Annotated in this window: 257 protein-coding genes, 3 tRNA genes, 1 other RNA gene and 2 pseudogenes (2 of these 263 running past the window's edge); 154 read left to right on the top strand and 109 right to left on the bottom strand. The window is 70.3% G+C overall.

Features of this window, described 5'->3' with window-relative positions:
* Together AC21LY_RS03100 and AC21LY_RS03095 are read left to right on the top strand one after the other, a co-directional pair.
* Positions 1 to 617, top strand: partial view of a flavin-containing monooxygenase gene (locus AC21LY_RS03100; protein ID WP_489044800.1) — the end only. It extends 877 nt beyond the left edge of the window; only the last 617 of its 1494 coding nucleotides appear in the window; its start codon lies off the left edge, out of view; it ends in the stop codon at positions 615 to 617.
* A 145-nt stretch (positions 618 to 762) separates the two neighbouring features.
* On the top strand, positions 763 to 2388 hold the full coding sequence (locus AC21LY_RS03095) for a serine/threonine-protein kinase (protein WP_489044798.1): 1626 nt from the start codon (positions 763 to 765) through the stop codon (positions 2386 to 2388).
* A 507-nt stretch (positions 2389 to 2895) separates the two neighbouring features.
* On the opposite strand, the pseudogene AC21LY_RS03090 reads toward AC21LY_RS03095, so the two are convergent.
* Positions 2896 to 3255 (bottom strand): annotated as a pseudogene (locus AC21LY_RS03090) (integrase core domain-containing protein); the annotation flags it as partial.
* A 307-nt stretch (positions 3256 to 3562) separates the two neighbouring features.
* The gene (locus AC21LY_RS03085) at positions 3563 to 4783 is read right to left on the bottom strand and encodes a DNA polymerase III subunit delta' (protein ID WP_489044797.1); all 1221 of its coding nucleotides are present in this window, start codon (positions 4781 to 4783) and stop codon (positions 3563 to 3565) included.
* Positions 4784 to 4835: 52 nt separating this feature from the next.
* Between AC21LY_RS03085 and AC21LY_RS03080 the strand changes: the two genes are divergently transcribed.
* The gene (locus tag AC21LY_RS03080) at positions 4836 to 6365 is read left to right on the top strand and encodes an adenylate/guanylate cyclase domain-containing protein (RefSeq protein WP_489044795.1); all 1530 of its coding nucleotides are present in this window, start codon (positions 4836 to 4838) and stop codon (positions 6363 to 6365) included.
* Positions 6366 to 6398: 33 nt separating this feature from the next.
* On the opposite strand, the gene topA is transcribed toward AC21LY_RS03080, so the two are convergent.
* From topA to AC21LY_RS03065, 3 genes are all read right to left on the bottom strand, one after another.
* Positions 6399 to 9368 (bottom strand): type I DNA topoisomerase, encoded by a 2970-nt coding sequence (topA, locus tag AC21LY_RS03075; protein WP_489044794.1) that lies wholly within the window; start codon positions 9366 to 9368, stop codon positions 6399 to 6401.
* Positions 9369 to 9539: 171 nt separating this feature from the next.
* Positions 9540 to 10115 (bottom strand): hypothetical protein, encoded by a 576-nt coding sequence (locus AC21LY_RS03070; protein ID WP_489044792.1) that lies wholly within the window; start codon positions 10113 to 10115, stop codon positions 9540 to 9542.
* Between the two features lie 163 nt (positions 10116 to 10278).
* Positions 10279 to 10482: a cold-shock protein gene (locus AC21LY_RS03065; RefSeq protein ID WP_068523077.1), complete on the bottom strand. Its 204-nt coding sequence runs from the start codon at positions 10480 to 10482 to the stop codon at positions 10279 to 10281.
* 367 nt (positions 10483 to 10849) lie between these two features.
* Between AC21LY_RS03065 and AC21LY_RS03060 the strand changes: the two genes are divergently transcribed.
* Both AC21LY_RS03060 and AC21LY_RS03055 read left to right on the top strand, forming a co-directional pair.
* A complete protein-coding gene (locus tag AC21LY_RS03060; protein WP_489044789.1) occupies positions 10850 to 13168 on the top strand; it encodes a DEAD/DEAH box helicase in 2319 nt (772 codons plus the stop codon).
* A complete protein-coding gene (locus AC21LY_RS03055; protein ID WP_489044787.1) occupies positions 13161 to 13394 on the top strand; it encodes a hypothetical protein in 234 nt (77 codons plus the stop codon). The genes AC21LY_RS03060 and AC21LY_RS03055 overlap by 8 nt, the downstream gene beginning before the upstream one ends.
* A gap of 12 nt (positions 13395 to 13406) precedes the next feature.
* Here AC21LY_RS03055 and AC21LY_RS03050 read toward each other — a convergent pair whose 3' ends face one another.
* The 10 genes from AC21LY_RS03050 to ssd form a co-directional block, all read right to left on the bottom strand.
* On the bottom strand, positions 13407 to 13736 hold the full coding sequence (locus AC21LY_RS03050; RefSeq protein WP_489044785.1) for a TfoX/Sxy family protein: 330 nt from the start codon (positions 13734 to 13736) through the stop codon (positions 13407 to 13409).
* Between the two features lie 69 nt (positions 13737 to 13805).
* Entirely contained in the window at positions 13806 to 13973 is a 168-nt protein-coding gene (locus tag AC21LY_RS03045) for a hypothetical protein (RefSeq protein ID WP_489044784.1), read from the bottom strand.
* Positions 13974 to 14027: 54 nt separating this feature from the next.
* Positions 14028 to 14576 carry a hypothetical protein gene (locus AC21LY_RS03040; RefSeq protein ID WP_489044782.1) on the bottom strand — a complete coding sequence of 183 codons (549 nt, stop codon included), beginning with the start codon at positions 14574 to 14576 and terminating at the stop codon, positions 14028 to 14030.
* The gene (locus AC21LY_RS03035; RefSeq protein WP_489044780.1) at positions 14573 to 14893 is read right to left on the bottom strand and encodes an Rv3654c family TadE-like protein; all 321 of its coding nucleotides are present in this window, start codon (positions 14891 to 14893) and stop codon (positions 14573 to 14575) included. Before AC21LY_RS03035 ends, AC21LY_RS03040 begins: the two co-directional genes overlap by 4 nt.
* An 86-nt stretch (positions 14894 to 14979) precedes the next feature.
* A complete protein-coding gene (locus AC21LY_RS03030; protein WP_489044778.1) occupies positions 14980 to 15288 on the bottom strand; it encodes a TadE family type IV pilus minor pilin in 309 nt (102 codons plus the stop codon).
* Positions 15289 to 15311: 23 nt separating this feature from the next.
* Positions 15312 to 15506: a DUF4244 domain-containing protein gene (locus AC21LY_RS03025; RefSeq protein ID WP_489044776.1), complete on the bottom strand. Its 195-nt coding sequence runs from the start codon at positions 15504 to 15506 to the stop codon at positions 15312 to 15314.
* 23 nt (positions 15507 to 15529) lie between these two features.
* Positions 15530 to 16132 (bottom strand): type II secretion system F family protein, encoded by a 603-nt coding sequence (locus AC21LY_RS03020; RefSeq protein WP_489044774.1) that lies wholly within the window; start codon positions 16130 to 16132, stop codon positions 15530 to 15532.
* Complete coding sequence (locus tag AC21LY_RS03015; RefSeq protein WP_489044772.1) at positions 16129 to 16926, bottom strand: type II secretion system F family protein; 798 nt, start codon at positions 16924 to 16926, stop codon at positions 16129 to 16131. The genes AC21LY_RS03020 and AC21LY_RS03015 overlap by 4 nt, the downstream gene beginning before the upstream one ends.
* The gene (locus AC21LY_RS03010) at positions 16923 to 18104 is read right to left on the bottom strand and encodes a TadA family conjugal transfer-associated ATPase (RefSeq protein ID WP_489044770.1); all 1182 of its coding nucleotides are present in this window, start codon (positions 18102 to 18104) and stop codon (positions 16923 to 16925) included. Before AC21LY_RS03010 ends, AC21LY_RS03015 begins: the two co-directional genes overlap by 4 nt.
* Positions 18101 to 19180 (bottom strand): septum site-determining protein Ssd, encoded by a 1080-nt coding sequence (gene ssd, locus AC21LY_RS03005; RefSeq protein WP_489044768.1) that lies wholly within the window; start codon positions 19178 to 19180, stop codon positions 18101 to 18103. Before ssd ends, AC21LY_RS03010 begins: the two co-directional genes overlap by 4 nt.
* A gap of 146 nt (positions 19181 to 19326) precedes the next feature.
* Here ssd and AC21LY_RS03000 point away from each other — a divergent pair, with 146 nt between their 5' ends.
* Positions 19327 to 20148: an HAD family hydrolase gene (locus AC21LY_RS03000; RefSeq protein ID WP_489044766.1), complete on the top strand. Its 822-nt coding sequence runs from the start codon at positions 19327 to 19329 to the stop codon at positions 20146 to 20148.
* Positions 20149 to 20619: 471 nt separating this feature from the next.
* On the opposite strand, the gene AC21LY_RS02995 is transcribed toward AC21LY_RS03000, so the two are convergent.
* From AC21LY_RS02995 to AC21LY_RS02975, 5 genes are read right to left on the bottom strand one after another with little or no spacing between them, the layout of a single operon-like run.
* Positions 20620 to 21357, bottom strand: a complete 738-nt coding sequence (locus AC21LY_RS02995) for a Fic family protein (protein WP_489044764.1) — start codon at positions 21355 to 21357, stop codon at positions 20620 to 20622.
* 51 nt (positions 21358 to 21408) lie between these two features.
* Complete coding sequence (locus AC21LY_RS02990) at positions 21409 to 23166, bottom strand: dipeptide ABC transporter ATP-binding protein (protein ID WP_489044762.1); 1758 nt, start codon at positions 23164 to 23166, stop codon at positions 21409 to 21411.
* The gene (locus tag AC21LY_RS02985) at positions 23166 to 24116 is read right to left on the bottom strand and encodes an ABC transporter permease (protein ID WP_489044760.1); all 951 of its coding nucleotides are present in this window, start codon (positions 24114 to 24116) and stop codon (positions 23166 to 23168) included. The genes AC21LY_RS02990 and AC21LY_RS02985 overlap by 1 nt, the downstream gene beginning before the upstream one ends.
* Positions 24109 to 25035, bottom strand: a complete 927-nt coding sequence (locus AC21LY_RS02980) for an ABC transporter permease (protein WP_489044759.1) — start codon at positions 25033 to 25035, stop codon at positions 24109 to 24111. Before AC21LY_RS02980 ends, AC21LY_RS02985 begins: the two co-directional genes overlap by 8 nt.
* A 6-nt stretch (positions 25036 to 25041) precedes the next feature.
* Complete coding sequence (locus tag AC21LY_RS02975) at positions 25042 to 26586, bottom strand: peptide ABC transporter substrate-binding protein (protein ID WP_489045412.1); 1545 nt, start codon at positions 26584 to 26586, stop codon at positions 25042 to 25044.
* Positions 26587 to 26892: 306 nt separating this feature from the next.
* Between AC21LY_RS02975 and acs the strand changes: the two genes are divergently transcribed.
* From acs to AC21LY_RS02955, 4 genes are read left to right on the top strand one after another with little or no spacing between them, the layout of a single operon-like run.
* Entirely contained in the window at positions 26893 to 28839 is a 1947-nt protein-coding gene (gene acs, locus AC21LY_RS02970) for an acetate--CoA ligase (protein ID WP_489044757.1), read from the top strand.
* Between the two features lie 44 nt (positions 28840 to 28883).
* Entirely contained in the window at positions 28884 to 29735 is an 852-nt protein-coding gene (locus AC21LY_RS02965; RefSeq protein ID WP_489044755.1) for an ABC transporter permease, read from the top strand.
* The gene (locus tag AC21LY_RS02960) at positions 29728 to 30555 is read left to right on the top strand and encodes an ABC transporter permease (RefSeq protein ID WP_489044753.1); all 828 of its coding nucleotides are present in this window, start codon (positions 29728 to 29730) and stop codon (positions 30553 to 30555) included. The genes AC21LY_RS02965 and AC21LY_RS02960 overlap by 8 nt, the downstream gene beginning before the upstream one ends.
* The gene (locus AC21LY_RS02955; protein ID WP_489044751.1) at positions 30552 to 31511 is read left to right on the top strand and encodes an ABC transporter ATP-binding protein; all 960 of its coding nucleotides are present in this window, start codon (positions 30552 to 30554) and stop codon (positions 31509 to 31511) included. Before AC21LY_RS02960 ends, AC21LY_RS02955 begins: the two co-directional genes overlap by 4 nt.
* Here the strand turns inward: AC21LY_RS02955 and AC21LY_RS02950 are convergent.
* Entirely contained in the window at positions 31484 to 32008 is a 525-nt protein-coding gene (locus AC21LY_RS02950) for a nuclear transport factor 2 family protein (RefSeq protein ID WP_489044750.1), read from the bottom strand. The two genes, AC21LY_RS02955 and AC21LY_RS02950, sit on opposite strands and share 28 nt — an antisense overlap.
* A 44-nt stretch (positions 32009 to 32052) precedes the next feature.
* On the opposite strand from AC21LY_RS02950, the gene mug reads away from it, so the two are divergent.
* Positions 32053 to 32634 (top strand): G/U mismatch-specific DNA glycosylase, encoded by a 582-nt coding sequence (gene mug / locus AC21LY_RS02945; protein ID WP_489044748.1) that lies wholly within the window; start codon positions 32053 to 32055, stop codon positions 32632 to 32634.
* Here mug and AC21LY_RS02940 read toward each other — a convergent pair whose 3' ends face one another.
* On the bottom strand, positions 32635 to 33954 hold the full coding sequence (locus AC21LY_RS02940) for an MFS transporter (protein ID WP_489044746.1): 1320 nt from the start codon (positions 33952 to 33954) through the stop codon (positions 32635 to 32637).
* Between the two features lie 80 nt (positions 33955 to 34034).
* Here AC21LY_RS02940 and nhaA point away from each other — a divergent pair, with 80 nt between their 5' ends.
* The 3 genes from nhaA to AC21LY_RS02925 all read left to right on the top strand — a co-directional run bounded on the left by nhaA (position 34035) and on the right by AC21LY_RS02925 (position 36850).
* Positions 34035 to 35249 (top strand): Na+/H+ antiporter NhaA, encoded by a 1215-nt coding sequence (nhaA, locus tag AC21LY_RS02935; RefSeq protein ID WP_489044745.1) that lies wholly within the window; start codon positions 34035 to 34037, stop codon positions 35247 to 35249.
* A gap of 97 nt (positions 35250 to 35346) precedes the next feature.
* Positions 35347 to 35859, top strand: a complete 513-nt coding sequence (locus tag AC21LY_RS02930) for a phage holin family protein (RefSeq protein ID WP_489044743.1) — start codon at positions 35347 to 35349, stop codon at positions 35857 to 35859.
* Between the two features lie 25 nt (positions 35860 to 35884).
* Positions 35885 to 36850, top strand: a complete 966-nt coding sequence (locus AC21LY_RS02925; RefSeq protein WP_489044741.1) for an alpha/beta fold hydrolase — start codon at positions 35885 to 35887, stop codon at positions 36848 to 36850.
* 10 nt (positions 36851 to 36860) lie between these two features.
* Here AC21LY_RS02925 and AC21LY_RS02920 read toward each other — a convergent pair whose 3' ends face one another.
* The 4 genes from AC21LY_RS02920 to nth are packed head-to-tail and all read right to left on the bottom strand — an operon-like array spanning position 36861 to position 40202.
* Complete coding sequence (locus tag AC21LY_RS02920) at positions 36861 to 38060, bottom strand: MarP family serine protease (protein WP_489044739.1); 1200 nt, start codon at positions 38058 to 38060, stop codon at positions 36861 to 36863.
* The gene (locus tag AC21LY_RS02915) at positions 38057 to 38767 is read right to left on the bottom strand and encodes an NUDIX hydrolase (protein ID WP_489044737.1); all 711 of its coding nucleotides are present in this window, start codon (positions 38765 to 38767) and stop codon (positions 38057 to 38059) included. Before AC21LY_RS02915 ends, AC21LY_RS02920 begins: the two co-directional genes overlap by 4 nt.
* Complete coding sequence (locus AC21LY_RS02910; protein ID WP_489044736.1) at positions 38764 to 39435, bottom strand: TlpA family protein disulfide reductase; 672 nt, start codon at positions 39433 to 39435, stop codon at positions 38764 to 38766. The genes AC21LY_RS02915 and AC21LY_RS02910 overlap by 4 nt, the downstream gene beginning before the upstream one ends.
* Positions 39432 to 40202 (bottom strand): endonuclease III, encoded by a 771-nt coding sequence (gene nth, locus AC21LY_RS02905; RefSeq protein ID WP_489044734.1) that lies wholly within the window; start codon positions 40200 to 40202, stop codon positions 39432 to 39434. Before nth ends, AC21LY_RS02910 begins: the two co-directional genes overlap by 4 nt.
* Positions 40203 to 40277: 75 nt before the next feature.
* Here nth and AC21LY_RS02900 point away from each other — a divergent pair, with 75 nt between their 5' ends.
* Both AC21LY_RS02900 and AC21LY_RS02895 read left to right on the top strand, forming a co-directional pair.
* A complete protein-coding gene (locus tag AC21LY_RS02900; protein ID WP_489044733.1) occupies positions 40278 to 40493 on the top strand; it encodes a hypothetical protein in 216 nt (71 codons plus the stop codon).
* Positions 40494 to 40733: 240 nt separating this feature from the next.
* Positions 40734 to 41408 (top strand): Crp/Fnr family transcriptional regulator, encoded by a 675-nt coding sequence (locus AC21LY_RS02895; RefSeq protein ID WP_489044731.1) that lies wholly within the window; start codon positions 40734 to 40736, stop codon positions 41406 to 41408.
* Positions 41409 to 41418: 10 nt separating this feature from the next.
* Here AC21LY_RS02895 and AC21LY_RS02890 read toward each other — a convergent pair whose 3' ends face one another.
* Genes AC21LY_RS02890 through sp36 form a run of 4 tightly spaced genes read right to left on the bottom strand, consistent with a single transcriptional unit; the run spans position 41419 to position 44057 of the window.
* Entirely contained in the window at positions 41419 to 42579 is a 1161-nt protein-coding gene (locus AC21LY_RS02890; RefSeq protein WP_489044730.1) for a PrpF domain-containing protein, read from the bottom strand.
* Positions 42580 to 42586: 7 nt separating this feature from the next.
* Entirely contained in the window at positions 42587 to 43435 is an 849-nt protein-coding gene (locus AC21LY_RS02885) for an MBL fold metallo-hydrolase (protein WP_489044729.1), read from the bottom strand.
* Positions 43432 to 43896 carry a RidA family protein gene (locus AC21LY_RS02880; protein ID WP_489044727.1) on the bottom strand — a complete coding sequence of 155 codons (465 nt, stop codon included), beginning with the start codon at positions 43894 to 43896 and terminating at the stop codon, positions 43432 to 43434. The genes AC21LY_RS02885 and AC21LY_RS02880 overlap by 4 nt, the downstream gene beginning before the upstream one ends.
* A complete protein-coding gene (gene sp36 / locus AC21LY_RS02875) occupies positions 43893 to 44057 on the bottom strand; it encodes a Sp36 family protein (RefSeq protein WP_489044726.1) in 165 nt (54 codons plus the stop codon). The genes AC21LY_RS02880 and sp36 overlap by 4 nt, the downstream gene beginning before the upstream one ends.
* Positions 44058 to 44240: 183 nt before the next feature.
* Here sp36 and bagA point away from each other — a divergent pair, with 183 nt between their 5' ends.
* Together bagA and bagB are read left to right on the top strand one after the other, a co-directional pair.
* Positions 44241 to 45281 carry an ATPase BagA gene (bagA, locus tag AC21LY_RS02870; RefSeq protein WP_489044724.1) on the top strand — a complete coding sequence of 347 codons (1041 nt, stop codon included), beginning with the start codon at positions 44241 to 44243 and terminating at the stop codon, positions 45279 to 45281.
* Positions 45278 to 46378 (top strand): ATPase BagB, encoded by a 1101-nt coding sequence (gene bagB, locus AC21LY_RS02865; protein WP_489044723.1) that lies wholly within the window; start codon positions 45278 to 45280, stop codon positions 46376 to 46378. Before bagA ends, bagB begins: the two co-directional genes overlap by 4 nt.
* 151 nt (positions 46379 to 46529) lie before the next feature.
* Here bagB and AC21LY_RS02860 read toward each other — a convergent pair whose 3' ends face one another.
* On the bottom strand, positions 46530 to 46841 hold the full coding sequence (locus tag AC21LY_RS02860; RefSeq protein WP_489044722.1) for a WhiB family transcriptional regulator: 312 nt from the start codon (positions 46839 to 46841) through the stop codon (positions 46530 to 46532).
* 246 nt (positions 46842 to 47087) lie between these two features.
* On the opposite strand from AC21LY_RS02860, the gene AC21LY_RS02855 reads away from it, so the two are divergent.
* Both AC21LY_RS02855 and AC21LY_RS02850 read left to right on the top strand, forming a co-directional pair.
* Positions 47088 to 49613 carry a transglycosylase domain-containing protein gene (locus AC21LY_RS02855; protein WP_489044721.1) on the top strand — a complete coding sequence of 842 codons (2526 nt, stop codon included), beginning with the start codon at positions 47088 to 47090 and terminating at the stop codon, positions 49611 to 49613.
* Between the two features lie 2 nt (positions 49614 to 49615).
* Positions 49616 to 50398: a hypothetical protein gene (locus tag AC21LY_RS02850; protein ID WP_489044719.1), complete on the top strand. Its 783-nt coding sequence runs from the start codon at positions 49616 to 49618 to the stop codon at positions 50396 to 50398.
* Here AC21LY_RS02850 and AC21LY_RS02845 read toward each other — a convergent pair whose 3' ends face one another.
* Positions 50399 to 52048 (bottom strand): acyl-CoA dehydrogenase family protein, encoded by a 1650-nt coding sequence (locus AC21LY_RS02845; RefSeq protein ID WP_489044717.1) that lies wholly within the window; start codon positions 52046 to 52048, stop codon positions 50399 to 50401. It abuts the gene before it with no gap.
* 429 nt (positions 52049 to 52477) lie between these two features.
* On the opposite strand from AC21LY_RS02845, the gene AC21LY_RS02840 reads away from it, so the two are divergent.
* On the top strand, positions 52478 to 53197 hold the full coding sequence (locus AC21LY_RS02840) for a PaaX family transcriptional regulator C-terminal domain-containing protein (protein WP_489044716.1): 720 nt from the start codon (positions 52478 to 52480) through the stop codon (positions 53195 to 53197).
* Here the strand turns inward: AC21LY_RS02840 and AC21LY_RS02835 are convergent, their stop codons facing one another.
* From AC21LY_RS02835 to AC21LY_RS02825, 3 genes are all read right to left on the bottom strand, one after another.
* Positions 53198 to 53428 (bottom strand): hypothetical protein, encoded by a 231-nt coding sequence (locus AC21LY_RS02835; RefSeq protein WP_489044714.1) that lies wholly within the window; start codon positions 53426 to 53428, stop codon positions 53198 to 53200.
* A gap of 107 nt (positions 53429 to 53535) precedes the next feature.
* Positions 53536 to 54327, bottom strand: a complete 792-nt coding sequence (locus AC21LY_RS02830; protein ID WP_489044713.1) for a crotonase/enoyl-CoA hydratase family protein — start codon at positions 54325 to 54327, stop codon at positions 53536 to 53538.
* The gene (locus AC21LY_RS02825) at positions 54324 to 55115 is read right to left on the bottom strand and encodes an acyl-CoA thioesterase domain-containing protein (RefSeq protein ID WP_489044712.1); all 792 of its coding nucleotides are present in this window, start codon (positions 55113 to 55115) and stop codon (positions 54324 to 54326) included. The genes AC21LY_RS02830 and AC21LY_RS02825 overlap by 4 nt, the downstream gene beginning before the upstream one ends.
* A gap of 77 nt (positions 55116 to 55192) precedes the next feature.
* Between AC21LY_RS02825 and AC21LY_RS02820 the strand changes: the two genes are divergently transcribed.
* The 3 genes from AC21LY_RS02820 to AC21LY_RS02810 all read left to right on the top strand — a co-directional run bounded on the left by AC21LY_RS02820 (position 55193) and on the right by AC21LY_RS02810 (position 56813).
* Positions 55193 to 55768 carry a metallophosphoesterase gene (locus tag AC21LY_RS02820; protein WP_489044710.1) on the top strand — a complete coding sequence of 192 codons (576 nt, stop codon included), beginning with the start codon at positions 55193 to 55195 and terminating at the stop codon, positions 55766 to 55768.
* 3 nt (positions 55769 to 55771) lie between these two features.
* Positions 55772 to 56380 carry a class I SAM-dependent methyltransferase gene (locus tag AC21LY_RS02815; RefSeq protein ID WP_489044709.1) on the top strand — a complete coding sequence of 203 codons (609 nt, stop codon included), beginning with the start codon at positions 55772 to 55774 and terminating at the stop codon, positions 56378 to 56380.
* Positions 56381 to 56492: 112 nt separating this feature from the next.
* Entirely contained in the window at positions 56493 to 56813 is a 321-nt protein-coding gene (locus AC21LY_RS02810; RefSeq protein WP_489044708.1) for a hypothetical protein, read from the top strand.
* 13 nt (positions 56814 to 56826) lie between these two features.
* Here AC21LY_RS02810 and AC21LY_RS02805 read toward each other — a convergent pair whose 3' ends face one another.
* The gene (locus tag AC21LY_RS02805; RefSeq protein WP_489044707.1) at positions 56827 to 57501 is read right to left on the bottom strand and encodes a PAS and ANTAR domain-containing protein; all 675 of its coding nucleotides are present in this window, start codon (positions 57499 to 57501) and stop codon (positions 56827 to 56829) included.
* A gap of 172 nt (positions 57502 to 57673) precedes the next feature.
* Between AC21LY_RS02805 and AC21LY_RS02800 the strand changes: the two genes are divergently transcribed.
* Entirely contained in the window at positions 57674 to 57886 is a 213-nt protein-coding gene (locus AC21LY_RS02800) for a hypothetical protein (RefSeq protein WP_489044706.1), read from the top strand.
* 78 nt (positions 57887 to 57964) lie between these two features.
* Here AC21LY_RS02800 and AC21LY_RS02795 read toward each other — a convergent pair whose 3' ends face one another.
* Positions 57965 to 58711: a TetR/AcrR family transcriptional regulator gene (locus AC21LY_RS02795; protein ID WP_489044704.1), complete on the bottom strand. Its 747-nt coding sequence runs from the start codon at positions 58709 to 58711 to the stop codon at positions 57965 to 57967.
* 222 nt (positions 58712 to 58933) lie between these two features.
* On the opposite strand from AC21LY_RS02795, the gene AC21LY_RS02790 reads away from it, so the two are divergent.
* The 7 genes from AC21LY_RS02790 (at position 58934) to AC21LY_RS02760 (ending at position 66239) form a co-directional block, all read left to right on the top strand.
* The gene (locus AC21LY_RS02790; protein WP_489044703.1) at positions 58934 to 60163 is read left to right on the top strand and encodes an oxygenase MpaB family protein; all 1230 of its coding nucleotides are present in this window, start codon (positions 58934 to 58936) and stop codon (positions 60161 to 60163) included.
* A gap of 33 nt (positions 60164 to 60196) precedes the next feature.
* Positions 60197 to 61888, top strand: coding sequence for an aldehyde dehydrogenase family protein (locus AC21LY_RS02785; protein WP_489044701.1), 1692 nt, complete (start codon positions 60197 to 60199; stop codon positions 61886 to 61888).
* A gap of 37 nt (positions 61889 to 61925) precedes the next feature.
* Entirely contained in the window at positions 61926 to 63500 is a 1575-nt protein-coding gene (locus AC21LY_RS02780; RefSeq protein ID WP_489044699.1) for an AMP-binding protein, read from the top strand.
* A gap of 44 nt (positions 63501 to 63544) precedes the next feature.
* On the top strand, positions 63545 to 64306 hold the full coding sequence (locus tag AC21LY_RS02775; protein WP_489044697.1) for an SDR family NAD(P)-dependent oxidoreductase: 762 nt from the start codon (positions 63545 to 63547) through the stop codon (positions 64304 to 64306).
* A gap of 64 nt (positions 64307 to 64370) precedes the next feature.
* Positions 64371 to 65174: a crotonase/enoyl-CoA hydratase family protein gene (locus AC21LY_RS02770; RefSeq protein ID WP_489044696.1), complete on the top strand. Its 804-nt coding sequence runs from the start codon at positions 64371 to 64373 to the stop codon at positions 65172 to 65174.
* Between the two features lie 55 nt (positions 65175 to 65229).
* On the top strand, positions 65230 to 65721 hold the full coding sequence (locus AC21LY_RS02765; RefSeq protein ID WP_489044695.1) for a tautomerase family protein: 492 nt from the start codon (positions 65230 to 65232) through the stop codon (positions 65719 to 65721).
* A 98-nt stretch (positions 65722 to 65819) separates the two neighbouring features.
* A complete protein-coding gene (locus AC21LY_RS02760; RefSeq protein ID WP_489044693.1) occupies positions 65820 to 66239 on the top strand; it encodes a nuclear transport factor 2 family protein in 420 nt (139 codons plus the stop codon).
* 133 nt (positions 66240 to 66372) lie between these two features.
* On the opposite strand, the gene AC21LY_RS02755 is transcribed toward AC21LY_RS02760, so the two are convergent.
* Both AC21LY_RS02755 and AC21LY_RS02750 read right to left on the bottom strand, forming a co-directional pair.
* Positions 66373 to 66446: transfer RNA gene (locus tag AC21LY_RS02755), tRNA-Pro, on the bottom strand.
* Positions 66447 to 66504: 58 nt separating this feature from the next.
* Positions 66505 to 67455, bottom strand: a complete 951-nt coding sequence (locus AC21LY_RS02750) for a metallophosphoesterase (RefSeq protein WP_489044691.1) — start codon at positions 67453 to 67455, stop codon at positions 66505 to 66507.
* A 53-nt stretch (positions 67456 to 67508) separates the two neighbouring features.
* Between AC21LY_RS02750 and AC21LY_RS02745 the strand changes: the two genes are divergently transcribed.
* Positions 67509 to 67973, top strand: a complete 465-nt coding sequence (locus tag AC21LY_RS02745) for a GatB/YqeY domain-containing protein (protein ID WP_489044689.1) — start codon at positions 67509 to 67511, stop codon at positions 67971 to 67973.
* Between the two features lie 2 nt (positions 67974 to 67975).
* Positions 67976 to 68488, top strand: a complete 513-nt coding sequence (locus AC21LY_RS02740; RefSeq protein WP_489044688.1) for a hypothetical protein — start codon at positions 67976 to 67978, stop codon at positions 68486 to 68488.
* A 1-nt stretch (position 68489) separates the two neighbouring features.
* Here the strand turns inward: AC21LY_RS02740 and AC21LY_RS02735 are convergent, their stop codons facing one another.
* The 8 genes from AC21LY_RS02735 to AC21LY_RS02700 form a co-directional block, all read right to left on the bottom strand.
* Complete coding sequence (locus AC21LY_RS02735; protein ID WP_489044687.1) at positions 68490 to 68846, bottom strand: fluoride efflux transporter FluC; 357 nt, start codon at positions 68844 to 68846, stop codon at positions 68490 to 68492.
* Positions 68843 to 69214, bottom strand: a complete 372-nt coding sequence (locus AC21LY_RS02730; RefSeq protein WP_489045411.1) for a fluoride efflux transporter FluC — start codon at positions 69212 to 69214, stop codon at positions 68843 to 68845. The genes AC21LY_RS02735 and AC21LY_RS02730 overlap by 4 nt, the downstream gene beginning before the upstream one ends.
* 49 nt (positions 69215 to 69263) lie before the next feature.
* Positions 69264 to 69689 carry an organic hydroperoxide resistance protein gene (locus tag AC21LY_RS02725; RefSeq protein ID WP_489044686.1) on the bottom strand — a complete coding sequence of 142 codons (426 nt, stop codon included), beginning with the start codon at positions 69687 to 69689 and terminating at the stop codon, positions 69264 to 69266.
* A 116-nt stretch (positions 69690 to 69805) separates the two neighbouring features.
* A complete protein-coding gene (locus AC21LY_RS02720) occupies positions 69806 to 70225 on the bottom strand; it encodes a Fur family transcriptional regulator (protein ID WP_489044685.1) in 420 nt (139 codons plus the stop codon).
* Between the two features lie 39 nt (positions 70226 to 70264).
* Positions 70265 to 71146 (bottom strand): poly(3-hydroxyalkanoate) depolymerase, encoded by an 882-nt coding sequence (gene phaZ, locus AC21LY_RS02715; RefSeq protein ID WP_489044684.1) that lies wholly within the window; start codon positions 71144 to 71146, stop codon positions 70265 to 70267.
* Positions 71143 to 72837, bottom strand: a complete 1695-nt coding sequence (locus AC21LY_RS02710; protein ID WP_489044682.1) for a PHA/PHB synthase family protein — start codon at positions 72835 to 72837, stop codon at positions 71143 to 71145. Before AC21LY_RS02710 ends, phaZ begins: the two co-directional genes overlap by 4 nt.
* Before the next feature lie 30 nt (positions 72838 to 72867).
* Positions 72868 to 74367 (bottom strand): long-chain-fatty-acid--CoA ligase, encoded by a 1500-nt coding sequence (locus tag AC21LY_RS02705; protein ID WP_489044680.1) that lies wholly within the window; start codon positions 74365 to 74367, stop codon positions 72868 to 72870.
* A 148-nt stretch (positions 74368 to 74515) separates the two neighbouring features.
* A complete protein-coding gene (locus AC21LY_RS02700) occupies positions 74516 to 75715 on the bottom strand; it encodes a PucR family transcriptional regulator (RefSeq protein WP_489044678.1) in 1200 nt (399 codons plus the stop codon).
* Between the two features lie 125 nt (positions 75716 to 75840).
* Here AC21LY_RS02700 and AC21LY_RS02695 point away from each other — a divergent pair, with 125 nt between their 5' ends.
* From AC21LY_RS02695 to AC21LY_RS02665, 7 genes are all read left to right on the top strand, one after another.
* Positions 75841 to 77604 carry a penicillin-binding transpeptidase domain-containing protein gene (locus AC21LY_RS02695; RefSeq protein WP_489044676.1) on the top strand — a complete coding sequence of 588 codons (1764 nt, stop codon included), beginning with the start codon at positions 75841 to 75843 and terminating at the stop codon, positions 77602 to 77604.
* A 14-nt stretch (positions 77605 to 77618) separates the two neighbouring features.
* Positions 77619 to 78209, top strand: a complete 591-nt coding sequence (locus tag AC21LY_RS02690) for a phosphoribosylanthranilate isomerase (protein ID WP_489044675.1) — start codon at positions 77619 to 77621, stop codon at positions 78207 to 78209.
* Positions 78210 to 78261: 52 nt separating this feature from the next.
* Entirely contained in the window at positions 78262 to 78969 is a 708-nt protein-coding gene (locus AC21LY_RS02685) for a hypothetical protein (protein WP_489044674.1), read from the top strand.
* Positions 78970 to 79054: 85 nt separating this feature from the next.
* Positions 79055 to 80518, top strand: coding sequence for a PepSY-associated TM helix domain-containing protein (locus AC21LY_RS02680; RefSeq protein WP_489044673.1), 1464 nt, complete (start codon positions 79055 to 79057; stop codon positions 80516 to 80518).
* 63 nt (positions 80519 to 80581) lie between these two features.
* The gene (locus AC21LY_RS02675) at positions 80582 to 81073 is read left to right on the top strand and encodes a ferritin (RefSeq protein WP_489044672.1); all 492 of its coding nucleotides are present in this window, start codon (positions 80582 to 80584) and stop codon (positions 81071 to 81073) included.
* Positions 81074 to 81196: 123 nt separating this feature from the next.
* Positions 81197 to 81841, top strand: a complete 645-nt coding sequence (locus AC21LY_RS02670; RefSeq protein WP_489044671.1) for a TetR/AcrR family transcriptional regulator — start codon at positions 81197 to 81199, stop codon at positions 81839 to 81841.
* A gap of 13 nt (positions 81842 to 81854) precedes the next feature.
* On the top strand, positions 81855 to 83393 hold the full coding sequence (locus AC21LY_RS02665; protein ID WP_489044670.1) for an ArnT family glycosyltransferase: 1539 nt from the start codon (positions 81855 to 81857) through the stop codon (positions 83391 to 83393).
* A 5-nt stretch (positions 83394 to 83398) separates the two neighbouring features.
* Here the strand turns inward: AC21LY_RS02665 and AC21LY_RS02660 are convergent, their stop codons facing one another.
* The 7 genes from AC21LY_RS02660 to AC21LY_RS02630 all read right to left on the bottom strand — a co-directional run bounded on the left by AC21LY_RS02660 (position 83399) and on the right by AC21LY_RS02630 (position 90437).
* A complete protein-coding gene (locus AC21LY_RS02660) occupies positions 83399 to 84628 on the bottom strand; it encodes an alpha/beta fold hydrolase (protein ID WP_489044669.1) in 1230 nt (409 codons plus the stop codon).
* On the bottom strand, positions 84625 to 84870 hold the full coding sequence (locus AC21LY_RS02655; protein WP_489044668.1) for a hypothetical protein: 246 nt from the start codon (positions 84868 to 84870) through the stop codon (positions 84625 to 84627). Before AC21LY_RS02655 ends, AC21LY_RS02660 begins: the two co-directional genes overlap by 4 nt.
* Positions 84867 to 85514 carry a VOC family protein gene (locus tag AC21LY_RS02650; RefSeq protein WP_489044667.1) on the bottom strand — a complete coding sequence of 216 codons (648 nt, stop codon included), beginning with the start codon at positions 85512 to 85514 and terminating at the stop codon, positions 84867 to 84869. Before AC21LY_RS02650 ends, AC21LY_RS02655 begins: the two co-directional genes overlap by 4 nt.
* Positions 85515 to 85539: 25 nt before the next feature.
* Positions 85540 to 86301 (bottom strand): maleate cis-trans isomerase family protein, encoded by a 762-nt coding sequence (locus tag AC21LY_RS02645; RefSeq protein ID WP_489044666.1) that lies wholly within the window; start codon positions 86299 to 86301, stop codon positions 85540 to 85542.
* 177 nt (positions 86302 to 86478) lie between these two features.
* Positions 86479 to 87174, bottom strand: coding sequence for a TetR/AcrR family transcriptional regulator (locus AC21LY_RS02640; RefSeq protein WP_489044665.1), 696 nt, complete (start codon positions 87172 to 87174; stop codon positions 86479 to 86481).
* 13 nt (positions 87175 to 87187) lie between these two features.
* Entirely contained in the window at positions 87188 to 88723 is a 1536-nt protein-coding gene (locus tag AC21LY_RS02635) for an FAD-dependent monooxygenase (RefSeq protein ID WP_489044664.1), read from the bottom strand.
* A 13-nt stretch (positions 88724 to 88736) separates the two neighbouring features.
* Complete coding sequence (locus tag AC21LY_RS02630) at positions 88737 to 90437, bottom strand: (2,3-dihydroxybenzoyl)adenylate synthase (protein ID WP_489044663.1); 1701 nt, start codon at positions 90435 to 90437, stop codon at positions 88737 to 88739.
* A gap of 116 nt (positions 90438 to 90553) precedes the next feature.
* Here AC21LY_RS02630 and AC21LY_RS02625 point away from each other — a divergent pair, with 116 nt between their 5' ends.
* Both AC21LY_RS02625 and AC21LY_RS02620 read left to right on the top strand, forming a co-directional pair.
* Positions 90554 to 91852 carry an MFS transporter gene (locus tag AC21LY_RS02625; RefSeq protein ID WP_489044662.1) on the top strand — a complete coding sequence of 433 codons (1299 nt, stop codon included), beginning with the start codon at positions 90554 to 90556 and terminating at the stop codon, positions 91850 to 91852.
* Between the two features lie 31 nt (positions 91853 to 91883).
* The gene (locus AC21LY_RS02620; RefSeq protein WP_489044661.1) at positions 91884 to 92726 is read left to right on the top strand and encodes an alpha/beta hydrolase; all 843 of its coding nucleotides are present in this window, start codon (positions 91884 to 91886) and stop codon (positions 92724 to 92726) included.
* A gap of 12 nt (positions 92727 to 92738) precedes the next feature.
* On the opposite strand, the gene AC21LY_RS02615 is transcribed toward AC21LY_RS02620, so the two are convergent.
* Together AC21LY_RS02615 and AC21LY_RS02610 are read right to left on the bottom strand one after the other, a co-directional pair.
* On the bottom strand, positions 92739 to 93764 hold the full coding sequence (locus AC21LY_RS02615) for an aspartate-semialdehyde dehydrogenase (protein ID WP_489044660.1): 1026 nt from the start codon (positions 93762 to 93764) through the stop codon (positions 92739 to 92741).
* Positions 93765 to 93766: 2 nt separating this feature from the next.
* On the bottom strand, positions 93767 to 95032 hold the full coding sequence (locus AC21LY_RS02610; protein WP_489044659.1) for an aspartate kinase: 1266 nt from the start codon (positions 95030 to 95032) through the stop codon (positions 93767 to 93769).
* A gap of 150 nt (positions 95033 to 95182) precedes the next feature.
* Here AC21LY_RS02610 and AC21LY_RS02605 point away from each other — a divergent pair, with 150 nt between their 5' ends.
* The 3 genes from AC21LY_RS02605 (at position 95183) to leuA (ending at position 99356) form a co-directional block, all read left to right on the top strand.
* Positions 95183 to 95995 carry a hypothetical protein gene (locus tag AC21LY_RS02605; protein WP_489044658.1) on the top strand — a complete coding sequence of 271 codons (813 nt, stop codon included), beginning with the start codon at positions 95183 to 95185 and terminating at the stop codon, positions 95993 to 95995.
* Positions 95996 to 96036: 41 nt separating this feature from the next.
* Entirely contained in the window at positions 96037 to 97257 is a 1221-nt protein-coding gene (locus AC21LY_RS02600) for a mannosyltransferase family protein (protein ID WP_489045410.1), read from the top strand.
* 230 nt (positions 97258 to 97487) lie between these two features.
* On the top strand, positions 97488 to 99356 hold the full coding sequence (gene leuA / locus AC21LY_RS02595; RefSeq protein WP_489044657.1) for a 2-isopropylmalate synthase: 1869 nt from the start codon (positions 97488 to 97490) through the stop codon (positions 99354 to 99356).
* An 83-nt stretch (positions 99357 to 99439) separates the two neighbouring features.
* Here leuA and AC21LY_RS02590 read toward each other — a convergent pair whose 3' ends face one another.
* From AC21LY_RS02590 to AC21LY_RS02560, 7 genes are all read right to left on the bottom strand, one after another.
* Entirely contained in the window at positions 99440 to 99889 is a 450-nt protein-coding gene (locus AC21LY_RS02590) for a type II toxin-antitoxin system VapC family toxin (RefSeq protein ID WP_489044656.1), read from the bottom strand.
* Positions 99886 to 100113: a ribbon-helix-helix protein, CopG family gene (locus AC21LY_RS02585; protein WP_489044655.1), complete on the bottom strand. Its 228-nt coding sequence runs from the start codon at positions 100111 to 100113 to the stop codon at positions 99886 to 99888. The genes AC21LY_RS02590 and AC21LY_RS02585 overlap by 4 nt, the downstream gene beginning before the upstream one ends.
* Positions 100114 to 100176: 63 nt before the next feature.
* Entirely contained in the window at positions 100177 to 101319 is a 1143-nt protein-coding gene (locus AC21LY_RS02580; RefSeq protein WP_489044654.1) for a globin domain-containing protein, read from the bottom strand.
* A 99-nt stretch (positions 101320 to 101418) separates the two neighbouring features.
* Positions 101419 to 102225: an SDR family oxidoreductase gene (locus AC21LY_RS02575; protein ID WP_489044653.1), complete on the bottom strand. Its 807-nt coding sequence runs from the start codon at positions 102223 to 102225 to the stop codon at positions 101419 to 101421.
* On the bottom strand, positions 102222 to 103937 hold the full coding sequence (locus AC21LY_RS02570) for an FAD-binding dehydrogenase (protein ID WP_489044652.1): 1716 nt from the start codon (positions 103935 to 103937) through the stop codon (positions 102222 to 102224). The genes AC21LY_RS02575 and AC21LY_RS02570 overlap by 4 nt, the downstream gene beginning before the upstream one ends.
* Positions 103938 to 103998: 61 nt before the next feature.
* A complete protein-coding gene (locus tag AC21LY_RS02565) occupies positions 103999 to 105228 on the bottom strand; it encodes an MFS transporter (RefSeq protein ID WP_489044651.1) in 1230 nt (409 codons plus the stop codon).
* A gap of 32 nt (positions 105229 to 105260) precedes the next feature.
* The gene (locus AC21LY_RS02560) at positions 105261 to 106151 is read right to left on the bottom strand and encodes a LysR family transcriptional regulator (RefSeq protein WP_489044650.1); all 891 of its coding nucleotides are present in this window, start codon (positions 106149 to 106151) and stop codon (positions 105261 to 105263) included.
* Between the two features lie 72 nt (positions 106152 to 106223).
* On the opposite strand from AC21LY_RS02560, the gene AC21LY_RS02555 reads away from it, so the two are divergent.
* Positions 106224 to 107219, top strand: coding sequence for an EamA family transporter (locus tag AC21LY_RS02555; RefSeq protein ID WP_489044649.1), 996 nt, complete (start codon positions 106224 to 106226; stop codon positions 107217 to 107219).
* Here AC21LY_RS02555 and AC21LY_RS02550 read toward each other — a convergent pair.
* Positions 107106 to 107852, bottom strand: a complete 747-nt coding sequence (locus tag AC21LY_RS02550) for a class I SAM-dependent methyltransferase (RefSeq protein WP_489044648.1) — start codon at positions 107850 to 107852, stop codon at positions 107106 to 107108. The two genes, AC21LY_RS02555 and AC21LY_RS02550, sit on opposite strands and share 114 nt — an antisense overlap.
* A gap of 28 nt (positions 107853 to 107880) precedes the next feature.
* Here AC21LY_RS02550 and AC21LY_RS02545 point away from each other — a divergent pair, with 28 nt between their 5' ends.
* The 5 genes from AC21LY_RS02545 to AC21LY_RS02525 all read left to right on the top strand — a co-directional run bounded on the left by AC21LY_RS02545 (position 107881) and on the right by AC21LY_RS02525 (position 111233).
* On the top strand, positions 107881 to 109128 hold the full coding sequence (locus tag AC21LY_RS02545; protein ID WP_489044647.1) for a DUF1727 domain-containing protein: 1248 nt from the start codon (positions 107881 to 107883) through the stop codon (positions 109126 to 109128).
* A gap of 26 nt (positions 109129 to 109154) precedes the next feature.
* Entirely contained in the window at positions 109155 to 109862 is a 708-nt protein-coding gene (locus tag AC21LY_RS02540) for a type 1 glutamine amidotransferase (RefSeq protein WP_489045409.1), read from the top strand.
* A gap of 263 nt (positions 109863 to 110125) precedes the next feature.
* Positions 110126 to 110518 carry a hypothetical protein gene (locus AC21LY_RS02535; RefSeq protein WP_489044646.1) on the top strand — a complete coding sequence of 131 codons (393 nt, stop codon included), beginning with the start codon at positions 110126 to 110128 and terminating at the stop codon, positions 110516 to 110518.
* A 29-nt stretch (positions 110519 to 110547) separates the two neighbouring features.
* Positions 110548 to 110829 (top strand): type II toxin-antitoxin system Phd/YefM family antitoxin, encoded by a 282-nt coding sequence (locus tag AC21LY_RS02530; RefSeq protein WP_489044645.1) that lies wholly within the window; start codon positions 110548 to 110550, stop codon positions 110827 to 110829.
* Positions 110826 to 111233 (top strand): type II toxin-antitoxin system VapC family toxin, encoded by a 408-nt coding sequence (locus AC21LY_RS02525; RefSeq protein ID WP_489044644.1) that lies wholly within the window; start codon positions 110826 to 110828, stop codon positions 111231 to 111233. Before AC21LY_RS02530 ends, AC21LY_RS02525 begins: the two co-directional genes overlap by 4 nt.
* On the opposite strand, the gene AC21LY_RS02520 is transcribed toward AC21LY_RS02525, so the two are convergent.
* From AC21LY_RS02520 to AC21LY_RS02500, 5 genes are read right to left on the bottom strand one after another with little or no spacing between them, the layout of a single operon-like run.
* On the bottom strand, positions 111234 to 111761 hold the full coding sequence (locus tag AC21LY_RS02520) for a methylated-DNA--[protein]-cysteine S-methyltransferase (RefSeq protein WP_489044643.1): 528 nt from the start codon (positions 111759 to 111761) through the stop codon (positions 111234 to 111236).
* A complete protein-coding gene (locus tag AC21LY_RS02515; protein ID WP_489044642.1) occupies positions 111758 to 111943 on the bottom strand; it encodes a hypothetical protein in 186 nt (61 codons plus the stop codon). The genes AC21LY_RS02520 and AC21LY_RS02515 overlap by 4 nt, the downstream gene beginning before the upstream one ends.
* A 9-nt stretch (positions 111944 to 111952) precedes the next feature.
* Positions 111953 to 112504, bottom strand: coding sequence for a uridine kinase family protein (locus AC21LY_RS02510; protein WP_489044641.1), 552 nt, complete (start codon positions 112502 to 112504; stop codon positions 111953 to 111955).
* A 3-nt stretch (positions 112505 to 112507) separates the two neighbouring features.
* Positions 112508 to 113155 (bottom strand): recombination mediator RecR, encoded by a 648-nt coding sequence (recR, locus tag AC21LY_RS02505; RefSeq protein WP_489044640.1) that lies wholly within the window; start codon positions 113153 to 113155, stop codon positions 112508 to 112510.
* A gap of 10 nt (positions 113156 to 113165) precedes the next feature.
* Complete coding sequence (locus AC21LY_RS02500; RefSeq protein WP_489044639.1) at positions 113166 to 113474, bottom strand: YbaB/EbfC family nucleoid-associated protein; 309 nt, start codon at positions 113472 to 113474, stop codon at positions 113166 to 113168.
* Between the two features lie 93 nt (positions 113475 to 113567).
* On the opposite strand from AC21LY_RS02500, the gene AC21LY_RS02495 reads away from it, so the two are divergent.
* Entirely contained in the window at positions 113568 to 114389 is an 822-nt protein-coding gene (locus AC21LY_RS02495; RefSeq protein ID WP_489044638.1) for an Rv3717 family N-acetylmuramoyl-L-alanine amidase, read from the top strand.
* A gap of 7 nt (positions 114390 to 114396) precedes the next feature.
* On the opposite strand, the gene AC21LY_RS02490 is transcribed toward AC21LY_RS02495, so the two are convergent.
* Together AC21LY_RS02490 and AC21LY_RS02485 are read right to left on the bottom strand one after the other, a co-directional pair.
* The gene (locus tag AC21LY_RS02490) at positions 114397 to 115299 is read right to left on the bottom strand and encodes a pseudouridine synthase (protein WP_489045408.1); all 903 of its coding nucleotides are present in this window, start codon (positions 115297 to 115299) and stop codon (positions 114397 to 114399) included.
* Between the two features lie 37 nt (positions 115300 to 115336).
* Positions 115337 to 115777 carry an SRPBCC family protein gene (locus AC21LY_RS02485; RefSeq protein WP_489044637.1) on the bottom strand — a complete coding sequence of 147 codons (441 nt, stop codon included), beginning with the start codon at positions 115775 to 115777 and terminating at the stop codon, positions 115337 to 115339.
* 181 nt (positions 115778 to 115958) lie between these two features.
* Between AC21LY_RS02485 and AC21LY_RS02480 the strand changes: the two genes are divergently transcribed.
* On the top strand, positions 115959 to 117362 hold the full coding sequence (locus AC21LY_RS02480) for an FAD-binding oxidoreductase (protein WP_489045407.1): 1404 nt from the start codon (positions 115959 to 115961) through the stop codon (positions 117360 to 117362).
* A gap of 1 nt (position 117363) precedes the next feature.
* Entirely contained in the window at positions 117364 to 118665 is a 1302-nt protein-coding gene (locus tag AC21LY_RS02475; RefSeq protein ID WP_489044636.1) for a class I SAM-dependent methyltransferase, read from the top strand.
* 8 nt (positions 118666 to 118673) lie between these two features.
* Here the strand turns inward: AC21LY_RS02475 and AC21LY_RS02470 are convergent, their stop codons facing one another.
* The 6 genes from AC21LY_RS02470 to ffs form a co-directional block, all read right to left on the bottom strand.
* Entirely contained in the window at positions 118674 to 119117 is a 444-nt protein-coding gene (locus AC21LY_RS02470; RefSeq protein WP_489044635.1) for a hypothetical protein, read from the bottom strand.
* Positions 119117 to 121369 (bottom strand): DNA polymerase III subunit gamma and tau, encoded by a 2253-nt coding sequence (locus AC21LY_RS02465; protein WP_489044634.1) that lies wholly within the window; start codon positions 121367 to 121369, stop codon positions 119117 to 119119. The genes AC21LY_RS02470 and AC21LY_RS02465 overlap by 1 nt, the downstream gene beginning before the upstream one ends.
* Positions 121370 to 121469: 100 nt before the next feature.
* On the bottom strand, positions 121470 to 122702 hold the full coding sequence (locus AC21LY_RS02460) for a threonine/serine exporter family protein (RefSeq protein WP_489044633.1): 1233 nt from the start codon (positions 122700 to 122702) through the stop codon (positions 121470 to 121472).
* Complete coding sequence (locus AC21LY_RS02455; protein ID WP_489044632.1) at positions 122692 to 124020, bottom strand: glycosyltransferase 87 family protein; 1329 nt, start codon at positions 124018 to 124020, stop codon at positions 122692 to 122694. Before AC21LY_RS02455 ends, AC21LY_RS02460 begins: the two co-directional genes overlap by 11 nt.
* A 28-nt stretch (positions 124021 to 124048) precedes the next feature.
* A complete protein-coding gene (locus AC21LY_RS02450; protein WP_489044631.1) occupies positions 124049 to 125335 on the bottom strand; it encodes an aspartate aminotransferase type Ic in 1287 nt (428 codons plus the stop codon).
* A gap of 35 nt (positions 125336 to 125370) precedes the next feature.
* Positions 125371 to 125465: signal recognition particle sRNA small type (ffs, locus tag AC21LY_RS02445), an RNA gene on the bottom strand.
* Between the two features lie 62 nt (positions 125466 to 125527).
* On the opposite strand from ffs, the gene AC21LY_RS02440 reads away from it, so the two are divergent.
* The 3 genes from AC21LY_RS02440 (at position 125528) to AC21LY_RS02430 (ending at position 128289) form a co-directional block, all read left to right on the top strand.
* Positions 125528 to 125613: transfer RNA gene (locus tag AC21LY_RS02440), tRNA-Ser, on the top strand.
* 267 nt (positions 125614 to 125880) lie between these two features.
* Entirely contained in the window at positions 125881 to 127362 is a 1482-nt protein-coding gene (locus tag AC21LY_RS02435; protein WP_489044630.1) for a PE-PPE domain-containing protein, read from the top strand.
* Between the two features lie 213 nt (positions 127363 to 127575).
* On the top strand, positions 127576 to 128289 hold the full coding sequence (locus AC21LY_RS02430) for an MgtC/SapB family protein (protein ID WP_489044629.1): 714 nt from the start codon (positions 127576 to 127578) through the stop codon (positions 128287 to 128289).
* 4 nt (positions 128290 to 128293) lie between these two features.
* On the opposite strand, the gene AC21LY_RS02425 is transcribed toward AC21LY_RS02430, so the two are convergent.
* Both AC21LY_RS02425 and AC21LY_RS02420 read right to left on the bottom strand, forming a co-directional pair.
* Positions 128294 to 128935: an SRPBCC family protein gene (locus AC21LY_RS02425; RefSeq protein WP_489044628.1), complete on the bottom strand. Its 642-nt coding sequence runs from the start codon at positions 128933 to 128935 to the stop codon at positions 128294 to 128296.
* Positions 128932 to 129270 carry an ArsR/SmtB family transcription factor gene (locus AC21LY_RS02420; RefSeq protein ID WP_489045406.1) on the bottom strand — a complete coding sequence of 113 codons (339 nt, stop codon included), beginning with the start codon at positions 129268 to 129270 and terminating at the stop codon, positions 128932 to 128934. Before AC21LY_RS02420 ends, AC21LY_RS02425 begins: the two co-directional genes overlap by 4 nt.
* Before the next feature lie 69 nt (positions 129271 to 129339).
* On the opposite strand from AC21LY_RS02420, the gene AC21LY_RS02415 reads away from it, so the two are divergent.
* A complete protein-coding gene (locus AC21LY_RS02415) occupies positions 129340 to 130566 on the top strand; it encodes a hypothetical protein (RefSeq protein ID WP_489044627.1) in 1227 nt (408 codons plus the stop codon).
* Here the strand turns inward: AC21LY_RS02415 and AC21LY_RS02410 are convergent.
* The 4 genes from AC21LY_RS02410 to AC21LY_RS02395 are packed head-to-tail and all read right to left on the bottom strand — an operon-like array spanning position 130553 to position 134849.
* Entirely contained in the window at positions 130553 to 132073 is a 1521-nt protein-coding gene (locus AC21LY_RS02410; RefSeq protein WP_489044625.1) for an esterase-like activity of phytase family protein, read from the bottom strand. The two genes, AC21LY_RS02415 and AC21LY_RS02410, sit on opposite strands and share 14 nt — an antisense overlap.
* Positions 132074 to 132122: 49 nt before the next feature.
* Entirely contained in the window at positions 132123 to 133223 is a 1101-nt protein-coding gene (locus AC21LY_RS02405; protein ID WP_489044623.1) for a DNA polymerase domain-containing protein, read from the bottom strand.
* Positions 133223 to 134263 carry an ATP-dependent DNA ligase gene (locus AC21LY_RS02400; protein WP_489044621.1) on the bottom strand — a complete coding sequence of 347 codons (1041 nt, stop codon included), beginning with the start codon at positions 134261 to 134263 and terminating at the stop codon, positions 133223 to 133225. The genes AC21LY_RS02405 and AC21LY_RS02400 overlap by 1 nt, the downstream gene beginning before the upstream one ends.
* A gap of 55 nt (positions 134264 to 134318) precedes the next feature.
* A complete protein-coding gene (locus tag AC21LY_RS02395) occupies positions 134319 to 134849 on the bottom strand; it encodes a DinB family protein (RefSeq protein ID WP_489044619.1) in 531 nt (176 codons plus the stop codon).
* A 62-nt stretch (positions 134850 to 134911) separates the two neighbouring features.
* Here AC21LY_RS02395 and AC21LY_RS02390 point away from each other — a divergent pair, with 62 nt between their 5' ends.
* The gene (locus tag AC21LY_RS02390) at positions 134912 to 135871 is read left to right on the top strand and encodes a helix-turn-helix transcriptional regulator (protein ID WP_489044617.1); all 960 of its coding nucleotides are present in this window, start codon (positions 134912 to 134914) and stop codon (positions 135869 to 135871) included.
* Positions 135872 to 135878: 7 nt separating this feature from the next.
* Here the strand turns inward: AC21LY_RS02390 and AC21LY_RS02385 are convergent, their stop codons facing one another.
* Complete coding sequence (locus tag AC21LY_RS02385) at positions 135879 to 136637, bottom strand: IclR family transcriptional regulator (protein ID WP_489044615.1); 759 nt, start codon at positions 136635 to 136637, stop codon at positions 135879 to 135881.
* A gap of 136 nt (positions 136638 to 136773) precedes the next feature.
* Here AC21LY_RS02385 and AC21LY_RS02380 point away from each other — a divergent pair, with 136 nt between their 5' ends.
* Together AC21LY_RS02380 and gluQRS are read left to right on the top strand one after the other, a co-directional pair.
* Positions 136774 to 137757, top strand: coding sequence for a cyclase family protein (locus tag AC21LY_RS02380; protein WP_489044613.1), 984 nt, complete (start codon positions 136774 to 136776; stop codon positions 137755 to 137757).
* A gap of 58 nt (positions 137758 to 137815) precedes the next feature.
* Positions 137816 to 138673 (top strand): tRNA glutamyl-Q(34) synthetase GluQRS, encoded by an 858-nt coding sequence (gene gluQRS / locus AC21LY_RS02375; protein WP_489044611.1) that lies wholly within the window; start codon positions 137816 to 137818, stop codon positions 138671 to 138673.
* 294 nt (positions 138674 to 138967) lie between these two features.
* On the opposite strand, the gene AC21LY_RS02370 is transcribed toward gluQRS, so the two are convergent.
* From AC21LY_RS02370 to AC21LY_RS02360, 3 genes and pseudogenes are all read right to left on the bottom strand, one after another.
* Positions 138968 to 139957 (bottom strand): GlxA family transcriptional regulator, encoded by a 990-nt coding sequence (locus AC21LY_RS02370; RefSeq protein WP_489044609.1) that lies wholly within the window; start codon positions 139955 to 139957, stop codon positions 138968 to 138970.
* Between the two features lie 43 nt (positions 139958 to 140000).
* Positions 140001 to 141302 (bottom strand): tRNA guanosine(34) transglycosylase Tgt, encoded by a 1302-nt coding sequence (gene tgt, locus AC21LY_RS02365; protein WP_489045405.1) that lies wholly within the window; start codon positions 141300 to 141302, stop codon positions 140001 to 140003.
* A gap of 591 nt (positions 141303 to 141893) precedes the next feature.
* Positions 141894 to 144107 (bottom strand): annotated as a pseudogene (locus tag AC21LY_RS02360) (MMPL family transporter); the annotation flags it as partial.
* Positions 144108 to 144336: 229 nt separating this feature from the next.
* On the opposite strand from AC21LY_RS02360, the gene AC21LY_RS02355 reads away from it, so the two are divergent.
* A complete protein-coding gene (locus AC21LY_RS02355; RefSeq protein WP_489044607.1) occupies positions 144337 to 144732 on the top strand; it encodes a hypothetical protein in 396 nt (131 codons plus the stop codon).
* A gap of 96 nt (positions 144733 to 144828) precedes the next feature.
* Positions 144829 to 145503 carry a DUF2306 domain-containing protein gene (locus AC21LY_RS02350; RefSeq protein WP_489044605.1) on the top strand — a complete coding sequence of 225 codons (675 nt, stop codon included), beginning with the start codon at positions 144829 to 144831 and terminating at the stop codon, positions 145501 to 145503.
* A 133-nt stretch (positions 145504 to 145636) separates the two neighbouring features.
* On the opposite strand, the gene AC21LY_RS02345 is transcribed toward AC21LY_RS02350, so the two are convergent.
* The 5 genes from AC21LY_RS02345 to AC21LY_RS02325 form a co-directional block, all read right to left on the bottom strand.
* On the bottom strand, positions 145637 to 145855 hold the full coding sequence (locus AC21LY_RS02345) for a DUF3263 domain-containing protein (protein ID WP_489044603.1): 219 nt from the start codon (positions 145853 to 145855) through the stop codon (positions 145637 to 145639).
* Positions 145852 to 146193: a hypothetical protein gene (locus AC21LY_RS02340; protein ID WP_489044601.1), complete on the bottom strand. Its 342-nt coding sequence runs from the start codon at positions 146191 to 146193 to the stop codon at positions 145852 to 145854. Before AC21LY_RS02340 ends, AC21LY_RS02345 begins: the two co-directional genes overlap by 4 nt.
* Positions 146187 to 146618, bottom strand: a complete 432-nt coding sequence (locus tag AC21LY_RS02335; RefSeq protein WP_489044599.1) for a M78 family metallopeptidase domain-containing protein — start codon at positions 146616 to 146618, stop codon at positions 146187 to 146189. The genes AC21LY_RS02340 and AC21LY_RS02335 overlap by 7 nt, the downstream gene beginning before the upstream one ends.
* A 61-nt stretch (positions 146619 to 146679) precedes the next feature.
* Entirely contained in the window at positions 146680 to 147765 is a 1086-nt protein-coding gene (locus tag AC21LY_RS02330; protein WP_489044597.1) for a virulence RhuM family protein, read from the bottom strand.
* Complete coding sequence (locus AC21LY_RS02325) at positions 147762 to 149417, bottom strand: hypothetical protein (RefSeq protein WP_489044595.1); 1656 nt, start codon at positions 149415 to 149417, stop codon at positions 147762 to 147764. Before AC21LY_RS02325 ends, AC21LY_RS02330 begins: the two co-directional genes overlap by 4 nt.
* A 219-nt stretch (positions 149418 to 149636) precedes the next feature.
* Between AC21LY_RS02325 and AC21LY_RS02320 the strand changes: the two genes are divergently transcribed.
* From AC21LY_RS02320 to AC21LY_RS02010, 63 genes are all read left to right on the top strand, one after another.
* The gene (locus tag AC21LY_RS02320) at positions 149637 to 149903 is read left to right on the top strand and encodes a helix-turn-helix transcriptional regulator (RefSeq protein WP_489044593.1); all 267 of its coding nucleotides are present in this window, start codon (positions 149637 to 149639) and stop codon (positions 149901 to 149903) included.
* A 59-nt stretch (positions 149904 to 149962) separates the two neighbouring features.
* Positions 149963 to 150367 (top strand): hypothetical protein, encoded by a 405-nt coding sequence (locus AC21LY_RS02315; protein WP_489044591.1) that lies wholly within the window; start codon positions 149963 to 149965, stop codon positions 150365 to 150367.
* Positions 150364 to 150801 carry a hypothetical protein gene (locus AC21LY_RS02310; protein ID WP_489044589.1) on the top strand — a complete coding sequence of 146 codons (438 nt, stop codon included), beginning with the start codon at positions 150364 to 150366 and terminating at the stop codon, positions 150799 to 150801. Before AC21LY_RS02315 ends, AC21LY_RS02310 begins: the two co-directional genes overlap by 4 nt.
* A complete protein-coding gene (locus AC21LY_RS02305) occupies positions 150798 to 151805 on the top strand; it encodes a hypothetical protein (protein ID WP_489044587.1) in 1008 nt (335 codons plus the stop codon). Before AC21LY_RS02310 ends, AC21LY_RS02305 begins: the two co-directional genes overlap by 4 nt.
* Entirely contained in the window at positions 151802 to 151978 is a 177-nt protein-coding gene (locus AC21LY_RS02300) for a hypothetical protein (protein ID WP_489044585.1), read from the top strand. Before AC21LY_RS02305 ends, AC21LY_RS02300 begins: the two co-directional genes overlap by 4 nt.
* Positions 151975 to 152235: a hypothetical protein gene (locus tag AC21LY_RS02295; protein WP_489044583.1), complete on the top strand. Its 261-nt coding sequence runs from the start codon at positions 151975 to 151977 to the stop codon at positions 152233 to 152235. Before AC21LY_RS02300 ends, AC21LY_RS02295 begins: the two co-directional genes overlap by 4 nt.
* Complete coding sequence (locus AC21LY_RS02290) at positions 152232 to 152507, top strand: hypothetical protein (protein ID WP_489044581.1); 276 nt, start codon at positions 152232 to 152234, stop codon at positions 152505 to 152507. Before AC21LY_RS02295 ends, AC21LY_RS02290 begins: the two co-directional genes overlap by 4 nt.
* On the top strand, positions 152504 to 152707 hold the full coding sequence (locus tag AC21LY_RS02285) for a hypothetical protein (protein WP_489044579.1): 204 nt from the start codon (positions 152504 to 152506) through the stop codon (positions 152705 to 152707). Before AC21LY_RS02290 ends, AC21LY_RS02285 begins: the two co-directional genes overlap by 4 nt.
* On the top strand, positions 152704 to 153117 hold the full coding sequence (locus AC21LY_RS02280) for a hypothetical protein (protein WP_489044577.1): 414 nt from the start codon (positions 152704 to 152706) through the stop codon (positions 153115 to 153117). Before AC21LY_RS02285 ends, AC21LY_RS02280 begins: the two co-directional genes overlap by 4 nt.
* Entirely contained in the window at positions 153114 to 153917 is an 804-nt protein-coding gene (locus AC21LY_RS02275) for a PD-(D/E)XK nuclease-like domain-containing protein (protein WP_489044575.1), read from the top strand. The genes AC21LY_RS02280 and AC21LY_RS02275 overlap by 4 nt, the downstream gene beginning before the upstream one ends.
* A gap of 3 nt (positions 153918 to 153920) precedes the next feature.
* Complete coding sequence (locus AC21LY_RS02270) at positions 153921 to 154874, top strand: recombinase RecT (protein WP_489044573.1); 954 nt, start codon at positions 153921 to 153923, stop codon at positions 154872 to 154874.
* Positions 154871 to 155230 carry a hypothetical protein gene (locus tag AC21LY_RS02265; RefSeq protein ID WP_489044571.1) on the top strand — a complete coding sequence of 120 codons (360 nt, stop codon included), beginning with the start codon at positions 154871 to 154873 and terminating at the stop codon, positions 155228 to 155230. Before AC21LY_RS02270 ends, AC21LY_RS02265 begins: the two co-directional genes overlap by 4 nt.
* Entirely contained in the window at positions 155227 to 155430 is a 204-nt protein-coding gene (locus tag AC21LY_RS02260; RefSeq protein ID WP_489044569.1) for a hypothetical protein, read from the top strand. The genes AC21LY_RS02265 and AC21LY_RS02260 overlap by 4 nt, the downstream gene beginning before the upstream one ends.
* Positions 155427 to 155684 carry a hypothetical protein gene (locus AC21LY_RS02255; RefSeq protein WP_489044567.1) on the top strand — a complete coding sequence of 86 codons (258 nt, stop codon included), beginning with the start codon at positions 155427 to 155429 and terminating at the stop codon, positions 155682 to 155684. Before AC21LY_RS02260 ends, AC21LY_RS02255 begins: the two co-directional genes overlap by 4 nt.
* A 2-nt stretch (positions 155685 to 155686) precedes the next feature.
* Positions 155687 to 156340, top strand: coding sequence for a hypothetical protein (locus tag AC21LY_RS02250; protein WP_489044565.1), 654 nt, complete (start codon positions 155687 to 155689; stop codon positions 156338 to 156340).
* Positions 156340 to 156963: a molecular chaperone DnaJ gene (locus tag AC21LY_RS02245; protein ID WP_489044563.1), complete on the top strand. Its 624-nt coding sequence runs from the start codon at positions 156340 to 156342 to the stop codon at positions 156961 to 156963. The genes AC21LY_RS02250 and AC21LY_RS02245 overlap by 1 nt, the downstream gene beginning before the upstream one ends.
* A complete protein-coding gene (locus AC21LY_RS02240; RefSeq protein ID WP_489044561.1) occupies positions 156960 to 157250 on the top strand; it encodes a hypothetical protein in 291 nt (96 codons plus the stop codon). The genes AC21LY_RS02245 and AC21LY_RS02240 overlap by 4 nt, the downstream gene beginning before the upstream one ends.
* Positions 157247 to 157528 (top strand): hypothetical protein, encoded by a 282-nt coding sequence (locus tag AC21LY_RS02235; RefSeq protein ID WP_489044559.1) that lies wholly within the window; start codon positions 157247 to 157249, stop codon positions 157526 to 157528. The genes AC21LY_RS02240 and AC21LY_RS02235 overlap by 4 nt, the downstream gene beginning before the upstream one ends.
* The gene (locus AC21LY_RS02230; RefSeq protein WP_489044557.1) at positions 157525 to 157686 is read left to right on the top strand and encodes a hypothetical protein; all 162 of its coding nucleotides are present in this window, start codon (positions 157525 to 157527) and stop codon (positions 157684 to 157686) included. The genes AC21LY_RS02235 and AC21LY_RS02230 overlap by 4 nt, the downstream gene beginning before the upstream one ends.
* A gap of 107 nt (positions 157687 to 157793) precedes the next feature.
* Positions 157794 to 158753: a hypothetical protein gene (locus AC21LY_RS02225; RefSeq protein WP_489044555.1), complete on the top strand. Its 960-nt coding sequence runs from the start codon at positions 157794 to 157796 to the stop codon at positions 158751 to 158753.
* The gene (locus tag AC21LY_RS02220; protein ID WP_489044553.1) at positions 158746 to 159096 is read left to right on the top strand and encodes a hypothetical protein; all 351 of its coding nucleotides are present in this window, start codon (positions 158746 to 158748) and stop codon (positions 159094 to 159096) included. Before AC21LY_RS02225 ends, AC21LY_RS02220 begins: the two co-directional genes overlap by 8 nt.
* A 94-nt stretch (positions 159097 to 159190) precedes the next feature.
* Positions 159191 to 160003, top strand: a complete 813-nt coding sequence (locus AC21LY_RS02215) for a hypothetical protein (protein WP_489044551.1) — start codon at positions 159191 to 159193, stop codon at positions 160001 to 160003.
* Positions 160003 to 160263, top strand: coding sequence for a hypothetical protein (locus AC21LY_RS02210; protein ID WP_489044549.1), 261 nt, complete (start codon positions 160003 to 160005; stop codon positions 160261 to 160263). Before AC21LY_RS02215 ends, AC21LY_RS02210 begins: the two co-directional genes overlap by 1 nt.
* Complete coding sequence (locus AC21LY_RS02205) at positions 160260 to 161243, top strand: hypothetical protein (RefSeq protein WP_489044547.1); 984 nt, start codon at positions 160260 to 160262, stop codon at positions 161241 to 161243. The genes AC21LY_RS02210 and AC21LY_RS02205 overlap by 4 nt, the downstream gene beginning before the upstream one ends.
* A 105-nt stretch (positions 161244 to 161348) precedes the next feature.
* The gene (locus AC21LY_RS02200) at positions 161349 to 161609 is read left to right on the top strand and encodes a hypothetical protein (protein WP_489044545.1); all 261 of its coding nucleotides are present in this window, start codon (positions 161349 to 161351) and stop codon (positions 161607 to 161609) included.
* Positions 161606 to 162091, top strand: a complete 486-nt coding sequence (locus AC21LY_RS02195; protein WP_489044543.1) for a hypothetical protein — start codon at positions 161606 to 161608, stop codon at positions 162089 to 162091. Before AC21LY_RS02200 ends, AC21LY_RS02195 begins: the two co-directional genes overlap by 4 nt.
* Positions 162088 to 162591 (top strand): hypothetical protein, encoded by a 504-nt coding sequence (locus AC21LY_RS02190; protein ID WP_489044541.1) that lies wholly within the window; start codon positions 162088 to 162090, stop codon positions 162589 to 162591. Before AC21LY_RS02195 ends, AC21LY_RS02190 begins: the two co-directional genes overlap by 4 nt.
* Positions 162588 to 162785: a hypothetical protein gene (locus tag AC21LY_RS02185; protein ID WP_489044539.1), complete on the top strand. Its 198-nt coding sequence runs from the start codon at positions 162588 to 162590 to the stop codon at positions 162783 to 162785. Before AC21LY_RS02190 ends, AC21LY_RS02185 begins: the two co-directional genes overlap by 4 nt.
* The gene (locus tag AC21LY_RS02180) at positions 162782 to 163246 is read left to right on the top strand and encodes a hypothetical protein (protein WP_489044537.1); all 465 of its coding nucleotides are present in this window, start codon (positions 162782 to 162784) and stop codon (positions 163244 to 163246) included. The genes AC21LY_RS02185 and AC21LY_RS02180 overlap by 4 nt, the downstream gene beginning before the upstream one ends.
* Entirely contained in the window at positions 163243 to 163722 is a 480-nt protein-coding gene (locus AC21LY_RS02175) for a hypothetical protein (RefSeq protein WP_489044535.1), read from the top strand. The genes AC21LY_RS02180 and AC21LY_RS02175 overlap by 4 nt, the downstream gene beginning before the upstream one ends.
* Complete coding sequence (locus tag AC21LY_RS02170) at positions 163712 to 164128, top strand: hypothetical protein (protein ID WP_489044533.1); 417 nt, start codon at positions 163712 to 163714, stop codon at positions 164126 to 164128. The genes AC21LY_RS02175 and AC21LY_RS02170 overlap by 11 nt, the downstream gene beginning before the upstream one ends.
* Entirely contained in the window at positions 164121 to 164375 is a 255-nt protein-coding gene (locus tag AC21LY_RS02165; RefSeq protein WP_489044531.1) for a hypothetical protein, read from the top strand. Before AC21LY_RS02170 ends, AC21LY_RS02165 begins: the two co-directional genes overlap by 8 nt.
* Positions 164372 to 165121 (top strand): hypothetical protein, encoded by a 750-nt coding sequence (locus AC21LY_RS02160; RefSeq protein ID WP_489044529.1) that lies wholly within the window; start codon positions 164372 to 164374, stop codon positions 165119 to 165121. Before AC21LY_RS02165 ends, AC21LY_RS02160 begins: the two co-directional genes overlap by 4 nt.
* On the top strand, positions 165114 to 165380 hold the full coding sequence (locus AC21LY_RS02155) for a hypothetical protein (protein ID WP_489044527.1): 267 nt from the start codon (positions 165114 to 165116) through the stop codon (positions 165378 to 165380). Before AC21LY_RS02160 ends, AC21LY_RS02155 begins: the two co-directional genes overlap by 8 nt.
* Positions 165370 to 166257 (top strand): hypothetical protein, encoded by an 888-nt coding sequence (locus tag AC21LY_RS02150; protein WP_489044525.1) that lies wholly within the window; start codon positions 165370 to 165372, stop codon positions 166255 to 166257. The genes AC21LY_RS02155 and AC21LY_RS02150 overlap by 11 nt, the downstream gene beginning before the upstream one ends.
* 127 nt (positions 166258 to 166384) lie before the next feature.
* On the top strand, positions 166385 to 166666 hold the full coding sequence (locus AC21LY_RS02145) for a hypothetical protein (RefSeq protein WP_489044523.1): 282 nt from the start codon (positions 166385 to 166387) through the stop codon (positions 166664 to 166666).
* A complete protein-coding gene (locus tag AC21LY_RS02140) occupies positions 166663 to 168420 on the top strand; it encodes a DNA cytosine methyltransferase (protein WP_489044521.1) in 1758 nt (585 codons plus the stop codon). Before AC21LY_RS02145 ends, AC21LY_RS02140 begins: the two co-directional genes overlap by 4 nt.
* Positions 168417 to 168836, top strand: a complete 420-nt coding sequence (locus AC21LY_RS02135; protein WP_489044519.1) for a hypothetical protein — start codon at positions 168417 to 168419, stop codon at positions 168834 to 168836. The genes AC21LY_RS02140 and AC21LY_RS02135 overlap by 4 nt, the downstream gene beginning before the upstream one ends.
* Positions 168833 to 169654 carry a DNA adenine methylase gene (locus AC21LY_RS02130; RefSeq protein ID WP_489044517.1) on the top strand — a complete coding sequence of 274 codons (822 nt, stop codon included), beginning with the start codon at positions 168833 to 168835 and terminating at the stop codon, positions 169652 to 169654. Before AC21LY_RS02135 ends, AC21LY_RS02130 begins: the two co-directional genes overlap by 4 nt.
* 49 nt (positions 169655 to 169703) lie before the next feature.
* Positions 169704 to 170750, top strand: coding sequence for a hypothetical protein (locus tag AC21LY_RS02125; protein ID WP_489044515.1), 1047 nt, complete (start codon positions 169704 to 169706; stop codon positions 170748 to 170750).
* Between the two features lie 3 nt (positions 170751 to 170753).
* Positions 170754 to 170921 carry a hypothetical protein gene (locus tag AC21LY_RS02120; RefSeq protein WP_489044513.1) on the top strand — a complete coding sequence of 56 codons (168 nt, stop codon included), beginning with the start codon at positions 170754 to 170756 and terminating at the stop codon, positions 170919 to 170921.
* The gene (locus tag AC21LY_RS02115; RefSeq protein WP_489044511.1) at positions 170918 to 171112 is read left to right on the top strand and encodes a hypothetical protein; all 195 of its coding nucleotides are present in this window, start codon (positions 170918 to 170920) and stop codon (positions 171110 to 171112) included. The genes AC21LY_RS02120 and AC21LY_RS02115 overlap by 4 nt, the downstream gene beginning before the upstream one ends.
* Before the next feature lie 4 nt (positions 171113 to 171116).
* Positions 171117 to 171896, top strand: coding sequence for a hypothetical protein (locus AC21LY_RS02110; protein WP_489044509.1), 780 nt, complete (start codon positions 171117 to 171119; stop codon positions 171894 to 171896).
* Positions 171897 to 172351: 455 nt separating this feature from the next.
* Complete coding sequence (locus AC21LY_RS02105) at positions 172352 to 172627, top strand: hypothetical protein (protein WP_489044507.1); 276 nt, start codon at positions 172352 to 172354, stop codon at positions 172625 to 172627.
* Positions 172628 to 172630: 3 nt separating this feature from the next.
* Positions 172631 to 172909 (top strand): hypothetical protein, encoded by a 279-nt coding sequence (locus AC21LY_RS02100; protein ID WP_489044505.1) that lies wholly within the window; start codon positions 172631 to 172633, stop codon positions 172907 to 172909.
* Positions 172910 to 173146: 237 nt separating this feature from the next.
* Positions 173147 to 173464: a hypothetical protein gene (locus AC21LY_RS02095; RefSeq protein ID WP_489044503.1), complete on the top strand. Its 318-nt coding sequence runs from the start codon at positions 173147 to 173149 to the stop codon at positions 173462 to 173464.
* Positions 173436 to 174893 (top strand): terminase, encoded by a 1458-nt coding sequence (locus tag AC21LY_RS02090; protein WP_489044501.1) that lies wholly within the window; start codon positions 173436 to 173438, stop codon positions 174891 to 174893. The genes AC21LY_RS02095 and AC21LY_RS02090 overlap by 29 nt, the downstream gene beginning before the upstream one ends.
* Positions 174875 to 175057, top strand: a complete 183-nt coding sequence (locus AC21LY_RS02085) for a hypothetical protein (protein WP_489044499.1) — start codon at positions 174875 to 174877, stop codon at positions 175055 to 175057. Before AC21LY_RS02090 ends, AC21LY_RS02085 begins: the two co-directional genes overlap by 19 nt.
* A gap of 41 nt (positions 175058 to 175098) precedes the next feature.
* Entirely contained in the window at positions 175099 to 176415 is a 1317-nt protein-coding gene (locus AC21LY_RS02080; protein WP_489044497.1) for a phage portal protein, read from the top strand.
* Positions 176412 to 177329, top strand: coding sequence for an HK97 family phage prohead protease (locus AC21LY_RS02075; RefSeq protein ID WP_489044495.1), 918 nt, complete (start codon positions 176412 to 176414; stop codon positions 177327 to 177329). Before AC21LY_RS02080 ends, AC21LY_RS02075 begins: the two co-directional genes overlap by 4 nt.
* A 4-nt stretch (positions 177330 to 177333) precedes the next feature.
* Positions 177334 to 178785 carry a phage major capsid protein gene (locus tag AC21LY_RS02070; protein ID WP_489044493.1) on the top strand — a complete coding sequence of 484 codons (1452 nt, stop codon included), beginning with the start codon at positions 177334 to 177336 and terminating at the stop codon, positions 178783 to 178785.
* Between the two features lie 33 nt (positions 178786 to 178818).
* Positions 178819 to 179517: an HNH endonuclease signature motif containing protein gene (locus AC21LY_RS02065; RefSeq protein ID WP_489044491.1), complete on the top strand. Its 699-nt coding sequence runs from the start codon at positions 178819 to 178821 to the stop codon at positions 179515 to 179517.
* Positions 179518 to 179602: 85 nt separating this feature from the next.
* Positions 179603 to 179896, top strand: coding sequence for a hypothetical protein (locus AC21LY_RS02060; protein WP_489044489.1), 294 nt, complete (start codon positions 179603 to 179605; stop codon positions 179894 to 179896).
* The gene (locus AC21LY_RS02055; RefSeq protein ID WP_489044487.1) at positions 179865 to 180365 is read left to right on the top strand and encodes a hypothetical protein; all 501 of its coding nucleotides are present in this window, start codon (positions 179865 to 179867) and stop codon (positions 180363 to 180365) included. The genes AC21LY_RS02060 and AC21LY_RS02055 overlap by 32 nt, the downstream gene beginning before the upstream one ends.
* Entirely contained in the window at positions 180362 to 180661 is a 300-nt protein-coding gene (locus AC21LY_RS02050) for a hypothetical protein (RefSeq protein WP_489044485.1), read from the top strand. The genes AC21LY_RS02055 and AC21LY_RS02050 overlap by 4 nt, the downstream gene beginning before the upstream one ends.
* Positions 180658 to 181053 (top strand): hypothetical protein, encoded by a 396-nt coding sequence (locus tag AC21LY_RS02045; protein ID WP_489044483.1) that lies wholly within the window; start codon positions 180658 to 180660, stop codon positions 181051 to 181053. Before AC21LY_RS02050 ends, AC21LY_RS02045 begins: the two co-directional genes overlap by 4 nt.
* A gap of 10 nt (positions 181054 to 181063) precedes the next feature.
* Positions 181064 to 181243, top strand: coding sequence for a hypothetical protein (locus AC21LY_RS02040; protein ID WP_489044481.1), 180 nt, complete (start codon positions 181064 to 181066; stop codon positions 181241 to 181243).
* Position 181244: 1 nt separating this feature from the next.
* Positions 181245 to 181484, top strand: coding sequence for a hypothetical protein (locus AC21LY_RS02035; RefSeq protein ID WP_489044479.1), 240 nt, complete (start codon positions 181245 to 181247; stop codon positions 181482 to 181484).
* 86 nt (positions 181485 to 181570) lie between these two features.
* Complete coding sequence (locus AC21LY_RS02030) at positions 181571 to 182110, top strand: hypothetical protein (protein WP_489044477.1); 540 nt, start codon at positions 181571 to 181573, stop codon at positions 182108 to 182110.
* Positions 182107 to 182421, top strand: a complete 315-nt coding sequence (locus AC21LY_RS02025; protein ID WP_489044475.1) for a hypothetical protein — start codon at positions 182107 to 182109, stop codon at positions 182419 to 182421. The genes AC21LY_RS02030 and AC21LY_RS02025 overlap by 4 nt, the downstream gene beginning before the upstream one ends.
* A complete protein-coding gene (locus tag AC21LY_RS02020; RefSeq protein WP_489044473.1) occupies positions 182421 to 182744 on the top strand; it encodes a hypothetical protein in 324 nt (107 codons plus the stop codon). The genes AC21LY_RS02025 and AC21LY_RS02020 overlap by 1 nt, the downstream gene beginning before the upstream one ends.
* Positions 182745 to 182812: 68 nt before the next feature.
* Positions 182813 to 183223: a hypothetical protein gene (locus tag AC21LY_RS02015; protein WP_489044471.1), complete on the top strand. Its 411-nt coding sequence runs from the start codon at positions 182813 to 182815 to the stop codon at positions 183221 to 183223.
* A 6-nt stretch (positions 183224 to 183229) separates the two neighbouring features.
* Entirely contained in the window at positions 183230 to 190090 is a 6861-nt protein-coding gene (locus tag AC21LY_RS02010; protein WP_489044470.1) for a phage tail tape measure protein, read from the top strand.
* On the opposite strand, the gene AC21LY_RS02005 is transcribed toward AC21LY_RS02010, so the two are convergent.
* Both AC21LY_RS02005 and AC21LY_RS02000 read right to left on the bottom strand, forming a co-directional pair.
* A complete protein-coding gene (locus AC21LY_RS02005; protein ID WP_489044469.1) occupies positions 190087 to 190545 on the bottom strand; it encodes a hypothetical protein in 459 nt (152 codons plus the stop codon). The genes AC21LY_RS02010 and AC21LY_RS02005 overlap by 4 nt on opposite strands.
* A gap of 71 nt (positions 190546 to 190616) precedes the next feature.
* Positions 190617 to 191360 carry a hypothetical protein gene (locus tag AC21LY_RS02000; protein ID WP_489044468.1) on the bottom strand — a complete coding sequence of 248 codons (744 nt, stop codon included), beginning with the start codon at positions 191358 to 191360 and terminating at the stop codon, positions 190617 to 190619.
* A gap of 209 nt (positions 191361 to 191569) precedes the next feature.
* Between AC21LY_RS02000 and AC21LY_RS01995 the strand changes: the two genes are divergently transcribed.
* The 23 genes from AC21LY_RS01995 (at position 191570) to AC21LY_RS01885 (ending at position 207813) form a co-directional block, all read left to right on the top strand.
* Positions 191570 to 192217: a BRO-N domain-containing protein gene (locus AC21LY_RS01995; RefSeq protein ID WP_489044467.1), complete on the top strand. Its 648-nt coding sequence runs from the start codon at positions 191570 to 191572 to the stop codon at positions 192215 to 192217.
* On the top strand, positions 192217 to 192546 hold the full coding sequence (locus AC21LY_RS01990; RefSeq protein ID WP_489044466.1) for a helix-turn-helix domain-containing protein: 330 nt from the start codon (positions 192217 to 192219) through the stop codon (positions 192544 to 192546). Before AC21LY_RS01995 ends, AC21LY_RS01990 begins: the two co-directional genes overlap by 1 nt.
* A 59-nt stretch (positions 192547 to 192605) precedes the next feature.
* Positions 192606 to 193511 carry a phage antirepressor KilAC domain-containing protein gene (locus AC21LY_RS01985; RefSeq protein WP_489044465.1) on the top strand — a complete coding sequence of 302 codons (906 nt, stop codon included), beginning with the start codon at positions 192606 to 192608 and terminating at the stop codon, positions 193509 to 193511.
* Complete coding sequence (locus AC21LY_RS01980; protein ID WP_489044464.1) at positions 193508 to 193852, top strand: hypothetical protein; 345 nt, start codon at positions 193508 to 193510, stop codon at positions 193850 to 193852. Before AC21LY_RS01985 ends, AC21LY_RS01980 begins: the two co-directional genes overlap by 4 nt.
* Before the next feature lie 144 nt (positions 193853 to 193996).
* On the top strand, positions 193997 to 194215 hold the full coding sequence (locus AC21LY_RS01975; RefSeq protein WP_489044463.1) for a sigma factor-like helix-turn-helix DNA-binding protein: 219 nt from the start codon (positions 193997 to 193999) through the stop codon (positions 194213 to 194215).
* Positions 194216 to 194357: 142 nt separating this feature from the next.
* Positions 194358 to 195146 (top strand): phage antirepressor KilAC domain-containing protein, encoded by a 789-nt coding sequence (locus AC21LY_RS01970; protein ID WP_489044462.1) that lies wholly within the window; start codon positions 194358 to 194360, stop codon positions 195144 to 195146.
* Positions 195143 to 195340 (top strand): hypothetical protein, encoded by a 198-nt coding sequence (locus AC21LY_RS01965; protein ID WP_489044460.1) that lies wholly within the window; start codon positions 195143 to 195145, stop codon positions 195338 to 195340. Before AC21LY_RS01970 ends, AC21LY_RS01965 begins: the two co-directional genes overlap by 4 nt.
* An 83-nt stretch (positions 195341 to 195423) precedes the next feature.
* A complete protein-coding gene (locus tag AC21LY_RS01960; protein ID WP_489044459.1) occupies positions 195424 to 196491 on the top strand; it encodes a hypothetical protein in 1068 nt (355 codons plus the stop codon).
* Positions 196481 to 198175: a Gp37-like protein gene (locus AC21LY_RS01955; protein ID WP_489044458.1), complete on the top strand. Its 1695-nt coding sequence runs from the start codon at positions 196481 to 196483 to the stop codon at positions 198173 to 198175. Before AC21LY_RS01960 ends, AC21LY_RS01955 begins: the two co-directional genes overlap by 11 nt.
* 13 nt (positions 198176 to 198188) lie before the next feature.
* Positions 198189 to 198632 carry a phage gene 29 protein family protein gene (locus AC21LY_RS01950; protein WP_489044456.1) on the top strand — a complete coding sequence of 148 codons (444 nt, stop codon included), beginning with the start codon at positions 198189 to 198191 and terminating at the stop codon, positions 198630 to 198632.
* Complete coding sequence (locus AC21LY_RS01945; protein WP_489044455.1) at positions 198629 to 199741, top strand: phage tail protein; 1113 nt, start codon at positions 198629 to 198631, stop codon at positions 199739 to 199741. Before AC21LY_RS01950 ends, AC21LY_RS01945 begins: the two co-directional genes overlap by 4 nt.
* Position 199742: 1 nt before the next feature.
* Positions 199743 to 201500: a hypothetical protein gene (locus AC21LY_RS01940; RefSeq protein ID WP_489044454.1), complete on the top strand. Its 1758-nt coding sequence runs from the start codon at positions 199743 to 199745 to the stop codon at positions 201498 to 201500.
* 89 nt (positions 201501 to 201589) lie between these two features.
* On the top strand, positions 201590 to 202774 hold the full coding sequence (locus AC21LY_RS01935) for a hypothetical protein (protein WP_489044453.1): 1185 nt from the start codon (positions 201590 to 201592) through the stop codon (positions 202772 to 202774).
* Positions 202771 to 203811 (top strand): glycine-rich domain-containing protein, encoded by a 1041-nt coding sequence (locus tag AC21LY_RS01930; protein WP_489044452.1) that lies wholly within the window; start codon positions 202771 to 202773, stop codon positions 203809 to 203811. The genes AC21LY_RS01935 and AC21LY_RS01930 overlap by 4 nt, the downstream gene beginning before the upstream one ends.
* The gene (locus AC21LY_RS01925; protein ID WP_489044451.1) at positions 203808 to 204101 is read left to right on the top strand and encodes a DUF7233 domain-containing protein; all 294 of its coding nucleotides are present in this window, start codon (positions 203808 to 203810) and stop codon (positions 204099 to 204101) included. Before AC21LY_RS01930 ends, AC21LY_RS01925 begins: the two co-directional genes overlap by 4 nt.
* On the top strand, positions 204098 to 204457 hold the full coding sequence (locus AC21LY_RS01920) for a hypothetical protein (RefSeq protein WP_489044450.1): 360 nt from the start codon (positions 204098 to 204100) through the stop codon (positions 204455 to 204457). The genes AC21LY_RS01925 and AC21LY_RS01920 overlap by 4 nt, the downstream gene beginning before the upstream one ends.
* Positions 204458 to 204459: 2 nt before the next feature.
* Positions 204460 to 204585, top strand: a complete 126-nt coding sequence (locus tag AC21LY_RS01915; RefSeq protein ID WP_489044449.1) for a hypothetical protein — start codon at positions 204460 to 204462, stop codon at positions 204583 to 204585.
* Positions 204582 to 205376, top strand: a complete 795-nt coding sequence (locus AC21LY_RS01910) for a hypothetical protein (RefSeq protein ID WP_489044448.1) — start codon at positions 204582 to 204584, stop codon at positions 205374 to 205376. Before AC21LY_RS01915 ends, AC21LY_RS01910 begins: the two co-directional genes overlap by 4 nt.
* A gap of 58 nt (positions 205377 to 205434) precedes the next feature.
* Complete coding sequence (locus AC21LY_RS01905; RefSeq protein ID WP_489044447.1) at positions 205435 to 206550, top strand: N-acetylmuramoyl-L-alanine amidase; 1116 nt, start codon at positions 205435 to 205437, stop codon at positions 206548 to 206550.
* Positions 206547 to 206714, top strand: a complete 168-nt coding sequence (locus tag AC21LY_RS01900; RefSeq protein WP_489044446.1) for a hypothetical protein — start codon at positions 206547 to 206549, stop codon at positions 206712 to 206714. Before AC21LY_RS01905 ends, AC21LY_RS01900 begins: the two co-directional genes overlap by 4 nt.
* Positions 206711 to 206974, top strand: coding sequence for a hypothetical protein (locus AC21LY_RS01895; RefSeq protein ID WP_489044445.1), 264 nt, complete (start codon positions 206711 to 206713; stop codon positions 206972 to 206974). Before AC21LY_RS01900 ends, AC21LY_RS01895 begins: the two co-directional genes overlap by 4 nt.
* Before the next feature lie 3 nt (positions 206975 to 206977).
* Entirely contained in the window at positions 206978 to 207388 is a 411-nt protein-coding gene (locus AC21LY_RS01890) for a hypothetical protein (RefSeq protein WP_489044444.1), read from the top strand.
* A complete protein-coding gene (locus AC21LY_RS01885) occupies positions 207385 to 207813 on the top strand; it encodes a hypothetical protein (protein ID WP_489044443.1) in 429 nt (142 codons plus the stop codon). The genes AC21LY_RS01890 and AC21LY_RS01885 overlap by 4 nt, the downstream gene beginning before the upstream one ends.
* A 159-nt stretch (positions 207814 to 207972) precedes the next feature.
* Here the strand turns inward: AC21LY_RS01885 and AC21LY_RS01880 are convergent, their stop codons facing one another.
* The 3 genes from AC21LY_RS01880 to AC21LY_RS01870 form a co-directional block, all read right to left on the bottom strand.
* Positions 207973 to 208128, bottom strand: a complete 156-nt coding sequence (locus tag AC21LY_RS01880) for a hypothetical protein (RefSeq protein WP_489044442.1) — start codon at positions 208126 to 208128, stop codon at positions 207973 to 207975.
* Positions 208129 to 208200: 72 nt separating this feature from the next.
* A complete protein-coding gene (locus AC21LY_RS01875) occupies positions 208201 to 208326 on the bottom strand; it encodes a hypothetical protein (protein ID WP_489044441.1) in 126 nt (41 codons plus the stop codon).
* 108 nt (positions 208327 to 208434) lie between these two features.
* Entirely contained in the window at positions 208435 to 208668 is a 234-nt protein-coding gene (locus tag AC21LY_RS01870; RefSeq protein WP_489044440.1) for a hypothetical protein, read from the bottom strand.
* Between the two features lie 124 nt (positions 208669 to 208792).
* Here AC21LY_RS01870 and AC21LY_RS01865 point away from each other — a divergent pair, with 124 nt between their 5' ends.
* Positions 208793 to 209071 (top strand): hypothetical protein, encoded by a 279-nt coding sequence (locus tag AC21LY_RS01865; protein WP_489044439.1) that lies wholly within the window; start codon positions 208793 to 208795, stop codon positions 209069 to 209071.
* A gap of 33 nt (positions 209072 to 209104) precedes the next feature.
* Here AC21LY_RS01865 and AC21LY_RS01860 read toward each other — a convergent pair whose 3' ends face one another.
* The 6 genes from AC21LY_RS01860 to AC21LY_RS01835 form a co-directional block, all read right to left on the bottom strand.
* Positions 209105 to 210136, bottom strand: coding sequence for a hypothetical protein (locus AC21LY_RS01860; RefSeq protein WP_489044438.1), 1032 nt, complete (start codon positions 210134 to 210136; stop codon positions 209105 to 209107).
* Positions 210133 to 211038 carry a tyrosine-type recombinase/integrase gene (locus AC21LY_RS01855; RefSeq protein ID WP_489044437.1) on the bottom strand — a complete coding sequence of 302 codons (906 nt, stop codon included), beginning with the start codon at positions 211036 to 211038 and terminating at the stop codon, positions 210133 to 210135. Before AC21LY_RS01855 ends, AC21LY_RS01860 begins: the two co-directional genes overlap by 4 nt.
* 82 nt (positions 211039 to 211120) lie before the next feature.
* Entirely contained in the window at positions 211121 to 212020 is a 900-nt protein-coding gene (locus AC21LY_RS01850; protein ID WP_489044436.1) for a hypothetical protein, read from the bottom strand.
* Complete coding sequence (locus AC21LY_RS01845) at positions 212017 to 212256, bottom strand: hypothetical protein (protein WP_489044435.1); 240 nt, start codon at positions 212254 to 212256, stop codon at positions 212017 to 212019. The genes AC21LY_RS01850 and AC21LY_RS01845 overlap by 4 nt, the downstream gene beginning before the upstream one ends.
* Positions 212253 to 212825, bottom strand: a complete 573-nt coding sequence (locus tag AC21LY_RS01840) for a hypothetical protein (protein WP_489044433.1) — start codon at positions 212823 to 212825, stop codon at positions 212253 to 212255. The genes AC21LY_RS01845 and AC21LY_RS01840 overlap by 4 nt, the downstream gene beginning before the upstream one ends.
* A 64-nt stretch (positions 212826 to 212889) precedes the next feature.
* Positions 212890 to 213210 carry a hypothetical protein gene (locus AC21LY_RS01835; protein ID WP_489044432.1) on the bottom strand — a complete coding sequence of 107 codons (321 nt, stop codon included), beginning with the start codon at positions 213208 to 213210 and terminating at the stop codon, positions 212890 to 212892.
* 269 nt (positions 213211 to 213479) lie between these two features.
* Here AC21LY_RS01835 and AC21LY_RS01830 point away from each other — a divergent pair, with 269 nt between their 5' ends.
* Entirely contained in the window at positions 213480 to 214091 is a 612-nt protein-coding gene (locus AC21LY_RS01830) for a hypothetical protein (protein WP_489044431.1), read from the top strand.
* Positions 214092 to 214110: 19 nt separating this feature from the next.
* Here AC21LY_RS01830 and AC21LY_RS01825 read toward each other — a convergent pair whose 3' ends face one another.
* A complete protein-coding gene (locus AC21LY_RS01825) occupies positions 214111 to 214332 on the bottom strand; it encodes a hypothetical protein (RefSeq protein WP_489044430.1) in 222 nt (73 codons plus the stop codon).
* Between the two features lie 142 nt (positions 214333 to 214474).
* Positions 214475 to 214987: an ImmA/IrrE family metallo-endopeptidase gene (locus AC21LY_RS01820; protein ID WP_489044429.1), complete on the bottom strand. Its 513-nt coding sequence runs from the start codon at positions 214985 to 214987 to the stop codon at positions 214475 to 214477.
* Positions 214988 to 215167: 180 nt separating this feature from the next.
* Between AC21LY_RS01820 and AC21LY_RS01815 the strand changes: the two genes are divergently transcribed.
* Positions 215168 to 215320, top strand: coding sequence for a hypothetical protein (locus AC21LY_RS01815; RefSeq protein ID WP_489044428.1), 153 nt, complete (start codon positions 215168 to 215170; stop codon positions 215318 to 215320).
* Here the strand turns inward: AC21LY_RS01815 and AC21LY_RS01810 are convergent.
* From AC21LY_RS01810 to AC21LY_RS01795, 4 genes are all read right to left on the bottom strand, one after another.
* Positions 215303 to 216403, bottom strand: coding sequence for a tyrosine-type recombinase/integrase (locus tag AC21LY_RS01810; RefSeq protein WP_489044427.1), 1101 nt, complete (start codon positions 216401 to 216403; stop codon positions 215303 to 215305). The genes AC21LY_RS01815 and AC21LY_RS01810 overlap by 18 nt on opposite strands.
* An 88-nt stretch (positions 216404 to 216491) precedes the next feature.
* Positions 216492 to 216579: transfer RNA gene (locus tag AC21LY_RS01805), tRNA-Ser, on the bottom strand.
* 46 nt (positions 216580 to 216625) lie between these two features.
* The gene (locus AC21LY_RS01800) at positions 216626 to 217060 is read right to left on the bottom strand and encodes a nucleoside deaminase (protein WP_489045404.1); all 435 of its coding nucleotides are present in this window, start codon (positions 217058 to 217060) and stop codon (positions 216626 to 216628) included.
* Positions 217061 to 217089: 29 nt separating this feature from the next.
* Complete coding sequence (locus AC21LY_RS01795; protein ID WP_489044426.1) at positions 217090 to 217608, bottom strand: tRNA adenosine deaminase-associated protein; 519 nt, start codon at positions 217606 to 217608, stop codon at positions 217090 to 217092.
* Between the two features lie 79 nt (positions 217609 to 217687).
* Here AC21LY_RS01795 and AC21LY_RS01790 point away from each other — a divergent pair, with 79 nt between their 5' ends.
* Positions 217688 to 218249, top strand: the 5' portion of a protein-coding gene (locus AC21LY_RS01790) for a prephenate dehydrogenase (RefSeq protein ID WP_489044425.1). 398 nt of this gene lie beyond the right edge of the window; only the first 562 of its 960 coding nucleotides appear in the window; it begins with the start codon at positions 217688 to 217690; its stop codon lies off the right edge, out of view.

Genomic DNA, 218249 nt, shown 5'->3' with positions numbered 1-218249 from the left:
ACCCCTGGGACCAGCGCCTGTGCGCCGTGCCCGACGGTGACCTCTTCAAGGCGATCCGCTCCGGCAAGGCCGCCGTCGCCACCGACAAGATCGTGACCTTCGCCGAGACCGGCATCGAACTGGCCAGCGGCGAGCACCTCGACGCCGACATCATCGTCACCGCCACCGGCCTCAAGCTCAAGCTGCTGGGCGGCGTCACGCTCTCGGTCGACGGCCGCGAGGTCGACGTGCCGAACGCGGTGATCCACCGCGGCGCGATGCTCTCCGGCGTCCCGAACGTCGCCCTGGCGATCGGCTACACGAACTCCTCGTGGACGCTCAAGATCGGGATGCTGTGGAAGTACGTCACCAAGCTGATCGCGACCATGGACGCGAAGGGCCTGGACACCGCGGTGGCCGTGGCCGATCCCGACATGGCGACCCGCCCCGCCCTCGACTTCGAGGCGGGCTACGTCCAGCGTGCCCTCACCGAACTCCCCCGCCAGGGCGCGGACGACGACTGGCGCATGTCGATGAGCTACTTCGAGGACGCGAAGCGCCTGTCCAGCGAGCTCTCCTTCGGGGAGGAGTCCGGCCTGCGCCTGAGCTCCAGCAAGCAGGCGAAGGTCACCGTCTGACCTGGGACTTCTCGCCCGACCGCCCGCCGACCGCTACCGTTGACTCGGTGCGGCCGACGGGCGGTCGCGGCAGATGGAGTGGGATGGACGAGCAGTACGTCGCGGGTCACCGGGTGACCCGCGAGTTTCGCCGCGGGGGTCGCCGATGAGCGAGCAGCAGATCGCGGGCTACCGGGTGGTCCGCAAGCTCGGCGGTGGCGGTATGGGTGAGGTCTACCTCGTCCAGCACCCGCGCCTGCCCCGGCAGGACGCGCTCAAGCTGCTGCACGGCTCCGTCAGCAGCAATCCGCAGTACAAGGCCCGCTTCGAGCGCGAAGCCTACGTCCTCGCGCAGCTCAACCACCGCAACATCATCCACCTCTACGACCGCGGCGAGTTCGAGGGCCGGCTGTGGATCACGATGGAGTACGTCGCCGGCCCCGACACCGCCCAGATGCTCGCCCAGCGCGGGCCGATGCCGCTGCCGCTCGCGACCGAGATCGCCGACGGTGCCGGCGCTGCCCTGGACTACGCCTACCGGCAGGCGCGGATCACGCACCGCGACGTCAAGCCCGCCAACATCCTGGTGGCCTTCGACTCCGACGGTGCGCCGCAGGTCAAGCTCGCCGACTTCGGCATCGCCAAGGCCGCCGGGGAGGCCGTCGGCGTCACGTCGACGGGCATCACCGTCGGGACCATGGCGTACATGTCGCCCGAGGCCTTCGACAACAAGATCCTCGACAACCGCGCCGATCTCTACTCCCTCGGCTGTACCGTCTTCGAGCTGCTCACCGGCGAGCCGCCCTTCCCCGGCGACTCCCCCGCCGCGGTCATCTCGGCGCACCTGAACCAGCCCGCGCCGAAGATCACCGCCCGCAACCCCGATCTGCCCGGCCACCTCGACGCCGTCTTCCGCACCGCCCTCGCCAAGCGGCCGGAGGACCGGTACGCCACGTGCGCCGAGTTCGTCGCCGGGTTGCGGGGCCGGGCACCGTCGACCATCCCGGCCGGCACCGCACCGCAGCCCGTGCCCTTCACCGGTGAGCACTCGACGGCGCAGGCCGGGCCCGGTACCGCGCCCTACCCGGGTCCGCCGACGGGGCAGTACGTCCCGACCGGCGAGTACCCCGGTCCGCACACCGCGGCGCAGCCGGCGCCGACGCGCGCCGAGCAGTTGCCCGCCTCGGCCCGGAGGGAGGCCCCGGTCGCGCCGCCGCCCGCGCGGCCGCGCCGCTGGGGACGTACGGTGGCGGCCCTCGCCGCGGTCGTCATCGTCGCGCTGGCCGCGGGGGTGTTCTTCCTTGTCAAGCCGTCGGTCGGCGACCTCGGCGGATCCGGGGGCGGTTCGACGGTGACCGCCTCGTCGATCGAGCTCGTGAACTTCCAGGGCACCGACGATTCGTCGCCGAACCTCAAGAACGTGCTGACCGGCGACTCACCGTCGTGGCGCACTGATCAGTATCTGAGCGGGCCCAAGTTCGGCGGACTCAAGTCCGGCGTCGGTTTCCTCATCACACTGGACCGCGCGGCCTCGGTCACCTCCGGAACCATTGTGTCGCCCAGCGCAGGCTCAACTCTGGAAATACGTACATCGCCGACCGCTGCGGTGAGCTCGCTCGATCAAACCTCGACGCTCTGGGACGGTAAGTTGCGCAGCGGCGACACCGTGTTCTCCGCGAACAATGCTGCGAAGACGCGCTACGTACTGGTCTGGATCACCGGACTGTCGAAGCTTTCAGAAGGCAAGTGGCAGACCACCATTGTTCAGGTGACGCTTCGCGGTCGCTCGTGACCCACGGCAGTATCAACTCGAGGCAGACAATGCCACCTACCTGGCCGTCACCTCTGACCTCGCCAGTACCAACCCGACGATCCACCGGGAAGCGGGGTGGTCTGTCCGTCGAAATAGAAGCAGTCGGAGTATGCTTTGAAGCCTTTTGAGAACGCACCTGCAGCGCTCTCAAGACACGCTCCTTCGACCGGGAACGGCCCGGTCCATACGATCTCGACGGCATTCGCAGTCCCTCCGCCGAGGTTCAACGAAAGTGCTGCCGCGGCCAGAAGTGCCACGCATGTCTTCGATGCCACGAATGCTTGCCTAGCCATCATGTTTCCTCCTAGTTAGATCCGCGCACCACCAAGTACGCTATTTCCTTAGCAAAGGTTGCTGTATCACCGCTTGCCATCGGTTGTTGCAAAGCGACGTCCTACTACGTACTACGTCGCCGTCAGGGCCGAGGACGTTGTGAACACGTAGCCGCTCGACCGGGGTCTGGCCGCCGATCCCGGAGTATGTTCAGCGGTGATTGTGGTGATGCAATCAGACGAGGTAGGTGTCGTCGCGGGCGTCATCGCGGCGGTAGAGCTGGGCGTAGGCCCATTCGGCGGCGAGGGTCCGGTTGAACCGCTCAACCTTCCCATTGGTCCGGGGTCGATACGGCCGGGTCCACTCGCGCGTTGCAGCGCCGAGGGCGGTGTTGAACACCTTCGAGCGGTAGCACGATCCGTTGTCGGTGAGCCCCCTGCGGGCCATGATGCCGTGGTCGGCGAAGAACAACTCTGCCCGCCACCAGAACGCGGTCGCTGCCTCTTTGCACTCGTCGGTGAGGATCTCCGAACAGGCGAGTGGGCTGTAAGCATCGACGGCGTGGTGCAGGTAGTTGCAGCAGTGCCCCCTCGACCCGGCAGCAGGCGCCCATCGCGGTTGCAAGAGCGAAGTCCACAGCTGGGGACGCACGATCGCCGCTCTGGCGGCTGTCGTGATAACGCCCTGGCCGCCGCGGCGTAGTACCTGGTCTCGCCGTCCGGCTGCAACTCGTCAGGCGGCAGCGCAGCCCTGTCCGCGTCTTCGACCAAGCCCGTGAACTTCCAAGGCACCAACGATGCGTCGCCGGGGCCTCAAAGAACGTACTCAGCGGCGACAAGCCGTCCTGGCGCACCGACTTCTACAAGTCCGGTCCCGGCTCCTAGCGGCGGTGGTCGCGCAGCGCCGTCGAGACGCCCGCGGCCATCGCGTCCAGCGCGACGACCGGCTTGACGTTGAGGTCGATCGCCTCACGACACTCCAGTACGGACTCGACGCAGCGCAGCAGGCCCTCGGGCCGCGCGTACCCGGCCAGCCGGCGCGTCTGCTCGGACTCGTCGGGATGCATGAGCGTGACCCCGGCACCCGTGCCCTGCACGAGGGCGTCGCGGAACAGCGCGGCGAGGTCGATCAGGGCGCGGTCGAGGGCGTCGCGCACCGCGCGGGTGCCGCGCGCCTTCTGCCGCTTCTCCAGGTCCTTGAGCTGTCCCGCCGAGCCGCGCATCACGCCCGCGGTACCGCGCCCGACGCCGCCCGCGCCGAGCGCCGTCTTCAAATCCTCGGTCTCCCGCTCGTTGAGATCGGCGTTGAGCTCCTTCGCGGTGGTCTCCGCGTCCCGCAGCAGCTGCTCGACGACGCCGTAGACGCCCTCCGTGGTGGCCGCCCGCGCGAGCCCCAACGCCTGTTTGCGCTGTTTGCGCGCCTCCGGATCGGTGGCGAGGCGCTTGGCCCGCCCGACGTGGCCGCCGGACACCCCGGCGGCCCAGGCCGCGCGCTCGGCATCGATCCCGTCCTTCTCCAGCACCGCCGCGATCGCGGGCGCCGACGGTGTCACCAGCGGCACGTGCCGACAGCGGGACTTCAGGGTGACGGAGATGTCCTCCGGATCGACGGTGGGCGCGCACAGCAGCACGATGGTCTGCGCCGGCGGCTCCTCGACCATCTTCAGCAGCGCATTGCCGGCCTGTTCGGTCAGGCGGTCGGCGTCCTCGATGAGCACGATCTGCCAGTTCCCGACGGACGGCCGGCGCGAGGCGTCGGCGACGACCTCGCGCATCTGCTTGACGGCGATGGACAGGCCGTCGGGAGCGATGGACCGCACGTCGGCGTGGGTCCCGGCCAGGACGGTGGTGCACGCCCGGCAGCGCCCGCACCCGGGCTCGTCCGGATCGTCGCACTGCAGGGCGGCGGCGAGGGCGCGAGCCGCGACCGAGCGCCCCGAACCGGGCGGGCCGGTGAACAGCCAGGCGTGCGTCATGGACGATCCGGCCAGATCGGCGACGGTGCCCCCGCTCGCGACCACCTCGCGCGCGGCGGTGGCAGCGGCGCGCAGGCCGAGCACCACGGCTTCCTGCCCCACCAGGCGATCGAACACTGAGCTCACCCCCACACCCTAGCCCTCCCGTCCGACGGGCAGCGCAGGCTAAGTTGGAGCGGTGGCAGCACCGGAGAGCAGACTCAGTCGCGCACTGCGACTGGCGCGGTGGCTCGCTAAGACCCCCTGGCCGATCTTCGCGCTGGACATCCTCCGGTCGAACATCCTGGGCGCGGTCTTCGTCTTCGGTTTCCTGCGGTTCGCACTCCCCGTGCAGCAGTCCGTGCAGCTGCAGGAGATCAGCGGGATCAACCTGCTCGTCTTCATCGCGTACCTGGTGGTGGCCAGCATCCTCGGCATGGCGATCGGGCTGCGGCTCGTGCTCCCGGTACTCCGCTGGCACCGGCGCAGCGCCCCCTACGACCCCGCGATCTCCCGCATGGCGTTGAACCTGCCGCTGCGGATGGCCCTGATGCAGGCGGTCTTCTGGCTCATCGGCGGCGCCATCTTCGTGGTGATCAACTTCAACTCGTCGAGCGGCATCCGGGTGGTGGTGGCACTGACGGTGCTGCTGGGCGCCACGACGACGTGCGCGCTGAGCTACATGCAGACCGAGCGAGTGCTACGCCCCATCACCGTCGCTGCGCTCGCACAGGAACCGCAGGGCTCGGCGGGCCTCTCGGTGACCACCCGGATCCTGCTCAGCTGGGTGCTGGGCACCGCGACGCCGATCGTCGGCATCATCATGGTGATCGCCTCGCAGGACCTCGGCGTGATCGATCCCGACGCTCCCTCCCTGGTGAACCCCGTCCTGCTGCTGTCCGTGGTGGCGCTCGGCGCGGGCCTGCTCGGCACCGTCCGGGTCGCGAAGTCCATCGGCGACCCGATCCGCGACCTGTTCCGGGCGCAGCGCAAGGTCCGCGACGGCGACTTCACCGCCTCGGTCAAGATCTACGACTCCAGCGAGCTGGGTCTCCTGCAGGCCGGCTTCAACGACATGGTCCACGATCTCGCCGAGCGGCAGCGGATGCGCGACATGTTCGGCCGGTACGTCGGCCAGGACGTGGCGCGCCAGGCGCTCGAACACGGCACCCACCTCGGCGGAGAGATCAACGAGGTCAGCGTCCTCTTCGTCGACCTCGTGGGCTCCACGAAGCTCGCGGTCACGCAGGAGCCCGCCGCGGTCGTGGACCTGCTCAACGACTTCTTCACGGTGGTCGTCGACCTGGTCGACCTGCACGGCGGGTTCGTCAACAAGTTCCAGGGCGACGCGGCGCTGGCGATCTTCGGCGCCCCGCTGCCCCACCCGGACGCGGCGGGCGCCGCGCTGGCCGCGGCCCGCGAGATGCGGATCCAGCTCAGCGAGGTCTTGGGCGGCACAGGTTTCGGCATCGGCGTCTCCGCCGGTCAGGTGGTCGCCGGGCACATCGGCGCGAAGGCGCGGTTCGAGTACACGGTGATCGGCGATCCGGTGAACGAGGCGGCCCGGATCACCGAGATCGCGAAGACGGAGCCCTCGTCGCTGCTCGCCGCCGGGCGGGCCGTCGAGGCCGCGACGCCCGCCGAGCAGGCCCTGTGGGTGCTCGGCGAGGCGATCGAACTCCGCGGGCGCGGGCAGCTCACGCAGCTGGCCCGCCCGGTCGAGGACTGAAGGCTCGAGTTCCTTCGACGGGGCTGCGCGGGCTCAGGTCGCGTCGTTCGACGCGGTCGCCTTCTTGGCCGCGGTGGTCTTCTTCGCCGCCGTGGTCTTCTTGGCGACCGTCTTCTTCGCCGCGGTCTTCTTGGCAGCGGTCTTCTTGGCAGCGGCCTTGGCCGGTGCCTTCTTCGCGGGCGCCTTCTTGGCCGCCGCCTTCTTGGTGGCCTTCTTCTTCACCGGCCCGCGGGCGCGACGGTCCGCGAGCAGCTCGGCTGCGCGCTCGTCGGTGATGGTCGCGACCTCGTCGCCCTTGCGCAGCGACGCGTTGGTCTCGCCGTCGGTGACGTACGGGCCGAACCGGCCGTCCTTGATCACCATCGCGTTACCCGACACCGGGTCGTTGCCCAGTTCCCGCAGCGGCGGCGCGGCGGCGGCGCCGCGGCCCCGCCGCTTCGGCTCCGCGTACAGCTTGAGCGCCTCCTCGAGGGTCACCGTGAACATCTGCTCCTCGGTGGCCAGCGAGCGGGAGTCGGTGCCCTTCTTCAGGTACGGCCCGTAGCGACCGTTCTGGGCGGTGATCTCCTCCTTGGACTCGGGATCGACGCCCACGACGCGCGGCAGCGACAGCAGCCGCAGCGCGTCCTCGAGGGTCACGGTCTCGATGTCCATGGACTTGAGCAACGAACCGGTGCGCGGCTTGGGCGCGTCGGCCTTCTTCTTCCGGGCCTTGGCGGTCGGCTTGCCGCTCGTTCCGCCCGTCTTCGTCTTCGCCGCGCCCGGCTCGTCGAGGTCCTCCGCGTCGCCCTCGTCCTCCTCGGGCTCGGGCAGGATCTCCGTGACGTACGGGCCGAAGCGGCCCTCCTTGGCGACGATCTCGTGCCCCGTCGCCGGGTCGATGCCCAGCGGGCGGCCGTCCTGCGGGGTCGCGAAGAGCTTCTCCGCGACCTCCTCGGTCAGCTCGTCGGGGGTCATCGACGCCAGGATGTTGGCGCGCTGGACCTGGGGCTCGCCCGCCTCGCCGTCCTTCGGGCCGACGGTGCGCTCCAGGTACGGGCCGTAGCGGCCCACCCGCACGTAGACGACGTTGCCGTCCGGATCGGTGTAGAGCGGGATCGAGTTGACCGCGCGGGCGTCGATCGCGTCGAGGTTCTCGGCGACGAGGTTCTTCAGGCCCGGCGAGACGCGCTCCGTGCCGTTCGGCTCGACCACGTCGGAACCGAAGTAGAACCGGGTGAGCCAGTCGACGCGGCCCTCGCGGCCGCCGGCGATCTCGTCGAGGTCGTCCTCCATCGACGCGGTGAAGTTGTAGTCGACGAGGCCGCCGAAGTGGCCCTCGAGCAGGCCGATCACGGCGAAGGCCACCCACTGCGGGACGAGGGCGTTGCCCTTCTTCACGACGTAGCCGCGGTCCTGGATGGTCTTGATGATCGAGGCGTAGGTCGACGGCCGGCCGATGCCCAGCTCTTCGAGGGTCTTGACCAGCGAGGCCTCGGTGTACCGGGCGGGCGGGCTGGTGACGTGGTCGGCGGCGGTCAGCTCGGCGGCGGTGATCGCCTGCCCGGTGACCAGCTGCGGGAGCCGCGACTCGGCGTCGTCGGCCTCGCCGCCGGTCTGGTCGTCGACGGTCTCGACGTAGGCCGCGAGGAAGCCGGGGAAGGTGATGGTGCGGCCCGAGGCGGCGAACTCGACGCTCTCGCCCGACGAGGCCGTGCCGCCGATCCGCAGGCTCAGCGTGGTTCCCTTGACGTCGGCCATCTGCGAGGCCACCGTGCGCTGCCAGATCAGCTCGTAGAGGCGGAACTCGTCGGCATTGAGAACCGAGGCGAGCGCGCCCGGCGTCTGGAAGGTCTCGCCGGCGGGGCGGATCGCCTCGTGCGCCTCCTGCGCGTTCTTCACCTTGCGGGTGTACTGCCGCGGGGTCGGGTGCACGTAGTCGGCGCCGTAGAGCTGCCGCGCCTGGTCGCGGGCGGCCGCGATCGCCGTCTCCGACAGCGTGGTCGAGTCGGTACGCATGTAGGTGATGTAGCCGCCCTCGTAGAGCCGCTGCGCCACCTGCATGGTGCGGTCGGTGGTGAACCGCAGCTTGCGGCCCGCCTCCTGCTGCAGGGTCGAGGTCATGAAGGGCGCGTAGGGCTTGCGGGTGTACGGCTTCTCCTCGACGGAGGTCACCGTCAGCGCGGCCCCCTGCAGGCCCGCCACCAGGGCGTTCGCCCGGGCACCGTCGAGCACGGTGATCCCGGTGGCCTTCTTGAGCCGCCCCGTCGCGTCGAAGTCGCGGCCGGTCGCGACCCGGTCACCGTCGACGGTGACCAGACGCGCGCCGAAGGTGCGCGGCGTGGCCTGCGCGCCCGCGTCGAGCTGAGCGGCGATGTCCCAGTACCCGGCGGTGCGGAAGGCGATCCGCTCGCGCTCCCGGTCGACGATGATGCGGGTCGCGACGGACTGCACGCGACCGGCGGAGAGGCCCTGGTTGACCTTGCGCCACAGCACGGGGCTGACCTCGTAGCCGTAGAGCCGGTCCAGGATGCGGCGGGTCTCCTGCGCGTCGACGAGGTTCATGTCGAGCTCGCGCGGCTCCTCCGCCGCGGCCTGGATGGCCTGCGGCGTGATCTCGTGGAAGACCATCCGCTTCACGGGGACCTTCGGCTTGAGCACCTCCTTGAGGTGCCACGCGATGGCCTCGCCCTCGCGGTCACCGTCCGTCGCGAGGTAGAGCTCGTCGGCCTGCTTGAGCAGGGACTTCAGCTCGGAAACCGTGGAGCGCTTGCTGGCGGAGGTGACGTAGTGGGCCTCGAACTCGTGGTCGACGTCCACGCCGAGCCGGGCCCAGGGCTTGCCCTGGTCGGCCTCGGGGAGCGGGTTGTCCCGGCTCGGGAGGTCGCGGATGTGCCCCATGGACGCGCGGACGGTGTAGTTCGGCCCGAGGTAGTCGCCGATCTTCTTGCCCTTGGCGGGGGACTCCACGATCACCAGACGTTGCAGACCGTCACCGCCGGTGTTCTTCCCTCGTGCCGCCATGGACCCTCCTGCTCTGTTCCGGTGGCACCTGCGTCACCACCAAGACCCCGTGCGTCACTTTCGACGCAGGTGGTCACTCCGGTGCACATTCTGCCGCACCTTTCGCCCCACCTTATATACAGGGTCCGCTGCACGCCTCGTGGATTCCGTGCGGCCGGCGCGATCGGGACGTCACGGCTGCGGCCAGTGCGCCGCCGCCTCCGGCACGGGCGGATCGCCGATGCTCTCCCGCAGGCGCAGGAGCCGGCGGTGGCCGGAGACCCGCAGCGCGGGCTTCGTCCCGCGGGTCCCCACCAGGGTCGGGGCGACCCCCGCGCGCATCAGGGCGGTCGCGAGCACGGGGGCGCTCTCGGGAGCATGGGGGTCGAGCGCGAGCAAGTAGTGCACGCCGTCGACGTCGCCGCCGGCGAGCGCCCAGGCACGCAGTGCACGCGGGCCGGGAACCCAGGTCGACGGTGCCGTCTTCACCGCACCGCGGGTCCAGGCGACGGCCATCGGCTGCAGTTCCGGCGCCGCGAGGGTCCGGACCAGCGGGTTGCCCTCCTCGGAGAGATCGAGCTGCGCGCGCAGACCCGCCTCGTCGATCATCGCGGCGATGGCCTCGGCCCGCCACTGCTCGGCGACGACCACGGAGACCCGCGCGCTGCCGCCCAGCTGGACGATCTGCCCCGACGTCGCGAGCAGGCCGGCCAGGTCGCGAGGCGACGGCTCGGTCTGCTCAGCGGAGAAGAGTGACAGCTGGGACACATGATGAGCCTAGTGGGCCGTGGTGCGCGAAGGCGGAGACGACACGATCGTCACCGCTTCGTGACGAGCCCGCCCGGCGCACCGGTCCACAATGCACAGCACCCCTCCGCCCGAAGGCGGAGGGGTGCTGCGAGAAACTCGTATCGCGTGGTGCGGGGGTTTCTTAGAGAGCGCGGACGCCGGTGGCCTGCGGGCCCTTGGTGCCCTGGCCCACCTCGAACTCCACGAGCTGGTTCTCCTCGAGGGTACGGAAGCCGTTGCCCTGGATCTCCGAGTAGTGGACGAACACGTCATCCGAGCCGTCGGCCGGTGCGATGAAGCCGAAGCCCTTCTCCGCGTTGAACCACTTCACAGTTCCCTGTGCCATTGAGATGTTTCCTAACTTGTCTAACTACCGGTGTAGGAACCGTTCCCCGAGTGGGGTGCGACTCCTGGCCGGTTCCGGCCGCCATACCTTCTGGAGCCGTTTGCGGAGACCGCACACAAAAACCTTCAGTACCACGCCCGCAACATCGATCCCCCGATGGCCCCTTCGGACCCCCGGCGGGAGCTGCGACCTCCTACAGTCAATCATGATTTCCGGGCGAGCAACAGCGGGCGGGGCGATTTCTACTTCCGTTCACCCGCCGTCCCACTCCGCGACAACCCCGTTCCACCGCGACTAGACTGGAGCATCGGTGGTCCCCGGCCCGTCTCGACCGTGCGGACCTCACGTCGATGCGGGGGCTATCACGGTGGAGCACAACACCTTCGGCAGGGAACTGCTGGCCCGCGTCCAGGCCGGCGCGGGGCCCGGAACCGAGAGCCTGACCCATGTGGTGGACATCCCGTCACGCCGAGCGGAATTCGCCCCGTGGCCCGCGTGGGTGCCACCGCGGGTGCGCGACGGCCTGATCGACGAGGGCGTGCGGGAGCCCTGGCGACACCAGGCGGAGGCCGCGGAACACGCGCACGCGGGCCGGCACGTGGTGATCTCCACCGGGACGGCCTCCGGCAAATCCCTCGCCTATCAGTTGCCGGTGCTCGCCGCCCTCGCGGACGATCCGCGGGCCACCGTCCTGTACCTCTCGCCCACGAAGGCGCTGGGCACGGACCAGCACCGCGCCGCAGTGCGGCTCACCACGGCGTACGGCCCGGCCGACGCCTCGCCCGCCATGTACGACGGTGACACCTCGCAGGAGATGCGCCGCTGGGCCCGCTCCGACAGCCGCTGGGTGTTCACCAATCCCGACATGCTGCACGTGGGAATGCTTCCGCGGCACGCGAAGTGGGCCCGGTTCCTGCGCGGCCTGCGGTACGTCGTGGTCGATGAGTGCCACCACTACCGCGGCGTCTTCGGCTCGCACACCGCGCTGGTGCTGCGGCGACTGCTCCGAGTGGCCGCGAAGTACGGCGCCTCACCGGTGGTGATCTGCGCGTCGGCGACCACCTCCGATCCCGCGGGTGCCGCCTCCCGGCTGATCGGCGCGGACTGCGTTGCCGTGACGGAGGATTCGTCACCGCACGGGCCGCGCACCGTCGCACTGTGGGAGCCCCCGCTCCTGCCCGATCTGGAGGGTGAGAACGGAGCGCCGGTCCGGCGTCCGGCGACCACGGAGGCCGCGCGGATGCTCGCCGACCTCGTGGTCGAGGGGGCGCGCACCCTCGCCTTCGTCCGGTCCCGACGGTCCGCGGAGACCGTCGCACTCTCCGCGCGTCGGATGCTCGCCGAGGCGACTCCGGAACTCGCGGACCGGATCGCGGCGTACCGGGCCGGGTACCTCGCGGACGATCGCCGCCGCCTCGAGCAGGGCCTGAACGACGGTGCGCTGCTCGGCGTCGCCACCACGAACGCGCTGGAACTGGGCGTGGACATCGCCGGGCTGGATGCGGTGCTCATGGCGGGGTTCCCGGGCACCGTCGCCTCGTTCTGGCAGCAGGCAGGACGCAGCGGGCGGCGCGGGCAGGGCTCGCTGATCCTCCTGATCGCGCGCGACGATCCGCTGGACACCTACCTGGTGCACCACCCGGAGTCGCTGCTCGGGCGGCCGGTGGAGGCCACCATCACGGATCCGTGGAACCCGTACGTGCTGGGGCCGCAACTGCTCTGCGCGGCGGGGGAGATCCCGCTGACCCGCGCCGAAGTGGCGGCCTTCGGTGCGGTGGACGTGGTGGGGCGGCTGGTGGCCGACGGGCTGCTGCGCGAACGGCCCGCGGGCTACTTCCTCGCCGCGGGGATCGATCCCCATGCGGGCGTGAACATCCGGGGCGGCGCGGGCAGCGAGATCCTCATCGTCGAGGAGGCCACGGGCAGGCTGCTGGGGACCGTCGATTTCACGCGTGCGCTGTCGACGGTGCACGAGGGCGCGGTGCACGTGCACCAGGGCGAATCCTACGTGGTGGACGAGTTGGATCTCGACGACGGCCTGGCGCTGGTGCACGCGGAGGAGCCCGAGTGGACGACGTCTGCGCGCGAGGATCTGGCCGTGCATGTGACCGCGGTCCATTCGACCGAGGTACTGGGCGAGGTGACCGCACGGTTCGTCTCCGTCGAGGTGACCAGCCGGGTGGTCGGCTACCTGCGCACGCTCCGCAGCGGCGAGGTGCTGGACGCCGTCGAACTGGATCTGCCGGAGACCACCCTCGCGACCCGCGCGGCGCTGCTCACCCTGACGCCGGAGGCACTGGAGGACGCGGGCCTTGTACCGGAGCGCTGGCCCGGCGCCCTGCACGCCGCGGAGCACGCGGCGATCGGCCTGCTGCCGCTGGTCGCGTCGTGCGACCGGTGGGACATCGGCGGCCTGTCCACCGCGCTGCACGAGGACACCGGGCTGCCGTCGATCTTCGTCTACGACGGCTACCCCGGCGGTGCGGGTTTCGCGGAGCGCGGCTACGAGTCTCTGGCCACGTGGCTCGTGGCGACGCGGGACGCGGTCGCGGCGTGCGAGTGTCCCGCGGGCTGCCCGTCGTGCGTGCAATCGCCCAAGTGCGGCAACGGGAACGACCCCCTCGACAAGGCCGGCGCGGTGATCGTGCTCGACGTGGTCCTGGCAGGGGTGGCGCGCGGTGACTGAGCCATCGGGGGAACCGGAGATCGACCGCTACGCGGCCTTCGTCCTGTCGTTGCCGGAGGACCAGCGGCGGCGGCTGGGGCGGCTCCTCGAAAACCTCGCCACCCGCGACGAGGGCGGCTGGACCATCGCGAATCAGTCCGCCGACGACTTCCTGCGCCGGCACCGCGAGTACCTCGAAACCATCATCGAGACCGACTACTACGACGCCTTCCACGCCGACGACTGACTCACGTGGGACTCACTTCGGCGGCAGGGACCGCGCATGGGCGACGGTGCGGCGCACCCACTCCGCGAGCTCGGTGTCGGAGGCGGTGGTCTCCGGAGCCAGGTCGAGCCAGCCGCGCATCTCGCGTCCGCGCATGACGGTCCGCGTCACGTACGGGCCGAGCAGCTCCTCCGCGGCATCCGGATCGAGACGCGCCATCGCCTCGCCCCTGCTGTTGGCGGCGATCGCCATGTGCCCGTCGACCAGGAAGGCGAGCCCACCGAACATGCGCTTCTCCACGACGCCCGGTTCCCCCGCGATCGCATCGCGGATCCGCTCCGCCAGTCCCTCGTCGTACGCCATCGCACCAGTGTGCGCCGGCCGGCGACGCCGCGCCCGCGCAGCGGTACATCGCCGAGAGCCGTACGAATGTCAGGCGGACATGGTCAGCAGGTCGCCCCACCCCGCACGCTCGATGCTGCGACGCAGCGCCGGGCCGGGCGCGTGAGTGCCCAACCACCGCACGACGGCAGCCTTCTGCTCCTGCTCCGACACGTCACTGATGCGCAGGTGCATCGTCAACTGCGGGAGGTTCACCATCGGGGGTTCCTCTCCCGGAGGAACGGCGTGCAGGTCATCCCAGAATCGGGACATCTAGATCACCACCTCCGCGTCGATGACGGAGATCCGTCCCTCCATCCTCACTCCTACGCAGCGTACTACCGGATCACGGAACAGGAGTTCTCCCTGGTAGCGAAGGCCTGCGTCTCCAATGTCCGCTACGGCCAGCACTCTCGCCCCAGCCGGAACCGTTAGCCGAAGCAGTGCCGCGCCCCCTCTCCCCGCCGGACGGGTGAATTCGCGCTCCGCCACCGACCTGTGCGTCGAGACCGCGACGAAGCCATCCCACCGCCGAGTGGTCCCCACCAGATCGGCGAGCCGGCGTCCGGGCGAGCCGAACGCCAGCGCAGTGCTGCGCACACCCCGCCACACCACCAGGTCGATGACGGCTCGAGACGACGCGATGAGAGTGTCGAGATCTTCCGCCACCTGTTCCGCCTCGGCCGTCCCCACCTGGGTACGTACGAATCGCTGTACCTCCGCGTAGAAGCGGTCCGTGCCCTGCCACCGCAGAACCGACCCGCGCTGCTGCGGGGTCGGTTCGGGCAGCGTGAAGGCGGTGGCGGGGTCGAACTCGCTCACTCGGGGCCCGCCCGGGCGCGGGCGACGGCCTCGTCGGATCCGAAGACCGACAGGGAGACCGGGACGCTCACGCGCACCGTCACCTCGAAGCCGTCCACGCCGCACGCCCGGAGCGATCCCGCGTTGGCGCGGGCCAGACGGTCCGCGGCCGCGCACGCCTGCTCGGCGTCGACGGCGCTCGCAGCGCCCGCGAGCGCCGCGAGATCCGCCGCGGACTGCGCCCGGTGGCGAGCGGAGACGGCCGCGCCGACGTCGACGACCATGACCGCCACCGTGACGATCGCGGCGACCATCACGGCGGCGAGCACCGTCGCCACGCCGTCCTCGCGCCCACCGCGTGGCCGTGCACCGCCGCGAGGCCCGGTACCGGGCCGCGGCCTCGGCTCGGCCCGCGGCACGACCGTCACGGCGCCGCGCCCGGTTCCACGGCGGCCACCGCCGTAGCGGAGACCGTGAGCCCGGGCAGAATCGCCACCGGGGCGCGGACCTGCACCGTCACCGTCTCACCACCGCGGCTGACCGAGGAACTCGCGCCCGGTGGACCCACCTCGGCGACGGCACGGGCCGCGCCGGTGTCATCGCCCCGAGCCGCGAGCCGGGCCGCCTCCCGGGCGGCGTCGACGCACCGGACGTGAGCGGTCACGCCGACCACCGCACCCACGCTGAGGACCAGGACCGTGATCAGAGCGGCAACGGCGAACGCGGCCTCCACGGTGACCGCGCCCGCCTCGCCGGCTAGCCGGTGGAGGTGCCCAACGCCCTGCGGATGATGTCCGTCAACCCGCTGACGATGTTGTCGCCGGTGACCACCCCGTAGAGCACCGCGCCGAACGCAGCCGCTGCGATCGTGCCTATCGCGTACTCGACGGTGGACATGCCGTCGTCCTCCATCATGAGTTCGGTCATCCTGCACCGCAATCGGATCCACATTCCGTCCCCCTTCCGTCGGGCCGCTACAGCAGCCCCTCGCCGAGCACCCTGCCCGCGAGTCCCATCACCACCGGCACGATGCCCAGGCACACGAACGCCGGTAGGAAGCACAGCCCCAGCGGTCCCGCCACGGCGACGCCGGCCCGCTCGCCCGCCGCGACCGCCCGGTCCTCCGCCTGCGCCCGCTCGGTACGCGCGAGATCGGCCAGCCCCGCGGCCGGCGACGAGCCTGCGCGGGCGGACCGTCGGAGCATCCGGGTGAGCCCGACGACCTGCGGATCCACCGAGTCGGTCCGCCACGCGGTCTCCGCGTCGGAGCCCAGGGTGAGCAGTTCGCCCGCCCGGGTGAGCACCTCGGCGAGGGCGGGCGGCGCGCCCGCCGCGACCGCCCTGGCGGCATCCGCGGTCGGCATGCCCGCGCGCAGACAGACGGCGAACAGGTCGTAGGCGGCTGCGGCCTCGAACGGGTCGGGCTCGGGGCCGCGGCGCGGCAGGCGCGGTCCGCGCCGTCCTCCCGCCCCGTCTCCGATGGTGGCCGCCACCGCGGCCCGCGCGGTGACGGGAAGGATCACAAGGGCTGCAGCGAGCAGTGCCAGCGCCGCGGCCAGCGGGCCGTGGCCGCTCATGACCGGCCCGCTCTCGTCCCCGCGGCACCGTCCGCGATGGCGCGGGACCAGAGGAGTCCGGCGCAGGTCAGGCAGGTTCCGACGACCAGCAGCACGCCACCCGTACCCGTGCGGAGCAACGTGCCGAGCGGGTCCGCCCCGATCAGCTGGCCCATCAGCACACCCAGGACGGGGAGTGCGGCCAGCACCTGTGCGGTGGCCCGGGCACCGGCCAGCGAGGAGTGCGCCCGTCGCTCGTAGCGCTCGCGGGCCCGCAGGTCCTCGCGGACCGAGGCAAGGAGCTCGCCCATGCCGATGCCGTGCCGGGTCCCGGTGTCCCACGCCGCGGCGATCCGTGACCACGCGGCGCTCTCCCCCGCGTGGGCGCGGAGCCCCGCCGCGACATCGCCGCCGAGTTCCGCCCGGCCGGCCATCTCCGCGAAGACGGCGCGCACGTGCGGGTCCTCGGCGTCGCGGCCCGCGGCGGTACAGGCCGCCGCGGGATGGGCGCCGACGGACAACTCCGCGACCATCGCATCGACGCCCGCGAGGATCGCGGAGAGCCGCGCGGCCCGGAGCTTCTCCGCGCGCGTGCGCGCCCTGAGCTCGCGAAGCGTTCCCGTGGCCAGTGCCGCGGCGAGCGCCTGCCCAGGACCGATCAGCAGCGCGGCGAGCGGTACGACCAGGGCCAACCAACCCCAGCGCAGCGCGGTCCGCGGGGCGCCGCCGGTGTGCGCGGCGCTCAGTCGTGCGGCAGCGGGTCCGCCCGGCCAGGCGAGCGCCGCCGCGGCGAGTAGCAGGATCGCGGCCGTCACAGCGCATCCCGCTCCGCGAGGAGGGACCGGAGGTGCTGCGCGTCCGCAGTGAAGCCGTCGCCGCGTTCCCAGGCGGCCCGCACCCGCACGTAGCCGTCCGCGCCGCGCTCGACGACGCCGATGCTGCGCAGCCCGCGGCGCCCCGTCGGCCAGCGGTGCACTGAGAAGACCACCTGGAAAGCAGCCGCCAGCTGCGCGTGCAGCGCCTCCCGGCCCAGTCCGCCGAGCGCGGCCAGTGCCTCCAGCCGCGCGGGCACCTCTCGCGGCGAGTTCGCGTGCACCGTGCCGGCGCCGCCGTCGTGGCCGGTGTTCAGCGCGGTGAGCAGGTCGACGACCTCGGCGCCCCGGACCTCCCCGACGACGATCCGGTCGGGCCGCATCCGGAGCGCCTGGCGGACCAGGTCGCGGACGGTCACCTCGCCGACGCCCTCCACATTGGCTCCGCGCGCGAGTAGCGAGACCACGTGCGGGTGCACCGGATCGAGCTCGTGCGCGTCCTCGACGCAGAGCACCCGCTCCGCCGGATCCACCGCCCCGAGCAGGCCGTTGAGCAGCGTCGTCTTCCCGCTGCCGGTGCCGCCGATCACCAGGAAGGCGAGCCGCGCCGTCACGACCCGGCGCACGAGATCCGCCACCTCGGCCGGCACCGCGCCGCCGTCGACGAGGGAGTCCAGCGTCTGCGTCGCGGGCCGCAGTACGCGCAGCGAGATGCACGTCCCGCCGTGCGCCAGCGGCGGAAGCACGGCGTGCAGCCGGATCCCACTGCCGGCCCGACCGCCCGGCCCTGCGGGGAGATGCCCGTCCACCCAGGGCTGGGCGTCGTCCAGTCGGCGCCCGGCGGCGAGCGCGAGTCGCGCGGCGAGGCGGCGCACGGCATCGTCGTCCTCGAAGACGACGTCAGTGCGCTCGAGTCCCGCGCCCCGGTCGACCCAGACCCGCCGCGGCCCGCAGACCAGGACGTCGGCGACCGCGGGATCCGCGAGCAGCGGCTCGAGCCGGCCCGCGCCCACGAGCTCCGTCTCGAGGTAGGCCAGTCCGTCCAGCAGGTCCGTATCGCCGAGCACCCCGCCGCATTCGGCGCGCAGCGCCGCGGCCATCACGTCGGGGGTCAGGACCGCAGCCGACTGCGCGAGGCGCTCCCGCACTCGGGCGAGCAGATCCGGATCGGGCGAGGTCATGCCGCACCTCGCCGCACACCGTCGAGGATCCGCCCGGCGGCGAGTGCCAGCGGCGAGCCCTTCTTGAGCCGCAGGCCGCCACCGTCGAGCTGGGCGTCCAGGCCCGGTTGCGGCCGCATCGACGCGAGCAGCGGCACGCCCACGGCACGTTCCACGTCGCGCGCCGAGAGCCCGCCGGGCGCCGGCCCGCGCACCACCAGCGCGACCTGCCGGGCGCGGCCGGACAGCCCGTCGGCCACCGACCGCGCGGCGGCACAGCCGCGGACCGTCGCCCCTGCGACGACCACCACGACATCGGCGACCTCGAGGCACGCCGCGGTGGCGGGGTCGTCCCGCCGAGGCAGATCCACGACGGTGACCCCGACGCTGCGACGCCCCGCGTCGATCACCGCGAGGAGGCCCTCGACGGGGATCTCCTGCACGCCCGTCCCGCTCGCGGCCCCGCCCGCGGCGAGCACCGCGACGGCACCCGGCCGGCCGGGGAGCGCCGCGACCAGGGCCTCCGCCGGAACGTGGCCTCCGCGCAGGGCGAGGTCACCCCACCGCAGGCCCGGCGTATCGGCGCAGCCGAGGAGCAGGTCGAGGCCGCCGCCCCAGGGATCGGCGTCGACCGCGAGCGCGGTGACCCCGCGGCCCGGCGCCGCGACCGCGACAGCCGCGGTCAGCACGGATGCGCCCGCGCCGCCGTGCCCGCCGAGCACGGCGACGACGCGGGAGCGCGCCCCGTCGTCCTGCTCGCGGGCGGCGAGGAAGCGCGCGAGGTCGCGGACCTGGGCCGGAAGGACGAAGACCTGTGCGGCCCCGACCTCCACGGCGGCCGCCAGCTCCGCCATCCCCGCCTCCGCAGCGACGATCGCCACGCCCTCCCGGCGCGGCAGGCCGCCGGCTCGCGCCGCCTCGGCCATCGCCGTCGCCGCGGCCAGGTCCAGCACCAGCCCCGCCGCCGATGCCCAGCCCGCGCGCGGCCGGCCCCGGTCGATGTCCGTGACCGACCGCGCCGCCGCGGCGGCGGCCCGGCGCACGTCGTCGGCGAGCGGCCCCTCGGCCACCGCCATCCCGATCTCGATCCCCCGCATGGCACCAGCGTCGCCGACCGGGTGGTCCGGTTCGTCCGATCCCGGGCCGGCCTGTGGATGAACGTGTCCGATTCCAGAAAGCTGTGGAGGAATCCGGTCTGCCCTCTTGCCGGTACGCGGCCGCACCGCACCGGTAGGCTGGCCCCGTGAGCCCTACCGCGCCCGACGAGGCCCCGGTGCGCCGGGTCGCCGCCTTCTTCGACCTGGACAAGACGATCATCGCGAAATCGTCCGCGCTGGCCTTCTCGCGTCCCTTCTTCGACGAGGGCCTACTCAACCGCCGCGCCGTACTCAAGTCGAGCTACGCGCAGTTCCTGGTGATGCTGACGGCCGCGGACCACGACCAGATGGAGCGGATGCGCGACCACCTCACCCAGATGTGTGCGGGCTGGAACGTCGAGCAGGTGACGTCGATCGTCCGCGAGGCCCTGCACGACGTGGTCAATCCGCTGGTCTTCGCCGAGGCCGCCGAGCTGATCGCGGGCCACCACGCCCGCGGTCACGACGTGGTGATCGTCTCGGCGTCCGGCGAGGAGATGGTCACGCCGATCGCGGAGCTGCTGGGCGCCGACTACTCGGTGGCGTCGAAGATGAAGGTCGAGGACGGCAAGTACGCGGGCGAGGTCGAGTTCTACTGCTACGGCGAGAACAAGGTCGTCGCGATGGAGGCGCTCGCGGCCGAGCACGGCTACGACCTGGCGCAGTGCTTCGCGTACTCGGACTCCATCACCGACGTGCCGATGCTCGCCGCTGTCGGGCACCCCACGGCGGTCAACCCCGATCGCGGCCTGCGCAAGGAGGCGGCGGAGCGCGGGTGGCCCGTGGTCTCCTTCTCCAACCCCACGCCGTTGCGCGACCGGATCCCCACGCCCTCGCGGAACTCGGTCCTCGCGACCGCCGGACTGACTATGATCGCCGCCGGCGCCGGCGTCGCGACTTACCTTGCACTGCACCGGAAGAAGCACTGAAGCCCCGCTCCGAAAAATTTTCGCCCAACCCCTTGCTGTGACGCCCATCACAGGGTAGAAATGGAGTCACGGAGCGGCGCGAAGCCAAACCCCCACCGGAAGAGAAGGTCGAGGGTTCCCGAGCGTCAAGGCTCCCAGCACGGACACCAGGCACCCACGCGGAGCTCGCCACCTATGGCGGAAAGCGCTGTGAGCCTGCGTCGTCGGGGAAACAGTGGTCAGCACAAGGTCTGCGGATAGTGGATCTCTCTCCGATGAACGCCGAGGCCGTAATACAGCCCACCCTCACGCACGCTTGGTAACCGGGATCCGTGCTAGCGAACGGCGATTCGGACCCGTTCTGAGGAAAGCACCTCGAGTGCATCTTCCTCAGCTCAGGCCGGGTCGCCGTTGCGCATGTCCGGGGTCGGGTCACCCACCGACGGTCCGGGCCGGATCGAGGCCCGTCGCCCGGCACACCCGACGGGACCGTCACCGTTCGGCCAGAGCCAGCGCTTCCACCCCGCCCGCTTCCAGCGCCTGGCAGCAGAGCACCACCCAGGCGATCACCGCTTCTCGATCGCCCACCCCGAAGGCGTCCACCGCATCGGCGTAACTGGGGGCGAACTTGAGCCAGGTGGTCTCCGGAATGCCCAGCGCATGCGGATCGAGACCGGAGGCCACCGTCACCAGACGCGACGCAGCGCGGGCGACCACTCCGTCGGCCACCTCGAAGGGCCGTAACGCGAGCAGTTCTCCGTGCACGATCGCCGCCACCACCGGCGCGGGCGCCTGCGTACCACCGGTCACCAGCTGCGCCAGCAACCCCAGCCGCTCCCCCGTCCCCGGGCGCGGCCGGCCGAGCCGGGCGTCGTCACCGTCGACGAGGTCCGCGGCGGCCAGCGTGTGCAATCGGGCCAGGACCTGCAGCGGCGCGCGGCGCCACACACCGACGGTGGCGTCCAGCAGGTCACCGTCGATCGCCTGGTAGGCGCGCATCGCCCCGGCGAGCACCGGATCGCTGATCAGCTCATCGCGGCTGAGCGCCACGGCACCGCCGTCGAGCGCCGCCGAGGCGCGCGCCCCGCGCAGCGACGACTCCGTGGCGGTGGCCCGCCACTCGCGGCGGTTCGCCGGATGGCGGTGCACCTTGGCGAGCGCCTCCCGCGCGGCTGCGGCCGCCTCCGCGACGGCGGGAACGGCGACGAGCGGGCTCAGCGGGTCGGTCACACGCCCACCCTAGCCCGCCGCGCGCCGCCCCCGATCGGCCCGCCGACCCGATCAGCCCGCCAACTCGATCGAGCCGCCGGGGATCGCGTCGATCAGCGCCCGCGTGTAGTCGGACGTCGGGTTGTCGTAGACCTGGTCCGTCGGGCCGGACTCCATCACCTTGCCGCCGGCCATGACCAGGGTCTGGTGGGCGATCTGCCGCACGACCGCCAGATCGTGCGTGATGAACAGATAGGTCAGTCCCAGCTCCCGCTGCAGCCCCTCGAGGAGCGTGAGAATCTGCGCCTGCACCAGCACGTCGAGCGCCGAGACCGCCTCGTCGAGCACGATCACCTCGGGATCGAGCGCCAGCGCCCGCGCGATGGCGACGCGCTGCCGCTGTCCGCCCGACAACTCGTTCGGGTACCGGTGCATCGTGTCCACCGGCAGGGCCACCATCTCCAGCAGCTCCTTCGCCCGCCCCACCCGCGAGGCCTTGTCGCCGACGCCGTGCACCGCCAGCGGCTCGGTGATCGCCCGGTAGATCGAGTACATCGGGTCCAGGGAGCCGTACGGATTCTGGAAGACGGGCTGCACCCGGCGCCGGAACTCCTTGGCCTCCCGCCCACGCAGCGAGGTGACGTCCCGCCCGTCGAATTCGACGGTGCCGCTGGTCGGTTCGAGCAGGCCGAGCACCATGCGGGCCACCGTCGACTTGCCCGACCCGGACTCGCCGACGACGGCCGTCGTGGTGCCCCGCAGCATGGTGAAACTCACGTCGTCGACCGCGCGGAAGTCGCTGCTCTGGAAGGGCAACGAGCCGCGGATCGGGAAGTCCTTGACCAGATTCGAGGCCACCACGACCTCGGCGGGCCCCGCCGCGGCGTCGTCCTGCAGCTCGTCCCGCACGGACTCGGCCTGGACCGACTCGACCGGGGCCGACTCCCGGACATCGGTCACGGAGGGCTCCGCGCTGTGCCGGGCCGCGAGCGACGGTGCCGCCGCCACCAGGCGCTTGGTGTACTCGTGCCGCGGATCCTGCAGGATCTCCAGCGCCGGACCGGACTCCACGACCCGGCCCTTGTACATCACGACGAGGTGGCCGGCCCGCTCGGCGGCCAGTCCCAGGTCGTGCGTGATGAGCAGCACCGCGGTCCCGAGCTCGCTCGTGAGGGTGTCGAGGTGATCGAGGATCTGGCGCTGCACCGTGACGTCGAGCGCGGAGGTGGGCTCGTCGGCGATGAGCAGCTTCGGCCGGCAGGCCAGGCCGATCGCGATGAGCGCGCGCTGCTTCATGCCGCCCGAGAACTCGTGCGGATACTGGTTGACCCGCTTACCCGGGTCCTTCATACCGGCCTCGGCGAGCAGTGCGATCGCCCGCTTCCTGGCGTCGCCCTCCTCGGCGTTGTTGGCCTTGAGGGTCTCGCGGATCTGGTAGCCGACCCGCCAGAGCGGGTTGAGGTTGGTGTTCGGATCCTGTGGGACCAGACCGATGCCGCTGCCGCGGATCTGCTGGAACTGCTTCTCCGACGCGTGCGAGAGGTCCTTGCCGTCGAAGACGATCCGGCCACTGGCGACCCTGCCGGTGCCCTGCAGCAGACCCATCACCGCCGCGGCCGTCGTCGACTTGCCCGAACCGGACTCGCCGACGATCGCCGCCGTCTGGCCCGGGTAGACGGTGAGGTTGGCCCCGCGCACCGCGGGGACCGGCTCCCCCTGCACGGTGAATTCCACGACCAGGTCTCGGATCTCGAGCAGCGGGGACGGTGCCCCGCCCGGCGCGGGCCCGTCGCCGACGGTGCCCGGCCCCTGCGTCTGTGCGTCGGACATCAGCGCTTCCTCGCCTTCGGATCGAGTGCGTCGCTGAGGACGTCGCCGAGCATCATGAAGGTCAGCACGGTGATCGCCAGCGCGGTCGCGGGGTAGAACAGGATGGGCGTGCCCTCGCGGAGCAGCGATTGCCCCGCCGAGATGTCCATGCCCCAGGAGACCTCGGTGGCCGGGAGGCCGATGCCGAGGTAGGAGAGCGTCGCCTCGGTGACGATGAAGATGCCCAGCGCCACCGTCGCCACCACGATCACGGGGCCGAGGCAGTTGGGGATCACGTGCGTGAACAGGGTGCGGGCCCGGGAGGCGCCCAACGACTTCGACGCGGTGATGAACTCCTCGTTCCGGACGGACACCGCAGCGGATCGGGCGATGCGCGCGATCTGCGGCCAGGAGAAGATCGCGAGCACGAGCACGACCGACCAGATGGTCCGGTGCTTGATCATCTGCATGACCACGACGGCGGCGAGCATCAGCGGGATGCCGAAGAAGATGTCCGCCAGGCGCGCGATCAGCGAATCGAGCCAGCCGCCGTAGAAGCCGGCCGCCGCGCCGAGGACGCCGCCGACGAGCACCACCACGACCGTGGTGAAGACGCCGACCAGCACCGAGGCGCGGGCTCCGTAGACCGTGCGGGCGTAGATGTCGTGACCCTGCAGATCGGTGCCGAACCAGAAGGTCCCGCTGGGCGGCAGGAGCGACCGGTCGAGCGACGCGTAGTGCGGATCCTTGCCGAAGGCGAAGACGGCGGGGAAGGCGACCACCAGCACGATCAGCACGAGGAGGGCGACGCACACCCAGAACAGCGGCTTGACCCGCAGCTGCAACCACGCCGACTTCCAGAAGCCGGCCGGCTCGGTGTCCTGAGCGACCGCGTCGATCGCGCCGACCACCACGTCGTCGGGCGCGGCGACGAAGCGGTCCTGTCCGGGATAGGTGTGAGTTTCAGGCATAGCGGATCCTCGGGTCGAGGGCGGCGTAGAGCAGGTCGACCACCACGTTGGAGATCAGATAGACCATGATCAGGACGGTCACGAAGGAGACCACCGTGGGCGCTTCGCCGCGGATCACGGCCTGGTAGATCGTGCCGCCCACGCCGGGGATGTTGAAGATGCCCTCGGTGACGAGCGCACCGCCCATGAGCGCGCCGATGTCGGCGCCCAGGAAGGTGACCACCGGGATCAGTGAGTTGCGCAGCACGTGCACGAGGACGACGCGGGAACGGGGCAGCCCCTTGGCCGTCGCCGTCCGCACGTAATCGGCGGTGAGGTTCTGCGCGACCTGCGAGCGGGTGAGCCGCACGACGTAGGCGAAGGACACCAGGCCGAGCACGATGCCCGGCAGCAGCAGGTGGTAGAAGTCCAGGTTGCCGCCGACGGTGACGGGGAACCACTGCAGCTTCACGCCGAAGACGAACTGGGCGATGAAGCCGAGCACGAAGATCGGCACGGCGATGATGACCAGCGAGACGAACAGGATCGTGGTGTCGAACCACTTCCCCTTCTTCAGGCCGGCCAGAACGCCGAAGAAGACGCCGAGCACGGCCTCGACCGCGAGCGCGATGAGCGCGAGGTTCACGGTGACCGGGAAGGCCCGCTTCATCACGTCCCACACCGGCTGGCCGGAGAACGACGTACCGAAGTCGAAGGTGAACGCGCCCTTGATGTAGTACCAGTACTGCACGAGGAAGGGCTGATCGAGGTGGTACTGCGCGCGCAGGCCATCCACCACGTCGGGCGGGAGCTGCCGGTCGCCGCCCAACGCGCCGATCGGATCGTCGGGAACGAGGAAGACGAGCGCGTAGATGAGCAGCGTCGCCCCGAAGAAGACGATCACGAGCTGCCCGAGGCGGCTCAGGAGATATCGCGCCATGGTCCGCTACTCCTTCGAGGTGTTCTCGTAGTCGGGCACGCCGTTCCAAGCGAGCTGCGAGGTCACGCCGGCCCCTCGGGCCCCCACCGCGAGGTAGTCCCACAGCGGAACACTCGGGAGGTCGCGCAGCAGGAGGCGCTGCGCCTCGTTGGCGAGCCGGTTCGACTCCGCCGAATCGAGTGCCTGCTCGGCGCGCCTGACCCCGGCGTCGAACTCCGGGTTGCTGTAGACGGCGTCGTTCGAGCCCGCTCCGGTGACGTACTGCGGGCGCAGGAAGTTCAGCATCGACGGGTAGTCGCCCTGCCATCCCGTCCGCGCTGCGGACGTGAGCTTCTTCGCGGTCACTTCGGTGCGGATCTGCTTGAACGTGGCGTAGGCCTTGCCACTGGCCTCGATACCGAGATTGTTCTTGATCTGGTTGGTGACCGCGTCCACCCACTCCTGGTGACCGCCGTCGGTGTTGTAAGCGATCTGGAAAGTGCCGGACCACGGCCGGATCGCGTTGGCACGGGCCCAGAGCTGCTTCGCCTTCTCGGGGTCGTACTTGACCGTCTCGTTCCCGGGGATGTCGCCGTCCCACCCGGGGACGGACCGAGCGGTGAACTCGAGGGAGGGTTTGCGCGAGCCGAAGAAGACCTTGTCGATGATCAACTGCCGATCGATCGACATGGAGATCGCCTGCCGGCGCAGGCGCCCCTCCTCGTCGTAGGTGAAGTGGTCGAGGTACTCGGGGATGGAGAAGGCCTGGGTCTGCACCGTCGAGCGGGTCATCGCCCGGTCGCCCAGGACCTTCTTCGCCGACCGCAGTGCGCTCGGCGGAACCGTGTCGAGAACGTCGAGGTTGCCGGACTCCATGTCGGCGTACGCGGCGTCGAGCGTGGCGTAGAGGATGAAGGTGATCCCGCCGTTCTTCGGCTTCGGCCCCTTGTAGTCGTCGTTACGGACGAAATCGGCCTGCACGTTGTGCCGCCACTGCTTGAGCTTGTACGGGCCGTTCCCGACGGGGTTCTGGCCGAAGGCCTCCTTGCCCTCCGTGAAGAAGACGTCGGGGAGCGGCGAGAAGGGTGTGAAGCCCAGTCCCAGCTTGAAGTCGATGTTCGGCTCGGCCAGGTCGATGGTGAAGGTGTAGTCGTCGATCACCTTCAGGCCGCGCATCTGCGTGGTGGTCGCCCCCTTCTTCGCGACGTCCTCGAAGCCGTCGATCGCGGAGAAGAAGTCCTGCTGCTTCTGCAGGTTCTCGACGGCGGCGCCGAAGTTCCAGGCGCGCACGTAGTTCGACGCCTTCACGGGCGTGCCGTCGGTGAACTTCCAGTCCCGCTTGAGTTTGACGACGAAGTGCTTGTTGTCCTTCGTCTCCACCGACTCGGCGTTGGCGAGCTCGGGCGAACCGTCGGCCCGGTACTCGTACAGGCCGGAGAACAGGACGTCGACCATGCGACCGCCCATGTTCTCGTTGGAGTCGCTGGGCACGAGCCCGTTCTGCGGCTCGCCGGCGTACGCGCGGATGACGGCGTCCGGCCCGGTGCCGTAGACCCCCTTCGCCCCCTGCATGCTGCACCCGGACACCGCCAGGACGGCCGCGACCGCGACGGCGAGGATCGCCCGCGTCGTCGGCCACCGCTTACTTCGTCTTCCCACAACTACCTCCGCCGGAGTCGGCCAGTTCAGTGCACTGCACTCTAAGCGCAGCTCACTACTCTGTCCCGGCAATGCGCACCGTCGAACCTGCCCGCGTGTCCGCCACGGCACCGTCGTCCTGCGCACGGCGACCCGGCAACCCCGTGCAACCCCGCCCGCTCACCTGCCAGATTCGGGAAAGCCCTGTTCGTCTCCGAGCGCGGTCCCTACCATTGACCCATGACTGATTCCGCGACAGCCGCATACCCGCCCTCCGCTGAATTCGCAGCTCAGGCCAACACGCACGGAAGGGAACTGTACGACCGTGCCGATGCGGACCGCCTGGGATTCTGGGCGGAACAGGCCGGCCGCCTGCACTGGGACACCCCGTTCGGGGAGGTCCTGGACTGGAGCGGCGCGCCGTTCGCGAAGTGGTTCGTCGGCGGCGAGCTCAACGTCGCGTACAACTGCGTCGATCGTCACGTGGAGGCGGGCAACGGAGATCGCGTCGCGATCCACTGGGTCGGCGAGCCCGGCGACAGCCGCGATCTCACCTACGCCGACCTCAAGGACGAGGTCAGCCGCGCCGCCAACTACCTCACCTCGCTCGGCCTCGAGCCCGGGGACCGCGTGGCCATCTACATGCCGATGGTCCCCGAGGCCATCGTCGCCATGCTCGCCTGCGCGCGCCTGGGCCTGACCCACTCCGTGGTCTTCGGCGGCTTCTCGGCCGCCGCCCTGCGATCCAGGGTCGACGATGCCGAGGCCAAGGTCGTCATCACCACCGACGGCCAGTTCCGCCGCGGCAAGCCCGCACCGCTCAAGGCCAACGTCGACGAGGCGCTGGACATGGAGATCGACGGGCAGAAGGCCCAGTCGGTCCAGAAGGTCATCGTCGTGCAGCGCTGCAAGAACGACGTCGACTGGCACGCCCGCGACGTCTGGTGGCACGAGTCGGTGGGCGCGGCCTCGTCGGAGCACACCCCGCAGCCCTTCGACGCCGAGCATCCGCTGTTCCTGCTCTACACCTCCGGCACGACGGGCAAGCCCAAGGGCATCGTGCACAGCTCCGGCGGCTACCTCACCCAGGCGGCCTACACGCACTACTACCTCTTCGACCTCAAGCCGGAGAAGGACGTCTACTGGTGCACCGCCGACATCGGCTGGGTCACGGGGCACACCTACATCGTCTACGGGCCACTCGCCAACGGCGCCACCCAGATCGTCTACGAGGGCACGCCGAACTCGCCGACCGAGCACCGGCACTTCGAGATCATCGAGAAGTACGGCGTCTCCATCTACTACATCGCGCCGACCCTGGTGCGCACGTTCATGAAGTGGGGCCGCGAGATCCCCGACGCGCACGACCTGAGCTCGATCCGCGTCCTCGGCTCCGTCGGCGAGCCGATCAACCCCGAGGCCTGGCGCTGGTACCGCGACGTCATCGGCGGCGGCTCCGCACCGATCGTCGACACCTGGTGGCAGACGGAGACCGGTGCCGCGATGGTCGCGCCGCTCCCCGGCACCACCGCCCTCAAGCCCGGCTCGGCCATGGAGCCCGTGCCCGGCATCAGTGCCAACATCGTCGATGACGAGGGAAACAGCCTGCCCCGCGGCGAATCCGGGCTTCTCGTGCTCGACAAGCCGTGGCCGGCCATGCTGCGCGGCATCTGGGGCGACCCGGAGCGCTTCGTGGACACCTACTGGTCGCGCTACGCCGACCAGGGCTGGTACTTCGCGGGCGACGGTGCGCGGTACGACGAGGACGGCGCCCTCTGGGTGCTCGGCCGCGTGGACGACGTCATGAACATCTCGGGCCACCGCATCTCCACGGCCGAGGTCGAATCCGCGCTCGTCGGGCATCCTGCCGTGGCCGAGGCGGCCGTCGTCGGCGCCTCCGACGCGACCACGGGCCAGGCCATCGCCGCGTTCGTCATCCTGCGCCAGGGTGTCGACGATTCCGACCCCGGCCGGCTCATCGCCGAGATGACGGCGCAGGTCAGCAAGGACATCTCGCCGATCGCCAAGCCGCGCGAGATCAATATCGTGCCCGAGCTGCCGAAGACGCGCTCCGGCAAGATCATGCGTCGCCTGCTCCGCGACGTGGCCGAGGGCCGCGAGCTGGGCGACACGTCGACGCTGGTGGATCCGACGGTCTTCGAGAACATCCGCAAGCAGCGGAGCTGAATCACCTCGCTTCGAGCGACCGAGGGCGGTAACGTCCGGTAGCTGTGTCGTCGCCATCCGCGGCCGCAGTTCCCGGGCGTGCCGCCCTCCTCGCTGTTCTCCGCCCCTACGTCCGCCTGACGGTGGCCGGCTTCCGCCAGCAGTCGACCTACCTGAGCGCGGCGGTGGCGGGCGTGTTCACCAACGCCGTCTTCGGCTTCGTCAAGATGGCGATCCTGCTCGCGACGCTGCAGGGAGCGGGCGGCGTCGCCGGCGGCTACACGCCGCAGCTGATGGTCAGCTACATCTTCCTGTCCCAGGGCATGCTCACGGCCATCGGCGCTTTCGGGGGCGACGGTGCCCTCGCCGAGCGGATCCGCACCGGCGACATCGCGGTCGATTTCCTGCGCCCGCTGAACGTCCAGTTCGCGACGCTCGCGACGGTGCTCGGCGGCGCGATCTACTCGCTCATCCCGCGGGCCCTGCCGCTCGCGGCCATCGGCGCCGCGACCTCGATGATGGCGTGGGCGGACGAGCCGGCGGCCTACCCGCTGGCCGCCGTGAGCATCCTGCTCTCGATCGTGTTGGCGCAGGCACTGCTGTACTGCGTGCAGATCCTCGGCTTCTGGGTCGTGGACACCCGCGGGATCCAGATGTTCTACGTGGTCGTCGGCACCTTCCTCATGGGCATGTTCGTGCCGGTCGGCCTGTTCCCGCACTGGCTGGCCCGGATCGCGGAGTTCACCTCGTTCGCGTGGATCCTCATGCCGCCGTGCGACATCCTCTCGGGCCGCATCGACGTGGCCGCGGGGCTGGGCACGGTCACGGTCCAGGCGGGGTGGACGGTGGCGGTGCTCGCCCTCGGACAGCTGCTCACGGCGGCGGGCCGGCGACGCCTGGAGGTGCAGGGTGGCTGACATCGCCTCCGCGCCGCGGCCCGGACCGCTCGCGCCGTACCGCGCCGTGCTGACCTCCCGGGTACAGGCGCAGGTGAGCTACCGCGCCTCGCTGGCGATGGACCTGTTCGCCGCGCTGCTCCTCGGCCTGGTCGAGCTGGCCGAGGTGTGGCTACTGTTCCACAACGCCAAGGTCATCGGCGGGCTGTCCTTCTCGGCCGTACTGCTCGTCTTCGCGCTGGCCGACCTCTCCTTCTGCGCGGCGGACATCCTGTTCGGGCACCTCGACAAACTGCCCCGCTACGTACGGGCCGGGACCATCGACGTCTTCTATCTGCGGCCGCAGCCGATCCTGTTGCAGCTCATCACCAGCGACATCCGCATCCACCGGCTCACCCGTCCCGCGGTCAGCCTGTTCGCGCTCGGCTACGCCCTCACCCACAACGCGATCGACTGGGGTCCGGGCACCCTCGGCATGCTCGTCCTCGCGCTCGTCTGCGGGCCGATCATCTACTCCTCCGTCTTCGTGATCGCCGCCGGACTGCAGTTCGTCCTCGTCAACGGCGCGGAGTTCACCAGCTCGTTCGTCTACGGGGGCCGCTACGCCGCCTCGCAGCCGGCGTCGGTCTGGCCCGGAGCGATCAAGGTGACGTTCGGTTTCGTCCTCCCGCTGGCCTTCACGGGGTTCCTCCCCGCCCTGTACATCCTGGGCCTGCCCGGCGACGGCGTCTTCCGTCCGGAGCTGGCCTGGGCGCTGCCACTGGCCACCGTGTGGGTCGTGGTCCTGGCGGGCGCGACCTGGCGTTTCGGCCTACGGCATTACCGGGGAGCGGGCGGATGACCGAGCACATCATCGAGACGCGCGGCCTGACGCGCACGTTCGCCAAGCGCGGATGGAACGGTCGTACCAAGACGCTCACCACCGCCGTCGACCACCTGGACCTGACGATCGAGCCGGGCGAGTCCGTCGGCTACATCGGCGCCAACGGCGCGGGGAAGTCCACCACGATCAAGATGCTCATGGGCATCCTCGTGCCCACGTCGGGGACGGTGCGCACCGTCGGGCTCGATCCCCTGGCCCGGAGACGCGACGTGGCCCGGCGCGTGGGCGTCGTCTTCGGGCAGCGGTCGCAGTTGTGGTGGGACCTGCCCACCGGGCGGTCGCTGGAGATCCTCGCCGCCGTGCACCGGCTCCCCGATGCGGTGGCGAAGGAGCGGGCCGGCCGGCTCGTCGAGCAACTGGAACTGGGAGACTACCTCGATCGGCCGGTGCGACAGCTCAGCCTGGGCGAGCGGATGCGCGCCGAAGTCGCCGCGTCGCTGATGCATTCACCCGAACTGCTGATCCTCGACGAGCCCACCATCGGGCTCGATGTGCTCAGCAAGCAGCGGCTGCGCGAGTTCCTCATCGCCGAGCGCGCCGAGCGAGGCCTCACCCTGCTGCTCACCACGCACGACATGGGCGACGTGGAGCGGCTGTGCGAGCGGATCCTCGTCGTCGACCACGGGCGCACCGCCTTCGACGGCACGCTCGACGGGCTGGTCGGCACCGTCGGCGCGGCGCGCGTGCTCGTGCTCGACCTGGACTGGCCCACACCGGATCTCGAGGTCGACGGTGCGCGGCACCTCTCCAGCGAGGCCGGGGGCCTGCGCCAGCGGCTGGAGTTGTCCGCGGCCCTGCCGCAGGTGCTCGCGGCGGTCGCCGAGCGAGCGACGGTGCGCGACCTCACCGTCGAGGAACCCGACATCGAGGACGTGGTGCGGCGGCTCTACGAGCGCTCGCGCCCCAATACCTGAGCGCGCAACCGGTCCACCGGGTCGGCGCCGCCGCGCGCGGGCGGCGGCCCGGCCTCAGGCACGCCGAGCGGCCCCGTCAGGTCCTTCTCCCATCGCGTCCAGTCGGTGACCGCCCAGCGCTCGGCGATGGCCCACCGGCCGTCGCGGCGCTCGAACCGGTCCACGTAGCGCAGGCCCAGCGTCAGGTAGGCCTGCAGCTCTGCGTCCGGCGCGGACCAGTGCGTTGCGGTGCAATAGGTCTCGACCACGGCGATGTCGCCGGCGAGCTCGCACAGGTGATTGCCGACCTGGTGGTGCGTACCGCCCAGCGACTCCAGTTGCCCCCGCACCCAGGGCACGTACTCCTCGACGGGGCCGTCGAAGCCGGTGTGGTGGTCGACGGCGCCGGGGTGGTAGCAGTCGCGCACCGCCTCCGGATCGAGGCGGTCGATGCCGCGGCAGTACCGCAGCACCACGTCCTCGATCTCGCGCCGGGCCAGGAGTTCGTCGACGGTCATGGGCCCCAGTGGACCACGCGGCCGGGAACGGGTAGGCAGTATCCATGGGTTTCACCCGCGAGCAGCTGCTCGCCTACTCGGATACGACGGTGCCGGACCTGATCGGCCCCGGCTGCCGGCTGCTGTTCTCGGGTATCAACCCCGGGCTGTGGACCGCCGCGACGGGCGCGCACTTCGCCCGGCCCGGCAACCGCTTCTACCCCGCCCTCTACGCGGCGGGGATCGTGGACCACGTCATCGACGCCACCGACGGGATGAGCTTCGCGGACCGGAACAGCCTCGTGGACGCGGGGATCGGCATCACCAACGTCGCGCCGCGGGCAACCGCCAAGGCGAGCGAGCTGACGGCGGAGGAGCTGCGCGACGGCGGCGAGGCGCTGGTGGAGCGAGTGCATCGGGTCGCGCCGCGGGTCCTGGCGGTGCTGGGAATCACTGCCTATCGCACTGCTTTCCACGAACCGAAAGCGGTGCCCGGCCCGCAGGAGCGCACCATCGGCGGGACACGGGTATGGGTACTGCCGAATCCCAGCGGACTCAACGCCCACGAGACGGTCGCGAGCCTGGCGCGGGCCTATCGCAGGGCCGCCGACGCGGCGGGCGTCGGCGGGTCCCTGCGTATCGAGTGACTACACCTTGGCGAGATCGACGTCCCGGGTCTCCTTCATCACGAGCAGCGCGATGAGCGTGGAGGCGCCCGCGACGGCCAGGTAGACGCCCACCCAGCCCACGCCGTAGCTGCTCACCAGCCAGGTGGCGATGAACGGCGCGATGGCGGCACCGAGGATCGAGGCGAAGTTGTAGGACACGCCGCTGCCCGTGTACCGGACGTTGGTCGCGAACAGCTCCGGGAGCACGGCGCTCATCGGGCCGAAGGTGAGCCCCATCAGCGTCAGGCCCGCGATCAGCACCGCGAGCATCGTGCCCTGCGTGGTGGTCGCCGGATCGAGGATCCACGCGAAGGACAGGCCGTAGGCGATGATCGCCAGCGTCACGACGATCAGCACGAGACGCCGGCCGAAGCGGTCCGCAAGGTGTCCCGAGACGGCGACGAAGGCGGCGAAGAACAGCACCGCGATGAGCTGCATCTCCAGGAAGTCGATGTAGGAGATGCCCAGCTTCACCCCCGACTTGTCGACCACCTTGCCGGTGCCGTAGGAGACGATCCAGGTGGTCACCAGGTAGAAGAGCGTGTAGGTGGCCACCATGACGAAGGTGCCGATGATGAGCGGCCGCCACGCGGTGCGCAGCACCTCGCCCAGCGGCGCCTTGACCTTCTTGCCCTCCTCGACGGCCTTCGCGAAGACGGGGGTCTCGGTCAGCTTGAGCCGGACGTACAGGCCGACGATCACCATCACGGCGGAGGCGAGGAACGGAATGCGCCAGCCCCAGGTCATGAAGGCGTGGTTGGCGCCCGAGGTCTTCGAGTCGAAGTCCATCAGCTGCATGATCACCAGGAAGGTGCCGTTGGCCAGGAAGAAGCCGAAGGGCGCACCCAGCTGCGGCCACATCGCGGCCCAGGCGCGCTTGCCCGGGGCGGCGGTCTCGGTCGCCAGAAGCGCGGCGCCCGACCACTCCCCGCCGAGGCCCAGGCCCTGCGCGAAACGCATCACCGCGAGCAGCGCCGGCGCCCAGTAGCCCACCTGCTCGAACGTGGGGAGCACACCGATGAGGAAGGTCGCGATGCCCATGGTGAGCAGCGAGCCGACCAGGGTCGCCTTGCGCCCCACCCGATCCCCGAAGTGGCCGAACAGGATCGACCCCAGCGGCCGGGCCGCGAAGGCCAGGCCGAACGTGGCGAACGAGGCGAGCAGGGCCGCCGTATCGTCCCCCTTGGGGAAGAAGAGGGTGGGGAAGACCAGCACTGCTGCGGTCGCGTAGATGTAGAAGTCGAAGAACTCGATGGTGGTTCCCACCATCGAGGCGACGACGATTCGCCTGCGGTTCATGAGGCACGAGATTACGCGGGCCACGGTCCGCCGACGGCGGTGACCCGGGTCACCCGGACACCCTGCGGTACCGTCGGCCAATGAGCGACGCACCGGCCCGGTTCCCCGTCTCGCGGGCGTTGATCCGCTTCCTGCGCACCGAAACCGTCGGCGGCACGGCCCTTCTTATCGCGGCGGCGATCGCACTCGCATGGGCCAACTCCCCCTGGGCCGCGGGCTACACCCACCTCGCCGAGATCACCCTCGGCAGCGACGACTGGACGATCCTCGGCCAGCACCTGCACCTGCGGCTGTCGCTGGCAGACTGGGCCAAGGACGGGCTCCTCGCGATCTTCTTCTTCGTCGCCGGGCTCGAGCTCAAGCGCGAGCTGGTGGTCGGGGAACTCTCCACCCTGCGCGGCGCCGCCCTGCCCGTGCTGTGCGCCGTGGGCGGCGTGGTGGTGCCGGCGCTCATCGCCTTCGGCATCGCCCGTGACAACCCCTACATCGGCAGCGCGTGGGCGGTCCCCATCGCCACCGACATCGCCTTCGCGCTCGGCATCCTCTCGCTCATCGGATCGCGTCTGCCCTCGGGGGCGCGGGTCTTCCTGCTCGGGCTCGCCGTGGTGGACGACCTCATCGCCATCGCCGTGATCGCCGTCCTCTTCGCCGGCGACCTCAAGGCCGGCTGGCTCGCCGTCGCGGCCGTCGGTTGCGCGCTCTACTGGTTCGGGCAGCACCGTCGGATCACCACGCCCCTCTACTACGTTCCGATCGCGATCGTGGTGTGGGTGGCCATGCTGCAGTCCGGCGTGCACGCCACCATCGCGGGTGTCATGCTCGGCCTGCTCACCCGCGTGCGGCCCGACCGGGACGAGCACGAATCCCCCGCGGAACGGCTCGAGCACCGGATCCAGCCGGTCTCGGCGCTGATCTGCGTGCCGATCTTCGCCTTCTTCGCCTCCGGTGTCGCCGTGAACGGCGAGGTCTTCCGCGAGCTGTTCACCGACGAGCTGGCCCTGGGCATCATGATCGGCCTGTTCTTCGGCAAGATCATCGGCATTTCGGGTGCCAGCGTGGTGGCCGTGAAGTTGCGCCTCGCGGAGCGCCCCGAGGGGCTCGACAACCGGGACATCCTGGCGCTCAGCGTGCTCGGCGCCATCGGCTTCACCGTCAGCCTGCTGGTCGCGGAGCTGGCACTGCCCCCGGGCGAGGCCGATCTGGCGAAGGCCGCCGTCCTCCTCACGTCCGTGACGGCGTCCGTGGTCGGCGCACTGCTGCTGTTGCGGCGAGGGCGGGCACACCGGGCCGGGTGACGAGCCGCACGCGGCCCCGGAGGTCGACACGTCGTGGTCGCGCGGACACGCGGGGGTGACCTCTGGCACGATGACTGATAACTAGAGGAGGACGACAGTGAGCTTGGACAGCACGCCCACCGGCGGGACCCCGCGGACGCTCTCCGCGATCCCGCTCACCGATCCCAACGTGACCGCTTCGGGCGATCCCACGATCGGAAGCCTGGTGCGGGACGCATCGGCGCAGGTCTCCTCGCTGGTCCGCGCCGAGGTCGAGCTGGCCAAGGCGGAGACCATGCGGGACGTCAAGAAGGCCGCCACCGGCTCGGCCTTCTTCGCCGTGGCCGGCGTCGTCGCGCTGTACTCGTCGTTCTTCTTCTTCTTCTTCCTCGCCTGGCTGCTCAACGTCTGGCTGCCGATGTGGGCGGCGTCGCTGATCGTCTTCATCCTCATGCTGGTCGTGGCGGGCGCGGCGGCCTTCCTCGGCTATCTCAAGGTCAAGCGCATCCGCGGCCCGCAGAAGACGATCGCCTCGCTCAAGGAGTCGCAGTCGATCCTCAAGGGCGAACTCGATCCCGCGGCCGCACTCAAGCGCCCCGCGGGCGCACCGTCGACGGTCACGCGACGCTGATCCCTCGACCCCCGAGACACCACCGGTGACCAGCCCCGACCCGTCGAGCGTCCGGTTCCCCGGCCCCTGGGAGCACCTCGACGTCCGCGCCAACGGCATCCGGCTGCACGCCGTCGAGTACCGGCCAGAAGACGATCCCGCCGACGCCGACCGGCCGCTCGTGGTGATGCTGCACGGCTTCGGCGGCTTCTGGTGGAGTTGGCGGCACCTCCTGCCGCAGCTGCACGACGCCGGCTATCGGGCCGTGGCCTTCGACCTGCGGGGCTACGGCGACAGCGACAAGCCGCCGCGCGGCTACGACGGCTGGACACTGTCCGGCGACGTCGCGGGCCTGATCCGCGCGCTCGGCCACACCTCGGCGGCGCTGGTCGGCCACGGCGAGGGCGGCCTGGGCTGCTGGACCACCGCGACCCTCCACCCGCGAGTGGTCTCCGCGATCACCGTCGTCTCCTCACCGCACCCGATCGCGCTCAAGCGCTCCGCGCTGCGCAACAAGGACCAGCGCTCGGCGATGCTCGGGCCCATCACCTTCGCCCAGCTCCCGCGTCTCGCGGAGGACCGGCTCACCCGGAACGACGGTGCCGAGATCGGCGCCGTGTACGCGGCCCGCAGCGGCGCGATGTGGCGGCGGAGCGCCGACTACGTCGAGGCGACCGCGCGGTACCGCAGCGCCATCCAGATCCCGGGCACGGCCCACAGCGCGCTCGAGTACGCGCGCTGGGCCTGGCGCAGCCAGTTCCGCCCCGACGGCGCCCGGTTCCTCAGCAGCATGAACCAGCGCCTGCACATCCCCGTGCTGGCCTTCCGGGGCGAACTCGACCCGTACGTGCTCCCGCAGCCGGTGTACTCCAGCCACGACTGGGCGACGGACTACCGGGTGCGGGCGGTCGAGGACGCCGGCCACTTCGCGCACGAGGAGGCGCCCGGCACCGTCGGGCCGCAGCTCGTGGACTTCCTCGCGGGCCTGCCCGGGCCCCGCCTGCTGCCCTGAGCCGACGGTCCTAGCGGTTGACGCAGGGCCCCGTCGAGACCCCCGCGGTCGCGGTGGTCCCCGCCTTCAGCGCCGGCTCCACCTGCTTGGCGGTGAGGGCGAAGGCCGTGTCCGGATCGTCGACGGCGACACCGAAGATCACGCCGACCACGTTGCCCTCGCGGTCGAAGACCGGCCCGCCCGAGTTGCCGGGCCGCACCTGCCCGCGGAGCAGGTAGACGTCACGGCGGACCTGCGCGTCCCGGTAGATGTTGCGGCCCTCCAGGGTCTGCTCGCTGCGCACGCGCGAGGACGAGAGGGTCAGGGGACCGCCGCCCGGGTAACCGAGCACGAAGCCCGGGTCGCCCGGCTTCGCGCCGTTGAAGACGATCCGCAGCGGCTTGGCCTGCAGGCCGGGCACGTCGAGCACCGCCACGTCGGTCTGGGAGTCGAAGTAGACCACCTGCGCGCTGTACTTCTTGGCACCGTCGACGGTGACCTGCACGCTGCGGGTACCGGCGACGACGTGCGCGTTCGTGACGACGCGGCCCGGCGTGGCGACGAACCCCGAGCCCTCCAGGGCCCGGCTGCAGGACGGTGCCTGGCCGTCGATCCGGACCACCGAGGAGCGGACGCGCTGCACGGCCGGATCGGTGAAGTCCATCTTGTCCGGCGCCTCGACGCTGACCACCGGCGTGTTGACGAACGGGCCCAGTGCCTGCGGCAACCCGGAGTCGTCGATGACGGCGGAGAACTTCTGCGGCAGGCCGTCGGCGCCCACGGTCTTGGCGAACTCATTGACCGCGCCGAGCACCGCGGAACCGTTGACGGACCGGGAGATCTGCGGTGCGGCGGCCGTGGTCAGCGGGATCGCCACCAGCCAGGCGGCGACGAGCAGCGCGCCGACCTGCACCACCGCTCCCACGCCGGAGTCCACGGCCCGCAGCCCCGGACCACGGATCGAGCTGCGCACGGCGCGACCGAGCACCATGCCCGAGAGCTCGCCGATGATCACGAGTCCGACGAGCAGGCCCACGCCCAGCACCAGCCGGCCCTTGGCATCGTCGACGGAGCCCAGGATGTGCGGCGCGAGCAGGACGCCGGCGGCGGCGCCGAGCACGACGCCGATGAAGGCGAGCACCGAGGCCGCCGCCCCCTGCCGGTAGCCGGAGATCGCCGCGAGCAGCATCAGGACGACGACCACGACGTCGACCCAGGTCGAACCCGTCATCGCGTACTCTCCTGCCAGTTCTCGGCGCGGGCGGCGGCCGCCCGTACCTCGTCGGTGAGCGGCCGCACGTCGTCGGTGTTCCAGGGTCGTTCCCAGCCCGCGGCGCCGATCAGCGCGTTCATCAGCCCGCCGGTGAAACCCCAGACCAGCATCGGTCCGGCGGCGAAGGCCGGCCCGCGGTAGAAGGACTTGCGCACCATGAACCGGTGCGCGGGGTCGATCAGCTCGGCGAGCGGCACCCGCCGCACCAGCGCGGTCTCGCCGGGGTCGACGGCCCGCACGTCGGACGGGCGGGCCGCGAAACCGATCACGGGGACCACCCGGAAGCCGGAGACGGGGACCTCGATCGGGTCCAGCTCGGCCAGCACCTCGACGGAGTCCGGGTCCAGGCCCGTCTCCTCCCAGGCCTCGCGCAGGGCGACGGCGACGTCGTCCGCGTCCTCGGGATCGCGGGCGCCGCCCGGGAACGCCACCTGCCCCGCGTGCTGCCGCATCGCCGAGGCCCGCTGGGTGAGCAGCACCGTCGCGTCCGCGGGCGGAACGGGCCCGGCGGCCGCCGGGTCACCGTCGAAGAGGATCAACACCGCGGCGCGGCGCGGATTGCGGACACGCTGCAGCGCCGCGACCGCACCGCCGCGTTCCCGCAGTTCCTCGGCGATATCGCCGAGGTTGCCGAGCAGCGGGTCGAGCCACCGCGGGGCGCTCACAGGGCGACCCCGAGCTCGCTGCGCAGCAGCGCGGCTACATCGTCGACGGAGGTGAAGGGTTGGGCGTGCACACCGGCCACAGTGCCATCGGAACGCAACAGAACGGTCACGGGGTACGCCCGCGGCGCGCCGAGCGCCGTGGCGACCGCGCTCTGCGGGTCCTGCACGGTCGGCAGCGCGACCTTCAGCTCGGCCAGCAGATCCAGGCCGGCGACGGCGTTCGGGTCGGCGTGGACCCCGAGCACGGTGAGCCTGTCACCCGCCCGGGCCGCGACCTCGGCGAGCACGGGCAGCTCGACGCGGCACGGCCCGCACCACCACGCCCAGACGTTGAGCAGGACCGGCCGGTTCCCCGCGGCCGCGAGGTCCACCGGCGCACCGTCGCCGAGACAGGTCAGGGACTTCCCGGCGAGCGCGGTCGCGCCGATGCCCGCGGGGCAGGGCGGCAGGGCCGCTTTCGCGCGCGCGGCCGCCAGCTGGCCGGGGCTCGTGCTGGTCGACGGTGCCGCCGGCGCCGGGGACGGCGCACCGTCGTCCCCGCGAGGCCAGATGGCGACCACCAGGGCGACCGCGACGATCACGCAGACGAGGAGCCACCGCACGCGCGCGGGGATCCGGCTGCGCTCGCCGGGCAGGAGCGGCGCGGGCTCGTGCTCCGTCCCGGTCACGGGGCCACCTCCGGCCGCGCCCGGCGCCGGCGCGGCGGCGGGGGTGCGATCTCGAGCAGGTGCTCACGCTCGGGTCCCTTGACCAGTTCGGCGGCCTCGACGGGGTCGACCGGGCCGGTACCGAAGGAGGGGCAGTCCTTGGCGAGCACGCAGACGCCGCATGCGGGCTTGCGGGCATGGCAGACCCGGCGGCCGTGGAAGATCACCCGGTGGCTGAGCAGGGTCCACTCCTTCCGGGGGATCAGCTCGCCGACGGCGTGCTCGATCTTCACCGGGTCCTTCTCCTGCGTCCACTCCCAGCGGTGCACGAGCCGGGTGAAGTGGGTGTCCACGGTGATGCCGGGGACGTCGAAGGCGTTGCCGAGGATCACGTTCGCGGTCTTGCGGCCGAAGCCCGGCAGCGTCACCAGCTCCTTCATGGTGCGCGGCACCTCGCCGTCGAAGCGGTCCACGAGGGCCTGGCCGAGCCCCATGATCGACGTGGCCTTATTGCGGTAGAAGCCCGTCGACCGGATGTACTCCTCCAGCTCCGCGCGGTTCGCGCCGGCGTAGTCGGCGGCGGTCCGATACCGGGCGAACAACGCCGGTGTGACTTGATTCACGCGCACGTCGGTGCACTGCGCGGACAGGATCGTCGCCACCGACAGCTCCAGCGGATCGGTGAAGTCGAGTTCGCAGTACACGTGGGGGAAAGCGGCGGCGAGTGTCCGATTCATCCGCCGGGCACGGCGCACCAGTCCGAGGTGGGTTTCCGGCTCCGGGGGCATGGGAATCGATTCTAACGACGCCGCCGTACCTCGTTCGTTGCCGTATCGAGACCTTGGCTGTGTTTACTGTCCGGCATGCAAGGATTGCTCGGGTTGCTGTTCCCGGTGGTGCTGATGCTGTTCGCGTTGGCCATGGAACGTATCGAGACGCGCGTGACGGCGGAGCCCGCCGCGCCCCCCTCGACCGGCGAGGACGAGGCGCCGGACGTCGAGACCCTGGCCCGGATCGGGCTGCCGAAGGCCGTGGACAGCCTCGACCTCGACGGTGGCACGGAGCGCCGCGCCAGCTGATCTGCCGGCTCCGGCCGACCCGGGCGCCGCGTCGATCGGGCTCCGGACGACGGCCGTGACCGCAGCCGTTCGCGATGGGCCCGGAACGTCGCCGCACCTTTCGATATGCGAACGGGTAGTCTTTCCCAGAGGTGTCTGTGCGATTTCCCACATCCGCGCGGACCCCTGCATAAAATCACACTTCAGGTCGCGGCGAGCTCCGCCGGCGACGGATCGTCGATCAAAGGAACGAGGTACCCCGTGGACGAGGTCCTGGCGCGGGCCGGCATTTTTCAGGGTGTCGAGCCGAGCGCTGTCGATGCGCTCACCAAGGATCTGCACGAGGTCGACTACCCCCGTGGTCACGTCATCTTCAACGAGGGCGAGCCCGGCGACCGGCTGTACATCATCATGTCCGGCAAGGTGAAGCTCGGCCGGCGCTCACCGGACGGCCGCGAGAACCTGCTGTCCGTGATGGGCCCGTCGGACATGTTCGGTGAGATGTCGATCTTCGATCCGGGTCCGCGCACGTCGAGCGCCACCTGCATCACCGAGGTCCGCGCGATGACGATGGATCGCGAGGCCCTGCGCGCGTGGATCCGCGATCGTCCGGAGATCGCGGAGCAGCTGCTGCGCGTCCTGGCCCGCCGCCTGCGGCGCACCAACAACAACCTGGCGGACCTCATCTTCACCGACGTGCCAGGTCGCGTGGCCAAGCAGCTGCTGCAGCTCGCGCAGCGCTTCGGCACGCATGAGAACGGTGCGCTCCGGGTCACGCACGACCTCACCCAGGAGGAGATCGCGCAGCTCGTGGGCGCGTCCCGCGAGACCGTGAACAAGGCCCTCGCCGACTTCGCGCACCGCGGCTGGCTGCGCCTCGAGGGCAAGTCCGTGGTGATCACCGACTCGGAGCGCCTGGCCCGCCGCGCACGGTAGCCGCGTCACGTCACCCCGCGATCCCGGTTCCGGGATCGGGAACGGCGACCTGACCGCGCATGAGCGGCCGCGCGGTCCGCAGCAGTGACGCGCTCACGGCGTGCGGCGCGCCCGGGCCGGGCTTCACGACGGCGCGCGCGGTGACGATGCCCGACGGCGTGCCGATCCGCACGTCCCCCTCACCCGCGTCCGCGTCCGCGGCCGCCTCGGCGACCAGCGAGCCCGGCAGCCGCGCGGCGACCGCCACGGCCAGTGCCGCGGTGCCGGGGATCGCCCGGTGCGTCTGCGCCATCGAGATCACCCGCACGACCACATTCGTCGTGGCCGCGGGCACCGCGACCCCGCCGATCGTGGAAAAGTCCCTCGGCGGCGCCACGATCGCGACCTTGGGCACCGCCAGGGGCGCGTCCTCCGGCCGGCCTGCCAGCCCCATCGCGACGGCTCCCGCACGGCGCAGCTCGTCCAGCAGCGCCTGCACGCCGGTGTCGGCATCGAGCTCGTCGGGCGTCTCGGCGCCGGTCACGCCGATCTGAGAGGCGGCAACGAAGACCATCGGGGTCGCGGCATCCACCAGGGACGCCGAGTACTCGCGCCCCGCAGCCCGCAGCGTCGAGCGCACGGCACCGTCGTCGGGCAGCAGTGCTCCGGTGCGCGCCCCGCCCGGCTCCAGATATTCGAGTTCGATGGGTGCGCCCGTCCCGGAGACGCCGGGAAGGGCGAACGTGCCCTCGGTGACGGCGAGACCGCCGTCGACGGACAGCCGGACCCGGATCACCGTCTCGGTGTTGGTGTTGTGCACGACGACGGTGCGGTCACCGTCGTCGAGCGCGAGCAGCCCCGCCTCGAGCGCGTACGGGACCACGGCGGCGGAGAGATTGCCGCAGTTCCCGGAGTAGTCCATCACCGGCTCGCGGATCGCGGCCTGCCCGAAGGTGTAATCGAGGTCGACGTCCGGCCGGCCGGAGACCCGCACGGCCACGACCTTGGACAGCGACGACAGTCCACCGCCCATGCCGTCCAACTGGCGCCCGTACTCGTCCGGCGAGCCGAGCGCGCGCAGGAACAGTCCGTCACGCGTGGGGCCCGGCGGCGGCAGATCGCTCTCGCGGAAGAACAGCCCCTTGCTGGTGCCTCCCCGGAGGAAGACGGCGTCGATCCAGCGCAGCGCCACGACCGGGTCAGCCGTGCTCGGCGAGGTACTGCAGCTGGACCTTCACCGACATCCGGGCCGCCGGCCAGGCTTTCTTGTCCACATCGCGATAGACGTGCTTGACCACCTTCATCGGCTTGGCCTCGGCGGCGCTCACCCCGAGTTCGGCGAGCGCGTCGCGGACCTGCTGCAGCCGGTCCTGACGGTGCGCGGCGTACGCCGCGACGACGGGGGCCGCATCGGGCAGGTCCGGGCCGTGCCCGGGCAGCAGGACGCGGCCGCCGGCCACCGTCGACAGGGCCTCCAGCGAGCCGAGGTAGTCGGCGAGAGTCCCGTCCGTGGCGTCGAGGACGGTGGTGCCGCGGCCGAGGAGGGTGTCGCCCGAGACCAGCCCCCCGGGCCCGCCGTCGGAGCCGTCGGCACCGTCGACCAGGAAGCTCAGCGAGTCGGCCGTGTGGCCCGGCGTGTGCAGCACCTCGATCCGCAGCCCCGCGGCCTCGATCACCTCGCCGCCGGCCAGCGGCGTCGCGGCGTTGATGCAGTACTTCGGCGAGAACGCGCGGACGGGGCTGCGGGTGAGCTCCGCCCACCGTTTCAGTCCACCGGTGTGATCGGCGTGGCGGTGCGTCACGAGGGTCAGCGCGACGGTGCCGGCGGCCTTGGCCACCCGCTTGAGGTGCTTCTTGTCCTTGGGGCCGGGGTCGACGACCACGGCCTCCTCGCGCCCGGGGGCGCGCAGGATCCAGGTGTTGGTGCCCTCGAGGGTCATCACCGAGGGGTTGTCGCAGAGCAGCACCGCCGCGGAGGGGGTGACCTGCCGCAGCTTCCCCGGCAGCGGGTGGCGCGGGGCGGATTCCTCGGCGGGCTCGCGGGTCATACCTGGACCGTGAGTTCGACCTCGACGGGCGCGCCGAGCGGCAGCTCCGCGACGCCGACGGCGGAGCGTACGTGCACGCCGGCGTCCCCGAAGACCTCGCCGAGCAGCAGCGACGCACCGTTGAGCACCTGCGCCTGGTTGGAGAAGCCGGGCGCCGACGCCACGAACCCGGTGACCTTGACGACCCGCTTGACGGCGTCGATGCCCACGAGCGAGTGCACGGCGGCCAGCGCGTTCAGCGCGCACTGCCGGGCCGCGGCGACGGCGGTCTCCACGTCGACCACGCCCTCCGCGTTCTCACTGACCTTGCCCTGGGCGACGAGCTCGCCGTCGCGCATCGGCAGCTGGCCCGAGGTGTGGACGAGGTCGCCGATCTGCGTGGCGGGGACGTACGCGGCCAGCGGCGGCACGACCTCGGGAAGGACGATGCCCAGCTCAGCGAGCCGCTCGGAGGCGGTCATGCCGTCGGCCGCTTCATGTAGGCCACGTGCTGCTCGCCGGTGGGCCCCGGCAGCACCGTGACCAGCTCCCACCCGTCGGAGCCCCAGGTGTCGAGGATCTGCTTGGTGGCGTGCGTCAGCAGCGGGATGGTGGCGTACTCCCAGGTGGTCTTGTCGCTCATGCCATCACCCTATCCACCCCGGAGGCAGCGCGACAGGCGCGATCCGCCGAACGGCGGCGGCAGTCGGGGACGAGGCCCGTGGGACGGGACCGGAGCCCACGGGAACGTGTTCTCGGTCGCATTGGCGGGGAAGGTTCACGTTAACGGCCCGGTCGTGCGCGGGGGTACGGATATGCTCCGGGCGTGGTGGTGAGTGAGGCGAGCCCCGGCGGGGTCGCGCAGGACGCGGGAACGGCCTGGCCCGACGGGCTCCGGGAGTCCCGGCTGCACTTCGTGTCCGGCAAGGGCGGCACCGGCAAGTCGACGGTGGCCGCCGCGCTGGCTCTGGCGCTCGCCTCCCGCGGCAAGAAGGTGCTCCTCATCGAGGTCGAGGGGCGCGGCGGCATCGCCCCGACCTTCGAGGTGGGCGAACTGCCCCCGACCGAGACGTTGATCGCTTCGGCCGACGGCGGCGGCCAGGTGCACGCGCTGTCGATGGACGTGGAGGCCACGTTCCTCGACTACCTCAAGACGAACTACGGCATGGGACTGGCCGCGCGGGCGCTCAAGTCGATCGGCGCGATCGAGTTCGCCACGACCCTGGCACCGGGCCTGAAGGACATCCTGATCACCGGGAAGATCATGGAGTGCACCCAGCGCCGGGGCAAGGACGGGCGCTACGCGTACGGGGCCATCGTCGTGGACGCCCCGCCCACGGGGCGGATCGGCAAGTTCCTCGACGTGACCCGGGCGATGAAGGAGATCGCGAAGGCCGGGCCGATCGCGGGTCAGGCCGACCGCGTGGTGCGCCTGCTGCACTCCCCCGACACCGTCGTCCACCTGGTCACCCTGCTCGAATCGCTGCCGATCCAGGAGACCGCGGAGGCGGTGCGGGAGTTGCGCGCCCTGGACCTGAGGGTGGGCGCGGTGATCGTCAACCGCGCTCTACCGCAGCTGCTCTCGGACGACGAGCTGAGCGCCGCCGCGGAGGGGACGATCGACGGTCCCTCGGTGCGTGCCGCGCTCGACGGTGCCGGGCTGCCGCTCTCCGACGAGGATCTCGCGGGGCTGCTCACCGAGACGATCCAGTTCGCGCGCACGGTGCGCGGGCAGGACGAGGCGCGCGAGGACCTGAACGCCGTCGACGTGCCCGGGCGGTTGGAACTGCCGTTGCTCACGGGCGGCGTGGATCTGCGCGGCGTGTACGAGCTGTCGGGCGCACTGATCGAGGCGGGGGTCCGATGATCGACCTGAAGCTGGGTCCGCAACTGCTCGACCCGGGAACCCGGGTGGTGGTGTGCTGCGGCAGCGGCGGCGTGGGCAAGACCACGACGGCGGCGGCAATGGCGCTGTGGGCCGCCGAGCACGGGCGCCGGGTCGTGGTGCTGACGATCGACCCCGCGCGCCGGCTCGCCCAGGCACTGGGCGTGGCGGACCTGACGAACGAGCCGCAGGAGGTGACCGTCGCCGGCGGCGGAACGCTGCACGCGATGATGCTCGACATGAAGCGGACCTTCGACGAGATGGTCACGTCGAACGCGGATCCCGCCCGCGCGCAGGAGATCCTGGCGAACCCCTTCTACCAGACGGTGGCCTCGTCGTTCTCCGGCACGCAGGAGTACATGGCGATGGAGAAGCTGGGCCAGCTCACCGCCGACGACCGCTGGGACCTGGTGGTGGTGGACACGCCGCCGTCGCGCAACGCGCTGGACTTCCTCGACGCCCCGAAGCGCTTCGGCTCCATGCTGGACTCGCGGCTGATGCGGCTGATCGCCGGCCCGACCCGCGGCCTCGGCCGCATGGTCTCCGGCGGCATGGGCCTGGCACTGAAGCTCGTCTCCACCATCGTGGGCAGCCAGATGCTCTCGGACGCTTCGGGGTTCGTCTCGCAGATGGACACCCTGATCGGCGGCTTCCAGGAGCGGGCGGATCGCACCTACGCCCTGCTGGCGCAGCCGAGCACCCGCTTCGTGGTGGTCGCCTCCCCCGAGGAGGACACGCTCCGCGAGGCCACCTACTTCGTGGAACGGCTCGCCGGTGAGTCGATGCCGCTGGCCGGGCTCATCGTCAACCGCACGCATCCGAGCCTCGCCGCGATCGGCGCGGAGCAGGCCCGCGAGGCAGCGGCACGGCTCGGGGCCGACGGTGCCGCGCCCGCCGCCGAGGGGTTGCTGCGGGTGCACGCATGGCGTGCCGGGATCGCGGCGCAGGAGGTGCACGTCCTCAGCGCGTTCGTCGGACGGTGCCCGACGGTGCCGGTGGTCGGCGTTCCGTCGCTCCCGTTCGAGGTCTCGAACCTGGAGGCGCTGCAGGCGGTGGCCGAGCAGATCGTCGGCTCCTAGCCGGCGCTGTCTCCATGGCGGCTGCGCGGGGCGGGCGGGCGAGTCCGGTCCCGTCGGCCCATCGGCCGAAAACTATAGCTGGACAAACGAAAGGGCCCCGCACCGTCGAACGGTACGAGGCCCCGAGTGGGCTCCCGGGCGGGAGCGGGGATCAGCCCGCGACGCGCTTGCGGTCGCGCTGGGCCTCGAAGAAGACGCGCCAGCTGGTGACCTCGGGGTGCTGGCGGAGGAGGGCGCGGCGCTGACGCTCGGTCATACCGCCCCAGACGCCGAACTCCACGCGGCTGTCGAGGGCGTCGGCGCCGCACTCGAGCTGGACGGGGCAGTGCCGGCAGATGGTCGCGACCTTGCGCTGGGCCGCGCCGCGAACGAACAGCTCATCGGGGTCGACATCACGACACTTGGCCTTGGAGACCCAAACGAGTCGATCCTCGTCGTCGACCAGAACCCGAGCACTTGTCATCTGACTTCCCCTTTCGCGTGGTGCGGCACGGACCCGGTGCCAGCCCCTTGCCTGTGGTCTACGGGGGCCGATCGAGGTGCTCGCCACATCGTCTGCAATAGTGTTACCTGAATCACACGACGGAAACAAGTCAGGGACCGAGGGATATCGCACAGTGGTCCAAGAATTCCAGTACGCCTGTACCGATCGCCTGGTCGGCGCGTCGGGAGCCCGGTTCCCGACGGTTCGGCACGTATCCTGGTGACCGTGTCGAAACCCGGAGTGATCGCCAAGCTGGCCGGCTGCATCCTGCTGGCCGGACTGCTGGTCGCCGGTGTCCTGTTCCCCTACATCGGCGGGCTGGGCCTGATCTCCAACCGCGCCGCGGACACCGTCGACAACATCAGCTCCGAGCTGCTCGAGGGCCAGGTCCCCGAGGTCACCACGGTGACGGACTCGACCGGCGCCCCGATCGCCTACCTCTACGACCAGCGCCGCGTGCAGGTGCCGTTCGACCAGATCTCGCCCGACATGGTGCGCTCGATCATCTCCATCGAGGACAAGCGCTACATGGAGCACGACGGCGTCGACTACCAGGGCACGCTCCGCGCCTTCGTCAAGAACCAGTCCGCCGGCGAGGTGCAGCAGGGCGCGTCCACGCTCGATCAGCAGTACATCAAGAACTATCAGTTGCTCGTCCTCGCGAAGTCCGACGCGGACCGACGCGCGGCCGTCGCCACCACCGCCGCCCGCAAGCTGCGCGAGGTGCGGATGGCGCTGACCCTCGAGCGCACCCTCACCGAACGCGCGAAACAGGAGCACGGGGTCGACGACGCCCGGGCGAAGGTGATCGCCAAGGAGCAGATCCTGGCGCGGTACCTCAACCTCGTTCCCTTCGGTAACGGCGCCTACGGCATCGAGGTCGCCGCGCAGACCTACTTCGGCAAGCGCGCCTCGCAGCTCAACATCCAGGAGTCGGCGATGCTCGCCGGGATGGTGCAGTCGAGCTCCTCGCTCAATCCGTACACCAACCCCCAGCGCGTGCTGGACCGCCGCAACACTGTGCTGGACACGCTCATCACCAACTTCCCGGACAAGGCGAACGAGTACCGCGCGGCGAAGAACACCCCGCTCGGCGTGCTGCCCCGGCCCAACACCCTGCCCGGCGGCTGCATCGCCGCGGTCGCCAACCGCGGCTACTTCTGCGACTACGTCCTGCAGTATCTCTCCGAGGCCGGCCTCTCCAAGGACACGGTGATGCGGGGCGGCTACACGATCCGCACCACGCTCGACCCCCGGGTGCAGGACTCGGTGCAGGCCGCCCTGAACGCCACCGCGAGCCCGACGCTCTCCAACGTCGCGCAGGTCATGAACGTGATCAAGCCGGGCACGACCTCGCACGACATCGTCGCCATGAACTCTTCGCGCGTCTACGGACTCAACGTGGACAAGCGCGAGACCGTCCAGCCCGAGCCCTTCGCCCAGGTGGGCGACGGTGCCGGCTCGACCTTCAAGATCTTCACCGTCGCCGCCGCGATGGAGAAGGGTATGGGCCTGGACACCACCGTGAACGTGCCGTCGACGGTCTCGGTCAAGGGGATGGGCCACGGCGGCTACGCCGGCTGCCCGGCCGACTCCTACTGCGTGAAGAACGCGGGGGCGTACCCGGCGTCGATGTCGCTCACCCAGGCCCTGGCGACCTCCCCGAACACCCCCTTCATCAAGCTGATCGAGCAGGTCGGCGTGAGCCCGGTGGTCGACATGGCGGTCAAGCTGGGCCTGCGCTCGTACACCCAGCCGGGTAGCTCGGGCTTCGGCAACGACAGCCTGGCCGATATGTTCAAGAAGCAGAACCTGGCCTCGTTCACGCTCGGCCCCACGGCGGTGAGCGCGCTCGAGCTGACCAACGTGGCCGCGACGCTCGCGTCCGGCGGCGTCTGGTGCCCGGCGAACCCGGTGCAGTCGATCACCCAGCCCAAGCGCAACAGCGACGGCGTCCAGACCGTGGGCGCCGACGGGAAGCCCGAGACCACGCCGGTGCCCTACAAGTCGGAGAAGTGCGAGCAGGTGATCGAGAAGGGGCTCGCGGAGACCCTGGCGAACGCCCTCAGCGCCGACGACCGCGGCGCCGGCACCTCGGCCGCGGCCGCCTCGCGCGCGGGGTGGACGCTGCCGCTGTCGGGCAAGACGGGGACCACGGAGACCTTCCGCTCGTCCGCCTTCCTCGGGTACACCAACCAGTACGCGGGTGCCAGCTACGTCTACAACGACGGCAACTCCCCCGGCCCGATCTGCACCAGCCCGCTGCGCCCGTGCGGTTCCGGCAACGTCTACGGCGGCAACGAGCCGGCCACGGCCTGGTACACCGCGCTCAAGCCCGTCTCCACGATCTACGGCCCGGTCTCCCTGCCGCCGGTCGACCCGAAGTACAAGGACGGCTTCGGCCCCGGCAAGATCCCGAACGTCATCGGGCTCAACGAGGCCGCGGCCCGTGCACGCGTCCAGCAGGCCGGGTTCAAGACCACGGTCGCGTACGTCAACAACTCCGCCCCGAACGGCACCGTCGTCTCGACGTCACCGTCGGGCTTCACGCAGCCCGGCTCCACGGTCACGCTGAACCTGTCGAACGGCATCGCTCCCGCCCCGGCGAATCCGTCGCTGCCGGGCGTCCAGACGGGGCCCGGCGGCACGACGATCACGATCCCCGGGTTCGGGCAGTTCACCATCCCCGGCGCGGGCGGCCAGGGCGGCGGCCCGGTGCAGACCCCGGCGCCGGAACCTCCGGGGAACTGACGGTGCGCGTCGCGCGGGCCGTCGCCGCCCTCCTGATCGCGGGGTCGACGGCGACCGCGTGCGACCGTTCGGCGCCGCCGGCCGGAACGTCGGGCGCCTCTCCCGGGTCCGTCGAGGTCTCGCCGGGCCCGCCCGGCTCCCCGTCCGCCGCACCGACGGTGACGGTGCCCGCCCGCGGCTCGTACGTCGCGGGCGAACAGCGGCGCACCGGCACGCAGGGGCCGGTGACCTTCGACGTCGGCCTGCCGACGGTGACCGGCGGATCGCCCGCCGTCGCGGACCGGTTCAACGCCTCCATGCGGGCCTCGTTGGCACCGCAACTGACCCTGCCCGAGGGAACCTCGGGAACGATGACGGTGCGCGACGGCCGGCTCGCGGACGGCCGTGGCTCCGCGGTCACCCGTCTCGGGCCCGGCGTCGTCGCAGGTCTGCTCCTGACGAGCACCTACATCGAGCGGGGCGCGCACCCCACCACGGTGATCGGCACCGTCGTCATCGCGACCGCGACCGCGCGCCCGGTCCTGCTGACCGATGTCTTCGTCGATCCGGCGACTGGGACGGCGCGGCTCGCCACTCTGGTGAAACAGCGCGCGCAGGCCGCCGGCACGTCCGTCTTCGTCACCGATCCCCCGCGCGACCTGGCGAACTGGCTCCCCGCGACCGACGGACTGACCGTCTTCGCGGGCGTCTCGCACGCCGAGGGCGACTACCGTGCCTTCACCGTGCCGTGGGCGGAGCTGAAAGACGTGATCGCACCGGCCATGTGGCCGGTGCTCACCGCCTGATCAGCCGATCTTCGGGGTGACCCGGTCGAGGATGGCGGCGGTGTCGACGCCCTGCGGGAGGGTACCGAAGACGTCGCCGCGGTCGCCGGCGAGCCGGGACCGGACGTAGGCGTCCGCGACGGCGGGGTGGCCGTACCGCACCAGGAGCGAACCCTGTAGGGCCGCAGCCATATCGCCGACGAGCCGGCGGGCACCGAACTGCATCGCGGTCTGATCGGCCGGATCGAGCGCACCGAACGAGCCCTTGAGCCTCGCGACCGCCTCGTCGTAGACGGCGTCGGTGCCGGCGGCGGCGTCGAGCTCGGCGAAGAAGGCCGCGACGGACTGCGGTTCGCGGGCCATCGCGCGCAGGACGTCGAGCGCGGCCACGTTGCCGGAGCCCTCCCAGACCGAGAGCAGCGGCGCCTCGCGGTAGAGCCGCGGCAGGCGCGAGTCCTCGATGTAGCCGTTGCCGCCCAAGCACTCCAGCGCCTCGGCGGCGTGGATCGGGCCGCGCTTGCAGACGTGGTACTTGGTGACGGCCAGGGCGATCCGGCGCAGCGCGGAGGCGTCCTCGTCGCCCGCGACGGAGCGGTCGGTCAGGCTCGCGAGCCACAGGCCCGCGGTCGTGGCGCCCTCGGCCTCGACGGCCAGGTCGGCGAGGACGTTGCGCATGAGCGGCTGGTCGATGAGGTTCGCGCCGAAGGCCTTCCGGTGCGCGGCGTGGTGCGCGGCCTGCGCGAGGCCGGCGCGCATGCCGGTGGCGGTGCCGAGCACGCAGTCGAGGCGGGTCATGTTGACCATCTCGACGATGGTGCGGACCCCGCGGCCCTCCTCCCCCACGAGCCAACCGACGGTCTCGTCGTACTCGACCTCGCTGCTGGCGTTGGAGTGGTTGCCCAGCTTGTCCTTCAGCCGCTGCAAGGCGAAGACGTTGCGCGTGCCGTCGGGCAGCACACGCGGGATGAAGAAGCAGGAGACGCCCGATTCTGTCTGCGCCAGGGTGAGGAACAGGTCGGACATCGGCGCGGAGGTGAACCACTTGTGTCCCGTGATCCGGTACGTCCCATCGGATTGCGGGACCGCGCGGGTGGTGTTGGCACGGACGTCCGAGCCGCCCTGCTTCTCGGTCATGGACATGCCGGCGATCAGGCCGCGCTTGCCCAGCGGGGCGCGCAGGCCGAAGTCGTACTCCTTCGCGGTGAGCAGCGGCTCGTACTGCGCGGCGAGCTCGGCGTTCGCCCGCAGCGCGGGGACCACCGCGTAGGTCATGGAGATCGGGCAGCCGTGCCCGGCGTCGACGTGGCCCCAGACGCTGAACTTGGCGGCGCGCACCAGGTGCGCGTTCGGGTCGGTCTCCGCCCACGGTGCGGCGTGCAGTCCGTGCTCGACGGAGACCTTCATGAGCCGGTGGTAGGCCGGGTCGTAGACCACCTCGTCGATACGGTTGCCGTACCGGTCGTGGGTCTTGAGCACGGGCGGATGCGCCTCGGCGAGGTCGCCCCATTCGAGGGCCTCGGCGGTGCCGGCGAGCGCGCCCAGCGCGTGGATCGCCTCCCGCTGCGCCGCGTCCACGTGGGCGCGCCGCAGCGCGTCGTCGATCATCGGGGTCTCGGCGGTGTTGAAACCCAGCAGCGGCGGTACCTGGTTGGTCACTTCATGGGTCGGCACGCCAGCTCCTTCGTTCGACGGTGCGCGGCCCGCTCGGGCCGTCACCTCAGTGTTGCATATCCCCGACAGTCGCACCAGAAGTGCAATGAAATCAGATTCCGTCGCTCTGCAGGCAGCGCGGGGCCGGCGCCGCGTGGGGGTGGCCGAGGGCGTGCGGCACGCCATGCGGGAATTGGCGTTCAGCAAGGGAGAGCTGGCGTCCGGCAGGGGAATCGGCGTGGCGTGGGGGTCGGCTGAACCCACACCCCACGACCGGCGTCTGGTAAGGGACGAAACGCCAGAACCGCCTTTCGGCGTCGCGCGGGGGACGGCCGGGCGCGTGGCGGGGACCGTGCGACGCGAGCGCCCGCCGCCTGTCACCCGCCGCCCACGGCACGGCACCGTCGTCCCGACGGGGCCGGCACGTGCTGCGGTGTAGCGTCGACGCCGATGTCCACCCCGCTCACCACCACGGTCTCGGCGCGATCGGCCGTGCTCAGCCTGCTGCTCGGCGCGCACCCGCCCGAGCTGGAGGGGCGCGAGATCGTGGCGGCGATGCGGCTGTTCGGGGTATCGGAATCCACGACGCGCGCGGCGATGTCGCGCATGGTGGCGTCCGGAGACCTGCGGCGCGACGGTGGCCGCTACGCGCTCTCGGAACGGCTGGCCCGCCGTCAGGCCCGCACGGACTCTCCCGCGCTGCTGCCCTGGAACGGCACGTGGGAGACGCTCGTCGTCACCACCAGCGGCCGGAGCGCCGGCGATCGCGCAGAGCTGCGCACGGAGATGACCCGGTTGCGGCTCGCGGAGCTCCGAGAGGGCGTGTGGATGCGGCCCGCGAACCTGGACCGCACGCTGCCCGCGACGGTGCGTCAGGTGACCACGGGCTTCACCGCGCGGCCGGACGACGACCCCGTCGACCTCGCGCGGACGCTGTGGGACCTGCCGGAGTGGTCGCGTCGCGGGCACGCGCTCCTCGGCGCCGTTGCGGATGCGGGCGAGGACGGACAGGCGCGGTTCCTGACGATGGTCTCCGTGGTCCGGCACCTCTACCAGGATCCGCTGCTCCCGCCGGAACTGCGGCCCGAGGATTGGCCGGCGGACGCTCTCACCACCGCCTACGCGGACTTCCGCGCCTGGCTCGCGGCGATGCGCATCGGCCGCGGCTGATCAGGCGAGCGAGTCGACCATCCCGGCGATCCGCGCCTGCAGGCGGCGCAGTTGCCGACCCTGGTCATCGAGCCGGCGGGCGATGGAGTTGACCGCATCGGACGAGCCCGTTTCGTGGAGGCTGCGGGCGTCGATCTGGAGGTCGTCGCCGGTGCGGCCGATGGACGCGGCGATGAGGAGGAGCTGAGCCGTGAGATCGTCGAGTTCGCTGCGGACGCCGGCGAGTCCCATGGTGTTCCCTTCTGCCTGCCCCCGGGCGGGGCGTTCACCTGCACCCTAAGGGGTTGATGTGACCCGTGTGACGAATTGCGGATGACCGTTGCGTGTCCGTTACCCGACTATTCGCCGTCCTCGGACGCCGGTGCTCCGTCGTGGAAGGAGCCGTGCCGTCCCGCTCCGCCGGAGAACCGAGTGGCGCCGTCGACCGCACCGTCGGCCAGCGAGCGCACCCCGTAGCGGTACTCGATCCCGAGCGCCTCGGGCTCCGGAGCCGACTCGGCCTCCAGCATGGACAGCCGGTCGTTGCGCAGGCAGGTCTGCGGGAAGCCGGCCAGCTGCCGGCCCAGCTCGATCGCGGACTCCAGCGCGGTACCGGGTTCGACGGTGCGGTTGACCAACCCGATCCGCTCGGCCTCCGCCGCGTCGACGGGGCGCCCCGTCAGGATGAGATCCATCGCGCGGCTCGCACCGATGAGCCGGGGCAGGCGCACGGTACCGCCGTCGATCAGCGGAACGCCCCAGCGCCGGCAGAAGACGCCGAGGATCGCGTCCGTGGCGGCGACCCGCAGGTCCGCCCAGATCGCGAGTTCGAGGCCGCCGGCCACGGCGTGACCCTCGATCGCCGCGATGACCGGCTTGCTCAGCCGCATCCGCGAGACGCCCATCGGCGCGTCCCCGTCGGGTTCCACCCGGTTCGGTGTGCCCGCGGCCACGGCCTTGAGATCGGCTCCGGCGCAGAAGGTCCCGCCGCGACCGTGCAGCACGGCGACCGCCGCGCCGGGATCGGCGTCGAAGGCGCGGAAGGCGTCCGCGAGGGCCTCCGCGGTCGCCCGATCGACGGCATTGCGCACGCCGGGCCGGTCGATCTCGATGACGGTGACCGGCCCCCGCCGGCTGACGACGACGGTCATGACGACGTGGGCCCGTGTACCGCGGAACCGGTGGCGATGCCGGTGACGGTGCAGACGCCGAACCGTCCCGCGCGGTCGAACATGCTGGCCGAAGCGATACTGATGCCGTCGACGATGACGAACTGGTCGGCCTCCAAACCGATCTCGTCGCCGTGCGGCGCGCGGGCGATGGCCATGGAGACATCGCCGTTGATGGTCTCGACACCGCCCGTACCCATGCCGGTGACCAGGTTGGTGCAATCGGAGACCATCGCGGCGCGGGCGAAGGGCGTGGTCTCCTCGCCGTCCAGGACGCGCCAGCCCCGGGTCCAGACCCGCTTGCGTTCCGCGGTCGCCCACCGTTCCGGCGTCGCCGCCGGGACGTATTCCCCGGCGCCGCATGCCATCGCGAGACGCGGCGCACCCGGCGGCGGTGGCGCGGGGACGTGCGGATCGGACCAGACGGCACCGTCGGGCTGCGCGGACCGGTGGTAGAAGGTCACCGCCGCCCGGACGACGGTCCTGTCGCTCTGGATGATCTCGGCCTCGGCGACGCGGATGCGTCGGCCCGAGCGGACCAGCCTGGTGCGGACGTCGAGATGGCCGGAGCGGACCATGCGGAACATGTCGCAGTGCCACCGCGTGCCGACGAGGCCCTCGCCGAACTCGGTGTCGATGACCTGCGCGAGCAGGCCCGCGATGGCCGGACCCGACAGCGTGCCGGGCGCCCAGCGCCCCTCGGCGGCGGGCAGCGAATCGAACCCGCCGCCGCTGCGGGCGAACTGCGCGGGTACCTCCAGGGTGGTCATTCCTATCGGTTTACCAGGCGCTCCGCGGACGGTGATATTCGCCTGCGTCCGAGCGGCGTGGATGCGATCGTTGCACGGTGGACTTCTTCACCTCCGACCTGCACCTGCAGCACCCGAAGCTGGCCGAGCTGCGCGGCTTCCGGAGCGTCGCCGAGCACGACGCCGCGGTGCTGACACAGCTGCACCGGCTGGACCCGGACGCCGACGTGCTGTGGGTACTCGGCGACATCTGTTCGGGCGGGGTGGCGAGTATGGAATCGGCGCTGGCTCAGCTCGGCACGCTGCGGGTTCCGATGCATCTGGTGACCGGGAACCACGATCCGGTGAACCCGATGCGGCGCGGCGCGCAGCGCTTCTTCCCCGCGTACGCGGAGGTCTTCCGATCGGTGCAGCAGCACGCCCGCACCAAGGTCGGCGAGCACGGTGTGCTGCTGAGCCACTACCCGTACGCGGGCGTGCCGGACCGCTTCGAGCGCGGCGAACTCACCCAGTTCCAGCTGCCCGACCTCGGGATGTGGCTGGTCCACGGGCACACCCACTCCACGCAGCGCCGCTCGGGGAAGCGGTCGATCTGCGTCTCGCTGGAAGCCTGGGACCTCGCGCCCGTGCCGGCGGATCGGCTCCTCGCGGAGATGGCGCTGGGGTATTCCTAGAACATGAGCGAGACCTTCTTCGTGCGGATGTGGCCACGGCTGGTGCGCAACGAGCCGCCGATGCTGACCGGGCTGCGCCGGCGCAACCTGGACGGACTGTCGGGCCGGGTGCTCGAGGTGGGCGCCGGCACCGGGACCAACTTCGCCCTGTACCCGCCCGAGGTGACCGCCGTGGTGGCACTGGAACCGGAGGCAGCCCTGCGGGCGGAGGCCGCGCCGGTGGCGGATGCGCGGATCGAGCTGCGATCGGAGCGCCTGGACGAGTACACCGCGACCGAGCCCTTCGACGCCGTCGTCTTCAGCCTGGTCCTGTGCTCGCTCCCCGACCCGGAGGGCGCGATCCGCCAGGTGCGCGGCCTCCTCCGGCCCGACGGCGAGCTCCGCTTCCTCGAGCACGTCGCCGCGCGGGGCGGGATGCTGGAGGGCCTGCAGAAGGCCGCGGACGCCACCGTCTGGCCGCGGCTGTTCGGGAACTGCCACGCGCACCGCGACGCCGTCGGGCTGATCAGCGGCGCGGGCTTACGCGTGACGGCGCTCGAGGAGCGGATGCTGGCGCCGGCGTGGGTTCCCTTCCCCACCTCGCCCATCGCGCTGGGCCGCGCACGCGCCTGAGTACGTAGCCCGATGTTTGAACCGGGGCCGTTGCGGGCACTCCCGGCTCGCGGAGACGCCGCGCGACGCGGCCCGTCACCGCATCGAAACCTGTTGCCGGGAGGGGTCCGTGGTGTCCGTGTTGCACGAACTGACGGTGGTGCTGGACGTGGACGTTCCCGTCCCCACCGAGGACGGTGCGGTGGTGGTCGGCCGAGTCGAGGTCGCCAGCCGGTGCACCGCCTCCGGGCACGCGATCACCTGCTGCCGCGCCGTCGGGGAGCAGGCCTGGCATCGGATCGACGGTGCCGAGGCGGACCTGGACGATCCCGCACAACTGCCCTTCCACCACGCCACCGTGATCTCCCGCTCCGTGTCCCGGGGCGGGCGTAGGCGCTACTCGGCCCCGCAGCCGGAACACTCTCGCGCGGAGGGTTCTTCGATGGTGCGGTGATCCCGCGCGAACGTCAGCGCGCCTCGTCCTTCTGCCGGATGCGGGTGTGCGCCGTGAGCAGCAGGTGGTCGAACGCCGACCGCGTGCGGGGCGTCACCATGTCGGCCCCCTCCCCGGCCACGTCGGCGATGATCTGTTCCGCCAGAACTCGGACCTTCACATTGCACTCCTGCGATCGCCACCGGAGGAGGTCGAAGGCGCGGTCCGCGGGCAGCCCGTAGACGAACATGATCATGCCCTTGGCGCAGTCGATCACCTCGCGCGAGGCGGTCAGCCGCGGCACGAACTGATCGAGTGAACTGCGCACCTCCGATTGGACGGTCCCGGTGAAGTCGACGTACACCCCGTACGAGCCCACGACCTCGCCGTTCTCGACGATCCGGTCCGCCACCACGACGACGGTGCGGACCACACCCGCGGTGTCGACGATCCGATGGCGGCTGGAGAAGGGCGCGCGTGTCGCGATCGCGTTCTCGATGGTCTGCGCCACCGCGCTCTGATCGTCGGGGTGCTTGTGGGAGAGCACGATCGAGGTCGTCGGCTGCACGGTGCCGGGCTGGTAACCGTGCATCAGCGCTACCTCGTCGGACCACTCCCACCGCTCGTCGTGGAAGTAGAACCGGAAGGTCCCGATCGCCGGTGTGGCGCCGTTCGGGTCGACCCAGGTGACATCCAGGCCAGGGGGCATTGCCTTCTCCTCGTACGTCGAAGTGATGCCCCCGTGGCGTGGGCAGGCGTACCGCCGAGGCGGTATGCAGCCCACGGTAGCCATCCCGCTGAACCATCCGCAAATGCACGTCGGTGCACCCGCTTCGGTCGGCCCCGCCCCACCCTGGCCGGGCGGCGATAGGGTTCCGGGCATGACCGAGGATTTCGAGGCCGTCCGCCGACGGCGCGTTCGCATAGCCGGCATCGTCCTGCTGGTCGTGGTACCGATCGGACTCTTCCTCGCCATGCTGTCCTTCGGCATGACGTGGATCTCCGCGGCGAGCATCTCGGCGATGGCGTTGGCGATCGTCTTCGGCCGCTGGCGTCTCAAGGAAGGGACGTGGCCCTGGCAACCGCCACGGTGACCCGCGCGGTGGGCCGACACCGCGACCTCTGCGTCCTTCACGATCCAGTACGCGGAGGCGCGTCTGATCCCGATCGCCTCAGCTGCCATCGCTACCGGCTCGCCGACCCGAACCAGGCGTACCAGCCGCGCGGCTTTCGCCTCGGTCAGGGCTCTGGGGCGGCCGATCGACGGTCGTACCGCGGGTGAGTACCTCAAGGGCTTGTAGGCCAGCCCTACTGACGTCCTCACTGGTGAGCGGCCTGGGATTTCCCTCCAGGGATAGCGCAGCCAGTCCTACCCACGCGCCGAAGAGGAAGTGCGACATCAGGCGCGCGTCATGAGGCAGCACCTCGCCCGCGTCGATCGCGTCCTGGATCAGCTGCTCGAACGCGAGCCGTGAGCCTTCGAGCTGCTCATCGATACGCAAGTCGGACGCCGACACGATCGCGTCGGTACGCAACTGCCTACCGGTGAGGTAGCGGGTCAGCGCCGGGTGATCGATCAGGAGCTTGAGGTATGCGCGCCCTGTTGCGATGATGCGCTCGACGGCGGGACCGTCACCGCTGGTGACACTGGCGACCTCGGCGGTCGCTACCTCGAGGAGATGCTCGGTCGTTGCCGCGACCAGGCCGTCCTTGCTGCCGAAATGCACATACACCGTTGCCGGCGATATCCCCGCACGCGTGGCGACGTCCTCGATTCGGACGGAATCCGGCGCAGTGTGGCCGAGGAACTCCTCGGCGGCAGCGATGATCGCCGCGCGAGTCTTCGCCCGGCGCCGCTCGCCACGTGCCGCCGGCCCCGCCTGCCCACCAGTCGAGGTAGCCGACTTATCGATCGTCATCGTCGCAGATCGTAATGCAGGTGCGCGTTGCGCCCCACGTCTGCGCCGACGCCCGGCCGTCGGGGCGGGTGGGCGACGTATCGGATGCGTCATACCTCCATAGTAAATCAGAGTCTGACTCTAGACTAGAGTTCGACTCTGATTTAGAGTGAGACTCACGTTACAGATACGAGCTGTTGCACCTGTCCTGGTCACGCGACATCTCACAAGTCAAGGAGAGACATGACTGCAGCCCTCAACCCTCATTCGCCCGCGGTGCGTGGTCCGCTCGCTGAGCGTGTCGCCGCTTTGAACGAGCTCGCCCGCATTCCCGGTGCGGAGGTCTACCTCGCTCCCGATGAGGTCGACTACGAGGCGTGGAATCACGTCGGTGACCCGCTCGCCGAGGATCTGATCGAGCTGATGCGCACGAAGAAGATGATGGGCGGTGACCTCTACGACAACGCGAGGAACCTCGAGGCGGAAGGCGCGACGGAGGCGATCGCCTTCTTCCGGGACGTCGAGACCCTGCCCTCCTGGTTCGACGTCGATGCACTGCGCGCCGGCGCCAGCATGGGGCGACGGAACCCGCTCGGAATGAACATCGGCATGCACTCCGCTCTGCCGTTCACCTACATCGACCCGGCGACCGCCGAGGTCATGGGCTCGACCGGGCGCCTGGCCGGCGGCACCGGCGACTACCGCCGGCGGATGATGGAGACGGCGAACGCCTTCGTCGGCGCGCTCGATGTCGACGGCATGCTCCCCGGCGGCGAACGGTGGATCGTCTGGGTTCGGATCCGGCTCCTGCACACGATGATCCGACTCGGCATTCACCGCAGCGGCCGATGGCCGCTCTCCGACAAAGGCACGCCGATCAGTCAGCTCGCCACCGCGGCGTGCACCTACATCTTCGGGCAGCACCGCGTGAACATCATCGAGTTCGCCGGCGGCGTCGTCAGCCAGGAGGAACGTGACGGCTTCGCGCTGATGTGGCGCTGGGTATCGCGCATCCAAGGCGCCAACAACCAGCTGCTGGGCCGAACCCACGCCGAGGAGTTCGAACTCCAGTCCCGCGAGCACCAGAGCTTCTACCAGCCCAGCGCCAAGGGCGCGGAGCTGACCGAGTACGTGATCGCCGGTGCCACCGACATGGGCCACTTCCATGGTTCGCGAGCGATCAACCAGGCACTGTCCCGCCAGCTCCTAGCGCCCCGGATGACCGCCACCCTTCCGGACGGCGACCTGCGCGAATGCCTCGGTGTCGCACCGCTTCCCTTGGCGGAGGCCGTCGTCCGCACCGCATCGGTGCTGTTGCGGATCCCGAATCAGCTCACCCGGCTCAAGGTCGTCCGGGACTACTTCGACAGGAACGGCCAGAGGGTGCTCGATCAGGCCGTCGAACGGGGCCTCAAAGGCGTCAAGCCGGAGTATCGCGGCACGCCTGTCGACGGCCGCCCCACCGACCAGTAGCCCCTCCACCACCTCCCAGAAGGACCTTCCCTCATGACCACAACCAACCGTGCCACCGCCACCGAAGCCGACGTGGACACCGCTGTGGACGACCTCACCCGCGGAGCGCGGCGATGGGCCGTCATGGGCACCGCCGAGCGGATCACACTCCTCGAGCGGACGCACCGGGCCGTGGCCGGCGCCGCCGACGACTGGGCGGCCGCCGCCATCACCGCGAAGAACATCCCCGCCGGGCCACTCGAAGGCGAGGAGTGGATGTCGGGCCCGTACGCCACCCTCACCGGCATCGCTGCGGTCACCGACAGCCTGAAGAGGATCGCGGTCGGCAAGTCACCGGCATCGGGCCTGAAGACCCGTCCCGCGCCTGGGGACCGCACCGCGTTCGCGATGCTTCCTACCGATCTGTTCGAGTTCAACCTGTTCAACGGGTTCACCGCCGAGGTGTGGCTCGAGCCCGGTGTCACCGCGGACGAAGCCCGCCGAACGGCTGGGCTGGGCGCTCTGCGCCTCGGCGAGAACGGCGGAGTCGGCCTCGTTCTCGGCGCCGGCAACGTCTCAGCCATCGGACCGCTCGACGTCCTCTACGAGCTCATCGCCCACAACCGGGTGAGCATCCTCAAGCTCAACCCGACGTTCGAGGGCCTCACCACGGCCTACGAGGCCGCATTCAAGCCTCTGATCGACGCGGACCTGCTCCGGATCGTCAACGGAGGGCCGGACGTCGGCCGCTACCTCACCCGACATCCGGGCATCGACCACATTCATATCACCGGCAGCAGCGTCACCCACGACGCGATCGTGTGGGGCCCGGAGTCGGACAAGAGCGGCGAGCCGACTCTCGATAAGCCCATCACCAGCGAACTGGGCGGGGTCTCGCCGATCATCGTCGTTCCCGGTGAGTGGGACGACGAGGACCTGCGGTATCAGGCCGAACACATTGCGACCCAGCGGTTCCACAACTGCGGCCACAACTGCATCGGCGGCCAGGTACTCATCGTCTCCGAGGCGTGGCCGCAGAAGGATGCCCTCCTCGCCGAGATCCGTCGCGTCGTAGCCGGACTGCCCGAGCGGACCTCGTGGTACCCGGGCACCGAGGCGAAGACCGCCGCGGCCCACGCCTCCTATCCCGATGCGGAGGACGTCAACGGCCGCACCCTCGTGCGGCTGGACGCGAACACCTCGCAGGACGCACTGACCACCGAGTACTTCGGCCCGGTCCTGGCACACATCGAGCTCCCCGGCACCGGCCTCGACTTCCTTCGCGCCGCCATCACGTTCTCCAACGACGAACTCGACGGCACTCTGGGAGCGAGCATGATCATCGCCCCGGCCGACCGCAGGGCCATGGGATCCGCCTTCGAGGACGCCGTCGCCGACCTGCGCTACGGCACGATCGGCATCAACGTGTGGAGCGCCGTCGGGTTCCTCATGCCCGCCCTCTCGTGGGGCGCGTACACCGGCAACACCCTCCGCGAGGTCGGTTCCGGCATCGGCATCGTGCACAACGCGCATCTGCTGGACAAGGTCGAGCGCAGCATCGTCAACGGGCCCTTCCGCCCGTTCCCGCGATCGATCGCCGGCGGCGAGATCGCCCTGTCGCCGAAGCCGGCGTGGTTCGTCACCGCCCGCTCGGCCAAGGGCGTCGCCGAGCGGCTCACCCGATTCGCCGCACACCCGAGCTGGACCGCGCTACCCGGCATCTTCAACCAGGCGTTCCGGGCCTGACCCGTCTGAGACAGAGAAGAGAGCAGACGACAACCACATGATCTACAGCAGCACCTATCCGCCGGTCGAGATCCCACGCGGAGACGTCTACACCGAGGTCCTCGGATCCCTCGCCGCCGACGACCTGGACCGCACAGCCGTCACCGACGGTGCCGTCGACCTCACCTACCGCGAACTCCGACGACAGGCCGATGCCTTCGCAGGAGCACTCGCAGCACACGGTATCGCGCCCGGCGACGTCATCGCGTTGCAGGTGCCCAACTCGCCTGAGTTCGCCGTCGCCTACTACGGGATTCTCCGCGCCGGCGCGACGGTCACCACGCTCAACACCCTCTACTCGGCCGCCGAGGTCGCCAAGCAGCTCAAGGACTCGAAAGCGAAGGTGTACATCACGACGTCGTCGCTGCTGCCGACCGCCGACGACGCTGCTCGACAGGCCGATATCCCAGCCGGGGAGGTCATCGTCATCGACCACTCGGACCACCGGGTGTCGCTGGCCACCCTGATCGAGCGCGATCATCCGGCACCCGAGGTCGCCATCGACCCGCCCACGGCACTTGCGGCCCTGCCCTATTCATCAGGCACCACTGGCCTGGCGAAAGGCGTCATGCTCACCCACCGCAATCTCGTCGCCAACATCGCCCAGAGCAGCGTCCCCATCGATGTCGGCCGCGACGACCGGGTCATGGCCGTTCTCCCGTTCTTCCACATCTACGGGATGAACACCATCATGAACCTGACCCTGTACCGCCGCGGCACGCTGGTGACGATGCCGAAGATGGAACTACCCGCGCTCCTCGACCTCGTGCAGAGCCGGCGCGTGACCTATCTGTACATCGCCCCGCCCATCGCGGTCGCCCTCGCCAAGCACCCGATCGTCCACGACTACGACCTGACGTCGATCCGCCGGATCCTCACCGGCGCCGCACCCATGGACGAGGCGCTCGGGACGGCGCTGCTGCAGCGCATCCCGGCAGAACTCATGCAGGGCTTCGGAATGACCGAACTGAGCCCCCTCTCGCACACCACCCCGATCGGCGACGACAGCATCTCGATCGGATCGATCGGACTCGCGGTGCCCAACATCGAGTTCCGCGTCGTCGACGTCGACACCGGCGACGACGTCCCGCCTGCACCCGGCGGCCGGACCCGCCCCGGCGAGATGCTCGTCCGCGGCCCGAACATCATGCTCGGCTACCTCGGCAACGATGCGGCCACCTCCGACACGATCACCCCGGACGGGTGGCTGCGTACGGGCGACATCGTCGAGGTCGGGCCCCAGCACGAGGTGTACGTCGTCGACCGCCTCAAGGAACTCATCAAGTACAAGGGCTACCAAGTACCACCGGCGGAACTCGAAGCGCTGCTGCTCACACATCCCGCGGTCGCCGACGTCGCGGTCGTGGCCCACCCGGACGAGGAAGCGGGCGAGATCCCGCGGGCGTTCGTCGTGCTGCAACAGGGCGCGAGTGCGAAGAGCGAGGAGATCATCGACTGGGTCCGCTCCCGCATCGCACCGCACAAGCGCATTCGCATGGTCGATTTCATCTCGACGATCCCGAAGTCCGCGGCCGGGAAGATCCTCCGCAAAGACCTCAAAGCACCGTCCTGACCGCAGCGGAATCTCAACTCACTTCCAACTATTAGGAGATCACCATGGGAGTACTCGACATGTTCAAACTCGACGGCAAAGTCGCTGTCGTCACCGGTGCCTCGTCGGGACTGGGGGTGGCGTTCGCCGTCGCGCTCGCCGAAGCCGGCGCCGACGTCGTGCTCGCCGCCCGCCGCGAGGACAAGCTCGCCGAGACCAAGGCGAAGGTCGAGGCGCTGGGACGCAGGGCCATCGCGGTCCGCGCCGACGTCGCCGATCCTGAAGACGCAGACCGCGTGGTCGTGGAGGCCATGGCGGCCTTCGGGAAGGTCGACATTCTCGTCAACAACGCCGGAATCGGCACGGCAGTACCGGCGACGAAGGAGACTCCCGAGCAGTTCCGCCAGGTCATCGACGTGAACCTCAACGGCGCGTACTGGTTCGCCCAGGCCTGCGGCCGCGTCATGAAGCCCGGCTCGACGATCATCAACATCTCCAGCGTCATCGGGCTGACGACCGCCGGACTTCCGCAGGCCGCGTACGCCTCGAGCAAGGCCGCCCTCATCGGCCTCACCCGCGATCTCGCTGCGCAGTGGACCGGCCGCAAAGGCATCCGCGTCACCGCCGTGGCCCCCGGCTTCTTCACCTCGGAGATGACCGACCAGTACCCGGCCGACTACGTCGAGAAGACTCTCGGCCGCGTCCTCAGCGGACGGTTCGGACGTCCCGAGGAGCTCGCCGCGACGGTGGTCTTCCTCGCCTCGGACGCGGCCGGATACATCACGGGCCCCACCCTCCCCGTCGACGGCGGCGTCACCATCACCTAACCCCGTGGCTGACCACACCGCGGCGCATCAGCGCGCTCCAAGCCCCCTCCTGGAAGGAATCCTCATGCCGGACACCACGACCCCGATCGAACCCACGGTCACCGTCGAGCAACGCGGACACGTTCTGCTGATCGGGCTCAACCGCCCCGACAAGCTCAACGCGTTCAACCTGCAGATGATCGACGAACTCGCCCAGGCGTATCACCGCCTCGAGAACGACCCCGAGATCCGCTGCGGCGTTCTCTTCGCGCACGGCAAGAACTTCACCGGCGGCCTCGACCTCCAAGAGGTCGGGCCGCAGATCGAGCAGGGCGGCGTCGACTACGACCGCCCCGGGCGCCTCGACCCATGGCGGCGGTCCAACGTCTGGACGACGCCGCTCGTGATGGCAGTCCACGGATGGGTCATGACCCTCGGAATCGAACTCGCGCTCGCCGCCGACATCCGGATCGCCTCGTCCGATGCCACGTTCACTCAGATGGAGATCAACCGTGGCATCTACGCATTCGGCGGGGCCACAGTTCGACTCCCACGCGATGCCGGCTGGGGCAACGCGATGCGCTGGCTACTGACCGGCGAGCCCTACGACGCCGCCGAAGCGCTGCGCATCGGGCTCGTCCAGGAAGTCGTCGAACCCGGCCACCAGCTCGACCGAGCACTCGAGCTCGCCGAACACATCGCGGAGAAGAGTGCCCCGCTCGGCGTGAAGACCACCCTCGAATCCGCACACCGCGCCCGCAACGAGGGCGAACAGGCAGCGTTCGCACGACTCGACAACGACATGACGGCCCTCCTCCACACCGAAGACGGCCGCGAAGGCATGCAGTCCTTCATCGAACGACGCGCCGCACGCTTCACCGGCAAATAGACGACACCGTGACCCACACCAGAGCCAACAACGACGAAGGGAACCAAGCATGCCCATGATCGACCTCAACCTGCCCGCCGACGCACTGACGCCGGAGCGTGAGCGGCAGCTCGTCGACGAACTGACCACGATCCTCGTCAAAGCCGAAGGCGCAGACCCCGCCAACCCGGTAGTCCGGCAGATCGCGTGGGTGGTCGTCAACCACACACCGATCTACGCGGGCGGAACCCTTCCTGCGAAGCCCCACTACCGCGTCATCGCCTCCGTCCCCGAAGGCCAAGTGAACACTCTCGATCGCCGCCAAGCGCTCGTCGCCGACGTCACCGCCGCCGTCGTCAACGCCGAGGACTCCGGCGATCCCGACGCACACCACCGCGTCTGGGTGTTCCCCCTCGAAATCCCTGAAGGCCACTGGGGAGCCGGCGGCACGATCATGGGCCTCGCCGACATCATCAACACCGTCATCGGCAACAAGGAAAAGGCGGCCGAAGTCGCAGAACGCCGCATCGCGGTCAGTCGAGCCGAGCACGGTCGGGGTACCGACTAGACACCGGCGACATCGTCTCGCTGGGGGACGCAGGCCCTGCCTCTCCAGCGAGATCACCTCTCGCAGCTACCCGCTCACTATCCCCAAGGAAGGTGCCCGTGACCACCATCGAACGACTACGCGCCGCCGTGCTGGCCCGCGACCTGGAGCAACTGGACTCACTCTTCGCCGACGACGCAAGGTTCTACAGCCCGATGAAGTTCTCCCCGCTCGTCGGCCGAGAAGCACTCGGCACAGTCTTCCGCATTCTCCTCACCAGCGTGTTCGACGACTTCCGCTACATCGGGGATCTCGCCGGCACCTGCGAGACGGGCTCGGGCGACAACCTGACCGCCCACACCCTCGTATTCCGCGCGACCGTGGGCGACCGACAGGTGCACGGCATCGACCTCGTTCACCTGAACGAATCAGGCCTGATCGAGGAGTTCACCGTCATGCTGCGCCCTCGCAACGGGATCGACGCACTCGCTGAGCGCATGCAAGCGGGCCTCGTCCACGCAGGCGTTCTCGAGGCCTGAGCGCTCGCACCGAACAGCTGCGTACCCCTTGCGTACCGGGCTTCCGCGGCAGTCCCGCAAGCCCGAACACGAGTAAGGCCCCTGGCCAGTGTTTCCACTGATCAGGGGCCCTGCTGTCGTCTCAACCAACGAGTCGGGGTGGCGGGATTCGAACCCACGACCTCTTCGTCCCGAACGAAGCGCGCTACCAAGCTGCGCCACACCCCGTGACTGTAACAACCTGCAATAGGTTACTACAGCCACCGTCGGGCAGGAAATCGGCAGGTCAGGCCTGCACTGCCTCCGGCGCGACGACGGGTCCGAACTCGACCTCGCGGTCGCGCACGGGCGCACCGACGAGGGTGAGCAGCGAGGCCTCGGGCCGGCAGAAGGTGCGGAAGGGCGCCCACGGCGAGGTGCCCAGACCGGCGCTGACGTGCAGCTTCATGTGCGCGCCCCACGCGGATGCGCCCTTCACGCGCGACCGGTCCAGCCCGCAGTTGGTGATCAGTGCGCCGTACACCGGCAGACAGAGCTGCCCGCCGTGCGTGTGACCGGCGAGGGCGAGGTCGTAACCGTCGGCGGCGAACCTGTCGAGCACCCGCGGCTCCGGGGAGTGCGTGAGCGCGAGCCGCAGGTTGACGGCCTCGTCGGCGCGCCCCGCGATGGTCTCGTACCGGTCCCGCCCGATGTGCGGATCGTCGACGCCCGCCACCTGGATCGTGACGCCCCCGGCCTCGAGCCGACGCCGCTGGTGCGTGGCGTCCAGCCAGCCGCGCTCGGCGAACGCGGCGCGCAGGTCCTGCCAGGGCAGGGGCTCGCCGTGCTTGCGCTCGTGGTTCTTGTCGAAGTACTTCGCCGGGTTCTTCGGCGTGGGGCCGAAGTAGTCGTTGGAGCCGAAGACGAACAGGCCGGGCCGGCTGAGCAGCGGATCGAGCGTCTGCACCACCGACGGCACGGCCCGCGGGTGCGACAGGTTGTCCCCCGTGTTCACCACCAGGTCCGGCTCCAGGGCCGCCAGCTCGCGCACCCAGCCCTGCTTGAGCCGCTGGCCCGGCGTCATGTGCAGGTCCGAGATGTGCAGGATCCGCAGGGTCGGCGTGCCGGGCGGGAGAATGGGCAGCGTCTGCTCGCGCAGGGTGAAGGCGTTGCGCTCGAAAACGGTCGCGTAGGCGATGGACGCGACACCCGCGCCCGCCAGGCCGGCTCCGGCACGGAGAAGAGGATGAACTGCCATTACCCCAGGATACTCAGCTGCCGCACCCTCGCACACCGCGTAACTTGGACGGCATGTCAGAAGTGAAGGCCGCTATCCGCGACGATCTCAAGACCGCGATGAAGGCCAAGGACCAGCTGGTCACGGGCACGCTCCGTATGCTGCTCTCGGCGATCCAGAACGAGGAGACCGCCGGCACCGCGCACGCCCTGACCGACGAGGAGTTCCTCAAGGTGGTGGCGCGCGAGGTCAAGAAGCGCGGAGAGGCCGCCGAGATCTTCGAGGCCAACGGCCGCGACGAGCTGGCCGCCAAGGAGCGGGCCGAGGCCGAGGTCATGTCCCGCTACCTGCCCAAGCAGCTCACCGACGACGAGCTGAACGACCTCGTCGACGCCGCGGTCGCCGAGGTGACCGCCGAGCTCGGGGAGGCGCCGACGGTGCGCCAGATGGGCCAGGTGATGAAGGTCGCGAACGCGAAGGCGGCCGGCGCCGCCGACGGCAAGCGACTCTCGTCCGCCGTCAAGGCCCGGCTGGCCTGACGGTGGCGTCCGGCTCCCGACCGCGCCGCCCCGGCGCGATGTGGCTGTGGGTCCTCGTCTCGCTCGCGGCGGGCGCGGGGGCCATCGCCCTGTACGTGACCGCGATCATCCAGTGCTCGGCGCTGCTCGGCACCACGGGCTACCCCGGGAACTTCCCTGCGTCGCCGCTCGGGGTGCGCACGATCACGATCCTGGTCATCGCGATCGCCGGTCTCGTGACCGTCGCGGCGATGGCCTTCACCGGCTTCTTCGCCCTGTTCGGGCAGCGCTGGGCGACCGTACTGTACGGCCTCGCTGTCTTCGTGGGCTTCCTGCTGGCCGCGGCGTCGGTGCTGCTCGGAAACCCGCGGGACTACACCGATCCGGTGAGCCGCTTCGGCTACGACCACAACGGCGCACCGCTGGCGGGGCTGCCGATGTGGGGCGCCCTGATCGTGATGTTCCTGATGCTGTTCTCGCTGGCCCTCAGCCGCCCGGTGTACCGGTACGCGGTGCAGCGCAGCGGCGGCGCATGACTCAGAGCGCCCCGAGGGCGTAACCACCCCAGACCGCGATGACGCTCGCGGCCAGCGTCGCCAGGCCGTACACCACGCCGTCCCGGTACCGCCGGTCCCGGAGCAGGGTCAGGGTCTCGACGGTGGCGGTGCTGAAGGTCGTGTAGCCGCCGCAGACACCGGTGCCGAGCACGGCCAGCACGGTCCCGCCGAGCCCTCCCCCGGCGACGGTCCCCGCCAACAGGCCCAGCACGAACGAGCCGGAGACGTTGATCAGTGCCGTCGCCCAGAACGTCAGGCGGGCGCGCAGCGCACCGTCGACCAGGTACCGCAGGACGGCCCCGAGACCGCCCCCGAGGGCCACGAGGAGGGTGGTCATGGCATCGATCCGGCCCGCTCGTGCGGTTCCCGGCGCTCCGGGCGCACGAGCGCCGCGCCGGCGAGCGCGAAGACCAGGCCGAGGAGCACCGTCGACGCCGCGTACAGGGCGCCGATGGCCGGGGCCGCCTCGTGGATGTCGAGCGCGAACGCGCTGTAGGTGGTCAGGCCCCCGCAGAAGCCGGTGCCCAGGAGCAGCCGGACCAGCCTGTGCCGCTCGTCGTCCGGCCGCTGCGCGAGAGCGGCGGCGATCGCGCCGAGGAGGAACGCACCGAGCATGTTCACCGCGAAGGTGGCCCACGGGAACGGGCCGTGGGGCAGCCAGTGCCCGACCTCGGCCCGGACGAAGGTGCCGGCCGCGCCGCCCAGGAAGACCAGTCCCAGGGCGGCGGGCCGCAGCAGGATGTTCAGGCGCCGATCAGACCGCGGTGGTCAGGTCGACGTCGATGTTGCCGCGCGTGGCGTTCGAGTACGGGCACAGCTGGTGCGCCTTGGCGACGAGCGCCTCGGCGTCGGCCTGGGCGAGGCCCGGCAGGGTGGCCTTGATGGCGGCGTTGATGCCGAAACCGGTCTCGGTCTTGCCGAAACCGACGGTGACGTCGACCGTCGTGTCGTCCGGGACGTCGACCTTCTCGTTACGGCCCACGGCGCGGATCGCGCCGAGGAAGCATGCGGCGTAACCGGCGGAGAACAGCTCCTCCGGGTTGGTGCCCTCGCCGTTGCCGCCCATCTCCTTCGGGGGCCGGGTGTCGAGGTCGATGCGGCCGGTGGCCGACTTCACGTGCCCGTCGCGACCGCCACCGGTGGCGGTCGAGGAGATGGTGTAAACGACGTCCAAGCTCATATCCGGCTCCTTCGCGTGAGGTTCCCGCCCGGTCCGGGCGGCGGTTCCCTCCCGACAGTAGTCGCGGAACGTCATCGCCCTCCGGCCGATGCGTCGATCCACTGCCGGGCGGGGGATCAGGGGGCGCAGTCCGGGCAGTAGCCCCAGAACGTGACCTCGGCCTCGTCGATCACGAAGCCGTGATCGTCGTCCGCCGTGAGGCAGGGGGCGGAACCGACGGCGCAGTCGATGTCGACGATCCGCGCGCAGGACCGGCACACCAGATGGTGATGGTTGTCGGCGACCCGCGCCTCGTACCGGACGGCGGAGCCCGCGGGCTCGATGCGCCGGAGCAGGCCCTTCTCGGCGCATACGCGCAGCACGTCGTAGACGGTCTGGGTGGCGACGGTGCCCAGCCGGCCGCGCAGGTACTCGGCCACGTCGTCCGCCGTGGCGTGCGGGTGCCCGTCGAGATAGCCGAGCGCGGCGACGCGGGGTGCGGTGATCCGCAGGCCCACCCCGCGCAGCCGCTCTTCGGCCGTCTCCACCTCGCTCATGCGAAATAGAGTACGCCCGACTTTGGAACGATTCCAGGGTCAGTCGCGAGGTGTGAGCAGTCCGCCCGTCCGGCCGCGCCACTGCCGCCGCCCCAGATGGGGCGTCCCCAGGAAATCGTCGATCACCGGCGCCAGCACGTCCGCGCGGGTCACCAGATCGACGTGGCCGCCGTCGTGCTTGTACAGCGTGGCGCGCGGCAGCAGCGTGGCGAAGATCTTCCCGTTGATCAGCGGGATGATCGGATCGTCCTCGCCGAAGACCAGCAGCGTCTTCTGCCGGATCGCGGGCAGCGCGAAGATCGACGTCCACACCGATCCGGCCAGCAGCTGGTGCAGGTAGCCCATCTTGGAGCCCGCGTGCATCTGGCGCGAGAAGGTCTCGCTGATGCCCGCCGCGTCGTGCCGGACGCTGCCGCCGTACAGCTCCCCCGCCATCTGCGCCGCGTACGCGGGATCGCGGAACCGGCGCGGCGTGACCATCTTCCGCAGGACCCGCGGATCGCCCGGGACCATGATCGCGCCGGTGCCGGTGGAGACGAGGATCAGGCGCCGGCACCGCATGGGGTTCTGGAAGGCGAACTGCTGCGCCAGCGCGCCGCCCCAGGACAGGCCGAGGATGTCGACGACGCCGACGCCGAGTTCGTCCAGCACCCGGCCCAGCACCCACGCGAGGTAGGGAAAGCCGTAGGGCAGGATCGAGGTGGGCGATTCGCCCGTGCCCGGAACGTCGAACCGCACCACCGGGCGCTGCGGGTCGAGCGCCTCGACGAACGGGTCCAGCACCTCGAGGCTCGCGCCGATCCCGTTGCACAGCACCAGCGGCACGCCCGTACCGGGCCGGTACCGCACCCGTATCCGCTGCCCGCCGGTCGCGACGAGCAGGTCCTCGGGCAGGTCTTCGTTCGTGTCCGTCACGCTCACTTCTCCAGGACGTAGGTGCCGGGCGCGGGGGCCAGGGGCTCGAAGCCGGGGGCTCCCAGGGCCGACGGTGCGTCGACCTCGGCGCCGCTGCGGGCGTCGAGCCATTCCAGGTGGTGCGGCCACCAGGAGCCGGCGTGCTTCTCGGCGGTCTCGAACCACTCCTCCGGGGTCTGGCCCTGGAGGACGGGCGCCGTGCGGAACGAGGACTTCGGGTTGCCGGGCGGGTTGACCAGCGACGCGATGTGACCGGCGGTCGAGAGGACGTAGGTGTTGTCCTTGCTGCCGAACAGCGCGGCGCTGCGCTCGGTGGCCTGCCAGGGGCAGATGTGATCGGAGATGCCGCCCAGCACGTAGAGGTCGGCCTCCACCTTCCCCAGATCGACCGGGGTACCCAGCATCGTCGAGGCACCGGGTGTCACCAGCTTGTTCTCCAGGCCCATGAGCACCATGTCCTTGTGCAGGGCCGCGGTCATCCGGGTGGTGTCCGCATTCCAGAACAGGACGTCGAAGGCGGCCGGCGGGCGGCCCTGGATGTAGTTGTTGACCACGTAGCGCCACACGAGATCCGTGGGCCGCAGCCACGCGAACATCTCGGCCATGGCCGCGCCGTCGAGATAGCCCTTGCTCGCGGACGTGCGGATCGCGGCGTCCGCGGCCCGGCGGTCCGCCAGCGCGGAGGCGAAGCCCGCGTGGCTCTGGTCCAGCACGGTGACCCCGAAGGTGAGGCCGGCGATCCGGTCGCCGTGACCGGTGGCGAAGAGGTGCGACATGACCATCGCGGTGAGGATGCCGCCGGAGCAGGTGGCGAAGACGTTGGCCTTGTCGACGCCCGTGATCACCTGCAGCGCGTCGAGCGCCTCGACGATCGCCTTGCCGTACTCGTCGAAGCCCCAGTCCCGGTGCCGTGCCGACGGATTGCGCCAGGAGATCGCGAAGACCTGCTGCCCGCCCTTGACGTAGTGCTCGACGAGGCTGCGGCCGGGCGCGATGTCCATGATGTAGAACTTGTTGATCACCGGCGGCACCAGCAGCAGCGGCACCTCGCGCACCTGCTTGGTCTGCGGGGCGTACTGGATGAGCTCGAACATCCGGGTGCGCAGGACGACGGTGCCCTTCGTCGTCGCGACCGTCTCGCCCACCGTGTAGGCCTTCGGGTCGACCATCGACGGGATGCGCGGCTTGGAGGCCATGTCCTTGGCGAGGGCCGTGAGGCCGCGCACCATCGACAGGCCACCGGTGTCGATCATCGCCTTCCAGCCGAGCGGGGAGACGAAGGGATTGTTCGTCGGCGACAGGCCCTCGATGAGGTTGTCGAGGACGAACCGCATCTTCTCGGCGTCCTTCCAGTCCAGGTCGGCGTCCGCGTAGAGCTGATCAGCGAGGTCCGAGACGGCCAGGTAGGCCTGCTCGACCCGGTTCAGCAGCGGATTGTGGGTCCACGCCGGATCCTTGAACCGGAAGTCGCCCTTCTTCGGCTCGCGGGCGCTCCGGCCGGCGGCGATGAGCGCCAGCTCCTTGCCTAGACCGGCGGCACGCTCGGCGACGGTCACGGGCTGTCCGGCGAGGGACAGCGCGAACCGGGCCCACGCGGCGTTCGGCACCATCCGGGACGCGAACGACTTGGTCGAGTTGACGAGCAGCAGGTCCAGCGGGGCGACGATCTCGTCGGCGCCTTCGGCGGTGGTGGTCATGACGGTGGCCTCGGCTTTCTCGATCGGTGGTCAGTTGATGTCGGCGGGGACGGTGATGTCGCGCTTCTGGATCTTCCCGGTGGCGCCCTTGGGCAGGGCGTCGAGCAGCCAGATGTGGCGGGGGTACTTGTAGGCGGCCACGCGGTCCTTGACGTACTGGCGCAGCTCGTCGACGGTGGCGGCGATGCCGGGCTTGAGCGCGATGGCCGCGCCGACCTCCTCGCCCAGCTCGGCGTGGGGGACGCCGATGACGGCCACCTCGGCGACGGCCGGGTGCTCGTAGAGCACCTCCTCGATCTCGCGCGGATAGACGTTGTAGCCGCCGCGGATGACGAGCTCCTTCTTCCGGTCGACGATGGAGAAGTAGCCGTCGGCGTCCATGACCCCGATGTCGCCGGTCGAGAACCAGCCCTCCGAGTCGATGGAGGCCGCGGTGGCCTCGGGCAGGTTCCAGTAGCCCTTCATCACGTTGTGGCCGGCGATCTGGACCTCGCCGCGCTCGCCCTGGGGCGCCTCGTTGCCGGCGCCGTCGACGATCCGCATGCGGACGCCCTCGATCGGGGTGCCGATGGTGCCGGCCTTGCGCGGCTTGTCCGGGTGGTTGAAGGACGCGACCGGCGAGGTCTCGGACAGGCCGTAGCCCTCGAGGATCGCGGCGTCGAAGGCGCTCTCGAAGTCGGTGATCACCTGCAGCGGCAGCGCGGCGCCGCCGGACGCGCAGACCCGCAGGGACGAGACGTCGTCGCTCGGCTGCTTCGCCGCGACCAGCGCTGCGTACATCGTGGGCACACCCTCGAAGATCGTCACCTTGTCGCGGGCGATGACCTCGAGCGCCTTGCGCGGATCGAACCGCGGGACCAGGGTCAGCGTGAGCCCGAAGCGCACGGCGGCGTTGAGGCCGCAGGTCAGCCCGAAGACGTGGAACAGCGGAAGACAGCCCATCATCACGTCGCCGGGCTGGGCGTGGAACAGGGTGCGGCCGGAGATCTCGCAGTTGCGGGCGAGGCCGACGTGGGTCAGCTCGGCCCCCTTGGGATTGCCGGTGGTCCCCGACGTGTGCAGGATGACGGCGGTGTCCAGGTCCTCGCGCGGGGCGACGCCCGGGGTCGGTTCGACGGTGGCGAGCAGCTCGGCGAGCACCGCGTCGTCGAGCAGGTGGGCCTCGGCACCGGCCGCCTTCGCCCCCTCGGCGGCCTCGGCACCGAACATCGGTGCCACGAAGACCGCCTTGGCGGTCGTGTTGGTCAGGTAGAACGCGACCTCGCGGGCCTTGAGCAGCGGATTCATCGGCACCGCGACCGCGCCGTGGCGGAGGATGCCGTAGAACACGACCGCGAAGGCCGGGACGTTGGGCAGCATGACGCCGACCCGGTCGCCGGGCTCCACGCCGAGGGCGGCGAGATGGGTCGCGAACTTCGCCGTCGCCTCGTCGAAAGCGGCGTAGGTGTACTCGAGGTCGTCGCACTTGAGGGCGACCGTGTCGGGATGGGCGGCGGCAGCGGCGGTGAGGTTCGCGGCGAGGTTCGTCATCGGGGAGTCCTTCGTGGTGGCGGCTTCTTCGTCCCTTCTAGAGTGACTGCCGACACCCCCGTCGGTCGATGGTGATGCACACACCGTTCAGGGCGGCCGGGTGTCACCGAACACAATCACCCGGGCTTGGTCCTGGCGCTCCGCTCGCTCAGACGGATCTGCCGGAGTCCCTCTGCAGCCGGACGCGGGCGTCCACCTCGAAGGCGAGACACAGCTCGGCGACCTCCCGCGGCGAGCCCACGGAGCGGCCGGTGAGCTGTTCGACCCGCCGCAGGCGGTGGCGCACGGTGTTGGGATGCACGAACAGCGCGGCGGCGGCGTCCTTGACGTTGCCGTCGTGCGCCACCCACGCCCGGAAGGTCGCGAACAGCGGGTCACGGTCGTCGGCGGGCAGTCCGTACAGGCCGCGCAGCACGCCCCGCGCCAGTTCGACCGTGGTCTCGGGCGCGGCGATCGCCGCGGTGCCGAGCACGGAACCGTCGAAGACCGAGACGCCCGTGCCGGGCCCGTGGAGCTCGCGGCGCGCGAAGTTGAGACCCTGCGGGGTGTCGCGCAGCTCGCCGAAGGGCGCGCTCACGCCGACCCGCGCCACGGCGACCCGGCGCAGCAGGTCTATCACCGCTGCGCGCATCGCCGGCGTCGGGGCGTGGACGATGCCGATCTGCTGATCCGGCAGCAGCCGCCAGGCCGAATAGGCGTCGATCGCACGCAGCCGGTCGGCGATGCCGGGCAACGGCGCACGGCCGACGTCGACGGTCGCCGCCGCCACCGCGAGGTACGGGCCCGTCGTGGGGATGCGGAGCAGCGTCGCGATCTCCCACAGGCTCTGGTCGCTCGGAATCCGGCCCTGCAGAAGGTACTCCGCCAAGGCGGCGCGTTCCGCGGCGTCGTCGAGCGCCTGCTCGGTCGTGCGGTCCCGGTGCGCGCCGGCCATGGCGTCGACGAACTGGTCCTGCGCCTCCCACATGTGCTGCGTCGCCGACAGCAGCGCCTGCCGGCTCAGCTCCGGGTAGTCCTCGGCGAGCGTGTTCACCTCCTGCCAGACCCGGTGCACGCCGATGCGGTAGGCGTGCATCACGGCGGCCAGCGGCACCCCGATCTCGGCCCGCGAGCGCCCCGTCGCCGCCGCGGGGGCGGTGTCGAAAGCCGTGTCGGTCAGTGCGCGCACCATGTAGGTCAGGTTGTCCCAGACGGACGCCGCCACCATCTCCTCGGAGACCGTGTCCGTGTCGGCGTAGAACGGGATCTGTCGGCGGATCGCCGCCACCACCGACGCGGCGATCGCCTCCATCCGTGCGGTCAGTTCATCGCGAATCTGCTCGATCTCCGCTTCCACGGCCTCCGTCACACCTTCCGATTGTGCTGCCTCCGGTCACAACGCGGGGGCGATTGGCCTGGTCGCGGTGGATCGGTACCGCCCGCCGCCCGCTCCGGTGGTGGCGCGCGACGAGGTGTGCCGGTTGACTGGAGATCATGCGTTCCGAACCGCTCCGGCCCGTCCGCACCGTCCCGGTCCTCGTGATCGCGACCCTCGCAGGCTCGCTCGTCGCCTGTTCCGAGGACGACGTCGTCGGCAAGTTCGCGAGTGCCGCCTCCGCCCGCGACGCCGCGCACGCCGGGAAGCTCACCTCCGATCCGGACTCCGCGTCGACGTCCCTGCAGGCCACCTTCGACGGCATGGGCGACGCGAAGCCGACGGTCACCGTCGGCAAGGACGGCGAGGACCGGACGCTCACCTGGTCGTGGGCGCTGCCCCGGGGGCACGGCGTGCGGTACACCACCAAGGTCGCCGCCGGCAGCGGCAAGGTCACGTGGCGGCCCACGCTGATCCATCCCGACGCGACCGTCGCCGGCGCGCGCCTGCTCTACGCGGACGAGAAGCCCTACACCACCCCCGTCGTGGACCGGAAGAACGCGCCGCTGATGACCTGGCAGAGCGTCACCGTCGTGAATCTCGATCCGGCCAAGGCCGCCTCCGCCGCCGATGCGCTCGCGACCCGGCTCGCCGCCGCGGTCCCGACGGTGACCGCCGCCGGCCTCCGGAAGTCCGTGGAGGGCAGGGACTCGCCCACCGCCGTCGTCTCGCTCCGCGCGGCGGACGCGAAGAAGGTCGGCAAGCTCACCGGGATCGACGGGGTCACCGTCCGCGAGGAGGGGCGCCTGATCACCGACTCCCCGGCCTACCGCTCGCCCGTCGTCCCGGGCCTCGAGGAGCGGTGGCGCGCCACCGTGGACGCCGCGGCGGGCTCCTCCGTCACCGTCGTCGACGGTGCCGGCAAGCCGCTCCGCCTGGTGGACTCCTTCCCCACCGCGGCGGTGCAGCCGGTCCGGACCACCCTCGACGCGGGGCTGCAGCGCGCCGCGAACGCGGCGGTCGCGGGAGAGAAGCGCGCGACGATGCTGGTCGCGATCCGGCCGTCCACCGGCGGCATCCTCGCCGTGGCCCAGAACGCCGCGGCCGACGCGCAGGGCCCCGTCGCGCTGACGGGTCTGTACCCGCCGGGCTCGACCTTCAAGACCATCACCACCGCCGCCGCACTCGACGCGGGGATCACCACCCCGGACGCTCAGCTCGCCTGCCCCGGCCGCGCCTCCTTCGGCGACCGCACCATCCCGAACGAGAACGAGTTCGCGCTCGGCACTGTGCCCTTGCACACCGCCTTCGCGAAGTCCTGCAACACCACGATGGCGGGCCTGGGCACGAAACTCGGCGACACCGCGCTGAGCGAGACCGCGAAACGCTTCGGGTTGGGCGTGGACTTCACCCTGCCCGGCATCACGACGGTGACCGGGGCGGTCCCGGCGGCACGCACGCCCGCCGAGCGGGTGGAGGAGTCCATCGGCCAGGGCCGCGTCACCGCCTCGCCCTTCGGGCTCGCCGTGGTCGAGGCCTCCCTCGCCGCCCGCACGACCGTCCGGCCCTCGCTGTTCGACGGTGCCCCCGCCGCCGCGAACGTGCCGGCCCAGCAGATCGATCCGGCCGTCGCCGGCGCGCTGCGCACCGCGATGCGCGAGACGGTCACGTCGGGCACCGCGACCGCGCTGCGCGACATCGAGGGGCTCGGCGGCAAGACCGGGACCGCCGAGTTCGGCGACAACAGCCACGCGCACGGCTGGTTCGCCGGCATCGTCGGCGACCTCGCCTTCGCGACCCTCGTGGTCTCCGGGGAGAGCTCCGGTCCCGCGGTCGCCGTGAGCGGCGCCTTCCTCCGCGGCGCGGGCGGCGATCTGCCCTGACCTACGATCGACGGGTGTTCGTCAAGGTGTGTGGGCTCCGGACCATCGAGAGCGTCGACGCCGCGGTCGAGGCCGGTGCCGACGCGGTCGGTTTCGTCTTCGCCCCCGGCAGCGTCCGGTTGATCGACCCCGCGGCCGCCGCGGCTCTGATCGAGCGCATCCCGGCGCACATCGAGACGGTCGGGGTGTTCCGCGGGCAGCCGATCGACGAGGTGCTGCGCCTCGCGCGAGCGTCCGGCGTCGGCACGGTCCAGCTGCACGGCGACGAGCCCGCCGATCACTTCGCGCGCGCCACGGACTCGGGGTTCCGCACCATCCGCGCGATCTCCGCCTCCCGCTACACCTCCTCGGGGCACGCGGGCGACGAGCGCCTGCTCATCGACGCGACGGTGCCCGGCTCGGGCGCGCCCTTCGACCCGGCGGACCTGCCGGTGCCGCCCACCGTCGACTGGCTGCTCGCCGGCGGCCTGCGCCCGGACAACGTCGCCGCGCTGATCGCCGCCTTCGGGCCCTCGGGAGTGGACGTCTCCAGCGGTGTCGAGTCCGCGCCGGGGATCAAGGATCCCGCGCTGATCCGCGCCTTCGTCGCAGCGGCCCGCCCCTGACCTGCCCGTTCCCGCCGAGAACCCGTCCCCTACGGGGAGTAGTATTCCGGCTGTGTTGCGCCCCGCCCGCCCCGAAGCCACGGTCCGTGGCGCCGCGGTGGGCGCGGCCTCCTTCGTCGCGAGCCTGACTGCGCACGCCGTCGCGATGCGCGGCGCTGCGATGACGGGGCACGCGATGGCCGGGCACTCGACGGCCGTTCCGGCGATGCCCGGGACCGGCGCGGCCGCGGGCGGCCACGGCATGGGTGGCCACGACATGGGTGGCCATCTCATGCACGGCCACCACCTGGACGGCCCCGCCCAGGCCGGGCACGAGATGGGCACGCACGCGATGCACTCGATGCCGGCGGACCTGCCCGCCGCGGCACCGTCGGTACCCCTGAGCGCCGTGCTGCTCCTGGCGGCGGTCTGCGCCGTCCTCGGCGCCGTCGCCGCCCGGCCGCGCACCGCCGGGCCGCGCGGGGTCGCCGCGCTGGTCCTCGCAGGCCAGGGCGCGGGCCACCTCGCGCTGGGCCTGACGTTGGGGCACCTGGCGATCAGCCCCACCATGGCCGCCGCCCACGTCGCGGCCGCGGTGCTGGCCGGTGCGGTCATCGCCGGCGCCGAGCACGCCCTGCGAGTCGCGCTGGCCACCCTCGCGCCACTGACTCCGACCTGGCGGGAGCGGTCGTGCACCGTCGTCGCCCCGGTCTGGGCCTTCCGCGCCGTGCCGCTGCCCGTGCTGGCGCGGCACGGGGCGCTGCGCGCGCCGCCCCGCTGACCCCTCACTCCCCTTTCTCCGCCCGGATCGGCCCCGCGCCGCCCGGGCTTCCCGCGCGTACGCGCATTTCCTCGTGAGGTGTCTGATGTCAGTGACCGATTCGGCGGCCGGGAACGCGCCGCCGACCGAAACCCCACCCGCCGCCGGTCCCCCGGCGAGACCCGGGTGGCGCGCCGCGATCCTGCGGCTGCACTTCTACGCGGGCCTGCTGGTGGGCCCCTTCCTCCTCATCGCGGCGATCAGCGGCGGCCTGTACGCGGCTGCGCCCACCGTGGAGAGGTTCGTCTACGCCGACCAGATCGAGGCCCGGACGGACGGGCCCGCACGGCCGCTGGCCGAGCAGGTCGCCGCGGCGCAGGCCTCCCGTCCGGGCCTGCCCGTCACGGGAGTGCGGACCGGCGACGGCCCCGGACTCGCCACCCGGGTGCTGTTCGACGATCCGTCGCTCGCCGCCGGGGGCCGGCAGCTCGCCGTCTACGTCGATCCCGCGTCGGCGCAGGTCCAGGGCTCGCTGCCGATGTACGGCTCCGTCGAGGCCCTGCCGATCCGGTTCTGGATCGACCGGCTCCACGTCGACCTGCATCTCGGTGCCGTCGGCAGGTTCTACAGCGAGCTGGCCGCGTCGTGGCTGTGGGTCGTCGCCCTCGGCGGCCTCTACCTGTGGTGGCGACACCGTCGGCGCGATCCGAAGCGGATGCTGGCCTACGACCGCGGTGCCCGCGGCCGCGGCGGGCGGATGGGCCGGCACGCTGCGATGGGAACCTGGCTGCTGGTCGGCCTGCTGTTCTTCTCCGCGACGGGCCTGACCTGGTCGAAGTACGCGGGCGAGAACATCGGCCAGCTGCGGGCCGAACTGGGCTGGACCAAGCCGACGCTGTCGACGTCGCTCACTCCCGGTGGCGAACACGGGGGTGGCGGCGAGCACGCCGATCACCAGATGCCGACGGCCGCGCCGAAGGTCTCCCCGGCGATCGCCGAGCAGACCCGCGCGCGGAACATCGCGGCGCTCGACCGGGCGGTCACGGCGGCAGCGGACCGGGGCGTCGACGGTGCCGTGCAGGTCTCCATCCCGACGGACCCTGACGTCGCGATCACCGTCGCCCAGACCCGGCAGCCGTGGCGGATGGGGATCGACTCCGCCACCGTCGACCCGGCGACCGGCCAGGTGATCACGGTGCTCGCCTTCGCGTCGTGGCCGCTGCTCGCGAAGGCGACGGAGCTGCTGATCAACACACACATGGGCTGGCAGTTCGGTCTGCTCAACCAGATCGCATTGGTCGCCTTCGCCGCGCTCCTGTGCATCGTGATCGTGCGCGGCTACCTGCTGTGGTGGCAGCGGCGGCCCCGGCGGGGCGGACTCCCGAGGCCGCCGGCGCGGGGCGCGATCCGGAAGGTCGAACCGGCGCATGCGATTCCAGCGATTCTGGGCATCGCGTTCCTGGGCTGGTTCCTGCCCGTGTTCGGAGTTTCGCTCCTCGCATTCCTCGTGCTCGATCTTGCGATAGGCGTGGCTAAGCGCGGTGCGGCTAACCTAAGAAATAGCCCCTGACCTGCGGAAAGGGTCGCCTTGCCTGCGTTGCGCGTCGACTGGAACGGTTCTAGAGTCGGGTCCATGAAGCTCACGGATGCGCTCGAAGAGAAGTTCAACGACCAGATCACCCTCGAGTTCGAGGCCTCGCTGGTGTACCGCCAGCTGGCCATCGAGATGGAGATCCGCAACCTGCCCGGCATCGCCGGCTGGCTGCGCAACCAGGCCGACGAGGAGATCGTCCACGCCAACAAGTGGATCGATCATCTCTCGGACCGCGGCAACCACCCCCGCATCGGCGCGTCCGCCGCGCCGAAGGTGGACGTGGAGACCGTGCTCGATGTCTTCGAGGCGGCGCTGCAGCACGAGCAGCGCGTGTCGGAGTCGATCCGCGACCTGTACCGGGCCGCGATCGACGACATCGACTCGAAGGCGCTCATCCAGTGGTTCGTCAACGAGCAGGTCGAGGAGGAGGCCACCGTCAGCGAGATCGTCGGTCGCCTCGGCCTGATCGACGGCGACGGCCCCGGCCTGCTCCGCCTCGACGAGGAGCTCGCCGCGCGCACGAGCGCCTAACGGATCCACGGGCGTTCGCGCCCGTCACAGGCCATTTCTGCAGCCCGGGAAGCGGGGCTCTCCCTTCAGGGAGGGCCCCGCTTTTCGGTGGCGCATTCTGACCCGTCGTGCTATTTTTTGACCGTGCGGCCAGAACATGAGACGAGCGACCAGCGGTCGTTCATCGAGGAGGCCCGCCGCCGCCAGATCATCGCCGCGGCGGTCGAGGTGCTGGCCGACACCGGGTTCGGCGGGGCCTCGCTCGCCAGGATCGCCGCGCACGCCGGGATCTCGAAGGGCCTGATCTCCTACCACTTCGACGGCAAGGACGATCTGCTCCGCCAGGTCGTCGTCTCGCTGTACGAGAACGGCGCGGCCGCCATGATCCCGCGCATCGAGGCCGAGACCACCGCGCTCGGGCGGGTCCGCGCCTACATCGAGTCGAATCTCGAGTTCCTGGCCGACAGCCGCCGCCACATCACCGCCATGATCGAGGTGGTGTTCGGCCTGCGCGATGCCGAGGGCCGCCCCGTCTTCTCGCCCGAGGACGGCGACAACGCCTCCGTCGCCCCGCTCGCCGACATGCTCCAGGCGGGCCGATCCACCGGGGAGCTCGGCGAATTCGACCCCTGGATCGTGGCGCAGCAGATCCGCGACTCCATCGACGGCGCCGCCACCCGCGCCGCCCGGGACCCCTCCCTCGACCTCGGGCCGTACACACGGCAGCTCGTCGAGCTCTACCTCCGCGCGGTACAGCCCCTGCCGCACACCACATCCGCGCCCTCCTGACGGGAGATCCCGCATGTCCTCGTTCCGTGCTCCGTCCCCCATCCCGCGTTCCGCTCCCGTGTCCGACGGTGCCGGTGGCGCACCGTCGGGCGTCCCTCCGTTCGCCTGGACGACGGTGCTGCCCGTCGCCCTGGTCTCCATGCTGGCGGCGACGTTCGCGGCGAGCCGCTACCACCTGTTCGGCGACGAGCTGTACTTCATCGCCGCTGGTCATCACCTGTCCGTGAGCTACGCCGACCAGGGGCCGATCCTCCCGTTGCTGGCGCTGCTGGGCGACGCGATGCCGGGCGATTCCCTGGTCCTGTTCCGGCTGCCGTCGCTCGTCGTCACCCTGGCCGGCATCCTGCTCGCGGCGCTGATCGCCCGCGAGCTGGGCGGCGACCGTCTCGCGCAGGGGCTCTCGGCGGGCGCGTACGCGACGTCGACGTTCCTGCTGCTCCAGTCGTCGCTGCTGGCGACGAACGCGATCGACACGCCGCTGTGGGTGGCGATCACCTGGCTAGTGGTGCGCTGGGTGCGCACCCGGCAGGACCTGCTCCTCTTCCTGGCGGGCGTGGTGACCGCGGTCGACATGCAGGTCAAGTGGCTGATCCCGGTGTTCTGGGTGTGCGTGATCGCGGCATCGCTGGTATGGGGCCCGCGCGCGCTGTGGCGCCGGCCGGCGCTGTGGGCGGGCGGCGCCGTCACGGTCGTGACGATGCTCCCCGCACTGATCTGGCAGGCGCAGCGCGGCTGGCCGTACCTGCAGCTGACGGGCCAGGTCGCGGAGGAGAGCCAGTACGCGGGCGGGCGGCTGCTGTTCGTGCCGATCATGCTGCTCATCGCGGGCATCCTGGGTACGGTTCTGCTGGTCTCCGGGCTGGTGGTGCTGCTCCGCGCGGATTACCTACGGCCGTACCGGTTCCTGGCGCCCGCGTTCCTCCTGCTGGTGGCGGTGTTCCTCGCCACCGCGGGACGGCCGTACTACCCCGGCGGGATGATTCCGGTCATCATGGCGGCGGGCGCGGTCGGATTCGAGCGGATGCGCCGGCCGAAGCTGCGGTGGGTCGCCGTACCTGTCGTGGCCGCGGCGACGGCGATGCTGGTATCGAGCCTGCCGTTCACCCCCGAGTCGAAGATCGAGCCGCCGAAGTCCGTCATGGACGCGGGCATGAAGATCTCCGTGTACGGCCAGTTCGGCTGGCCCGAACTGACACGCGCGGTGGAGGATTCCGTCGCCGCGCTGCCCGCGTCCGAGCTGCCGGAGGCGATCGTGGCGTCGTCCTACTGGCAGGCCTCGGCCCTGGCCCACTACGGCCGCGGCCTCCCGCCCGTGTACAGCCCGAACCGTGGGTACGGATTCTTCGGAGTCCCCGCCGATTCCGCGTCGACGGTGCTGTGGATCGTCGCCGCGGACGCGCCGCCGTCGAACGACATGTGCGCGACGTCGCGCACCCTGCGCCGATTCGAGCACCGCCTCGGCTTTCCGACCGCCTCGACGGACGTCGACATCCGGCTGTGCACCGCCCGCGCGCCGTGGTCGCAGCTGTGGCCGGAGCTACGGCGGATGTAGCGGCGTCAGAGCCGCTGCGCGAGCCACCGGCCGATCTCGGCTCCGGCCGACGCCGCCGCCGTCGGCTCGCCTTCGGCGAGGGCCGCCCCGAAGTGCTTGCCGCGCACTCGGACATGCTCGACATCGTCCGTACCGATGGCATCGACCATGGCGCACGCATCCGCGGGGAAGCACGCCTGATCGCCGGTGATCTCGATGAACAGCGTCGGCACGCGGATCGCCGGCGCGCAGCGGAGGAATCCTGCCTTGCTGCTCAGCCCGGACCACGTGGACAGCCACGCCTCGGGCGTGGTGAGCCGGCCGAAGCCGACCACGCCGTAGTCGGTGAGATCGGGGCGCGACCCGAACAACGATCCGTACGGACGGTCGTTGGGATCGATCGCCGGATCCACGCACCGCGGGTCGGCGTCGGTGCGGTACACGGTGATCAGCTCGGTGGCGAGTGCGTCCCGGCGGTCGGCCGGATCCTCCGTCCGCTTGTACCGGAGCTGAGCCTCACGGGCACGTGCCACGCGCTCCCGGGCGATCGCGTCGATCCGCTCCACGCGGGCGCGCTGCGCGGACCGGTACCGCTCGAGGAACTCCGGTGAGTACGAACTCGGCTGCGGCGCGGGCGCGAAACCGTTCGCCTCCGCGTACGGATCGAGCGCCGGATCCACCGATCGAGGATCGGACTCGTCGGCCACGGACGGGTCGATGAGGCGCAGCAACAGCTCACCCTGCCCCGGGTGCGGAGCCATGAGCACCATGAGGTCCGCGAGCGGCATCTCCGCATCCGCCAGGGGCACCGGCTTCCCGCCCGGGGTGGCCGTGAGCCGCTCTCCGGGCTGCAGGCCGGCCTGCTCAGCGTAGAACGCCGCAAGCGCACCTCCGCCCGAATGTCCCACGGAAATCACGGTTCCGAAGCCCTGACCGCGCAGGAAGACGTGGCCGGCCGCCATGTCCAACAGCGCCTGCTCGTGCAGCAGGGTGAGATCGTTGCCCAAGGTCCGGCTGCCCTGCGTCCACACCGCGACACCGCGGCGCAGGAACTCCGGCACGAGGACGTGGTGACTGAAGTCGTTGCGCGGGTGCATCAGGAAGGCGACCGAATCCGCGCCCGGCACGGTGCGCAGCAATCCGGCGACCGTGGCGCCGTCCACCGTGGTGAGCTCGTGCGCGGTCACCGTCGTCTCCGCGGGTACCTCCGCGGCCGCGAGGTAGCGGCCCGCACCCACGCGCTCGGTGGTGCTCATCGCACCACCACGCGCAGCGCGTCCTTGTCGTGCTGAACGATCTTCGAATTCTCCAGGCCCGCAACCGCGCTGTACCAGACCGCGTGGCGGCACCCGGTCGCGCGGCGATCGATCACGATGTCGCCGTCGGCGGAGAACCGGAAGTACGGGCCGACCTTGTCGACGGTGACGTCACGATCGGCGGAGGCGACCTTCACGACCCCCTCGTTCTCGGGCACGTCGAGGACGTACATCCGGCTCATCGCTGCACCTCCGCGGCCTGCTCGCGCTCCCACGCCTCCGCCTTCTCGACGATGAGCTCCGCCTTGCGGGTGAGCAGAGTGTCGAGCGAGGCGTCGCCCGCCGTCACCACGTCGCACAGCGCCTCGAGGGTGAGCTGCGCGTCGAGGTCCTCCTGCGCGGTCACGGGGCGCAACGCGCGGGTGATCTCCAGCATGTAGCCGTTCGGGTCGTGGGTGTAGATCGACTCGATCGTCTCGTGCATCACCTGCATCTCGCAGGGCCACTCGGATTCGTCCATGCGGCGGCGGTATTCGAGCAGGTCCTCCTCGCTGTCCACGTGGATGGCGAGGTGCCGCGAGTTCCGGAAGAACACCGGGGTGTCGTGCTCGAACCGGGCCCAGGAATCGCCGGGCGCCGACTGATCGCCGTACGGCTCGAGGCCGAAGTAGTAGAAGAAGGCGATCCGGTCACCGTTGCCGATGTCGAAGAAGAAGTGGATGAAGTCCGGGTGCTTCTCCGGCCCCCAGCCCGCAGCGCAGATCGAGTGCACCACGGGGAATTTCAGCACGTCGCGGTAGAACTTCACGGTCCCCACCGGGTCGAAGGTGGGGAATGCGGCGTGGTCGACGCCGTTGACCCGGTGTTCGTCGTTCTTCTCGGTCATTTCTCTTCTCCTTTCCGGATATCGGTCAGTTCGCGGGGACGGCGGAATCGGCGCGCAGGAGCGACCCGGCATCCGGGATGTCGACGCGGGCGCCGACCGCTCGCAGGATCCGGTAGGCGCCGGCCGTCGCGGCCGTGATCACGGGAATGCCGAACTCGTCCTCCGCGGCCTGCACCAGATCCAGCGACGGCATCTGCACGCAGGCCGACAGCACCAGCACGTCGACACCGTCCAGGTTCAGGCTGCGCGCAGCATCCATGACCCGGTCGCCGGGAATGCAGCCCACCTCGGCGTTGTCCGCCACCTCGAGGGCCCGCCAATCGGCCACCTCGATCCCCTCGTTCTCCAGGTAGGCCACCACCTGCTCCGCGAGCGGCCGCAGATACGGGGTGACGACGGCGATCCGCTTGGCCCCCATGTCGTTCAGGGTGTCCACCAGCGCGCCCGCGCTGGACAGCACGCTCGCCTCGGATCCCCCGGCCGCGAGCTGCTCGGCGACGGCGAGCTCGGCTTCCCGATGTGCACCCGGGCCCGTCGACATGATGGCGACCAGGCACGCGTAGAGGACAGCGTCGACTCCGGCGTCGCCGAGCTCGATCACGCAGCGCTCCCGCTGCGCGTTCATCGCGCGCAGCTGCTCCGGCGAGACCTTCTGCATCCGCATCCGGCTGGAGTGGAAGGTGAACTCGCGCTCGGGGTGCCGCGCCAGGATGCGCGGCATCTCCGTCTCGACGGTGACGTTCGAGCTCGGCACGACGAGTCCGATGCGGGTGGGCTGATTGTTCACGCTGCTCCTTCTGCCGCGGTAAGGCTTCCTCCCCAGTATTCGACGCGAGCGTTCAAAAGTCAACACCCACGTAGACATGCCGCCTCCGCCCCGTCCCGCGCGAGAACGGCCCGAAACACGAACGGACCGACGGTGCCTGGCACCGTCGGTCCGTTCGCCTGCGTGTCGCGCGAAGCCCTAGAGCAATGGCTCGAGGCGATCGAGCCGCTCCCGGATCTCCCGGACGAGGCCCGGCGCACCGTCGGCCTCCTCCCCGCTCGGGACGCGGAGCATGCGCTGGATCAGGGAGTTCACCGTGTCGACGATGGACTCGACCCGCGCGGTGTCCTCCGGACGGGCCCACCAGGCCACCCAGTTGCACATGCCGATCACGCTCAGCGCCGTCGTCCGGGCGTCGACGGGCACGAACTGGCCCACTCGCACACCGTCCTCGATGATGGTGACCACCTCGCGCAGGATCCGCCGCTTGGCCTCCAGGTGGTCGGTCCGGGCCGGCTCGGGCAGCACCGTCTCCGAGCGGTCCAGGATGCGGAACCGCCCCGGATACCGAACCCGCTCCCGCACCAGCTGATCGGTGAAGTTCGCGATCTTGTCCGCCGGTGCGAGATCGGGCCGGGCATGCAGTTCCTCGAGCATGGCCACGAGACTCTGGGACACGCCCTCCACCAGCATCACCAGCAGGTCCTCTTTGCTGCTGAGGTAGTGGTACAACGCCGGACGCGAGACGCCGACCGCGTCGGCGATGTCCTGCAGGCTGGTCGCCTCGTATCCCTTGACCGCGAACAACTCCGTCGCGGCGTCGAGCACCTCGCCGACGATCAGCTCGCGACGCCGGGAGCCGGTCGCCTTTCCCGATTTCTCCGCGGACGACATGCTGACAGACTAGCTATGCCACGATCACCGCATCCGCCCGGCGCGCCGCCACGGCCGCGGCCGCCTCGGAGCGCAGAGCCTCCGGAACCTCGACGATCACCGTGTGCCGGCCCGCCCAGCGCACCCGCTCGCCGATGTCGATCCGCGCGCCCACCGCGGCCGGCTCCGAGCCGCCCGACAGCACGATCACCGATTCCGGCGCCCGCGAGAGCTCGTCGACCATCGTCTCGTGGTCCGCACCCCAGACGTCGCCCCCCGTCCACGTCACGATCCGCGTCGCGCCGTCGGGCAGCTCGGCCCGGCTCACCGTGCGGGCCGGTGCCGAGACGGCGGGCGTGGCCAACGGTCGCGACAGCACCCAGGCGTCCAGAGCGTCGGGTTCCGCGACGGGGGCGTCGCCGAGATGGGCCAGCGCGCAGCGCGTGGTCTCCGGGTACTCGACGGCGTAGTCCCGGACGCCGATGTTGCCGGCGCGGGTCATGTACGACAGGGCGATCTCCTCGGCGGACGCACCGGAGCGCTCCCGGAAGCTCGACCACCACGCCTGCGAGCGCGCGGCGAGGTGCTTGAACCGCTGCACGCTCGGCCGGCGGGCGGCCTCGTACGCCGCGAAGGCGTCCGCGACATCGGCGTGCTCGCCGAGCGCGTCCGCGAGGGCTATCGCATCCTCCAGGGCCAGCTTCGTGCCGGAACCGATCGTGTAGTGAGCAGTGTGCGCGGCATCGCCCAGGAAGACCACGTTGCCGGCGGACCAGCGCTCCAGCGACACCGTCGGGAACTGCGCCCATCGGGTTCGGTTAGCGAGCAGGTCGCGCCCCTGCAGCTCCGGCGCGAACACGTCGCCGAGAAGCGCGAGGCTGCGATGATCCGACTCCCCCGGCGCGACCTCGCGGTCGTTGCGGTCGAGACCGGCGCTCTCCCAGGTCCGGGCGTCCGCCTCGATCAGGAAGGTGCTCCGGTCCTCGGCGTACGGATAGGCGTGCACCACGAACAGGTCATCACCGCGCGAGCGCCACGTGAAGTTGGCGTTGTCGACGGCGAAATCGGTTCCGCACCACATGTAATGGAGGGAACCGTAAGTGACGTTCACGCCCAGTTCCGCTTCCAGCTTCTCGCGTACCGCACTCCGCGCGCCGTCCGCGGCGACGATCACGTCCGCCTCCAGCTCGGAGACGTCGACGCGGGTACCCATGCGGATGTCGACCCCGACCTCCTCGGCTGCCCGGGTCAGTACTTCGAGGAGCACCGCGCGCCCGATCGCGAGGTTACGGGCGCCGTGCAGGTGCACCTCCCGACCCTCGGTGCGCAGCACCAGGTTGTGCCCCGCGTGGCTCGCGGCACGCATCCGCTCAGCGGTCTCGGGATCGGCCGACGCGACGTTGCGCATCGTCGCCTCCGTGAGCCCGACCCCGAATCCGAATGTGCCCGTACTGGAGTCGGCCCGTTCGTAGACGGTCACCGTCGAGTCCGGGTCACGGAGCTTGATCAGCCTCGCCGCGGCCAGGCCCGCGGGACCTCCGCCGATGATCGCAATGGTCCGCTTCGTCATGGTCCGACCTTCCTTACCGTGCAACGCCGGACTCGCCGGCGCGCAATGCCTCTGCGACGCGTTCCCGCAGATCCTTCTTCGACACCTTGCCCACGTTCGAGAGCGGGAACTCCGTGACGACCTCCACCCGTTCCGGCAGTTTGTATTTGGCGAGCCCCTGGCCCAGCAGGAACGCGCCGAGCCGCTCCACCGTGAGGTCCTCGGCATCGGGTTCCGCGATGATGAAGGCACAGGCCCGTTCGCCGAGCACGGGATCGGGCATCGCGACGAGCGCGGCGCTGATCACGTCCGGGTGCCGGAGGATGACCTCCTCGACCTCCTCGGCGTGGATCTTCTCGACGCCGCGGTTGATCACGTCCTTGATCCTGCCCTCGATCGAATACACCAGCACCCCGCCGTCGTCGTGCGCCCGGGCCAAGTCCCCCGTGCGGTAGAAGCCCTCGGCGTCGAAGGCATCGTGGTTGTGCTGCTCGGCGCGGTAGTAGCCGCGGATCGTGTACGGACCGCGCGCACAGAACTCGCCGATCTCGCCGGTCGGCACCTCCGCGTCACCGCCGACCTCCACGATCCGCACCTCGTCCGCGGGCGAGATCGGGGCGCCCACCGTATGGTGCCGGACGTCCTCGCTCGCACCGTCGGGGTTCACCAGGAACATGCCCTCGGCCATGCCGAACATCTGCCGGACCGCGATACCCAGCTCGTCCCGCAGGCGGATCGAGACCTCTTCGGGGAGGGCCTGTCCGCCGACGATGAACTGCTCGATGCTGGAAAGGTCGGCGCTGCGACTGCTCGGCTCCTCCAGCAGCCGCACCGCGAGCGCAGGGGGCACCAGCGGCAAGGACGTCGGCCGCTCCCGCTCGATCAGTTCCAGAAGCAACGGGATCTGCGCCGAGGGCGCGAGAACGATGGCGGCGCCGCTCAGCAGCGCCGGCTGCACCGCCAGCGCGATCCCGGCGTTGTGCATCACCGGTAGCGGGTACAGGACCCTCGTCTGCGGCCCCCAGCCGAGCGCCTCGGCCCACGCCCGGGAGTTGTAGACGTACTCCTCGTGCTGCCGCGGCGCGACCTTGGGCAATCCGGTGGTGCCGCCGGACAGTTGGAAGACGACGATCTGCTCCGGGTGCACGGGCTCCGGCGCCGGCGCCGCCGCTCCCGCCGCCACGAGCTGCTCCAGCGTCGGGGTGCCACCGATCGCCTCTCCCCGCGCGACGATCACCACGCCGATCCGGCCGTCGGCGTGGAGTTCCCGCGCGACGGCGAGCGACTCGCCCCGTCCGTGATCGGCCTGGACGACCGTCGCGCGGGCGCCGACGTGTTCGGCGAGGAGCCCCACCTCACGCGTTCCGTGCTGGGGCAGCGTGCACACGGGGCGAAGCCCTGCGATGAGCGCACCGAAATAGGCCACCAGAGTCTCGGCGACGTTCCCCATCTGGAACATGATCGGCTCGCCCGCGCGCAGGCCGGTCTCCGCGCGCAGGCCCGCCGCGAACCGCCGTGCACGGTCGCCGAGGTCGGCGTAGGACCACCGGACCTCGGGCGTGATGAGAGCGACGCGGTCGGCGAACCGCTCCGTCGCGGCGCTGAATTCGTCGGGCAGAGACGCGCCCCGCCACAGGCCGCGGGCACGGTAGTCGGCGACGAACTCGGGCGGGTAGGCGATCAAGCCCGGGTCCGTATCGGGACGGGGGCCGGCTGAGACGAGATCTTCTGACATGCGAGTCAAGATATCAACACTGATGTTGACAACACAAGGGGTTCTGCCCTTTGATGGATCCGGAACGTGATCCGCACCACGTTTCTCGACACCGTCTTCAACTCCGAGGAGTGCCCATGACCCGTCGCCCCGCCGCCGAGGGCGTCAGCCGCCCCTACGCCGTGGTCGCGGTCTGTTTCGCCGCGATCGTCTTCGACGGCTACGACCTCATCGTCTACGGCTCGACGATGCCCTATCTCCTCGCGTACGAACCCTGGGCGCTGACCCGAACCGAGGCCGGTGCGATCGGCAGCTACGCGCTGCTCGGCATGTTCTTCGGCGCGATCCTCGCGGGAACACTGACCGACCGCTTCGGCCGGCGCCGGCTCTTCCTCGGCTGCCTGACCTGGTACTCGGTGGCGATGATCGCGGTCGCCGCCGCACCCAGCCCGGAGCTCCTCGGCGTCTTCCGCTTCATCGCCGGCCTCGGTTTCGGCGGCGTCGCGCCGGTCGCGATCGCCCTCGTCATCGAGGTGGCGAAGGCGCATCAGAAGAACCTGCTCAACGCGGTGATGCTGTCCGGGCTCCCCGTCGGCGGCGTCATCGCGGCGGTGTTCGCCCTCTCCTTCGGCGGCACCCTCGGTTTCCGCGGTCTGTGGGCACTCGGCGCGTCGGCGCTCGTCCTCGTCGTGCCGCTCGCGTGGCGAGTGATCCCCGAGACCGCGCCCGCCCCCGCGGCCGGCACGCCGGCGAGCGCTCCCACGGCCGACACCCCGGCGAGTGCTCCCGCAGGCGCTCCGGCGGTCGGGAGGGCTCGCGAGCTGCTCGGCATGCCCGCGGTGGCCGCCCTGGCGCTCTTCGCGCTCGCCAACTTCGCCGGCTTCCTCCTGGTGTTCGGCCTGAACACGTGGCTCCCCGAGCTGATGCGCGGCGCCGGGTACAGCCTGGGCTCGGCGCTCACCTTCCAGGTGCTGCTCAACGTGGGCGCGATCCTCGGCGGCCTGGCCGGGGCGGTGCTCGCCGACCGGTACGGGAACCGGAGGATCGCGGCGGCCTACTTCCTGTTGGCCACGCTGGCGATCGGCGGCATGGCGATGATGCCCTCGCTCGCCGTGATGTACGTCGTGGTGCTGCTCGCCGGCGCAGGCTCGATCGGCACGCAGATCGTGCTGTTCGGGTACGTCGCCACCTACTACCGCATCTCGGTCCGGGCCACGGCCCTCGGGATCAGCACGGGCGTCGGCCGGCTGGGCGCCGTCACCGGCCCGCTGGCCGGCGGGATCCTGCTCAGCGCCGGCGTGCCCTTCGGCGGGATCGCCGCGGCGTTCTGCGTGGTCGCCTTCGTCGGTGGCGTCGCCTGCCTTCTGGTGCCCCGGCAGAACGAGGACCGTCACGCCCCCGCAACAGCGACGACCCCGGCACCGTCGGGCGTCTGACCATCCCTACCCTCACGAACGGAGCACACCGATGAACGACGTCACGATCGAATCGATCGCCACGGACGGGGCGACCCTCGGCGCGCGGGTCGCCACCGCGCAGGAGGCGCCGCGGGCGCTGGTCGTCGCACTCCACGGCGGAACCTACGACTCCGGCTACTACACCGGACCGGATTCCCTTCTCGCCCTGGGCCCTCGACTCGGCTGCACCGTCGCCGCGATCGACCGCCCCGGCTACGGCGCCGGTGCCGCGATCTCGGCCGACGACCTCACCTTCGACCGGCAGACCGAGCTCCTCACCGCCGCCGTCGGCGCGCTGCGGGCACGGTTCGGGCTTCCTCTGGTCCTGGTCGGACACTCGATCGGCGGGATGATGGCCCTGCAGGTGGCGGCCGCGCTCGACGGCCCCCTCGCCGGGGTGGAGGTGAGCGGCCTCGGTGAACTCTGGCAGCCCGGACTCCGGGAGATGTGGTCCGGGCTCATCGGCGACGCGCCCGCGATCGAGCTCCCGCCCGAGGCGCACGCGTCGGTCATGTTCGGCCCGGAGGCCACTCGCAGTGATGCCGCCGTCGCACGCAACGCCGACCTGCTCCGGCCGATGCCGATGCCCGAGCTGCGCGACGTGGTCGCCTGGTCGGATCGGCTACCCGGCGTGGCGGCGCGGATCTCCGCGCCGGTCCGGGGCACGCTGGCCGAGCACGACCACATCTGGCAGTCCGACGGTGCCGCGCGCGACGCCCTCGCACGGCACTTCACCACCGGGCCGATCGAGGTGGTCGGGTTCGGCGGCGCGGGTCACTCCATCGAACTGCACCGGCGGGCGCGCGAGTACACGCTCACCCAGCTGGCGTTCGTGGAGCACTGCATCGCCTGACCGGCAGCGCCCTCAGACCAGCAGCTCCGCGATCTGCACGGTGTTCAGCGCGGCACCCTTGCGCAGGTTGTCGCCGCTGATGAAGAGGGCGAGGCCCCGCCCGTCCGGCACGCCCGGGTCCTGCCGGATGCGGCCGACGAGCGAGTCGTCGGCACCGGCGGCGGCGAGCGGGGTCGGCACGTCGACCAGCGTCACCCCGGGCGCCGCGGCCAGCAGCTCCTGGGCCCGCGCCACCGACAGCGGCGCGGCGAACTCGGCGTTGATCGACAGCGAGTGGCCGGTGAGGACGGGCACGCGCACGCAGGTGCCGGAGACCAGCAGGTCCGGCAGGCCCAGGATCTTGCGCGACTCGTTGCGCAGCTTCTGGTCCTCGTCGGTCTCGCCCGAGCCGTCGTCGACGATGGCGCCCGCCAGTGGCAGCACGTTGAAGGCGATCGGCGCGACGTACTTGTTCGGCGCGGGGAACTCCACCGCCGAGCCGTCGTGCACCAGCTTCTCGGCCTCGGGTGCGACGGCGCGCACCTGGGAGACGAGTTCCTCGACGCCGGCCAGGCCGGAGCCGGACACCGCCTGGTACGAGGAGACGATGAGCCGCTGCAGGCCCGCCTCGTCGTGCAGCACCTTGAGCACCGGCATCGCGGCCATCGTGGTGCAGTTCGGGTTGGCGATGATGCCCTTCTTCAGGTCCTTGACCTGCTCCGGATTCACCTCCGAGACCACCAGCGGCACGTCGGGATCCTTGCGCCAGGCGCTCGAGTTGTCGATCACGGTGACACCGGCGGCGGCGAACCGCGGCGCCTGCACCCGCGACATCGTCGCGCCGGCGCTGAACAGCGCGACGTCGAGACCCGTCGGATCCGCGGTCTCGGCGTCCTCGACGACGATCTCGCGGTCGCCGAAGGGCAGCGTCTTGCCCGCGGACCGCGAGGACGCGAAGAACCGCACCTCGTCGGCCGGGAAGTTCCGGTCCAGCAGCAGCTGCCGCATCACGGCGCCCACCTGGCCGGTGGCGCCGACGACTCCTACGCGTACACCCATGACTACCGCCCCGTTCCCGCGTAGACGACGGCCTCTTCGTCCGTGCCGAGGTCGAAGGCGTCGTGCAGCACCTTGACCGCCTCGTCGAGCTCGGTGTCCCGGATCAGCACCGAGATCCGGATCTCCGAGGTGGAGATCAGCTCGATGTTGATGCCGGCCTGCGAGAGCGCCTCGCAGAAGGTCGCGGTGACGCCGGGGTGGCTCTTCATCCCCGCGCCCACCAGCGAGACCTTGCCGACGTGATCGTCGTAGACCACCGAGTCGAAGCCGATCTCCTGGCGCAGGACCTCGAGCTTCTCGACGCCCAGCGGGCCGAGCTCACGCGGCAGCGTGAAGGTGATGTCCGTCTTGCCGGTGTTCACCTTCGACACGTTCTGCAGCACCATGTCGATGTTGATCTCGGCGTCCGCGACCGCACGGAAGACGCGCGCCGCGTAGCCCGGCTTGTCCTCCAGGCCGACGACCGTGATCTTGGCCTCGCTGCGATCGTGGGCGACGCCGGTGAGAATTGCCTCTTCCACGGGGATGTCCTCCATAGAGCCGGCGACGATGGTGCCGGGCTTGGTCGAGTACGACGAGCGCACGTGAACGGGAACGTTGTAGCGGCGCGCGTACTCCACGCACCGGAGCATGAGCACCTTCGCACCGCAGGCGGCCATCTCGAGCATCTCCTCGAAGGAGACCTTCTCGAGGTGCCTGGCGTTGGGCACGATGCGCGGATCGGCGGTGTAGATGCCGTCGACGTCGGTGTAGATCTCGCAGACGTCCGCCTTCAACGCGGCCGCGAGGGCCACGGCGGTGGTGTCCGAGCCGCCGCGACCGAGCGTGGTCACGTCCTTGGTGTCCTGCGAGACGCCCTGGAAGCCGGCGACGAGCACGATCTTGCCCTCGGCGATCGCGGCCTCGACGCGCCCGGGCGTGACGTCGATGATCTTCGCCGCGCCGTGCCGGCTGGTGGTGATCACTCCGGCCTGCGAGCCGGTGAAGGACTGCGCCTCGGCGCCGAGCGAATGGATGGCCATCGCGACGAGCGCGTTGGAGATGCGCTCACCCGAGGTGAGCAGCATGTCCATCTCGCGGGCGGGCGGCGCGGGGCACACCTGGTTGGCGAGATCGAGCAGCTCATCGGTGGTATCGCCCATCGCGGAGACCACGACGACGACGTCGTTGCCCGCGCGCTTGGTCTCCACGATCCGTTCGGCCACGCGCCGGATGCGCTCGGCGGAGGAGACGGAGCTGCCTCCGTACTTCTGGACGACGAGTGCCACGTGGAACCTCTCCGTTGCGGGCTTCGATGTGCGCTTCGATACTACCGACCTGGCTTCTTCGGCCGGGAGGGCACCGCTCCAAGCGGCGCGCAACCCACTGTTCAGCGAGAGTGCGGATAATCGGGGTGAACGCGAAATCAGGAGATCTGCATGAACCCCTACGGCGGCCACAATCCCGGCCCGAACCCCGGTGGACGTCCTCCCGGTCAGCCCGGCCCGTGGCAGGGCGGTCAGCCCGGCCGGCCGGGCGGCTACCCGCAGGCCCCGCAGCCCGGCTACCCCGCCGGTCCCCCGCGCTACGGCACGAACGGTCCCGTCGGCGGCGCCCCCGCCGGTCCCGGAGTTCCGCGCGGCCCCCTCGGCCCCGGGTTTCCGGGTGGCCCCGCCGGTCCGGGTGGGCCTGCGGGTCCGGGTGGGCCTGCCGGCCCGGGCGGCGGAAACGGCGGCAACCGCAAGCCCCTGCTCATCGCGCTGACGGCTGTCGTCGCCGTCCTCGCCGTGGCCGGTGCCGTCGCACTCGGGCTCGCGCTGAAGACCGACGACTCGTCGACGGCGTCGCCCGTCACCTTCTCGGGCGCCCCGGCCACCACGACCTCGGGAGCCCCGACCACGGGCGCGACGGCGCCGCCCGGCGAGCCGGCCACGCAGTCCGACGGCTTCCTCACCACGGCACCCCGCACCTCGACCGGCTCCGGCGCGGGCGTGTCGGTGCAGCTCAAGCTCACCGCGACCGGGAACGGCCCCGGCGCGGTCTCCGTCGTCGGCGTCCGCAGCGGCACCGTCCCGCCGGCCACGACGCTGCCCTGGGAATGGCAGGGCGCGGCGACCATCGGTGACGTCATGACGATGACCGTGACCGGAACGGGCCCGGTCAGCTGCACCATCGTCGTCAACGGGCAGGACTTCACCCAGTCCGGCGAGAACCGGGTGGTCTGCTCGATCAGGCGGATCACCAGCCGGTGATCGGCGCGCACGAGCCGGCCGGCAGCGGGGCGGTCGGTACGATGCGAGCCGTGCCGACCGCCCCCGACCTCGCCGACACCGGAGCCGCGACGGCACCGTCGTCCCTGCTGGACCGCACCCGCGACGTCTGGCTGCCCGTGGTCTTCTACCTCGCGATCCGCGGCATCGGGCTCGCGGTGCTGGCCCGGTTCGCGCAACTGCGCAGCCAGAACCTCGCCGACCTCCTGACGGCGTGGGACGGCAAGTGGATGATCGGGCTGGCCACCTACGGCTACGACGCGATGCCGTGGCGGTTCGTCGACGCGCGGGGCGAGCACACCGCCGACACCGCGTACGCCTTCTTCCCGGGCTTCCCCATGCTGGTGCGAGCGGTCGCGCAGTTGCCGGGCTTCGACGCCTACCGGGCGGCGCTGACCGTCAACGTGATCGTCGGTTGCGTCGCGGCGGTCGCCGCGTACCGGTTGGGGCGCCTGTGTGTCGAGCACATGCCGCAGGTCCCCACGCGCCTGGCGGAACGCGCCGGACTCCTCACTACGGTGCTGTTCGCCGCCGCCCCCATGTCCATCGTGCTCACGATGGCCTACACCGAGGCCCTCTACTGCGCCCTAGCCGGGTGGGCTCTGGTCGGGGTGATGGAGCGCAAGTGGATCCTCGCGGGGATCTGCACGGCGCTGGCCGGTTTCTGCCGCCCCACCTCGGTCGTGCTGATCGGGGTGGTCGCCCTGGCGGCGCTCCTCGCGATCCTCTCGTCCGACGGTGCCGAGCGCGTCAAGGCCGCCCTCTGCGTGCTGCTCACGCCGCTGGGCTGGGTGACCTACCTACTCGTCGTGGCGCACCACACCGGGAGCCTGACGGGGTGGTTCCGGATCCAGACCGAGGGCTGGGGCACCACCTTCGACGTGGGCGTGCAGACCTGGCAGTTCGTGAACTACACGCTGGTCAACGGCTCGGACATCGCGGATCTGTCGGTGGTCGCGCTGCTCGCGGCGTCGATCGTGCTGATCGTACTCGCGATCCGCGCGAAGATGCCGTGGCCGATCACGCTGTACGGCTCACTGGTCGTGATCTCGCTGCTCGGCTCCGGTGGACTGATGATGTCGCGGCCGCGGCTGCTGCTGCCCGCCTTCGTCCTGCTGATCCCCATCGCGATCGCCCTGGCCGGGGTCTCGAAGCGCGCGCGGATCTGGACCTGCGTCGGCATCGTCACCGCCACGTGCTGGTACGGCGCCCACATGGTGAGCGTCTACCCGCACGCCATGTGACCGGCGCGGCCGGGCCCGGTTCCGCCTGGCGGGGCCGGTGCGCTACATTCGAAGACGTGCAGTGGCGCGCTCTTCTCCTCGGTTGCCGCGGCGGGGTCTGACCAGACCGGCTTCCCGTCGCGGGTTTGAGCCGTGGTCAGCGGCAGCGCCGGTCGAGACCACAGGTCGCACGACGACCGATTCCGTCCCTGCCAGCCGCGGGGACGCTCCGAGAAAGTAACCTCGACATCATGAGCCCTGCAGCCGATTCCTACACCTCCGGCGTATCCAAGATCTCCGCTCCCGCCGGCCCCCGCAATCCGGGACAGCCGGTGTGGAACCCCCAGCGCGGAAGTGCGATGCCCGCGCACCGCTACCGCCCCTTCGCCGACGAGGTCGAGCGCATCGCGCTCCCCGATCGCACGTGGCCTGACAAGGTCGCCACGACCGCGCCGCTGTGGTGCGCCGTCGACCTGCGCGACGGCAACCAGGCACTCATCGATCCGATGAGCCCGGCGCGCAAGCGGCGCATGTTCGACCTGCTGGTCCGCATGGGCTACAAGGAGATCGAGGTCGGCTTCCCGTCGGCGAGCCAGACCGATTTCGACTTCGTCCGCGAGATCATCGAGGACGGTGCCATCCCCGACGATGTCACCATCCAGGTGCTGGTGCAGTGCCGCGACGAGCTGATCGAGCGCACCTTCGAGGCCTGTCAGGGCGCGAAGAACGTGATCGTGCACTTCTACAACTCGACCTCGGTGCTGCAGCGCCGCGTGGTCTTCCGCGCCGACAAGGCCGCGATCAAGAAGATCGCCACCGACGCCGCACACAAGGTGCTCGAGGAGGAGAAGAAGTACCCGGACACCAACTGGCGCTACGAGTACTCCCCCGAGTCGTACACCGGCACCGAGCTGTCCTTCGCCAAGGAGGTGTGCGACGCGGTCACCGAGATCATCGCCCCCACCCCGGACAAGCCGATCATCCTGAACCTGCCGGCCACCGTTGAGATGGCGACGCCGAACGTCTACGCGGACTCGATCGAGTGGATGCACCGCAACCTGGCCCGCCGGGACAGCGTGATTCTCTCGCTGCACCCGCACAACGACCGCGGCGAGGGCGTCGCGGCCGCCGAGCTGGGCTACCTGGCCGGCGCGGACCGCATTGAGGGCTGCCTGTTCGGCAACGGCGAGCGCACCGGCAATGTCTGCCTGGTGACGCTCGGGCTGAACCTGTTCAGCCGCGGTATCGACCCGCAGATCAGCTTCTCGGACATCGACGAGATCCGGCGCACCGTCGAGTACTGCAACCAGCTGCCCGTGCCCGAGCGGCATCCGTACGGCGGCGACCTGGTGTACACCGCCTTCTCCGGCAGCCACCAGGACGCGATCAACAAGGGCCTCGATCAGATGAAGATCGACGCCGACGGCGCGGACCAGGACGTCGACGACATCCTGTGGCAGGTGCCCTACCTGCCGATCGACCCCAAGGACGTGGGCCGCAACTACGAGGCCGTGATCCGTGTGAACAGCCAGTCCGGCAAGGGCGGCGTCGCGTACATCATGAAGGCCGATCACGGGCTGCAGCTGCCCCGCCGCCTGCAGATCGAGTTCAGCCAGTCGGTGCAGAAGATCACCGACGGCGAGGGCGGCGAGGTCACGCCCAAGGAGATGTGGGACGTCTTCGCCGGCGAGTACATCGACCCGATCGTGCCGCTGGAGCGCATGCGCCAGAAGGTCACCGCATCCGAGGTCGACGGCGGGGTCGACCGCATCGACGCGGTGGTCAAGGTCGACGGCAGGGAGCAGGAGATCACCGGCGAGGGCAACGGCCCGCTGGCCGCCTTCGTGGACGCGATCGGCACCGTCGGCTTCGACGTCCGGGTGCTGGACTACAGCGAGCACGCCCTGTCCGCGGGTGACGACGCGCAGGCCGCCGCCTACGTCGAGGCCATCGTCCGCGTCGGCGACGAGGACCGCACCGTCTGGGGAGTGGGCATCGCCCCGTCGATCACCACCGCATCCCTGCGCGCCGTGGTCTCGGCGGTCAACCGCGCCCACGGAAGCCGGCGGGCCGCGCAGGAGGCGGTCGGCCAGGCGTCGACCCGCACCTGGGCCCCGTAAGGGCACACCGACCGCTCCGTGAATCCCCGGTCGCCCCGCTGCTCATGCGCGGGGCGACCGGGGATTCTCCGGTTTCGGTGTCGCTAGGGCCACCCGTCCTGGACCGGAAGCCTGAATGCCGCGACTCCCGGGGTCAGTGGTCGAACCGCACGGAAGTCACGCTCATCGAGGGTGAGGATGTCGACGATCCGATAGCGTGCAGCGAGAACGACGGAGACCGCGTCGGCGAGGTCGAGGCGTAGGTCGCGATAGCGGCCGATCAGCTCTCGGGCCACCACGAGGTCCGCGGCGTCCACCTGGGGAACAATGACGGCGCCTTCCTCGGCGGCTGTCAGAAGTTCATCGAGCACGAGGTTCGCGACTAGGCGATTCTTGCCGAATCGGGCGACGAGCAGGTGGTCGACCTCATCCAGGACGAGCGGAGACACGATCGCGACGGACTGCGACAGCATTCGATCGGCGCGCTCGTGCTCGGTAGCGGCTGTGTCATGGGCCGCGATGATCGCCGACGTGTCGGCGAACACGAGGGTCATTCGTACACGCGGTTCAGCATCTCGTCCGCCCTGGAGGCGAACTCGGGATCCCCTGAATCGAATGTGGGGCGCGGCCGAGATCGCCGCACGACCCGATGATGTAAGAGCGCGAGCTCGACCCCTTCACGAATCAAGTCCGCCTCAGACCGCCCCGTGGCCTCGGCCGTGCGCTTGAGCTCCGCGACCTGATCGGGGTCGAGGTACACGCTGGTCTTCGCCTTCATGTACGTAGGGTACTCCGTAGGGTAAGCGCTCGCCCCGACGGCATCGACCGTCTATAGCCGTGATCACACGGTCGGGGTGAAGGCCTCGAACCACACCCGCTCGCGCGGGACGCCGGCGCCCTCGAGCTGCTCGGCCGCGCCGGTCATGAACGGCAGGGGGCCGCACAGGTAGGCGTGGGCGTCGGAGGGGATGGCCAGCGCGCCCAGGTCGATCCGGCCGCGGGACTCTCCCTCGCCCAACGGGTATCCATCGGGGAGCTCGTCGTACCAGGTGTGCAGCGCGGCCCCCGGGATCCGCCCGACGAGCTCGGTCAGCTCGGCCCGGTGCGCGTGGGTCGCGCGGGTGCGATCCGCGTGCGCCACGACGACCCGGCGCGCGCCGCCCTCCTCAGCGAGATGATGGAGCATGCCGAGGACGGGAGTGATCCCGATGCCCGCCGAGGCGAGCACCAGCGGCGTCGCGGGATCGCTGTCGAGAACGACGTCGCCGAAGGGCGGCGACACCTGCAGCTGCGTGCCCTCGAAGGCGTACTCGTGCAAGTGCGACGAGACCTCGCCGTCCCGCCGCACCCCGACCCGCCAGCGGCCGTCGCCCGCGCCGGACAGGCTGTACTGCCGGATCTGCCGCGCACCGTCGGGCAGGATGACCGCGACGGAGATGTACTGGCCGGGAACGAAATCAGGCAACGCCGCGCCCGACGGGTCGGCGAGGACGAAGGCGACGGTGCCGGGGGTCTCCTGCTGCCGCTCGGCCACGACGACGGTGCGCCACACGGTCTCCGGCGTGACGGCGGCGGCCTCGTACACGTCGGCGAACTGCCAGTAGAGCGCGCTCCAGGCCTCCGCCACCACGGGCGTGACGGCGTCACCCAGCACCTGCGCGATCGCCGCGAACAGGTGCTCGTAGACCACCTGGTACTGCTCCGGCGCGACGCCCAGCGAGGCGTGCTTGTGCGCGACCCGCTCCAGCATCGGCCGGGCGGAGACCTCGTCGTCGACGACGGCGGTGGCGTACATCGCGATCGACGCCGCGAGCGAGCGCGGCTGCAGGCCGGCCGCCTGGTTGCCCCGGTTGAACAGGTCCCGCTCCAGCTCGGGGTGCGCATCGAACATGCGGCGGTAGAAGATCGGCGTGATCTCGTCGATCGCGCCGCCCACGGCGGGCAGGGTGGCGCGGATGACGGCGAGCTGGGTGTCGCTGAGCATGGGGCATCTGTCCTCGGGCTGAAGGAGTGGTTCCCCTCAACGCTATGGAGTGGCGCCCACCTGCCACCAGGGCCGGATGTCCCGACGGCCCGGGACGTCCTATCGCTTGAGTCCGTGCTTCCGCGCGACGATCGATGAGACCACCTCGACCGGCACCAACCGTTTGAGCAGGAAGACCAGCGGTGCGTTGCTGCCGACGGCGTAGAACTCGCGAGGCTTGTCGGCCTCGATCGCCTTGACGATCACCTCGGCCACCTGCTTCGGGGTGATGCCGGCGCGCTCGTTCGCGTCGAGGTTCTCGATCATCGTGTCGAAATCGTTGCGGTACACCGAGTCATCGGCGATGTACTTGGTGCGCCGCTCGCCGATGCCGGTGGCGATGGAGCCTGGCTCCACCGTGGACACCCACACGCCGAAGGGCGAGAGTTCCTGCCGCGCAGCGGAGGCGAAGCCCTTGAGCGCGGCCTTCGCCGCCACGTACGAGCCGCGGTAGGCCAGCGGGAAACTCGCGAGCATGGAGCCCACCATGATCACCCGGCCGTACCCCTGCTGCCGCATCGCGGGGAGCAACCGCTGCGTGAGTTGCACGGCGCCGAAGACGTTGGTCTGGAAGAGCCGGTCGACCGCCTCCGCGGGGAGTTCCTCGAGCGGCCCGGACTGGCTCTCGCCGGCGTTGTTGACGACGACGTCGGGGGCGCCCGCGGCCGCGGCACACGCGGCGACGGAGTCGCGGTCGGCGAGGTCCAGCGCGAGGTACTCGACGCCCGGGATCCGCCTGTCGGCGGGTACCGAATCCGGATGACGACTGGTGCCGAGCACCCGGTACCCCTTCTGTGCCAGCAGCTTCGATGTCTCGTAGCCGATGCCGGAGGTCGCTCCGGTCACCAGTGCCGTCCGTGCACTCACGCCTGTTCTCCCTTGCCTCCGCCGGTGGCGGCCGCCGCCGCGCGGCCCGCCGTCATCCCCGAGAACATGCATCCGCCGAGGAAGGTGCCCTCCAGGGCGTTGTAGCCGTGTACCCCGCCGCCGCCGAATCCGGCGACCTCGCCGGCGGCGTACAGACCCGGGACGGGCGCACCGTCGGACCCGAGGACGCGCGCCGAGAGATCGGTCTCGAGGCCCCCGAGGGTCTTGCGGGAGAGGATGTTCAGCCGGACGGCGATGAGCGGGCCGTGCGCAGGATCGAGGATGCGATGCGGTTTGGCGACGCGCACCACCTTGTCGCCCAGGTAGTTCCGCGCATTGTGCATCGCCTGCAGCTGGGCGTCCTTACTGAAGGCGTTGGCCACCTCGCGGTCCCGCGCCTCGATCTGCGTACGCAGCCGGTCGAGATCGATGTGCCCGCCGCGGCCGATGCTGTTCATCCCGGCCACCAACTCCTCGAGGGTGTCGGCGACCACGAAGTCCTCACCGTGCTGTTTGAAGGCCTCGACCGGTCCGGGCGCGCCCTTCGACTTCACCCGGCCGAGAGCCAGTTTCAGGTCCTTCTCGGTGATGTCCGGGTTCTGCTCGGAGCCCGAGAGCGCGAACTCCTTCTCGATGATCGTCTCCGTCAGCACGAACCACGAGTAGTCGTACCCGGTCTCGAGAATCGCCTTCATCGTCGAGTTGGTGTCGAAGCCGGGGAAATTCGGGGCGGCGAAGCGGTTGCCGTTCGCGTCGAACCAGAGCGACGACGGACCGGGGATGATCCGGATCGCGTGGTCCGGCCAGATCGGATTCCAGTTGTGGATGCCCTCCGTGTACGCCCACACCCGGTCCCGGTTGACGATGTTCCCGCCGGCCGCCTCGGTGATCGCGAGCATGCGGCCGTCGACGTGCGCGGGGACGCCCGCGATCATGTGCTCGGGGAACGGGCCGAGCCGGTCGGCGGGCCAGTAGGTGCGCATGAGCTCGAAGTTGTGCCCGATGCCACCGGAGGTCACCAGCACCGTCGGGGCGCGGAACTCGAACTCCCCGACCGTCTCCCGGCTGCTGGCGACGCCGCGGTCGAGGTCCGTCGGTTCGAGGACGGCGCCGCGGACGCCGACGACCGCACCGTCGTCGGCGCGCACGAGCTCGTCGACCCGGTGCCGGAAGGCGAAGCGCACCAGGCCCCGCGCCTCGGCCCGCTCGACGGGCTCCCGGAAGACGCGCACCACCTCGGGACCCGTGCCCCAGGTGAGGTGGAAGCGCGGCACGGAGTTGCCGTGGCCGTCGGCGAGCCCGCCGCCGCGCTCGGCCCACCCCACCACGGGGGTGAAACCGAGGCCCAGGCGGCGCAGATAGTCTCGCTTGCGGTGGGTCGCGAACTCGACGTAGGCCCGCGCCCACCGCCGCGGCCAGCGGTCCTCGTCCTCGCGGTCGAAGCCCGCCGAGCCCGTCCAGTCCTGCCAGGCCAGGTCGAAGGAGTCCTTGATGCCGAGGCGCCGCTGCTCCGGCGAGTCCACCAGGAAGAGGCCGCCGAGGCTCCAGAAGGCCTGGCCACCGAGGTTGTTGCGGTTCTCCTGGTCCAGGATGAGAACGCGGCGCCCCGCCCGCGACAGCTCGTAGGCGGCCACCAGGCCCGCGAGGCCCGCCCCCACCACGATCGCATCGGGCCTGAATCCCTCCGGCACCGTCGACCCCTGCTCGGCCATGCGTCCGCCTCTCGCTCCGCCCCGCACCGGGGCTCGCTGTTCAACCTATCGTGAGCACGACTCAGCGGTGGACGTGATCGTCGCCACCGGCGACCCAGCCGCACAGCAGCAACGGAACCAGCAGGACTAGCAACACGATCAGCGGCAGGGTCCAGTCGTCGTGCACGCCGTGCAGCACGCCCATGAGCATCGGCCCCCACGCGGCGAACAGGTAGCCCACCGTCTGCGACATCGCGGAGAGCGAGACCGCCTGCGAGGTGGTGGCCGCCCGCAGGTTCATCATCGTGACGGCCAGCGAGATCATCGCGCCGAGGCCGAAGCCGACGAAGACATTGGCGATCCACCCGCCGATTCCGGTGCCGAAGGCGAGGACACCGACGACGCCGATGGCCTGGAGCGCCACCGCCGCGACCGCGACGATCCGCTGGTCCCGACGCCGGGCCGCCCACTGCGGGAAGCTCAGCGCGGTGAGCACACTGAGCAGCCCGCCGATCGCGAGCATCGCACCGGCCGTCTCCGCCGAGAGCCCCCGGTCGCGGTAGATGGTGGGGACCCACCCGATCAGCGCGTACGCCTGCAGGGACTGCAGGCCCATGAAGCCGGTGACCGCCCACGCGACCGGGCTGCGGAGCACCGTCCGCGCGGCGCCGCGCTCGGCGGCACCGTCGGCCTCGGGAACGCTCCGCCGGAACCGGAGGTAGCGCACCGTCACCGTCGCGAGCAACACCGCGGCGATCAGCGCGGGAATCGCCCAGAGGGCGAGCGCGCCCCGCCAACTGCCGCCCAGCGCGGTGGCACCGGGCACCGTGAGCGCCGAGGAGAAGCCCGTCGAGACGCAGACCATCGCCGTGAACAGGCCCGTCATCAACCCGATCCGGTGCGGGAAGAAGATCCGCACGAGGACGGGGCCGAGCACGTTGCCCAGCGCGATCCCCGCGCCGGCGAGCATCGTCCCGCCCAGGAGCACGAACCAGCTCGGCGCGATCCGCACGGCACTGCCGACCGCGACCATGGCGACGGCGACGGTCGCCACCACCACGGCGGTGTACCGGCGGGCCAGCCTCGGGGCCGCCGCGGAGAACAGTCCGAGGCAGATGACCGGACCCGTGGTGAGCAGCGCGACCTCGGCACCGCTCAGGCCGTAGGCACCGCGGATCTCGGCGAGCACCGCCGACGAGCTGCCGAAGATCAACCGCAGACAGACGCCCATCATGATCAGGGCCGAAGCGCAGGTCAGGACGCCGACGGCCCGGAGCGCGGGCGGGGCGGTGGCCGCGGAAGTCGACGCCATCCCCAAATCATGGGATGACTTTGACGTTTCCGTCAACTCACCGCGGCGACCTCCTTGTCGAGTGCACGGAGCACCGCGGCGACGGCGGGCCGACGCTCGGCGCCCGGCCGCGTCGCCACCTCGAGGATCCTGGCCGCGAGCACGCCGACGATCTCGAGGCCGCGGACGCCGGGGTGGGTCACCGCATGGCGCGCGACGAGGGCCACCCCGAGGCCGGTCGCGACCATGGCCTGGATCGTGTGGAAGTCGTTGATCCGCTGCACCACCCGCGGCTGCACGCCGGTGATGGTCGCGAGGGAGCGCAGCACGTCGTCGACCGGGAAGCCGTCGCGCACGCTGATCCAGTCGAGGTCGGCGAGCTGCGCGGGGTGGACCCGACCGGCGGCGGCGAGCGGGTGATCCACCGGCACCACCAGATCGATCGGCTCGCGCATGAGGACACGGGAGGCGATGCGGGGACCGCCCAGCGCGGCGGCCCGCTCGTCGCGGTGCGCGACCACGACGTCCGCGTCCGCGAGCATCGCCGGTAGCTCCGTCCCCGGCAGGTCCGCGTCCGCGGCGGCCACCTGGACACCCGCCGCCGCGGTGCGGCGCAGCACGCCGGGTAGGAGGAGTTCGGCCGCCGATGGGAAGAGCGTCAGCCGGACCACGCCGATCGGCGTCGAGCGATAGCGGTCCATCTCCGCACGGGCCCGGTCCAGCTCGCCCAGGACGGATTCCGCGCGGACCACCAGCGCCAGGCCGGCGTCGGTGAGGCGCACCCGCCGGCCGTCGGGCTCGAGCAGGTCGACGCCCGCCTCCCGCGCGAGCACCTTGAGCTGCTGCGATACGGCAGACGGTGTCATGTCCATCGCCCGCGCGGTCGCGGCGACGGTTCCGCGGTCCGCGAGCTCGCGGAGGATGCGGAGCCGGTGCACGTCCATGTAGTCACGCTACATGGACGGTCAAGAAGTATTCGATTGTCCTTCCGGTCACGGCGCTGGAGAGTGGAGTCCATGAGCCCCCGCCACCGCCTCGTCGCCCTCCTCGTCGTCGTGCTGTGGGGCCTGAACTTCCTCGCCATCCGCTACGGCCTCGACTACTTCCCGCCGCTCTTCCTGGGCGCGCTCCGGTTCCTCGTGCTGGCGATCCCGGTGCTGCTCTTCGTGCGCCCGCCGAAGGGGCCGGTGAAGTGGCTCCTGCTCTACGGCATCGGCTCGGGCACCTTCCAGTTCGGCCTGCTGTTCACGGCGATGCACATCGGCATGCCCACGGGACTCGCCTCGCTGGTGCTGCAGTCGTCGGCGCCGTTCACCGTGCTGCTCGGGGCGGTGCTGCTGCACGAGAAGCTCGCCGTCCGGCAGGTCGCCGGCATCGGCATCGCCGTCGTCGGCATGGGGCTGATCATCGCCGATCGCGCGGAGGCCGCCGCCGGGGTCGGCGTGCTCGGCGTGGTCCTCACCCTGCTCGGCGGCCTCAGCTGGGCGTTCGGCAACATCGGACAGCGACTGGCGGCACCGTCGGAGCCCTTCCGCTTCACCCTGTGGATGTCGGTGATCCCTCCCCTGCCGATGCTGGCGCTCAGCGCCGCCATCGAGGGCCCGACGGCGGGCTGGCGGGCCCTGGCCCACAGCCTCGACGGTACCGACGGCCGGCTCGCGCTCCTCGGCGTCGCCTACATCGCGATCCTCAGCACCGTCGTGGGATACGGGCTGTGGGGCGCGCTGATGGCGCGCTACCCGGCATCGACGGTCGCGCCGGCGACGCTGCTCGTCCCGGTGGTCGGCATCGCCGCGAGCGCGGTGGTCCTCGGCGAGCACCCCACGGCGCTCGCGTTGACGGGCGCCGCGACCGTGATCGCCGGCTGCCTGTTGGGGATGCTGCGCAAGCCCGCGCCGCTACCGCTCGGCGATGAGCGCGATCGTTCCGGCGGCGAGCTCGACAGCACCGTCGCCGATGACCTCGGCGAGCGCGGCGCGCAGCGCGACCCGGCGGTCGTCCGGCAGGGTTGAGTGGCCCGAGTAGGTGAAGACCAGGTCGAGCCACCGGTCCTTCTCCTGCGTCTCGGTCCAGGAGTCCTCGCGCTCGCTCACGGTGAACCCCGCCGCTTCGAACCGGCCGCGCAGGTCGGCCATCCGGTACATCTGGTCGTGCGCGGTGCCCGCGCCCGCGGCTTCGACGTTGACGTAGTCCTCACTCGCGGCGCGCAGATCGTCGTTCGACGGTGCGGTCGGCCGCAGCTTGTTCCAGAGCAGCGCGACGCGGCCGCCGGGGTTGAGCAGGCCGGCCAGGCGCGGGACGGCAGTGTCCGCGTCGACCCAGTGCCAGGACTGACCGAAGGTGACCAGGTCGAAGGTGCGGTCCCGCACATCCCAGTCCTCGAAGGTCGCGACCTCGGCGGGGATGCCGGAGGCCCGCGCGACGTCGGCCATGGCACCGTCGGGCTCGACGGCGAGCACCTCCAGCCCGCGGTCCCGGAGCTGCCGGGCGAGGATGCCCGTCCCGGCGCCGACGTCGAGTGCCGTGCCACCGGTGGCGATCGCGTCCAGGGTGACGTCGCTGTAGCGCGGTCGGAGACGGTCGTAGTCGTCCGCGATCGCCCCGAAGGAGAGCGCGCGGCGCCGATCTTCGTGCAGTTCAGCCATGAATCGAGCTTGCCCTATCCTGGACCGCATGCCCGGACTCCCTCTCCGCGCCCGCGCGGCGCTGCTCGCCGCCCGATCCGCAGCCTGGGCGTCGCAACGCGCCGGTCGCGGTAAGGGCTCGATGATCGGTGGCCTGGTCGCGCTCAAGATCGAGCCGAACCTGATGGCCAGGCTGTCCGACGGCAAGCGGACCGCGATCGTCACCGGCACCAATGGCAAGTCGACCACCACCCGGATGACCGCCGCCGCCCTCGCCACCACGGGCCGTGCCGTCGCGACGCAGGCCGACGGCGCCAACATGGACGCCGGTATCGTCGCCGCGCTCACCGCGCACCGGGACGCACCGCTCGCCGCCCTCGAGGTCGACGAGTTGCACGTCCCGCACGTCCTCGACGCCACCGGCGCCGAGGCGCTGGTGCTGCTCAACCTCTCCCGCGACCAGCTCGACCGGGTCGGGGAGATCAACGCCATCGAGCGCCGCCTGCGCGCGGGCGTCGACGCGCATCCCGGCCTCACGGTGATCGCCAACTGCGATGACGTGCTCGTGACCTCGGTCGCCTATGACGCGAAGAAGGTCGTCTGGGTCGCCGCGGGCGCCGCCTGGACCAGCGACTCGACCTCGTGCCCCCGGTCGGGCGAGCCGATCGTGCGCGATGGCGACCACTGGTACTCGACGGGAACCGACTTCGCCCGGCCCGCGCCCGACTGGTGGGTCGACGACGAGAACATCCACGGCCCCGACGGTTTCGTCGCGCCGCTGGTCCTGAAGCTGCCGGGCCGGGCCAACCGGGGCAACGCCGCGCAGGCCGTCGCCGCCGCCGTCGCCATGGGCGCGGACCCGCTGGCCGCGGTCGAGGCCGTCGGCACCGTCGGCGAGGTCGCGGGCCGCTATTCAACGGTGACCGTCGGGCGGCACACCGTCCGGATGCTGCTCGCCAAGAACCCCGCCGGCTGGCAGGAGGCCATGTCGATGATCGACGGCACCGCCGAGGGGCTGGTGATCGCCGTCAACGGCCAGGTTCCCGACGGCGAGGACCTCTCCTGGCTCTGGGACGTGCAGTTCGAGCGGTTCGAGAACGGCAAAGTCGTGGCGTCCGGCGAGCGCGGCACGGACCTCGCCGTCCGGCTGACCTACGCGGGTGCCGAGCACTCCCTGGTCGCGGATCCGCTGGCCGCCATCGCATCGTGCCCGCCCGGGCGGGTGGAAGTGCTGGCGAACTACACGGCGTTCCGCGACCTGAACACGGCACTGGCGAAGCAGGGGGGCGAGGCGTGATCGACTTCTCCGGATCCGAGGCGCGGATCACCGAATCCACCCTGGTCATCGGCCTGGTGCTGCCGGACGTCATGGGCACTTACGGCGACGGCGGCAATGCCCTCGTGCTGCGGCAACGCGCGCGGCTGCGCGGCATCGACGCCGAGGTGCTGCCGATCACGCTGGCCGATCCGGTGCCCGCGTCGTGCGACATCTACACGCTGGGCGGCGCGGAGGACTACGCGCAGCGTCTGGCCACCCGTCATCTGGCGAAGTACCCGGGCATGCAGGAGGCCGCCGGTCGCGGAGCCCCGGTCCTGGCGATCTGTGCCGCGATCCAGGTGCTCGGGCACTGGTACGAGACCTCCGAGGGCGAGAAGGTCGACGGCATCTCGCTGTTCGACCTCACCACGACACCGCAGGCCACCCGGTCGATCGGCGAGATCGAGGGCCGTCCCCTCATCGACGGGCTCACGCAGCCCCTCACGGGGTTCGAGAACCACCGCGGCGGTTCGGCGCTGGGCCCGGATGCCCGGCCGCTCCAGCGCGTGGTCCGGGGCACGGGCAACGGTGCGGGTTCGCCGGTCGACGGTGTCGTCCAGGGCAGCGTGCTCGGCACCTACATGCACGGTCCGGCACTGGCCCGCAATCCCGAGCTGGCCGACTACCTGCTCTCCCGCGCGACGGGGCGCGAGCTCTCCCCCCTCGATCTGCCGGATGTGGAGTTGCTGCGCCGCGAGCGCCTGCGGAAGTAGGCGCCCGGGCGGGTTCGCCGGGGCGCGCGGGGGACGGCGCTGCGCGGCGGCGGGGCGTAGGCGGGCGCGCGATTGCTTTGCAGAACCATGCGCGCGCCGCATGACGCACATTCCCCCAGTTCAGACCCTGTTTTCACGAACCCGGCCATGCGCCCCGCGCATGCCCCTTCCATCGACGCGGCGACGCGAGACTTCTCGACCAAAACATGTCAGCGGACCGTCCTAGCCTGTCCCCACCGTCATCGAGAGTTCGGGGGGACATCATGAGTAGGACCAGCAAGCAGCGGCGGCACGCGAGGAAGAAGAAGAGCACGGGTCAGCGGCCGAAGTCTCAGCGGGACGCGGAGCACGTCGACGAACCGAGCCCTGCCAACGCACGGCCCGAAGGCGAGACGACGCGCGATCCCCGCGCACGGCGGGACGGGGAGCAGGACGCGGATGCTCGGCTCCTCGGGTTGCTGCGATATGTCTACGCCCGCGTCGGGGAGGCCCTGCAGGACACGGTGTGCGAGTTGTACGAGGAACTGTGTCCGGATGACATGGACGGGTTCTACGAACTGACCGTTCCGGAAGACGCGGTCGCGGCGATAACGGCAGAGATCATTCGGCAGCGCGCCGTCACCGCGCCCGAAGCCCCGGAAACGAGTGCAGCATGAGTAGCACAGTAAGTGCTACATTGAGGAACATGGAGCAGATCGGGGTCCGGGAGCTGCGGCAACACGCTTCGAAGTACCTCGCCCGCGTGGAGGCGGGCGAGGAGATCGAGGTGACCAATCACGGCAAGCTCGTCGCGCGGCTGGTCCCGGTCAGCGACAAGGAGCGCCGGTTCCGCGAGCTGGTCGCGGCCGGCAAGATCAAGCCCGCCAAGCACCCGTTCGACCTCGCGAAGATCGTCGCGATGCGGAGGCCGCTGAAGCCCGGCGAGAAGTCCGCTTCCGAGATCCTCGAAGAGATGAGGAATGAGTGATCTACATCGACACGTCGGCGTTGAACAAGCTGCTCGTCGCCGAACTCGAGTCGGACGCTCTCACAGCATGGATCGCTGCACGGGCCGAAACCGATCCCGGATTCACGTCGAGTGACGTCGGCCGGATAGAAATCTGTCGCGTCGCGGCTCGTATGGGCGGAGACGACGACGAAGAGCACGGCCGATTCTTGTCGGACTGGATCCTCGGCATTGCCGTCACCGAAGAGATCGTCGCAACTGCGCAGGTGATCGGGCCACCACATCTTCGATCACTCGACGCGATCCACCTGGCATCAGCAGTGAGCATCCGTGGTGACATCAGCGCGTTCGTCAGCTATGACAAGCGGCTGCTCGACGCGGCGCGCGCGGAGGGACTTCCCGTCGTCTCGCCCGGCGCGGTGTAGTCACCAGAGCCCCAGCACCGCCTGCTCGGTGGCGAGCATCCGCATCTTCGTCTCCACCCCGCCGCCGGCGGAGAAGCCGCCGGTGCCGCCGTTCGCCGCGGTCACGCGGTGGCACGGCACCACGGGCGGGTACGGATTCTCACCGAGCGCCCTGCCGACGGCGCGGGCGGACCCGGGAAGCCCTATCTCCCTGGCGATCTCGCCGTAGGTGCGCGTGGATCCGGGCGGGATCCGCCTAGCCACCTCGTACACCGCGCGCTGGAAGTCGGTGAGCCCCTGCATGTCCAGCGGCACCCAGGCGAGATCATCGTCCAGGTTCGCCCCCGAGACCAGGCCGACGATCGCGGCGATCACCCGGCCGACCTCCGGCGGCGGAGCGGATTCGACGGCCCCGGCACGAGCCAGGTGTCCTGCGGTAGCCTCGTCCGACTCGTCGGGCAACCGGACGGCGGTGACGGCACCGTCGGCGCCCCAGGCGATCCCGCACCGCCCGACGGCGGTGTCGAAGAGCGCGAAGCCGGCGGTCACGTCAGCCCGCCTCGCGGGGCGCCGACCGCGACGCCGACGGCACCGTCGAGCCATTCGACGCGCTGCAACTCGCCCTCCGCCCGCGTGGACAGCGTGATGTCGGTGACGAGGCGCCACGCCTCCTCCGGCGAACAGGGGAGTTTCCGGGAGACCTCGATGATCGGATGGTCGCGCAGCCGCATGACCCGATCCTATTCCGCGGCCCCGACAACCGCGTCGACGACGATGCAGCGCTCGCGCGTACCGTCGACCGCGAACCAGCCCCGCTCGAACTCCTGCCAGCGAGCGAGGTCGGCGCGGCAGTCCTCGCCGTCCCGTGCGACGGCCCGCTCGAGCCGCGCGGCGGCTGTGCCGCCGTCGAGCCAGAGCCCCAGCGACAGCCGGTCGGCGAACGATCTCCGCGCGCTCGAGACGCCCTCGATCACGATCAGCGGGGCCCGCGGCAGGCGGACCTCGTCGCCGGGCGCGGGCACGCCGTCCCGCCAGACCATCGGGCGGTAGAACGCGTCCCTGCCGTGGACCAGCGGCTCGACGACCTCCTCCAGCATCCGCGGCCACCAGGACACGGGGTCCTCCCAGGTCGCGTAGTGGTCGGTCCGGACCAGGGCGACCCGGGCACCGTCGGCCCGGAGATCGTCGACGAGGCGCCGCGCGTACGTCGACTTCCCCGCCCCGGACGGCCCGTCGATCGCGACGATGCCCTCGGGTGCACCCAGCCGGGCCAGCAGGTCTGCGGCGTCCATCGGTCAGCTCGGCGGCGTCTCTTCGAGCACGCGCGGCGGCTCCGACAACGACCGCCGACCGCTCATGGCGCGGCCCAGGGTCAGCTCGTCGGCGAACTCCAGCTCGGCGCCCATCGGCAGGCCCGCGGCGGGGCGGGTCACGGTGAGGCCGGGGAAGTCCTTGAGCATCCGCACCAGGAAGGCCGCGGTGGCCTCGCCCTCGGTGTTCGGATCGGTGGCGATGATGACCTCGTCCACGTCCACCCCGTCGACCGAGCTGCCCAGGCGCACGAGCAGTTCCCGGATCCGGAGCTTGTCCGGCCCGATCGATTTGATCGGATTCAGCGCGCCGCCCAGGACGTGGTAGAGCCCCCGGTATTCGCGGGTGCGCTCGACGGCCTGGACGTCCTTGGCCTCCTCGACCACGCAGATCTTGGACGCGTCGCGCCGCGGATCCGAGCAGATCCGGCACCGCTGCTCGGCGGAGACGTTGCCGCACACCTCGCAGTAGCGCACGTCGTTGCGCACGCGGGTGAGGGCGTGGGTGAGCCGGTCGATGTCGGTCGGCTGCACTCCCAGGAGGTGGAAGGCGATGCGCTGGGCGCCGCGCGGTCCCACCCCCGGAAGCTTCGCGAGCTCGTCGATCAGCTCTTGAACGGGTCCTTCGTACACGGGCCGGCCGTCAGAAGGGCAGGCCGCCGGCGAGCGGTCCCATCTTCTGCTGCGCGACGGCGGCGGTGTTGTTCGCGAGATCGGACAGTGCGCCCAGGACCAGGTCCTGCAGGGTCTCCACGTCCTCCGGGTCCACCACCTTGGGGTCGATGGTCACGGACTGGACCTGGCCGTCGCCGGTTCCCGTGACCTTCACCAGGCCGCCGCCGGCCTGGCCCTCGACGGTGGTCACCGCGAGTTCCTGCTGCGCCGCCATGAGCTGCTGCTGCATCGCACCGACCTGGGCCATCAGGTCTTCCATCGAGCCTCCGGGCTGCATACTTCTCTCCCTACGCCGGTCACGTGACCCGCTATGTCTGTTTCGTGTTGCCTGTGGTACCGCTGTGCTTGCTGAGGCGGTACAGTGCGGTCTGTGACGAACCGCCGTTCCGCCCTCGCGGCCGCGACCGTGCTCCCCGCACTGATCCTCTCCGGCTGCACCATCGGTGACACCGGCGAGCAGCGCAACGCGGCCGCACCCTCCAGCCTATCGCCCGCCGGCCCCGCCCTCGTGAACAACGCGGCACCGCTGGCCGCGGGCGCGCTGGCCGGGAAGAAGATCTTCGTCGACCCCGGCCACAACGGCGCGAACGACGCCTCCATCAACCGGCAGGTTCCGAACGGCCGCGGCGGCACCAAACCGTGCCAGACCACCGGCACCACCAGCGTGGACGGGGTTCCGGAGCACACCTTCAACTACGCCGTGGCCTACAAGCTCTACCAGGTGCTCACCGCCGCGGGCGCGCAGGTGATGCTCTCCCGTACCGACGACACGTCGGTCGCCTCGTGCATCGACGCCCGGGCGACGGCGGCCAACTCGTGGGGCGCCGACGCGGCCGTCAGCATCCACGCCGACGGCTCCGCCCCCGGTAACCGAGGGTTTCACGTGAATCTTTCCTCGCCGCCGCTCAACGCCGCGCAGCAGACCGCGAGCCCCGTCTACGCGGCGAAGATGCGGGACGCGCTCGTCGCGGGCGGCTTCACCCCCGCGACGTACATCGGATCGAACGGTCTCTACCCGCGCTCCGATCTGGCCGGCCTGAACCTGTCGACGGTCCCGTCCGTGCTGGTCGAGGCCGGGAACCTGCGCGACCCGGCCGAGGCCAAGGTCCTTGAGTCCGCCGACGGCCAGCAGCGGCTCGCCGACGCGGTCGCGGCCGGCATAGCGGCTTACCTCGCCTCGCCGACCCGGTAGCCGGCTGCTACGTTCCGCCCGGCGTGAGGTCGCGGGAACTGACGTACTCGCGTTCCGTCCCGTCGACCGGGTCGGTGAACGACAGCGTCCGCGCGAGCAGGCGCAACGGGTCGCTGAAGTCGCCGTCCACGAACTCCCGCGGCTCGGGATACAGCGGATCACCCAGGATCGGCACTCCCAGTCCGGACATGTGCAGCCGGAGCTGGTGCGTCTTCCCCGTCTCCGGGCGCAGCCGGTACCGCCCGACGACGCCGCCCCGCCCGTCGGGTACCTCGGCCTCCAGCTCGACGTGCGAGCGCGCGTTCACCGGGCCGTCGACCTCGTAGGCGCGCATGATGCCGGGCGTCTTCTCGATCCGGGACTCCACGACCGTCGGCAGGTCCAGGCCGTCGCGCAGCGGAGCGAGGGCCGCGTACTCCTTGCGGGCCCCGCCGGTGGCGAACAGCTGCTGATAGGCACCGCGCACCGCGGGATCCCGGGTGAACAGCAGCACGCCCGCCGTGAGCCGGTCCAGCCGGTGCGCGGGCGAGAGCAGCGGCTCGCCGAGTTCGCGGCGCAGCCGCACCAGGGCGCTCTGCACGACCCGCGCGCCGCGGGGCATCGTCGCGAGGAAGTGCGGCTTGTCCACGACGACGATCCGCTCGTCCGCGTAGAGGGTCGGCATCGGGAAGGGCACGTCGATCTCGTCCGGCAACTCGCGGTACATCCACACCGCCTGCCGGCCCGCCATCGGCGTCGACGGGGCCAGCGGCGCACCGTCGGACCCGAGGACCGCGCCCGCGGCGCACTCCCGCACCACGTACTCCGCGGTGCCCGGGAACCGCGCCTCGAGGATCTCGCCGAGCGTGCGCCCGGCCTCCTCCTCGGCGATGACGAGCCGCGTCGGGTCGACGCCGTCGCGCAGCGGCAGGGGCGCGACGGGAGTCCCGCGATGCCGCCGAGGACGCCTAGCCGTTGGACTCGACCTGCACCTTGAGGTTGGTGAGCAGCTCGTCGTAGATTCGGCCGAGGCCCTTGGGCGCGAAGGTCTTCTCGAAGAAGCCGCCGATGCCGCCCGCGCCCTGCCAGGTGGTGGTGATCGTGACCGTGGACTGCTCGCCGGAGCCGGTCACGCGGTAGACGGTGACCATCGAGCTGTTCGCGTCGGTCTCGGTGACGGAGGCGCCGTCGACCGCGACGGTGGCGCGGACGTTGCGCGAGCGCTTCTCCGTGGCCTGCAGGACCCACTCGGCGACGGTGCCGGCCCCCTGCCCGCCCTCGACGACGCGGAAGTCGCGGTAGTTCGGGGGCAGGATCTCGGCGCGCCGGGTGTAGTCGGAGATCGCCGCGAGGACCTTCTCGGGCGCAGCGGCGATGGTGATGGACTTGGAGGCGGTTACCTGGGCCAACGTACTTCGATCCTCACGGGTTTCGGTGTCTCCGACGGGTCGGCGACTCGGGTGCCGGCACCGCCGACGGTTCGACGCCAGCCTAACCAATCGGTAACGACCCGCGCGCGCCGCGCCCGGGAGGTATACCGTCGAAATCGTGAGTGCTCGCAACGAAACGCCGGCGCGAACCCCGTCGCCGATCCCGATCGCCGGTGAAACCGCCTACCAGGACGGTCTGGCGCGGCTCCGCGAGAGCTATCGCGCCATCGCGCCCGGGGCGCGGGTCCGCTTGGCCAAGACGACCTCCAACCTGTTCCGCGCCCGCGCGGCGACGGACGCCCCCGGCCTGGACGTCTCCGGCCTGGCATCGGTCATCTCCATCGATCCCGAGGCCCGGACCGCCGAAGTGGGCGGCATGTGCACGTACGAGGACCTGGTCGCGGCCACTCTGCCCTTCGGTCTCGCCCCGACGGTGGTGCCGCAGCTCAAGACGATCACCCTCGGCGGCGCCGTGAGCGGCATGGGCATCGAGTCCAGTTCCTTCCGCGCCGGGCTGCCGCACGAGGCGGTGCGGTCGATGGACATACTCACCGGCAGCGGCGAGGTGGTGACCGCGACACCGGGCGGGCCGGACGCCGAGCTGTACTTCGGCTTCCCCAATTCGTACGGCACACTGGGCTATTCGACCCGCCTGACGATCGAGCTGGAGCCCGTGTCCCGGTACGTCGAGCTGCGCCACGTGCGGTTCCACACGCTCGAGCACCTGCAGCGGGCGATGGCCCGGATCGTCACCGCGCACGAGTACGACGGCGAGCGCGTCGACTACCTCGACGGGGTCGTCTTCTCCGCCGACGAGTCCTACCTCGTCCTCGGCCGCAAGACCGACGAGCCCGGACCGGTCAGTGACTACACGGACGAGCAGATCTACTACCGTTCCCTCCAGCACCCCGACGGCGTGACCCGCGACCGGCTCACCACGCACGACTACCTCTGGCGGTGGGACACCGACTGGTTCTGGTGTTCCCGCGCCTTCGGCGCGCAGAATCCGACGATCCGGCGGCTGTGGCCGAAGCGCCTGTTGCGCAGCAGCTTCTACTGGAAACTGGTGGCTCTGGACCGCAGGTGGGACATCGGCGACAAGCTGGCCGCACGCCGGGGCGAGCCGCCCGGCGAACGGGTGGTGCAGGACATCGAGGTGCACATCGACGAGATCACGGAGTTCCTGGAGTGGTTCCTGGCCGAGATCCCCATCGAGCCGATCTGGCTGTGCCCGTTGCGGTTGCGCGAGCCCCTGCCACCGAGCGCCGATCCGCAGCGGCCGTGGCCGCTGTATCCACTGAAGCCCCGCGAGACCTACGTGAACGTCGGTTTCTGGTCCGCGGTCCCGAAACAGCCCGGCCAGATCGAGGGCCGGGCGAACCGCCTGATCGAGAAGAAGGTCTCCGAGCTGGGCGGACACAAGTCCCTCTACTCCGAGGCCTTCTACGAGCGCGCCGAATTCGACGAGCTGTACGGCGGAATCCACTGGGAGAAGTACAAATCCCGGTACGACCCGGAGGATCGCCTACTGGGGTTGTACGACAAGACAGTCAGGAGGCAGTGACGTGACGCGAACCACTGAGCATCTCCCCAAGCTCAGCCTCGCCGAGATCATCGAGAAGGTGGCGGGCGGCAGGCTCGCCATCCGTGTGAAGGCCTACGACGGATCCTCCGCCGGCCCGGACGACGCGCCGTACGGCCTCGACCTGCTCACCCCGCGCGGAACCACCTATCTCGCAACGGCACCCGGCGACATGGGCCTCGCCCGCGCCTACATCGCGGGCGACCTGGAACTCACGGGCGCTCCTCCGGGCGACCCCTACGAGGCGCTCCGGGCACTGTCCGACGACCTGAAGTTCGCCAAGCCTGGGCCGCGGCTCATCGCCCAGATCGCCCGGTCCGTCGGCGCCGAGCACATGATCCCGATCGCGCCCCCTCCCCAGGAGGCGGTCCCCCGCTGGCGGCGCATCGCGGAGGGGCTGCGCCACAGCAAGGCTCGCGACGCCGACGCTATCCACCACCACTACGACGTCTCCAACCGCTTCTACGAGCTCGTCCTCGGCCCGTCGATGACGTACACGTGCGCCTGCTACCCGAACGACGCCGCGACGCTCGAGGAGGCCCAGGAGAACAAGTACCGCCTCGTCTTCGAGAAGCTGCGCCTCAAGCCCGGCGACCGGTTGCTCGACGTGGGCTGCGGCTGGGGCGGGATGGTGCGCTACGCGGCCCGCCGGGGCGTGCACGCCATCGGCGCGACGCTGTCCAAGGAGCAGGCGCAGTGGGCGCAGGCCGCGATCGAGCGGGAAGGCCTGGGCGAGTTCGCCGAGGTGCGCTACAGCGACTACCGCGACGTGCCGGAGGGCGACTTCGACGCGATCAGTTCCATCGGCCTCACCGAGCACATCGGGGTGCACAACTACCCGTCGTACTTCACCTCGCTGCGGGAGAAGCTGAAAACCGGTGGGCTGCTGCTGAACCACACGATCACGCGGCACGACAACAAACTGTCGGGCAAGGGCGGCCAGTTCATCGACCGGTACGTCTTCCCCGACGGGGAGCTCACCGGTTCCGGTCGGGTGATCGCCGCGATCCAGGACATCGGCGGCATGGAGGTGCGGCACGAGGAGAACCTGCGCGAGCACTACGCCCTCACGCTCGCCGCGTGGTGCCGCAACCTGGTCGAGAACTGGGACGAGGCCGTCGCCGAGGTCGGGCTCGGTACCGCCCGCGTGTGGGGCCTGTACATGGCCGGCTCGCGGCTCGGCTTCGAGCGCAACGTGGTCCAGCTGCACCAGATCCTCGCGGTGAAGCTGGACGAGAAGGGCGGCGCGGGCGACCTACCGCTGCGCCCGTGGTGGACCGCCTGAGACCGGGTTCACCCCTGGAAGTACTTCACGACGAGGACTCGGCGATCCGGGTACAGGAAGGCCCGCACGGTACCGGGTTCGACGGCCACGAAGGCGTCGAGCCCGGTACTGGTGGCACCTGTCCCGGGATCGCCGAGAGCACCGGCGATCTCGGGCCGCACGCGGTTCGCGGTCGCCCCGGCCGCAACCCGCAACCGGCCGGCGACCTCGTCGTCCTGCAGGGCGATCACCGCGTCGAGCCACGTGGCGCTGGGGCCGGGCACCCTCTCGTCGCCTCCGCTGCCGCCGACCCACCGCACCGAGAACTGATCGCCGATGTTCTTGACCCGCTTCCGGATCGGTGCGGGGTCCTTGCGGACCGCCGGCACGTTCGCGGGCTCCGGCGGCACGCAGCCCGCCAGGAGCATCGCCGACAACGACCCCACGAGCACGGCGCGTCGGGGCCGGCGCATCAGATGGGACGGGCGCCGAGCTCGTTGCGCAGCAGTTCGAGCGCGATCTCGTCCGGATCACGCCGCGGTGCGGCGCTGCCTCCCGATGCGGCGTCCTCCCGATGCGCCGCCTCGATCATCTCCTCCTCGGAGACCTCCTCGAACGGCGCCGGCTCGGGGTCCGGTTCGGGCGGGAGCGGAATGTCGTCGTGGTGCGACGGTGCGCGATTCTCCCGCCCCGCGGGGCGCGGATCGGGCCGCTGATCGCCCGCACGGCTCCTCCGCTCGAACGTGGGCGGCGCCTTCCGCGGCTCGGCCGCTCGCTGCTGCGGCGCAGGCCGCTCTTCGGGCGGGGCCGCCGCCCCCTCCGGTCCCACCCGCACGTCGAGCTCCACGCCGCACGCGCCGGACATCGCCGCACGCAGGATCGCGGCATTGGTCTGTTCCTGGAACCGGCCGACGGCGAACGGCGGAACCGTGACGTACACCGTGGTCTCCCGCACGGCGATGATCTTCATCTGCGCCATCAGCGTCGAGATCGCGACCGTCGCCGCCGGATCCTCCTTGACGGCGCGCAGCACCCGGGGCCAGGCGGTGCGGACCTCCTCCACCGAGGGACCCGACGCCACCGGTCCCGCGGCTGCGGCCGGCTCCGCGGGCGCCGGCTCGGCGACGTGCTCGGGCTCCGGTACCGGCGGTACGGGATCCGCGGCCCGGGGGGTCGCGGCAGGCTCCGGAGCGCGCGGCGGGTCCTGCGGTTCCGGTGCGGGGCGGTGCAGCACGGGATCGGACTCGACGGGGCGTACGGGCTCGGCCGGGGCAGCCGGCTGAGCCGGGGCGGGCCGCTCAGGCGCAGCGGGCGCCGGATCCACGGGCGCAGCCGCCGCAGGCCCCTGCTGCGGCGCGGGAACCGCCTGTTGCGGGGCAGCCGCCGCCTGCGCCGCGGGGGGCACGGGCGGCGAAACGGACGGCGCAGTGACCGACGGGACCGGGGGCTCCGCCTGGCGCTGGCTGGGCCGGACGAACCGGGACGACGCACCGTCGGGCGACGGGGCGGCGCCGGCGGCAACATCCGGGCCACCCGCGGAAGTACCGGGAGCCGAAGGCGCGGGGGCCGCGCCCGCGGGGCGGCGCTCGAGGGCCTCGATCCGCTGGAGAAGCGCGGCCTGCGAATCCTCGGCGGCGGGGAGCAGCATGCGCGCGCACATGACCTCGAGCAGCAGCCGCGGCGACGTGGCGCCGCGCATCTCCGCGAGCGAGGCGTGGGTGACCTCGGCGCACCGGGTGAGCGTCGCGAGGCCGAGCTTCGCGGCCTCCCCGCGCATGGTCTCGAGCACGTCCAGGGGCACGTCGATGAGCCCGCGATCCGCGGCGTCGGGCACGGTGTGCAGGAGGATCAGGTCGCGGAGTCGCTCGAGCAGGTCCGTGGCGAAGCGCCGCGGGTCGTGACCGGCCTCCATCACCCGCTCGACCGCGCCGAACAGGGCGGCGCCGTCGGCGGTCGCCAGCGCGTCCACCGCGGCGTCGATGAGCGCCGTGTCGGTCACGCCGAGCAGGCCGAGCGCGCGCTGGTAGGTGACGCCCTCCGGGCCGGCGCCCGCGAGCAACTGGTCCATGATCGACAGCGAGTCGCGGGGAGAGCCCCCGCCCGCGCGGATGACGAGCGGATACACCGCCGGCTCCACGGCGACGTTCTCGGCTCCCGTGATCCTCTCCAGGAGCGGGCGCATGACGTTGGGCGCCAGCAGCCGGAACGGATAGTGGTGCGTGCGGGACCGGATGGTGGTGAGCACCTTCTCCGGCTCGGTGGTGGCGAAGATGAAGATGAGGTGCTCCGGCGGCTCCTCGACGATCTTGAGCAGCGCGTTGAAGCCCTGCGGCGTGACCATGTGCGCCTCGTCCACGATGAAGACGCGGTACCGCGACTCGGCGGGGGCGTAGAAGGCGCGGTCCCGCAACTCGCGCGCGTCGTCCACGCCGCCGTGGCTGGCCGCGTCCATCTCGGTGACGTCCAGGTTGCCGGGGCCGCCCGGGGCGAGGGCCACGCACGAGTTGCAGACGCCGCACGGGGTGCTCGTGGGGCCCTGCTCGCAGTTGAGCGAACGCGCCAGGATGCGGGCCGACGAGGTCTTGCCGCAGCCGCGCGGCCCGGAGAACAGGTAGGCGTGGTTGATGCGACCGGAATCGAGCGCCGTACTCAGCGGCTCGGTGACGTGCTCCTGCCCCACGACCTCGGCGAACGTCGCTGGACGGTACTTCCGGTAGAGAGCCACGGTGCCAGGCTACCGGCAGGGTCCGACAGCGTCGCAGCTTGCTCGGAGCACGGCCCCGCGGGCACGCGCGAGCCGCGCTCGGTCCCCCGGGCGAGCTCCCCTATCGCGGACGTCTGCGCCGTTCGAGCCTGCCGATCACCGCCTGTGCGAGCGCGGAGCCGAAGAGCAGGCCGAGGGCCAGGGCGCAGATCACCGCGGCCACGTCGACGACGGTGCGCGCCCCCTGCCCAGGGTCGATGCCGACCGAGGTGACCGAGAGCAGGCCGAGGCTGCCCGGCACCAGGACCCAGAACGCGGGCAGGAAGACGACCAGGCGCGGCAGTCGCGGGCTCACGGCCGCCGCCACGGCGGCCCCGAGACTGCCCGCGATCGCCCCGAGGAAGCCGCCGAGCACCGCGCCGGAGACGTGCTGTCCCGCGATCTGGGCGCCGAACGCCGCCGCCACCACGAGCCCGATCGCCGGCAGGAGCCGCATCGACGCGCCCTCGTTGAGGCAGACGCCGATGCAGATCAGCGCCAGCCCGGCGGGCGGCCCCCACCAGCCGAGCTCGTTCACCCGTTCGTTGACCAGCAGCTCCGGCGCGACGCCGAGCACCGTCGTCGCGCTGAGGACGCCGAGCGAGAACAGCAGCAGTTGCACGGTCCCGAAGGTCAGGCGCGCGCTGCCCGCGACCATGGCACCGGCCGCGAGCTCCGACATCCCGGTGACCATCAGTGCCCCGGGCAGCAGCACGGCGAGCGGGGCGAGGAGGGTCCGGAGCGGGCCGTCGAGCCAGCCGGCCTGCGCGGCGGCGAAGACCCCCGTCCCGACGGCGAAGGCGGCGATCGTGGGGAGCAACGTGGCGGCCAGGCGCACCCGTCGCGCGAGTTTCACCAGGAGCATGACCACGGCGCCGCCGATCGCCGCGGCGGCGATGTTCGGCCAGCCTGGCTGCAGCAGCATCGCGATACCGACCGCGATCACCGACCAGGACAGGTCCTGCACCCACGACGGGTACCGGTGGGGCAGTGTGCGCAGGGTACCGAGCCGCGCGAAGGCCTCGTCGACGGAGAGCGTCCGCGCCACCAGGCCCCGTCGAACGTCGGCGACCACCGCGGACTGATCCAGCCTGAGCGGACCGGCGATCGATTCGAAGGTGGCGGCGCCGCCCGGCGCGAGGCCGAGGGTGAGCCCGGTGGGCGTGGCCCCGATCTGCGCGAGCGGATGGCCGAGGGCGGTGGCGACGCCGGCGATCTCGTCCTCGACCTCGTGCACCGGCTGCCCGCCCGCGATCATCGCGGCGCCGAGATAGGCCAGCAGCCGGCGGTCTTCGGCGTGCGAGTCAGGCGGCACGACCGGACCGGTCCGCGAGCGCCACGACGGCCTCACCGGCGGACGAGCGACCGGCTCCCTCGGTGCGGCGCAGGTACCAGGCCGATCCGAGCAGCGTCGCGGCGAAGATCCACACGTAGACACCGCCGGCGAGGGCCTTGAGCACCGGGTTGTCCACCGGCCGCAGGAAGATGCCGATCGCGTAGGTGTCGTGGACGTCGTCGACGCCCGTCGGCTGCAGGTCCGGGAAGTACGTGACCCAGAGGAAGGTCGCCGCCACCAGCGCGGCGGCCGCCACCAGCGCGAGCACGCGGTGCCCGGGAACCGCGGTCAGCAGCGCGCGGCCGACGAGGAGCACGAGCAGGAGCACGATCCACACCCAGTGGTGCCCCCACGAGAACGGCGAGACCGCGCAGGCGGTCAGGCCCACGACGGTGATCGCGAGCAGGCTCTCGCCACGCCGGTGGGCCCACGCGGCGATCGCCAGGCCGGCGAGCGCCGCGGGCACGGCGACGGCCAGCCACAGCACGGTCGACGGCTTCTCCGCGTGGGTGAGGAAGGCGATGAGACCGTTGATGGACTGGTTACCCACCTGATTGGGTTCGCCGACGCGGTTGGCGTCGAGGAAGGTGCCGGACCAGTACTGCCACGACTCCTGCGGGATGACCAGGAAACCGATGACGACGGTGCCCGCGAGCGTCACCAGGGCCGTGCGGGCCTCGCGCCACTGCCGGGTGACCACCAGGTAGGCGAGGAAGAACAGCGGGGTGAGCTTGATGCCCGCGGCGATGCCGATGCTGAAGCCCTTGAACCGCGCCCCCGCGGGCCGGCCCAGGTCCCAGAGCAGGAGCAGCATGAGGAAGACGTTGATCTGGCCGAACCAGATCGTCGTGCGGACGGGCTCGAGCACCGTCGCCACCAGCGTCAGGCACACCGCGGCGAACCAGACGCGCCAGTCCCGGACGAAACCGATCAGCCGGAAGGCGATCAGGATGCAGGCGAGGAGCGCGAGCATCACGGCGACGGTCCACACCCATCGCAACACCTCGGTCGACATCCAGCTCAGCGGCACGAACAGCACGCCCGCGAACGGCGTGTAGGTGAAGGGCAGGATCTCGTTGAGCAGCGGACCGTCGTAGAGCCCCTCGCCGCCGCGCGCGACGATCTCGCCGCCCTTGCGGTAGACCTCGGCGTCGATCTGGTTGTGGAAGAGCCCGTACATCGGCGTGGAGAACGGGATTCGGACGATCTGCTGCCACACGGCGAGGCCGGCGGCCATCGCGAAGAGGGCAAGTACCCACCACTGCCGGGGGAAACGCCGGCTGTTCTCGTCCGCCACCGGCGCGATCCTCCTGCTCAGGCGCGCCCTATTCGGGCTGCGACATCAGCTTTTCAGCAGAAGCCAAGAGTACACAGGTCGCCACACCGTCCATCGCCGTCTCGAGCTCGTCGATCGACGGGAAGGTCGGGGCGAGCCGGATGTTGCGGTCGTGCGGGTCCTCACCGTACGGGAAGGTCGCGCCGGCAGCGGTCAGGGCGATGCCCGCCTCCTTCGCCAGCGCAACGGTCCGCGCGGCCGTCCCGTCGAGCACGTCGAGGCTGATGAAGTAGCCGCCCGTGGGCTCGCTCCAGGACGCGACCTTCGCCGCGCCGAGCCGGTCCTCGAGGATCTCCAGGACCCGCGCGAACTTGGGTGCGATCAGGTCGCGGTGCTTGCGCATGTGCGCGCGCACGCCCTCGGCGTCGCCGAAGAAGCGGGCGTGCCGCAGCTGGTTCACCTTGTCCGGGCCGATCGAGGTCAGCCCGGTGTACTTGCCGTACCAGGCCAGGTTCTCGGCGGAGGCGCCGAAGAAGCTCACGCCGGCCCCCGCGAAGGTGATCTTGGAGGTGCTGGCCAGCACGTAGGGCCGGTTCGGGTGGCCGGCTTCCGCAGCCAGGCCCAGGATGTCGGGGTCCGACGGTGCGTCCCCCACCAGGGGATGCACGGCGTAGGCGTTGTCCCAGAAGATGCGGAAGTCGGGCGCGGCCGTCGGCATCGATGCCAGCTCCCGGGTGATCTCCTCGGAATACACCGAACCGGTCGGATTGGCGAACTTCGGAACGGTCCAGATGCCCTTGATCGCGGGATCGTTCGCCACGAGGTCCTTGACCACCGTCATGTCGGGGCCGTCCGGGTTCAGCGGCACCACGATCATCTCGATGCCGAACTCCTCCGTGATGGCGAAGTGCCGGTCGTAGCCGGGCGCGGGACAGAGGAACTTCACCGACTCCTCGGCGCTCCAGGGCCGCTCACCGTCGACGGTGCCGTGGATCCACCCGAGGGTGATCAGGCGGTGCATGATCTCCAGGCTGGAGTTGTTCTGCGCATGGAGGTTCGCGACGGGGATCCCCAGCAGTTCGCCGAAGATCGCACGCAGCTCGGGCAGGCCGGCGACGCCGCCGTAGTTGCGGGTGTCGGTGCCGTCCGCGGCGCGGTAGTCGCCCTCCCCGGGCAGCGCGAGCAGCGCGTTCGACAGGTCGAGCTGGTCGGGCGCCGGCTTGCCGCGCGTGAGGTCCAGCTTCAGCCCCCGGGCTTTGAGCGTCTCGAACAGCTCGGTGAGCTTCGCGTGGACATCCGCGAGTTCGGACTGACTCAGGGACACGTAGGTGGACATCGGGTGCGCCTCCGGCGGAATTTCGGGCCCGGACATGAAGGGGACTCCGCGCACCCGCCAGAGCCCGTTGACCCTTGCTGCGTTCCCGCCCTGGGGGAGTTCACAGGATGGACGCCGCGCGGAGTCCACCGATGACTATACGGGGTCGTCCCGGTTTGGGTCGACGGGGGGCTCTCGTCTACCATGGTCGACGGAGGATTCGCCTAGTGGCCTATGGCGCTCGCCTGGAACGCGGGTTGGGTTAATAGCCCTCAGGGGTTCAAATCCCCTATCCTCCGCAGATCAGGGGCGGTTTCCGAGCACATCGGGAACCGCCCCTGCGTCGTTCCTCCCCACCGTGCCCCCGACCGAGGGGCCGGACATGTCGGGACTCACCACTCGGCGCCCCGTCGCGACGAGGTTCTCGCCGAGCCCGACCCGCGAACCGATCGTGATCCGATCGGGCCCACTCTCGTAGGTCCGCGCGAGAGATCGCATTCGCAAAGCGCGGCGGCGCGCACCGTGCAAGACTGAGCGCAATCCCGTACACGAGAGGTCACTCCGCCATGCGCGATACCGCCCGCAGGCTCGGTCACGTCCTCGTCGCGCTGGTCGGCGCGATCGCCCTCACCTTCACCACCGCGGTCGCGTGGGCCGCGACGACTGTGCTGGTGGTCCCCGGTACCGGGACCAAGGACCCGTCGAAGGTCGCCGGCTACCAGGAGCACGCGGTCGGCTACTACGTCGCGCCCACCGGCGCGTGCGGCGCGGAGGCCTGCATCGCATCGCCCGTGCCGTACATCGCCGAATTCTGGCCGATCCCACTGTCCGGCTGGGGCGGGCTGCAGGGTGCGAAGTGGGACGATTCCGTGGCGAGCGGCGTCACCAGCCTGGACGAGCAGTACGCCGCCGCCGACAAGGGTTCACCGATCGTGATCTTCGGGTACTCCCAGGGCGGCACCGTGGTCAGCGCTGTGAAGAAGCAGTTCGCCGAGAACGGTGGCGTGCCCGACAACGTCTCCTTCGTCCTGATCGGCAACGCGAGCCGGCCCAACGGCGGGCTGTTCACGAGACCGTCCTTCCTGGGCCACGTCCCGATCCTCGACGTCACCTTCGGCCCCGGCACGCCGACGAACACGGGCACGCCGACCCGCCCCGTCAACACCACCGACGTGGGCTTCCAGTACGACGGCGTGACCGACTTCCCGAAGTACCCGGTCAATCTCCTCGCGACCGCGAACGCACTCGCCGGATTCTGGTACGTGCACGGCAAGATGCTCGCGCCCAAGGGCTCCGACGATCCGTCGGCCACCCCGATCGGGTACACGCCGGACGAGGTGCGCGCGGCCGTGGAAGCGGCCACCGCGAACTGCACCGCCGGCACGCACTGCCAGATCAGCGGCGACACCCGCTACGTGACGCTGCCGGCGAAGATCCTGCCGATCATGCTGCCCCTGCTGGACCTCGGCGGGGCCACGGGCACCACGGCGCTCGTGACGCCCTTCGTCGATCTCGTCTCACCGGTAGCGCGCGTACTCATCGAGACCGGGTACGACCGCCGCGACTACGGCGCCGCGACGCCGTTCGGCATCCTCCCTCCGGTCGATCCGCTACGCCTGGGCGTGGACCTCCTCGGTGCCACCGCGCAGGGCGTCGGCCAGGCCGTCACCGGCTCGGGCGACGCGTCCCGGTATCTCGCCTCGAAGCCCGCGGCACCGTCGAACGACGCGCCGGTCCGTGCGACCGCGGGTACCTCGACACCCGAGACCACCGGGCCCGCGGAGACGCCCCACCCGCCGTCACCGCTGCCGCAGCTCGCGCGGATCCCCGCGCCGGAGACGGGGACGCCCACCCCCACCGGCACGCCGGCCCCCGCCACGCCGACGCCCGCCACCGGAGGGACCAGCACCGTCGAAGCCAGCGGCCCGGCCGTGCCGGTCACGACGCAGCAGGAGACGACTGCACCGACCGCGGCGACGCAGAAGCCCGCGGAGGGGACCGGCGAACACACCGCGAGCCAACCGGTGCCGACAGCCCCCGCTGCGTGACGCAGACGAGCGACGAAACCCCAAGGCGCGGAACACAAGATCAGCTAACCATCGCTTCCTACCGAAACCTCCACCGATCCCGGTGGCGCTGCTTGCGGTAGACAGGCGGGTCCGCGAGAATCAGCGCATGGCTCGAGAAAACGGACCTGCTCCGACGCCACCGTCCGGCAAGACGCTCACGACCACGGCTCCGCGCCGCGATCGAGGAGCGCTGTGAACGCCGTCGACCTCCTCGCCCGCGTCGGACTGGCGACCACTCTGGGCCTGTTGATCGGCCTTGAGCGCCAGTGGCGTTCGCGGATGGCCAACCTGCAGACGATGGCGCTGATCAGCATGGGCTCGGCCCTGTTCCTGATCCTGGGCGCCTACGCCTTCGACGGCCACGGCGACCCCACGCGCGTGGCGGCCAACATCGTGACCGGTATCGGCTTCCTCGGCGGCGGCGTGATCTTCAAACAGGGGCTGACCGTCCAGGGCTTGAACACCGCCGCGACCATGTGGGCGACCGCCGCGGTCGGCGCGCTCGCCGGCGCCTGGGAGTGGCGCGGAGCCGTCGCCGGCGCGGTGATCGTGGTCGCGGGCAACACCCTGCTGCATCCGCTGGCCGCCCGGATGAACGACCGGAAGGTCCAGGTGCACCCCGAGTACGCGGCACCGCAGTCCGAGGACTACGCGGTGGAGATGGTCTTCCACCGCGACCAGGAGGCCGAGATGCGTGCCGCGATCGTCGACGCCATCGAGGCGATGGGCTTCGCGCTGACATCCATCACCGTCGAGGACGTGCGGATGTCGGAGGCGATGCAGTTGGAGGCGCGGATGCACGCGCCGGAGTCCGACCACGCCAAGGTGGTCGCGACGGTCCGCGAACTCACCGCGGACACCCGCGTCCGCTCGGTCCGGTGGTCGACGGTGGGCGCCGCGGCCTGAGCCGCTACTCGCCGGAGAACGCCGCGGCGGTGCGTGCGGCCTGCGCCCGCGCCTGCTCCTCGGGCACACCGGCGGCGATCGTCGCCTCCGCCCACGCCGCCGCTGCTTCCGCGATGAACGCCCGCGCCGCCGGGGACGTGTAGAACTCCTCCGCGTTCGCGGGCCGCTCCTGCCCGGTGACGATGAGCGCGACGAGGCCGAGGAAGGCGGAATCCCAGCCGACGCCGGTCGCACCGGGACCGAACTGCTCGTAGAACTCCCGCGCGTTCTCGCCGGAGTGGGTGAGCGTGAGGCGGGCACCGTCACCGTCGGGCTCGATGACGACCTCGACCTGCGAGACCCCGCCCATGAACTCCCAGGAGATCAGGAACCGTCGCGGGGCATCGCACTCGAGCACGGTGCCGCCGGCGTTCCCCTCGATCTGGTAGGTGCCGCCGAGCTCGAGCGCGCCCGTGACGGGGGCGAACCACCGCGGCAGGCGCTCAGCGTTGGTGACCGCGTCCCAGAGGTCGTCGACGTCGGTCGGGAAGGCCTGGCTGAGCGAGCCGGAGACGTAGACGTCACCCTCGCCGCTGTCACGCACCTCGGCGCGCCGGGTGACGGCGGCGGTCTGTGCCGCGGTGAGGTCGTCGATCTCGTAGGTCATGTCTTCTCCTGTCGCCGTGCGCGTTTGCCGCGGGCTATCTCGGTCTGCAAGGCCGCGAAACGCGGCTCCCAGAAGTGCCGGAACGGGACCAGCCAGTCGTCGACCTGCCTGAGCGGCTCGGGCTGCACCGCGTACAGGCGTCGCGCGCCCTCCGGTCGCACGGTGACGAAACCCGCCTCCCGGAGCACCTTGAGGTGCTGCGAGACCGCGGGCTGGCTGATCCCGAATCGTGCCCGCACGTCCTCGCTCAACGCACCCGCCGAGAGCTCGCCCCTGGCGAGGAGCTCGAGTAGGTGACGACGGACGGGGTCACCGAGGACGTCGAAGGCGTGCACGAGGACGAGTATTTCACTATTCACTTATATAAGGCAAGGATGAACTCCGATCCGGGGGATACTGTCTGCATGACCGAGGTCGACTGGCAGGCCGTGACCGCGGCGCTCGTCGCGCAGGTGGAGCGCGCAGTGCGCGCGGCCGCGAGCGAGGTGGACGGCGCGGACCCGCGATGCGCGGCGTTCCACGGCTTCTACGCCGACGGTACGCAGGTCGCGTGGCCGATGGTCTCCGTGGCCGGCGCCGAATGGGTCTCGGAGAACATCGACGAGTGCGGCATCAGCCCCGACGACATGCCGCACTGCTACGACCCCGAGGGCACCGACGAGCTCGAGGGCGCGATCACTGCAGCGGCCCTCGCCGACGAGGCCGAGCACTTCGACGAGGTCGTCGCACGCTTCCAGGACGCCGTGGTCGCCGCCTGCGCGCCCGCCACCAGCAGGATCCGCGCCGCGGGCCTGGCCGGGCCCGGGTTCTTCGTCGTCGCCTCCGACGAGGGCGAGGAGCTGGTGCGCCGCTCCGTGCCCGCCGATGTCCTGCGAACGTATTACCCGCACCTCGTCGCAGCCGACGCCGAGCGCGCCCGGATCGCCACCCTGCCGCCCGCGGAGCAGGCCGCGGAGTTCCTCGCCCTCGCCGGCCGGTTCGACGGTGCGCTCACCGCCGAGGACGGTGCCGCCGGGCTCCGGACGCTGGGCGCGGCCGCGGTCCCCGCGCTCGCCCGCCGGATCGCCGAGGCGTCCGACCCGTGGTGGTTCGCCATGGTCGCCGCCGGCATCGGGCTCCCCGATGAGCGGATCGTCGGAGCTCTGGCCGGCCGACTCGCCGCCGGAGACCTGCGGGCCGCCACCCGGAACTGGCTCGCGTCCGCGCTCGGCGTCCTCGGTCGCCTGGACACCGTCGAAGCCACGGGAGTCTGCGACGAGGCCGTGGCGGCAGCCGCGGCGATGCCGCTGCGCTCGATGGTGCGCCCGCACGGACCTCTCGACTACACCGCACTCACCGGTCTCCTCGACCGCCGGCCCGACCTGCACGCAGCGGTCGCGGAGGCTCTCGAGCCCGGACGGGGCTACCGCGAGCTCGGCCCGGAGGACACCCCTACCGCGCTCGCGGCGCTGGCGTCGCCGTGGCCGGTGATCCGGTGGCACGCGCTGTTCGTCCTGTCGCACGCGCGGCTTCCCCACGCCGAGCTCGAGGAGTTCCGTCGCGCGCACGCCCGGCTATTGCACGACGACCCGTCTGACGAGGTCAGGGAGTACGCGGGCCGGGTCACGATCCCGCCCGCTACCCGACGGTGACCGTGATCGTCCGTTCGGAGGCGGGCTCGTTCAGCTTGGTTGTGTCGACCTTGAGCACCTCCAGGCTGTCCTGCAGGCCGTTGGGCAACGTCTTCGCCGTGAGCTGGAACGGGGTCTTCGAGCCCGCGATGCCCGCCACCCCGAAGTCACTGTCGTTGGCGAGGTAGAGGGTCCTGCCACCGTCGAGCGTGGCCAGCCCCTCGATCTTGTCGTGCCCGAAGAACGTGCCGGCGGGGTTGAGCTTGTCGACCAGCCCACTGAGATCGAGGGCCACGCTCTTACGGACGGGGGTGATGCCCGCGGCCTTGAGTGCCGCCTCGGCCTCCGCCGTGCTGCCCGCGCCGGCGATGGTCTCGGGGTTCTGCTCGCCGAGCGGCGTGGCACCGTCGAGACTGATCCGGTAGATCGTCTTGTTCGCCCGGGGCGCGACCTTCCCGTCGCGCTCGTCGACGAGGAACTCGCGATCGGAGATCGCGGTGATCTCGGAGACGGCCTTCTTCGTCGCCTTGGGATTGTCGAGCAGGTAGACGAACTGCTGCACGGCCTTCGTCACCAGATCGACGGCCACGATGCGGGTGACCGGGACGTCCTTGGCGTTGCCGTTCAGTCCGGGAACATCCAAGGCGGACTGCATGATTCCCACCAACCGCTTGCCGTCGGGCGTCACGGTCAGTCCCTCCATGCCCTGGTTCGGCGTACGGCTGCGGAGCACCTCGGGCAGCCCCTTCCCCGGGACGAGGCGCTCGAGTTCCTGGCCGTTGGCGTCGAAGTGGATGAGGAAGGGGCCGTACTCGTCGGAGACCCAGAAGGAACCGTCGGGCAGCGCGACGAGTCCCTCGGAGTCGATCCCGTGGTCCGTGGGCGGCAACTCGGCACCGTCGAGGTCGAGCATCTTCTCCCCCGTCGGCGCGGCGACGTCGGTCCGGCCGTTGAGCGGGCGACCGTCGCGCCCCTTGAGCGTGATCACGCTCTGCAGTTTCACCGAGCCGCTCTCCAGCTTGAACCGGCCGATCTGCGGCGTGAAGTCCGGTGTGACCGCGACCTTCTCGCCCTTGTCCGGCCCGTCGACGTTGGGGCCGCGGTCCGTGAGGCCGTAGAACTCACCGGGAGCGCCCGGGACCGGCGTCCACGCGGAACCGTAGCCGCTGCCGTCGACCGACACCCCGCCGACGGTCGCGAGCGGAGGGATGTTCGACGAGAACAGCGAGACGGCCGGCGAGACGACTGCCTTGAGCGTCGCGGTGCCGGTGAAACCGGGCTTGGGTTTGAAGACCAGCGCGCCGCCCTTCGCCGCCTCGACGGTGCCGTCGTTCGTCGGCTTGATGGCGACCACCGCGCCGCCCTGGGCGAGTCCGGCGAGCTGTGCGGCCGTGATGGTCAGAGGCGAGTTCGTGCCGGTCCGCAGGTCGAGCTTGGCGGCGTCCGCCGCTCTGTCCGAGGAGCAGGCGGCGAGCGAGCCGCCCGCGAGGACGGCGACCAGGAGTGCGGCGAGGCGGTTCGAGCGCATGCCCCTGTGCTTACCAGAACCGGGTGACACGTGTGTGGACCGCGCGCGGCTACTCGATGCGGTTGCCCTCGGCGTCCCAGTGCTCGGCGACCTTCTTGCTGGGCTGCACGCGCGGCGGCTCGCCGGGCATCTTCGGGTAGTCGGGCGGGTAGTTGAGTTCGACGGGGTGCTCCGCCCACTTCTCCAGCAGGGGGGTCAGGTCGTGGGCCACGTCGTCCATCTCCGCCCACGGGTTCCCGTCCGCGAGACGCTCAGGGACCGTGAACAGGTTCAGCTCGTGCGGGTCCTTCAGCTCGGCCAACCGGGCCCAGGTGAGGGGCGTGGAGACGGTGGCGCCCTGTACCGCGCGCAGCGACCAGGCGGAGGCGATGGTGCGATCGCGGCTGTTCTGGTTGTAGTCGACGAAGATCCGCTGCCCCCGCTCCTCCTTCCACCACGCCGTGGTGACGCCGCTGTCGCGTTTCTCCAGCTCGCGGCCGAAGGCGATGGCGGCGTGCCGCACGTCCACGAAGTCCCAGCGGGGCGCGATCCGGATGAAGACGTGCACGCCGCGGTTGCCCGAGGTCTTGCAGTAGGCGCGCAGGCCGAGCTCGTCGGCCAGCTCGCGCGCGACACCGGCCACCCGCACGGCGTCGTGGAAGTCGGTCCCGGGCTGGGGGTCGAGGTCGATCCGGAGTTCGTCGGGGTGGTCGACGTCGGCGCTGCGCACCGGCCAGGGGTGGAAGGTGATGGTGCCCATCTGCGCGCACCACACGGGGATCGCGATTTCGGAGGGGCACAGCTCGTCGGCGGGACGGCCGGACGGGAAGGCGATCCGCACCGTCTGCGCGTACTCGGGCGCCCCCTTCATCATCCGCTTCTGATAGAAGCCGTCGGCGTCCCTGTCCTGCGGCCCCTGCGCGAGCCGGCCACCGGGGTGCACGCCGCCGGGCCAGCGCTCCAGCGCGGTCGGGCGGTCACCGATGGCGGCGAGCAACGGCTCGCCGACGGCGGCGAAGTACTGCGCCACCTGAAGTTTGGACACCTCGGGGGTGAGGTCGGTGGCCGGGTAGATGATCCGGTCGGGGCTCGAGACCCGGACGACGCGGTCGCCGGCCCCGTCTCCCCCAGTGCCCGGGACGACGATCTCTGCTGCCGGTGTCTTGGCCATTACCGGCCCTCCTGCAGCACGTCGTCGAGATCGTAGGTGACGGGGACGTCGAGCTGCTCGTACCCGCAGCTCGACGGTGCGCGGTCGGGGCGCCAGCGCTTGAACTTCGCGGTGTGCCGCAGGCGCATGCCCTCCATCTGGTCGTAGTCGAACTCGACGACGAGCTCCGGGCGCACGGGCACCCACTCCCCCGTCTTGTCCGGGGTGGCCCACCGGTTCGGCTCGCCCTGCACCGAGTCGGCGGTGCGCATGGGCTCGAGCAGCTGCAGGTACTCCTCGCGCTTCGCGGCGGTGAACGCGCCGATGCCGCCGATGGGCAGCAGGTCACCGTCCTTGTAGAGACCGAGCAGCACCGAACCGACCGCTTTCGGTTGCGACTTGTGCGGCCGATAGCCGATCACCACGGCCTCCGCGGTGCGGGCGTGCTTGACCTTGATCATCTCGCGCTTGCCGGGCACGTAGGGGCCGTCGATCCGCTTGGAGATCACCCCGTCGAGGCCGGCACCCTCGAACCGCTCGAACCAGTCGGCCGCTGCGCCCGCATCGGTGGTGACGCGGCTGATCTTGCACGTCCCCGTGCCCGCGTAGGCGGAGACCAGGACCTCCCGGCGCGCACTGAAGGGTTCGCCGGTGAGGTCCACCTCCCCCATGGCCACGGCGTCGAAGCCGATGAAGATCGCCGGCGTCTCCTCCGACAGCTTGAGGATCCGGGACTGAGCGGGATGGATGCGGGCGGAGAGTGATTCCCAGTCGAGCCGCTTGCGGCCCTCGCGATGCACCGCGACGGCGATCTCCCCGTCGAGCACGCACCGCTCGGGCAACTCCGCCCGCGCCGCGGCCACCACCTCGGGGAAGTAGCGGCCGAGGTCCTTGCCGCTGCGCGAGCCGATGAAGACCTCGTCACCATCGCGGAAGATCAGGGCGCGGAAGCCGTCCCACTTGGGCTCGTGCGAGTACGCGGTGTCACCGTCCGGGCCCGGTATCGACCTGGCGGCCTTCGCGAGCATCGGGTCGAGCGGCGGGTTCACGGGGAGGTCCACAGGAACGATCGTAGGCGGGGCCACCGACACGTGGCCCCGCCGCGGCGAAATCCCGCTATCCCATGCTCTTCTGGCCGTCGATGGTCTCGCGGATGATGTCCGCGTGGCCGGAGTGGTGCGCGGTCTCACCTCCGATGTGCAGGAAGACGCGACGCACGGACCAGAAGACGCCCGGCGGCTGCCACGGGGCCTCCGGCAGCTCGTAGGCGATGTCCAGGTCCAGGGTGCGCACCAGTTCGTCGGTCTCGGCCGCGACCCTCTCGTACTCGGCGAGGGCGCCTTCGAGCGTCTCCCCGTCCGTGAGGCGGAAGGTATCCGCGAAGGCCGCCATCTGCTCCGGGGTGATGTTCTCGAAGTCCATGCCCTCCATCGCGTGGCCCTTTCCCTGGGCGAAGTCCTGCCAGCCCTTCTCGACCTCGGTGACGTGCTTGATCAGGCCGCCGACCGTCAGCTCGCTGACGGTGCCGCGGGTGTTCGCCTGCTCGTCCGTCAATCCCTGGGCGGTGAACCGGAGGAAATGCCGCTTCTCGGCGAGGAAGCTGAGGATGTCGTTGCGCTCTGCGGAGATGTTCTGTGTCTCGGTCATGCTGCAAGGCTACGAAGCATTAGTGTCAGTTTCTGTCCTTAATGCAGAACACACTGGAAAACATGGCGAACACGAGCTCCCGAACGCTGCGATTGCTGTCGCTGCTGCAGACCCACCGCTACTGGCCGGGCTCCGAGCTGGCGGACCGGCTCGAGGTGTCCGTCCGCACGCTCCGCCGCGACATCGAGCGCCTGCGCGAGCTCGGTTACCCCGTCTCCGCGACCCGCGGCGTGGACGGCGGCTACCAGCTCGCCGCCGGTGCCGCCCTGCCGCCGCTGGTCCTCGATGACGAGGAGGCGGTGGCGATCGCCGTCGGCCTGCAGACCGCGGCGCAGGGCGGGATCGCCGGGATCGCCGAGACCTCCGTGCGCGCACTCGGCAAGGTCGCCGCCGTCATGCCGCCGAAACTGCGCAAGCGCGTCGAGGCGCTGGGCGCCGTCACGCAGCCGGCCGTCCTCGACGGCGGGCCCGCGGTCGACGCCCGGATCCTCACCCGTCTCGCCGAGGCGTGCCGCGCGGAGGAGCGGATCGAGTTCGGCTACACGGCGGCCGACGGTGCCGCCACCGACCGCCTCGCCGAGCCACTCAAACTCGTTCCACTGGGCCGCCGCTGGTACCTCGTGGCCTACGACCTGCACCGCCACGACTGGCGCAGTTTCCGGCTCGACCGGATCAGCGCACCGTCGAGCACGGGCGTCCGATTCCGGCCGCGCGAGCTGCCCACCGCCGACGCCGCCGCCTACGTCCGCGCCGCCGTCGGGCAGCGCCCGCCCGGCCATCGCGTCGAGTTCCACGTTGCGGCGACCGCCGAGCACGTGCGCGCCGCCATCGGCCGGTACGCACGGATCGAGGACGCGCCCGACGGTGCCGTGGTGCGGATGGAGGTGGACTCGCTGGACTGGCCGGCGATGGCGATCGCCGTCCTCGATGCCGAGGTCACCGTCGTCGAACCCGCGGAGCTCGTCGGGCACGTCGCGCGCTGGGCCCGAAACCTGGCGCGCGTCACGGCGGAACGACAGTAGGAGGCTGTCAGCCCTGCACCAGTCTCCCGAGCGATTCCGCGGCCTGGCGCACGGACGCCCCGACGATGCCCACCGACTCGGCATCGAACTTCGTCGTGGGCCCCGCCACCTGGATGGCGCCGTAGACGGCGCCGTTGTCCCCGCGGACCGCGCTCGCGACCGACCGCGCACCGAGCACGCGCTCGTTCGCGGACACCGAATATCCGTCTCTCCGGACCTTCTCGATCTGCGCGACGAACGCCTCGGCGTCCACCGTCGTGCCGCCGGCGGTCTCGAACGGGGTGACGCTGTCGACCAGTTCCCGCAGTTCGTCGTCCGGCAGGTAGGCGAGCAGCGCCTTGCCGGCCGCCAGGTGCAGCGGCAGCCGCTCGCCGACGGGGAGGTCGTAGCGCAGGGGATTGTCCCCTTCCACCCGAGCCACGACGATGCGCGTCGCCTGCGACCGGACGAACAGTGACGCCGTGAGCCCCGTCGTCGCGGCCAGATCCTGCAGAAACGGCCGCGCCCCTCGGATCAGTTCGCTTCCGGTCAGGAAGGCGTGCGCCCCGAACAACAGGTTGATACCGGCGCGGTACCGCGAGTCGTGACGCTCGACCCGTCCCCGGCTTTCGAGATTCGTCAGGATCCGCTTCACGGTGGGGACTGGAAGCTCGACGCGGGCGGCGATCTCGGTGAGCCGAAGCCCGTGCGGCGCATCGTCCAACACTTCGAGGACGTCGATCGCGCGCGTCAAGGATCGCATGTTCCCGGCGTCCGGTCTCGACACGGCTTCTCCTCACTCGCACAGCTCGCGAGCAGTATCCCACACCGAAGCGCCGGTTCTTGTGGTGTGACCCAGACTACTGTACCGTGATAATGCCTGTCATTAGATGACAGGTGTCGCCATTCCGAAGAGGTTACACATGCCCGCACCCGTCGACTACCCCACGTACGATCAGCTCCGCACCGCGGGCGATGGGAGGCCCGCCGGGACGTCATGGGGGCTGTTCTCGGTCCCGGGGCGTGGCGCGGCGTCGTTCGCCACGGCCGAGACCGCCGTCGCCGCAGCCGGTCTCATCGTCGACGGGGTGTCGCTCGGCCTCGACTACCCGGTCGACGCCTTCGATCCCGGCATGTCCGTGAAACGCGAGAAGCCCCGGCACGTCATCTATTCCGGCCACCCGTGCCACCGGGACGACTATCTCGACGGCTTCTACCTCCAGGGTTCCAGCCAGATCGACGGGCTGCGTCATCGCAGATCCGACGAGGTCGGCTTCTACGAGGGCGTCGCGGACGACCGGATCGTCACGGGTACGACCGATCTCGGCATCCAGGAATGGGCCGACCGGCCGATCGTCGGCCGGGGGCTACTCGTCGACCTCGCGCGGCACGCCGAGTCGATCGGCGCGCCGTTCGACCACGAATCCGGAGCGGCCATCCCGTTCGCGTTCGTCGAGGAGGCGGTCTCGGCCCAGGGTATCGCGCTTCGACCGGGGGACATCGTCATGCTGCACACCGGCTGGGCCGAGTGGTTCCTGGCCCTCACCCCCGACGAGCGGCGGGCCCACGCCGCCACGCGCAGGGCGACCGGGCTGCGCCAGCAGACCGAATTCCCCGAGTGGGCGTGGAATTCACGGATGAGCCTCCTCGCGTCCGACACCTTCGCGGTCGAGCGCCTCCCCGTCGTGGACGACTCCCCTTTCCTCGCGTCCGCGCCCGACGACCACGGAATGATGCACCAGGAGTTCCTCGCCAAGCTGGGCGTTCCGCTCGGCGAGCTCTGGCGGCTCGGCCCCCTCGCTCGGCTCCTCGCCGAACGCCGGCGCACGACGTGCTTCCTCACGGTGAAACCGCTCAACGTCGTCGGAGGCACGGGCTCGCCCGCGAACGCGACCGCCGTTCTCTGATCCCGACGGTGCACGTCCAGGACCGCGCCCTAGATTGGAGGCGGACGAGGAGGTTCGCATGACAGCCGGACGGTACGCACCGAGCCCGTCGGGCGACCTGCACGTGGGCAATCTGCGCACGGCGCTGCTGGCGTGGCTGTTCGCCCGTTCGACGGGGCGGGACTTCCTGATCCGCGTCGAGGACCTCGACGTCGGGCGCACGGCCGACGGCGCGCGGGAGAGGCAGCTCGCGGACCTGGCGGCTCTCGACCTGGACTGGGACGGCCCCGTCGTCGCGCAGTCCTCCCGCACGGACCTGTACGCACAGGCGATGACCCGGCTCGACGTCTACGAGTGCTACTGCACGCGCCGGGAGATCCTCGCGGCGCCCTCGGCACCGCACGCCCCGGAAGGCGCCTACCCGGGCACCTGCCGCGACCTGACCGAGGCCGAACGTGCGGAGCGGCGCCGCGACCGGCCCGCGGCCCTGCGGCTGCGCTCGACGGTCGCGGAGTTCACCGTCACCGACGTGCTCCACGGTGAATACACCGGCCCGGTAGACGATTTCGTGCTCCGTCGAGGCGACGGGACGTACGCCTACAATCTCGCCGTGGTCGTCGACGATGCGGCGCAGGGCGTCGACCAGGTGGTGCGCGGCGACGACCTGCTGTCCTCGGCGCCCCGCCAGGCGTATCTGGCAACCCTGCTCGGCGGCGTACCGCCCATCTACGCGCACGTGCCGCTGGTGCTGGACCCCACCGGCGTCCGCCTCGCCAAACGCGACGGTGCCGTCACCCTCACCGAGCGCGGCGGGCCGTCGGTGGTGCTGCCGGAGCTGGCGGCGAGTCTGGGGCTGCGCGGCCGGACACCACGCGAGATGCTCGACGGCTTCGATCCCGCCCGGCTCCCGCGCGAGCCCTGGTCCCTTCCGCTCTGATTCCCGCCACGCCGAGTGCGGTCATTCTCCTATCGAATGCGCGCGAGACCGACCGCACTCGTGCCGCCCGCGACGGACACGGGCGCCGTGCGCCCCGGGAACCCCGGCGCCGTGCCGGACGAGGTTGCTCGCCGCGATGCCGGAGGCGAACTCCCGCATCCATCCCGGTGTCCTGTTCGGTGTCGCCGGGGCGCCACGGGCGCCGCCGAAGACCTTGCTCAACTGCGTTGTCATCATGCCCGCAACGCTATTCGGCGACCCGCACCATGCCCAGGTGCGCGGTGCCGGATTTCCTCAAGATCCGGCCACGGGCTCGGCCGTGCGCGGACCGGCGTCGCCACCGCGGAACCGATCGCGGTACGCCGTGGGCGTGAGACCCGTCTGCCGCTTGAAGTGGTAGCGGAGCGTCTCCTCCGCGTCGAAACCCGCACGTCCGGTGATTGCCGTGACGGAGTCGTCGGTGGTCTCCAACAGGCGCATGGCGCGGTAGACCCGTTGCCGCATCAGCCATTCGAGCGGTGCGACGCCGGTGAACCGCCGGAACCTCCGGTGCAGGGTCCGCCGTGAGACGCCGGCGCGGGCCGCCATGTCGTCGAGGCCCTGCACGCCGCCGATCGCGTGGGCGAGCCCCTGCAGGAAGTCGGCGAAGCGCCTGTCCATGTCCGGCCGCAGGGTGTCGATGTTGACGAACTGCGATTGATCCCCGTCGCGGTGCGGGGCCACCACCAGGCGCCGGGCGACCTCGTTGGCGATGCCCGCGCCGCGATCGGAGCGGATCAGGTGCAGGCACAGGTCGAGCCCGGCGGCCGAGCCCGCGCCCGTGAGTACCGGCCCGTCCTGGATGTACAGCTCCGAGGGTGTCACGTCCACCCTGGGGAACCGGTACTGGAGGAGGCCGGCGTGCCGCCAATGGGTGGTCGCGCGCCGCCCGTCGAGCAGGCCCGCGGCCGCCAGGGCGAACGCGCCCGTGCAGATCGAGACCATCCGCGCACCGGCCGCGGCGGCTGCGCGCAGCGGCTCGTGCCACTCCGGGTTCGAATCCGTCCGCGGGTCCGTGACCGCGGTGACGATGACGGTGTCGGCGCCTGCGATCTCGTCGAGACCGAAGGCGGGTTGCAGGACCGCGCCACCGAGCGTCCGGACACCGTCGACCGGGCCGCAGCTGCGCACCTCGTACCCGAGCGGCGGCAGGTCGTGCCACGCGAAGCCCAAGGCCTCCACGACGGTCCCGTACTCGAGCAGTGTCATCCCTGCGCACACGGGCAGCGCGACGACGTGGGGCATGTCCGAATTCTACGGCGGTCGGTGCCCCTCCGCAGCGGCCGACCTACTCGGACTTGGCGAGGTGCTGCTGGGTTCCCTTGTAGTAGCGACCCAGGAACTCCTCCTTGAAGTCCCAGTACGTACCGTCGAGCATCGACTGCCGGATCTTGGCGACCAGGGAGACGATGAACTGCTCGTTATGGATGGTGCAGAGCGTCGCAGCGAGGCTCTCCTTCGCCTTGAACAGGTAATGGATGTACGCGCGGGTGTACTGCGAGGTGTAGTTCTCGGTCTCCGGGTCCAGCGGCCGGAAGTCCGTCTTGAACCTGGCATTGGTCACGTTGTAGCGACCGTCGAGCGAGTAGATCGCCCCGTTGCGCGCCACCCGCGACGGCGAGACGCAGTCGAACGTGTCGATCCCCTGCTCCACCGCGGCGAAGATGTCGTCCGGCTCCGAGATGCCCAGCAGGTGCTTCGGCTTGTCCTCCTCGAGCTCCTGGTTGACCCAGCGAACGATGGTCGACAGGTTCGCCTTCTCCAGCGCACCGCCGATGCCGTAGCCGCCGAAGCCGAGGCCACCGCCCGACCGGTCCTCCTCGCTCAGCGCGCGCAGGTCCCTGGCCGCCTTGCGGCGCAGGTCCTCGTACTGCGCGCCCTGCACCACGCCCCACAGCGAGATCGCGTCGTGCCGCTGCGCGGTGAGCCAGTTGTGCTCCGAGAGGCAGCGCTTCGCCCACAGGCGCGTGCGCTCGAGCGACTCCACCTGGTACGCGCGGGTGTTGTGCAGTGTGGTCAGCTCGTCGAAGGCGAAGATGATGTCGGCGCCCAGCTGGTGCTGGATCTGCATCGACACCTCCGGCGTGAAGCGGTGCTCCGTGCCGTCGAGGTGGCTGCGGAAGGTGACGCCGTCATCGTCGACGCGGGAGAGCCGGTCCTTGCCCTCCGCGATGGCGTCGTCACCCTGGAGCTCCTCACCGCCGGTCATATCGATGACCTTCTTGAAGCCCGAGCCCAGCGACATCACCTGGAAGCCACCGGAATCGGTGAAGGTCGGGCCGTCCCAGTTCATGAACGCGGCGAGGCCGCCGGCCTGCTCCACGATCTCCGGGCCGGGCTGCAGATACAGGTGGTAGGCGTTCGCGAGCACGGCCTGGGCGCCCAGATCGGACACCGCTTCCGGCATCACCGTCTTCACCGTGGCCTTCGTCCCCACGGGGATGAAGGCGGGCGTGAGGATCTCGCCGTGCGGGGTGAGCAGCCGGCCCGCGCGACCCAGCGGACCGTCGGGCCCCTCGAGGCGGCCGTCGATCTCGAACCGCGTGGGATCGCTGATGTGCTCGCTCTGCAGGCGCGTGCGGCTCGCCATCGAGCGGTAGTCGGAGCGCAGGGCACTGAGCTCCGCCGCGATCGCGCGGTTCTGCTCGCGCAATTGCGCGATCTCGTCGAACGTGCGCTCGCCACGGGCGCGCTCCCGGATCGGGCCGGTCGCCGTGTGGTCCGGCGCCGGAGTCCCGGGCCGGGCCACGGGGTACTCCCGGGTGTCCTGCACGGCGGACTCCACGACACCGTCGACCGGAACTTCGGCAGTCGGAACCTCGGCCGTCGGCACCGCCTCGACCGGGGCGGACTCCGCCGCCGGCACCGGCGCGGTGGCGGGCTCGTCTCCGTCGAGCGGCACCATCGGCACCGGCGACGTGGGCACGACGGACGGAAGCACGGCACCGTTGGTGTGGCCGTTCACGCCGTGCGAGTGCACGCGGGCTGCGCCGCGCGCGTACTGCTCGGTTGCTCCGACGGCGACCAGGGGTTCGGTGGCGACCGGGATCTCGGCCGTGACCTGCGCCGGGATCGCCTCGGTCACCGCGTGGGAGTCCCCGCGGCCGAGCTGGGCGACCAGTGCCTCGCCCTCGATATCGACATTGGGCAGGATCCTGTCGAGCCACTTCGGGAGCCACCAGGCCCACTTACCGAGCAGCGTCATGACCGACGGAATGATCACCAGTCGGACGACGAAGGCGTCCAGCAGGACGGCGGTCGCCAAGCCGAAACCGATCTCCTTGATGAAGACCTGCTCGTTGAGGATGAACGACGCGAAGACCGAGATCATGATGATCGCCGCGGCGGTCACCACCCGGGCGCCGTACTGCACCCCCGTCACCACGGACCGCGTCGCATCACCGGTGTGCACGAACTCCTCCCGCATCCGGGAGACGAGGAAGACCTGGTAGTCCATCGCGAGGCCGAAGACGATGCCGATCATGAAGATCGGCAGGAAGGAGACCAGCGGCTGCGTGTTGTCGATGAGACCGAGCGCACCGTCGGTGAAGATCGCCGAGGTCACGCCGAACGTGGCGACCACGGACAGCAGGAAGCCGAGCGCGGCCGTGAGCGGCACCAGGATCGAGCGGAAGGCGAGGAGCAGCAAGAGGAAGGCCAGCCCGACCACGATCGCGAGGTACTTGGGCAGCGCGTTCTTGTTGAGCTTCTCCGAGATGTCCATCTCGATGGCGGTGTTGCCCGCAACGCCGAGGTCCACGCTCAGCCGCGCCCGCGTCCCGGCATCGCCGTTGGCCATGGTGCGGAGCTTGGTCACCAGCTTCTGGGTGTCGTCGTCGTTGGGCCCGGACTTGGGCGTGACGATGATGGTCGCGGCCTTGTCGTCCGGCGCGAGCTGCGCGATCTGCGCGTTCGCGATCAGCGGCGCGATGGCCTGGTTGGTGTTGAGCTGATCGACGATCTGCTTGTACGCGCCGAGACGCTGGTTCGGCTGGGCCTCGGAACCGTCGACCGCGAGCAGGAGGGTGCCGTTCGCGCCCTTGCCCCAGGCGTCCGCGATGAGGTCGTACGCCTTGCGCTCCGACGTGCTCTTCTCGCTCATGCCCGAGCCCGGCAGCGCGGTCTTCATGTCTTTCATCGGGATCGCGAGGATCCCCAGCACCGCGACGCCCGCGATCAGCGTGACGACCGGAACCTTCTTGACCAGCCCGGCCCAGCGCAGGCCGTTGGCGACACGCCCCTCGCCCTCGTCGGTGTCCGGCGGGTGCAGGCCCTTGACCCGGCCGGCGAAGACCTTGGCACCGAACAGGCCGAGCAGCGCCGGCAGCAGGGTCAGAGCCACGATCACGGCGATGAAGACGCCCCACGCCGCGGCGACGCCCATCTGGCCGAGGAAGTCCATCCCGATGAAGGCGAGCGCGGCGAGCGCGATGATCACCGTGAGGCCGGCGAAGACCACGGCCGTACCGGCGGTGCCCACCGCGATGCCGGCGGCCTCCGCGCGCTGTTCCTTCGTGGTCGCGCCGAGGCGACGCAGTTCGTGCCGGTACCTCGAGACGATGAACAGGGCGTAGTCGATGGTGACCGCCAGGCCGATCATCGAGGTCAGGACCGTCGGGAAGGTACCGAGCTCGATGAAGTGGGTGGCGATCATGACGCCGCCGATCGCGACGGGGACCGCGATGACGGCGTTGATCAGCGGCAGTCCCCACGCGACGAGCGAGGCGAAGGTGATGATGAGGACGATCGCCGCGACGATCATGCCGATGATCTCGCTGGTCATGCCCATGTCGGGGTTACCGCGGGCCGCGGAACCGTCGGCCTCGATCTGCAGGGTGCCGTTCGACGCCGACACGCCCGCCTCCCGGGCCTTGATGATGTCGTCCGACAGGCCCTTCGGCAGATCGGTGACCTTGTCGACGAAGTTCACCGTGATCTTGGCGGTCTTGCCGTCGGCGCTGACCGACGAGGTCGCAGCCGCGTCGGCGTCCTTCTGCGCCTGCGAGTCCTTGGTCGAGGCGATGTTCTTGGCCTGGTCCGTCATCGCCTGGAGACGGGAGCGCTGCTCCGGGGTGAGGGAGTTCGGGTCCAGCTTGCCCGTCGGGTTGTGCAGCAGCTCCGGATCCTTGACCAGCGGGACCGCGCGGCCGTTCTCGTCCTTGGTGAGCTTCTTCAGGTCCGCGATCGTCCGGTCGATACCCGCCGTCGCGGCCGGATCCGTCAGCTTCCCGTTGGTGGCGTGGAAGACGATGGTCGCGGAGGCACTGGTGAACGGATCGCCGCCACTGTCTCCGAAGTTCTTCGAGACGATGTCCGTGGCCTTCGCCGAGGGGAGGCCCGGGAGCGAGAAGTTGTCCACCGTCGGCTTGCTCAGCAGAGCACCGCCCGCGAGCATCCCCACGAAGATCAGCAGCCAGGCCGCGATGACTTTGAAGCGGTTGAGGTAGGCGAACCTCCCCAGCCGATACAGGAACAGGGCCATGCGGTCACTCCGAGTCATCGAGGCGCGGCGGGCTGCGCGATACGGGTCGTCTTCGAGTGTACCGATCGTTGCCGCCCGCAATAATGTCGCTGACCGGCAGTTTTGTGAGGTCCATCACCGGCGCCACCGGTATCCTGCAGCCATGACCGCATTTCACCCCTTCGCCACGCCTGTCACAGCCGCCGCAACTGCAACAGTGTGCGGCCTGCTCCTCGCGGGCTGCGGCGGTGCGTCCGATCCCACCCCGGCGCCCGCGCCGTCCAGCGCACCGTCGGCGACGACCACGCTGGCCGAGAACCGAGCCGACATGTGCGGGCAGACCCGCGGCCCCGACGGGTCGCTGTACGTGCACGCGCTCGGCACTGTGAAGGTGGACTGCGCCGAGGCGATGCGCGTCGCGAACGCCTTCGGCCCGAAGATCGCCCTGGCGCAGCCCGTCACCGTCGAGGGATGGAACTGTACCTTCCCGCAGACGCCCGGCATGCTCGCGCGCTGCGACAGCGGCGGCAAGGCGATCGGCTTCTTCAGCTCCCACTGACACTCTCACGGACCGAGCGACTCACCCGAGCGGACTAGGCGGCGCCACCCGCGCGGGTGATCCAGGGCCGCGGGGACGCCACCTAGCGTTCCCGGCATGAAGAAACTGCTGGTGGGCACCCTGATCGTGCTCGTCTTCCTCGCCTACTCCTTGCCGCCCTACCTGACCGGGGGCAGCCGCGTCCCGCTCGACGATCAGCCGAACTGGTACTACGGACTGCTGGTGGGGCACATCCTCCTCGGCTCGGTCGCGATGCTCGCCGGCCTGGTGCAGCTGGGCCGCCGCTGGTTCGCCCGGTACCACTGGATCGCCGGCCGGATCTACGTCGCGTGCGCCCTGCCCGTCGGGCTCGCGGCCATCGCGATCGGTACGGTGACGCCCTACGGACCGGTCAACGCCGTCTCCAACGTGTCCCTCGGCTCCCTGATGCTGCTGTTCACGGCGCTCGGCGTCCGGGCGATCGTCGGCCGCGACGTCGCCGCGCACCGTCGCTGGATGCTGCGCAGCGCGGCGCTGATGTACTCGGTGATCATCAATCGGATCCTCGGCCCGGTCGCCTTCCTCGCGCTCAACGCCGCGGGCGTTCCGGAGACCTTCCTCGACGCCTGGGGACCGGCGATCGTCGCCTGGCCGAGCTGGCTGATCGCGCTCGGCTTCTGCGAATGGTGGCTGCGGCGCACTCCGCGCAACCGTACTCGGCCCCGGAACGGGAGAAACCCCCTCCGATCGGAATCGGAGAGGGTTTCCCTCAGCGGTGGCGGGGGGATTTGAACCCCCATCGATAACCGGTCTGACCTGCAAAAACGACAAAATTCGAGAGACGCGAAACCCGTTGACACGGGAGCCGCGACCAGGCGAAACAGGGATGGCGTGTTGACATTTCAACAGCCTCAACCCGCCCCGTTCAGCGCCTCGGAGCCCGGATCCGGCGCAGCCGCGCGACGACCGTCGGAGCGTACGCCGCAGCCTCCGGCCGATCCAGGAGCTGGTTCAGCAGCTGCGTGTACCGCACCGGCGTGAGACCGAACTGCGCGCGGATCGCGTCCTCCTTAGCGCCACGATGCCGCCACCACGCGGCTTCGAAGTCGAGCATCGCGCGCTCGCGGTCGGTCAACACGGTCACGCGCCAAACTCCGGCCCCTCGGGGTCGGGCTCGTCACCGACCGGCCACGGCAGGTGTTCGCTGGTACCTCCGCCGCCTTCGTCGCCGTCGTCGAGCCCGCGGAGGTCCACACCCTTGAAGTCAATGCTGCGGCGGCACAGGCTCGCGCGCCCGGCCGGCGCCGGCGCCGCTCGGAACGCCTCCCACGCATCGGTGGGCGCGCCCGCACGCTGCCACGTCCACCACTGCGACCACGTGTCGCCGAAGACGATCGCACCGTCCGGCCAGCGGAACGGACCGTCACGGTGGGCGCTCGCGGGATTCTGCGCCGGCCGCGGCGCATTGTCGTTGGTCAGCATGGCCGGTCCTCCACCCGGGCATCGACCCAGGCTCGTTCGTCGTCGGTGAGTGCGCGGACGCGGGCTAGCAGCGTGGGCACGTCCACCCACAGCTCGTCGGCGACTTCGGTGGCGTGACGGGTCCACTTGAGGACATCAACGAGCGCGCGGAGCTCGATGAGTCGACTCGCCGCGATCTCGTGCACGACCGCCTCCTCGCGGGCGCGAAGCACGGGGTCGCGTGGGTAGACGCGACGCTCGTCGTGGACGAGCTCGTGCGCGATGGTGCAGCGCCGCTCGGCCTGGGTGAGGTCGTCAGCCAGCTGGATCCGGCGGCCGTTGATGCACCCGGCGAGCGTCGCACAGCCGACGTCGCCGAAGCGGATCTCCAGCCAGTTCCGGGCGCGGGCCTCCCGCCACGGGTGCCATGGGGTCGTTCTGGTCATACCGGACGTTCTACACGCGTCGACTGACAAGAAAACGCTCTGACCAGGAACTACACGCGTGTCATTCGGAGGTCGGGCGTTCGCGGATGGCCTCGCGGGTAGCCTTCTCGATGTCACGGAGGTGCTCGTTTTCGGCCTCGATCCGCGCCGTTTCCTTACGAGCGGCGTCGTATTTGGCGTACTCGCGGGCCGCATGCGCCTCTCCGGCGACTCGGCTCACTGTGCCTGGGCCTTGGAGGATGGTGCGTTCACTGAAGGCCAGGAACTGATCTGTGAACTTGACCCAGTCCTTCATCGTCGTCTCTTTGCGGCGGGCCGCCCGGTCTTCGGCGAACTCGAGGAACATCGTCGACAGACGGTTGAGCTCGCTCACTTCGTCCTCGTTGAGGTAGTTCTTCGCGACCTTCGTGTCCGCCTTCCGCACTCTCTGCCCGTCCCAGCTGGTGAGGCCCATGTTGTCCAAGGTGGCATCAGACCGGGCCACGATCAGCTCAGCGGCAGTCATGCCGGTCACGGCATACGTGACCTTGTTCTGTACCGTCGCGAAGAACTCCCGGGCGATGCCGGAGTTGCTGTCGTAGTCGATCGCGGTGGTGAAGACATCCTTCACCTTCTGGTAGAACCGTTTCTCGGACGCCCGAATGTCCCGGATGCGCTCAAGGAGCTCATCGAAGTAGTCGACACCCCACGGGTTCTTCAGGCGCCGGTCGTCGATCGCGAAGCCCTTGATGAGGTACTCCTGGAGCACGGTGTTCGCCCATCGGCGGAACTGGGACGCGCGCGCTGAGCGCACGCGGAAGCCGACGGCGAGGATCAGTTCCAAGCTGTAGGCGTCAATCGAACGGGCGACCTCGCGGCCTCCCTCGAGTTGAACCCTTCGGAATTTCCGATAAGTTGCGTCCGACGTGCACTCGCCGTCCTCGTAGACGTTTCGGATGTGCTCGCTGATCGTCCCCTGGCTCTTGTCGAACATCTCTGACATCTGCGCCTGGGTCATCCAGATGGTGCCGTCGACAGGGTGGAGCTCGGCGCGGAAGCGCCCGTCCTCGGTCGCGTACACGATGAACTCGCCTGAATCTGCGGGAAGGAGTTCGTTGTCGTCGGTCATGTGTTCATCGTCCTCGAGGTTGTTGCCGTCGGTGTTCACGCCCCGCCCTCCGGCCCCTCAGGATCGGGGAGCTCGCCGGCCTCGTCCTGTCGGCGTCGGATCTTCCGGCCGACCGGCTCGTCGCCGAGGTCGCGGGCGGCCCCGGCGTAGTCGGACTGGCGTGGATCTTGCGGCGCCGAGGCGGCCAACGTCTCGCCGAGGTCAGCGGGGAGTTCAACCCACGGCGTCGGGACGGACACGTCAACGCCGGCCGGTGGATACGCGTCGGACCTGTCCCCGACCTGGCGGGTGCGCGTGGTGCTGACTCGCCGGCCCATCTCGCTGGTTGTGGTCGGCTTCGGAGGCTTAGGCGGCAGCGGAGCGCGCTCCGCGCCCGACGCCACGAACGCGTCGACCCCGTCGCTGACCGCCTCCCTGAATGCGCGCATCACCGCGAGCGCCGACTCGAAGATCGTGGTCTGCGCGGTGATAGTGGTCGCGACGGTGTTCTCGGTCTGCCCCCATGCCTTCGGGCCGGTCGCGTACTGCTCGATCCTGCTGACCTCGTCCGCGAACACCTGGCCGTTGGTGAACAAGGCCTGATATGTCGCGGCCATCTTGAACGGAAGCTGGCCGACCTCGGCGGGGCCGAGGGACCGCACGAGGCGCGCATGGCGGCCGAACTGGTCGAGGAGTCGCTCGGCGGGAAGGGTGATGCCGCGACCAGCGACCGCCTTCGCGTTGTCGACGGCGGCTCGGTTGGCGGCGGTCGCTTCGGCGATGGTGTTTTCGATCAGCCGGGCGATGGTCTTCTCGTCCGGACGCGCCTCGTCCTCGGCGTCCTCGGAACTGTCGAGGTACGCCGTCGCGCCCATAGGGTCGAACTTGAGGGTCTCTTCGGCTTCCTGGACCGCCAGCGCAGTGGGCCGCGGCGAGTGGAACACCGTCGGTGACACCCAACCCACTCGCGCAAGGGCCTTCCGGATCCACCCTGCCGTGACGACCCCGACTCGCTCGTTCCGAGCCGGGCCCGCATGGGCGAGCTGCTCGTCGAACCCTGGGAGCAGCGTCGTCGCCCACAGGTCAGGCTGGCCGCGGCGCAGCGCGTCGGTGTGCACGGTCATGAGGAACCCGACGAGCCACCTTCCGTCGCCAAGGTGAAAGCGCTCGAGCAGCGCTGGGGTGAAGCCGTAGAACTCGACGAGGCTGCGCTGCTCCTGCGGGCCGGCCGGGGGCCGTATTCGCCCCTTGGTCTTCTCGAGCGTACGCGGCGGGTACGAGGCGTCCTCGGTCGCGGCCGACGCATGGTCGGGCCGACGGTCACGTTCGTCTGCATAGCGGTTCAGCTCCTGACGCTGCGCGATGAGAACCCGGATCATGTCCAGGGCCGCGCGCCGTTCTCGGGGTTCCAATTGGTCGACGCCGTCGGGGAGCTCGTCGCGGAACGGTGTGCCCGTGACGCGCTGTCCGACGGCGGCGAACGCAACGCTTTCCGGGACGCCGGCCACGAGCGCGATGGCGCGCACGGTGCCGCTTTCCGGGGTGCCCTTGTATACGCCGCGCGCGATCTGGCTCGCGGTGGTCCGGTTGAGTTGGAGCCCGGTGGGGTTGGCCGCCTCGGCCTTGGTCACGGTCTCTTCCATCTCGCGGTAGGACAGGCCGCGGTCCTTGGCCTGGTTGACCAGGTCTCGGAGCGTCGGTGTTGCGTTCACGCTGGGAATCGTCGCCTCTGGGTAGTCAGGTGAGCTACAGCCGCGCGGCTGACAGCTGACAACCGCACGGTTCAATCGTCGCACGTAATCGTCCCAATCGACCGGTTGACACCGTGGCAACCGTACGTCTATCGTCAGTCTTGTAGTTGACACCACGGCAACCGGAGGAGCAGGATGAGACGCATACGCCGACAACCACCGATCAGAAGGGACGTCTGGATGGAGGTGAAGGACCCCGCCCACCTGCGCCGACAGCGCAAGTTCTGCCGGTACACGCAGCGGGAACTCGCCATGCTGGTCCGTCGATCGCACACCACGATCTACAAGATCGAGACCGGTCAACTGAAGAACATCACCGAGGACCTCGCGATCGCCATCGCGGCGCGCCTGAACGTTCCGTGGGAGGACCTGTTCGTCGCGCACGAGCAGATCGTCATGCCTCCGGTGTCAGTCGTCAGCGACGCACCTGTCGCCGCTGGCGCATGAAGAAAGGCCCGCCATGCCGGGCGGGCCTTCCAACACGAGAACTCGCGAGAGGAGTTCTGATGCATACCAACCCTATCAACCAGCGCACGGCGCTAGCCGTGCTCGACGCGCCGCTGCGCCTCACGGCCGGCCAGTTCACGGCCCTGCAGACCGGTATGGACGACGAGCAGGCCCAGGCGATCGCGCTCGCCGCGCTGGAGCGAGCCACCGTGGCAGCGTCCGCTGGCCGGATCGAGCCCGTGGACTGCGCGGCGCACGCCCTGACCTTGGTCGCGCTGCGCCTTGAGGAGAAGCTCGCCGAGGGCCGCATCGCCGCCGCTGAGACCGCGCTCCGGACCGATTGGCTGGTCGCGAAGCTTCACGCCCTCGCCGATGCCCAGGACTGCGAGACCCCGCTCGACCGGGCTGCAACCGCGGCGAACCTGCGTGAACTGGCCGCCGTCACCGCGGAGGGCATCCGATGAGCGCCGACACCTGGTCCCCGCGTCAGGAGCACGTCGACGAACTCCGCGACCTGCTCGACATGATGGCCGACTTCAGCGACAACGATCAGCGCGCCCGGCTGCTGCTCTCGTCGAACTTCCTGCGTGACCACGGTGCGGCGATCGCCGGACGGATCCAGGAGTCACTCAAGGATCTCCGCGGGGACCAGACCGCCCCGGACGCGATCACCACCGCCGCTGCGACACTCGCCGCGCTGATCCCGCCGGACGAGGACCACGGTGACTACGCCGCTTCGTACGGCGACGGCGCCGCGCTGGTGTGGGTGCACCCGATCGCGGGCCGTCGGGTGGTGCTCAACATCGAACGGACCAACGACTACTCGCCGACCGCGGCACGACGCCTCGCCTGCGCGATCCTCGCCGCCGCCGCTGACGCCGAGGGCGGTGCACGATGACCACGCCGCACTTCGAACTCACCGACGACACGATCACCCACCTCGGCGTCACCCTGCACCGGATCCGCGCCACCCGCGACCTGCCCCAGCACGGCGTCCGCAAGGGCGACCTCGGCGGCTGGATCCGCAAGATGGACAACCTGTGCACCTGCGGCCTCGGCAGGTGCGCCCCGTGGGTGAGCCAGAAGGCGCTGGTCTCCGGCTCGGCGCGGGTCTCCGGCTCGGCGGAGGTCTCCGGCTCGGCGGAGGTCTACGGCTCGGCGGAGGTCTCCGGCTCGGCGCGGGTCTCCGGCTCGGCGGAGGTCTCCGGCTCGGCGCTGGTCTACGGCTCGGCGGAGGTCTACGGCTCGGCGGAGGTCTACGGCTCGGCGCGGGTCTACGGCTCGGCGCGGGTCTACGGCTCGGCGGAGGTCTCCGGCTCGGCGCTGGTCTACGGCTCGGCGGAGGTCTACGGCTCGGCGGAGGTCTACGGCTCGGCGCGGGTCTACGGCTCGGCGGAGGTCTCCGGCTCGGCGCTGGTCTCCGGCTCGGCGCTGGTCTACGGCTCGGCGCGGGTCTACGGCTCGGCGCGGGTCTCCGGCTCGGCGCTGGTCTCCGGCTCGGCGCGGGTCTACGGCTCGGCGCGGGTCTCCGGCTCGGCGCTGGTCTCCGGCTCGGCGCGGGTCTCCGGCTCGGCGGAGGTCTACGGCTCGGCGGAGGTCTACGGCTCGGCGCGGGTCTCCGGCCGGCAGGACGTCCTCGTCGTCGGCCCTATCGGCTCCGAGAACATGACCGCCACCCTCGTCCGCGCACCCAAGGCGCCCGCCGGCCACATCCTCACCGTCGGCTGCTGGCAGAACGGCACCATCGACCAGCTCATGACCGAGGTCGACGAGCGCGCCAAGCACTGGGGTGGCACCGACGAGGACCGCGCACGCTGGCGCGCCGAGTACGAGGCCCTGCTGCCGCTGCTCCGGCTGCGCGTCGCCACGTGGACGCCCGACCCGGCGGAGGTGAAGCCATGAACCGCACCATCCTCCCCGAGCTCGGCGCCTGGCTCGTCATCATGTTCGCCGTCATCTACCTGTGCGCGCAGGTCCTGCGCGCGTACCCGTGGACCGTCGGTGTCGCTCTCGGTGCGCTCGCGGTCGCCTTCGGGCTCTGGATCTTCGGTGCCGGCGAGCGGCGCGGCCGATGAGCACCGAGCCGGAGCGGATGACGACCGCGCAGATCGAGCACGAGCTGAAGGCGTACCCCGCGACCACCATCATGGTCGCGGCTGACGCACTCGGCGTCGGTCGGACGTCGATGTACGCGCGCGCCAAGCGCGCATGCGACAACCCGGAGGGGCGCGGACTGCTCGCGGACGGAATTCCCGTCCTGCGGATCGGGTCACGGTATTCGATCCCCAGCGCCCCGCTGCGCGCCGCGCTGGGTCTGGAGGCTGCGGTATGACGCGCCGCGAGCAGCACGAGCGCCGCGTCCGCACCGTCCTCGCCGCCGCCGAGCACCCCGCCATCGTCCATTGGATCCGGCGCGGCCTCACCCAGCTGCAGGACATGGCGAACGATCCCGCCGGCCACGCGATCGCCCGGCGTGGTCCGCACGAGCCCGCGGCGTGGTCACCCGCACCCGACCCGGCGCACACCGCCCCGCCGACGTCGCGGTCGATCCTCCGCGACATCTGGGCACTCATCCGCACCCACGAGACCAGGAGAAACCGATGATCGAGCGCCGATACCCGCGAGCGCGGGTTACGAAGGGAAGCTGCGGCAGCTGGCATGTCGTCGGTCTCACCGGCCCCGACGCAGGCCCCGTACTGACCTGCCACCACAACAGCCAGGCGGAAGCGCTGGCGTGCGCCCAGGAGACCACCATGATGGTTCGGGCGCTCCTGCCGATCTACCTCCTGCGGGTGCGCCCATGAGCACGGGCAAGCTGATGAGCTCGGACGAGTACGGGCGGGTCGTGTGCGAGTCCGCGCCTGCGCTGCGGATGGCGATCCGCCTCGCCGGGGAGTTGGGCCTGCGTTGCGCTGAGGTCGCCCGGGTGCAGCGCGCGAACCTCGTGCGCGACCACGACGGATGGGCGCTCGGGGTCCCCGGGGGCAGTATCTGCAGGACGCGGTGGTTGCCGCTGTCGGATGAGTTCGCGCAGGCATTGCTCGACCACATCGCAGAGCACGGCCGCAGCGGATACGCGTTTCCCCACTCGTCCGCTGGCATGCCCGGTCACATCAACCCGATCCGACTGGCAAGTCGCGTGAACCTGCAGCTCCCGGACGGCGTCCGCATGCACGATCTGCGGCGTCAACAGATCATCTGGGGCGCACCATGATCGCGTTCGCCGACGAGGCCGACGGCCTGCACTTCGACGTCCCCGAGGCCGAGTACCACGCGCACCCGGGCTCGCTGTCGAGCACGGGCGCGAAGCTGCTCGCAACGCGGACGCCGGCAGAGTTCCGGCACAACCAGCTGAGCGGCCGCGCGCCGAAGAAGGTGTTCGACCTCGGCACGCTGGTCCACAGGATCGTGCTCGGCGCCGGCGCGACCATCGTCACCGTCGATGCCGCCGACTGGCGCACCAACGCGGCGAAGGCCGAGCGGGACCAGGCCTACGCCGACGGCAAGACGCCGGTCCTCGAGAAGGACTGGCGGCGCGCCGAGCGGATGGCGGACGCGCTGTCCCTGTCGAAGACCGCCACCGACCTGCTCAGCGTCGGCGCGCCGGAGGTGTCAATGCTCGGCACCGAGCCGGAGACGGGGGTGCGGCTGCGGGGCCGGCTCGACTGGCTGCGGCCGGACGCGGTCGTGGACTTCAAGACCGCCGCCGACGCCTCGCCGCACGCGTTCTCCCGTGCGGCCGGCGACTACGGCTACTACCAGCAGGACCCGTTCTACCGGGACCTGCTGGCGCTGCTCGGCAGCCCGGTCGACGACTTCATCTTCATCGTTCAGTCCACGGAGCCGCCGCACCTCGTGTCCGTCAACCGCCTCACCCGTGACGACGTGATCGACGGCCGCACCGCGAACCGTCGCGCCATCAACACGTTCGCGATCTGCACCGACACCGGCAACTGGCCCGGCTACGGCGACCAGATCAACACCATCAGCATCCCCCCGTTCAAGAAGAGGTAGCCCATGTCCACCGCACTCGCCACCACCGGCAACCGCAGCAAGCTCGCGATCACCCCGCAGCAGCGGGAATTCACCCCGGAGCAGCGCGATCATCTCAAGCAGCTGGGCATCGACGATGCCCCGGCCGCAGACCTCGCTGTGTTCTTCCACTACTGCGCGAATACCGGTCTCGACCCGTTCCTGAAGCAGATCTACATGATCGGCCGCAGAACGAAGACCGGCGGCTACCGCGGCGAGCCCGAGAAGTGGGAGACGAAGTACACCATCCAGGTCGGCATCGACGGGTTCCGGATCCTCGGCAACCGCCTCGCCAAGGCGCAGGGCCGCGGCTATCCCGTTCCGTCGCACCAGTACTGCGGCTACGACGGGCAGTGGTCGGACGTGTGGCTCGACCCGTCGCAGCCGCCGGCCGCCGCGAAGGGCATCATCACCGTCGACGGGATCACGTACACCGCGGTCGTATCGTTCGCCGAGCGCGCCCAGACCAAGAACCTCCAGGGCGGCGGGACCGCGCTCACCGGTCAGTGGGTGACGCAGCCCGCGTGGATGCTGTCCAAGTGCGCGGAGGCCGCGGCCTGGCGCATGGCGTTCCCTGCTGACATGGGCGGGATCTACGAGGACGCCGAGGTCCCCGACGTGGTCGACGGCGAGGTGGAGTCCGCCGTGCCCGTGAGCACGCCGGAGCAGGTCGCGGAGAACACGGCGGCCGCCGCGCTCACCGAGGGTGAGATCGACGGTCTGATCCGGCGGATCGAGATGTGCAACAGCAACGACGACATTGATGCGCTCCTGCGCGGGGTGAAGACGCGGCTGCCGCACCCGAACAGCAACCGGTTCAAGCAGATCAAGACGGCCACCGAGGCCCGCCGCGCCGTGCTGAACACCGAACCGCACGACGAGCCGCTCGCCGAGGCGTCGTCCGAGCCGCCCATCGACACCGAGGCGGCCGAGCAGTGATCACCACCCCCGCGTCCACTTTCCCCGTGCAGGTCGAGGTGAAGTACCAGCTCGACCCGTCCGACATCGAAGCCGAGAACGCCCGGTCGAGGGCGCTGCGGCGGTCGTTCACGCTCCCCGCGAACGACCGCCGGTTCCGCCCGGAGGCCGCATCGGTGCGGTTCTGGGACGCGTCCGGCGGCGCGTGGACCGTGATCGTCGCCGGGCCGATCCTGAAGAAGGACGGCAGCCTCGGCGCCACAACCCGGCAGTGCGCGTTCAAGCGCAACGACGCCGTGCCCCCGCCGGCGTGGGTGGTCGAGCTGGTCGAGGACGCCCGCGTCCGCGCGGCTCAGGCGATCAGGACCGAGTCGTGATCACCGCGCTGATCGTGATCATCGGCCTGGGCGTGGTCGCGCAGGTGCTCTGCGCGGCCACGGCCCGGGCGGCCGCCGAGCGGGCCGAGCTGTCGGCCCGGGCATCGTCCGCGTCGGCGGACGCCGCCGCCTTGTCGGCGACGGCTGCGGCCACATCGGCCGACACCGCGCGCCTCGAAGCACGGAAGGCGCAGCGATGACGGAGCTGTCGAAGACGTTCCAGCGTTCCCCGTACTTGGCGGCGCCGCAGTGGCGCCCGAAGTACGTGGGGTCGCGGCAGCGCGCCACGTGCGACGAGTGTTTCGCCCTGCAGCACGAGGCCGCGCAGGAGCGGCCCCGCGGCCTCGTCCGGATCATCCGCACCATGCCCGACGGCACCCGGCTCCGGCTGTGCACCGCGCACGCCGAGTTGTGGCGAGCCGCCGACACCAATCCCTCTGTGAGGACCCCCTAGAGATGTTGATGCAGACCCCCGAGCTGCGTCCCCTGCCCGACTGGTTCGGCGAGGTCGCCCATCAGGCGGCCCGGATCGCGCTCCTCGAGGAGGGCATGCCCCTCGACGTGCTCGACGGCCCGGAGATGCACGACGCCCTCGGCAGTGTGGCCCGCGCGGCGGCGGCGATCGCGCTCGAGCACTTCGGCCACGACTACCGGACCGCTGTGCCGTCCCCCTGGTCGACTGATCGCGGCGCCGTTGCCCCGCTGGGCGGCGAGCGGGCCGCACGCGACTACGAAAACGCCGTCCAGCGCGCCGACCCGCACCCGAACCACATGACTCTGTGGGACGGACGGTTCATCGCGCACCTCGACCTCGAGGCGACCGAGCTATCCGGGCTGCGTTTCCGGGTCCGGATCATCGACCGGCCGCGCGCCCGCGAGTTCACCCGCGAGCACCAGGGCGACCTGTTCGCGCGGTGGCGCGGCGGCAGCTACCGCGTGACCGAGGTGATCGCTGAGCGCAGCTACCTCGATCTCGTGCTCACCCCGTGCGTGTCCGCCATCGACCTTGGCCCCGCCCGCATGACGCCCGTCGGCGTCAGCACGGGCGCGCACCTGTACCAGCGGCTCGATCAGATCCACGACGCCGCCGGCACCACCGAGGGGGACTGATGGTCACCACTTACCCGCCCAGCCTCACCTTCCGGCCGATCGAGCGGTGGCCCGGCAAGCTCACGAGCCCGCGCCGGCGCTCGCCGTTCTCGGCGACCTGGGGGTCCACGCTGCAGCTGCTCACCGACGAGCTGCGGCACCTCGGCACGCCCGGCAGGCCTGCGGAAGCGGTGCTGCAGCTCGCGATCGGCGAGCGCGACATTCGGAATGACGGCCTACCGCGCGCGAACTCGCAGCCGCAGCATCCCGGCGTGATCCTCACCATCGAGACCTCCAAGCAGGGCACGCTGTCGTTCCCGTCGGACCGGTTCACCGACTGGCGCGACAACCTGCGAGCGATCGCGCTGGTGCTCGAAGCGCTCCGGAAGATCGACCGCTACGGCATCACCCCAGGTCACGAGCAGTACACCGGATGGCGTCAGCTCGATTCCGGGCCCGCGCCGTCGAGTACTGCCGACGCGGAGGACGTGCTCCTCCAGTTCGGCGGGTACCGCGCGCCTGACGAGTCGTGGCGCGACGTCTACCGGCGCGCCGTCAAGAACACCCACCCAGACCGCGGCGGCCGGCGCGAGGACTTCGAGCGCGTCCAGGCCGCCGCCGAACAGCTCGGAGTCGCAACATGACCGGCCCGCACCGCCCCGAGAGGGTCCTGATGAAGCCCGACCAGTTGATGCGTCTCAAGGCTGTCGACCGCGCTCTCACCCTCGCCGACATCGTGGGGGCTTACTGGGACGCGGCCAAGCTGACCGGCGAGGCCGAGGTGATCCGGAAGTACATCGCTGACGGCGCCGCGCGCACGCCGACGACGAACGCGGCTCGGATCGAGAAGCCGGACCTGGCGCTGGCTGTCGTCGACAGCGCGCAGCGGCGCGTCCCGAAGCCCGGCGAGCACCTGCGAGGTGTCCGGTGAGCAGCCTCGACGACGAGCGCCTCATGTCCCCGCGCGAGCTCGCGGAGGCGAAGGTGTTTGGCATCCATGGCGAGGAGTGGATCCGCGCGCAGTGCCGCGACGGCATGTTCGCCGGCATCGCCCGGTGGGATGGCCGCCGGTACTGGATGGACATCCACGACGTCCGGAAGGCGAAGGACGCCATGCGGCGCAGTACACCCGCCGCCGTCACCCGGGCCGGCCTCACGGCGCGTTCCGCCGCACGACACCAGACGACCAGGGCGAGAGGAACAACATGATCCCCATCGGTGGCCTGTGGCGGCGGCGCAAGGATCGCAAGACGTTCGAGGTCGTCGAGGTCACCGTACGTCTGCGGAATGTCGAGACCGGGCATTGCTTTTCGATGCCCGCCCACCGCCTCCGCGAGGCGTACCAGGCGATGCGGGGTACCCCGTGAGGTGGCTGCGGCGGAAGCCGCAACCGCAGCCCCGGCGTGCTGAGCCCACCGTCGGGTCGTGCGGTCCGTCAGGCATCGGCTCGCCGATCCGGCCCGCCGTCGTCCGCGTGCCCGCAGGCACGACCACGCGCATCCGGCGCGTCACCAGGGGGCGGCCCGCCGCGCACGAGAACGCCGCGAAGCTCCGCGCTGAACTCGCCGACGTGCTCGACACCGCCTCACCCGAGCCCGCGAAACCGGACAACGCGCAGGCCTGGGAGGTGTTCGCTCCCAATCGATACCGCCCCATCGCCGACGTGTTCCGCGACGTGCTCGCTGACGCCGACCTCACCATCCCGAACCCGCTGCACACCAAGGAGACCACCATGTCCACACCAGCATTCGAGCCGCACGACGAGCTCGACCAGGACGCCCACGACTACCTCACGAAGCATGTCGAAGCCGTGGTGGACCAGCACGCGTGGCAGCTCATCCAGCGGCTCAACGCCGACCGGCTCCAGGCCCACCGCGACGGCTGGCCGCTCGCGGAGTGGGAGAAGAGCCTCGTCGCCGCCGCACGCACGCTTCGACGCGGCGTCCAGCAGCACCGCATCGTCACCCTCGACACCGGGCAGCGCCTGTTCTTGCTCACCGAGGCCGAACTCGACCGGCAGACGCAGCTCACCAAGCAGCCCAAGGTCGGTTCGGCGGCGTGGCTCCGCGACCTCGCCGACCGACTGACCGAAGCGGCGACGTCCGCGTACCTCTCCAACCCGGAGCGCACCAACCCCGCCGTCGCTGAACTCCTCGCCGCAGCGAACCTCGCCGAACGCCACCAGCAGCAGACCGCCGCCGACGCCCGCGACCGCGAACGCGTCGAGCCGATCCTCGCCCGCCAGTTCGCGGCCATGCTCCGCGCCGGGTACCGCTCCACCTACGAACTCATCGGCGTCACGCCCGCGACACCGGAGCCCGACTTCGAGCGGGTCTGGCGGATGCTCAGCGGCCCCGAGATGGAACAGCAGATGGACCTCGCCCTGGAGCTGTACCGCGCCGGCCGCGCCGACCAGAAGGCCGATCGTGCCTGAGCCCACCAACCCTGCGCACAGTCCCGAGTTCTGGGCGGCCAAGCGACGCAGCATCGACACCCACACCATCAGCGTGTGCCGCGACATCGGCGATAGCTACGAGTTCCTGACCACCGGCGGCACCGGCTTCACCCGCAGCAAGCGGGACGTCGGCGCACAGCTGCAGCCGGGCGACATCATCGAACTGGAGACCGTCAACTGGTCGAAGATCACCGGCATGCGCGTCGGAGGCGCCGCCGAGTGGCGATTCCGCCTCACCGACGAGGATCTGGCTCGCGAGTCCCGCGAGTTCTCCGAGAACCTGCTGTGGCGGCGCGAGGATTTCGAGTGGAGGCCCGCGTGACCGTCATCGAGTGCGCCGCGTGCTGGGCGAAAGCCCTCCGCCAGTTCGCCCCACGCAAGGACATCGCTCTATTCACCAAGGAAGGCGCCACCCTATGAAGACGACCATCGCGACGAAGGACCTCATGGGTCTGCTGACCGACCTCATCCAGACGGCCGGTGACGGGCAGCTCGCCGCCGTGCACCTGCGGACCATGGCCGGGTACTGGCGGGACGAGCCGGGCCGCACGAACCTCCTCGCCGGAGTGTCCAGCTCCGGTGTGGTGGGCGGGCACACGTGGGCGATCGCGTCCGGCACGATCGAGCCGACCGTGTGGAGCGTCGACGACGCCCGCGCCGTCATCGCCGTGTTCCGGCCCGCCGTGAAACTGCACGGCCCGAACCACACCGTCGACATCGAGGTCGGCGGTGACCGGCACATCACCGTCCGTGAGACCCCGGCCCTGTTCGACGCCGGCTCCGAGTTGGCGTTCACCGGCTGGGATCCGGCCGACTACCCGTACGGGCCGATCGCCAACGCGCTCACCGCCGACTCCCCCACCCCCGCGGCTGGGGACACCGAGCGGGAGGCGCCGCACACGACGTGGGGCGGCACGGCGATGCGCGCGCTCCTCGCGGTGGAGAAGCGCCGCGGCGCGAACCTCCGACTGTGGAAGCTCCCCGGCACCGGCCGGCACCTCGCGCAGATCGGCGACGAGTGGCGCGGCTTCATTTTCGCCCGCACCGTCGACCCCGAGGAGGCTGACGTCGCCGAGCCGACCTCCGATCTGAACGTCGAGCGGGACGTGGAGGACTCGCCGGAGGCGGTCGCTGATTGGTCCGAGCGGCTGCGGAAGGGCCTCGGTATCCCGCCGATCCCACCCGCCGACGAAGGGGACGAGCCGCTTCCCGACCCGGAGGAGGACTGATGCCCGAGACCCGCACCGCGGGCGCGACCGCGTGGCTCCGGTCCGTCCAGCGCGACCCGGACGGCACCGTCACCCACGTCGGCGTGCACCGCTGGACCGGGTATACGGCGGACGATGTCCGCCGGCGCCGGCTCGCGCGGGCCCGCGAGGCCCGCCTGAATCACACCGTCGACGGCGACACCCTGACGATCACGCTGCACGACGGGCGCACCGAGACGTTCACCTTCCACGACACCGAACCACAGGCGGTGCCGGCGTGAACGCCGCCACCGACCGCGTCATCGCCAACATCGACCGCGTGCTCACCAGCGACGAGATCGCCGAGATCGTCGACGGCCAGCTCCAGCAGGAGCCCACCGGCTACGACCACAGCGTCGGCATGCCGACATGCGCGCACTGCGGCAGCGACGAGCACCACCTCGCGATCACCGCGCGCATGCACAGGATGCGCATGCTGGGCGAGCTGGACGACGACTACCGCTACGACGAGGACGAGTCGCGGATCCTGTGTCCCGGCACGTTCGCACCCGGCCCGGTCGGATTCTGGCGTGCACACGAGCGCGAGCAGGCCCGCGAGCGGCGCCGCGAGCGCGAGAAGGCACGCCGAGCCGAGATCGAGGCGGATCCCCACCGCGCAGCCTTCCTGCATCCGCTCGCCTTCGAGGTCGACTTCCACCCGTTCACCCCGGCCAACTGGGGTAGCCTCCGCGAGCTGATCTACGGCACCATTCAGACTCTCGGCCCGATCTGGGATGAGATGACCACCGCCGCTACGGCGCTGGCCGACTTCCGGGCGGCGCTCGTCGTCGACCCGGCTCACCTCACCGTCCGGCTCATCGCCGCCGACGGGCGCCCCGTCCAACTGCGCCGCGGCGCGCGCGTCATCAGCTTCCAGCCGACCGACGACGGATTCGCCGTCGAGGTCGACGCGACCTATTCGCGCCCGCTCAGAATGCCCCACCGGATCCTCATCGACGGACCCGGCGGTCCGCGCGAACGGATCGCCGGAATCGTCATCGCGCACACGTCGAGCCCGGGCGAGCCGATCCGAATCGAAGCCGCGTCCGAGCACCACACCCTGCCCACCGTCTACACCGCACCGAACCAGAGGAGCCACGATGGCCGAACCGATCGCCACCATCCCGGCAGCATTCACCATCACCGTCGCGCTCAACGGGGAAACCATCGCGACCATCGAGACCGTCAGCAGCCTGCCGATCACGATCTCGGGAACCGCTGAGCCGGGCGACATCCCGCAGATCAGCATGCAGCTCGACGAGGACAAGGTGCGCGCGGGTATCGCCGACACCCTCCGCCAGGCCGCCGACGAGATCCTCGGTGCAGCATGACCGCCGATCCGATCGTCATCACGTCCGCGGCGACGGTGGTGCTGCACAACGGCGACGGCATCGAACTGCCGGACCCGCGGGTCCGGCTCGAATACCAGCCTCCCTCGTCGAGCGCCGGCAACAGCGAACCGCACGCGACGCTGATGTTCGAACTCGACCTCGGTGTGCTCCACCAGCTCGTGATGGTCAACGTGCCGATCGCCGACCTGCGGGCGTGGGCGCGCGTCACCGACACCGACGGGAGCGCCGCCGGATGAACGACCAGCTGATCATCCTCACCCGCGAACTTCCCGCCGGCCGAGCCGGGCGCCGGTTCGCGGCGCCGCATCACGTCGACTTCGGGTTCGCGTTCGACAGCCCGGTCGATGAGCGGGGCCGGGCGACGACGTGGCGCCGGATGACCGCCCAGCGCCGCCGCTCGGTGGAGCTGACCGGGCTGGACACCCACGTGCAGATCCCTCGGCCCGAGTTCCATGACGTGGCTTGGCTGACCGATCGGCTGCGTGAGCTCGCGGAGGATCACGCCGCCCGGGTACAGCAGGCCGCGGCCGCGTACCTCACCGCAGTCCGCGCCGACGACGACTTCCACGCCCCGCGCCTCCGACGCGAGTGGAAAGACCTCGACCGCAAACCATTTCAAGCCGAGCAGATCCAGCCGCTGGTCCGGGCCGCACGGGACCGGCTCGCCAGCGGCAAGCCTCGAACCGCACAGGACAACCAGACCGAGGAGCAAGCATGACCGCCCCGAACCCGGCCGCCGACGCCAGCCCGGGCTGGCGTGGCACCGACCGCAAGGGCGGCACGTGGGTGCGGCACGAACTCGGCAAGCCCGGCCGGTGGGCGCACTTCACCGCCGACGGGAAGCTCATCTTCCGCTCGCAGGCTGAGGCCGAAGCCGCGGGCCTGGTGCCGATGGTCGATGCGCAGGTGATCGACCCGTACGACGCCGACCAGCTGGAACTCGCCGCGTCGATCCTGCGCGAGGTGCACGCCGCTGCTGATGGCCCGATCGGGCACGTCGAGCCGGCGCTGCTCCGGGCGGCTGATCTGCTGGCGGCTCGCGCGCGTGAACAGCGGCAGGCCACCCAGGACGCCGCCGACCGCAAGCTCACGGAGGACGTTGCCGACGAAGTGTGGAGCCGCGAGGAATCCGCGTGGCATATCGCACAGCAGGCAGCGCAGGCAACCCTCGTGCGCATTCGTGCTGAGCGCGCCCGGGCCGAGGGAGGCTCGAAGTGAGGATCGAGACCCCGATGATCCAGTGCGACGGGGACGACGGCTGCTGCGACGCGCTGACCGACGACTACTACGCGCAGAAGTCCGCGACGGTGAACGGGGTCCCGATCACGCGGTCCCATCCCGCGCCGGGTTGGGTCCACACCGACGACGGCACCGATCTGTGCCCTGACTGCGTCCGCGAGCGTGCATCGTGAGCGCCGTCGACCGGCTCGCCGCCATCGGTGCGGCGCACGGCAACCGCTTCCGCACCTTCCCGGACGGCCCGTTCAGCGACCGCAGGTGGACAGGGCGTTGTCTCTGCGGGCATGTGCTGGAGTGCCGGACCAGTATGGAGCCCGAGCCTGAGGGCTGGCTGGCCGAAGCGCACGGACGCCACCTCGCCGAGGTGATCGCCGCAGCCGACGGGCTAGCAGTCGTCGAGCTGCCCAAGCTGAAGCGGCGCTCGTTCGATCAGAGCTGGGATGTCGACTTCACCGAAGACGACCGGCGCGTGGACGACGAGTTCGACTCGCACGGACACGTGGCGCTGGACGATGAGGGCCGGATCGAGATCGACGTGGACGCCGAAGGCGACCTGTTCCCGGACGAGGCCGAGCAGGTCGCCGCCGCGGTCCTGGCCGCGGTTCGAGCCGCGAAGGCGGTGAGCGACCGGTGAACTCAGACTTCATCCTCGATGCGATCCGCCGCCACTGCCCGACCGCGGCGATCGTCCCCGAGGTCACGATCGAGGACTACGACCTCCCCGACTCCGGCGAGGTCACCGAGCACAGCTTCATGCCGCTCGCGGACCGGCCTGCGGGGCACAAGTACACGCGCCGCATCGACGCCCTCATGTTCGACTCCCTGGTGCGAACCGCCTTCGAGATCAAAGTCACGCGTGAGGATTTCGCGCGCGACACGTACTGGAAGCGGCGCATGTGGCAGCGGCACACGCACCGCTTCATCTACGCGGTACCGGCCGACCTCGACGTGATGAGTCCGCACGGATGCGGCCTCTGGAAGGTCTCCGGGGACGGCCGGATCACGGTGGTCAAGAAGGCGATCGTGAGCAAGACGCCGGAGCCGCTGCCGCAGTCCGTGGTGCAGCGGCTCGCGTACCGCGCCGCGAAGGCGGTGGATCATGGCGAGTGAGCAGTGCAGGTTCATGGCGGCGGCGTACCCCGATCTCGACGGTGATGACACCTGCGCCGGATCCCACGATCACACCCCGGACGTGTTCACTCTCGCCCGCGAGTTCGCGATCCGCTTCCAGGCGACGATCGGGCCATCCGAGAAGCAGATCGGATGGTTCCTCAACGACGCGCAAGCCGTCATCGAGCAGCACCCCGCCGGCGCACCCGAATATTGGCACGTCTCAACCTCTGCCCTGCCGGTTCCTCGAGAGTGCGATCACGCGATCACCGTCAACGGTGTCGAGTACCTGATCCCCGAATCCGAGAACGAGCCTTCTGTCCCGGTGCTCCGGTCGTCGTGGCTCGCGGAGCGGGGCCTGACCGAGCAGGACATCAGCGACGACGAGGCGGTGGATCATGGCTGACCCCGCGTTCGACGCCGCGCTGAAGTCGATGCCCGACGGCGCCCACCACGAGCACGCCGGGTGGGCGCTCGCCGCCGCCCGCGAGGCCCTGGCCCCGATCCGCGCGCGGCACCGCCCAGTGCCCGCCGACGCCCGCCGCGACGACGGGACCCGCGTCTGCGCGCACTGCCGCGACGACCGCGGCCTCCCGCAGCTCTGGCCCTGCGACGACGCCCTGAACGCCTTCACTACCGAGGAGATCCGATGACCTTCATGTCCGTGACCATCGCCCTGCCGGAAGGCCGGTCGGCCACCATCACCGGCGAGGCGACCAGCAACCCGTATCTGGCGATCACCCCGCGTGTCCGCATCGGCGCGGACGGCGCCCCGTCGCTCGACGACACGCTCGTCATCACCCACGTCCCGACCGGCCGGACCGTGATGGGCGGGGGCAGCTTCAACGGCACCCTGCACGAGGCCGTCGCGATCCTCGACCGGCACGCCGACTGGTCGAAGGACGCCCGGATCACTGCGGAGAACGCCGCTGCGATCCGCCGCGACCTGTACGCCGCCGGCGACACCGACCGTGGCTGGCCATGGCCCGACTGGGCCGGAGACCAGACGACGCCGGCACTCTCTGTCATCGGCACCAGCCTCGACGACGCGCTCAAGCGCGTGCAGGCGTCGACGCCGGAAGTGCGGGACCGACGGCAGGCGTACATCGACGGCGTCGCCGACCTCGACGACGCCAAGCGGAAGATCGAGACGCTGCTGATGATGCAGTCCAGCCGCGAGACGGTCGCGATGTACGGCATGGTCTACGCGCTCGCGGTGCTGCACCGGCTCGACCCGTCGACGGCCGACCGGGTCGCCGATCACCTGGTCCGCGAGTGGGAAGCGGGCGACACCATGGGCGAGTGGATGTGGCAGTGGCGCAGTGAACTCGAGGACGGAAACCCGCTGACGCTGCGCGGATTCCCGGAGACGCCGGGCGAGGAGCTGAACCATGGCTGACCGCTGCGATGCCGAACTCTGCCCGATGTGGGACGGCGTCGGCTGCCCGTGCGAGACCTTCGGGCTCGACCGTGACGACCTGCCCACCGACGGCGCGTTCTCCACCACGGCGCCCCTGCGGAACGTGGATGAGGACGCCGAAGAGTGCACGGCCTGCGGGCAATGGCGAGAGGTCGACGCTGACGGCCGGTGCGAGAACTGCGCGGAGCAGCACCGGAGCGACGTGCAGGACACCGAGGGAGACGATGATGACGAGTGATCCGACCGATCTGATCCGCGAGGCCGACGAGCACAGGCCCAGCCTGGTCGCCATCCCCAACGGGCTCGTGAAGGCGCGCTGCACGTCCTGCGGCGAACCGTGGCCGTGCGAGGTGCGCCGCCTGCGGGACGCGCTCGCCAAAATGGGGGCATGCCCGCACGATTCCTGGTCCGGTGACGGCACCGGGCGGTGGCGGTGCGACCAATGCGGAGCGGACCAAGGCACGCAGGATGTTGCCGAGGTGCGACGCCAGCTGATCCAGGCACGCGCCGCGCTGGCCGCCGCCGAGCAGCAGATCGACACCATGATCGAGAAGGGCGTCGAAGACGGCTTGTTCCTCAAGTCGCTCACCGCCGGCGACGGCACCGCGGACCTGTCGATCGAGACGAAGGGCGCCGCCGAAGCTGCGATGCTCGCGGTCCTCGACGGGATGGCGAACATGCTCGACGAGCACCGCGCTGAGAACTACGTCGAGTTCGACCTGATCCGCAGGGGGAAGCGGCCCGTGTCCGCGTGCGTGCGATGGCTGCACCACCCGACGCCGCACGAGCTACGCGTGCGGGCCGAGCGCGAGCGCGACGAGGCCCGCGAGGAGCGCGCCGCCGCGCTGGCCCTCTTCGATCGAGAGCGCGCCGCCCTGGCCCAGGCGAACGCCACGATCGGGCGGATGACCGACCGCATCGGCGAGGCGCGGGACGACGGGAACGCCACCGGCCTCGACGGCTGGATCGGGCCGGGCCGCGGCGCGGGTGAGGTCGACGACGAAGCGATCCGCGCACGCGAACGCTTCATCCGCCGAGCCGCGCTCGAGGACCAGGCCGCGGAACCCGCCGACCCGCCGGCCGACAGCGTCATCCGCAGCACTGAGGAGGAGTGAGCCCACCGTGTCTCGACCGACCCGACGCTGCAGCGCCTGCACACGCAGACGTCCGCACGAAGCCCGCGGGCTCTGCAAAACCTGCTACTACCGGCACCGCCACGCCGGAACACTCGACCAGTGGCCGGTGGTCGGCCGCCCGAAACCCTGCGACCTGCAGCTCGGCGACCCCGACGATCACGACCCTATCGCCGTGGAGCGCGCCCTCACCGCCGAGCACGGGCCGCCCCGACAGCCGTGCCCCGTCCACGTCACCGACCCGAGTGATCGCGCCCAGATCGTCCGCCTCGTCGCCCAGGGGGAACTGGCCCGTACCCTCGCCAGCCGGCTCCTCCACTGCTCCGCGCACACCCTCGACCGATACCTCGAGCAGATCACACGCACCGCACAGGAAGTGACCGCAGCATGACGACCGCAGTCGCTGAGCACCGGCCCGCGACGAAGCCGCGAAGGTACCGGCACGACGTGCTGACCGCCCTGGACGCGTTCTCCGGGTTCGGCGGACTCACCGAGGGCATCAAGCGCGCCGGGTTCGAGGTGATCATGGCCGCGAACCACAACCGGTACAAGGTCGAGGTTCACGAGCGGAACCACCCCGAGGCCGAGCACTGGATCGCCGACCTGGTCGACGAAGACTCTGCCGACTACCACGACGTGCGTGACCTGCCGCGCGCTGATCTGTTCGTAGCCGGCGTGTCGTGCGTGAACCACTCCCAGGCGAACACGAAGAAGGCGTACGCCACCGGAGCGTCCCTGTTCGACATGGACGACCCCGAGTACGAGGAGCGGGTGACGAAATCGGAAAGGGACAGGGCCACAGCGAATTGCGTGCTGCACTACGCAGAACGGCATCGTCCGCTGATGATCCTCGTCGAGTGCACCACCGAGCTCGTGTCCTGGGGGCTGGCGGTGCCGGGACGCAAGAAGGTCGGCGACGGCAGCACGTACAGGTGGTGGCTCAAGCAGTTCGAGAACCAGGGCTACCGGTACCGCGAGCTACGACTGAACAGCATGTTCTTCGGTGTGCCGCAGTCCCGCGACCGGCTCTACATCGTCTTTTGGCTCAAGGAGATCCCCGCGCCGGATCTGGACCACTGCCCGCTGTCGTGGTGCCGCTCGTGTGACGACGCCGTCGAGGCCGTCTGGTCCTGGCGTACCGGGGTTCCGCCGACGGGATCGGTCAGGTACGGCAAGCAGTACGAGTACCGCTGCCCCCGCTGCCACCGCACCGTCTCCCCGCCCGCGACACCGTCGCTCTATGCGATCGACTTCAGCAACCTCGGCACCCGCATCCGGGACCGCGAGTCCGCCGGCCTGCGGAAGCTCAAGGACACCACGTACGCACGCGCTGGCCGCTGCCACAGCCGGTTCGGAGACTTCCCCGCGGTGCTCATGCCCGCCAAGGCGATCCGCGGCGCCGAGAAGCACCCGTGGGAGCCGATGGCGACGCAGACCAGCCAGCAAGAGACCGCGATCCTCTCGACCGGGGCGATCATGGTCGCCGCAGGCAACACGTACGAGCGTGCCGGTTCGGACTGCCGCTCGAGGGTCCTGACCGAGCCGCTGTGGGCACAGACCGCCACGAACACCTTCGGCCTGGTGACCCCGCCGATCGCGATGGCGGTCACGAACTACCAGGGCGCGCCCCGTGGCATGAATGAGCCGCTGCCGACACAGGGCGGCTCAGAAACCATGGCGCTGCTGTCGTCGGGCATCATCCCGTTCCGCCGGCACACCGTCCCGACCGTGCACACCGAGGCGATGCCCACCGTCACCAGCGAACAGATCCCGGGCCTGCTGACCGCGGCTGGCTGGTTCAAACAGAACGGATCCGGCGCAGACGCGACGGCACCGCACCCCGTGACCGACCCGCTCGGCACGCTCACGTCGCGGGACACCACGGCGATGCTGCTCGCGCACTACCGGCAGTCCCTCGCAGAGGTGGAGCTCGACGACTGCTACTTCAGGATGCTCGGCCCGCACGAGGTCGGCCGCGGCTGCGGGTTCGACCCGAACTTCGGTGACCACAAGGGCACCTTCGAGGTATGGGGATCCGACCGCGACCAGGTGGACGGGTACGGCAACGCCGTGTCCCCGCCGGTCGGAGAGTGGATCGGCGGACGCCTTCACGCGGCCCTGCACGGCGGGATGGTGACGGCGTGAACGACGACGGATACCGGCTTCTCACGCCAGGTGAGGTCCGCCGCGAGACGGGCATTCCGGAGGACCACCCGGAGGGCCTGTTCGACCTGCCCGACGGGTACGAGCCGACCGAATCGTACGAGCTCTCCCGTGGTGAGAAGCGCGCCCGCACCGTCGAGAACCGGATCCTCGCCGGGCAGCACCCGCTCGCCTACGGCGGCCGGCACCTCCCACTGCACCCGGACGCGCCTCGCACGGTCGACCGCACGGCGCCCGGCCCGCGGTGCGGCACCTGCGCGCATCGCGAGAATCAGCGCTACCACGACAAGACGTACCCGAAGTGCATGTTCGGCAACGGTATCCGCGTCACGGGCTGCGAGTCCTCCGACGTGCGCGCCTGGTGGCCCGCCTGCCGCGACTACAAGGAGGCCCTGTGACGACCGCCCCGCCGATGGCGTACTTCGGCGGCAAGACCACGCTCGCCGACCGGATCGCCGCCATGATCCCGCCGCACGGCCACTACCTGGAGCCGTTCGCCGGGTCGCTCGCGGTGCTCCTCGCGAAGCCGGTGAGCCGCATGGAGACCGTCAACGACCTCGACGGCGACCTCATGACGTTCTGGCGCGTCCTGCGCGACCAGCCTGACGAACTGGCACGCGCCTGCGCGCTCACTCCGCACTCCCGTGCCGAGCATGACCTCGCCTACGTGGACGACTACGGTGTCGACGACGTCGAGCGGGCCCGCCGCGTCTTCACCCGTATCAACCAGGGCCGCGCCGGCACGCTCCGCAAGACCGGGTGGCGGCACTTCGTCGCGCCCCGAAGCCAGAGCATCGGCATGCCCGGGTACCTCGAGGCCTACGTCGATCGCATGGCCGCGGCCGCCGAACGCCTGCAGCACGTCAGCCTAGAATCCAGGCCGGCCCTCGACCTCATCGAGTCCTACGGCAGCAAGCCCGATGTCGCGATGTACGTCGACCCGCCCTACCTCGCGAGCACCCGCGCACCCGGCGTGTACGCCACTGAGATGGGGACCAAGCCGGAGCACGCTGATCTCCTCGGTGCGCTGCTCGCGTGCGCCTGCGCTGTCGTGCTGTCCGGGTACGCGAACGACCTCTACGACGACGCTCTCGCCGGATGGGAGCGCATCGAAATCCAGACCATGACCGGCAACGGCAGCAACACGCTCGCCCGCACGGAGGTGCTGTGGAGTAACCGGCCGATCTCAGAACCGACTCTCTGGGAGGCGCTGTGACCGCACTATGCCCGCCCGCGCCCCGAAGCGACAGGAAGGACCAGTAGAAATGGCCCACGACCACGCACGCATCAACCTCGCGATCTGGGGCGACGAGGACTTCACCGACCTCTCCCCGGCCGCGCAGCACCTCTACCTGACGCTCTGGACCAGCCCCGGCCGCTCGTACTGCGGCGCCGGCGACTGGCGCCCCGGGAAGCTCACCCAGCTCGCCCGCGGATGGACGATACCCCAGATCGAGGCGGCCGCTGCTGAACTCTCCTCGCAGCAGTTCCTGATCATCGACAGCCTCACCGAGGAGTGGTTGCTGCGCTCGTGGGTGAAGCACGACGGCTTGTGGCGCACCCCGAACATGGCCGTCTCGGTGGCGATGGCGCGGTCCGAGGTGGCGTCCAAGGCCCTCCGCGGGGTGATCGTTCACGAGGTCCGCAAGCTCGCGGAGAACAACCCTGACGCGGCCGGGTGGAAGCGCGCGGCGGTCCGCGACATGCTCTCGCAGAAGGCGGTCGACCCGGCGACTCTTCCGCCGTTTCAGCCGACCCCAACCCCAGACGTAACCCCGGAGCTAACCCGGGCTCCAACCCCGCCCGTAACCCCCACTCCAACCCCAGGCCTAACCCTTGGAATCGGTAGCGCTAACCCTTGGGCTAACCCCACCGCTAACCCCGACTCCAACCCCGGCCCTACTACAGCTACTACTACGACTACAGCTACATACAGTGGTGGTTACGTAAGTGGGGAACGGTACGACGCGCGCGAACCCGGCCCCGGCAACGAGCCACCACCCTCATCGAGTTGCCCGCGGCATCCGAACGGCACGGCCGACGCCTGCGGCGACTGCCGCGCCGCCCGGCTCGCCGCCGAGGAGGCCGCCGCGGTCGCCAAGGCCCGCGCCATCGAGGCACACCGAGCCGAACGTGACGCCGAGATCGAGATCCGCCGCGCCGCCATCGCTGCCTGCGCCCTGTGCGACGACCACGGCTACCGCGGCGCCGTCGTCTGCGACCACGTCGACCGGGCAGACACCGCCGCCCGCGGTATCGCCCGAGCCCGCGAAGCCCTCGCCCGCCGAGCACCCCAGCCCGAAAGGAATTGACCCATGCCGATCACCCGCCGGCACTTCGTCGTTCGCACCCTCCCCGACGGCACCATGCGCCGCGTCTCCGACCTCCTGACGCTCGAGGAAGCCGAGGCGAGCTGCGAGAGCCTCAACCGCGGCGCCGACGCCCCCGAGTTCAGCGTCCACCGAGTCGAGGAGCACCGATGAGCAGCATCCGCACGACCCGCAGCGTCAAAGCCGAGGGCTCCGGCAGCGGCCCCACCCTCGCCGAACTCCGCGAGTTCCTCGACCAGACGAGGGACTGGTCGCCCACCACACGGGTGACCCTGTACCAGCACGACAGCCGCGACCAACGCGACGGATCGACGTGGCGACTCACTCTCACGGAAGGCCTCTGAACCGATGACCCAGGCCAACGTCGACGGCTACTTCATCACCCGCGAGGAGATGCGAGCCCTGCAGGCCGACCTCCGGCAGGTCCCCGACCTCGTCACCGAGCTCGACAACGCAATCACCCGGCAGACCGCATTCGGGGACTTCTCCGACGCCCGCCCCGCCGACCCCGAGGAGGCTCCGCTCGAATTCAACGACCACGCCTCCGACGTCGCCATCGAACTCCACGGCGCGGTCCGCAACGCCGTCATCGCCGTCTGCACCCAGCAGAAGCAGGTCCGCTGGCCCGGCGAGGGCCGTGCACCCGCATACGCCCGCTGGCTCGACCGGCACATCATCGATATCGCCCTGACCGAGACCGCCAGCCACATCGCCGAGCATGTGCACGCCGCGGTGAAGCGGGCCCGCGGTGCCATCGACCGACCCGCACCCCTCGAGTTCGCCGGACCCTGCCAGTCCGACCTCCCCGGCGTGCGCTGCGACGGCGTGTACGTCCGCCCCGGCACCGACGCCGTGAAGTGCCTGGGATGCGGCGTGGCCTGCGACATCCAGCAGATGCAGAACGAGATGCGCGCAGAGCTCGCGTCGCACCTCTACCGGCCCGCAGAGCTGGCAGCGGCAATGTCGATCTACCTCGGCACCGAAGTCCAATTCGAGCGGATCCGCAGCTGGATCCGCCGCGGCAAGCTCCTCCCCGCCGCGGGCCGCAACGAGGACAAGACCTCACGGTTCCGCCTGAACGAGGCCATCGAACTGTGGAATCGCAGGCCGACACGCCGCACTGCATGATCGGTACTTGACACGTTGACCAAGGTTCACTGATAGGCTGAGGCCGTAGGTCGAGTCAGGTGGGTAGACATCCTGGTCTCGGCCTACAGTCGTCTTCCGCCCAGAGCTTCGGGCTCTCCGGCGGTCGCTGCCCCGACAGTCGCCAGCCAGCGCACGGGCCAGCATGGTTCCCCGGCAGGGTGTCGTGCCGCTCATCACGGCCAAGCCTCCCACCATGGCCCCACCTCTCCAGTCCCGTGCAGCCCCGACCAGCTTCCCCATGGCCGGGTCCGCGCGCTGGGGCTCCGGGCGCTGCACCCGCCGGGAACCACACCAACTCCCCGACCGCCGCTACCACCGCGGCACCACCGGGGACCACGCCGCCGACGGGGCGGCACACCCGCCGGGCCGTTGACGACCACGCACAGTCCGGCCCGGCGCTGAACCACTCCGATCAGCCGCAGGAGGCACGGACCATGCACGGCACCCTCGACAACCCGCTGATCGGCGAGCGCATCACCCGCAACCACCCGCAGTACGACGCGGTCACCAAGATCCTCATGCGATACCCCGAGCTGCGCATCCCCGCCCGCCCCGGGATGCTCCGCGTCCCCCACGAACGCGTCTGGCGCAACGGCCGCGAACTGCTCGTGCAGGTCTGGCAGATCGACGCCGACGGCGACATCCGCCTCAACGAGGCCCGCACCAAGGCCCTCACCGAACCCGAACTGCTGCACATCCCCATCGACTGACCGATGCCCAAGTCCACCGCCGCCCGCGGCTACGGCTGGCAGCACCAACGCGAACGCGAACGGTGGAAAGCCCGCATCGCCACCGGCACCGTCACCTGCTGGCGCTGCATCGAACGCGGCGTCCCGCACGACGAAGCGCTCATCGCCCCCAATGAGCCCTGGGACCTCGGCCACGACGACAACGACCGCCGCCACTACCGCGGCCCCGAACACCGCGCCTGCAACCGAGGCGAACCCGCCCGCCGCCGAACCACACCCCAGCCCCACAGCCGACGCTGGTGACCACCCCGCCGCCACGGCCCCGGTTCGTTCGGACCGCGCCCCCGGGGGGGTACCCCACCCCGCGCAACCCCACAGCACCCGGCCCGACTCCGGCGGTGAGTCAGCGATCTCTCTACCGCGATTTTTCTTCGTTTTGCTTTTCTTTCCCGGTATCACGCGTGGCGCGAATGAGGATGTGCCGCAACAGCTTTCGTGCACCGTAAATCGTTGCACGCCAACAGATTCGGAGGTGACATGATGGCTGCTCCACGGAAGAGGGCGCTGCACGCGGTCACCCCGAATGACAAGCCCACTCCCCCGCCGAAGCCGAAGCAGCTGACGCTCACGGAGGCGATCGCGAGCGGCGACTACACGGAGATCCTGCGGGCGCAGCGCCGCGACATCGTGGCGTCGCTGCCGAACGAGAAGGGGCCAGCGAAGGCGGCCCTGCATCGCCAGCTGGCGCTGATCTCGAAGGAAATCCAGGCGCTCGAGGAGCGTGCCGCGCAGGCCGCCAACGAGGACGCCGAGGGCGCCGCCGTCGACGATGAAGCCTGGGACCCCGAAGCTCTCTGACGTCGCACGGCGGGTGGTCGCGCCGTCCGGGATCGTGTCGACCGGCTGGCCTGCCGTGGAGTCGACCTGCCGCACGAAGCTGGGGCTGACGTTCGACTTCTGGCAGGACCAGTCCGGTCGGCTCGCGTTGGCGAAACGCGCGGACGGGAAGCTCGCCGCGACGATCGGCGGCGTCGGGATGTCGATCTGCCGGCAGGCGGGGAAGACGCACTGGTTGACGGGCCTCGTGTTCGGAGTCAGTATCAACCGCCCGCGCACCTTGACGGTGTGGTCAGCGCACCACGCGAAGACGCACGGCGAGACGTTCCTGGCGATGTGCGCGTTCGCTGAGCGGCAGCGGGTCGCTCCGTACATCGAGCAGGTTTACAAGGGCTCCGGCGACGAGGAGATCAGGTTCGCCAACGGCTCGCGGATCCTGTTCGGCGCCCGCGAGCACGGGTTCGGTCGCGGTATCCCGGGCGTGGACATCATCGTCGCCGACGAGGCGCAGATCATGTCCGAGCGCGCGGTGGACGCGATGATCGCGACGATGAACACCTCGGACTTCGGTCTGGCGTTCTACATCGGCACGCCGCCCCGGCCGGAGGACAACTCGGAGTCGTTCACGCGGATGCGGACCGAGGCGTGGGACGGCACGCTCGAGGACGCGGTGTGGATCGAGTTCGGTGCGGAGCCGGGGGCCGACCCGAACGCTGAGGCGACGTGGGCGCGAGCGAACCCGTCGTATCCGCATCGGACGCCGCGGGAGTCGATGTTGCGGCTGCAGCGGAAGCTCTCAGCGGAGTCGTTTCTCCGTGAGGGGCTGGGGATCTGGTCGGCGACGGCTGTCAAGGGCGCGATCGACGCGGACCTGTGGCGCGACGCCACGATGGACCCACCGGAGACTCTCGAACAGCGGATTGCGTTCGGCGCGTATACGAATCTGTCCCGCACGCGCTCGGCGATCGGTGCCGCGCAGTACACCAGTGACGGCCAGATCCTCGTCGAGGTCGTCCCGGCCGCCGACGGCGTCGAGTACACCGACCTGCCCGGCACCTCGTGGATCCCGCCGAGGATGCACGCGCTCGACGAGAAGTGGTCCCCGGTCGCGCTCGTAGTCGACGGCTACTCCGCAGCAGCATCGTTGCTGCCGGACATGGAAGCGCTCGGCCTCAAGATGACCGTGACGCAGGCCAAGGACATGGCACGGGCGTGCGGCATGGTCTACGACGCCCTCGTTGAGGGTCGGTTGAAGCACCTCGGCCAGATCGGCCTGACGAAAGCCGCGCTCGGGGCGAAATGGCGTGAGCTCTCGGACTCTCGCGCCTGGGACAGGAGAGACAAGACGTGCGACATCACCGAGCTGGTCGCGATCACGTTGGCCGTCTACGGGCTGATCACGCAAGGCGGAGAACCGAAGGAGGTGGAGCCGTGGGGCTTCTTCGAGTGACGACCACGCGCCTGTGCGCGCTGCTCGCCCTCCTCGGCTGCATCGCGATCACCGTCGGCGTCGGCCTGGTGTGGTCTATCGGCGGCGCCTGCATTGTCGGCGGCGCTCTAGCGGTAGTGGCCGCGGTCCTGCTGTTCGACCCGGCGCCCGGTAGCCGCCCGTGAACCTTCTGGCGCGCCTCCGCGGCAGCGAGCGGTCGGAGCGGATGACATTCGACCAGTACGCGCAGCTCCTCAACGGCTACGCGCTGCAGAGCGGCTACATGCAGCCGATGCTGCACCAGACGCTCGCCGGGGAGGCGACCGAGCGCCCGCAGCCCACGTTCGAGGGCCTGGCCCGGGAGGCGTATGCCGCGAACGGGGTGGTGTTCGCGTGCATGCTGGTACGGCAGTTGGTGTTCAGCTCGATCCGGTTCAGCTTCCAGTCGTTGATGTCGGGCCGGCCCGCTGACCTGTTCGGCACAGGGGACCTGCGAATCCTCGAGCGGCCGTGGGTGGGTGGCACCACCCAGGACATGCTGTCGCGGATGATCCAGGACGCGGACCTGGCGGGGAACAGCTTCTGGGTGCGCAACGGCGATGAGCTGGTGCGGCTGCGGCCCGACTGGGTGGAGATCGTCGGCCGGCGGCGGATGATGAACGGCGGGCAGGTCGGCTTCGAGAAGCTCGGCTACCTCTACAGCGAGGGCGGCATCGGGAACGATCCAGTCCCCTTCCTAGCCAGGGACGTTGCGCACTACGCGCCGATTCCCGACCCGCTGGGCCGCTTCACCGGCATGTCGTGGCTGACGCCGATCCTGCGGGAAGTCCAAGCCGACCAGGCGATGGGCCAGCACCAGCGGAAGTTCTTCGACAACGCAGCGTCCCCGAACATGGTCGTCAAGCACGATGCGCTGGCGGACGTGGAGAAGGTGAAGCGGTTCGCCGAGCTCATGCGCGACCAGCACACCGGCGCGGAGAACGCGTGGAAGACCATGCACCTCTACCCCGGCGCCGACGTGACGGTGGTCGGTGCCGACATGAAGCAGATCGACTTCAAGAACGTCCGCGGCGCCGGGGAGACCCGCATCGCCGCGGCGGCCGGAGTCCCTCCGGTGATCGTCGGTCTCTCCGAAGGCCTGGCGGCCGCGACATATTCGAACTACGGGCAGGCGCGGCGCCGGCTCGCCGACGGTACCGCGCACCCGCTGTGGCAGAACCTCGCCGGGTGCCTCGAGCGCCTGGTGCCGCCACCTCGCCAGGCGGCAAGGCTCTGGTACGACACGTCCGATGTGCCGTTCCTGCGCGAGGACGAGAAGGACGCCGCCGAGATCCAGCGGGTCCGCGCCGAGACGATCAACACCCTCATCACCGCCGGGTACGAACCCGACACGGTGGTGAAGTCCGTGGACGCGAACGACTTCCGACTGCTGAAACACACGGGACGGGTGAGCGTGCAGCTCCTGCCGCCCGGCGAACCCAAGGGCGGCGGCACCGCGCCGGACGCCGACACAACCCCCGCTTCGGAGGAGGCGCCCGCGTGACCACCAAGACGACCCCGCGGTCCGACCTGTGCCGGTCGGTCGCGTTCACCCGCGACGACAGCGAGCACGGTGACGGCCGCACGTTCTCCGGCTACGGAGCCGTGTTCAACAGCCTCACCCGGATCGACTCGTGGGAGGGCACGTTCGACGAGCAGTTCGCGCCGGGCGCGTTCCGCAAGACGATCCGCGAGCGCACCCCGAAGTTCCAGTTCGACCACGGCCGGCACCCGCTGCTCGGCTCGGTCCCCATAGGCGTGATCACCGAGATCCGCGAGGACGACCGCGGCCTGTACGTCGAGGCGCGGCTCGGGAAGCACGACCTGATCGACCTGATTCAGGAGGCGATCGAGACCGGCGCGATCGACGGCATGTCGATCCGGTTCTCCGTGGTCCGCGAGGAATGGCGGGACAGCACTGGCGCGATCGTCGCTCCGACGGAGGTCGACGCGATCCTATGGGGCAACCACCCCGAGCGTGGCGTGCTGCAGCGCACGATCCTCGAGGCCAAGCTCGACGAGGTCGGCCCCGTGGTGTGGCCCGCCTACAAGGACACGACCGCCGGAGTGCGGTCGTCGATGGAGCCGGTGACGATCGACCCGGCCCGACTGAACGAGCCGGCGGAGCGCCGCCGGTTGATGGAACTTCTGCTCCGCGCCGAGGTACTGGGGCAGACCGCCCGTGAGGGCGATTCGTCTGACGATGAGCCGCGAGACGCCGATGAGGTCGTGGAGCACTCGGAGGAGGACACCGACACGCCGCCCGGCACCGATGAGGTCGCCGAGCACGAGTCGTCCGACGCGCCGACGGATGACGTCGACGCCGCGCGGGCCGCCGCGGAGGCGCGCCTGTACCGGGACGCCCTCGACGAGGTGTCCGCGACCCGAGAAGCAACCCCACCCATGAAAGGAATCTAGGCAAATGGCTCTCACTCACAAGCAGTGCGTCGAGCGCGAAAAGAACATCCAGGAGGAGCTGGAGCGGCTGGCCGGCAAGCCGGAAAAGACGAAGGACGATCACCGGCGGGCGCTGGATCTGGTTGCCGAGTTCCGCGAGGTGCACCAGCGCCGGCTGGGGCTGGAGCATGACGCGGCGGTGGCCGAGGTGCGGTCCGCGATCGCCGGCGCACCGGACCCGTCGAAGGAGCGCGAGGAGCGGCACATCGAGGTCGTGGACAACGACGCCTCCTCTCGCTCGTTCCAGGGCGGCGCCCCGTCGCTGGGCGGCAAGTTCCGCAACCCGTGGGACACCTCGATGGTTCGGTTCGGTCAGCCCGGCGCGGATGTCGAACTGCGGCACCGTGCGGAGGACGCGATCGAGCGGATGCCGTACGCCGACAGCAAGGTCCGCGAGGCCGCAGCCCGGTTCGTCGAGCGCGACGGATCGCAGCGCAACTCGGTCGCCGAGATGGTGCTCGGCACCACGAGCCCCGAGTACATGGCCGCGTTCTCGAAGGTGGTCCGGTCGAACGGCAACCTCGCCGCGCTGACCGGCTCGGAGCAGGCCGTCATCGCGCGTGCGATGTCGCTGACCGACGCGAACGGCGGCTACGCGGTCCCGTTCCAGCTCGACCCGACGGTCATCCTGACCGCGAACGGCTCGTTCAACGAGGTCCGCAAGATCGCCCGCGTGGTGACCGCCACCGGCGACGCCTGGCACGGGCTCAGCTCGGCCGGCGTGACCGGCTCGTGGGACGCGGAGGCCGAGCAGGTTTCGGACGACAGCCCGACCTTCACCCAGCCGACCATCCCGGTCCACAAGGGCGCCGTGTTCGTACAGCAGTCGTTCGAGGTCGAGGCCGACGCCGGTCTCGCCGCGGAGATCGGGCGCATGATCGCGATCGAGAAGGACCGCATGGAGTCGGTCGCGTTCGTCACCGGCACCGGCACCGGACAGCCGAAGGGCGTCGTGACCGCACTCGCGAGCACCGCCGCCGAGGTCTCGCCGAAGACCGCGGGCACGCTTTCCCTCGAGGACGTGTACGCCCTCGACGCGGCCCTGCCTGCGCGGTTCGCCTCGAACGGGTCGTGGCTCGCGCACCGCGCGATCTACAACAAGCTGCGCCAGTTCGATACCAACGGCGGTTCGGCGCTGTGGGGTCAGCTCGCCGAGGGCCGCAAGTCCGAGCTGCTCGGCCGCCCGGACTACGTCGCGGAGGCCATGGCGTCCGCGCCGGCCGCGGACACCAACGTGCTGGTGTTCGGTGACTTCCAGAACTACGTGATCGCCGATCGTTTGGGCACAACTCTTTCGTATGTGCCACATGTATTCGGCGCTAACCGCCGTCCGACCGGTGAAAGTGGCTGGTACGCGCACTTCCGTGTGGGTGCTGACGTGGTGAACCCGGGCGCGTTCCGCGTCCTCTCGCTGTAAGTTATCCCTCACCTATACGAGTACGGTGGGGGCATGGAGATCCCCGTGTCCCCATCGCTCGTTTGCTCGATCTGCGGCGAGCGATACACGCCGAAGCGGGTCCGCAAGGACTCGAAGTACTGCGGTGAGAAGTGCAAGAACCGCGGGATGCACCTGGCGCGGAAGGCGCGCGGACCGAAGATCGTCACTACACCCTGCGGGATCACAGGGTGCGTGCGTCCGGCGAAGTGGGAAGGCGCCCAGCTCTGCGGCATGCACTACCGCCGCAATCGGCTGACCGGCGACCCCGGTGGCGTGGAGTCGCTACGCAGCGGCCGAACGGGTGTCGCGCCATGCTCGGTGGACGGCTGCGACCGGAAGTACTACGCCAAGGGCCTGTGCTCCATGCACTACAGCCGTAGGCGCCTAACGGGTGAAGTCGGCGAGGCCGAAGCGCGACGTTCAACACCTACTGCAGACACTGTGTGGCGGTGGATGGACCCCGACAAGGGGTACGTCTACCTCACCTACCCTGGTGAGCGGCGGGTGAAGGTGCTCGAACACCGCGCCGTCATGGAAGAGCATCTCGGCCGACCGCTGTGGCCGGACGAGAACGTCCATCACAAGAACGGCGACCGATCTGACAACCGGATCGAGAACTTGGAGCTGTGGACCACGTCGCAGCCCGCGGGCCAGCGCGTCGAGGACAAGATCGCCTGGGCGCGTGAGCTGCTCGCTCGGTACGAGGCCTAACTAGACCAGACCACGCGGAGGGGACGATCCGGCTGAGATGCCGGTCGTCCCCTTCGTCGTGCCCGCACTACCCAAGGAGGCACCTATGGCGCACCGCTGCACCAACGCTTTCAGCACCGCCGACCGCACCGTCGCGAACGGGGCACTGATCGAGGACGACGATCCGATCCTCGAAACGCACGGCGCGCATTTCGCGCCCGTGGACATCCCGGCGGCGCCGGCGCGCGAGACCGCGACCACGGCCGAGCCGCGCGAGACCGCGTCGACGGCCGCGCCGCGCACGAAGTCGGAGCCGAAGAAGCAGGCGCCGAAGGCATCCCCGGCCGCCACGGACAAGAAGGCCGCCGGTGGCGCCGCTCCCACCGCTCCTGTCGAGTGACGCCCTCGCGGCGTACCTCGCTGACCCGCAGGACACCCGGGTAGCAGCGGTCACGGAGTGGATCCGTGGCCGCTGCGGGTGGCACATCGCACCGTCGGTCACCGAGACGGTCACCGTCGACGGGACCGGCACCCACGTCATCGCCCTGCCGTCGTTGCACGTCACCGACGTGGCCGCGGTCGTCGAGAACGGCACCCCGGTCCAGGTCGAGTGGTCCACCGTCGGGCTGCTGCGGAACCCTCACCGCTGGTCGGACCGGTGGCGATCGGTGGACGTGACGTTCACGCACGGCCATCCCGCTGTGCCCGCCGACCTGGCGAAGGTCGTCATCGAGTCCGCGCTCCGGATGCCCGAGCCCGGTATGTCCGCGGTGAAGAAGGTGGGTCCGTTCGAGATGGCGTCGCCCGTCGCGTTCAACCCGGAGGAGCTGGAGACCATCGACCGCTACCGGCTGCTCCCCAACCCATGAGCGAGCAGGTGATCCGCCATCGCGGGGCGCGGCGCGACGATGACGGCAAGCTCACGGGGTCGTCTACGGCCACGCTGCGGGCGTACGCGGTGGCACCGGGCGGCGGAGCGCACTACAGCGACCGAGCCCGGTCCGGGACCACGGTCGAGTTCACCGTCTACTTCCTCCGCCCCGTCGACCTCACCAACGACGACGAGCTGACGGTGCGCGGCCAGCGCTGCACGGTGGTGGTCAACGAGTGGACGTTCGGCGGATTCGACGGCCGCGAGGTCCTGTGCACAAGGAGCGCCGGATGACGCAGCGCGTACCCGCCGACGTCGCGCAGCTCATCAAGGATGAGCTGAAGGCCCGTGCGGCGACCGCGCACCCTGAGCTGACCGTGAGCCTTGAGTGGCCGGGGAATTGGGCACTCGGCTCCGGCCCGGTGCTGCTGATCGCCGATGACGGTGGCCCGATCCAGTACCCGGTGATGACATCGCCGATGGTGCGGGTCACGTCGTTGACCTCTGGGCGGGACCGCACGTACGCCAACTGGGCGTTCAGTCAGCTGTTGGGCACCCGCATCCCTGGTGTGTCGGTGATCCTTCCGACCGGCGGCCGCGGCTTCCTCGAGGCCCGTGACCCCAAGACCAACGGTGACCTGACCTCGTTCACCGTGCGCACCCGCGTACGCACGACCCCGCTGTAGAGGAGCCATCGTGAAGATCGCGCGAGACACCAAGGGGCTCATCGGCCTCGTCTGGATCGTTTTCATCGCATCCATGGCGACGACGGCGCGCAACAGGTACGGCATGACCGACCTCACCACGATCACGCTCTGCCTGGTCCTGTGCATCTCGGTGTACGTGGTCGCCACGCACAACAACAAGGCGGGCTGACATGGCCGGCTTCAAGATCAAGCTGCGCTCTGCTGGATTCGGGAGGATCGCCAAGCGTCCCGCGTCCCGTGCGGTGACCTCGAAGGTCGCGCACAGCATCGCCGCGGACATCGACGAAGCCCGCGTCGACGAGTACACCACCGACCGCGCGGTCAGCGCGGTCGTCGTCCCTGCGCACATGCAGGCCCGGAACGGCGCGCTCACCCGAGCCGCAGCACGAAACGGGATCTCCGTCTCGTGACCTGATCGGCGGCGTCCGCCGTCGGCACCATCCACCCCCAATCCGACTGTCGGGCTGGGGGTTTCCTATGTCAAAGGAGACTCACCATGGCCGGTAACCCGGACAATGTGAAGCTGTGGGACGGCGCTGACGTGCTGATCCTCGACAAGGCCGGCGCGCTCGCGTCGACCGACCTCCCCGCCAGCGTGACCGACCCGTTCCCCGATCCGTGGGACTACGTCGGCCTCCTCAACGGCGACCAGGGGTTCGAGAACTCTCGCGAGTGGGACGAGACCGACATCACCGCATGGGGGTACGGCGTCGTGAAGGTCGCGTCGAAGAACCTCAAGGTGGAGCGGAAGTTCACCGCCCTCGAGGACAACGACACCACGTTCGGCATCATCTGGCCCGGCTCCACGAGCACCGCGCTCGTCGTGCCGAAGCCCGCGTCGAAGTACATCGCGTTCCAGCTCGTCGACGACCTCGGCCAGACCACCCGGTACGTGTCGAAGCTCAAGTCCCGCATCTGGGCACCCAACGCCAACCAGAAGGAAGGCGCCGCAGACGGTTACGAGTTCACCGCCCGCATCTTCCCGAACTCGGCGAAGGAGCTGTTCCTCGTTCAGCGGTCGGCGGTGACGCCGTGATCAAGGTCGAACTGACCACCGACACCGAGGATTTCCCCGCCGGGGTTGTACTCCTCCTCGACGAGAACAGCGCCGCCGCGCTCATCAACCGCGGCGACGCCAAGCTCCTCGACGACGAGCCGCCCGTGCCGGTGGTGGAGTCCGGCGGAGCCCGGGCCCGCGCGATCAACGCCGCCGCGGCGGCCGCCGATGATCCGGGCGACGACGCACCCACCGACGACGGCCACGCCGAAGGCGCCGACGAGACGCCCACCGACAAGCCGGCCACGAAGAGTGGCCGCCGCACCAAGACCGCTGAGGAGAAGAACTGATGGCCAAGGGTGAGAAGATGATCGAGGCCGCCGAGGCCGAGGTCGCCGAGCACGAGACCGCGGACACCGCCGTCGAGGCGGAAGCGACCGGCGCGAAGACCATCGCCGTCGAGTTCGACGGGCTCACGTACACCGTGCCCGCCCTCTACGAGGAGTGGCCCACCGAGGTCGAGGAGCACATCGAACTCGGCAACGAGTCGCTGTCGCTCCGGGCGCTGCTCGGCGACGAGCAGTGGGCGCTTTTCGCGGCGACGAAGCCCACCATCGGGAAGCGTCGCGCGCTCGCCGCGGCCATCATGAAGCGGTTCAACGCGGGAAACTGACGCAGCGCGTCAGCTCCTGGGGCATCCTTCCCGCCCTGCTTGGTCTGCTGCGGCACCAGGCGGGGCGGGTGGAGTCCGACCTGTCGCGCTTCCACCACATCGACTACCGGGACCGTTGGCGGCTCGACGAGTTCGGCCGCCCGAAGCTCACCATCCGCATGATCGGCGTGCGTCTGATGGACCTCCCCGCAGATAGTGCACTCAACACGTACTTCCGTGGCGGCGCGACCGCCTGGACGCTGAACGATCACCTCGTCGCCGACCTCGTCGAGCACCTCACCGGCCGCAAGTACATCGCCCGCCCGGGCGCGACCAGCGAGCAGGACGAGAAGGACGAGCGCCGCGAGAAGCGCCGCCAAGAATCGCTCAACCGCGCTGCGCGGCAACGAGCCCGCCGCGGTGAGGCCGCCCAGCGGCCACCGGAGATCGACGCCGCGATCGAGATCGCGCGCCGCAACGCTAGACCACGAGAGGAGTAGACCGCAGTGGCTGAAAACATCGGGTATGCAGCGCTTCCCGTCATCCTCTCGTTCCAGGGCGCCAAGGGGCAGATCGAGCAAGGCCTCGGCATCCCGATGCAGGCGGCGGCCAAGAAGGCCGGCCGTGACGCGGGGGACGCGCTCGCCGCCGGCCTCGCCGCCGCCAAGGCGAAGGTCGAGACGAGCACCGCGAAGGTCCTGTCGGCCCGGAACAGGGAAGCCGACGCCGTCGGGAAGGTGCGGGTCGCTGAGGCTCAGCTGCAGTCGCTCCGCGACCGCGGGATCACCGACGCCGGGCGGCTCGCCGCGGCCGAGGAGAAGGTCAGTACCGCGCGTCGCAACGCTGCGGCCGCCGCCACGGCTCACGCCAACGCGACCGGGTCACTCGCGAACGCGCAGAAGCAGGCCGAGAAGGCCGCGCAGGCCGTCAACGACCAGACCACGGCCCAGGCGCGCAGCGTCTCGCTGCTCGGCACCGCCGCGAGCAAGACCGAAGGCTCGATGAAGGTCCTCGCGTCGACGGCCAAGCTCGCCGGCGTCGCGGGCGGCGCGACCCTCGCCGCGCAGCAGGTCAAGGAATCCCTGACCGTCGGCATGGACTACACGCGGGCCCTGAACACCATGCAGGCCGTCAGCTCCGCGACCGCCGGGCAGATGCAGCAGGTCGCCGCCCGGGCCCGCGAACTCGGGCAGGCCGCGGATCTGCCGAATACGTCGGCGCGGGACGCCGCGCAGGCGATGACCGAACTCGCCAAGGGCGGCCTGTCGGTCGACCAGTCGATGCGCGCCGCGAAGGGCACCCTGCAGCTCGCGGCGGCCGCGGAGATCAGTGCGGGTGAGGCGGCGACGATCCAGGGCCGGGCCTTGCAGACGTTCGGCAAGGACGGCGCGTACGCGGCCAAGGCTGCCGATGTCCTCGCCAACGCGGCGAACGCCAGCACGGCGGAGATCACCGACGTCGCGTACGCGCTGCAGTCTGGTGGCCTCGTGGCCGCGCAGTTCGGCCTGTCCATGGAGGACACCGCCGCCACCATCGGCGTGCTCGCCAACAACGGCGTCAAGGGCAGCGACGCCGGCACCTTGCTCAAGAGCGCGCTGCTCGCGATCACCGACCAAGGCAAGCCCGCCCAGAACGCGATCAAGGAACTCGGGCTCACCCTGTACGACGCGCAGGGAAAGTTCGTCGGGATCCGGTCGATGATGGATCAGCTCGGCGCCGCCGCGAAGCGCATGTCGCCCGAGCAGTTCCAGGCCGCCGCCGCGACCCTCTACGGGTCGGACGCGATGCGACTGGCCGGCGTCGCCGCCAAGGACGGCGCCCGCAGCTACGACGAGATGCGGCTGGCCGTCGACCGGCAGGGCGCCGCCGCAGACGTCGCACGTGCCAAGACCCAGGGCCTGCCCGGGGCGCTGGCCCGGTTCAAGAACACCGTCGAGGAAATGCAGCTCAGCCTGTACGACGTGATCCAGGGGCCCGCGTCGAAGGCTCTCGACGTCCTCGCCGACGGGCCGGAGCGCCTCGGGAAGCTGTTCTCGTCCGACCGGATGCGTGGCGGCGACACGAAGGACGCCCTGTCGTCGATCGCCGCCACCGCGAAGGAGGCGGCGCCGTCGCTGCTCACCCTCGCCAAGACCGCCGCGCAGGCCGCGGGCGCGTTCGGCGTCGGCACGTGGAGCGTCGGCGTCACCGGCCTGCAGGCCCTGGCGACGGTGCTCCGCACCGTCGAGCCGCTCCTCTCGTCAGTCGCAGGCCTGGTCCGCGACAACCAGACTGCGGCCACCACGCTGCTCGCCGCGTACATGGCTTACCGGGCGCTCCCCGGGGTGCTCGGCGCGTGGAAGTCGGGACTGCAGGGCGCGACCGCGGAGGGCGGGCGGCTCGCGTCGGCCGCGAACCTCGCTGGCCGCGGCGCGAACTTCCTCGGCGAGCAGGCCCTCGGCGTGCGGGACAAGCTCTCGGACGTCGCAGGGGCGGCGGGCCGCGCGCGCACCGGGATCACGAACCTCACGACGTCGTACCGCGACAGTGTCCGCTGGATGCAGCAGGCGAACCCGACGACGTCGACCCTCGGCCGGGTGCTGTTCGGCACCGGCCGGGAAGCGGCTACCGCGTCCGCGCATCTGCGGGTCCTCGGCAGCAACGTCGCAGGCGCGGCGACGGGTGGGCTGAACCTGCTGAAGGGCGCTGCGGGTGGCGTCGTCAGCCTCCTCGGAGGGCCGTGGGGTGCTGCTCTCGCCGTCGCCGGGATCGCCGGCACCGCGTGGGCGTCGACGGTGCAGGAGCAGGCGCAGACCGTTGATCAGTACCGTGCCGCGCTCAAGGATCTCGCCGAGACGCAGAAGGCGACCGGCAGCAAGCTGATCGCCTCGCGCGGCGCGGTGACGGCCGAGGTGTACGCGGACCTGACGAAGCAGGTCGACGGGTACCGCCAGTCGGTGGAGCTCGCCAGCACCCAGGACGCGAAGTGGACCGACAACGCCAAGGATGTCTTCGGCGACATCTTCGGCGGCGGAACAGTATTCGACAACACCCGCACCAAGCGCCTCGACGAGGCCGCGGGGCGCGCCCAGGTCGCGAAGAAGGCGCTGGACGGGCTCGGGATCACCTCGCAGGACCTCGGCAAGCGTCTCGGCGGCTCCGAGGCCGAGTGGAACAGCTTCGTCGGCGTGCTCCGCTCTACCGGCGACGGTGGGCGGCTCGCCGCTGAGGGACTCGCTGACCTCCGCGACAAGTTCACCCAGCAGCAGGGGCAGGCGCAGAAGCTCGCCCCGGGCGTCACCCAGCTCGGTGACGCGATCCGCGTCATGGGCGACAAGACCGCATCCGCCGGCGACAAGTTCAACGCCCTCAAGGCCGCCATGGACGCGATGAACCCCGCGCGGAACAAGGTCGAGGCCGTCGCCCAGTTCGCCGAGTCGGTCAAGAAGGCCGGTGAGACCGCGGCAGGGCTTGGCCCAGTGGCCCTCGATAAGACGGGCGGACTCGACGGGCTGAATGCCAACAGCGCCACCTTGGCGCGGACCTTGTCCGACCTCGCCGACAAGGCCGGGAGGGTCGCGGCGACCGGTGAAGATATGGCGGTGGTCAACGCTCAGAACGAGGCTGTGTTTCGGAGTCTCGCGGCCTCGAGCGGTCGTTCGGTCGACGAGATTCGCCGATGGTACGACGAGCTCGGCGGCAAGACCGTCACTCTGACGACGCAGCTCGCGGGCGCACCGGAGACTGTGCAGGGGCTCGCCAAGGTGAAGGCCACGTTCGACGCGTTCCCCGACAAGAAGACCGTCACGGTCGCTTCGTCCGAGGTCTCCGACAAGACCCGGAAGCAGCTCCAGCAAATCGGGTTCACCGTCAACACCCTGCCTGGCGGACAGAACGTAGAGATCACCGCCAACACGGATGCGGCGCTCGCGCAGCTCAAGGCCGTGATGACCGCGGTGACCGACATGCCGAAGGGCGCGGTCGTCAAGGTCGATGCGCCCGGCGGCAAGAGCGTGATCGACCTCCTGGACAAGATGAACATCAAGGCCAAGGAGGGGAACGACAAGACCATCGAGATCGAGGCCCCGAACGCGCCCGGCGTGCTCGAGAAGCTGCAGGCGCTCGGTCTCGCTGTGCGCAATGACAACGGCAAGACCATCGTCGTCACGCAGACCGGCGCGGAGCAGGTCCGGGAGACCATCAACGAGCTGACGAAGCCGTCGACGAAGACCATCACGATCAACCAGCTGTACACGGGGATGGGGTCCGCGCCGACGGCGAGCAATCCGCTCGGAACGATGCCGACTCCGAACGCGAATGGCTCGATCACCCGCCGGTACGCCAACGGCGGGATTGACGGCCCGTTGCCGTCGCAGGCTGTGATGCAGCGTGGCCGGGGCCGGGGCCTGTTCCAGTGGGCGGAGGCGGAGACGGGGATCGAGTCGTTCATCCCGTGGGCCAAGCAGAAGCGCGCCCGGTCGACGATGATCCTGTCGGAGACCGCCCGCGCATTCGGCTACCAGCTCGTCGACAGCAACATCTTCAAGCAGATCCGCAGCTTCGAGGACGGCGGGATCAGCGTCGACGACGTCAAAGCGTTCGCCTCCGGCATCACCGCAGGCAAGTACACCTTCGGCGGCAGCCCTGACAGCTGGGACACCGACTGCTGCCTCGTTGCCGAAACGATGGTGTGGGGGCCGAACGGGCCCACACGGATCATCGACCTCCGTCGCGGAGATCTCGTGTTCTCGTTCGAGGACGGCAAGCTCACCGTGAACCCGGTGGCCGCGCAGTGGTTCTCGAAGGACCAGGAGACGTTCAAGGTCCGCACCCGCCGGAGGTCGATTACCGGTTCGGCGAACCACCCGTTCCTCACCCTGACCGCCATCGGGGCTGCCCGCCCGCGCCGCGGGTCGGGACGCGAGTGGCACGAGCTCAAGGACGCTCTGCGTCTGCGCGGGTGGACCGCGAAGAAGTTGTCGGACCTCAGCGGCGTCCAGAGGTCGGTGCTGTCGACGGCGATGAGCGGCAAGGGGCCCGTGTCGGTGAACGTCGTGGAGAAGGTCGCGGCAGCGTTGGGGATCGCCCCGAGCGAGCTCGACAACGACGGCACCCTCACGACTCGGGATGCGCAGCCGGCTCGATACGAAGTCCGGTGGAAGCGTCTCGACGAGTTGAAGCGCGGCGACATGCTGATCCAGCCGAAGGAGGCCCGCCCCGAGTTCGTCTCCAACACGCTCCCTTCAGGCCGCCCGATCGGCCTGAATGAGGCCTGGCTACTCGGCCTGATCGTCGGCGACGGGCACGTCGACCAGCGCTACATGAGCATCTGCGTCTACGGTGCCATCCGCGAGCGGGCCACCCCGATTGTCGAAGCGATGGCGAATCATGCCGGGCAGAGCCGCTACAGCCGACGGGCTGCATGGTCTGAACGGCACGGCCTCCGGGTTCAGAGCGTGGAGCTCTGCCGAGAGCTGGCCGAGGCGGGGTTCCGGCGGCCTGGTCACGAGAAGAACATTCCGGACTGCGTGTGGGGTTGGGACGAGGTTCGCCAGCGGGCGTTCCTCGATGGCTACTGCGACGCGGACGGACACCGCCCGGCCGACCCGGTGCGCCACGGAGCGCGCACGTACTCTTCGTGCTCGCGGCATCTGATCGACGATGTGCGGACCCTGCACATCATGCTCGGCGACCCGGTCACCAACGTGACCGTGAACCAGCGGCGTCGGCCCATCACGATCAACGGCGTCCGGGTACGTCACGCCCGACCGCTGTACACGTTCGCGGTGAGTCACCGCTCTGACTCCCGTGCTGGCATGTCTCAGCACATCATCCGTCTGGGAGTCGCGGAGTGGATCGATGCGGGCGACTTCGACATCGCCCCGGTGATCGACGTGAAGCCGCAGGGGGTTCAGGCGACCTTCGATATCGAGGTCGCGGGGGCGCACAACTTCATCGCTGACGGCGTGGTGGTCCACAATTCGGGCGCACAGTCGAGGATCGCGAACTTCATCACTGGCAGCTCCGGCCGCTTCAACACCGGATCCGCTGGCGCCGAGCTCGCGCGCCGCGGCTTCATCACCGGCTCCCCGCCCCCGGGGACCGCCGCGTACTTGATCGGCTGGGTGAACGGTGGCCCTGGCGGCGGTCACGCGACCGGGGCGATCATCGACGCGGACGGCACCCGCACGAACGTCGAGATGGGCGGCCAGAGCGGGAACGGCGGCTACGGTGCCGGCGCGGGCGACCCCTCGTCGATGCCGAATCAGGCGTGGATCTCTCTGCAGGGTCAGGGCGGCACGGAGTCGGGCTCGGGTAGCGGCTCACTGTCGACGGCGACATCGTCCGGTAGCTCCTCGGCGGGTGGCGGTTCCGGTGGCGGCGTGCAGAAGTACAGCTTGGGCTGGTGGATCGGCCGTGCGCTGTTCGGCGACGTACCCGGTGTGTTCGGGTCGGGCGGGTCGGCTCTGTCGACGGCGGTCGACAAGACCGTGCGGAAGGCCGTCGATCCGAAGAAGCTCCGCGAGGCCAAGGACAAGGCCGACGACGCCGAGATGAAGGCCGCCGAGGCGCGCGCCAAGCAGGCCGAGGTCGACAAGAATCCGAAGTCGAAGGCCTCGGCGAAGCTCGCGGCCAAGAACCGCGTCGACAAGGCCGAGCGTGACGCCGCGCAGGCCAAGGCCGACTACGAGTCGATGCAGCAGGGGACCACGAGCTTGTCCGCGGCGAGGAAGACCAGCGACAAGACGCTCGCCGCCGCCCAGTCGAAGGCGGCGGACGCCGAGAGCGCGGCCGCCGTGGCACGGACGAAGCTCGCCGAGCTCGAGGCGGACCCGAAGGCCACCGCGGCGGCCAAGCTCGCCGCGAGGAACAAGGTGACCCGCCTCGAGCGGGATGCCGCGCAGGCCAAGGCTGACCTGTCGTCGGCCAAGGGCGAGACCACGGCCGGCGGAGGGAAGGGCTCCGACGAATCCGAGATGTCGAACGCGCTGGCACCGCTCAAGGACTTCACGAAGATCCTCGGCGGCGGCGTCCTGGAGACGCTCGGCCTAGACGGGTCGTGGCTGCCTGACCTGCAGAACCTTGGCCTGGTGAAGATGGCGTCGGCGCTGATGGGTGTGAAGTTCACGCCGCCGCCGTGGATGGAGGGTAAGGAGGCGCCGCCGCCGTGGCTGGCCGGGGCCTCGGTGCCCGCGCCGGCCTCGACGGCGCCGACGATCGGCCCGGGAATGCCGCTCCCCGTGCCAGGTGGTGCGGGGCCGGTGATCGACGCGTCCACGACGATCAACAACCCCGTCGGTGATGTGACGCGGATCGTCAAGCAGGCCCGCCGCGCCGCCCCGGAGCAACGGACCCGGCTTGCCGGCGCAATCCCCGTCGGACGCTAGGTCGGGCCTTCTCCTTCCGGGTACTGCAGTCGGGCACCGATACTGCCGCCGGACGTAGGGTGCTTCTGCGCCACTTCGAACACGACGACCTTGCCGTCCGACTTGCGGTATCCGGCGTTGCACACGAACGGCCCTGGATCGCTTTCGACCGTGGGCTTTCCGTCGTCGTCCCACTCGTAGGCCTTGTTCGCGACAGTCTTCTTGATCTCAAGATGCCCTGTTACGGTCCATCGCTCAGTCGCCCTTGTTCCATCGGTGAGGGTCGCGGTGAGCCCGTTGAACACCAGCGAGATTCCGGAGAGCCTCTGGGCGTCTCCCCACGTCGTCATCGAGGTCTGGTTCGAGGCGTCGATGCAAGCCTGAGTGACCTTATCTGCGGTGCTCGGCTCACGAGAACAGGAACCGACCGCCACCATGGCCAACACTGCTGTAGCCACCCAGATCTTCTTCGTCATCGGCGCGAGGATACAGCCCGGTTTAGGCAGGGATGCCGGAAAGGAGGGCATTCGTACCCGCGGGGGATGGTCTAGGCGTCCTTCTGCGTGTTGCTCGCGTCGTCCTGCGCTGGGGAGTCGGCGGGGGGTGCCTGCCGGCGGGTGCTGAGACTTCGTCCCAGTTCCGCGGCTCGTCGGCGCATCGCCGCGCGCGCTGCCTTTCGTCGCTCAAGCTCGCGTTGCTTCTCGATCGCAAGGTGCGGTCGACCACCAACGCCCAATTCCGCGACGGTCGTCGCGACCTTGACGAGGTCCTCGACAGCGTCGACGAGGCTGTCGAGGTCGCTGATGACGTCTTCGATGTCATCCTCCTCGTCATGGCCCATGCTGGTTGCCGCCATGAACTCAACGTTGTCGGCTTCCAGCGCAAGCTGGACCATCAGGTCGGGTCCGAGCTCCCAGGCGCCGCGGGGGCGGGAACCTCGTGGCCCGATCCCGAGGTCCTGGGGGTCGCGCCCCTCGTCCGGTGCGGGCGCGGTGGTTGGAGCTTGGAGCAACAGCTCTAGTTCGTCGGCGGCGTCGTCGCGGCCGGCGTCCCGAAGCTGCGTGGGCGTTGCACCGACTACGCGCGCCATCCTGGCCAACGTATCGCCGGGCGCCCGCACGGGGACCGCGACGTCCTTGGTTTCCTGGCGGTACCCGCGGACGATCTGGCGCCAGCGCGAGTCGGAAATCCCAGCCCGCTGGGCTGCGCTACGCACCGACAGCTTCGGGCGCGCCTCGGTGCGCAGACGTTCGATCAACTCCGCTTCCGGTGGTTGCGTCGGTTCGCTCACGTATCCAGCGTTGCACCCGATCGGGTGCGAAGTCCAACCTGCGCACCTTCCTCGAGGGTTCGCAGTCACACCGACGTGACTATCGAACAGCCCTGGTCGGGGCGCTATTGAGCACGTTCGCTGGAGTGTTGTTTGACGTGCGCAGACGTACGCACTAGTTTGATGTGAACCAGGCCTGCCTGGTTCACACACAGAGAGGAGGTGCCGCCGTGAGCGAGCTACTGCTCCACAACCCCGAGTTCGATCTCCCGATCGAGATGGACGGCGACACGTTCAGGGTCCAAGGTCCGACCCTCGCCCGCTACCTCGGGCACCGCGACGCACTCGACATGGTCCGGCAGCTCGCCGACGACGAAAAAGTGCTGGTCAAGGGGTACGGACTAGAACGTACCCCCGGCGACCAGGGCGTTTGGTGGGTCACCGAGGCCGGGTTCTACCGCATCGTCGGCCAGCGGCAGGCCGGTCGCGTCAAGGACCCCGTCATCCGCGCCGGCGTCATCCGCTTCCAGCGGTGGGTCTTCCACGACGTGCTCCCGTCGATCCGCCTCCGCGGCAGCTACACCGTCGACCAGTTCGCCACCTGGTCCGCCGACGAGATGTGCGCGCAGATCCGCCAGCAGGTCGGATTCGACTTCTACCCCGCGACACTCGGCCGCGCGCTCCGCGACGCCGGGATCCTCAAGCAGAACGGTGCACCACACCGGAAGTACCAGCACTTCTTCCACCACACCGGGACCGCCTGGCACTTCCACCCCGCCCACTTCCGGCAGATCGTCCAGATGATCGCCGACGCCCGGCAGCGGATCCTCAACGCGCAGTTCCAGCTGCCCATCTTCATCGAGGAGGTGCAGGCGTAGTGGCGAAGAAGCGGATCAGCGAGTTCGGCGTCTGGCAGGAGCTGCGCGTCATCCGAACGAAGGACGGGCAGTCCCTCGCGGAACTGTCCCGGAACAGCGGCGTCTCCCTCTCGTACCTCTCGGATCTCGAGGGTGGGCACCGGTGGCCCAACCCGGCGCAGCTCAAGAAGATCGCCGCCGGCCTGCACTGCCCGGTGAGCGTCCTCGAGCGCGACCCGATCTACGACGCCGACGGGCAGACGATCGCACTCCGCGAGCTGGTGCGCGCGGTGGTCGACGAGGAGATGGACCGACGAGGCGTGACCGGAAAGGCTGCGTCAGCGGCATAGGAACGGCCCCCATCTGCGCCAACAGGTGAGGGCCTTGAAGAACTTGTGAAGGAGTTCCGATGAGTAACGATAACAGTTCCGTCAATAGACGAGACCTGACCTTGGCCGATGCTCGCGATGAGCGTGACCAGCTGGCCGGCCGTGTCGACGTCCTCGACCGGGTGGGCGTGCTGCGCACGCTGCCCGACGAGATGCACGTAACCACGCCGATGGTCGCGGAGTTCTACGGCGTCGGCGTCGAGGCGATCAAGAGCCTCGTCAAGGACAACCGAGACGAGGTCGAGACGGACGGGTACCGCGTCGTCATCCGGTCCGAGTTTGAGAGGTCCTTCGGGGACCCCGCAAATCTGATCGACCCGCGCGCCCGCCAGATCGCGCTGTTCCCGCGCCGGGCGGTGCTCCGCGTGGGGATGCTGCTCCGCGACAGCGAGACGGCCCGCGCGGTCCGCACCTACCTGCTCGACGCCGAGCATGACGCGCCGGCCCGGCAGCTCTCGGAGGACGAGAAGCTGTTCGAGGCTTTTCAGATCCTCACGCGCCGCAACGATGCGCTGACCGAGAAGAACGCCGCGCTCGTGGAGCAGATCGAGCACGACCGCCCCGCCGTGGAGTACGTCAACACCCACGTGATCGTGGGCGACGACGTGATGCTGATCGAGGACTGGGGCCGCACCTACGGGCTCACCAGGCCGCAGGTCTTCGCCCTCCTCCGTGACGAGAAGGATCTGATCTACCCGAAGCACTTCGAGCGGTGGTCGGAGAAGAAGAACGGCAAGGTCGTCGAGACCGAGTACCGGCCGCGCGCCGGGAAGCAGTCGTTCACATGGTTCGACGTGAAGGAGCAGCGTCACGCTCCGCGTCGGAACAACGGGCAGGCCCGCAAGACCCTCTACATCAAGGCCATCCACGCAGTCGACCTCGCCCGCCTCGTCGGCCTCCTCCCGAACCTGGAGGCTGCATCGTGAACGTCGGGAGGATGTACAGCGAAGTCCCTGACGACGGGCGGGACTGGCGCGTCGTGTCTGAGATGGTCGATGGGGTGCCTTACCTGTCGGCGCTCGGAATGTCCCTCCTCACCGGGTGGGATGAGGATGTCCTGAAGAGGGAAGTTCAGTCGACCGGGCGCTTCCCGGAGGAGGCGCTGAAGTCGGGGAAGCGGCTGGCTTCGGAGGCTGCCGCCGTAGTCGGGGACCGCGATTTCGACGGCTGCCTGGCGTACCGGGCCGCGCAGATGGGCTACGACCTTGCGAACCCGTCCGCGTTCGAGATCTACGCAGCGAGAACTATGGACGAGGCGACGGCATGAGCGCGCCCGAGCAGAGGGTACGAAAGTCATGTCCCGAGGACGCTATTTGGGGTGTGCAGATTGTTACGCTCGTCGTGCGGAGCGATGGTCGAGCCGCTGGTCGGCAAGGCCCAGGGCCTGCCGCCTCCCGGAAGGGTGAACGACGTGACAACAGACAGTGAGGCGCGGGCCAAGCTGGAGGCTGTGCGCGAGCAGGCCGACGGTGTGGCTGCCCTGAACCGATTGGTGGAGGAGCGGCGGCGCGAGGCTGTGCTCGCCGCCCGCGAGGCGGGTATGACCCTGACGGAGATCGGTCACGCCCTTGGGCTGACGACCGGCCGCGTGAGCCAGATCATCAGCGGCGCCCCGCGGTCGACACGTTGACAGAAAGAATGGCCCTGAACACGCTTACCGCGCTAAAACTCATGCTACCGTAGGTAGCGCAAACGAAAACACCAGCCCCGGGATCACTCGCCAAAGTCCCCCGGAACCGGTGCCACAACTCGACCCTGAAAGGGGTACAAGCATGTCCGATGGTATCAACTCTGGTATCACCCCGCTCGTCACTCTGGTGGACGGCGAGGCCGTCACCACCTCCCTCGCGATCGCCGAGGGCACCGAGAACGCTCACGCGTCCGTGATCCGCCTCGTGCGCGACAACCTCGCCGACCTGCAGGAGTTCGGAAGGGTCGGTTTTGAAATCCGACCCTTCGAGACCGCCGGCGGTACGCAGACGCGGGAGATCGCGGTCCTGAATGAGCCGCAGTCCGCGTTGCTCATCACCTACATGCGGAACAACGACCGCGTCCGCAACTTCAAGAAGAGGTTGGTCGCCGCGTTCTACACCCTCCGTGCTCGGGCGGTTCAGCCCGCGGTCGACGGTGCGAGCCTTACCCGGCTCGAACTCATCCAGATCGCGATGAACGCCGAGACCGAGCGGCTCGCCCTGGAGCAGAAGAACGCGGAGCTGGAGCCGAAGGCGGAGGCCTTCGACAGCTTCCTCGACTCCACCGGCAAGTACGGCGTCGGCGCCGTCGCCAAGATGCTCGGCACCAGCCAGAACAAGCTCTTCCGCGACCTGCGGAACGCTCACGTGCTCATCGCCAAGGGCGCGATGCGCAACACCCCGTACCAGCAGTACATGCGGTACTTCGAGGTCAAGGCCCACGAGTACGAGCGGTCGAACGGCGAGATGGGCTGCTCGTACACCACCTACGTCCAGCCCGCGGGCATCGACTTCATCCGCCGCAAGCTCGGCCTGCCGTCGATCGACCCGCAGCTCGCCCTCAACGATGCCGCGGACGGTGCGGCATGAACGACGTGATTCACCTCCTCGACCGGGGCATCGTCGGTACCGGAAAGCCCGGCACCTCGTACTGCGGCGAATATCGAGCCATCTGGCGTCGCCCATCAGAGGTGGGCGCCACCGTGCCGTGCCCGCTCTGCTATCTGGCGCACGAACTCCGACAGGAAGTCCGCGCGAACTCGGCAGCAACATTGAGTTCCTGACCAACTGAACAACCGACCCACGAAGCCCCGTTCACCACCTCGGTGACCGGGGCTTCGGCGTTGACACTCCGAGGAGGTGACCAATGGTCCTGCCTGCCGACACCCGATGGGAAGCGCTCCCGGCGCAGCTGCGAGACGAGAACATCACGTTGAAGATCCTCGGGGCCAACGGTGAGCTGTGGCACCTGGCCGGCCCGCATGCGGGCGCTGAGGGCGCGATGATCACAGGCGCGGTGGAGGGGCTCGGGGAGATCCCCGGTAAGGGTGTGTGGTCGGAGACCGCGAACAACGCGCCGTTCTTCGAGCGGTGGGTCGACGACCGGCTGGAGATCCACTTCAGTCTCCTGCTGATCCAGGATTCGGAGTTCGGGTGGGCGGGGACGCGGCGGCGGTTCTTCGAGGGGGTCAAGCCGGATACGCCGGCGTGGTTCTCGGTGACGTCGCGGACGTGGGGCGAGGTGTGGGTGCCGTTCTACCGCGACGAGATGGTCACGACGTTCGAGGACGACCCGACCGCGAACGACAACAACCTGTCGATCCACGAGCTGACGCTCGCGGTGTCCGGAGACCCGCGGTGGCGGCGTCCGGACTTCGTCGCCATGTGGCAGAACAAGGGCCAGAAGATCGGATCGATCCGGGTGGTGAACCGTGGCACCGTCCCCGCGTGGCCGTATTTCATCTGCGAGGCGCCGGGGCGAATCCTGTTGCCGGACGGCCCGAACGCGGTGATCACCGCAGAGGATGCCGCCGACCATCAGGACTTCCCGGGCGTCCTGGGCCTGTTCCGGCTCGGTGAGCTGCTGCCGGATTCGTTGCGCCGCCGCCGTCGCGATCCGAAGACCGTCGTCGATGTCACCCTGTACGCGGGTGAGCACACGCTGATCGACACGGACCCGACGCACCGCATCGCGATCGACTCCGGTGACCCGGTGAATGACCCGTGGCTGGAGTGGATCTCGAACTCCGAGCTGTTGCAGATGCTCACCGGGAACGCCGGCGACCGATCGAAGTCGGTGATTCGCCGCCTCCGGGGCCAGGGGTTCCGGGTGCCGATCCCGGCGCAGTCCGAAGCGGTGCTGCAGGTCTCGCACTCGCGGGTGGGTGGCCGGATCTGGGCGGTCGTGCCGCAGAGGTTCGATCATGCCCTCTGACGTCCTCGAGGTCGGGCCGCTGCTCGAGCAGCAGCGGTACGCGTACATCAACCGCCCGCCGCTCCAGGAGCTGATCCGGGTGTGGGACAAGGACTCGCAGCTGCTCGCTGAGATCGCTGATCCCGAGGACGCGGTGTGGGAGGAGCTCGACGACAAGGTCGGGGCGTGCGAGGTCACGATCGTCGGTGAGCGGTTCGCGTGGCTCCGCCGGCTGCTGACGCAGGAGACCCCGGTCGGCGAGACGCTGCTCATCACGATCGATCCGGATCGGAACAATCCGCACGACTGGGAGAATCGTTGGGCGGGGTGGATCGACGATCTCGACGACACCGAGGAGGCGGGCGAGCCGGACCGGCTTGTGCTGCGCTGCACCAGCTTCCGGGACCACCTGAACTTCATCAGCGTCGCGTCCAACCCGATCATGCCTCCGCAGGCCCAGGTGCCGAAGATCTTCATGAACGGCGGCGGTACCGCCTGGACGTGCGCGAGCACCGCGTTCTTCAACCTGTTCCGGATCAACACGCTGAACGGGTTCTGGCCGGTCCCCCGCAACTGGATCAACCCGACCACCTGGCTGGAGAACCTGCACATCCTCAACTGGCCGGTGCAGGTCATGCCGATCAACCCGCTGCTGGACCAGACCCGCTGGTGCACCCTCTCGTCGCGGTGGAAGAGCCTCGAGGAGGTGCAGGCGCCGCTCCTCAAGGACGCCGGTGTCACCTGCCGCGTCTACTGGTGGATGCCCGGCGACCCGCCGCCGTACGCCAAGTTCTTCGGCCCGGAGCTCGGTGAGAAGCTCAAGCCGACCCGGCCGTGCGCGATCATCAGTTACGAGGACCACTCCGGCGTCGAGGGCCCGACCGGCACGGTGCTGGACGGCGGTATCAACCTCGCCGCGGCCACCCTCGATGATCTGCTCGGCGCGACGCTGATCCCCCTCGACGGAAACGGCGACGGGATCCCGGAACCGTTCTTCCGGAAGCTGTTCATGGTCGCACCGAAACCGTCGCCGTTCACCTACCGGGACGCTGCGCACGGCGGAATCGCCAAAAGCACGATGTCGATTCATAAACGGCGCGCCGTCAGCATTGTGACGGGCGGGAAATCTCCACAATGGCTCAATCAAGCCATTACGTTCGCCATCCGATACGGGCTTTCGCAACTCGCGCAGGTGATCAACTACGGCGTCGGCGCGTACCAGCAGTACGGCACGGAAGGTCTCGACAATCTCTACCAGGGGCAACTCGACGACGTTTTCCTCGCCTTCCAGAACTACATCAACCCTATCGCGTCGATCGAGGCCGGGCCGTACGCGCGGAACGAGTACTTCGAGTCCGGGTCCGGTTCGGCGTACACCGTCTCCGGGTTCCAGGCGCTCGCCGTCGGCGACGCCAAGAACAAGGCCTATGTGTCGTTCAAGCAGGACATCGGCGATATCGCGCCGTTCGTCCTCGGCAAGGACTTCGGGCTCGGTCACCGCGTGAACATCGAACGCAACGGGATCCTCTACACCGACCAGGTCAAGGGCATCAGGCGCGAGCGGAAACGCGGCGCGCCGTGCCGCCCGATCCTCACTGTCGGCGACGACACCCGCGAGGAGGAAGGCATCGTCCGCGCATTCCGGTCGATCGGTGACGTCGCCAATTTCGCTGCGCTGATCGCCAGCGCCGGAGACATGTTCTGAGAAAGGAGATGGTGTGACGCAAGTATTTCCCGATTTCCCGTATGAGAAACGATTCACCAAAACGCAGATCGAGGAGATCACGGAGAATTCGGAGAAGCTCGCCGACGCATTACGTGACGCGGTCGCGCCGAACGGTGCCAGCCTCTACATGGACGAGGCGTACTTGCGGTTGCTGTGCGTGCACGGCGCGCTTGCCGGGGTCCGTGTGCACCCGGAAGAGGCGTACATCGTCGCGGTGAAGGTCCCCGACGAGCACCACCGGTTCGCCGATTCCGTCGAATGGACGCTCCGCGAGGACCTGCCCGTGGATTTCGATGAGAAGCAAGCCGAGGAGGAGGCCCGCAAGATCGCCGAGGCGATGTCGAAGCGGCTCCCCGACAACGTGCGCCGGCACACCGCGAAACTGCTCGCCGCCGGATTCGATGCGCTCGCCAACCCGAAGGAGAAGGACCAGTGACCTCTGTGCTTCCGTCCGCGCCGCTGTATATCGGCGAGAAGCCGGTGAACTGCCGGTTCTACATCATGGCGCGCCGGCCGGGCGACCCTTCGTCGATCGTGGGCACGTTCACCGTCGAAGGCGACGACGCGGTGCTCGTGCTCAACGCGCTCAAGGGCGAAGACGGTGAGCGGGGCCTGCCGGCGCCGATCATCCGGAAGCAGTGGGGCCACCCGTACACCACCGAGGCGCAGCTGAAGGCGGCCCAGACCGGCCTCGGAGCCGCGGACGAGGGCAAGGCCTGGTACGTCGCCGGCTATTGGTTCGTGTGGACCGGCACCGCGTGGGTGCGGCTGCAGGGCTCGATCGAGGGCCCGCCCGGCCCCACCCCGGACCTGTCGATGTCCGCCGAGGGCGTGCCGGCGTCGGAGAGCGCCCCGTACGGTGCGATCGACGTCGAGGAGTCCGGGCCGCTCGGGTCGCCGCACTACCACCTGAAGGTGCCGTTGATCCCCGGGCCGCCGGGCGACAATGCGTCGATCCAGGGCGCGGTGGACTTTGACGGCACCGTCGCGCCGCTCGACGGCCAGGGCATCGTCTGGGATGAGACGAAGGGGAAGGCGGCGTGGGGCGACCTGTCGCCGTACGGCGCGCAGATGTGGACGATTCCGCAGGCGGCGTTCGCCGGGGGCACGTACAACGCGTCCGAGCAGATCATCGCGCAGCTCTCGATCGAGGCGCAGCCGGTGGCGTGGCGGACGGACATCTCGGGGCATGTGAAGTGGCACCGCGGCAACGGCATCATCCCGTCGCTGGCCGGGATCCAGATCGAAGTGCGGGTGGAGCTGGACGACGGCACCCCCTCGATGCCCGGGGCCGCACCGATTTTCGCGCTCGGCCCGTACGACCCGTCCACGTTGGACAAGACCACGGTGGTCGGGATCGGTTCGCACTTCTCGACCGACGCGGAGCCGATGCGCGCAGTCTCCCCCACCTCCGAGGTGGGGCGGATCCCGGCGAACCAGGCGTGCACCGTGTGGGTGATCGCCCGCCGCACCACCGGGGCCGGCGCGTACACGATCGACGCGAGCTACTCGCAGCTCGTGATCCGCGGATACCCGGTGAGCTGACGTGCCGCGCATCACCGACCTGCACCGTCGCGGTGTCGCAGACCGCGACCCGCTGCGCGGGCTGCTGGACTACCAGAACCTCGACGAGGTCATCGAGGAAGCCGGCGACCAAATCCGCGGCCAGATCAAGCAGGTCCGTGACGGCGTCATCGCCTACATCCGGGAGACCACGGGGATCGACCTGTCCGGGATCGTCGAGTTCGGCGACTCGGTGTTCGATGCGCTCGCCGAGCAGCTCGACCTTCCCGCGGGCGGGGACGTGCTGCAGCTCCTGCAGGGCCTCGTCGTCCTGAACCCCGTGAGCTTCCTCGGGCACCTCGCCGGCCTCGTCGACGGCGACCTTGAGGACGGTGTGCCGGCGATCTTCGGACGCCTGCAGGACCGGCTGGCCGGCGTGCGTCTCGACGGCGGCCTCGACGCGTCGAAGTTGTTCGGCGAGCTCCCGGGGGAGCTCGTGGACACGCTGCGCGGGCTCATCTCCGTGATCACCGGCGGCAATGTCGAGCTCGGCCAGCTCATTCGGGCCGGAGCCGGGCAGGAGCGGAATTGGCTGGGCTCGTTCGACCGGCCCGAGTCGGTGCCGCCTGGGGACGGCTTCGAGCACGATGCCACCGTCGGGCGCACGCGGCTCGGGTCGGCCATGATCACGTTCGACGGTGCGGAGCACGTGCGGTCGTCGAATCCGATCGACGTCGCGCCGGGGCAGGTCCTCAGCCTCGGCGGGTTCGTGCGGTTCGAAGGCTACGCCGGCACCGGCGGCCCAGCGGTCGCGCTCCGTGTCCTCGCCTACAGCGCTGGGGACCAGCTCCTCGGCAGCCAGCTGATCGGACAGGTCACACCATCGGGGCCGACGTCGGCGGACTTCGAGACGGTGATGCAGACGTCGTGGACCGCCCCGGCGAACACCGCGTACTGCTACGTGCGGATGGAGGGCTACGCCGCCGGTACCGCGGGCACCGCGCATTTCGACGACCTGTGGCTGCGCAAGCCCGCGGAAAGCCTGCCGCAGCAGTGGATCACGGGCCTGGTCCCGGCACTGTCGAACTTGGGCCAGGGTGTCGCGGACACCTGGAATTTCGTGCAGACGGTGATCGACCGGTTCATGAACGGCCGCGGGATCGTCGGGAGCTTGTTCTCGCTCAACCACTTTGAGACTGAGGTCGGGAAGGTCTTCGGGCCCGGCTCGTCGATCCCGCAGGCGAACATCGCGGGGCTCACGAGCGCGCTGTCGGATGTCCAGTCTGTCGCGCAGGACGCAGCGGAGGCGGCGGAGAACGCGATCGACACGGCGGCGCAGCTGATCATCGACGGCCTCGCGAACGCCGGGCCGAAGAAGGACGTGATCCAGAACGCGCTGAAGACCTTCATCGACGCGATCTTCGGCAGCGGCACGAGCACCGGCTCGACGCCACCGTCGCGGTGGCACCAGGAGTGTTACCTCGCGGCCGGGCCCGTCACGATCGGGGTGAACGACCTTCCGATGGGCTTCGGCTCCCCGTTTCCTGCGGTGATAACGAGCCTCACTATGGTCTCCGATGAGCATCTGTCGACGGGTGCGGGCTCGCGGGTGGTGGTTCAGACTCGCCGCAACGGAACTGTGATTCACACGGCGACGTGGAACGGCGGTAACAACGCCTATTCGGCTGGGCCGCTGGAGATCACGGGCATCAACGCGGGCGATCGGATCACGTTCTACGTGACCGAGGTCAGCAGTCAGATGGCGAACATGTCGATCCTGGTCGCGGGCAGGTACGCGTGAGTAACCTCTTACGGCGGAGCTGGTCAAACCGGGGTGGCGCGGATCCGTCGACGTGGGAGCTGCCGGTCAATCAGGCGTCGAGGTGGCTGGTGCCGAAGTCCGGGTCGTTCCGGATCCTCGGTGAGGGCGGCTCGGTCGCGCTGGTCAACAACGATTCCCGCCGGTTCCTGCTGTCCGTGTTCGTCGGTGACGGCGGGTCCGTCACCGTCGGCGGCGCCTCCGGCGCGAACACGATCCAGATCTCGCGTACCGGCTCGACGATCACGGTGCGGGCGCAGCCGAACTCGGGCAGCGCGGTGACGAAGACGGCGACCACGGAGATGCCGGGCGCGAGGTGGGCGAACGTCTACCTCAAGGGCCGCGTCTCGGGTGCGCTGAACAACCAGATCACGATCGACTACCAGGTCGACTTCCGCACCGGCGTGGAGCTGCTGGCCACGGGCGACTTCTTCGGCAACTCCCTCGCCACGGGCGGAAAGACGTTGGTGTGCAACGCCTTGTCCGGGTGGGCGTGGTTCGGCAGCACGACGGGTGGGTTCTGGGGGATCGGCGGCACCAGCACGGTGCCGATCACCGACGCGAAATACCGCGAGGCGGTGCTCAACAATGCGACGTGGGATCTGGACAACGGCACCACCGAGCACACGTGGAGCAGGCCGACGGGGCTGCGGTTCCTGCGCGGCTGGGCGATTCAGGCTGGCGGCGGCACGGGCGGTAAGGGCCAGGACGGTTCACCCGGATCGCCGGGCAGCCCCGGCGGCACCGCGCAACCGAACGCATGCACCGCGGGCACCGCCGGCACATCGGGCTCGCCGGGCAAGGACGGCGGCCCGGGCGGCAACAACGGCGCCCCCGGCAGTCCGGGCGGCCCCGGCGGCTCGGGCGGCCCCGGCGGAGCACCGCAGACCACCTACGACGGCACGACGGGGCAGCCGATCTCCTGCACCGGCGGCTCCGCTGGTGCGGCTGGATCCGGCGGTACGGGCGGTGCGGGCGGCCCGGGTGGGCGCGGGATGATGCTGGCCTTCACCCTCACCCAGGCCACCGCGGTCTGCCGGGCGGGGGTGCGGGGTGCGCGCGGCACCGACGGCGGAGGCCCGAACGGGAAGGGAGGCCCGGGCGGCGACGGTGAGCACACCGTCTTCGGTGGGCTCACCACCGCGACGGCCACCGGCCGATCGACCCCGTCGATCCGCTTCGGCGCCACCGAATTCGAGCACGGCCTCGGCGGCCCGGACCAGGACGGCGGCACCGTCCTGTACTACCAGTGGTGACCTGGACTACTGTGCCGGTCCCGCCGGCGCGTCCCGGTGGCGGGTGGCCGGTCGAACGCCGGATCCCCGACCACCCCGGGGGCGGGGCCTGGCACATCGTGCGCGTCCTCTCCGGCGCCGGGGAGCTGCTCCTCGATGGCGGTGCGCGGATCGCGGTCCGCGCGTCCGGGTCGGGCGAGCTGCTCCTCGACGGCGGCGCCGCGGTCCTCGCACGCCTCAACGGCACGGGCACCCTCGTCCTGACCGGTGGTGGCCTGCCGGTCGGCCGCCTCTCCGGCGCGGGCTCGCTGCTCGTGGACGGCGGCGGCAGGCTCGCTCTCCGCGGCACCGGCACGGGCACGCTGCTCCTGACCGGTGGTGGCCTGCCGGTCGGCCGGCTCGCGTCGACCGGCATGCTACTCGTCGACGGCGGCGGTCTCCCCACCGGCATCCTCGCCGGCACCGGCACGCTCACGGTCGGCGGTGGCGGTCTGGCGGCCTTCAGCCCGCACGCCCCCGACACCCTCACCTACAGCACGGCCGGGACGTTCACCGTCGACATCCCCAGCTGGGCCCGGTTCATCGACATCGTGCTCCTCGGCGGCGGCGGGTCCGGCGAGACCGGGTCCGGGGCGATCGGCACCGCCGGCAAGGGCGGCAACCCCGGCGCCTGGTTCTCGATCACTCTCGAGCGGGGCGTGGACATCCCCTGGTCGCTGAGCACGCTCACCGTCACCGTCGGGTCTGGCGGCACTCAGCCGGCCAACGCGGACCTCGACGGCCCCAACCCGGGGCAGGCGAGCACGGCGACCGTCAACGGGACCACGTTCACCGCCGACGGCGGCAGCGGATCCGCGTCCGGGCAGAGCGGCGGCAGCCCCGGCAACCACACCCGCGCAGGTGTCACCTACACCGGCGGTGCGGGCGGCACCGGCAACGCCGGATCACCGACCGCCCCCGGCTCGGCCGGAGCGGGAGGCAACGGCGGGTTCTTCGGTTCCCGCACCCGCGGCGCCGCCGGCGCGCCCGGCCGAATCTGGATGAGGGCATACCAATGATCCGCACCGGCACCGCCACGATCACCGTCCGCCCGGGCGAGCCGCAGATCGTGCCCGCCGACGCCCAGGTCACCAGCATCGCCCCCGTCGACGGCGGGTTCGACGTGACGGTGACGTTCAGCTACGACTACGAGCCGTTCCGGCTGGTCACGGCCCCGCCATTCGACTTCACCGCGGACCGGATCGACCACACCAACACCGGCCCGGTCATCACCCGCGGCATCACGTGCACCAGCTTCCCGGGCGGCAACGGCCACCCCCGCACCTACGCAGAGAAGGAAACCCCATGACCGCAGCCGATTCCGACAACATCGCGCATCTCGAGTTCGTCAAGACCCGCGGCCGCGACATCCGCCTATGCTCCGGCGATCCCGGCACCACCGGCGCGAACATGATCGCCACCACACCCCTCTCCGCCCAGACCACCTGGGGCACAGTCGCGATGGGCACCGGCCTCGACGCCGGGTACGCCGTCTGCCCGGGGGCAAACACGGACTTCACATTGCCTCCGAACACCACCGCGACGCATTTCGCAGTATTCGACGGCGGCACATATCGGCGCGGCTATCCGCTCGACGCCACCCTGACCAGCAACGCGCAGCCGCTTCCGGTCACGTTCCCACCGCGCCTGCGATTCAGGGGCTAACCATGCGCCGCAATCCATCCCGCGTGCTCGACCTGCTCGCCCGTGTGCTCGTCGCCGTGCTCCTCCGTCCTGTCGCCGCCCTCCGGGAGTGGCGCGCCAACCACCCCACCGTCTGGAGGCCCCGATGACCATCGCACCGATCACCGTCGCTACCGTCCGCGGCTGCAGCGAGCCGCTCACCGGCCACCTGCTCCTGCACGTGATCCGGCAGCTCCCGCCCGACCGGTTCCGGCACGTCGAGATCGCCCACCCCGCGACCATCGGCCCGGTCGGCGGCCCGCTGCACTCGCCGTCGATGCGCGCCACCATCGAGGAGGGCTGCAGGCTCCTGGACGCCGCGTACGCCGCCGCGCCGGGCGGGTTCGTGCCGCTCGGCTATTCGCTGGGCGGGGTGATCGTCACCGAGTGGCTCAACCGCCGCGACCCCGGCGGCCAGGGCGGCGCGCTGCCGAAGCTCCTCCTGGCCGGGTTCATCGCGAACCCGTGCCGCCTCGAGGGCCGGTCGTACCGCCGCACCGCGCCCGGGCAGGGCATCTACGCCGCGAGCCAGCGGCACCGCCTCGGCTGGGCCGAGATCGCCGCGCCCGGCGACGTCATGACCGCGATGCCCGCGGACTCGCCGCTGCGCACCGGCGCCGGCCTCATCCGCGCGATGAGCCTCGTCGACCCGATCGCATGGGCGATCGACGTCGCCGCGCAGCTCCCCGCGGTGAAGGCCCGGGAGCTCGCGGGGGCGCCGTGGCGCGCGCTCGACCCGCGGTTCTGGTCGCGCTGGAAGGAGGCGATCGACGGGATGTACGCGTACGCGCGTCTCGGCTCGCACACCGACGCCTACTTCCGGCCGGACTGGCGGGACTGGCAGGGCAATCGGATCACCGGCATCGACCTCCTCGCGCGCGCTGTCAAGAACCTGGCATAGCCCGCGACCTGCAATTACTGCAACCTCTCACGCTTCTGTGCACGAAAGGAATCAACCAATGCCTGATCCGATCTGGCTGCCGAAGGTGCTGCGTGCCGCGGGCCTCCGGTGCGACGAATACCCCGGCGCCTACCAGCGCGGGCACGGCGACTTCGGCGAGATCACCCACGTCATCGTCCACCACACCGGAAGCTTCGGTGAGACCCCGCGGGGGATCGCCGAGCACCCACAGCTCGGCCTCGCGAGCCAGCTCTACCTCTCCCGCGACGGCGCTTACACGCTGTGCGGCGTCGGGATCGCCTGGCACGCCGGCACCGGCTCCTGGCCGGGGCTGCCCGCGAACGACGCGAACCGGCTCACCATCGGCATCGAGGCGGCGAACGACGGTGGCGGCACCCCGGGAAAGCCGCACCACACCCCCTGGTCCGACGCCCAGTACGCCGCGTACGTGCGCGGGGTGGCGGCGATCCTCAACCACCTCGGCCTGCCCAGCTCGCGGGTCATCGGGCACAAGGAATGGGCTGCCGTGCAAGGCAAGTGGGATCCGGGCGGCATCAACATGGAGGTCTTCCGCCGCGACGTGGCCGCGCAGCAGGCCGCGCTCACCGGTGCCGTGCCTCCTGCGCCGGTGCGCAACGAGATCGACTTCTACGCCACCCAGTCCTCGCACGCGTGGATCGGCAAGCGGCTCACCGTCGGCGAGGTCCGCGTCGGCAAGGACGGCCGCGGCCGGGCCGCCGAGTTCGAGCACGCCATCGTCTACTGGTCTGTCTCGACGGGCACCCGCGCGGTGCCGCGCGCCGACCGGTCGATGCCCGCCGGCACCTCGGGACTCCTTGAGGAGTACCAGCGCCGCGGCGGCACCGGCGGCCCGCTCGGCTACCCCGTCCGCGAGTTCAGCCTCCTCGAGGCCGACGGTGCGCGCCGCCGCGGCGCGGTGCAGGCGTTCGAGGGCGGCGTGCTCTACCGCCGTGACGGCGACGCCCGCGGTGCTGTGGTGCACGGCGCGATCGGTGCCCGGTGGGGCGCCGACGGATACGAGCGCGGCCCCCTCGGCTACCCGCTCAGCGACGAGCAGCCCACCCCGGACGGCGGCCGTGTGCAGCAGTTCGAGCGCGGCACCCTCGCGTGGCACCCGTCCGGGGTCACGCAGCAACTCACCAAGGAGGCATGACCGTGCCACTCGACAAGGTTCTCGACGCGCTGCTCCGCGACATGCTGCGCGCCGTGCTGCCACGCCCGCTCGTCCCGCTCGCGCTCGGCGCGGCCACGGCGGCTGCGGTCCTCGACCGACTCACCCGCGGCGCGCTCACGCGCCGCCTCACCAGGAAGGCATGACCATGATCGACCCCACCGATCCCGAGCCGATCGACCTGCCGGAGCAGAAACTCACGGCCCCGGCCACCCCGCAGCCGCTCGCCTGGCTCACCCCGGCCCGACGGCGCTGGATCTACTGGGTGCTGACCGCGCTCGGCCCGATCCTCGTCCTCCGCGGCATCGTCTCCCACGAGGAGGCCGACCTGTGGCTCCAGCTCGCCGCCGCCGCGCTGATCGGTGGCTCCGGCGTCATGGCGATCACCCACACACCGAAGGGCTGACCGGTGATCCGCCGCGGCACGTGGGTGCCGCTGCTGCCGCCGGCGACCCGCAACGCGGTCGTCGCGCTCGTGCCCATCGAGCCGATCATCCGCGGCGTCGACAACATCCTGCCCGGCGCGACTGCGCCGCAGCTGACCCTCATCGAGGCGGCAGCGCCGATGCCCGTGTGGGGCGCGCTATGCCTGGCGTCCGGGCTGGTCGCCCTTATCGGGTTCCTCGGGCGGTGGCGCCGGGTTTGCGCGGCCGGGATGTGGCTCGGCGCCGCCACCTACCTGACTCTCGCGGTCGGGCAGTGGTGGGAGGTCGCGCAGGCACCGTGGTTCGACGGACTCCGCGGTCCGGCGATCGTCACCGTCTTCGGTCTGGCGATGGGCGGTATCGCGCTCGGCTACGCCCGCCAGGAGCCCGCATGAACTGGTCGAATGCGCCCGCTGGGGTGCCGTGGCTGGTGTGGCTGATCATCGTGCTGATCTTCGGTCCGCCCGCCCTCGGGTCGAAGGTGGCGGCGCGGATCCCCGGCGTGCTCGGTGCGACCGGCCGCTGGTGGCAGGCGCGAAAGATCGCGGTGGTGTCGCAGGATGAGTTGGGCCGGATCAGCGCCGAGCTGCACGAGCTCCGAGAGGACTACGACCGCGTCGTGCCGCAGCTCACCGAGCGGGTCAACAAGCTCGAGGCCGCCCTGGACACCGCGCAGAGGAGGATCTGGGCGTTCCGGGACCACGTGCGGGACTGGAAGGACCACGCGCGGCAGCTCACGGACGTGCTGCGGCGGCACGCACCGGACGCTGAGGTCCCGACTCCGCCCGTGGCGCCGGAGGAGATCCGCGACATGGTGTGACCTGCGGATTGTCACTTTCCGGCGGCGGGAAAGTGACGCTATCCGGCAAATGTTGGCGATCCTGACACGTAGCGGCGACGTGTTAACGATGTCCGATTCTCGTGACATGACGGCGGCCCCGAGCATCACGCTCGGGGCCGCTCTTCGTCGTATCCAGGATTACACGGCCGCGGGTGATCGACCGCGAACACGGTTCACCACCTGGTAGGCGACGATCCCGCCGAGTGCGAGCCACATCGGCCAGGGCGCGCCGAGCGCGAGCAGCACGCCGGCCGAGCCCGCGGAGGCGATGAGGTCGTAGTTTCTGCGGAGCATTCCGGTCCTCCCTTCGGGGTATCGTTTGTGGTGGGCGGGGGCACCTCCTATGCCCCCGCCCGTCTCGGTCGGTCACCGCTTCTTGCGGTGCTTGCCCTTCGGGGGTCTCGGCTTGCGGTTCTGGATTGCCATCCAGAGGTTGACCAAGAGGGTCAGCCCCGCGAGCAGGAGCCCGATGCGGGCTTCGTTCAGATTCATCACCTCCTCTCGTTGTTCGGTAGTACCATGTTAGCGCACTACGCTAGTGCGTGTCAATATGGCTTGAGCTGTGCGAATCACGCCGTCATAGTGACATCCGGAAGAGTGTTATCGATCCGCCGGGCGGGGACTGCGTCCGGGCCAGCGACCGCCACGGTTCGCGTGCCACCGGTCCACGGTGTCGGCGGTCCATCCCCGGATGGTCCCCCGCGGCAGGCTGCCGTCCGGATTCACCGGGCCGACGATCACGTCCGGGTCGGGGAGGGGGAGGCGGGCGGCCGACCCGCGGCCGATTCCGATGCGGTCTTCGAGCTGCGCGCGGTTGAGGTAGTGCTTCGTCATGCGCCCACGGTAGCACTCTTCCGGAGGACATGGCGCCATGCGTCAAACGCGCAGTTCAACCACGATTGACACGCACTAAGATAGTGCGCTAAGATCGATGTGCCACAGACCGATGGAGAACGAGATGATCACCACCACCGCAGCCGCCACCATGAACCTCACCAAGAAGGGGACCGCTATCAACGACCGGCTCATGGCCGCCGCGATCCTCAGCGACCGCGAGATCGTCCGCCACGGAGTCGACGCCCGCCGCATCGAGATCAGCGAAAGCCACTGCATCGAGGTCACCCGCACCGGCGACGTCTACGACATCGACACCCACAGCGGCCGGATCCGCATCACCGTCGAACACGCCGAGAGGACGATCGAAGGCCGGTGGGAGCCGGAGTCGCTGACTGCCTGACCGGCGGGCCCCGGCCTTCCGGCCGGGGCTGCGCTAGTCCTCGTGGGGAGCCAGCAGGTCGCCGAACCGGATTGTCGGCAACGACCGGCTGGTGAGATCCGCGACCGAGCGCCAGGCGGGGATCTCCTCCCTGAGCCAGCGCGCCAGCGCCAGCAGATCATCCGGCGCGGTGGTGAAGAGGCGGTCGAGGACCTCGTTCGCCGCGGGCTCGCCCGCTGTGGCAGATGCGACCTCGGGGTTCAGCGACAGGCGCGCGCCCGGCGGTTGCGCGGCGAGGTCGTCGACGCTGAACTGGGTGAGCGTGTGCGGTCCGCAGTTCGCGCCGGTGAGCCCCTCGGGCAGGCGGTATACGACGGCGAGCTGGTCGGCGTGCTGGTGAGCCTCCCGGGCGATCGCTGCGGCCGTTCCTCGCCAGGTCGTCTCGTTGTCGAACTGGTAGGTGCGGAAGGTGACAGTCCAGGTCGTCGGGGCGTCGCGGGTGATCGTGAATGCCGGCTCCCAGCTCTTGCCGTGGCCCTCGCGCTCGTGCTCGTACTGGGTGAGGGCGGCCAGGCGCTGCAGCTCCCAGCGCATGTCGGCAAGGTCGTCCCCGACGATGGGTTGGTCGACGAGCACGGTGCGCATGCCCCGGACGACCCCGGACAGCGTCGGGATCCGCAGCTCGGCCACGCCCGGCCGGGCGGCCGGTGACGCCTCGATCGTGGCGCGCAGTCGGGCGAGAGCCGCGATGGTGCGGGCGAGCGCGTCCACCGTCTCGGGCAGGACGTGCCACCCGCCGTGGCCGGGAACGCGCACCGCGGGCGCGGCGAGCACCTGATCGAGGAGCCGCTGCGTGTCGAAGTCGATGCTGCTGACCTCGCGGCCGGTGATCTCGATGACCGTGACCTCCAATCCGGCGTCCGGGGACATCGGCAGATAGGTCTCCTCGCCGGTCGGGTCGTCGAGGAGACGCCCGTCGGTGGTGGTCGGGGCAAGCGCGACGAGCGCGCGCCGCACCTCATCCGCGCTGTCGAGGAACCGGCGTAGGCGCTTCGGGCGGATCCGGTGGAGCAGCAGCGGCTTCATTCGCTCTTCCTGTCGTTGTGCGGCTCGTCGAGAGCCAACCAGTCCGCGAGTTGGTGGCCCGCGTTGCGTTCGACGGCAGCGCGGGCCATGTCGTAGTGCCAGATCATCTCGGGGCTTGCCCAGCCCGCTGAGGCCATGATGTCGCGGTCATCGACGCCGGCGTCGAGCGCGAGCGTCGCGAACGTGCGGCGGAGGCTGTGCGGGGTGATGGTGCGGTCAGCGCCGGCGCTGCGGCCGAGCGCGCCGATGATCTTCCGCGCGGCTTCCTGGGTGAGCCGCTGGCCGGTGAGGCCGAGCAGCAGCGGCCCGGTGGTGCGCCCGCCCATCGCGGCCCGGAGGTGCCGGGCGGTCACGTCCGGCACGGACACCAGGTGCCGGTGGTTGCCCTTGCGGTCGAGCGCGAGGGTGAGCATCCCGCGGTGCCGGCCGACGTGCTCGACGTCGAGAGCGAGGGTCTCGCCGATCCTCAGCCCGGACAGGGCGAGGAGGTGGGCGAGCGCCCGCACCGTCGGGTGCTCGTGCGCGGCCGCGGCACCGAGGAACTCGCGGAGCTGCTCACGGGTGAGCCACGATCCGGTGGAGCCCCGTTTGATCCGCGGGCGCCGCACGTGCGCGCCGGGATCCGCGTCGATGGCGCCTTCGGCGTGCGCGTAGTCGTAGAACCCGCACACGGGCGTGAATCGCGCTGCAACAGTGCGTAATTCGAGCCCCAGAATCTCGTGCTGGTAGCGGCCCCACATCTCGATATGCACTCGCCGCACATCACGCAGCGGGTGCAGGCCGTGCAGGTCGCACCAGCTCCACCAGGCCTGCAGCGTGGCGCGGTACTGGGCGCGGGTCCCCGGGGTGAGGCCGATCAGGTAGTCCGCGGCGAGCCGCTCCGGCACGTTTACCGTGGTCATCGAGGCTCGATCTTCCCGTTGACGACGCGCCGGACGGTGCCGTCGCCGTCCCCGCCGATCTCGTCGACGGACGACCAGATGCTCATCGGCGCCACACCCGCACGGTCTCCTTGACCACCAGCGGCAGGTGCGCCGGCCCGGCGACGTACGGCGGGATCCACCGCTTGATGTCCCCCTCCTTCGTGTGGTAGGTCCGCGAGTGGTCGCGGACGATCCACCGGTGCGTGTACTCCCGGATGCGTTTACCGCCGGGGCCGAGGATCTGCATGGTGTCGCTCAGGTGCGGGTCGGGGTGCAGGATCTCCCGCAGCGTGATCACCTTGACTAGCGGCACCACCTTCGGCCGGGGCCGCGGCCCGGGCGCGTCGAGATTCCACGACGCTGGCCGGACATGCCCGACGGTCGGCTGGTCGGCGAGCAGCATCGTCGCCGCCAGCACCCGCAGCATCGTCTCGTCGAGGTCGGGGTAGAGGCCTTCGGCGGCGAGCTGCACCAGTGGGATCGGCGGCCGCTGCCAGAGCGGGTGCCAGTGCAGCTGGATCCGCGGGTCCGCGGTGAAGTACTCCATGTGCGCGGTGTCGGCACCGAGGTGCCAGGCCAGGGCTGTCAGCCGCACCGTGAGCGGCCGGCCCTCGCCGCGGCTGAGGTCGTCCGGCACGATCATCTCGGCGGGCAGCGCGCCGTCCCACACGATCAGCCCGGACCGGTGTGTGCTCATGTCCCAGTCGGGCATCACCTCGCTGTGCTGCGCGGTGTGCCAGGCGAGCGTGCTCATGTCCTCGCTGACCCACCACAAGGCGGCCTGCCGCAGCGCCGACCCGTCGGTCCACAGCGCACGCTCGACCGCTTCCCACGCCTTCGGGTCGGCGTCCCGCGGGACGCCGTCGGAGAAGTTCTCCCGCAGCCACCGCTGCCGCATGCGCTGATCGTCGGCGATCTGGTCGCGGATCGCCGGCAGGTGCACCGCCCGCAGCGGCCTCACTGCCGTCCTCCTGGGCGGGCGGTCCATGGCTCGCCGGCGCCGGTGAGCCCGCACCGGATGATCCAGTTCTCGCCGTCGATGGTCACCGCCCACGCATCATCAGCGTCGGCCTCGCAGAGCTGCACGGCGTCGGGGTCGAGGTCTGTGATCAGCTCGCCGACCATCCCCGGCCAGCGCGTCGTGTGCGGCGCGTTGAGCCGCCGGAGCAGGTCGTGCAGCGCACCAGGGAGCGTCATCGCGCGCCGGCGCTGTCGGCGTTGGTGGGGACGATCCGAAGTCCGACGGCGCGGAACCCGCTCGCGAGGGTGGCCTCGATGCCCGCGCGCGCCGCGGAGCTCACGCGGTAGCCGTCGTCCTCGGCGACCGCGGCGTCGTAGTCCGCAACGTCGTCGGCGTCGTCCTGGTTGCGCCACCACTGGGCGATCGCCAGTCTTAGCGCCAGGTCCGCCGACGGGCCGATCCCGAGCAGCTTGCCCAGCAGCGCATCCTCGTCGATGCCGTGATGCGCACCGTAGGAGGAGGCCGGGCCAGCCTGCCGGGCGAGATGGAAGGCGTCGGCGACCTCGCCGTAGAGGACGGTCCCGACACCCGGCCCGACGGCGGTGCCGGACATGATGTCGGCGAGCACCGATGCCTCCTCGACGGTCAGAGGCACCCGCCCGGCCTCGAGGCGCATCAGCTCGCGGTGCGTGCTGATCACCGCCGCAGCGGCGCCGGCCCCGGAGGTCTGAGTCAGCTCGGCGAGGCCCTCAAGGTAGGGGCGCAGGTTCTCGGGCAGGGACAGGGTGTACCGGGTAGTGGCCACGGTCGGGCTCCGTTCGGGAGAGACGGCGCACGCCCCGCCCGAGGGGCAGGGCGCGCGTGGTGGATTAGAGGCCGAGGTTCCGGCGGATCCCGGCCGTGATCTCGTCGGCGTCGCCGGCGAACATCTCGGCGTCGCACTCCCAGTCGCCGTTCTCGGTGCGGTCCCAGCGGGTCGCGGTGAACCACTGCGTGCCATCCTCGTCGACGCCGTTCTCGTCGGTCTCCGGGGAGCCGTCGACCGCGACGTAGACGCGCACGTCGTCGAGCTGGATGAAGTCGGTGACCTCGCCGCGGAAGGCCGCGCCGTACTCGACCTGGGTGTCGGCGTCCGTGTCGGTGTGGATGGCGGACAGGATCTCGCGGGCGGTGGTGACGGTGGCGCTCATGGTGGTTCTCCTTGTTCGGGGGTGTTCCTCGCTGACAAGAACCAAGTTACCGCAACGCGCTGCAGAGTGCAAGCGTTTTAATTGCATCGCAGGTTATGAGCTATTTCTGGCTCCTGTGGCGACACGAAAGCGCCCGCCGCAGAGACCACGTGTCAGCGAGGACCCCAGCGACGGGCGCACGTCCAAGCTACCTGCCGCGCGGGGCCAGATGCGGGGGAACCGATCGCCTGACCGCACCGAATCGCCGCACTCGTCGTATCGTCGGGCCCATGCTCTGGGCTTTCGTGAAATTCCTGCAGGTGCCAGGGCGCGACCCCATCGTGTCCTCCTACAGCGTCACGCCCGAGTATCAGGCACGCGAGGGCGGCTGGCGGACGCTCCGAGAGATCGGCGTCCCCACCGAGGTCCTCGACCGGTGGCGGCGCGCCCCGGCCGGCGAGGTCATGCACTCCGACGCCTACACCTTCGGGCTGGTCGCCATCCCGGTTCGGTCCGAGGCGTCCGCGATCGTCGACCGGTGGGTCGCCGAGCACAAGCTCGACGAGGGCTTCAGCGAGCCCGTGCCGCGCGTCCGCCGGCCGCTGAAGATCGCGCCTGTGGGGAGCAATCCGCCACCGCGGCCCATGGTGCCGGACGGGCGCGGGACCGTCGTCCGGATCGAGCTGACCGTCCGCATCGCCGGCCCCGACGACAGGGTGACGCTGTCCGGCTGGCGCCTGTGGACCGTGAGCTACACGCGGCGAGACCGACGCGGGGGCGAGCACACCTCGAGCGCGTCGGCCGTCACCGAGAAGTCCGCGCGCTTCATGGTCGACAACCTCCTCGCCGAGCGCGCCCCCGGACTGAGCGTCGAGGACGTGTTCACCGACCACACGGAGTGAGCCGGATACCGGTTTCGTGCTACCCCATCCAGGGTGGCGGCCAGACCGCCTTGGCTGCGACGGTGAGCGCCAGAGCGAGCAGTCCGACAGTGACAGCCAGGGTGAGCAGCATGTCGAGGAGCACGCAGGTCGTGTAGAGCGCGGTCGCCCGTTTGGTCCGCTTCCGCAGGCGAGCCACCCTGACGTAGGCCGGTTGCGCATCCCCGTACTGCCGGTCCGCGAGCCAACAGAAGTAGGCCATGAACGGGTGCAGGTTGAGCAGCGCGAGGAGGATATCGCCGCCGTGCGCGGGCGGTACGGCCGCACCGTCTGGCGCGCCTCCGGGTGACTTCGTAAGCGGTTCAGAGTCGCGCGGTACGGGCAGTGGCGGATCTTGTGCTGGGTCAGACACTCAGCAGCTTCCGTCGGTATCGCAGCGCGTCGAGTGACACTGCGAAGTACGACGCCATCTCGAAGTCCGTCGCGCCGGCCCGCGCCATGGCTCGCACCTCGTCGGGAGGCATGAGGAGGTTCGCGGCGAACTCGTTGGCATACACCTCGGCGGGGTCGCCGCGCCCGTCGTCGCTGCGACGGTCGACGAACGCGGTCGGCACGTCGGAATCTGCGGTGATCCTGCTGGTGCGGTCGACGTAGTGCCCAACCTCGTGGGCGCAGGTGAACCGGAACCGGTTCGCGGCCTGGTCCTTCTCGAGGTACATCGACGCCCCGCCGTGGTTCCATACGAGCATCCCGAAGGTGTCGCCGTCGATAGTGGAGCGGAACACTTCGATGCCGAGTTTGCGGGCGATGACGACGGGGTCGACCGGGGTGCCGCCAGGCCAGTGCACAGAGAGGGTCGCCGCCGCATCGCGCCGCGCGCGATCACGGATCTCGGCCACCTCGGTCTGCGTCAGCATCGTCACCTCCTTGGTCACCAGTATGTCGCACGGGCCTGACAGGCACGTGGATTGTGGCGTGATCGGCGGTGCGCCGCGCGGACGCCGGTCAGCAACCGATGGGAACCGATCGGCCTGCTGATGCGTCCAATTGATGTGGACGACGAATCACGACAGATACACGCAGACCTCGACGACGCGATGCTCCGCGCACGGGCCCTCGACGCACTCCTCGCCGTGGAGGCAGGCACCGTCGGGAAGGTGGCGGACGACATCGGCGACGCGCGGATAGCGCGTGCGATCCGCAGCGCGCCGCGCCCCGTGGAGCCGGAGCCGTCAGGCGGCACCGAATAGCGCAGCGCCCACCGCCGCGGCCGCCCGCTGTGCAGCCCCGCGCTCAAGGTGCCCGTAGACCGAGATGGTTGTGTGGATCGATTCGTGACCGAGGTGGGCCTGGACTACGTGGAGCGGCTGGCCGGCAGCGATCATCAGCGACGCGCAGGTGTGCCGCAGGTCGTGCACCCGCGGCCGCGGTTCCATGTCCTTGACCGCCTCCACCCAGGCCTTCCGGAACGTCGAGTCCGAGAGCGCCTTGCCGACGCTGTTCGGGAACAGCAGGGCGGTCTTGGGGCGGGCCAGGTTCACCCCGTCGAGCAGTTCCTTGGTGAACGAGACGGTCCGGCGCGATCGCTTCGACTTCGGCGGGCCGAGCTCCGACGGCTGCCCGGGCACCTGCTTCCATGCCTTGCTGACGCGCGCTGTGCACGCTTTCGCGTCGACGTCGCCGACGGTCAACGCCGTCGCCTCGCTGTAGCGCATGCCGGTCCCGGCGAGCCACAGCATCAGCGCCCGGTGTCGCGGAGCGATCGCCGCGGCGGCCGCCTGCACCTGCTCCGGGGTCATGAAGACCGGCTCCTTGACCCGCACGCTCGAGATCAGCTTCACCGCCTCACACGGGTTGGCCGGGATCAGTTTCTCGCGCACAGCGCCGTTGAGGGCGCCCGCGAGGAAGCCGTGGTGGTTCGAGATCGTCTTGCCGGCCTTCTTGGCCTCCTGCATCCGGACCACCCAGGCCTGCACGTCGCGGGTGGTCAGCTCGACGAGGGGGCGCGTGCCGATCCCGTCAGCCTTCATCGCCTCGATGTAGGCGCGGTAGCGGACCTTCGTGCCCTCGTGCGCAGAGGTGAGTTCGTCGACGTGTCGGCTGAGGAACTCCGCGAGCGTGGGGCCGGCGGCGGGTTCTTCCGGCTCGGGCTCGATCTCACCGAATGTGATGGCGAGCGCCTGGTCGACGCCGACCAGCTTCATCAGCTCGACCAGATTCTCCGCTGCTGAACGGGTCGCGAGCGTGACAGAGGTCTGCTTGCCGTGGTGTCGGTACAGCACTGAGTGGGTCGTGACACCGGAGCGAGACGTGTGCTCGCGGATGCTGGCCATGGAGTGAGCATAGCCCGACCCGTGTTGACACAGCTATCAGCCGTGTTGACACGGGCCGGGCCCGGCGCAGTGACCTGCGCCTTCTCGGCGGTGGCGGGGGGATTTGAACCCCCGGTACGGGGTTACCGCACACAACATTTCGAGTGTTGCACCTTCGGCCGCTCGGACACGCCACCGTCGGAGTACTTTACCGGAAGTCGCCGCCCACGCTAAATCGCCAGCTCAGGAACGGTGTGGGGTGAAGAAGTCGGTGAGCAGCGCGGCGCACTCGGCCTCCCGGACTCCACCCCGCACGGTCACCCGGTGCGTGACGCGGGGATCGCGGACCACGTCCCACACCGAGCCCACCGCGCCGGTCTTCGGCTCGAAGGCCCCGAAGACCAGGTGTCCGATCCGGGCGGAGACCAGGGCGCCCGCGCACATCGCGCACGGCTCCAGCGTGACGGCCAGCGTGCAGCCGCCGAGCCGCCAGCCGTCGCCGAACCTCGTCGTGGCCTCCCGGATCGCCAGGATCTCCGCATGGGCCGTCGGATCGCCGAGCTCCTCCCGACGGTTCCCCGCCAGCGCGAGCACGGCACCGTCGGGGGCGAGGACCGCGGCGCCGACGGGGACGTCGTCGGGCCCCGAGAGCCCCGCGGCCTCGAGCGCGAGGCCCATCGCCGCGCGCTCGGCGTCGAGCAGGGCCACTAGCCGAGCGAGTCCAGGACAGCGCCCAGCTGCGGGTCGAAGCCGAGGCGCTCGGCGATGACCTGCAGCTGCTCGTCCGGGTACAGGTCGGGATCCGCGAGCAGGACGCTGAGTTCCTGCTCCCCCAGGCCGAGGTCGCCGAGGATCCCCAGGTCGCCCTCGGGCCACGGATCGGTCTCCTCGATCTCCTCGGGATCGATGTCCGGCACCTCGATGTTGAGTCGTTCCAGCGCCTGCTCGGCGAGCTCGTCGAAGACCGCGGCCGTGGCGTCGGAGAGCAGCAGCCGCGTTCCCGACGGTCCGGGCCGCACCACCACGAAGTACTCGTCGTCCACGTTGAGCAGGCCGAACACCGCGCCGGTGGCGCGCAAGCCCTTGAGCTCCTGCTCGGCCTTGGTGATGCTCCCGAGGGCGCCCGGATCGAGGAGGTGCACCGTCCAGGTGGTCTCCTCGCGGGTCACGGCCACGGCGTAGCCGTCGATGTCGTCGTAGCGCTCGGGGGAGGTCTGTGCGGCCATGACTGAAACCGTATCCGTAAACGCCCGTCCGCGACACGTCTCATCCGGCTTGCGAACGCCCATGTGGAACGCTAGCGGGGTGTCTACTCCTCATTCCGGCGTCCCCGTGTGCGTCCTCGGCCTCGGCCTGATCGGCGGCTCGATCCTCCGGGCGCTCGACCGTGCCGGGCGGCCGGCGTACGGCTGGAACCGCTCGGTCGCCGCGGTCGACGATGCCGGGGCGGCCGGCTTCGACGCCTCGTCCGACCTGGTGGCGACGCTGCGCCGGGCCGACGCGGGCGGGCACGTCATCGTCGTCGCGGTCCCCGTCCCCGCGCTGGACGGCGTGCTCGCCGCCATCGCCGAGCACGCCCCGAACGCCTGGCTGACCGACGCCGTGAGCGTCAAGGGCGATGTCGCACGACGGGTGGCCGCGGCGGGCCTGACGGGGCGGTACGCCGGCGGGCACCCCATGGCCGGGACGGCCTTCTCCGGCTGGGCGGCCACCGACGCCGCCCTCTTCGACGGTGCCACCTGGGTCGTCACCGCCGACGACAACACCCCCGCGCAGGCGTGGCGTCGGGCCGCGACCGTCGGGCTCGACTGCGGCGCGGTGATCGTGCCGGCCGGCTCCGCCGAGCACGACGCGGCAGTCGCGCGGA

This window comes from Tsukamurella sp. II2bb (genome assembly GCF_057815145.1).
The sequence above is the reverse complement of the archived record's forward strand: the minus strand, read 5'-3'. Positions and strand labels throughout refer to the sequence as shown.

Excerpts from the sequence above, each read along its gene's own strand:
- AC21LY_RS03095 (WP_489044798.1), top strand. The coding sequence starts at position 763 with ATGAGCGAGCAGCAGATCGCGGGCTACCGGGTGGTCCGCAAGCTCGGC.
- topA (WP_489044794.1), bottom strand. The coding sequence starts at position 9,368 with ATGGCGGCACGAGGGAAGAACACCGGCGGTGACGGTCTGCAACGTCTG.
- AC21LY_RS03065 (WP_068523077.1), bottom strand. The coding sequence starts at position 10,482 with ATGGCACAGGGAACTGTGAAGTGGTTCAACGCGGAGAAGGGCTTCGGC.
- AC21LY_RS03050 (WP_489044785.1), bottom strand. The coding sequence starts at position 13,736 with ATGGCGTACGACGAGGGACTGGCGGAGCGGATCCGCGATGCGATCGCG.
- AC21LY_RS03045 (WP_489044784.1), bottom strand. The coding sequence starts at position 13,973 with ATGGTGAACCTCCCGCAGTTGACGATGCACCTGCGCATCAGTGACGTG.
- AC21LY_RS03025 (WP_489044776.1), bottom strand. The coding sequence starts at position 15,506 with ATGTGGATCCGATTGCGGTGCAGGATGACCGAACTCATGATGGAGGAC.
- AC21LY_RS03020 (WP_489044774.1), bottom strand. The coding sequence starts at position 16,132 with ATGAGCGGCCACGGCCCGCTGGCCGCGGCGCTGGCACTGCTCGCTGCA.
- AC21LY_RS03010 (WP_489044770.1), bottom strand. The coding sequence starts at position 18,104 with ATGACCTCGCCCGATCCGGATCTGCTCGCCCGAGTGCGGGAGCGCCTC.
- ssd (WP_489044768.1), bottom strand. The coding sequence starts at position 19,180 with ATGCGGGGGATCGAGATCGGGATGGCGGTGGCCGAGGGGCCGCTCGCC.
- AC21LY_RS02990 (WP_489044762.1), bottom strand. The coding sequence starts at position 23,166 with ATGTCCGACGCACAGACGCAGGGGCCGGGCACCGTCGGCGACGGGCCC.
- AC21LY_RS02985 (WP_489044760.1), bottom strand. The coding sequence starts at position 24,116 with ATGCCTGAAACTCACACCTATCCCGGACAGGACCGCTTCGTCGCCGCG.
- AC21LY_RS02980 (WP_489044759.1), bottom strand. The coding sequence starts at position 25,035 with ATGGCGCGATATCTCCTGAGCCGCCTCGGGCAGCTCGTGATCGTCTTC.
- AC21LY_RS02975 (WP_489045412.1), bottom strand. The coding sequence starts at position 26,586 with ATGCAGGGGGCGAAGGGGGTCTACGGCACCGGGCCGGACGCCGTCATC.
- acs (WP_489044757.1), top strand. The coding sequence starts at position 26,893 with ATGACTGATTCCGCGACAGCCGCATACCCGCCCTCCGCTGAATTCGCA.
- AC21LY_RS02955 (WP_489044751.1), top strand. The coding sequence starts at position 30,552 with ATGACCGAGCACATCATCGAGACGCGCGGCCTGACGCGCACGTTCGCC.
- AC21LY_RS02950 (WP_489044750.1), bottom strand. The coding sequence starts at position 32,008 with ATGACCGTCGACGAACTCCTGGCCCGGCGCGAGATCGAGGACGTGGTG.
- mug (WP_489044748.1), top strand. The coding sequence starts at position 32,053 with ATGGGTTTCACCCGCGAGCAGCTGCTCGCCTACTCGGATACGACGGTG.
- AC21LY_RS02940 (WP_489044746.1), bottom strand. The coding sequence starts at position 33,954 with ATGAACCGCAGGCGAATCGTCGTCGCCTCGATGGTGGGAACCACCATC.
- nhaA (WP_489044745.1), top strand. The coding sequence starts at position 34,035 with ATGAGCGACGCACCGGCCCGGTTCCCCGTCTCGCGGGCGTTGATCCGC.
- AC21LY_RS02920 (WP_489044739.1), bottom strand. The coding sequence starts at position 38,060 with ATGACGGGTTCGACCTGGGTCGACGTCGTGGTCGTCGTCCTGATGCTG.
- nth (WP_489044734.1), bottom strand. The coding sequence starts at position 40,202 with ATGCCCCCGGAGCCGGAAACCCACCTCGGACTGGTGCGCCGTGCCCGG.
- AC21LY_RS02900 (WP_489044733.1), top strand. The coding sequence starts at position 40,278 with ATGCAAGGATTGCTCGGGTTGCTGTTCCCGGTGGTGCTGATGCTGTTC.
- AC21LY_RS02885 (WP_489044729.1), bottom strand. The coding sequence starts at position 43,435 with ATGACCCGCGAGCCCGCCGAGGAATCCGCCCCGCGCCACCCGCTGCCG.
- AC21LY_RS02880 (WP_489044727.1), bottom strand. The coding sequence starts at position 43,896 with ATGACCGCCTCCGAGCGGCTCGCTGAGCTGGGCATCGTCCTTCCCGAG.
- sp36 (WP_489044726.1), bottom strand. The coding sequence starts at position 44,057 with ATGAGCGACAAGACCACCTGGGAGTACGCCACCATCCCGCTGCTGACG.
- bagB (WP_489044723.1), top strand. The coding sequence starts at position 45,278 with ATGATCGACCTGAAGCTGGGTCCGCAACTGCTCGACCCGGGAACCCGG.
- AC21LY_RS02860 (WP_489044722.1), bottom strand. The coding sequence starts at position 46,841 with ATGACAAGTGCTCGGGTTCTGGTCGACGACGAGGATCGACTCGTTTGG.
- AC21LY_RS02840 (WP_489044716.1), top strand. The coding sequence starts at position 52,478 with ATGTCCACCCCGCTCACCACCACGGTCTCGGCGCGATCGGCCGTGCTC.
- AC21LY_RS02835 (WP_489044714.1), bottom strand. The coding sequence starts at position 53,428 with ATGGGACTCGCCGGCGTCCGCAGCGAACTCGACGATCTCACGGCTCAG.
- AC21LY_RS02830 (WP_489044713.1), bottom strand. The coding sequence starts at position 54,327 with ATGACCGTCGTCGTCAGCCGGCGGGGGCCGGTCACCGTCATCGAGATC.
- AC21LY_RS02825 (WP_489044712.1), bottom strand. The coding sequence starts at position 55,115 with ATGACCACCCTGGAGGTACCCGCGCAGTTCGCCCGCAGCGGCGGCGGG.
- AC21LY_RS02815 (WP_489044709.1), top strand. The coding sequence starts at position 55,772 with ATGAGCGAGACCTTCTTCGTGCGGATGTGGCCACGGCTGGTGCGCAAC.
- AC21LY_RS02805 (WP_489044707.1), bottom strand. The coding sequence starts at position 57,501 with ATGCCCCCTGGCCTGGATGTCACCTGGGTCGACCCGAACGGCGCCACA.
- AC21LY_RS02800 (WP_489044706.1), top strand. The coding sequence starts at position 57,674 with ATGACCGAGGATTTCGAGGCCGTCCGCCGACGGCGCGTTCGCATAGCC.
- AC21LY_RS02795 (WP_489044704.1), bottom strand. The coding sequence starts at position 58,711 with ATGACGATCGATAAGTCGGCTACCTCGACTGGTGGGCAGGCGGGGCCG.
- AC21LY_RS02790 (WP_489044703.1), top strand. The coding sequence starts at position 58,934 with ATGACTGCAGCCCTCAACCCTCATTCGCCCGCGGTGCGTGGTCCGCTC.
- AC21LY_RS02785 (WP_489044701.1), top strand. The coding sequence starts at position 60,197 with ATGACCACAACCAACCGTGCCACCGCCACCGAAGCCGACGTGGACACC.
- AC21LY_RS02780 (WP_489044699.1), top strand. The coding sequence starts at position 61,926 with ATGATCTACAGCAGCACCTATCCGCCGGTCGAGATCCCACGCGGAGAC.
- AC21LY_RS02775 (WP_489044697.1), top strand. The coding sequence starts at position 63,545 with ATGGGAGTACTCGACATGTTCAAACTCGACGGCAAAGTCGCTGTCGTC.
- AC21LY_RS02770 (WP_489044696.1), top strand. The coding sequence starts at position 64,371 with ATGCCGGACACCACGACCCCGATCGAACCCACGGTCACCGTCGAGCAA.
- AC21LY_RS02765 (WP_489044695.1), top strand. The coding sequence starts at position 65,230 with ATGATCGACCTCAACCTGCCCGCCGACGCACTGACGCCGGAGCGTGAG.
- AC21LY_RS02750 (WP_489044691.1), bottom strand. The coding sequence starts at position 67,455 with ATGGCAGTTCATCCTCTTCTCCGTGCCGGAGCCGGCCTGGCGGGCGCG.
- AC21LY_RS02745 (WP_489044689.1), top strand. The coding sequence starts at position 67,509 with ATGTCAGAAGTGAAGGCCGCTATCCGCGACGATCTCAAGACCGCGATG.
- AC21LY_RS02735 (WP_489044687.1), bottom strand. The coding sequence starts at position 68,846 with ATGACCACCCTCCTCGTGGCCCTCGGGGGCGGTCTCGGGGCCGTCCTG.
- AC21LY_RS02725 (WP_489044686.1), bottom strand. The coding sequence starts at position 69,689 with ATGAGCTTGGACGTCGTTTACACCATCTCCTCGACCGCCACCGGTGGC.
- AC21LY_RS02720 (WP_489044685.1), bottom strand. The coding sequence starts at position 70,225 with ATGAGCGAGGTGGAGACGGCCGAAGAGCGGCTGCGCGGGGTGGGCCTG.
- AC21LY_RS02710 (WP_489044682.1), bottom strand. The coding sequence starts at position 72,837 with ATGACCACCACCGCCGAAGGCGCCGACGAGATCGTCGCCCCGCTGGAC.
- AC21LY_RS02705 (WP_489044680.1), bottom strand. The coding sequence starts at position 74,367 with ATGACGAACCTCGCCGCGAACCTCACCGCCGCTGCCGCCGCCCATCCC.
- AC21LY_RS02695 (WP_489044676.1), top strand. The coding sequence starts at position 75,841 with ATGCGTTCCGAACCGCTCCGGCCCGTCCGCACCGTCCCGGTCCTCGTG.
- AC21LY_RS02680 (WP_489044673.1), top strand. The coding sequence starts at position 79,055 with ATGTCAGTGACCGATTCGGCGGCCGGGAACGCGCCGCCGACCGAAACC.
- AC21LY_RS02675 (WP_489044672.1), top strand. The coding sequence starts at position 80,582 with ATGAAGCTCACGGATGCGCTCGAAGAGAAGTTCAACGACCAGATCACC.
- AC21LY_RS02665 (WP_489044670.1), top strand. The coding sequence starts at position 81,855 with ATGTCCTCGTTCCGTGCTCCGTCCCCCATCCCGCGTTCCGCTCCCGTG.
- AC21LY_RS02660 (WP_489044669.1), bottom strand. The coding sequence starts at position 84,628 with ATGAGCACCACCGAGCGCGTGGGTGCGGGCCGCTACCTCGCGGCCGCG.
- AC21LY_RS02655 (WP_489044668.1), bottom strand. The coding sequence starts at position 84,870 with ATGAGCCGGATGTACGTCCTCGACGTGCCCGAGAACGAGGGGGTCGTG.
- AC21LY_RS02650 (WP_489044667.1), bottom strand. The coding sequence starts at position 85,514 with ATGACCGAGAAGAACGACGAACACCGGGTCAACGGCGTCGACCACGCC.
- AC21LY_RS02640 (WP_489044665.1), bottom strand. The coding sequence starts at position 87,174 with ATGTCGTCCGCGGAGAAATCGGGAAAGGCGACCGGCTCCCGGCGTCGC.
- AC21LY_RS02635 (WP_489044664.1), bottom strand. The coding sequence starts at position 88,723 with ATGACGAAGCGGACCATTGCGATCATCGGCGGAGGTCCCGCGGGCCTG.
- AC21LY_RS02630 (WP_489044663.1), bottom strand. The coding sequence starts at position 90,437 with ATGTCAGAAGATCTCGTCTCAGCCGGCCCCCGTCCCGATACGGACCCG.
- AC21LY_RS02625 (WP_489044662.1), top strand. The coding sequence starts at position 90,554 with ATGACCCGTCGCCCCGCCGCCGAGGGCGTCAGCCGCCCCTACGCCGTG.
- AC21LY_RS02620 (WP_489044661.1), top strand. The coding sequence starts at position 91,884 with ATGAACGACGTCACGATCGAATCGATCGCCACGGACGGGGCGACCCTC.
- AC21LY_RS02615 (WP_489044660.1), bottom strand. The coding sequence starts at position 93,764 with ATGGGTGTACGCGTAGGAGTCGTCGGCGCCACCGGCCAGGTGGGCGCC.
- AC21LY_RS02605 (WP_489044658.1), top strand. The coding sequence starts at position 95,183 with ATGAACCCCTACGGCGGCCACAATCCCGGCCCGAACCCCGGTGGACGT.
- AC21LY_RS02600 (WP_489045410.1), top strand. The coding sequence starts at position 96,037 with ATGCGAGCCGTGCCGACCGCCCCCGACCTCGCCGACACCGGAGCCGCG.
- leuA (WP_489044657.1), top strand. The coding sequence starts at position 97,488 with ATGAGCCCTGCAGCCGATTCCTACACCTCCGGCGTATCCAAGATCTCC.
- AC21LY_RS02590 (WP_489044656.1), bottom strand. The coding sequence starts at position 99,889 with ATGACCCTCGTGTTCGCCGACACGTCGGCGATCATCGCGGCCCATGAC.
- AC21LY_RS02585 (WP_489044655.1), bottom strand. The coding sequence starts at position 100,113 with ATGAAGGCGAAGACCAGCGTGTACCTCGACCCCGATCAGGTCGCGGAG.
- AC21LY_RS02580 (WP_489044654.1), bottom strand. The coding sequence starts at position 101,319 with ATGCTCAGCGACACCCAGCTCGCCGTCATCCGCGCCACCCTGCCCGCC.
- AC21LY_RS02570 (WP_489044652.1), bottom strand. The coding sequence starts at position 103,937 with ATGGCCGAGCAGGGGTCGACGGTGCCGGAGGGATTCAGGCCCGATGCG.
- AC21LY_RS02565 (WP_489044651.1), bottom strand. The coding sequence starts at position 105,228 with ATGGCGTCGACTTCCGCGGCCACCGCCCCGCCCGCGCTCCGGGCCGTC.
- AC21LY_RS02560 (WP_489044650.1), bottom strand. The coding sequence starts at position 106,151 with ATGGACGTGCACCGGCTCCGCATCCTCCGCGAGCTCGCGGACCGCGGA.
- AC21LY_RS02555 (WP_489044649.1), top strand. The coding sequence starts at position 106,224 with ATGAGCCCCCGCCACCGCCTCGTCGCCCTCCTCGTCGTCGTGCTGTGG.
- AC21LY_RS02550 (WP_489044648.1), bottom strand. The coding sequence starts at position 107,852 with ATGGCTGAACTGCACGAAGATCGGCGCCGCGCGCTCTCCTTCGGGGCG.
- AC21LY_RS02545 (WP_489044647.1), top strand. The coding sequence starts at position 107,881 with ATGCCCGGACTCCCTCTCCGCGCCCGCGCGGCGCTGCTCGCCGCCCGA.
- AC21LY_RS02535 (WP_489044646.1), top strand. The coding sequence starts at position 110,126 with ATGAGTAGGACCAGCAAGCAGCGGCGGCACGCGAGGAAGAAGAAGAGC.
- AC21LY_RS02530 (WP_489044645.1), top strand. The coding sequence starts at position 110,548 with ATGGAGCAGATCGGGGTCCGGGAGCTGCGGCAACACGCTTCGAAGTAC.
- AC21LY_RS02515 (WP_489044642.1), bottom strand. The coding sequence starts at position 111,943 with ATGCGGCTGCGCGACCATCCGATCATCGAGGTCTCCCGGAAACTCCCC.
- AC21LY_RS02510 (WP_489044641.1), bottom strand. The coding sequence starts at position 112,504 with ATGGACGCCGCAGACCTGCTGGCCCGGCTGGGTGCACCCGAGGGCATC.
- AC21LY_RS02500 (WP_489044639.1), bottom strand. The coding sequence starts at position 113,474 with ATGCAGCCCGGAGGCTCGATGGAAGACCTGATGGCCCAGGTCGGTGCG.
- AC21LY_RS02470 (WP_489044635.1), bottom strand. The coding sequence starts at position 119,117 with ATGCGCCGGCCCCGACGCGCCGTGCTCGTGGGGTCGTTGTCGGCGATG.
- AC21LY_RS02450 (WP_489044631.1), bottom strand. The coding sequence starts at position 125,335 with ATGTCCACCTACGTGTCCCTGAGTCAGTCCGAACTCGCGGATGTCCAC.
- AC21LY_RS02435 (WP_489044630.1), top strand. The coding sequence starts at position 125,881 with ATGCGCGATACCGCCCGCAGGCTCGGTCACGTCCTCGTCGCGCTGGTC.
- AC21LY_RS02425 (WP_489044628.1), bottom strand. The coding sequence starts at position 128,935 with ATGACCTACGAGATCGACGACCTCACCGCGGCACAGACCGCCGCCGTC.
- AC21LY_RS02415 (WP_489044627.1), top strand. The coding sequence starts at position 129,340 with ATGACCGAGGTCGACTGGCAGGCCGTGACCGCGGCGCTCGTCGCGCAG.
- AC21LY_RS02410 (WP_489044625.1), bottom strand. The coding sequence starts at position 132,073 with ATGCGCTCGAACCGCCTCGCCGCACTCCTGGTCGCCGTCCTCGCGGGC.
- AC21LY_RS02405 (WP_489044623.1), bottom strand. The coding sequence starts at position 133,223 with ATGGCCAAGACACCGGCAGCAGAGATCGTCGTCCCGGGCACTGGGGGA.
- AC21LY_RS02395 (WP_489044619.1), bottom strand. The coding sequence starts at position 134,849 with ATGACCGAGACACAGAACATCTCCGCAGAGCGCAACGACATCCTCAGC.
- AC21LY_RS02390 (WP_489044617.1), top strand. The coding sequence starts at position 134,912 with ATGGCGAACACGAGCTCCCGAACGCTGCGATTGCTGTCGCTGCTGCAG.
- AC21LY_RS02380 (WP_489044613.1), top strand. The coding sequence starts at position 136,774 with ATGCCCGCACCCGTCGACTACCCCACGTACGATCAGCTCCGCACCGCG.
- gluQRS (WP_489044611.1), top strand. The coding sequence starts at position 137,816 with ATGACAGCCGGACGGTACGCACCGAGCCCGTCGGGCGACCTGCACGTG.
- AC21LY_RS02370 (WP_489044609.1), bottom strand. The coding sequence starts at position 139,957 with ATGCCCCACGTCGTCGCGCTGCCCGTGTGCGCAGGGATGACACTGCTC.
- tgt (WP_489045405.1), bottom strand. The coding sequence starts at position 141,302 with ATGGCGAGCCGCACGCGCCTGCAGAGCGAGCACATCAGCGATCCCACG.
- AC21LY_RS02355 (WP_489044607.1), top strand. The coding sequence starts at position 144,337 with ATGACCGCATTTCACCCCTTCGCCACGCCTGTCACAGCCGCCGCAACT.
- AC21LY_RS02350 (WP_489044605.1), top strand. The coding sequence starts at position 144,829 with ATGAAGAAACTGCTGGTGGGCACCCTGATCGTGCTCGTCTTCCTCGCC.
- AC21LY_RS02340 (WP_489044601.1), bottom strand. The coding sequence starts at position 146,193 with ATGCTGACCAACGACAATGCGCCGCGGCCGGCGCAGAATCCCGCGAGC.
- AC21LY_RS02335 (WP_489044599.1), bottom strand. The coding sequence starts at position 146,618 with ATGACCAGAACGACCCCATGGCACCCGTGGCGGGAGGCCCGCGCCCGG.
- AC21LY_RS02320 (WP_489044593.1), top strand. The coding sequence starts at position 149,637 with ATGGAGGTGAAGGACCCCGCCCACCTGCGCCGACAGCGCAAGTTCTGC.
- AC21LY_RS02315 (WP_489044591.1), top strand. The coding sequence starts at position 149,963 with ATGCATACCAACCCTATCAACCAGCGCACGGCGCTAGCCGTGCTCGAC.
- AC21LY_RS02310 (WP_489044589.1), top strand. The coding sequence starts at position 150,364 with ATGAGCGCCGACACCTGGTCCCCGCGTCAGGAGCACGTCGACGAACTC.
- AC21LY_RS02305 (WP_489044587.1), top strand. The coding sequence starts at position 150,798 with ATGACCACGCCGCACTTCGAACTCACCGACGACACGATCACCCACCTC.
- AC21LY_RS02300 (WP_489044585.1), top strand. The coding sequence starts at position 151,802 with ATGAACCGCACCATCCTCCCCGAGCTCGGCGCCTGGCTCGTCATCATG.
- AC21LY_RS02295 (WP_489044583.1), top strand. The coding sequence starts at position 151,975 with ATGAGCACCGAGCCGGAGCGGATGACGACCGCGCAGATCGAGCACGAG.
- AC21LY_RS02290 (WP_489044581.1), top strand. The coding sequence starts at position 152,232 with ATGACGCGCCGCGAGCAGCACGAGCGCCGCGTCCGCACCGTCCTCGCC.
- AC21LY_RS02285 (WP_489044579.1), top strand. The coding sequence starts at position 152,504 with ATGATCGAGCGCCGATACCCGCGAGCGCGGGTTACGAAGGGAAGCTGC.
- AC21LY_RS02280 (WP_489044577.1), top strand. The coding sequence starts at position 152,704 with ATGAGCACGGGCAAGCTGATGAGCTCGGACGAGTACGGGCGGGTCGTG.
- AC21LY_RS02275 (WP_489044575.1), top strand. The coding sequence starts at position 153,114 with ATGATCGCGTTCGCCGACGAGGCCGACGGCCTGCACTTCGACGTCCCC.
- AC21LY_RS02270 (WP_489044573.1), top strand. The coding sequence starts at position 153,921 with ATGTCCACCGCACTCGCCACCACCGGCAACCGCAGCAAGCTCGCGATC.
- AC21LY_RS02255 (WP_489044567.1), top strand. The coding sequence starts at position 155,427 with ATGACGGAGCTGTCGAAGACGTTCCAGCGTTCCCCGTACTTGGCGGCG.
- AC21LY_RS02250 (WP_489044565.1), top strand. The coding sequence starts at position 155,687 with ATGTTGATGCAGACCCCCGAGCTGCGTCCCCTGCCCGACTGGTTCGGC.
- AC21LY_RS02245 (WP_489044563.1), top strand. The coding sequence starts at position 156,340 with ATGGTCACCACTTACCCGCCCAGCCTCACCTTCCGGCCGATCGAGCGG.
- AC21LY_RS02240 (WP_489044561.1), top strand. The coding sequence starts at position 156,960 with ATGACCGGCCCGCACCGCCCCGAGAGGGTCCTGATGAAGCCCGACCAG.
- AC21LY_RS02230 (WP_489044557.1), top strand. The coding sequence starts at position 157,525 with ATGATCCCCATCGGTGGCCTGTGGCGGCGGCGCAAGGATCGCAAGACG.
- AC21LY_RS02215 (WP_489044551.1), top strand. The coding sequence starts at position 159,191 with ATGAAGACGACCATCGCGACGAAGGACCTCATGGGTCTGCTGACCGAC.
- AC21LY_RS02210 (WP_489044549.1), top strand. The coding sequence starts at position 160,003 with ATGCCCGAGACCCGCACCGCGGGCGCGACCGCGTGGCTCCGGTCCGTC.
- AC21LY_RS02200 (WP_489044545.1), top strand. The coding sequence starts at position 161,349 with ATGACCGCCGATCCGATCGTCATCACGTCCGCGGCGACGGTGGTGCTG.
- AC21LY_RS02195 (WP_489044543.1), top strand. The coding sequence starts at position 161,606 with ATGAACGACCAGCTGATCATCCTCACCCGCGAACTTCCCGCCGGCCGA.
- AC21LY_RS02190 (WP_489044541.1), top strand. The coding sequence starts at position 162,088 with ATGACCGCCCCGAACCCGGCCGCCGACGCCAGCCCGGGCTGGCGTGGC.
- AC21LY_RS02170 (WP_489044533.1), top strand. The coding sequence starts at position 163,712 with ATGGCGAGTGAGCAGTGCAGGTTCATGGCGGCGGCGTACCCCGATCTC.
- AC21LY_RS02165 (WP_489044531.1), top strand. The coding sequence starts at position 164,121 with ATGGCTGACCCCGCGTTCGACGCCGCGCTGAAGTCGATGCCCGACGGC.
- AC21LY_RS02160 (WP_489044529.1), top strand. The coding sequence starts at position 164,372 with ATGACCTTCATGTCCGTGACCATCGCCCTGCCGGAAGGCCGGTCGGCC.
- AC21LY_RS02155 (WP_489044527.1), top strand. The coding sequence starts at position 165,114 with ATGGCTGACCGCTGCGATGCCGAACTCTGCCCGATGTGGGACGGCGTC.
- AC21LY_RS02150 (WP_489044525.1), top strand. The coding sequence starts at position 165,370 with ATGACGAGTGATCCGACCGATCTGATCCGCGAGGCCGACGAGCACAGG.
- AC21LY_RS02140 (WP_489044521.1), top strand. The coding sequence starts at position 166,663 with ATGACGACCGCAGTCGCTGAGCACCGGCCCGCGACGAAGCCGCGAAGG.
- AC21LY_RS02125 (WP_489044515.1), top strand. The coding sequence starts at position 169,704 with ATGGCCCACGACCACGCACGCATCAACCTCGCGATCTGGGGCGACGAG.
- AC21LY_RS02120 (WP_489044513.1), top strand. The coding sequence starts at position 170,754 with ATGCCGATCACCCGCCGGCACTTCGTCGTTCGCACCCTCCCCGACGGC.
- AC21LY_RS02115 (WP_489044511.1), top strand. The coding sequence starts at position 170,918 with ATGAGCAGCATCCGCACGACCCGCAGCGTCAAAGCCGAGGGCTCCGGC.
- AC21LY_RS02110 (WP_489044509.1), top strand. The coding sequence starts at position 171,117 with ATGACCCAGGCCAACGTCGACGGCTACTTCATCACCCGCGAGGAGATG.
- AC21LY_RS02105 (WP_489044507.1), top strand. The coding sequence starts at position 172,352 with ATGCACGGCACCCTCGACAACCCGCTGATCGGCGAGCGCATCACCCGC.
- AC21LY_RS02100 (WP_489044505.1), top strand. The coding sequence starts at position 172,631 with ATGCCCAAGTCCACCGCCGCCCGCGGCTACGGCTGGCAGCACCAACGC.
- AC21LY_RS02095 (WP_489044503.1), top strand. The coding sequence starts at position 173,147 with ATGGCTGCTCCACGGAAGAGGGCGCTGCACGCGGTCACCCCGAATGAC.
- AC21LY_RS02090 (WP_489044501.1), top strand. The coding sequence starts at position 173,436 with ATGAAGCCTGGGACCCCGAAGCTCTCTGACGTCGCACGGCGGGTGGTC.
- AC21LY_RS02080 (WP_489044497.1), top strand. The coding sequence starts at position 175,099 with ATGACATTCGACCAGTACGCGCAGCTCCTCAACGGCTACGCGCTGCAG.
- AC21LY_RS02070 (WP_489044493.1), top strand. The coding sequence starts at position 177,334 with ATGGCTCTCACTCACAAGCAGTGCGTCGAGCGCGAAAAGAACATCCAG.
- AC21LY_RS02065 (WP_489044491.1), top strand. The coding sequence starts at position 178,819 with ATGGAGATCCCCGTGTCCCCATCGCTCGTTTGCTCGATCTGCGGCGAG.
- AC21LY_RS02060 (WP_489044489.1), top strand. The coding sequence starts at position 179,603 with ATGGCGCACCGCTGCACCAACGCTTTCAGCACCGCCGACCGCACCGTC.
- AC21LY_RS02050 (WP_489044485.1), top strand. The coding sequence starts at position 180,362 with ATGAGCGAGCAGGTGATCCGCCATCGCGGGGCGCGGCGCGACGATGAC.
- AC21LY_RS02045 (WP_489044483.1), top strand. The coding sequence starts at position 180,658 with ATGACGCAGCGCGTACCCGCCGACGTCGCGCAGCTCATCAAGGATGAG.
- AC21LY_RS02035 (WP_489044479.1), top strand. The coding sequence starts at position 181,245 with ATGGCCGGCTTCAAGATCAAGCTGCGCTCTGCTGGATTCGGGAGGATC.
- AC21LY_RS02030 (WP_489044477.1), top strand. The coding sequence starts at position 181,571 with ATGGCCGGTAACCCGGACAATGTGAAGCTGTGGGACGGCGCTGACGTG.
- AC21LY_RS02020 (WP_489044473.1), top strand. The coding sequence starts at position 182,421 with ATGGCCAAGGGTGAGAAGATGATCGAGGCCGCCGAGGCCGAGGTCGCC.
- AC21LY_RS02005 (WP_489044469.1), bottom strand. The coding sequence starts at position 190,545 with ATGACGAAGAAGATCTGGGTGGCTACAGCAGTGTTGGCCATGGTGGCG.
- AC21LY_RS01985 (WP_489044465.1), top strand. The coding sequence starts at position 192,606 with ATGAGTAACGATAACAGTTCCGTCAATAGACGAGACCTGACCTTGGCC.
- AC21LY_RS01970 (WP_489044462.1), top strand. The coding sequence starts at position 194,358 with ATGTCCGATGGTATCAACTCTGGTATCACCCCGCTCGTCACTCTGGTG.
- AC21LY_RS01965 (WP_489044460.1), top strand. The coding sequence starts at position 195,143 with ATGAACGACGTGATTCACCTCCTCGACCGGGGCATCGTCGGTACCGGA.
- AC21LY_RS01960 (WP_489044459.1), top strand. The coding sequence starts at position 195,424 with ATGGTCCTGCCTGCCGACACCCGATGGGAAGCGCTCCCGGCGCAGCTG.
- AC21LY_RS01955 (WP_489044458.1), top strand. The coding sequence starts at position 196,481 with ATGCCCTCTGACGTCCTCGAGGTCGGGCCGCTGCTCGAGCAGCAGCGG.
- AC21LY_RS01925 (WP_489044451.1), top strand. The coding sequence starts at position 203,808 with ATGATCCGCACCGGCACCGCCACGATCACCGTCCGCCCGGGCGAGCCG.
- AC21LY_RS01920 (WP_489044450.1), top strand. The coding sequence starts at position 204,098 with ATGACCGCAGCCGATTCCGACAACATCGCGCATCTCGAGTTCGTCAAG.
- AC21LY_RS01915 (WP_489044449.1), top strand. The coding sequence starts at position 204,460 with ATGCGCCGCAATCCATCCCGCGTGCTCGACCTGCTCGCCCGTGTGCTC.
- AC21LY_RS01910 (WP_489044448.1), top strand. The coding sequence starts at position 204,582 with ATGACCATCGCACCGATCACCGTCGCTACCGTCCGCGGCTGCAGCGAG.
- AC21LY_RS01905 (WP_489044447.1), top strand. The coding sequence starts at position 205,435 with ATGCCTGATCCGATCTGGCTGCCGAAGGTGCTGCGTGCCGCGGGCCTC.
- AC21LY_RS01900 (WP_489044446.1), top strand. The coding sequence starts at position 206,547 with ATGACCGTGCCACTCGACAAGGTTCTCGACGCGCTGCTCCGCGACATG.
- AC21LY_RS01895 (WP_489044445.1), top strand. The coding sequence starts at position 206,711 with ATGACCATGATCGACCCCACCGATCCCGAGCCGATCGACCTGCCGGAG.
- AC21LY_RS01885 (WP_489044443.1), top strand. The coding sequence starts at position 207,385 with ATGAACTGGTCGAATGCGCCCGCTGGGGTGCCGTGGCTGGTGTGGCTG.
- AC21LY_RS01880 (WP_489044442.1), bottom strand. The coding sequence starts at position 208,128 with ATGCTCCGCAGAAACTACGACCTCATCGCCTCCGCGGGCTCGGCCGGC.
- AC21LY_RS01875 (WP_489044441.1), bottom strand. The coding sequence starts at position 208,326 with ATGAATCTGAACGAAGCCCGCATCGGGCTCCTGCTCGCGGGGCTGACC.
- AC21LY_RS01870 (WP_489044440.1), bottom strand. The coding sequence starts at position 208,668 with ATGACGAAGCACTACCTCAACCGCGCGCAGCTCGAAGACCGCATCGGA.
- AC21LY_RS01865 (WP_489044439.1), top strand. The coding sequence starts at position 208,793 with ATGATCACCACCACCGCAGCCGCCACCATGAACCTCACCAAGAAGGGG.
- AC21LY_RS01860 (WP_489044438.1), bottom strand. The coding sequence starts at position 210,136 with ATGAAGCCGCTGCTGCTCCACCGGATCCGCCCGAAGCGCCTACGCCGG.
- AC21LY_RS01855 (WP_489044437.1), bottom strand. The coding sequence starts at position 211,038 with ATGACCACGGTAAACGTGCCGGAGCGGCTCGCCGCGGACTACCTGATC.
- AC21LY_RS01845 (WP_489044435.1), bottom strand. The coding sequence starts at position 212,256 with ATGACGCTCCCTGGTGCGCTGCACGACCTGCTCCGGCGGCTCAACGCG.
- AC21LY_RS01835 (WP_489044432.1), bottom strand. The coding sequence starts at position 213,210 with ATGAGCGCCACCGTCACCACCGCCCGCGAGATCCTGTCCGCCATCCAC.
- AC21LY_RS01830 (WP_489044431.1), top strand. The coding sequence starts at position 213,480 with ATGCTCTGGGCTTTCGTGAAATTCCTGCAGGTGCCAGGGCGCGACCCC.
- AC21LY_RS01825 (WP_489044430.1), bottom strand. The coding sequence starts at position 214,332 with ATGGCCTACTTCTGTTGGCTCGCGGACCGGCAGTACGGGGATGCGCAA.
- AC21LY_RS01820 (WP_489044429.1), bottom strand. The coding sequence starts at position 214,987 with ATGCTGACGCAGACCGAGGTGGCCGAGATCCGTGATCGCGCGCGGCGC.
- AC21LY_RS01815 (WP_489044428.1), top strand. The coding sequence starts at position 215,168 with ATGCTCCGCGCACGGGCCCTCGACGCACTCCTCGCCGTGGAGGCAGGC.
- AC21LY_RS01810 (WP_489044427.1), bottom strand. The coding sequence starts at position 216,403 with ATGGCCAGCATCCGCGAGCACACGTCTCGCTCCGGTGTCACGACCCAC.
- AC21LY_RS01800 (WP_489045404.1), bottom strand. The coding sequence starts at position 217,060 with ATGGGCCTCGCGCTCGAGGCCGCGGGGCTCTCGGGGCCCGACGACGTC.
- AC21LY_RS01795 (WP_489044426.1), bottom strand. The coding sequence starts at position 217,608 with ATGGCCGCACAGACCTCCCCCGAGCGCTACGACGACATCGACGGCTAC.